This window comes from Micromonospora sp. NPDC048063 (assembly GCF_043202855.1).
Taxonomy (GTDB): domain Bacteria; phylum Actinomycetota; class Actinomycetes; order Mycobacteriales; family Micromonosporaceae; genus Micromonospora.
This window is the reverse complement of the sequence record NZ_JBIDBG010000001.1, coordinates 279,722-507,046: the sequence shown is the minus strand read 5'-3', so window position 1 is coordinate 507,046 and position 227,325 is coordinate 279,722. Positions and strand designations below refer to the sequence as shown.

Here is a 227,325-nt window from a genome sequence, read left to right as displayed (position 1 = left end):
GATTCCGAGCCGTCCCGACCGCACTGGACGCCGCGGCGACCGAGCTCACCGGAAGCGCCGACCGGTTGAACACCATCCGCGGGCAGCTCACCACGCAAGCCATCGACGGCCAGGCGTTCGGGTTGGTGCCGCAGTCGCAACGCGCCATGCAGGCACACGGCAACAGCCTGCAGCTCAGCAGCACCGAGCTGGAGTCGGCGGCGACGCAGACCCGGCGGTTGGCCACCGGGGTGACCGCCGCGGTGACCAACTACCGGCAGGGCGACACCCAGGTCAGCCAGGCATTCCGACAGCTACTGGGCGGTCTGGCCGGTGGCACCACCCTGGCCGCCGCCGGGGCCGCCGCGCCCGCCGGCACTGCCCCGTTCGGCACCCGGATCGCGGCCAACCGGTCGGCGATCACCGCCGAGTTGGCCGCCGAACGGCAGCGCCTCGCCGGCTATCAGGCCCAGCTCACCGGAGACCCGGTCGTCGACCACCGTCTACAGGAGACCATCACCCGGTCGCAGGCGCGCATCGAACTGTACGAGAACGTCATCGCCGAGAACCGCAAGATCCTCTCGTTCGACCCGTCCGGTGACGGATCGATGGTCGAGCTGGTCGGCGACATCGACGCCGGCACCCGCAACGTCGCCGTGTTCGTTCCGGGCACCTTCTCCGAGCTGGCCAACTTCGAGCGGTACCGCGACGCGGCGGCCGGTTTCGTCGACGCCGCCCCCCGGCGGGACCTGGCCATGGTCACCTGGATGGACGGCGACCTGCCCTCCAACCTGTTCCCGCAGGCCCCGTCGGCCAGCTACGCCGACGACCTCGGACCCCGGCTCGCCGACTTCTCCCGTGAGCTGCGTGCCGAGATCGCCGGCTCCGCCGCGGCCGGCAACGACGTGCAGGTCACCTTCGCCGGCCACTCGTACGGCGGCGCCGTGGTCGGCACCGCCGAGCAGCACGGGTTGGACGCCAACCGGGTCCTGCACATCGAGTCGGCGGGCATGGGTCACCGCGTGGACGGCCCGGAGGACCTGCGCCCCGCCCAGCCCGATGTGCAGCGCTACTCGATGACCGCCCCGGGCGACCCGATCGCCTGGGTCCGGGACATCAACATCTTCAACTGGGGGCACGGGGCCGACCCCGACGAGTTCCCCGGTGTGGTCCGGCTGGAGACCGGCAACTACCCCGACGGCCGACCGCTGGAGGGCACCTCCGCGCACTCCGACGTGCTGACCTACCACAGTGACGCGTGGTGGAACATGTACCAGGTGTTCACCGGCGGCCCGGTGGTGACGGTACCGTCGACGCCATGACCAGCCCGATCGACTACGAGCCGCTGGCCGCCGTGGCGGGGCCGCTGCGGGCCGTGCTGCACGCGGTCGCCGCGCGGTTCGGCGCCGACGCCCGGATCAGCCGCGACGAGCAGCTCGACTGCGACCCGTTCCGGCCGGCCGGCGTACCGAGCGAGTCGGTGCGCTGGGAATACAACCTTCGGGTTCCCGTCCCGCCCGGCGCCGTCGAGATCCTCTTGACCGAGGTGGTGCCGGAGCTGAGCGCGGACGGTTGGCGAGCCACCGACCGCAGCGGCGAGTCCGAGGTGGCCTACCAGTTCCAGCGGGACGGGGCGAACCTCGGCGTACACATCTCCCGGGACGGCACCGGCGACGTGGTGGTCGGCGGCTCCAGCCGCTGCGTACCGACCGAGATGCCGTAGCGCCAGCCGCACCACGGGTGGGGCCGGTCAGTCGCCGGGACGCCAACCGCGGGCCCGGCCTCGACGCGCCACGGCCGTGCCGACCCCGAGCAGCAGCGCCGCCCCGAGTCCCGCCGACGCCAGCGGCAGCACCAACGGATCCACGCGGGGACCAGGGTTCGCACGGGCCGCGGCGACCGGCTGCGCGCTCGCGCCCACGGCTCCCGGCGGATCCTCGACACCCTCGGCGGCCACCGCCCGGTACGGGTCCACCATTCCCCAGCCGAGCTGCGGGTGTTGCCCGTCAACCGCGGTCCGGTGCGCGGTCGACTCGATCCGCCGCACCACCTCGGCGGCGCTGAGTTCCGGCCGGTAGGACCGCAGCAGCGCCGCCGTGCCCGCCACGTACGCCGCCGCGTAGGCCGGATCGTCGACCGTGGGTGAGTGTCCCAGCCGACCGTCCGCCCCGGCGGAGAGGCTCACCAGTTGTCTTCCCGGGGCGGCCACCCCGATGTGGTCACCGGATTCGGTAGAGGCCACCGCGCCGTCCGGCCCGAAGGCACCGACCGCCAGCACCCCGGGCAGGGCGGTCGGGTAGCTGGTCGCACCCTGGTTCCGCGCGCCGGAGGCGGCCGGCGACACCACCACGATGTCGGCCGCGATCGCCCGTGCGGTGGCGTCCCGCAACTGGGCGCTGTTCCTGGTCGCCGGCAGTACCACGTAGATCACTCGGGCGCGGGCGGTGACCGCGAAGTCGATGGCGGCGGCGAGCCGGCCGGGGTCGACGGCCCCGTCGCCCTGCCTGGTGGTCTGGGTGTAGCGAACCGGGAGCACGGACACGCCGGGAGCCAGACCGGCGAAGGTGGTCTTGTCGTGTGGCCGGGCGGCGATCAGGCCGGCGGCGAAGGTACCTCGGCCGTCACAGTCGTCGGTGGCCCCGTCGCGGTTGGCCAGGACGTCCCGACCTTCCTCGACCTGACCTGGGCGAAACTGTGCGTTACGGGCGTCGACGCCGGTGCCGAGCACCGCGACCCGGACCCCGGAACCCGTGCTCAGTGGCCACACCCGGCGCGGCCCGAGCAGTTCCATCGCCCACGGGGTGCCGGCGGTGTGCACTCCCACCGGGCTGGCGCAGCCGGCCGGCGCCCCGTAGCTGGCCGGTGCGGCTACCGGCAGCGCCCCGACCAGCGCGCCGACGACGCCCGCCAGCGCGCCGAGAGCGGGTCGCGAGCCAGCCGACCCCGGCCTGGCCGCCGTGCCGACGCCGCGCCTGGGACCGCCCAACCGGATCATGCCGGCACCCGCAGGGTCACCCGGGTGCCGCGACCGGGCCAGGACTCCACGGTCGCCTTGCCGCCGACCTCGCGCAACCGGCCCACGATCGATTCCCGGATGCCGAACCCGGGTCGGCCGGCGACATCGAAGCCACAGCCGTGGTCACGGACCACCACGACCAGGGCGCTGCTCTCCTCGTCGGCGCGGACCACCGCGTCACTGATCCCGGCGTGCTTGGCCACGTTGCCCAGAGCCTCCCGCACCCCACCGAGGACCGCGTCCCGGTACGGGCCGGACATCCGGCTGCCGGCGCCGGCGGCCACCGCCAACTCCACCCGCAGCCCGCGCCCCGCGAGTTCCTCCACCAGTTCGGCCAACCCGTCGGCGAGCGGGTTGTCTCTGCCGCCACCGGGATCGTCGAGCGTCCTGCGCAGCCGAGCGGCCTGGACCCGGGCGGTGGCCCGCACCTGGGCGAGCTGCACCGCTGACGCCGTCTCATCCGCCGCGCTGTGCAGGGCGATCGCCTCCAGGGTCTGCAACACCGTGTCGTGCAGCGACCGCAGCCACCGGGCCTGCTCGGCCTCCCGACCGGCTTGGATCCCGTACGACATGGTCAGGTGCAGACTCAGCCCACAGATCACGAGCGCCGCCAACGCGACCACCACCGCCAATCCGAGCCACCCGGCCCGGCCGGCGAGCGCTTCCCTGCCCGCGGCGGCGCCGAACGCGGCCGTCGCCAACTGGACCGGCATCGACAGCAGCACCGCGAGCACGCCACCGACCAGCCCGTACGCGCCGGTCACCAGGACCACGGCACCGGCCAGGTACGACCAGAACACCTCGGTGTGGGGCACCACCGCACTTCCCACCACGTTCACCCCGTACGCCACGGCGAGGTCGACCAGCACGGCCCCGCGTACCCGTTCGAGGTCCACCGTCGACCGCCGGTGGACCGTGACGATCGCCGCGACGTTGGCGGCCAGCAGCAGGGCCGCAATCGGCAGCAGAGCAACCAGTGCCACCGGCTCCCCGCGCACCACGAGCAGGCCCATGGCGACGGGCAGGACGCACACCCGGTATGCCAGAGCACCGAGCAGCAGGCAACGCGAGGTCTGGCGATGCAGCACGGCAGCGGCGGTGCCGTCGACCGGGCCGAAACCCTCCGCTACGGTCGCCGGCGTCCACATCGGAGGCCGGCGCGGGAATGCGACCCCCGCCACGGCGGCGCGGGTCAGCAGCGTGAACACCATGGCCGGCATGGCGACACTGTCGACTGTCACGGACCCTCCCGCGCTGCGCCGACCAATGCCCACGTGTCAGCTCCTTGTCCACATCACGGACCGCGCGTCGCGACTGGCCCACGAGGATCATGGCCAGTTTTCCCGACATTTGCCCTTCGGGGCAAGAGTTGGCCGCGCATTGATCCGGGCCGACCTCGAATGGCGCCCGGGCCCGTGATCGGACGAGATCAGCGAGCCGCGTTCGCCCCCGGCCAAGGGCAGCTGAGCCGTGTAGTGGCAGAACTCCGACACCAGCCGAACCACCCGGCCAGCACACCCGGATCTCCACTTCTCGCGGAAGAGCGTGCGGCTGATCGCCCACGAGGTGCATCACCATCCGCCGTCGAAGAAGGCCAGGAGTGCCGGCGCCGGGTCCGCCGCGGTGGTCGTGTTCGCCACAATGACAACGATCACGACCAGCGACAACAACGCCGAGAGAACCCCGAAGGACCCCAACACACGCCTCGTTCGCCTGTCGGACGGCCCTGTTCTCGCAAACCTCGTCCACGACACCACGCTCGTGCCGACGAGGACGGCCGCCACGATCCCAGCAACCACGGCCATCGCCACGTGATATCGAGAGAAGTCGCTGATCATCACCTCGAGGGCCGGCGGGGTCCGGTCACCCGCGCTCAGGGAGTCCGCCAGTCGCTGCCTGACCTGATCGAGCGTATCGGCGAGCTCTCCGTCGGTTCCGCCGGACGCCAGCATCGGCAACAGCGAGGCGTAGGGCGCTACCGCACCCTGCACGTTGGCCATCACCATCGCCAACGAGAACAGCGCGAGCATCGTGACAAGGACGCCGCCGGACGCGAGGGCGGCCCTCCTTCCCGCCCCGATACCGCCGGCCCTCAGGAATGCCTTCCAGAGAAGCAGGCCGAGTGCGACGAGCACGATCAGCAAGATCGCAGCGATCACGGCCTTGGCCAGGTGGTAACGGAACCAGTAATCGACGACCCTCTGCAAACCCGGGGAAAGGTCCCGTTCGCCGGAACGCCAATACTTGACGAATTCTTCGCCCAGGGCTTCGACGAGGTCGCGCCTCTCGACGAAGCCGCCGCCCGACCCGCTCGCCGCCAGCGTGCGCGGGGCGACGACGAACGCGGCGACGAGCGCCACAGCGAGGGCGACGAGCACAGCGAGGGTGCGACCGGAGACGCCTACGGATCGCGACGGGGATGCGGGACTACGCAAGGAGATTCCTTCGGCTCGATTCATTGCGATCACCATTTCGCACCGGCGGTCGCCCGGTCACGGGGGCACGCCGGACACTTGGGGGTGGGGCCTGCCCCACCTCTCCGGGCAGGGCGGGACGGCCCCACACCGGTGCTCTGCGTCCTGGTCTTCGAGGACCACAGCCAGACCGGCACCGGGTCACCTCCATCGGGAAGATGGTCGACCTGAAGGCGGATCGGCGTGCGCTCGATGGTGGGGAATAGGCTGGGGCTATGACCGCGTCGTTCCCCTCCGCGGTCTGGCGTCGGTGGCGGTCGGGTGTCAGGTTCGTCTTCCGGATGGGGCATCGCACGGTCGTGGAGTCGCTGTACCTGCTCACCGCGCCGGTGACCGCCGCGGCTGGCCTGTTGCTGGTGCTCACTGGTCTGTGTATCGGAGCGGTCGGCTTGCTGTTGCCGGGCCGGTCACCGGTCGTGGCCGGCGGTTTGGCGCTGGTGCGGTGGTTCGCCGACGTGGAACGGTGGCGGATCGCCAAGGTGCGTTCCCCGGCCGTCGGCGTGGAGGGCGTGGGCCAGCGGCGGAGACCGAAGGAGACAGCCACCGCCTCCGGCCCGGGGCTGTGGCTCGGCGTGGCGCACGCGGTGGCGGTGCTCCCTGTCGCCCTGGTCACCTCAGTGGTGACGGTGCTGTGGTGGTTCGTCGGACTCGGTGCCGGCACGTGCGCAGCCCCTACTCGTCCGCCGGGCCGATGCGGCCCACGACCCTGACCGTGGGCAGCCCCCGGTCCCACATCGCCTTGACCCTGGGACTGACGTCGCCGACCGAACGGCTCGCCTTCGGGACCGCGGTCGGCCTGCTGTTGCTGTTCACCCTGCCGCTGGTGACCCGGGCGTGCGTCGCCGCCCAGGCCGGACTGGGGCAGACGCTGCTGTCTGACGCGTCCGCGTCGCACCGCCGGATCAGCGGCCTGGAGCAGGAGCGGGACATCGCCCGCGCGCGGACCGTCGCCGCGGTGACGGCCGAGGCGACCGCGCTGCGACGGCTCGAACGCGACATCCACGACGGGCCCCAGCAGCGGCTGGTCCGCCTGGCGATGGAACTGGGTCGCGCCCAGCACCACCTCGACAGCAGGCCGGAGGCCGTCCGCGCGGCGCTCGCCGACGCGATCGTCCAGACCGAGGAGGCGCTGGACGAACTACGGGCCCTGTCGCGTGGCATCGCCCCGCCGATCCTCGTCGACCGCGGCCTGCGCGCGGCGCTCACCGCCCTGGCCGCGCGCTCGACCGTACCGGTCGAGCTCGATGCCGACCCCTGAACGACCGGCTGGCCGCTGCGGTCGAGACGGCCGCGTATTTCGTGATCGCCGAGGCCCTGACCAACGTGGCCAAGCACAGCCACGCCGACCGGTGTGCGATCGGACTGCGCCACAGTGAGGGAACCCTGCGGGTCTGGGTGACGGACGACGGGGTGGGCGGCGCCGCGCTGGACAAGGGACACGGGCTGTGCGGGTTGGAAGACCGGCTGCACGCGGTCGGCGGCCGGCTGTGGGTCACCAGTCCCTACGGCGGCCCGACGGCGATCACCGCGGAACTGCCGTGCTGCTGAACCCGCACGAACCACCACCGGGCCGCGCGGCCCGCGGTCCGCTGCGGATCGTCCTGGCCGACGACGCGGTACTGCTGCGCGAGGGCCTGGTCCGCCTGCTCGCCGAGGACGGTCACCAGGTGGTGGCCGCGATCGGTGATGGCCCGGCCCTGGTCGAGGCGGTGCTCAGACACCGCCCGGACGTGTCGATCGTCGATGTGCGGATGCCGCCGACCTACACGGACGAGGGCCTGCGCGCCGCGATCACCGCCCGCTCACAGTTGCCCGGCGCCCCCATGCTGGTGCTCAGCCAGTACGTGGAGGCGTCCTACGCCGGCGATCTGCTCGCGGACGGCTCCGGTGCGGTCGGGTACCTGCTGAAGAACCGGGTCGCCAGGGTCGAGGAGTTCCTGGATGCCCTGGATCGCGTCGCCCGGGGCGCGACGGTGCTCGACCCGCAGGTCGTTGCGCAGTTGCTGGCCGGGCAGCGCCGGAACGACGCCCTGGGGGCGCTGACCACGCGGGAACGGCAGCTCCTGGCGCTGATGGCCGAAGGTCATTCCAACACGGCCATCGCCGAGCGGCTGGTGGTCTCCGCCAGCACGGTGGAAAAGCACATCGGCAATGTCTTCGCCAAGCTCGGCCTGCCGCCTGACGACGCCCACCACCGCCGGGTGCTCGCTGTCCTTGCCTACCTCAGGGCCTGACGGCGGCCCGTCCGCACCCTCCTCGGTGCGGCCTGCCCCACCCCGTACGCCGGCCGGGCCCGCGAGCGTCTCGGCGCCCTCAGAGGGTGCTGCGGTACGGCGGCATGAACCGCAGTCGGGGCATCTGGTCAGCGAGCACTCCCCCGTCGACGACCAGGTGGGTGCCGTTGATGTAACGGCCGGCCTCGGAGGCGAGCAACAGGAGCGCGCCGACGCAGTCGGCCGGCGTACCGTAGCCGCCGCGCAGGGGGATCCGCTCCTCCCAGGCGGCCTCGAACGCCTGCCGGTCCAGGGAGAACTCACCGTCGATCGGGGTGGCGATCATCCCGGGAGCGATCGTGTTGGCGGTGATGCCGTGCGGCCCCAGCTCGGCGGCGAGCGACCGGGTGAGCAGCTCGACGGCGCCCTTGGAGGCGTTGTAGTGGGCCAGTCCGGCCTCGGCCATCAGCCCGTTCTTCGAGGAGACGTTGACGATGCGGCCAGCCACCCCGTCGGCGATCATGTGCTCGGCGACCCGTTGCGCGAGGAAGAAGACGGCGTCCACGTTCACCCGCATCACCTCCCGCCAGTTGGCGACGGTGATCTCGTTGAAGTGCTCCAGCCGGGCCACCCCGGCGTTGTTGACCAGGACGTGCACCGGCCCGTGGGCGCGCCGCAGGTCGTCCACCCAGGGTGCGATCGCCTCGGTGTCGGCCAGGTCGAAGGCGTACGGGTGGCAGGCGCGGCCGCGGTCGGTGATCGCGGCGGCGACCGCGCCGAGGTCGACGCCGGGCCGGTCGACGACCACGACGTCGGCGCCGGCGGCGGCGAGCCCGGTGGCGAAGGCCGCCCCGAGCCCGCGCGCCGCACCGGTCACCACGGCCAGCCGGCCGGACAGGTCGAAGGAGGGCGGGACAGCGGTCATGTCAACCCCAGCAGGTCGAGCGACGGGCGGTGGATCAGCTGCTCGATCTGCTCGGTGTCGAGCGGGTCGAGGCCGGGGATGCCGGGCACCCGACCCACCGCCCGAAGCCCCTCGATCGAGGCGTCGACGGTGGTGAAGGGATAGTCGCTGCCGAACAGCAGCTTGTGCCACACCCCGTAGTCCTGGACGAGCCGGAGGCTGTGCCAGAGCTGGAAGGGTCGGTAGTGCAGCGCGGAGACGTCGGCGTAGACGTGCCGGTGCTTGCGGATGACCGCGCTGCACTCCCCCTCGTACGGGTGGCCGAGGTGGGCCAGCACCATCCGCAGCTCCGGGTGGCGGATCGCCACCTCGTCGAGGTGCACCGGCAGGGCGAAGCGCAGCGGTGCGGTGGAGACGAAGGTGGTCCCGGTGTGCACGAGCAGTGGCAGTCCGTGCCGGACGGCGTACGTGTACAGGTCGTCGTAGGCCGGGTCGGCGGGGTCGAACCCGGCGTACATCGGCATCAGCTTGATGCCGCGCAGGCCGAGGTCGCGGTGCCCGTGCTCCAGCTCGTCGCGCCAGCCGGGCTGGGTGGGGTCCAGGGCGAGGTAGCCGAGCAGCCGGTCGGGCTGGGCGGCGACGTACGCGGCCACGGCGGCGTCGTCGACCCAGAGCCCGGAGCGGCGGGCCTTGCCGCCGACCACGATCGTCTTCGTGTCCTCCGGTGCGGTGGCCGCGTACTCCGACCACCGCACCGTCAGGTCGACCTCGCCGCCGTGCGCCCGGGCCGCCTCGGCGGCGAACGGGTCGCCGACGTGGTCCGGGCAGTCGAACAGGTGCGAGTGCACGTCGACGATCATCGGCGGTCCCGTTTCTCCCAACCCTCGGCGAACATGTTCCAGAAGCCGTGGCTCGGCGGGTGCTCGACGAACACCTCGTCGACCAGCTCGACGCCGAGGCCGGGCGCGGTGGGCAGGTCGATGTGCCCGTCGACCACGGGCAGGGCACCGCGCACGGCGTCGAAGACGTACTCCTCCAACAGGCCGTCGAACGTCTCGAGGATCTTGAAGTTCGGTATCCCGAGGACGGCATGCACCGAGGCGGTGGTGCACAGCGGCGAGTTGGAGTTGTGCGGGGCGACCACCATGGCGTGCTGGTCGGCGATGGCGGCGAGCTTGCGCACCTCGGTGAACCCGCCGGCCATGGACAGGTCGGGTTGGATGATGTCGACCGCGTTGGTGGCGAACAGCCGGGCGTACTCGTAGCGGTTGTGGAAGTGCTCGCCGCCGGAGATCGGCATGGTGGCGCGGGCGCGCAGCTCGGCGTACCGCTCGATGTGGGTCCACGGCAGCGGTTCCTCGAACCAGCCGAGGTCGAACGGCTCCAGCTCCCGGACGAGCCGGGCGGCGGTGTGCATGGCGAAACGGGCGTGGCCCTCGACGAACAGCTCGGTCTCGGGCCCGACGGCGTCGCGGACGGCGGCGACGATGTCGACCGAGCGGCGCAGCTCGGCGCGGGACAGCTCGCCGAGACCGGCGCCGAACGGGTCGAACTTCAGCGCGGTGTACCCCTTGGCGACGGTGGCGACGGCCCGTTCGGCGAAGGCGGCGGGCTCCCGGTCGCCGGTGTACCAGCCGTTGGCGTAGACCCGGACGCGGTCGCGACAGGCCCCGCCGGTCAGCCGGTACGCGGGCACGCCGAGGGCCTTGCCCATGATGTCGTAGAGGGCCTGGTCGACACCGGAGACGACGATCCCGCCGACGTCGCCGCCGCGCAGGAAGTCGCCCTGGTACATACGCAGCCAGATCTCCTCGACGTCGAACGGGTCGGCGCCGATCAGGTGCCGCCCTGCCATCGCCTCGGCGAGCTGGCAGGTCTCCCGGGCCCGGTACGGGTGGGTGATCTCGCCGACGCCGGAGAGCCCGGCGTCGGTGTGCACCCGTACGTAGGAGAAGTCCCGCCAGGCGGTGCCGAGGGTGAGGGTCTCCACCCGGCTGATCCGCCCGGCCGGGCCGACCGGGCGCGTCTTGTCGACGGTCAGCATCACCGCCGCCCTCCCCCGGTGGGGGTCGCGCCACCCATGGTGGCGGTGCCGGCCAGCTCGGTCACCCCGCCGGCGGCGAGGGTGTCGCGGACGGCCGCCCGGGTGGCGTCGACGAGGTGGTCGATGTCGGCGTCGGTGTGGGCGTACGAGATGTGGTTGCGCTTGAGGTTCAGCGGCAGCTCGAAGATGCCGTGCTCGGGCATCCGCCGACGGTAGCCGATGAACATGCCGGCATCGTTGCGCAGCAGGTCGTCGTAGCTGCGCGGTGCCGGGCCGGGCATGAAGTACGTCACGAAGACGGAGCCGTGGCCGGTGACCACGGCGGGGACGCCGAGGTCGGCGAGGACCTCGGTGATGCCGGCGCGGGCCCGTTCGCCGAGCCGGTAGACGTGCTCGTGCACGGGCTCGGCGCGCAGCTTGCCGAGGGTGGCGATGGCGGCGGCGACCACGGCCGGGTGGCCGTTGTAGGTGCCGGCGAAGAACGCGGGCGCGCCGGGGTGGGTGCTGAACAGGTCCATCAGGTCGGCCCGGCCGCCCAGGGCGCCGATCGGGTAGCCGTTGGCGATGGCCTTGCCGAGGGTGGTCAGGTCCGGGGTGATCCCGCTGATCTTCTGCCAGCCGCCGAGGTCGTGCCGGAAGCCGGTGATCACCTCGTCGAAGACGAGCACGCTGCCGGCCCGGGTGCACTCCTCGCGCAGGGTGCGCAGGAACTCCTGGTCGGGCAGGAGGCAGCCGACGTTGTGCGGCACCGGCTCGACGATGACGGCGGCGATGTCGTCGCCGTGCGCGGAGAAGGCGGCCCGGACGGCGGCCACGTCGTTGAAGCGCAGCACGAGGGTGGCGTCGAGGACCTCGGGCAGGATGCCGGTGGAGATCGGGTCGGCCACGCCCACCTTGTCCGGGGCGGAGATGACGTTGAGGCTGACCGAGTCGTGCCAGCCGTGGTAGCAGCCCTGGAACTTGACCACCAGGCGCCGGCCGGTGGCGGCGCGGGCGACCCGCAGGGCGTGGAAGGTGGCCTCGCTGCCGGTGCTGGTGAGCAGCACCTTCTCGATGCTGGGCACCAGCTCGGCGAGGGTCTCGGCGAGCTGGACCTCCCCGTCGGTGACGGCCACGCCGCACAGGTCCAGCCGCCTGCCGGCCTCGGTGACGGCGGCGTTGACGTCGGGGTCGTTGTGACCGAGCAGGGGTGGCCCGAAGGCCGCGTGGTAGTCGGTGTACTGGCGCCCGTCGGCGTCCCAGAAGTGCGCTCCGGAGGCCCGGGCGATCACCAGCTCGGTGAGGCCGGGGATGCTGCGCTGTCCGCTGTTGACGCCGCCGGGGATGACCCGGCGCGCCCGCTCGGCGAGCGTGGCACCGGTCGGGGCCGATCGTGAATTCACACCTTCTCCTCATCGGTGCGGCGCGGCGACCCAGCCCGGTCGCGGCGCCGCGGGGTGTCCGCCGCAGGAGGAACATTTCGAAGTTTCTGAACACTGTTCGGCATTGCCAAACGATGTTCGGCATACTAAGCACGCTTGTTCGCCACGGTCAACACGCCGGGATGCCAAATCTCGAACAGCTTTGTTACGCTGTTCGGCCTTGGCGAACAGTTCGGCTTCCCCCTGCCCGAAAGAAGGACCATGACCACCACCGAAGACGGGGACAGCTCCCGCTACCTGGTGCGCAGCGTCAGCCGCGCGGCCGAGGTGCTGGAGGCGCTGTCCGCCGCCACCCCGGGCGACGGGCTCAGCGTCACCGACGTCGCCCGCGCCTGCGGCCTGTCCAAGAGCGCCGCGTTCGCCACCCTGCACACCCTGTGCCACCACGGCCTGGCCGCCGACGACGGCGAGGGGATGAATCGGCGCTACCGGCTCGGGATGTCCCTGGCGCGCCTCGGCGTCCGCGCCCAGGAGCAGCTCTCGCTGCGCGACATCGCCCGCCCGGTGCTGACCCGGCTGACCCGCGACACCGGGCTCAGCTCCCGGCTGGCCGTCCCCGAGGGGGCGCACGCGGTCGTCGTCGACCAGGTCAGCAACGGCGAGCGGATCCAGATCGAGTTGCGGATGGGCACGCGCGAGCTGCCGCACTGCACCGGGCTGGGCAAGGCCCTGCTGGCCGAGATGACCCCACCGCAGGTCGCCGAGCTGATCGGCCGCGTCGGGCTGCCCCGGCGCACCGACCACACCATCTGCGACCTGGACTCCCTGCTGGCCCACCTGGCCGACGTCCGCCGCGCCGGGTACGCCCTCGACGACGAGGAGGACGCCGAGGGGGTGTTCTGCATCGGCAGCGCCCTGCGCGACCACACCGGCGCGTGCTGCGGAGCCATCAGCGTGACCGGGCTGAAGCTCGGCCTGCCCAGCTGGCGATACCAGGAGCTGGGACGACAGGTGCGCCAGGCCGCCGACGCCATCTCCGTCCGGCTCGGCCACGTCCCGGCGGAGCAGACCCCTTGACAGCGGGTTCACCTGCTGTTTAACGTTCCGCCAGCGTCGCGGCCCGGCCGCGACCGTCTCGGGCGAACCAGCTGGCTCCCGTCGTGCCGCAGCCCCGGCACCGGGCGTTCCGGTCAGCAGCTCCGCCGCCTGCGCGCCTCGCGCGTTTGCCCGACCTTCCCCCCGTCCTGCGGCGCCTCACGGCGGCCGCAGACCCCCCAGCACCGCCGTCCGGCGCACCCGCCGGCCGGCGGGACCGCGAAGGTTGAGGCTCTCCATGGGTCTACTTGGCACGTCCGTTCCCACCCCCCACGACCAGGTCCTGCGCGTCGACACTGTCGCCGACCTGGCCGACCTCACCCCCGCCGCGCTGACGGCCCGCACGCTGGTACGGGTCGCCGGCTACCACACCCCCGGCGACGGCGGCGGCATGCTGCTGCGCTGGGACCCCACCAGCACCGCCGCCGGCAACGGCGGCACCGTGCACGACCCTTACCCGAGCGGGCGCGGCGACCGGCGCGGCCGGTGGTCGGCCGTGCACGACGGGGTCGGCGACTTCCGGATGTTCGGGATCTTCGGCCGGGACACCCCCGCCGACGCCGCGCTGGACGCGATGGTCGCCGACCCGGCGATCCATCGGATCGAGGCCCACACCGACCTGCGCTTCGTCAAGCGGCACACCTTCGGCCGAAGCGACATCGAGCTGGACTTCGGCGGGCACACGGTGCACACCGACGGCATCGAGCGCAACACCCACGACAACCCGTTCGGCGCGGTGCTCTACTTCCGGGGTGCGGTGACCGACACGACGATCACCCACACCCTCACCGAGACCGTGCCCGAGCTGACCGACGTGTTCCCGGTGCCCGACTCGGGGCGCTTCACCGTCGGCCAGTGGTGGACCGCCACCAGCAATGCCCTCACCGGCGCCGACGAGCGCGAACTGCAGAAGATGGTCCAGGTCACCCAGATCGTCGACGGCACCCACATCCGGGTGGGCTACCTCAACGGCTGGGCGCTGGAGCCCGGACGCACGATCACCTGGCGGCGGGTCGAGCCGGTCCAGCGCGCCCACGTGCGCAACATGGTCTTCCTCGGCCACGTCGCCTTCACCGGCGAGTACCCCGGGTCCGGGCCGGACGACCGCGAGTACAGCGGCTCCCACCCGGTCGCCTACGAGTACGCGGTGCGCTGCGACGTCTCCGGCATCGACGCCACCGGCACCTGGTGGCCGGTGATCATGCGCCGCTGGTGCACCCACTTCACCACCGCCGACTGCACCCTGAAGAACCCGCCGACCGTGATGTACGGCGGTGCCGGCTACCTCACCCAGCAGATCTACTGCCTGTACGGGCACGTCGTGGACTGCCGCAGCTCCAACGCCCGGCACCTCAACGACCTCACCGCCTCGGCGTACTGCACCGTGGAGAACTGCCACGGCGACGGCGACGACGCCGGGGGCAACCCGTTCACCACCCACGGCCAGTACGAGCACGACCTCGTCTTCACCGGCAACTCCGGCCTGATGGACATCGCCAACAGCGGTGGCCAGTGGGGCATCAGCGCCAAGCGGATCACCGTCCGCCGGCACGTCTGCTCCTGGTTCGTCGCCGGCACCAAGATCACCGACCTGACCCTGGAGGACGTGCGGGTCGTCGCCCGCTCCACCTTCGACCCGGCCGGCACGCTCCAGGTCAACGCCGACGGCGCGCAGCTGCGCGGCTGCTCGGCGCGGACGCTGAGCATCGCCCAGCGCTCGACCCGTTCCCGCCGGCCCACGGTCGTCGCCGACTGCGACTTTGACCAGCCCGCCGGCACGGTGATCGTGCAGACCCCGGTGAGCAACCCGGTGCACTTCGTCCGAACCACCTTCCGCGGCCTGGACGGCGCGATCATGCGCGGCGCCGGCCCCGTCCACTTCACCGACTGCACGCTGACCGGGGCGCCGGGCGCGGCGCCGCTGCTGATCGGCGCGGCCGAGGTGGTGGTACGCGGCGGCACCCTGACCGACACCGGCATCGAGCTGTCGGCCGTCCGCGACCAGCGCCTCGTCGTCGACGGCGGCGCGGTGGTCACCGGCAGCAACGCCCGCCGGGCGCTGCTGACCCGGGCCGCCGGCACCGGCGCGGTCCGGATCGAGCTGGGCGACTACCGCAGCGCGGCGGCCGACGCGGAGACCGCGCACGTGCGCATCGACACCGGCGTCAACCGGTACCGGGCCGTCGGCGCCCGCTTCTCCGGCGGGCGGCTGGCGCTCGCCGACGCGGCCTTCGGCGCCGCCTCCACCCTGCTGCACACCGGGTGCGTCGAGGAGGGGGTCGCCCGCGAACTGCCCGCCGACTCCGCCCGCGTCGCCACCGGCGACAACCTCACCCTCTGATCGCCTCGGCCCCTGCAAGAGGAGATACCCCCATGGACCGTTCCGAACCGACCTCCCGCCGCACCCTGCTGCGCGCCACCGGGGTCGGCGGGCTCGCCCTCGCCGGCGCCGCCCTCACCCTCGCCCCCGCCACCGCCGCGTCCGCCGCCCCCGAGCCCGACAGCACGGCGAACCCCCTGGCCCCCGGCCTCGACGCGGTCCTGCACGTCGGCACCGTCGCCGCCCTGCTCGCCCTGAATCCCGGCACCCTGCAGGACGGGCGGGTCGTGCACGTCGACGGGCACTACGCCGCCGGCGACGGCGGCGCCCGTTTCGTCCGCTGGAACGCGGCCAGCACCGCCGCGGGCAACGGCGGCACCGTGCTCGACCCGCACGGCGACCGGCCCGGGCCCGGCCGCTGGCTCCAGCTGCACGACGGCGTCGTCGAGTTCCGGCACTTCGGCGTCTTCGACGCCAAGACCCCCGCCGACGCCGCGCTGGACGCCATGGTGAACGACCCGTCGGTGCACCGCATCGAGGCCCACTCCGACCTGCGCTTCGTCAAGCGGCACCGGTTCACCCGCAGCGACCTCGTGCTCGACTTCGGCGGGCACACCATGTCCACCGACGGGATCGAGGACGCCGGCCGCGACGACCCGTTCGCCGCCGTGCTGTTCTTCCGTGGCAAGGTCACCGACGAGGTGCGCACCCACACCCTGACCGAGACGGTCCGGGAGGGCTGGGACTCCTTCCAGGTCGCCGACTCCGGTGCGTTCGCCGTCGGCCAGTGGTACGCCGTCGAGGTCAACCAGCTCGCCGGCCGCTGGGAGAAGGAGCTGCAGAAGCTCGTCCAGGTCACCCAGATCGTCGACGGCACCCACATCCGGGTCAACTACAAGAACGGCTGGGAGCTGGCCCCCGGGCGCACCCTCACCTGGACCCGGGTCGAGCCGGTCAGCCGGGTGCACGTACGCGACCTGGTGTTCACCGGCAACGGCGCCGACCAGTACACCGGCTCCCACCCGATCGCCTACGAGTACGCCGTGCACTGCGACGTCGCCGACGTCGACGCCACCGGCACGTTCTGGCCGGTGATCATGCGCCGCTGGTGCACGTACTTCCACACCACCCGGTGCACCCTGAAGAACCCCACCTCGGTCACCTGGGGCGGCGCGGGCTACCTGACCCAGCAGATCTACTGCCTGTACGGGCACGTCGAGGACTGCCGCACCTCCAACGCCCGGCACCTCAACGACTGGACCGCCTCGGCGTACTGCTACGTCACCAACTGTCACGGCGACGGCGACGACCAGGGTCCGTTCGTCACCCACGGCCAGTACGAGCACGACCTCGTCTACACCGGCAACTCCGGGCTGATGACCTTCGCCAACTCCGGAGCGGCCTGGGGCTCGGCGGCCAAGCGGATCACCGTGCGCAAGCACGTCTGCTCCTGGTTCGTGGCCCGGGTGAAGGTCACCGACCTGACCCTGGAGGACGTGCAGGTCATCCGCAAGACCGGACTGGCCGGCTCCGGGATGATGTGGGTCAACGCCGACGGCGTGCAACTGCGCGGCTGCTCCGCCGACGACACGCTGATCATCTCCCAGCAGTCCACCCGGTCGCAGCGGCCGAACGTCATCGAGGGCTGCTCCTTCACCCTCGCCACGGCCGGCACCGACGTGGTGCAGGCCAGCGTCACCACCCCGGTGCACCTGGTCCGCACCACCCTCCGGGGGGTCGACGGCCACACCTTCAGCGGCACCGGGCGGCTGCACCTGACCGACGTGACGTTCGTCGGCGCCCCCGACGCCGCGCCGGTCACCGTGAAGTCCGCCGACCTGCGCCTCTCCGGCGGCACGTTCACCGACACCGGCATCCGCCTCGCCGGCGCCGCCGACCAGCGGATCAGCGTCGGATCCGGGGCGGTGTTCAGCGGGACGAACGCGGCGAAGGCGCTGCTGTCCCGCGCCGCGGCCACCGGCGTCGTGCGGTGGGAACTGGGCGGCTACCGCAGCAGCACCGTCGACGCCGGCACCGCCCACGTCAGCGTCGACGCCGGCACCAACCGGTACTCCGCCGTCGGGGCGCAGTTCACCGGCGGGAAGCTGCGGCTGGCCGACGCCGGCTTCGGCGAGGGGTCGTACCTGCACCACACCGGGTGCGTCGAGGAGGGCGTGGCCCGGGAACTGCCCGCCGCCTCGCCCCGGGTGCGCGACGCCGGAAACCTGACGGTCTGAGCGCGGCGACGGCGAGCGCGAGAGAAAGCGAGGAACAGGTGGAACAGCAGGACCGGCCGGTGCGGGTGGCGCTGGTGGGCGCCGGGAACCGGGGACAGACGTACGCCCGGTGGGTGGCCGCCAACCCCGCACGCGCGCGGCTCGTCGCGGTCGCCGACCCGCGCCCCCACCAGCGGGGGCTGATCACCGCCGCCCACCCCGGCGCGGCGGCGTACGCCGACTGGCGGGACCTGCTGGCGGCGGACGCGCCGGCCGACGCGGTCGTCGTTTCCACCCAGGACCGGATGCACGTGGAGCCGGCCGTCGCGTTCGCCAAGGCGGGCCGGCACCTGCTGGTGGAGAAACCGCTCGCGCCGACGGCGGACCAGTGCCGGGAGATCGTCGACGCGGTCCGCGCCACCGGGGTGCTGTTCGCCGTCTGCCACGTGCTGCGCTACACCCCCTACACCGACCTGGTGAAGCGGGTGGTGGACAGCGGGGTGCTGGGCGAGATCGTCAGCGTCCAGCACCTCGAACCGGTCGGCTGGTGGCACTACGCCCACTCCTACGTGCGCGGCCCGTGGCGGCGGGAAGACCTGGCCACCCCGATGCTGCTGGCCAAGTCCAGCCACGACCTGGACTGGCTCGGCTACGTCACCGGGCGGCGCATCGAACGCGTCGCCAGCTTCGGCGGGCTGCGCCACTTCCGGCCCGACCAGGCCCCGGCCGGCGCCGCGCAGCGGTGCCTGGACTGCCCGGTCGAGCCGGACTGCCCGTACTCGGCGCCGAAGCTGTACCTGCCGGTGCTGCGCGAGCACGGGCCGATCTGGCCGGTCAGCGTGGTCACCGACGGCACCGACGAGGCCGCGCTGGTCGAGGCGCTGCGCACCGGCCCGTACGGACGCTGCGTCTACGCCGGCGACAACGACGTCGTCGACCACCAGGTCGTGGCGATGGAGCTGACCGGCGGGGTCACCGCCACCTTCACCATGGCCGCCTTCACCGAACAGACCCACCGCCAGACCCAACTGTTCGGCACCCACGGCTCGCTCTCCGGCGACGGCGAACGGGTCCGGGTGCACGACTTCCGCACCGACCAGATCGAGGTCCTCGACGCCGGCACGGTCGGCGGGTCCACCGCCGCCGACGACCACGGCGGCGGCGACACCGGGCTGATGGACGCCTTCGTGCGCGCCGTCGCCACCGGCGACGGCCGGCACATCCGGTCCGGACTGGACGAGACCCTCGCCAGCCACCTCGCGGTCTTCGCCGCCGAGGCGGCCCGGCACACCGGCACGGTCGTCACCGTGCCCGCGCAGTGAACCATTCAGAGAGGAACGGACAGATGCGAGTTCGTAGGTTCGCGCCGGTCGCGGTCGCCGCGCTGGCGGCCGGACTGCTCACCGCGTGCGGCGGCGGGTCCGACGCCGGCGGCGACAAGCAGAACGTCACCATGTGGATCTACCCGGTGATCCCGGACGAGGCCACCCACCGGGGCTTCTGGGACAAGCAGGTCGCCGCGTTCGAGGCCGACCACCCGAACGTCGACGTGAAGGTCGAGATCTTCCCGTGGGCCAAGCGGGAGGAGTCACTGACCACCGCGATCGCCGGCGGCAAGGGCCCCGACGTGGTCTACCTGATCCCCGACCAGCTCGGGAAGTTCGGCAAGATGATCGAGCCGGTCGACGAGTACCTGCCGGCCGACGCGAAGGCCGACTACCTGGACAACCTCCGCGAGGCGGTCACCCAGGACGGCAAGATGCTCGGCGCGCCCATCCTGACCAGTGCCAACCCGCTGATGTGCAACGCGAAGGTGTTCGCCGCCGCCGGCGTCACCGAGTACCCGAAGACCTGGGCGGACCTGCTCGCCCTCGCGCCGACGTTCAAGGCCAAGGGCTTCGACGTGACCAACTACTACGCCGACCCGAACGCCACCCTGAACCAGTCCTTCTACCCCCTGCTGTGGCAGGCCGGCGGGGACGTGTTCGGCGCCGACGGCAAGTCGGTGGCGTTCGACGGCCCCGAGGGCGTCAAGGCGCTGACCTTCCTCAAGCAGCTCGTCGACGGCGGCTACGTGGAGAAGGACCTGCTCACCAACATCCCCGCCTTCGAGCAGACCAACGTCGCCAAGAACAAGGTGGCCTGCACCTGGCAGCACGTCCCGGCCGACGTCGAGACGTTCTGGGGCAAGGAGAACATCAAGATCTTCCCGCCGCTGACCGACGTCAAGAGCGTCGGCTACGGCGCGGTGGGCAGCCTGTCGATGCTCAAGGGCAGCAAGGCCAAGAAGGCCGCCGGCGAGTGGATCACCTTCGCCACCCAGCCGTCCGTGGCCACCGCGTACGACACGGCGGGCGGCTACTTCTCCACGAAGAAGTCCGCCGGCTCGCTCTACGCCCAGGACCCGGTCAACGGCGAGCTGGAGAAGACCCTGCCGAGCATGACCGTCGGCTCGCTGAACGAGAAGAGCCGCGAGGTGATGGGCGTGCTCGGCCCCGAGATCCAGGCCGCGCTGATCGGCAAGAAGACCCCCGAGCAGGCCCTCGCCGACGCGGCCAAGGCCGCCGACGCGCTGCTCTGACCCACACCGGCCCGCCGTCGCCGCGTCGCGGCGGCGGGCCGGGCACCACTCGACCGGCCACGTCGGCCGGTCCGTACCCGCGAAGAGGATGGCGAGATGGCCGTACCTGCTCAGCTGCCGGCCCGCAGGGCCCGGCGGGTGATCGCCCGGCGCGAGGCACGATGGGGTCTGCTCTTCGTCCTCCCCGCGTTCCTGCTGTTCCTGGCGTTCCGCTTCGGCCCGGCCATCGCCGGGCTGGTGCTCGGCTTCATGGAGTACACGATCGGCGGCGACGCCGAATGGACCGGGCTGGACAACGCCCGCCACCTGGTCGACGACCCGGTGTTCTGGCAGTCGCTGCGGGTCACCGTCGTCTACACCCTGCTGTACGTGCCGCTGACCGTGGCCGTGTCGGTCGGGCTGGCACTGCTGGTCCGGCGCGGCTTCCGCGGCGTCGGCTTCTTCCGGTCGGTGTTCTTCCTGCCCGTGGTCACCAGCCTGGTCCTGGTCGCCACCGTCTTCTCCTGGGTGTTCTCCTCCGACGGCCCGTGGTCGCGGATCATGGGCTGGCTCGGCCTGCCCGACGACTCGTGGCTGGCCTCCAGCGCGCTGGTGGTGCCGGCGCTGGCGCTGGTCGGCGTGTGGTCACACTTCGGGTACGGCATGCTGATCGTGCTGGCCCGGCTCCAGGACCTGCCCAGAGAGCAGGAGGAGGCGGCGCTCACCGACGGCGCCGGCCCGTGGCAGCGGTTCCGCTGGATCGTGCTGCCCCAGCTCAAGCCGGTCCTGTTCTTCCTGCTGGTGATCGAGACCACCGCCTCCTTCCAGGTCTTCGACCTCGTGTACGCGATGACCGGCGGCGGCCCGGCCCGCGCCAGCTACACCCTCGTCATGGCCCTGTACGACCAGGGCTTCAAGTACTTCGACCTCGGCTACGCCAGCGCGATCGGGGTGGCCCTGTTCGTGATGACCCTGGTCGTCGCCCTGGTGCAGCGGCTGGCCCTCGGGAGGAACAAGTGACCGCCACGAGCACGGCCCCCACGCCCGCGCCCACCACGCCACCCCCGCCGGCGAAGCGGCGGCGTCGGTCGTACCGGGCGTTGCAGCCCGGACCGGCCGGCACCGCGCTGCGGTACGTGCTGCTCGCCGTCGCCAGCGTGGTCACCCTGTTCCCGTTCTACGCGATGGTCGTGTTGAGCCTGAAGCCGACCGCTGCCGTCGAGTTCCCCGGCAGCCTGCTGCCCTGGCCGATCGACCTCGACGCGTACGCCACCGTGCTCGACTCGCGGGACATCCTGCGGTGGCTGCTGAACACCACGATCTACTCGGTGGTCAGCGTCGTCGCGGTGCTCCTGCTCGCCGCGATGGCCGGGTACGCGTTCGCGAAGAAGCGCTTTCCCGGCCGGGAGACGATGTTCTGGTCGTTCCTGGCGATGGTGATGGTGCCCTACCACGTCACCCTCATCCCGACCTTCATCCTGATCGCGAAGGTCGGCGGGGTGGACACCTACTGGGGGCTGATCCTGCCGACGCTCGCGAACGCGCAGGCGGTCTTCCTCATGCGGCAGTTCATCCAGGGCCTGCCGGACGAACTGTTCGAGGCGGCGCGCATCGACGGCGCGTCGGAGTGGCGGATGTTCGTGCGGATCGTGCTGCCGCTGTGCAAGCCGATCCTGGCCACCCTCGGCGTGTTCGTCTTCCTGTGGCACTGGAACGACCTGCTCTGGCCGCTGATCATCGGGCAGAGCGGGGACATGCGCACGCTCACCGTCGGCATCGCCTCCCTCCAGCAGGAGAACGTGCCGCTCAACGTCATGCTCGCCGGCTCGGTCGTCGCGTTCGTGCCGATCTTCGCCGCCTACCTCGTCGGCCAGCGGTACTTCACCGAGGGCGTCACGATGTCCGGAATCAAGGGATGAGTAGACCAGTGTTCAACAGTGAGTCCGAGTTGGAGGACCGGCTGGCCCGGCCGTCGGCGGCGCTCGTCGCCGACCTGGCCGGCGACTCCGGCGACCTGGTGGTGCTCGGCGCCGGGGGCAAGATGGGCCCGTCGCTGTGCCGGCTGGCCCGCCGGGGGCTCGACGCCGCCGGCCGCACCGGCGACCGGGTGTACGCGGTGTCGCGCTGGTCGGACCGGGCGGCGGCCGACGCGCTGGCCGCCGACGGGGTGGAGCCGGTGTCGTTCGACCTGCTGGGCGACGGCGACCTGGGCGGCCTGCCCGACGCCCGCGACGTGATCTTCATGGTGGGCGCGAAGTTCGGCACCGCCACCGCCCCCTACCTGGCCTGGATGGTGAACGCGGTGCTGCCCGCCGCGGTGGCCCGCCGCTACTCGGCCGCCCGGATCGCCGCGTTCTCCACCGGCAACGTCTACCCGATGGTGCCGGTGACCTCGGGCGGCTGCGTGGAGACCGACCCGACCGGCCCGGTCGGCGACTACGCGATGAGTTGCCTCGGCCGGGAGCAGGTCTTCGCGCACGCCGCCGCGACCCGGGGCACCCCGGTCGCGGTGCTGCGGCTCAACTACGCCGTCGACCTGCGCTACGGGGTGCTCGCCGACATCGGGCAGGCGGTGCTGGCCGGCGACCCGGTCGACGTCACCACCGGCCACGTCAACGCGGTCTGGCAGGGCTACGCCAACGAGGTCGCCCTGCGGGCGCTGCGGCACGCCTCCGCCGACGTGTGCACCCTGAACCTGACCGGCCCGGAGACCGCGCCGGTGCGCCGGATCGCCGCCCGGTTCGGCGCGCGCCTGGGCAAGCCGGTGACGTACGCCGGCACCGAGGCGCCCACGGCGCTGCTCAACGACGCCACCCGCTGCCACGCGCTGTTCGGCTACCCGGACGTCCCGCTGGGCACCCTGATCGACTGGCAGGCCGACTGGCTGGCCGCCGGGCTGCCCACCTCCGGCAAGCCCACCAAGTTCGCCGTCCGCGACGGGAGGTTCTGACCGTGTCCCTGGAACTGCTGCGCGAAGGCACCGTCATCCCGGCGCACCCGCTGGCGCTGACCGCCGACCGTCGCCTCGACGAGCGACGGCAGCGAGCGCTGACCCGCTACTACCTGGCCGCCGGGGCGGGCGGACTCGCCGTCGGCGTGCACACCACCCAGTTCGCCGTCCGGGAGGCCGGGCTGCTGCGGCCGGTGCTCGCCATGGCCGCGGAGACGGTCGACGCCGAGGCCGGCCGGCCGGTGGTGAAGGTCGCCGGGGCGTGCGGACCCACCGTCCAGGCCGTCGCCGAGGCCGAACTGGCGGCCGGGCTGGGCTACCACGCCGTGCTGCTGTCCCCCGTCGTGCCGGGCGCCGACGAGGCGTACCTGCTCCAGCGGGCGCGCGCGGTCGGCGAGGTGCTGCCGGTGATCGGCTTCTACCTCCAGCCGGCCATCGGCGGCCCGCGCCTGTCCCCGGCGTTCTGGCGGGCGTTCGCCGACCTGCCGTCGGTGGTCGCGGTGAAGCTGGCCCCGTTCGACAGGTACCGCACGCTGGAGGCGGTGCGCGGGATCGCCGCCGCCGACCGGGGCGCGGAGGTGGCCCTGTACACCGGCAACGACGACCACATCCTCGGCGACCTGCTCGGCGAGTTCGCCGGCCGCCGGTTCGTCGGCGGGTTGCTCGGCCAGTGGGCGGTGTGGACCCGGGCGGCGGTGGCGATGTTCGACCGGGTGCGGGCGGCCCGCTCGGGCGACGCGGCGGCGCTGGCGGAGCTGACCGTCCGCGCGGCGGCGCTCACGGACGCGAACGCGGCGGTGTTCGACGCGGCGAACGACTTCGACGGCTGCATCGCCGGGGTCCACGAGGTGCTGCGCCGGCAGGGGCTGCTCGACGGGGTCTGGTGCCTCGACCCGGCCGAGGGGCTGTCGCCCGGCCAGGCCGAGGAGCTGACCCGGGTGACCACCGCCTACCCGTGGCTGACGGACGACGACTTCGTCGCGGAGCGTCGCGATGACTGGCTCCGGTGAGCCCTCCGGGGCGGCCGGCAGGCCAGAGGCGCCGGACGGCCGGCCCGTGACCACGCTCCCCGGCGGGCACCGCCCGGTCACCGTGGTGTCCGTACCGGCCACCCTGCGCGCCCAGTTCTTCCCGGACCGGGTCGGCGACCGGCTGACCGCCGTCACCGACGCCACGCTGGTCGACGATCACGCGGCACTCACCCGCACCGACCTGGCGCCGCTGCTGGCCCGGGCCGAGGTGCTGGTGACCTCCTGGAGCGTTCCTCGGCTCGACGCGGCCCTGCTGGACCGCTCCCCCGCGCTCCGGCTGATCGCGCACACCGGCGCGTCGGTCAAGCCGTTCGTGACCCCCGAGGTGTTCGCCCGCGGCATCACGGTCACCCAGGCGGGGCAGGGCATGGCCCGGTCGGTGGCCGAGGTCGCGCTCGCGTTCACCCTGGCCCTGCTGCACCAGACGCCCCGCTTCGACCACGCGCTGCGCGGCGGCACGAGCTGGAGCCGGGCGGAACAGGCGCCACCCCGGCACGAGATCCTCGGCTGCCCGGTCGGCGTCGTCGGCGCGTCCCGCACCGGGCGGGCGTACCTGGAGCTGGTCCGGGCCCTGGGGGCGGAGGTCAGCGTGTACGACCCGACCCTGACCGCGGCGGACGTCGCGGCGCTCGGCGCCCGGCTGGTCGGCCTGGACGAGTTGCTCGCCGGCAGCCGGATCGTCGCGCTGCACGCGCCGACCCTGCCGGAGACCCGACACCTGCTCGGTGCCCGCGAGCTGGCGCTGCTGCCCGACGGCGCCGGTCTGGTCAACACCGCCCGGTCCTGGCTGGTCGACGAGGCGGCGCTCGTCGCGGAGCTGTCCCGCGGCCGGATCGACGCCGCGCTGGACGTCTTCGACGAGGAGCCGCTGCCCACCGGCCACCCGCTGCGGGCGCTGCCCAACGTGCTGCTCACCCCGCACCAGGCCGCCGGGACGGTGCAGGGTCGCCGCCGGCAGGGCGAGATCGTCGTCGACGAGATCATCCGGCATGTGACCGGTCTGCCCCTCGCCCACGCGGTGACGCCCGAGATGCTGGCCCGCACGGGCTGACCCGCCGTCCCCCACCCGACCCGTACGCGCTGGACCCGGGCCCGCCCGCGGCCCTGCCGTCGCCAGAAAGGACATCATGAAGTTCATGCGAATCGGCCCGGTCGGCGCCGAGCGGCCGGTGCTGTTCGACGGTGCCAACCACTTCGACCTGAGCGGGATCACCGCCGACATCGACGCGGCGTTCCTCGCCGCGGACCCCGTCGGGCGCGTCCGAGCGGCTGGGCCGCTGCCGCTGCTCGACGTGACCGGGGAGCGGATCGGCGCCCCGATCGCCCGGCCCGGGGCGGTGCTCTGCATCGGGCAGAACTACAGCGCGCACGCCGCCGAGTCCGGAGTCGCCCCGCCCGACGAGCCGATCCTGTTCCACAAGTCACCGAACACCGTGGTGGGCCCGTACGACCAAGTGCTGGTTCCGCGTGGCTCGACGAGGACCGACTGGGAGGTGGAACTGGCCGTGGTGATCGGAAGACGCGCCCGCTACCTGGACTCCCCGGCTGAGGCGCTGGCCCACGTGGCGGGGTACGCGGTCACCAACGACGTGTCCGAACGGGACTACCAGTTCGCGGACCCCGGCGGCCAGTGGTCCAAGGGCAAGTCGTGCGAGACCTTCAACCCGCTCGGCCCGTGGCTGGTCACGCCGGACGAGGTGGGCGACCCGCAGGCGCTGCGGCTGCGTTCGTGGGTCAACGGCGAGCCTCGGCAGGACTCCCGCACCGTCGACATGATCTTCGACGTGGCGTACCTGATCTGGCACCTGTCCCAGTTCACCGTGCTGGAACCGGGCGACGTCCTCAACACCGGCACCCCGCAGGGGGTGGCGCTGTCCGGCCGGTTCCCCTACCTGGCGGCCGGCGACGTGATGGAGACGGAGATCGACGGGCTCGGCCGGCAGCGCAACGTGCTCGCGCCCGCGTGACCGCCCCCGTCGAGTACCGTTCGGCCACGCCGGCGGACGTACCGTCGCTCTACGCCACGTGGGCCGAGGCGTTCACGGACGCGCACGTGACCCGGCTCTACGCCCACGACCGCGACCGCTTCCGACGCACGTTCGTCGCGGTGGAGGCCGGAGCGGTCGTCGCCGCCGTCTACTACCTGCCCCGCCGGGTACGCAACGCCGCCGGCGGCGCCGACCTGGTCGGCGGGATCGCCAACGTCGCCACCCGGGTCCAGGCACGCGGGCGGGGTCACATCCGCCGCCTGCTCGACCTGGCCGTCGCGGCGATGGCGGCGGACGGCTGCGCCTGGTCGTTGCTGTTCACCGGCACACCGGGCGTCTACCTGAGCAGCGGCTACCGCACGTTCACCCTGCGCCACCCGAGCGGTCGACCGGCGGCGGGCGTCCCCCTGCCACCGGACTGGACCGTGCGGGCACAGTCCCCGGTGGACTGGGCGGAACTCGCCCCGGTGCACGAGTCGTTCAACGCCCACCGGCCGCTGAGCACCGTGCGGGACGCCGACGACTGGCGGCTCCGGGTGCCCGTCTGGTACGCCCCACCCACCGAGATGCTGGTGGCCCGGCACCGCGGCCGGACGGCGGGTTACCTGGCCGCGCAGTGGTCTCCCGGGCGCGTCCGAGTGGTCGAGGCCGCTGCCTGGCCTGACCGGCCGGAGGCCCTGCGCGCCCTGTTCAGCGCCGTCGCCCGCACCGCCGCCGAACGCGGCGTAGGGCACTGTGTGGCCCGGCTGCCGGCCGACCCGGCGATCGAGGCGGCACTACCGTGTCTCCTGGCCGATCCGGTGACCGAGGCCGACACCACCGGCATGGTCCGGCCGATCCACGCGGCGCCCGATCACCTGGCCGCGATCACCGGCGCGCCCGGGGCCTTCCACTGGCCGGCCGACTACCTGTGAACACCGGACGAGCCGCACCCCGTCGGCGACGGTGACATGGGGCAGCCCACGCCACGTACGGCACACCAGGGAGGTTCGATGGTCGTCGCGGAACAGGTCACCCCGGCGGTCGCGGGACACGGCGAAGGGCCGGTGTGGTGCCCCGACGACCAGCGGCTGCGCTGGGTCGACATGCTGGTCGGGGACATCCTGGCGCTGGACCCGGTCACCGGGGCGGTCAGCCGCCGGCACGTCGCCCCGGTGGTCGCGGCCCTGCGCCCGCGATCCGGCGGTGGCCTCGTCGCCGCCGTCGAGCGGGGCTTCGCGCTGCTCGGGGACGACTCGGTGGAGTTGCTGCCCGAGCTCTGGTCGGACCCGTCGATCCGGATGAACGACGGCGGATGTGACCCGCTCGGGCGCTTCTACTGCGGCTCGATGGCGTACGACGCCGCGCCGGGTCGGGCCGCGCTGTACCGGCTCAGCCCGAGCGGTGCCGTCGAGACGGTGCTCACCGGGCTCACCGTTTCCAACGGCCTGGCCTGGACCCGGGACGGCGGGACCGCCTGGTATGTCGACTCGGCCACCCACCGGATGGACGCCTTCGCCTTCGACCTGGCCACCGGCGAGCTGCACGGCCGACGGCCGATGGTCGCGGTGCCGCCCGACGCGGGCACGCCGGACGGGCTCTGCCTCGACGTCGAGGGCGGTGTCTGGGTCGCCCTGTGGGATGGGGGCGTCGTCCACCGGTACGCCCCGGACGGCCGCCTCACCGCCGTCGTGGAGCTGCCGGTTCGGCGCCCCACCGCGTGCGCGTTCGGCGGCCCCGACCACGCTGACCTCTACATCACCACCTCCCGCCAGGGCCTGTCGGCCGACGACCGTTCCCCGGCGGGGGCACTGTTCCGGATCCGACCCGAGGTGCCGGGGTTCCCCGAGCACACCTTCGCGGGCTGACAGCGGCGCCGAGCCCCGATCGCGCGCCACGTCTCGCGGTACAGGTGACCACCCGCCGCTGATCGCCAGGGGGCGCTCGTCGGCGACCAGCGCGTCACGGTCGCCGGCAAGGAACGGGTGTGGTTCAGCGTCGGCCCGTCTCTGCTCCGATCGCCGACAGCATGACGTCACGAGCCGGCACGGGTGAGTCCTCGGTGATGCGGGTGAGCCCGGCGAGCCCGACTCCGAGCATGAGGATCCGCCAGGCGGCCGTTCGCGCCTGCGCGGCCTCGGAGTCCCCGGCCAGGACCGAGGCGAGGACGTCGGTCAGCCGGGAGAGCGTCTCGACGTAGCTCCTCGCGACGAGGGGACGCTGCTGCGCGTGTGCGCCCGCCTCGGCCCACCGCGCCAGCGCGTGCCCGTCCCCGTCGGTGCTCACGAGGTCGGCGAAGAAGAGCACGAGCGCGTCGTACGCGTCGAGGCCGTCGACGTCGCGCTCGTACTCGTCGATCTGCTGCGCGGCGTAGTGCCGCCAGGCCTCGGCGGCGAGTTCGTCGGTTGACGCGAAGTGGTGATGGATCTGGCCCGGTGACCCGCCAAGTTCGTCCGCCACGATTCTCGCCGTCACCGCACTCAGGCCGTCGCGCTCGACCACGGCGGCCGCCGCCTCGACGATCGAGCGGCGCCGCTCCGCACGCGCCAGGTACGCCATCATCGCCTCCCTCGTACGGTTCTCGGAGTGCTCGACACCGAGCGTAGGAACGCGACGGTACGCATCCGCAGCCCCTCCCTGCGCGCCCGGATGATTTCGTCAACCGGTGGGTCGAGCGGTCCGAGGACGGGCGCGCTGTGCACCTTCGTGGCGCAGTCGAGGTCGGTGCACACGAGGATGCCGAGCGTGCTCAGCCGCTGGCGCTTGTCCGCGGAGGGGCGCGGCGCGGAGAAGAGGGCGACCTCGTTGAAGCGCCGCATGAAGTGGCACAGCGAGCACATGACCGCTCGCCCGCCGAGTTCGGCCCGGCTCGGACTCTGGCGGAGCAGGGCGCCCGACGCCGTGCCGTCGATGTCGGTGACCAGGTAGGCCCGCAATGGCGCTCGGGGATCTCGCCACCCGAGGTAGTCGAGCTTGCCCCACGCGACCTCGTCGAACCAGGCCGGCAGACGCACCTTGCTCTCGACCGCGTCCAGGTTCGCGATCGCACCGCGCACCTCGTCCCGGCTCATGACCCGCACGACGTCACCTCCCAGTAAATCTGTACATGCTTACAACTTGTAACTCGATACAAGTTCCCTGTCCACTCGATTTCCGGTGCGATCCGCCGTCCGAACTCCTTCGCCAGCAGCCGGAGCGCCCGCCTCATCGACCCCCCGCGCCGAGTCCCCGTCCACCTGCCGCGTCCCCGAGCACCACCGAGGTCGCAGGGCGTCGCGAGCCCAGTCGTCAGACGCCGGCGAAGCCTGGCCTGGCGTCGCGAGCCCAGTCGCCAGAGGTCGGCGAAGCCTGGCCTGCGGAACGGTCAGCGCCGCCGCAACGCGTAGAGCGCCGCGCTGGCGGCGAAGAGCGCCCCGCTGATCGCCAGCCAGCGGACCAGCAGCGGTCGCGGGGCCAGGCCGGTCGCCGCCGTGTATGTCTCGTCGCCGAGACCGAGGATGCCGGGAAGGTAGACGAGTAGCAGCAGCCCGGCAGCAAGCGCGGGCACCCGCACGTGGTTCAGCGCCGACGGTGTGCCTCGGTGCCCCGGGGCGGCGCGCAGCCCCCGGTCGATCAACGCGTAGACCGGGAACAGGAGCAGGTCGTGGGCGATGACCGCGCCGAGGAACCAGAGCAGCATCCCGCCTGCGGCCGGTTCCCCGGACAGCCGCAACGCGATCCAGCCCGTCACTGCGAAACAGCCGAGCAGGAGCAGCAGGTGCCAGGGCGCGGCGCCGTAGCCGCGCCGGAACTCAACCATCGGCACGTTCCTCGAAGGTGATCTCCCGGACCCACTTGGTGCAGTGCACGCCGGGCAGTGCCGGCACGATGATCCGCGCCGGGTAGCCGTGGTCGAGGGACAGGTCGACGCCGTTGACCCGCAGGGCGAGCAACGATTCCGGGTCGCGGACCTGGTTGGGCTGCAACCGGGTCTGACGGAACAGGCCGCTCCGTTCCAGCGATCGGACCCGTGCCGGGGCGGACTCGGGCACGCCGACCAGGGCGGCGAGGTCGCGCAGCCGCACCCCGGTCCAGGTCTGCGCCGTCGACCAGCCCTCGACGCAGGCGATCGGCAGGTCCGCGGTGTGCTGGGCCATCGCGAGCAGGCCGACACGGTCCAACTCCACGGTGCGGCCGCCGCCCCGCACGCTGAGCCGCCAGTTCGCCCCGGTGTCGACGGGCTGGATGCCGGCTGCGGCAGCGCTGCGGTTCACCGGGAAGCCGTTCGGCCCGTCGCCGTGCCGCCGCCCCCGAGGCAGCAGCAGCGCGGTGCGGCGCGGCACGCCGTCCAGGCTCTGCCCGACGGTCAGCGCCGCGAGCAGCAGCGCGCCGCCCCCGGTCAGGGCCAGGACTCCGCGTCGGCTCATCGTCGCCGCACCGGGGCGCCGGGCAACCAGACCGTCCGGGTCCGCCGGCTCCGGTCGGGTCCCGGCCGGCGGGGTACGCGCGAAGCCCGGACCGCGCAGCGCGGAGACCATCCGGGGCAACTTGATCGCCACGTGCGTGACCAGGGCGGCGGTGAAGACCCAGGCGCCGTACCAGTGCGCGGTGTAGAAGTCGAACCCGAACAGGTAGGCGTACTGGATGTCGAGCAGGCCGGTGGCCATCTCGAAGAGGATCCCGCCGACCAGCAGCAACAGCGACAGTCGCTCCAACGCCTGAGCCGTCGATCGAGCCGGCGGCCAGTCGAACAGCTTCGGCACCACCGACCAGAGTTTGGCCAGCACCACCGGCACCAGCACGATGCCGAGTGTCACGTGCAGGCCCTGGGTGACCCGGAACAGCCAGGCCGGGCGGGTCGGCCAGTCGAAGACGGGCGGGTGCAGCCAGCCCACGTCGCGGGGAAAGGCCTGGCCGAGGCGGGGACCGTAGGCGATCCAGTCCAACAGCCCGGTGATGATCACCAGCGGTAGCGCGGCAAGCAGGACGGCACCGAACACCGAGGTCAGCCACGGGCCGCGTACCGGGCTGCGCCAGGCGCCGGCGGCCGCCTCGGCACCCGGTGGGCGGTGCCGGTCCAGCGCCCGCCACAGCCGCGCCGGGTAGGCGTACCCCTGGCTGTCTGTTGTCCCGGCGGACGGCCGGGGTGGCACGGCGGAGGGCTCGGGCCGGCCGGACGCCCGCGTCGGCCCGCCAGGGTCGGGCCCCGGAGGCGGGTCTGGCGGCGGGTCGGCGGGCACGTTTCTCCTGGCGGCGAGTCGTCGAGCCCGGCGCGGCGGGCCCTCGTGCAGCACGCTAACCGGCAGCACCACCCGCCGGCGGGCTTTGCCGCATTACCGAAGCTCACCGCCGGTCCGCATCACCGAGGGCCCTTACGGAAGGCTGACGTCCGACCGGAACCGGCCCGCGGGGCCACCGGTCTGACCTAGCGTGACGGGAATGCGCGTACTCGTCACCGGCGCCGCCGGATTCATCGGATCGCAGGTCGCGGACCTGCTCGTCGCCGAGGGGCACCACGTGGTGTGCCTGGATGCGCTGCTGCCGCAGGCACACGGGGGCGCCCTTCCCGAATGGTCCCGCCGGCACGACCCGGTGGTCGGCGACATCCGGGACCCGGGGCTGCTCGACGACCTGCTGAGCGGCGTCGACGCCGTCTGTCACCAGGCGGCGATGGTCGGACACGGGCTGGACCCGTCGGACGCCCCCGACTACGTCAGCCACAACGACTACGGCACGGCGGTGCTGCTCGCCGCGATGCACCGGGCCGGTGTGTCCCGCCTGGTGCTGGCCAGCTCGATGGTGGTGTACGGCGAGGGGCGCTACGTGTGCGCCCGGCACGGCGTCGTCCGGCCCGCCCTGCGGCGCCCGACCGACCTGGCCGCCGGCCGGTACGACCCCACCTGCCCGGAGTGCACCGGCACCCTCACCCCGGCACTCGTGCCCGAGGATGCCCCGCTGGAGCCGCACAGCACGTACGCGGCCAGCAAGCTGGCGCAGGAGCACCTCGCCGCCGCCTGGGGTCGGCAGACCGGGGGCGGGGTGTGGGCGTTGCGTTACCACAACGTCTACGGTCCCCGGATGCCCCGCGACACCCCGTACGCCGGGGTCGCGTCGATCTTCCGGTCGGCGCTGGCGGACGGCCGGCCGCCGCGCGTCTACGAGGACGGCCGGCAGCGGCGCGACTTCGTGCACGTCACCGACGTGGCGCGGGCGAACCTGCTGGCCCTGACCGCGCCGACCCCGGACGGCCTGGTGCCGGTGAACGTCTGCTCCGGCGAGCCGCACACCGTCGGCGACCTGGCCGCCACCCTGGCCTCGGCGATGGGTGGGCCGGCGCCGGTGGTGGTCGGCGGGGCCCGGGCCGCGGACGTGCGGCACGTGGTGGCCGACCCCGCTCGCGCACGCGAACTGCTCGGCTATGCCGCCCGGGTCGGTTTCGTCGACGGGGTGACTGCCTTCGCCACCGACCCGCTGCGCGAGCCCGCCGCCGTGGCGGTCTGACCACACCACCGCACCCGCCGCCCGCTGGCCCGCCCGGCGACCCCGCCGGCGACCGCCCCGGCCGTCCCGGGTCGCGGCCCCACCCGCCCCCGGCGAGGTCGGCGTTCGGTCAGGAGACGGTGAACAGCAGGTGGTTCACGGCGAGGGCGGTCAGCGCCTGCCCCGCCAGCCACCAACGCCGGGCCGGCGCGGGCAGGTGCGCGACGGCGACCAGCAGCCAGACCGCGAACGGCAGCCAGATCCGCTCCACCTCGGCCTTGCTCATCCCGGACAGGTCGGCGGCGGCCACCGCCAGCGCGGCGGCGGCCGGCAGCAGCATGGTCGGTTCGCGGGCCCGCCACGCGAGTGCGACGAGCCGGTGGTGCCGCACGAGGCCGCGCACCGCCGAACCACCCGGTTCCGGGCCGCTGGCCAACGGGACCGACGGACCACTTCCGACCCGTGTCACCGCCCCTCGGCCCGCCCGAGCCGCGAGCAGTGCGCGGCGCAGCGCCGGCCCGGCCACCGGTCCGGCGGCGAGCAGCAGGGCCGCCAGGTTCGCCCAGACCCAGTAGCCGTACGGGCGGTCGGCCGCCCAGCCCTGGTAGTAGCGCTCCACCACCAGGTCGTACCCCCGCCACCACTGAAAGCCGGCGACGGTGAACACCACCACCACCGCGGCCACCCCGGCCGCACCGGCGAACATCGCGCCGCGCCGGCGCGCCGGCCGCAACGCCAGCACCGCGAGGGCCAGTGGCGCAACCAGCACGAAGCCATACGACAGGTACAGCGCGAAGCCGAGCAGCAGCCCGCCGGCCAGCGCGATCGCGGGCCCGCGTACCGCCAGCAGGGCCAAACCGGCGGCGACCACACCGGTGAAGACACCGTCGGCGGAGGCGCCCACCCAGACCGCCCCCGGCAGCAGCACCAGGAACGGCAGCACCGCCCGACCCGCCTCGCCCGCGCCCAGCGCCCGCAGCGTGACCGGCACGGACACCGCCACGGTCGCCCCGACCAGGACGCAGGCCAACGCCGCCGCCGTCCCGCCGCCAAGGCCGATCCGGTCCAGCCCGACGAAGAGCAGCAGGGCTCCCGGCGGATGGCCGGCCGTGTGGGTGGACCACGAGTCCGGTTGGAAGTCGAGGATCCGGTCGGTGAAACCGACCAGCATCCGCCCGACATCGGTGACCCGCGGCACCTCGTGCAGGTACTCCGCCTGCGGAGTGAGCCGCCGGGCGAGCCCGGCCGACCAGCCGTCCACCAGCGCCAGGGCGAGCGTCCAGGCCACCGCCGCCAGGTAGCCGGCGAACAGCAGCGGGCCCCACCGGGCCGCTCGGGCCCACCGCAGCCCCGGCCCGAGCACGGCCGCGGCCACCAGCAGCGCGACCGGGGTGCCCCAGCCCAGGTGCGGCCGCCAGGTGGCGTAGAGCGGCGCGGCCTCGGCGTGCAGGTCCACACCCCGATGGTTCAGCACCGCGCCGATCACCACGGCCGTGGCCAGCAGCGCCGCCTCGACGCCCAGCACGACCAGGTCGCCCCCGTCGCGCGCCGGGACGCGGTCGGAGACGGGCGAGCGGGAAAGTGTGGCGCCGGGTCTCATGTCGACCGGACGGTACGGTCTGCCCCGCCCCCTGTCAGCCGAGTCGTCGGTACGTCACCGGATGGTAAGAAGTGCCTGTTCGGTAGGCGTTCCGTAAGGCCGAACGCGGAACGGGTGGCCCCGCGCGGACTTAGCGTCGGGGGTATGCCGACACCGATCGACGTGGTGCTGCCGTGCCTGGACGAGGCCGCCGCGCTGCCCGCCGTGCTGACCGCGCTGCCGCCCGGATACCGGGCGATCGTGGTGGACAACGGGTCTCGAGACGCCTCGGCCGAGGTGGCCGCCCGGCACGGCGCCCGGGTGGTCCATGAGCGCCGTCGGGGGTACGGCGCGGCCGTGCACGCCGGGATCGAGGCCGCCGAGACCGAACTGGTGTGCGTCCTGGACGCCGACGGCTCGTTCTCCCCTCGGGAGCTGCCCGCCCTGGTCGCCCCGGTCGCCGGGGGGAGCGCCGACCTGGCCGTCGGCCGTCGCCGGCCGGTCCGTGTCGGGGTCTGGCCCTGGCACGCCCGGGCCGGAACGGCGCTGGTCGCCGCGCTGCTGCGGCACCGGGGGGTGCCGCTGCGTGACCTCAGCCCGATGCGGGTGGCCCGTCGGGAGGCGTTGCTCGGTCTCGGCGTCACCGACCGGGCCTTCGGCTACCCGCTGGAGCTGCTGATCCGGGCCGCCGCCGCGGGCTGGCGCATCCACGAACTCGACGTCGCGTACGCCCCGCGTGCCACAGGCACCCGCTCCAAGGTCTCCGGCTCGTTCCGCGGCACCCTGCGTGCCACCCGGGACTTCGCGGCCGTGCTGCGCACCGTGGAGCGCCCCCGGTGACCGTGCTGCTGGTGGTCGCCAAGGCCCCCGTGCCGGGCAGGGTCAAGACCCGGCTCTGCCCACCGGCGACCCCGGTCCAGGCCGCCCAGCTGGCCGCCGCCGCGCTGCGCGACACCCTGGACGCCGTGCGGGACACTCCCGGGGTGACGCCGGTGCTGGCGTTGGCCGGGCGCCTCGCCGACGCCGAGGACGCCGCCGACCTGACCGCCGCCGTCGCCGGTTGGCCGGTCCTGCCGCAGCGGGGCGTGGATTTCGCGGCCCGACTCGCGAACGCCCACGGCGACGTCGCCGACGCCTTCCCCGGCCGTCGGGTGCTTCAGATCGGGATGGACACCCCGCAGCTGACGCCGGCGCGGCTGTCCGCCGCCGTACGCCGGCTGGCGGACGCCGAGGCGGTGCTGGGACGGGCCGCCGACGGCGGCTGGTGGGGGCTGGGGCTGCGCGACCCGCGGCAGGCGGTGGCGCTGCGCGGGGTGCCGATGTCGACTCCGCGCACCGGCCGGTCGACGTGGTCCGCGCTGACCGGGCGAGGGCTGCGCACGATGCCGCTGCCGGTGCTGCGGGACGTGGACGACTGGTCGGACGCGCGGGCGGTGGCCGTGGCGACCCCGGGTGGCCGCTTCGCCCGCCAGGTCGCGGCGGTGCGCCGCGCCATGGTGGTGCGGGCGTGACCGGGGACGGTTTCGCCGCCGCCCTGCGCGACCGGGGCGACAACGCGCACTGGCTGGTGCCCGCCGACGGACTGCGCCGCCGCCTGCCGGTGCACCGGTGGCACCGGCCCGCCGGGACGGCAGAGGCGGCGGTGGTCACCCGCTGCACCGGTCCCACCCTCGACCTGGGTTGCGGCCCGGGCCGGGTGACCCTGGCCCTGACAGTGGCCGGGCTGACCACCCTCGGGGTGGACGTGTCGGCCCGGGCGGTGGCGCTGACCCGGGCCCGGGGCGCGGTCGCCGTGCGGGCCGACCTGTTCGGCCCGTTGCCGGCGGAGGGACGCTGGGCACACGCGGTCCTGCTGGACGGGAACATCGGCATCGGGGGCGACCCGATCGCGCTGCTGCGCCGGTGCCGGGCGTTGCTGCGGCCGGCGGGAACAGTGCTGGTCGAGCTGGAGCCGCCCGGCTCCGGCGCCTGGCAGGGACAGGTCCACGTGGCATCCGGCCGGCACCGGGGCCCGACCTTCCGCTGGGCATGGCTCGACACGTGCGCGGTGGCGGGCACGGCGGGGGCGGCCGGGTTGGCGGTCGGCGAGGTCTTCCGCTCCGGCCGCCGCTGGTTCGCCGAGCTGACCCGCTCGGAGCGTCCGGGCCCGCACCGACGCGCGCCCGTCGTGGCACTGCCACAGTTGTGATCTTCGTCAGTAGTTGGCGCGACGTGATGCGTTGCCGGGACGGGGACGAAGCGCGGTGCCGTGCCCCGGGGACGCGGATGTAGAGGTCAGGCCGCCCGTGATGACGAAGCGGCCGTCTACTGTCCGCTGCCGCCTGAGCCGCTGCGCAACCGGACCTCGGCGCCATTCTGTTCGTAGCTCTGCTGCGACACCTGGACGAGCACCGCGTCGCGGTGAAAGTCCGGCAATGTGATGGCGCCGCAGCTGACCATGGTGGCGCGCAGTTTCGCAACCGTACGGGCAATGTTGGGGTAGAGGCTGCCGGCATACGGCACATAGCCGTCGACGCCTTCCTCGAACGGCAGCTCGGTCTCGCCCTGGTCGTAGCGGGCGACGTTCCGGGCCCGTTGGGAGCCCTCACCCCAGTATTCCTTGAACAGCTGCCCGTCGAGATTGACGAGGTTGGAGGGGCTTTCGTCGAATCGGGCGAAGTAACGCCCGAGCATGATGAAGTCGGCGCCGAGGGCGAGGGCGATCGCCATGTGGTAGTCGGCGAGGAGACCGCCGTCGCAGCAGATCGGCACGTAGATGCCGGTTTCGTCCGCGTAGCGGTCGCGTTCGGCCACCACGTCGATGAGTGCGGAAGCCTGCCCGCGGCCGATGCCTTTCTGGTCGCGGGTGATGCAGATCGACCCGCCGCCGATACCGACCTTGACGAACGCGGCACCGGCATCGGCGAGGTAGCGGAACCCGCGGCCGTCGACGACGTTCCCCGCGCCGACCGGGACAGCGCCGTTCAACTCACCAACGGCGTACTGCAACGTCTTCTGCTGCCAGACCGAGTGGCCGTCGGAGGAGTCGATGCACAGCACGTCCGCGCCGGCCTCGACGAGGGCGGGGATCCGGTCGCGGTAGTCGCGGGTGTTGATCCCGGCGCCGACCCGGAACCGCTTGTCGTCGTCGATGGACTCGCTGCGGAACTGTTTGTGCAGCTCGTAGTCGCGGCGCAGCACAATCGAGGCGAGGCGACCGTCGGCGGTGACGATCGGCAGCAGGTCGAGGCGGTGGTCCCAGATGAGGGTGTTCGCGTCGGACAGCGAGATCGTCGGTGGCGCGGTGACCAGACCGTCGGCCGGGCGCATCCGGGACTCGACCGTGCCGTTGAGGTCGTGACGCTGGGGATGGAAGTCGGCGGTGGAGATCAGGCCGATGAACAGGCCACTCGAGGTGCCGTCGTCGGTGACGACCGCGACGTCCCGTTCGGCGGCCTTGAGCAGGCGGCTGACCTCGCCGAGCGTCGCGGATGGCTTCGTGTTGATGTCGGAGTGCCGGAAGCCCGCCTTGTGGCGCTTGACCGCGCTGACCGACTCGGCCTGCGCCTCGACGGTCTGGTTCTGGTGGATGAAGCTCAGCCCGCCGGTCTGCGCGAGCGAGATGGCGAGGCGGGGCGAGGAGACCGCTTGCATGATCGCGCTGACGAGCGGTACGGCGATGCGCAGTGGCGAGGACCCGCCGACCGGGTGCCGCACGATGGGCGTGGAGAGGTCGACGTTGTCCGGGGTGCAGTCCTCGGTGGTGAGGTTCGGCACGAGTAGGTACTCGTTGAGGGTGCGGGAAACCTCGGGGAGGATCACGACCACGCGCTGCTCCTAAACACTCCGCCGCGGCGGGCTGGCTGGAATGCAGACACACGCTACCAGCGCCGCAGCAGCCACTGCGGTCGGTCCCATGGCCCGGCAGGTCGGCGCCGCAGGTGAGGCCGGCCCTGCCGGGACACAACCCGCCTCTCGCGGCTTCGCCGATGAGCGGTCGGTGCGCAATGGCTGTGGGGGCGCTTCAGGGGTTGCCGCGTACGGATGTCGATCAGACAGGGGTGCAGCGGTCGCGCAGGGTTGCGACACCGTCGCCTTCGAGTTCGTCGCAGTACGTGGTACGCCCAGTCATCGCCATGGTCAGTGCCAGGGTGGTGCCGGACACGAGTGGCCCGGAGCCAGTGGTGAAGGGGCCGTCGTTCGCGACGAGTCGCAGGCCGCGGATGCGGCCTTTGGCCAGGACCACCTGGTCGGAGCCCTGGTAGTACCGGGCGACCTGCGTGATGGTCTCGATCGGGTAGGGCCGGCGGATGTCCAGGGGGCGCCGGATGTCCTCCCCGTGCACGATCGTTTCGCCGAGCATCGCCATGGTCGGCAGCGGCGGTTTGGTCCTGCTCATGACGATGCCGCGGAATCTTTCCAGTGTCTCGGCGGCAGTTGCGCCCAACTGCTCGTTCAGCCGCATGGTCACCTGCTTGTCGAAGTCGAATCTGCATCGGATGACCCCTGCCAGCCATTGCCAGGAGTTCAGGCTTGCCCCTGCGATGAGGTGAGCGAGCACCTCTCGTACCGTCAACCCGGTGCACAACGACGGCGTCGCGAACTGCTGATCAGTCAGGCCCGCGAGGTCGGCCGCCAGTGCCGCGCGTTCTGCGTGGATCCGAGACCAGGTGTCGCTTCCACGATCGATGCGGGCTCCTGCTTCCTTCTCGGTCATGTCGAGGTCTCCTGTCGTGGTCGAGTGTCGGTTCATCAGGGCGAGATGACGCCGGTCCAGCGGTAACTGGCTCCGGTGGTGAGGGTCTGCCGGAGTGGAGACCGCCGCTGCGGGGCAGAATCGTCGCTCGTGAGCAAAGATCCTTCTGGGTTGGCTGGAGACTCGGCTGCGGTGCGCGACGAGCATGCCGATCTTGGCCGGGCGCGCGAGGGTGACGACGAGGCCTTCACCCGCTTGGTCCAGCCACTGCGCCGGGAGTTGCACGCCCACTGCTACCGCATGCTCGGCTCAACCCATGACGCCGATGATGCGGTGCAGGAAACCCTGCTGCGGGCTTGGCGAGGACTCGCGCGATTCGAGGAACGCAGCTCTCTGCGCTCGTGGCTCTACACCATCGCAACCCGGGTCTGTCTGAATATCGTGGAGTCCCGTGGTAGACGGCCGCTACCCGTCGACCTTGGTCCCTCCAGTGACCGTGCGGTGCTCGATGACCGGCCGCTGACGGAGTTCGCCTGGCTGGGCCCCTACCCTGACGCCGGCCTCGGCGACGGTCCATCAGCTCCCAGCGCAAGGTATGAACAGCGTGAAGCCGTCGAACTTGCCTTCGCCGCCGCGTTGCAACATCTACCGGGCAACCAGCGGGCGGCGCTGCTGCTCTTCGACGTCCTCGGCTTCTCTGCGGCCGAGATAGCCAACACGATGAACACCTCGACCACCTCGGTGAACTCGGCCCTCGCCCGCGCCCGCCGGGTGATCGCGGAGAAGGTCCCACCGCAGTCCCAGCAGCAGACCCTACGGAAGATCGACGACGCTCGCGTACGGCAGATCGTCGCCCGATTCTCCACCGCGTTCGAGCGCGGTGACGCCGATGCGCTCGTTGCCCTGCTCACCAGCGACGTCACGTGGTCGATGCCCCCGATGGCGCACTGGTACCGCGGGATCGAGGCGGTCACCGACTTCGCCGTTCGGATCCCGCTGACCGGTTGCGGGAGTTGGCGGTATCGTCCGACGACTGCGAACGGTCAGCCTGCCGTCGGGTTCTACCTCGGCAACGACCAGGCGGGCCCGCACCTTGGTTGGTCGATCACCGTGTTGACCTTGAGGGATGAGCGCATCGCGGAGATCACGTCGTTCCTCGGCGCGGAGCACTTCCCGGCTTTCGCACTGCCGACGTCACTACCGTGATCCGGACAGCGGCCCAACGTACGTTGACCGACCGCACGCTCATGGCACCAAGGTGCTCGGCAACCCGCGCGTGGATCATCCCGGCGTTGGAGCGGAATTGGAGTACGTCCATGGCCTGGGGTAGCAGGATCGGCGGATCGCTTCTCGCATCGCGAGGAGACCAGGTATCGCCAGCCCATTCGAGAAGCTCGACCGCCTCAAGCCGCTGCCCGCGCCGGGCAGCCAACACGGCTGATGCCCGGCGATCCCGAAGTCGAACACCGGCCAAGTATGCCGACCCCAACGCCTCCGGCGCCCCACATGCTGCTTTCCACGTTGTCGCCGGCCACAACCCCGGCTCCCACGGCACCGTCACAACCGGGGCTCTTGCCTCGCGGTTCGACGTGCATGTCGAGGTCGTCACCGACGGGGACCGGGCTGCCGACCGGGACGGCTGGCGGGAGGCACTGCACTCGCGCCCATGACGGGACGAGGTTCTCGCGCCGGACCGAAGACGCCGGCGCGGAGGGCTGCGGCGGCCGCGGCGGCGGCACGTCGGGCGAACTCCTCGTCGATGGGTTCGTCGATGACGAGCAGCCGCAGGAAGAAGGGCGCGCCCAGGATCTCGATCGCGGCCCGGACATCGGTGCCATCAGCCAGTTCGCCGCGGGCGACGGCGTGGTCGACGACGGCCTCGGCCAGGCCGAACCGTTCGGCGAAGAAGCCGCGGACGATCTGCGCGGCGCGCGGGTTGCGGGGCGCGGCCGCGGCAAGGGCCGTGATCAGCTCACCGGGTTCGCCGGCCATGCCGCGCCGGATCAGCAACGCCAGTTCCTCGAGGTCGGTGTCGAGGTCGCCGGTGTCCGGGATCGGGACGACCTCACTGGCGTACTCGCTGAGCAGGTCGCCGAGGACGCCTTCCAGGTCGGTCCACCGGCGGTAGACCGACGTCTTGTTGACGCCGGCCGCCTGGGCGATCCGTTCGACGGTCAGTTCGGCGTACCCGTCGGCGAGGAGGCCACGGGCGGCCGTGAGGACCGCCGCCCGGACGCGGGCGCTGCGCCCGCCCGGACGCTGGCCGACAGACATCGGACACCTCCTTTGACGCACCGGCTGTTGCGTTACACCATCCCACTCGGCAAACTCAAAAGGCAACACGAGTTGCGATTGGAGGCAACCATGAAGGCCACTGTCTGCGTCGTCGGCGGTGGGCCCGCGGGGCTCGTCCTGGGGCTGCTGCTCGCCCGGCAGGGAGTGCAGGTCACCGTGCTGGAGAAGCACGCCGACTTCCTCCGGGACTTCCGCGGCGACACGGTGCATCCCTCCACACTGAACATGCTCGACGAGATCGGGCTCGGCGAACGGATGGCGGTGCTGCCCGGGCGCAAGGCCGGCGCGTTGCGCGTCACCTTCGACGACGGCACCTACGCCGTCGCGGACTTCACGCGCCTGCCGACGCCACACAACTACCTGTACTTCGTCCCCCAGTGGGACTTCCTGGAGATGCTCGCCACCGAGGCGGCGAGGTTCCCCACCTTCACGCTGCTTCGCTCCACCACCGTGACGGGCCTGCTCCGCGACCCGTCAGGCGCCGTCACCGGCGTGCGCGCCGTGAGCCCGGAGGGCGAACTGGAGATCGAAGCGTCGCTCACTGTCGCCTGCGACGGCCGTGATTCGGTGGTACGCCGGGCACTCGGCCTGCGGCCGGTCGACTACGGCGCACCCATGGACGTGCTGTGGTTCCGGATCTCACGCCGCGCAGGCGACGGCGACGGCCTGACAATGCGGGTCGGCGCCGGCGGGCTGATGCTCACCATCGACCGCGGCGACTACTACCAGTGCGCGTACGTCATCGCCAAGGGCGGCTACGACGAGATCCGCGCGGCCGGGCTGGAGGCGCTGCGGGAACAGGTGACCCGGCGGCACCCCGTCCTCGCCGACCGAGTCGGTGAACTCGCCACCTGGGACGACGTCAAACTGCTGACGGTGAAGGTCAACCGGCTGCAGCGCTGGCACGCGCCCGGCACGCTGCTCATCGGCGACGCCGCACACGCCATGTCCCCGATCGGCGGCGTCGGCATCAACCTGGCGGTGCAGGACGCCGCGGCCACCGCCCGGATGCTGGGCCCGAGCCTCGCCGCCGGGCAGCCGGTCACCGAAGCCGACCTCGCCGCGGTGCAGAAGCGCCGGCACCTCCCGACGGTGCTGACGCAGAACCTCCAGCGCGCCGCGCAGCGGCGCGTCGTCGACCCGCTGCTGTACGCCACCGGCCGGATCGACGCCCCGGCACCGATACGCCTGGCGAACCGGTTCCCGGCACTGCAAGCCCTCCCCGCCCGGCTGGTCGGCATCGGCGTACGCCCCGAACACGTGCGTTGACCCACCGTTCCGACAGACGGATGGAGACGCGATCCGCAGGGACGGACTCTCGGGGCAAAAGGTCGGCTGGCGTGGTGGTCGTCGGACGTGTCAGGGGTTCGGGGCGGTCGATACGCTCACAGCCAAGGGCTCTGCGGGCTCAGCCCGCCGATACCTGCCGAGGCGAACGCCCCAGCGGCAGCAGTGCCACCAGCATCAACAGCCCGGCCAACGGCATCAGATCCAAGTTCACCGGCGGCAGCAGCACCCCGACGAGCATGACCACCGGGCTCCACCACGGCAGCCGGCCCGCCCTGGCGGCCAGCACGGCGACCGCCACGATCCCGACGAAGAAGAACAGTGGCCCGACGTCGTAGATTGCGGGTCGCACGCCGGGTAGGCCGGAGAAGTCGTGCTGCACGCTCCGCAGCTCTTCCTTGTCGGCAGCCATGAATGCCTGCACGATGTCTGCTCCGAACTGGACCACGGATGCCGCCAGACCGAGCAGAGTCGCGCCGACCACCACTTCGCGCACCGCCCCGGCGGGCAGTAGCGTCCGCAGCCCCAGGACCAGCGGCACGAACAGGAGGAAGCCGGCCAAGCCGAGGAAATGGGCGAGTTGCCAGTCGAACCCCGGCCCGTACATGTTGTCGAGTCTGCCGACGATACGGGCCACGCCGTAGCCGCCCAACGCGAGCGGCCCGGCGATCAGAGCGAACTTCGCTGCCTTCGTCATGCTGAAGATCATGGTCGCGCACCGGATCATGGTGCCTCCGGCGGAACCCCCGCCCGCGACCCTGAGAACCCCCGCAGAAGTCGACCCTGACCATCTACAGGCGGCCGAGCAAGGCAAGGTCGCGAGCCCAGCAGTACGAACCACGAGCATGCCGAATCGTGTGCACCCGCCGAACGGACCTCAGGTGTCGTACTCGCCGCTGTCCCACGGCTCAGTAAAGGCCATGTAGTCGCCGGGCTCGACGGTGACCCACCACGTGTCGTCGTCGTCCTCCGGCTCCCGGGGAATCAGGCCGAAGGTTGTACCGAACCGATCGATCGCGAAGGGCTCGACCTCGATACGGGTGAACGTAACCTCTCCAAGCTCCTTCAGCCGAGCGTCACATGCCGCCCGCCGCGCCATACGGTCCATCCGGGCTCTGGGACCGAAGGCGTCGATCCTGGCCTCCAGGAACCGGCCCTCGGAGTCGAAGAGGTACAGAGCGACAAACTCCTGACCGTCGTCGTCGCCTCGGATGGCTGGTTCGAAGGGAGTGGTGAGGAAGAACTGCCTGCCGTCAGCGGTGCGCCCCACATGCTCGGCATGATAGTCGTCATGATCGATGGCGAGACAGCGCGGCGGTCCGGCCCTCATCCCGCTCGTCCTCTCCTCGCGCCGACGGCGGGAGCCGTCGCGATCGCTACGCCAGCATCATGCCGTCCGGGTACGACAGGATCGTGTCCCAGCGATCTCACCACCGTGCACCGACGTGCCACTCGTCGTCGTGTCATCCTTCGGGATCGTGCAGTGAGGTCGGAGAGAGCAGCGGCTGAAGTAGAGCGGGGTTGATGATCGCCGGCAACCGCCGGGCTACCCCAGCGAGGAGGTCGGCGACCTGGACCCGCGGATCGTCGCGGGAGTCGACCATCACCAGCCCGGCCAGGGGCGATACGCCGGCCGGCAACGCCCCAGCCTTCTCGGCGTCTGCCGCCGACGGTCCGCCGCCGTTGGCCAGCACCTGCTGGAGGCGGGTCAACCGGTCGGCCGTGAGGGCACTCTGCTCATCGTGGATCACCAGCACCTGCCGCCGTCCGGCGCTCCAGGACAAGACCGTTTCCGCCAGCGCCGGCAGCATCGGTTCCAGCGGCGGCGGGATCGACCGGTCGTCGTTGTCGAGCCTGGTCGCCACCGCCCACACGTGGCTCGGACTGAGCCCGTTGAGGACAGCATCGGCCGGTGTGCCGAGCCCGTGTCGTACCAGCGCATCCCGGGCCTGGAAGAACCGCTCCACGGTCCGGCGATCCGGACGCCGCCGTTTGATCCGGACCAGGTCGACGAAGGCTGCCAGGAAGACACCCCAGTCGCTTCCGGCTGAGCGCCTGGCCCGGTACAGGGCGAGAGCGGCCGGACGGTCGCCCTGAGTCAGGCGGGTACCGGCCGCGTACGACGGCTCGGTCAGCAGCAGGTCGACGATCCGGGTTACGAGGAAGAACTCCTTGTCGACCAGATGGACGTGCGCGCGGCCCTTCAGCGCCGCCAGGAACCACTCCAGCGCTTCACCCGCGCCCGGGCCGCGAAGGAACTGCCCGGACTTGAACTCGTGCGGCGAGAACCGGAACCCGGACCGCAGCGCTGTGATCAGCCCGATGGCCTCGTCCGCGCCCAGGTCGACACTCGCGTGCGTGATCACCGGGGTGGTCGAACGGAGCAGATTGGTGCCCGAGAATCCGGACTCGTCACAGGCGATCTCCACCACGGCGCCAACCACCGCGTCCACCGGCGGTAGCCCGCCCTGAAACGGCGATCTCACCACCGATCCCCCCACCATGCCGACCATGGTCACCCGTACGCCCTCGTCGAACAATCCAATTGCGGCCGGGAGGCCCGCGACGGAGAACATGCTCCTGCTGGTGCTGAGGCACTGGACGACGGACCACAGATCACCGCCGAACGCGGCCGCGGGTCGTTACGAGCAGCGACGCGGGACACAGCACCAGGGTCGGGCCTGCGGTGGCGGGGTCGGCCCGCCGTGGCCGCGCGAGTCGGCCCATCCGCTTGTGCCGCCGAGCGGGTGCGCCCTGCCGGGCGTTCGGCACTGCCCGAGGCGCTGTCCGGGTGCCTCCTCCGTGGTGACGTCTCGGCGGGCGTTGTTGGCAACGTCGGTCATCGTGGAGCTGCTATCCGAAGAGGGTGGGCGGTCTTGTGAACGCGTGGTCGCGGAGAGCCAGGCGGTGGCGTGGTCCGGCCGCCCGAAGCACCACGTCGAGGACCTGGTCGGGGTTGGCGGCGTAGCTTGTGCTGAACCAGGCCATGTTCGCCTCCACCACGGCCCAGTGTTCGTCGCCGCGGTCGGCGTTGCTGGCGAGGCCGACGTCGACAACGACGGCGCTGGGCAGGCTGTCAGCGCAGGCGTCGAGCAGGCTGACGGCGAAGTCGAGCACGGCGGCGCGGTGTGGGCAGGCGGCGAGGGGAGCCGGGTCGAGCCGGCCGTTGGTGGCGTAGCGGCTGGCGGCGTGCACTGCGGCGTCGAGGACGAACAACCGATACTCCACCAGGAACGTCACGATCTCGCTGACCAGCACCGGAGTGTCGGCGGAATGGCGCTCGGCACGGGGCAGGCGGGAGCCGTCGGCGTAGACGCCGGCCGTCAGGGTCTTGTCTCGGGGCGGCTTGACGAACATTGGCGTACGGGACCAGCGTGCGTCGCCGAGAGTGGTGAGGGTGATGTCGCGGCGGGTGTACTCGTACGGCAGCTGCGCCAGCCAGTCGTCGGCCGGTTCGAGCATCGCCAGGTCGAGGTCCGCGGCGACGGCAGCGGCGAAGACCGGTCCTCCGTAGAGGTGCCCGCCCCGGGCCCGCCGCAGCTGATCTGGTGCTGACGGGTGGGGCAGTTGCTCCACTGCCAGGCCCCGTCGCCGGGCCGATTCAGCAAGCAGCTCGGCGGTCCTGTCGAGGCGCGGCGGCAGCACCAGGAAGTCACCGACCGGGACGGCGATGGTCATGACTGACGATTCTGAGGACCCGCCACGTTGCCGTCGCCTGATTATCCTCGCCGCACCCGTTGGGAGGGTTGTGGCCAGAGAAGGATCCCTCTCCGGCGCCCTTGTGGCCGGAGTTCTACGTCGTCAGTCAGAGCGTTGGGCGGCTTCTACGATGGCGGTCGCCGACCAGGTGGCGAGGATCTTCAGCCGCTCTTCGTGGATGGTTCCGGGTTCGGCGGTGTACACAGTCAGTTCGTGGACGGCGCGCGATGGTGTCGGCAGCGCGAGGGGCTGATAGGTCAACTCCAGCGCGCCGACGACAGGGTGCTGCAGACGTTTGACTCCTTCGTGCCGGATGCGGATGTCGTGTGATGCCCACATCTTCCGGAATTCGGTGCTGAGGGTGCAGAGCTCGCCGACGAGTTCCCGCAGTAGCCGGTCTTCGGGGTTTCGACCCGCCTCGGCGCGCAGCAGGGCGACGGTCGAGGCAGCGCCGGCCTCCCAGTCTGCGAAGAAGTCTTGTGATGCCGGGTCGAGGAAATGGTAGCGGGCGAAGTTCGCTCTGCCGTTGGCTGTGGTGGTGTCGCTGCTGAACATGGGTGCGTGCAGTGCACGGGCGAGCGCGTTGCTGGCGACCACGTCGAGACGTCCGTTGCGCAGGAATGCTGCCGACATCGTGATGGAATCGATCAGCCACTGCAGGTGGGGTTCGACCTTCACCTCGGTGCGTCGGGGATTTCGGCGGGCTTTCGGCCGGGCGGCGTAGGCCAGGTCGAACAGGTAGGTGCGTTCTTCGTCGTCGAGGTGCAGTGCTCGGGCCACGGCGTCGAGAACGTCTTCGGAGATTCCGCTGATGTGGCCCTTCTCCAGTCTTGTGTACCACTCGGTGCTGACGCCGGCGAGGACGGCGACCTCTTCCCGCCGCAGGCCGGGCACACGGCGCCGGACACCGGCGGGCAGCCCGGCCTGCTCGGGGCTGATCTTGGCGCGGCGGCTGGTCAGGAAGTCACGAATGGTGGTGCGATGGTCGGCCGGGTCGGGCATGTTCCCACGGTAAGCCCGAATGAACCTGGCAGAGGGGGGAGAGCTTGTACCCCCTATGAACGCCACCTTTCTCACGCCCCCGGTGCGGCGCTCAAATGGATGCGAAGACGTTTCCGAAGCTGCACAGGAGTTCATGCATGCAGGGAGAAGCCACTCCCCTGAACGGCGGTTCCCGGTCCGGCGCGAGCGCGGCCCGTTCCGCTGCGCTGCCCATGTTGATCTACGTCCTCGCTCTGGGGACGTTCCTGATGGGCACGACCGAGTTCATCGTGGCAGGTGTGTTGCCGGAGATCGCAGGTGACCTGCAGGTCAGTGTCGCCCACGCGGGTCTGCTGATCACGGTGTTCGCGATCGGGATGATCATCGGTGCGCCGCTGATGGCGATGCTCACGCTGCGGCTGCCGCAACGCGTGGCCCTCATCCTCGCGCTGGCGGTGTTCGCGATCGGCCATCTCGTGGTGGCACTCGGTGACACCTTCGCGGTGCTTCTGCTGGCGCGGTTGATCACCGCGTTCGCCACGGGCGCGTTCTGGGCCCTGTCCGCCGTGGTCGCGACCCGCGTCGCCGGGCCGGCGCGCGGAGCGCGGGCCATGGGTCTGGTGAACGCCGGAGGCATGCTCGCCACGGCGCTGGGCGTCCCGCTCGGCGCGTTCGCCGGACAGCTCATCGGGTGGCGGGGCACGTTCTGGGCGCTCGCCGTCCTGGCGCTGGCCGCCACCGCGCTGATTTCCCGTCACGTCCCCCACGAGAAGGGACGGGCCCAGTCGGCGTCGGTGCGTTCCGAACTGTCCGGGCTGCGTTCCGGGCGGCTGTGGCTGGCCCTTGCCGGCTGCGCGGCGACCACCGGTGGTGTGCTTGCCGCGTACTCCTACATCGCGCCGTTGCTCACCGACCAGGCCGGTGTTCCGGCACGGCTGGTGCCGTTGGCGCTGGTCGGGTTCGGCGTCGGCGCCCTGGTGGGGTCACTGGTCGCCGGCCGTCTCGGCGACGCTCACCCGCACGTGGTCACGCTCGTGGCGCCCGTCGTCACCGCGATCCTGCTTGGGATGATCTGCCTGGCATCGGGAATGCCGTGGCTGACAGCGGGTGTGGTCGTGCTGCTCGGGTTCTTCGGGCTGGGCGCGAACCCGGTGCTGATCGCACTGGCCGTGCGTTTCGCCGGGCGGGCGCCCACGCTGGCGTCCTCGCTGACCGTGTCGGCGTTCAATGCCGGTACCGCCGTCGGCTCCTGGATCGCGGGCCTGGCGCTGGCCTCCACGCTCGGCGCCACCGGCCCCGCCGCCGTCGGCGCGGCCATCGTCGTCCTGGCGGTGGTCCCCGCGGTGGCGTTGGCCCTCATCGCGCGCCGCCGCGCCGCGAGTCCGCCCAGATCGGGCGACGCCACGACAACCAGCGCAGCGGTCGAGACCTACGCCGCCGTCTGACAACCCCCACAAAACATCGAAGGAAGAGGAAGACCATGCGCGCAACGCTCATGTACGGTGCCGGCGACGTCCGCGTCGAGAACGTGCCGGACTCCACGATCAAGCTGCCCACCGACGCGCTGGTGCGGATCACGGCGTCCTGTATCTGCGGCAGCGACCTGCACCCGTACCACTCGATGTCCCGTGAAACCGGCCCGGCCCGGATGGGACACGAACTGATCGGCATCGTCGAGGACACCGGCTCGGAGGCGACCACCCTCAAGCGCGGTGACCTGGTCGTCGCCCCGTTCGCCATCTCCGACAACACCTGCCAGTTCTGCCGCGAGAACCTGCAGACCTCCTGCTCCCACCCCCAGGCCAACTTCTTGGACGGCATCCCCGACGAAGGCGGGCAGGCCGAAGCGATCCGTATCCCCCTCGCCGACGGCACCCTCGTCAAGCTGCCCGTCGCCGCGGACTCCGCGCTCATCCCGTCGCTGCTCACCCTCGCCGACGTCCTCGGCACCGGCTACCACGCCGCCATCAAGGGCGGCGTGCGCAAGGGCAGCTCCGTCACCGTCGTCGGCGACGGCGCCGTCGGGCTCCTGGCCGTGCTGTCGGCCAAGCGCCTCGGCGCCGAGCAGATCATCCTCATGGGCCGCCACCAGGCCCGCACCGACCTGGGCACCGAATTCGGCGCCACCGACGTGGTTACCGAGCGCGGCGACGAGGGCATCGCCAAGGTCCGGGAACTGACCGGCGGCCACGGCACCGACGCCGTGCTCGAAGCCGTCGGCCACATGTCCGCCTACGAGCAGGCCGTCGGCGTCGTCCGCCCCGGCGGCGTGATCAGCCGCGTCGGCGTCCCCCAGTACGAGAACGCGCCCATCGGCTTCGGCAGCCTCTTCCGCCACAACCTCATCCTCGCCGGCGGCCCCGCTCCCGTGCGCGCGTACATCGAGGAGCTGATGCCCGACATCCTCGACGGCACCATCGAGCCCGGCAAGGTGTTCGACGCCACCACCGACCTCGACGGCGTGCCCGCCGGCTACCAGGACATGGACGACCGCAAGAGCCTCAAGGTCCTCATCAAGCCCTGACCCCGTGCACGGCCCCGCCCTCGCTGCCGACGTAACGGCACGAGGTCGGGGCCTTCACGCACAGGCACCACGGAGACCGACCGCGCCAGCATCGTCGGCGCGGGATGCGGCGACCGCGTCCGTGCCATCGAGTACGGCTGGCTGGACGCGATGCGAACGGCCCGCTGTTCGCCTACCGGCTGCCGGCCGATCGGTTCCGGCCCTTCGGTGTCCCTGAACCCCGTGCCCACGTCGCGGTCGAGCCGATCGAGCCACTCGGCCCGCCCGAGCCCGTAGGCGACCTCCTCGACTGCCATGCCGAGGCCGGCATCCAGCTACGCGTCCTGAACGTCTAGGTGCGTACCGGGAAGACGCCTGCCGGATCGGCGGGGACGTGCCGATGAACCCGGCGGCGACGATCGGCGCTGCGAGACGCGGTGAGCGGCTCGGGTGTACCACCGCACCGCCACGGTCCCCGCCTTGCCGGCCAGGCGAGGGACGAGCATGGCGTACGCGACGCCGAACGCCAGGCTGGCCAGCAGCGCCAGGAGCAGCGAGATGTCATCGACGGGCCGGAAGATCTGCCAGTGGGTGAGGTAGATGTAGATCGAACTCGCGGCCAGGGCCGCGGCGGCCCGGTTGAGCAGGGGCAGGCTGGGGAGGTCGGCCACCCAGATCATGAGGAGCAGGCCGCCGATGATGACGGCCTCGCGCCCGGGGTCCCCGAAGAACGTCGGCACGGTCGCGACGATCGCGAGCGTCACGCACAGTTTCTGGCCGGCGGTGGAGGCCTTGGCCGCCGCCCAACCGAGGGCGAACAGCCAGAACACGACGACCGGGGTGGGCAGTTCCACGTCGGGCACGAGTTGGTAACGCGAGATGAGCCCGAGAGCGGCCAGCGTCAGCGGCAGAGCGAACGGGCGGCGGCGTTCCAGCCGGTCGACGAACGGCAGGCTGAGCGCAGCGAGAAGGATGAGCAGGTAGTAGACCAGCGCCTCGATGAACCAGAAGTGCCACCAGTAGTTCGTGCCGTCCGCGGGAGCGGTGAGGTACCCGGCGAGGAAGACGCTGCCGAGGGTGTAGTCGTCGGTGAGCAGGTACATCGCGCCGATCCAGGTCGTGGCGGCCAGCACGATGCGGGAGGTGCTGCGGGCGAGCTTGGCGATGCGTTGGCGTCGTGGCGCCGCGGTGAGCTGGAATCGGGCGAAGTTGTAGCCGGCCACCCCGAGGAGGAGGTGCGCGCCGCCGGGCAGGTCGTACACCTGGATGTGGCTGCCGACGATGAGGACGATGGCGATGGCGCGCAGCGCCACGGTGGTGTCGAGGCGACTGCGCGAACTGCGCCGGCTATCAGGCACGGCCGGAGTCGGCCCCTCCTTCTGAGCCGGCGTCGGCGGAGGGGCGGGCGCGGGCCGCAGGTCACGGATCGGTGTGGTGTGCCAGTTCGGTGGCAGGTGGCCGAGGGCCTGCTCGAGGCGGATCGACATCTCGACGTACGACAGGGAGTCGCCGCCCAGGTCCACGAAGCTGTGTTCGGCGGTGGCCTCCTTCCGACCGAGGACCTCCGCGAACAGCGCGGTCAGGTCCGGAGAAGCGGCTGCCGGAGTGGGCTGCGGCGGGGTCGCGGCGAGGGCTCGGATGGCCGGGTAGTCGGGTTTGCCCGATGCGAGCCGGGGCAGGCGGTCGAACAGGTGGACGTCCACGACGTGGCGCGGCAGCCCGTGGTGGCGGCTTACGAGGGTGTGCAGGTGGTCGCGGTCGGCGTCGCCCTCGACGGCGATCAGCAGCCGTTCGTCGTCGCCGGTGACGAAGGCGGCGTACCCGTTCGTCCGCAGCATGGTTTCGATCTGCCGTAGGTCGAGCCGGAGACCGAAGATCTTGAGGAAGTCCGTGCGGCGGCCGACGATCTCGTAGAGGCCCTCGGGTGTGCGGCGAGCGATGTCGCCGGTGCGCAGCTCGGTGATGGTGCGGCCACGACCGAGGTCGGCGGGGCGCTCGGCGTAGCCGAGCATGACGTTGCGGCCGCGGTACACCAGTTCCCCGGTGTCCGGGGCACCCTCGTCGTCGGGCAGGGGATGCAGGTGGAGGCTTCCACCGGGCACGGCGACACCGATGGTGTGCGGGTGCCGCTCCGCCAGGTCCGGGGGCAGGTAGGCGATGCGGGCAGTGGCCTCGGTCTGGCCGTACATGACGACCAGGTCGAAGCCCTTGCTGCGGCCGAGTTCCGCGTAGCGGCGTACGCGCTCGGGCGCGAGTCGTCCGCCGGCCTGGGTCACGTAGCGCAGCGTGGGCAGGGTCATGTCGGCGAAGCCGACCCGGTCGAGCAGGTCGAAGGTGTACGGGACGCCGGCGAAGCTGGTGGCACCCGTGTCGCGCACCCGCTGCCAGAAGGCGGCATCGGCCACCGACAGGTCGTTGAGGATCAGGCAGGCACCGCGCAGCAGGTGACTGTTGATCACGGAGAGTCCGTAGCAGTAGTGCATCGGCAGGGTCGTGACCGGCCGATCCGCCGACGTGATCCCCAGGTAGTCCGCGATCGACTCCGCGTTCGCCTGCAGGTTGTCGTGGGACAGGCGGACCAGGCGCGGCGACCCGGTCGAACCGGAGGTACTGAGCAGCAGCGCCAGATCGGGGTGCAGGTCGTGGGCGCTGCGCCGGCGGCGCCGGCTCGGGTGTGCGTGGTCGTCCGTGAACGTGACGTCGGGGTCGTAGGTCGCCGTCAGCCGTGCGAGCGCGGCGGGATTGTCCGCCGGCGCCAACAGCAGCGGGTGACCGGCGGCGAGCGCGGCGAGGTAGGTGACGATCGTGTCGACCTGGTTGGCTCCCGCCAGCAGGACGAGACGACGTCCGGGGCCAAGCATCGCGGCTCGGTCACGGACCCGGTCGGCGAGGTCACGGTACGACACGGCTCCCGCGGGCGTGAGCAGGGCAGGCCGGTCACCGTGCCGCGCCAGGCCGCGTGCGAAGGGCACGCCCGGGGCAGTGAGTGGATGGTCGACGAGGAGGGACACGGCGCACCTTAGGATGAACTAAGTTAGGGTGGCCTACCCTAACCTATCCGCAGATTGCCCCACCCCACCCTCGGCGCCGACCCCACCGAGAGCCGGGGTGCCGCCCAGACGAAATCAGGGTGCCCTAAATTAGGTTAGGCACACCTGCCCTACTGCTAGGAGCCTTCATGCTCAGCCTGCGCGCCGCGGCAGCACTCGTCGCCGCGGCCACCCTCGCCACCGGGCTCACCGCGTGCAGCGGCGAGCCGGACAAGGACATCACGGTCTACAGCGGCCGCACCCAGTCGCTGGTGCAGCCGCTGATCGACGAGTTCACCAAGAAGACGGGCATCACCGTCGATGTGCGCTACGGCACGACCGCGCAGATGGCCGCGCAGTTGCAGGAGGAGGGTGCCAAGTCCCCGGCAGACGTGTTCCTCTCGCAGGACGCCGGGGCCCTGGGGGCCGTGAGCAAGGCGGGACTGCTGACCGCGCTGCCCGACGAGGTGTTGCAGAAGGTTCCCGCGGCGTACCGGTCGCGCAGCGGACACTGGGTGGGGGTCACCGGCCGGTTGCGGGTCCTGGCGTACAACGCCGACCAGGTCAAGCCGGCCGACCTGCCGGCCACCGTGCTGGAGATGACCGACCCGAAGTGGAAGGGCAAGCTCGGCGTCGCCCCGACCAACGCCTCGTTCCAGTCGTTCGTCACCGCTCTGCGGGTGCAGCACGGCGACGACAAGGCCCGCGAGTTCCTGGCCGGCGTCGCTGCCAACTCCCCCCAGATCCGCGACAACAACATCGTGATCGTCGGCGAGATTCAGGACGGCAAGCTCGCCGCGGGCCTGGTCAACCACTACTACCTCTTCGAGAAGGCCAAGGAACTCGGGGTCAGCCCGGAGCAGCTCAAGGTGAAGCTTCACTACTTCCGTGACGGCGACACCGGGGGCCTGCTCAACGTCTCCGGCGTCGGCGTGCTGTCCGGCTCCGCCGGAAACAGCAAGGTCCGCTCGTTCGTCGACCACCTGCTCGGCACCGAGGGCCAGACCTACTTCGCGGCGAAGACGTTCGAGTACCCGCTGGTCGCCGGTGTGCCGACCGCCCCGGGCCTGCCCGCGCTGGCCGACCTGCACGCCCCGAAGATCGACCTGAACGATCTGGACACGCTAACCGCGTCGGTCGAGATGATCCAGGCCTCGGGGCTGACGTCCTGACCACCACCGCTCAGGCTGGGCGGGCGCAGCCGGTCGCGCCCGCCCAGCCCTCCCCTCGCAACCGGTGGCGGCGCCGCTGGCATCGACTGGCGCCCCGCCCGGCACTGCTCGCGACCGCGACAGCCGCCGTCGCGGTCGCGCTCATCCCGCTGGTCTACCTCGGCGTACGCACCGCCGAGGCGGGCTGGGACCGGGTACGCGCCGAACTGTTCACCACCGAGATGCTGCGCCTGGCCGCGACCAGCCTGGCCCTGACCGCCGTCACCACCGGCGCCTGCCTGATCCTCGGCGCCGGCGCCGCGCTGCTGGTCACCCGCACGAACCTGCCTGCCCGACGGTTCTTCGGGGTGCTCGCGGCCCTACCGCTGGCGATCCCCACCTATGTCGGCAGCTACGGCTGGATCTCGATGCTGGACGGCTTCTACGGTTTCTGGCCGGCCGTCGTCGTGCTCACGTCCTGCTGCTACCCGTACGTCTACCTGCCGACCGCCGCCGCCCTGATCGGCACCGACCCCGCGGTCGAGGAGGCTTCGCAGGCACTGGGCCGCAACCAGTGGCAGACCTTCACCGGGGTCACGCTGCGCCAGATCCGCCCCGCGCTCGTCGCCGGTGGCCTCCTGGTCGCGCTGTACGTGCTGTCGGACTTCGGCGCGGTCGCGATGCTGCGCGTCACGACCTTCACCAGCGCCGTCTTCACCTCGTTCAACCTCGGCTTCGACCGGACGGGCGCGCTCGTGCTCTCGACCGCCCTGGTGGCCGTCACGCTGCTCATCCTCGGCGCCGAACTCGCGACCCGGCGGCGCGACGCACGCTACGCCAAGATCGGCAGCGGGGTACGCCGCCCGGCCGCCGTGCTGCCACTCGGCGCGTGGCGGATCCCGGCCGTCCTCGCGCTGCTCGCCGTCGCCGCCGGGAGCTTCGCGGTGCCCACCGCAGCGCTGCTGCACTGGATGGGCGAGGGCGTCTCCCGGCCCGGGTCGCTGACGGACATCGCCACGGCTGCCGGCAACTCCCTCACCGTGTCCGCGCTCGGCACCGCCCTGACAATGCTCCTCGCCCTGCCGATCGGCCTGCTGTCGGCCCGCGCTCCCGGACCGCTGGCCATCCTCATCGACCGGCTCACCTACCTCACGCACGCGCTGCCCGGGCTGGTGATCGGCCTGTCCCTGGTGTTCTTCGGCATCCAGGTGGCGTACCCGCTCTACCAGACCACCTGGCTGCTGGCGCTGGCCTACGCCGCCCTCTTCCTCCCCCTCGCCGTCGGTGCCGTCGCGACAGCCGCCGCCCAGGCCCCGCCAAGCCTCGAGGAGGCCGCACGGTCACTGGGACGCGGGCCGCTGACAGTGCTGCGGACCGTCACCGTGCCACTCACCCTGCCCGGAATCGGCGCCGGCGCGGCACTGGTGTTCCTGACCTGCATGAAGGAACTACCGGCGACGCTGCTGCTACGCCCCACCGACACCGACACCCTGGCCACCGAGCTGTGGACGCACACCTCCGTGGCCGCCTACGCCGGCGGGGCACCGTACGCGGCGCTGCTGGTGCTGCTGTCCACCGGCCCCGCCCTGATCCTGGCCCGGCGCACCCTCAACCCGAAAGACCGACCATGACCACACTCACCGTCCGAGGCGCCAGCAAGAGCTACGGGGCGGTCCACGCACTCCGCGCGGCCGACCTGACCGTGGCGGCCGGCACCCTGACCGCGGTGCTCGGCCCGTCCGGCTGCGGCAAGACCACGCTGCTGCGCTGCATCGCCGGGTTCGAGCGCCTCGACGGCGGGGAGGTCCGTGTCGGTGACACGCCGGTGGCCGGGCCGGGCCTGCACGTCGCCCCACACCGGCGACGGGTCGCTGTGGTCGCCCAGGACGGCGCGCTCTTCCCGCACATGGACGTGGCCGGCAACGTCGGCTACGGCCTCGACCGCGCCGCCCGGCGCAGCGGCCGCGTCGAGGAGGTGCTCGGCCTCGTCGGTCTCGCCGGGTACGGCAAGCGGATGCCCCACCAGCTGTCCGGCGGGCAACAGCAGCGGGTGGCCGTCGCCCGAGCCCTGGCACCACGTCCACCGCTGATCCTGCTCGACGAACCGTTCACCGCGCTCGACGCCAGCCTCCGCACGGAACTACGCGCCGACCTGCGCGCCGCGCTCCACGCCGACGACGCCACCGCCGTCCTCGTCACGCACGACCAGGCCGAAGCCCTTTCCATCGCCGACCAGGTCGTCGTCATGCACGACGGCAGGGTGCGGCAGGAGGCCAGCCCGTCCGACCTCTACCGCAGCCCGGCGGACCCGTGGGTGGCGACCTTCATCGGCGATGCCAACCTCCTCAGGGCCACCGCCAGCGGCGGGACTGCGGAAACCGGACTCGGCACCCTCCCGCTCTCCAGCCCACACCGCGGGGACGTCACGGTCCTGATCCGGCCGGAGCAGCTGCGGCTGAACGACGCCGACGCACCGGGGGTACCCGCGACCGTCCGCCACCATCTGTTCCAAGGCCACGACGCCCTCATCGACGTCCAACTGGACGACGGCACCCGGATCACCGCACGGATCCTCGGCCAGCCGACCCACTACTCCTCGGGCACCAACGTCCGCCTCACCGTCCAGGGAAGCGTCTACGTGCTGCCGGAGCCCGCCACGTCCTGATCGCCCGCAGGACTGCGCTCGGCCTGTCGAACAGAACGGAGGCTGGGCCACTTCGGTCTCCCCGAAGTGGCCCCCCGCCGAAGGGACTGGTCAGGGCATTGTCGGTCAGCCGGCCGGGGCTGCGGCGTCGCCGGGCGTGGGGCACGGTGCGGCCTCGTGGGCCGGCCGTTCGCGGTCGCGCCGCAGGAGACGGTCGAGCAGGTCGTCCAGGGTCTTGATCTCGTCGCCGGTGTAGTCGGCGAAGACGCGCTCGAGGTTGCGCACGTGAATCTTGGCCGCCTCCTCGAGTTTCTGCCGTCCGGCCGGGGTGAGGGCGGCGAAGCTGACCCGCCGATCGGTAGGGCAGGGAACGCGTTCCACGAGACCGGCGGTGACCATCCGGTCGAGGAGCCGGGTCATCCCTCCCGTGGTGAGCGCGATCTGGCTCGCCAGGGCGCTCATCGTCAGTTTGTCCGGCGAGCGGGCGATGCGCAGCATAGCCTCGAACCAGGTATGCGGGATGCCGCACTCGCGCTCCAGCGCCTCGCCAAGCTGCCGCTCGAGCGCGCTGTACGCCTCCACGAGCCGCCCGAACGTCGTCACCAGCCCGTGGTCGACTGCGCTCTTCACCATGCCAGAAACCTTACACCACAGATGTTGACGGATCAAATAGCCGGTCGTACAGTCGTTGAGTGGACAACATCTGATCGGTCAGAGAAGGAGTGGGACATGCGTATCGCGATCCTGGGTGCCGGCAATGTCGGTGGGGCGGTGGCGACCGCCGCCGTGCGCGCCGGTCACGACGTCGTCATGGCGGCGACCAGCGCCGAGCACGCCCAGAAGGCGGCCGGCAGCGCCGGTGCGAGCGCCGCCGCGTCGAACGCCGAGGCGGTGCGGGGAGCAGATCTCGTGCTGCTCGCCGTCCCGCACGCCGCCGTCACCGGCATCGCCACCGAGCTGGGCGAGGCACTGACCGGCAAGGTCCTCGTCGACGTGACGAACCCGCTCAACGACACCTACAGCGACCTGGTCACCGGCGGCGTCTCGGCTGCGGAGCAGCTTCAGGCCCAGGTGACCGGGGCATCCGTGGTCAAGGCCTTCAACACCATCCTCGCGAGCCGCCACAGCAACCCGGTGGAGAGCGGCGCGCCCCTGGACGCCTTCATCGCCGGCGACGACGGTGCCGCCAAGGACACGGTCGCCGAGCTGGCCTCCTCCCTGGGCTACCGGGTGATCGACGCGGGCGGGCTGCGGATGGCCCGGTCGCTGGAGGAGATGGCACTGCTGAACATCTCGCTCAACGCCCGTAACGGGTGGAACTGGCAGACCGGCTGGAAGCTGGTCGGGCCGGTGGGCGGCGCAGCATGAGCGTCAGCCCCAACGCGGCGCCCGTCGAGCACCCCGACCTGTTGGCGAAGGTGCGACGCTGGAGCGGCGTCGGCACGGCGGGCCGGCTGCTGCCAGGCCCGGTTGACGCCACGGCGCCCGCGCGGACGAAGGTGCGGCGATGAGCGCGATGCAGACGTTCGCGCCGCCGGTCGTGGCCACCGCGGGCAGCACCGACGCGGATGCCCCGCTGGTGGTGCTGCTGCATGGCCGTGGCTCGCACGAGCGGGAGATCCTTCGCCTGGCCGACCACCTGCCCGTGGGCCCCACGTACGCGGCGGTGCGGGCGCCGATCGCCGAGGGCGGCGGGTACGCGTGGTTCGCCAACCGCGGCATCGGGCGGCCGGTCGCCGAGTCGTTGCGCGCGACGATGGACTGGTTCCGCGACTGGCTCGACGGTGTCGCTCCCGCGGGCCGGCCGGTGGTGCTGATCGGGTTCAGTGGCGGGGCCGCGTTCGCCGGTGGGCTGCTGCTCGACGATCCGGGCCGCTACGCCGGAGCCGCGATCCTGTACGGGACGCTGCCGTTCGACGCCGGCGTCCCGACCACGCCCGCCCGGCTGGCCGGTGTGCCCGTCGTCGTGGCCCAGGGCGAGCAGGACAGCGTCATCCCACGGGAACTGCTCGACCGTACCTGGAACTACCTGCTCTCCGAGGCCGGTGCCGCGACCCTCGCCCGCCGCGATCCGGTCGGACACGGCATCGCCGCGCCGGCGCTGGCGACCGTAGCCGGTTGGCTGCGGGAACGCTTGGCATTCCTCGCCGACCGGGTCCGCCCGACGCCGTCTCCGAGGACGTCGACAAGGCCGCCCGGCGGCCAACTCCCGCCGCCTGTGGGGCCCGCCCGACGGTGAGCAGTCAGATTCCGCAGCAGCGGCGCAGCGACAACGCGCCGGTCGAGCTGCGGGAACAGCTGTTCGCGCGTATCGCCGCGCTGCCACCCGTGCTCGCCGCGGGCCTGGCCGCCAAGGGCTGGGGCGTCGCTTCGCCCTCCCTGCCCGGCCAGCCGCCGGTGGTACTGAGCCGGATCCGAACCCGGATGTTTGTTGCCCTCGGCGACGAGGGGCTGGACCTGCCGCCTTTCGCCGAGCCTCGGCGCCCGCCCAGGGTTCGGGCGGGCGCCGAGGCGCAGGCGGTCCGGGTCAGATTTCGCCATCACCTGGCCTGCCACCCACCGGCCCGGGAGCGCGATCGCCCCCGGATTCCGGCAGGTCAGCCAACCGGTGGGCCGATCCAGGAGGACCGGATCAGCTCCCGCTCGGTGGCGGCGAGGTGGGCGGTCGCGGCGAGCCAGGCCCAGGCGTACCGGTCCGGGTCGGGATCGGTGAGCCGGCCGAACGCGTCCCGGCCGCGCCGGTCGGACTCATCGGCGAGCGCGGCGGCCACCGCGGCGGCGGTGGTGAAGCCGGCGCGGCGCAGCGGACCGGCCAGCCCGGCGCCCTCGCCGCGGGCCGCCTCGCCGACGGCGCGGCGACCGCCGGAGACGGCCAGCTCCACCAACCGGCGGACCCGCCACAGCGGGGACTCCGCAACCGCGTCGGCACCGACGGCGAGAACCGGTTCGGTCATCGCGGCCGGGTCGCGCGGCGGCAGGTGGCCGCCCTGGATCTGGTCGTAGCCGAGGTCCGCCCGGCCGTGCCAGTCCGCCGGCAGCCGCAGCGTCGTGGCGGCACCGGGCACCGGGCCGACCGCGAGCGGGTGCAGCGTGCTGGCCCGGTCCGGGTCCAGCCGGCCGACCACCCGGATCCGCAGGCCCGGCCTGGAGGCGAGCCGCCGCAGATTCGCCACGTGGGCCAGCACCGGGTGGGAGTTGACCGGCACCAGCCGGATCACCGGCCCGTCCGGCACCGGCGCGCGGTCCGGTCCGGCGTCGGTGGCGGGGGCCAGCTCCCGGGCCAGCACCTGGTCACCGGCGGCACCGACCACCATCAGGTCACAGCCGACCAGCGCGGTCCCGGCCCGGGCCGGGTCCTCCGGATCGTCGGCGGCGAGTTGAGCGGTCACCACCTCGGCGAGCGGGCGGGCGAACAGTTCCGCCAGGGGCCCGGTGGACCAGTCGGTCCCGGTGATCGGGGTGGCTCGGACCCCCTTGCCGGCACCGAGCCGGCCGTCCGGGGAGACGGTGGTGCCGGTGATCCGCAGGCCGCCGCGAGCCAGCACCGCGTGGTTGACCGCGACCGCGCCCATCTCGGTGACCGCCCGGGCGCAGTCCTGCGCCCGGTCCGGGCCGCCCGGCTTCACGTCGCCGAAGGAGAGCTGGCGCCCGTCGGCGGCGACCAGGTGGGTGACCACCCCGGCGTACCCGGTCGCGCTGATCACCGGTTCCCGGCAGACGCCGTACACCTCCAGCGTGCCGTCCGGCTGGTAGGCCCGCCGGAGGATGCCGACCAGTGCCGGGTCGGGATCGCCGGCGGCCAGCCGACCGGCCACGTACAGCAGGTCGTGCAGCACCTCGACCAGCTCCGCCAGACGGTGGCCGGTCTGTCGTCCCCGGTGCGCGCGCAGGCCACGTACCGCGCGCAGCGCGGCGCTCTCGGCCCGCGGCAGGCCGGCCAGCCGGGCGCTGTGGGCGGCCCGCAGCAGTTCGGCCTGCGGGACCGCGCCGGCGGCCGGGACACCGGCCGCGAGCACCGCGGCGGCTGCCCGCCACAGCGCGCCGGCGGCGGCCCGTTGCGCCTTCGTCGGTGCCGCGCTCCGTCCGGCACGACCGGCGGCCGCGCCATCCGCTTTTCCGGTACGCCCGGCCCTCCCGGCACGCCCGGTGGCCGCGCCGACGTCGTCCGACGTGGACGACGCGGCGGTGGCGGACACCGGATCGGGGTGGGTGGCCGGGTCCGCGACCGGGCAGGCGACCAGGACCGCGGTCCGGTGCAGGCAGCGGGGCGACAGCAGGCAGCTGCACCTTGCCTGGTGCGGGTCGGTGACCGCGCCGGTCGGTCCGGGCGTCAGGGTGACCAGGGCCTCGGCGCCGCAGTCGACCGACACGCCGCCGTCGACCCGGCCGACCGGTACACCGGCCAGCCGTTCGACAGTGGCGTCCAGCCGCTTGTGCAGCCGGGGCGGCAGGGCCGCCACCGCCGCGGCGGCGACCCCCGGCAGCACCGGCGGCAGCCGGTCGGTGTCCACGGCGGTGGATGTGCGGTCCGTCAACGTGATCCTCCGCGTACACGGTCGCCCACCCAGCGGGCGAGTTCGAGCGGGCTGAGAGCGGCGACCGGCATCCCCGCCGCGACGAGCTGCTCGGCGACCGGTACCGAGTAGCAGGGCACTCCCCTGTCGTTCAGCGCGGCACAGCCGAGCAGATGCACGCCGGAACTGGCCAGCGTCCGGACCTCACCGAGCAGCCCGGCCAGCGGGTAGCCCTCCTCGAAGTCGCTGACCACCGCGACGATGGTGCGGCTCGGCACGGTCACCAGCGAGCGGGCGTGGGCCAGCCCGGCGGCGATGTGCGTACCGCCACCGACGCGCACCTCCAGCAGCAGCGACAGCGGGTCGTCGACCCGGTCGGTCAGGTCGACCACCTCGGTGGAGAAGGCGAGGAAGTGGGTGGACAGGGTGGGCACCCCGGCCAGCACGGCGGCGGTCAACGCCGACCACACCACCGACGCCTCCATCGAGCCGGACACGTCGACCACCAGCACCAGCCGCCAGTCGGCCTCCTTGCGGGTCCGGGTGTTGAAGACCGGGCGTTCCGGCACCACCACCGTCCGGCCGTCGCCGAGCCGCTGGGTGTGCGCCAGGTTCGCCCGCAGCGTACGGGCGAGGTTGATCCGGCCGCCGGGACGGCGGGACGGACGCGGGTTGGTCAGCCCGGTCAGCGCCGGACGCACCTGAGTGGCCAACTGCTTCGTCAGCTCCTCCACCAGCCGCCGGACCAGTGGCCGTAGCTTGGCCAACTGCCCCTCGGGCAGGCCACCGGCCAGCGACAGCACCGAGGTCAGCAGCTCCATCGAGGGGCGTACCGCGGCCGGGTCGAGTTCGGTGAGCACGTCGGTACGGCCGCTCTCGGCCGCCCGGGCGATGACCTCCTCGCGTACCGCGGTGCCGAACAGCGCCTCGAGTTCGTCGGCCCACTCGCGGGCGGTCGGGAAGGAGGCCTCCTGGCCGCCGCCGGCCGCCTGGCCGAGGTCGGTGGCGCCCTCGCCCTGACCCGCCCCGTACAGCTCGTCCAGGGCGCGGGCGTAGCGGCGGGCGTCCGTCGGCAACCGGTCGGGTTGGCGGCCGAGCAGCAGCCGCCACCGGTCCGTGGCGGTGAGCCAGGCGGCCGGCGTGCCCGCCCCGGGTTCGAGGTCGGCGGAGCCGGTCACCGTGCCCGGCCCGGCTTCGACGTCGGCGGCGCCGGTCGGCGTGCCCGGGATCGGGATGTCGCGGGCGACCAGGGCGGCCCGGCCGGCCGCGTCGGCGGCGGCCCAGCGGGCCAGCAGCTCGGGCGCGGCGGACAGGGCCAGATCGAGCCGGTCGCCCAGCCGTTCGGCGACGGTGTGCAGCAGCCGCTCCCGGGCCGCCGGGGTGAGCACGTCGAACCCGCCACGCAGCGCCGGAAGCCGGTCCAGGAACTCGGTGTCGGTGAGCCGCTCGATCCGCTCCAGCAGCGGGTCCAGCGCGGCCGGGGCGGACTGCAGCAGCGGATGCGCCGCGGTGAGCAGACCACCGAGCAGCCGGTGCAGGTGTCGACGGGTGTCCGGCCCGGTCGCCGCGTCGATCCAGCCGGCCACCCGCGTGCCCAGGGTCTCCAGGTCGGTCAGGTCGAGCAGCACCCGGGCGGCCAGGGCGGCACCCTGGATCAGCGACGAACCGGCCCGGGCCAGGTAGCCGAGAGCCTCGTCCAGGCGCAGGCCGATCCGGTCCTCGCCGGCCCGGACCGCGAGGTCCACCAGCGCGGCGGCATCGGCTGCGGCGTCGCTGCCGGCCAGGCCGGGCAGCCCGCGGACCGCCGCGTCCAGCAGCACGACGGCCAGCTCGGCCGCCCGGGCCCGACCGTCGGCGGTGGTGCCGGGCAGGTGTTCCCGGCGCAGCGCCTCCAGCAGGTCCAGCGCGGCCAGCAGCTCGGGCAGCGTGCCGGTGCCCGGCAGCACCGCGGCGGCCAGTTCGAGCCGATCCGTGACCAGTTCGGGCAGGTCGCACCGGGCGGCGTCGCGTAGCCCGGTGAGCAGCTGCGCGGCGGTGGGGCCGCCGTCGGCGGCCTCCCGGCGGAACCGCTCCCGCAGGGTGCCGGCCGCGGCCAGCGCCGCGGTCACCCCGCGTACGCCGACCAGGTCCAGCCGGGCCGCCACGGACGGCGTCCAGGCCAGTTGCCAGCGGGTGGTCAGGGCGGCACCGTCGCCGGTGCCGGACACCGCGATCGGCTCGCCGTAGCCGACGCCGCAGACCTGGAGGCGTTGCAGCAGGATCTCCCGCCGCCCGTCCAGCTCGGTGCGCAGCGGGTCCAGCCGCACCTCGCGGGACTTCGGGCTGTCCGGGTTGGGCATCCGTAGCGCGGTGAGTTCCGCCTCGACCGCGGGGCCGAGCCCGGACCGCGGCGTACCGGGGGCGACCCGGCCCCGCTCGGCACCGACCAGCACGGTCTCCAGCGCCTTCGCCAGCGCCCGGCCGCGGCCGAGCAGTTCACCCTGACCGAGCACGGTGGTCACCGCCTCCAGCACCTCGCCCCGGCCGGGGGCGGGCAGGTCCCGCAGCCGGGCCAGGTCGCCGGCCAGCCGCACCGTCTCGGCGGCCTCGCCGGTACCAGCGGTGTGCCCGGCCGAGCGGAGTTCCCGGCACAGGTCGGTGACCGCCCGGGCGGCGGCGGCCCGGATCCGTTCCGGGTCGCCGCCAGCGGTGAAGACGGACTGCTGCCAGCGCGGGTCGCGGATCCCGGCCGGGTAGCCGGACCGGGAGTCGAGCAGGTCGAACGCGTACGGCACCAGCGAGGTGATCGCCGTGCCGCCGCCGTTGGTGGTGGCCGACCCGGGTCGGGTCGGCACGGACCGGACCGGACCGGTCGGGGCGACGACGGGCCGGGTGGACGCGGCGGCGACACCGGCGGTCGACACCGTTTCTCCGCCGACCGGGGACGTCCGGTCCCCGCCGTCGTCCACGGCGGACGTCGGGGCGGCGCCGGCCGTGCCGGCCGTCCGGGCCGCGCCGTCGTCGGCGTCGGTATCGGCCGACGGGGCGGTGAGCAGGGCCGGGGCATGGAAGGCGCCGATGACGGCGGCGACCCGCCGGCCGGCTGCGCCGGCCTCGGCCAGCACCCGGCGCATGTGCCGCTCACGGGCCAGGTCCCGGGCCGGTACGCCGTCGCCGCTGGCGCTGTCGGTACGCATCGCCCAGCCGACGCCGAGGGCGGCCCGGCGGACCGCCTCGGGCGGGCAGCCCGGGGCACGTACCTCGACCACCCGGTCCCACAGGTCGTCGCCGTCCCGGCCGGTGCCGCTGGCGCCGAGTGCGACGGCGTAGCCGGACCGGCGCAGGCCGGGCACCGGCTCACCGGCGTCCGGGTCGGGATCGGCGGTCGGCGCGGTACCGGCGGTCGGGCCGGAGTCGGTGGCCGGGTCGGTGGTGTCGGCGGTCCAGCCGGGGTCGGCCAGCGGCAGGTCGCAGCAGACCACCTCGACGCCGCGCTGCCGGGCCCAACGGATCGCGGCCAGTTCCGGGGAGAAGTCGGCGAACGGGTAGAAGCCCATCGGCCCGTCCGTGCCGTGGCTGCCGACCAGGGCCAGCGGGGCCCGGGCGGCCGGGTCGGACAGGTACGGCAGCCAGCGCTGGAAGTCGGCCGGCAGCTCGATGCAGACCACCTCGGCGCCGGCGGCGTCCAGCAGTGCCGGAACCACCGCCGCGAGGGCCGGGCTGTGATGCCGCACCCCGATCAGGTACGGCCGGACCGAACCGGCGAGCGCGTCGACCACGGCTCGCGGGTCGGCCGTCGTCGGGTCGACCGTCGACGGGCCGGCCGCCACCGGGGCGGCGGTCGGCGGCGCCGCACCGGTCGACGTGCTGGAGAGGGTCGTCACCGCAGGCTCTCCCGCAGGTCCCAGAGCCGGCGCCACATCGCCGAGCCGTCCTCGGCGCGGCGGCGGACCGGGCCGTCCCAGTAGCCGAGCAGCCGGGCGTGGTCGTTCTGGTCGTCCTTGCGGACCACGCCGAGCAGGTGCCCGGGCACCAGGTCGAGCGCGTCCCCGCCGGGCAGGTACGCGGCGGCCAGGCCGAGCGACGCCGCCACCTGCACCGCCTCGGCGGTGGACATCACCGTGCCGGGCCGTTCCACGTCCCAGCCCTCGCCCGACCGGCCGGTACGCAGGTCGCGGAAGACGGTGACCAGGGCGTCCAGCACCGCGTCGTCCACCGTGTACGCCGCGCCGGCGCGCTGCACGGCGGCGGTGGCCTGCCGGCGGACCAGGTCGGTCTCGGTGTCCGCGTCCGAGATCGGGTGGACGGTCTCGAAGTTGAACCGGCGCTTGAGGGCCGAGGACATCTCCGACACGCCCCGGTCCCGCAGGTTGGCGGTGGCGATCACGGTGAACCCGGGCACGGCGCGGATCAGGCCGTCCTCGGTGCCGGCCAGCTCCGGCACGTTCATCCGCCGGTCGGACAGGATGGACACCAGCGCGTCCTGCACCTCGGGCAGGCAGCGGGTGACCTCCTCGATCCGGACCACCCGGCCGGTGCGCATCGCGGTCAGCACCGGCGAGTCGACCAGCGCCTGCGGGGTCGGGCCCTGGGCGAGCAGCAGGGCGTAGTTCCAGCCGTACCGGAAGGCGTCCTCGGTGGTGCCGGCGGTGCCCTGCACGGTCAGCGCGCTGGTGCCGCAGACCGCGGCGGCCAGCAGCTCGGACAGCATGGACTTGGCGGTACCGGGCTCGCCGACCAGCAGCAGGCCCCGCTCACCGGCCAGGGTGACCACGCACCGCTCGACCAGGCTCCGCTCACCGACGAACTTCGGCGGGATGGTCATGCTGGCCGGCAGTTCGGTGCCGTCCGGACCGGTGCGCCGTTCGGCGGGCAGCTTCAACGCCTCGCCGTCGCTGCCCCGGATGAAGGTGACCACGGCGCGCGGGGTCAGCGCCCAGCCCGGCGGCCGGGCGCCGTCGTCGTACGCGGCCAGGAAGGCCAGCTCGTCGGCGTACCGCTGTTCGGCGGAGAGGACCTGGGCTGCGGTCTCCGGCGCCGCGGTGGGGCGGACGTGTTCCGTCACGGTCACGGGTGTTCCTCGATCTCTCTGGTTCGGATGGGTGTGCGGGACAGGGGTCGGCGGCGGGGTGGTGCCGCGACGGCCTGGTCGGTCGTCGCGGGCACCACCCCCCTCCGGGTCGGGTCAGCGGCGGGTGGGCAGGTTGTCGAACCGGGGCCGGTCGCCGTCGCGGAGACGTTGCCAGGCCCGCCGGTAGAGGTCGGCGACCGGTTCGAACGGCACGGTCACACCGAGGCCGGCCGTGCCGTCGGGCGCGAGGTCGAACAGGGCGACCTTCCAGCCCTCGATCGGTGCCTGCCCGCTGCCGCGCTCCAGCCACGGGCCGGGCAGGAACAGCGACCGGCCGGCCCGGGACCGGCTGGCCTCGATGACCAGGTCGGTGCCGGCCAGTTCGGCGCGGGCCGTCTTCAGCCGGGTCGGCTTCCAACCGGTCCACTTCGCCGTGTTGCGGTCGGTCGGGTCCGGCATGGCCAGCAGCATCAGGTACACCGCCGCCGCGTCGGCGCCCAGGCCGTGTTCCCCGGCCGCCTCGGCGACCAGGTCGGGCACCGACCGGGTCGGATCCTGCGGCCACCAGGCCCCGTCCGCCGCCCGCGCGCCGCCGCCCGGCTCCCCCGGATCGCCGAGCAGCGCGGCGAACCGCGGGTCACGGACCAGGCGCAGCGCCACCTCCATCGGGTACGGCTTGGCCGCGTCCCGCCGCAGCGCCGGCAGGTAGGGGTCCGTCCCGTCGGCGTCGAGCAGGTCCGGCCGCAACGCGGGCGACGGTTGGCTGTCGTAGGTGGCCAGGACGATGGCGCCGTACCGTTCCCAGCCAGGGCCGGTCTCCGACGGGGTGCCCGCCACCTGTTGGAAGTCCGGCAGGGAGACGTACTGGTCGAGGTCGAGCAGCAGGCCGGGGTTGGCCAGCCGGTCCCGGATTGCGGCGAGCGCGGCCGGCAGCGCGGCCCGGCACGGGTCGCCGGCCGGCGTGTGGTGGGCGACCCAGGCCGCCAGGGCGATCGTGGAGCGCAGCACCTCACCGGTGAAGCCCACTGCCCGGCCGTCGACCTGCCGGGCCCGGTCGCCCTTGATCTGGAAGGCCAGGTCGGTGCTCAGCTCGACCGAACGGGCCGGGTCGAGCAGCGCCGGCAACGCCTTCGCGGGTCCCCAGCCGTGTCGGATGGCGCGCACCGCTTCGGCGAGCAACTGTTCGGGCACCACCACCCGGCGCCCCAGGGCGGCGTTCCAGACCGCCGCGGCGGCGGCCACGTCCGGACCGTCGGCCCACAGCCGGGCCGGGTCGTCCGGCAGCAGCGCCGAGACCACGGCTCGCCGGACCTCCGGGCTGGCCTCGTCCAGCACCCCGAAGGCCAGCTTGACCTCGCCGACCTGCTTGACCCCGAGCGCCTTGCGCAGCTCGGTCGGCACGGTGGTCGACGAGTCCAGGTACGGCAGGCCGGCCAGCACCAGCTTCGCGGCGGTGGGGGTGACACCCGTCAGCTCGGCGAACCGCTCGGCCGCTTCCGGCCGCCAGGGCAGCGGGCCGCGCGCGGCCCACTCGGTGAGGAAACCGCCCAGCCAGCCGGCCGCCCGTTCGTCCCCGACCGGCGCCGAGAACATCACGGTGTACGGCTCGGGCACGGCGAACGCGCCGGCCGGGTCGTGGTACAGCGCGTCGAAGTGGTAGCCGGTGGTCGTGCCGCTGTAGTTGAGGACGGCGATGAAGGCCCCGTCGGGCAGCGGCAGGATGCCCGGCCGGGGGGAACGGCGCGTGCCGTCCGGATTGTTCAGGTCGTCGTCCAGCAGGTGCAGCCTGAACCGGCGCCACCGGGCCGGCTCGGCCACCGTGCTCAGGTCGAGCCGGTCCAGCTCCGTGAGCAGGGCGCGCAGCGTCTCCCGGTGTTCGTCCGGGGTGACCGCGGCGACGGCCCGGTAGGCGACGGCCGCGACACCGCCGAGCAGGGACCACCAGTCCAGCGCGGCCGGCAGCGACGGTCCGTCGAGATGCAGCCGTACGGCGGGTTCGCTCCCGGTGGTGGCGGACCGCTGGGCGGCGAACGCCTGGAACTGGGTGAAGGCGCGGGCCAAGCGGGTCACCCCGTAGGTTGAGCCACGCAGACCGTCCAGCGCCATGTTGAGCTGCTCGTCGGTGGGTCCGGTCGCGGTGGCCACCGGCGCCACCGCCTTCGGCGCGGACAACGACCTGGTGAGGCGCTCGGTCACCCCGTCCAGGTCGGTGCGCACCCGGGCGGCCAGCCGCAGCACCCCGGCCACCCCGGCCAGCACCGCGTCGTGGCTGACCGCCGGCAACGTCGAGCGGACCAGCTCGACCAGCGCGTCCTTGTCCGCGTCGGCGGTGGACGGTCCGGTGCTGGAGGTGCCGGCCGGTGTGCCGACCATGGACGCCGGGACGGCGACGGGAAGGCCGGTGATGGCCTGCGTGGCAGCGGTCAACCGGGGTCCGGTTGCCGCGCGGGCTGCGGCCCGCGCGGCCTTCTCGGCCAGGGCGGCGCGGCGTTCGTCGAGGGCGACCTTGAGCAGCATGGTGGCGGTGTCCCGGTCCACCCGGCGCAGGGCGGTGGAGCCGGCCGGATCCCGGGGCAGCATGTTGCCGAGGAACTTCCGTTCCGGCAGCGGGAGCGCGGCGGGGTTGTAGCCCCCGCTGCCGGCGGCCGACACCACCCCGTCCGGGTCGACCAGGACGAAACCGTCGAGGACGGCCCGCGGCCGGTCGTCGCCGGGCAGCACCAGCGCCGCGACCGGCTCCTGTCCCGAGGCCACGGTGACGGTACGACCGGCCAGGTCCTCGCCGCGTACCGAGCCGTCGGGCAGGGTGACCACCCGCCAGCCGAGCAGACCGTCCACCGGAACGGCGGCCGGGGTGGCCCGGTCGGACAGGGCTGGCCGCAGCCAGCTCGCCGACTCCTGGAGGTGGCTTCCGTGGACCGGAAGGTCGGCCAGGAACCGCGGCAGGCTGCGCCGGCCGTGGGAGTTGCTGACCGCGTCGTACTCGCGCCAGCCGTAGGTGCCGTCATCCTCGCTGCGGCGGTAGACCCAGTGGGAGGTGCCGTCGGTGATGACCGGCAGTTCCTCCGGGACAACGGTGTCACCGACGTGCAGCACGCCGCCGCCGGTGGTCCGCCCGCCGCCGGCCAGCGGCAGGGTGATCTCGTTCGTGCGGGGCTGGCTGCCGTGACGACGGCCCTGGATGGGCTGCGGCTCGCCGGGCGACGAGTGCCAGTAGCCGCGCAGCTCGTAGCCGAGCGCCTCGGAACGCCAGTAGACCAGCAACTGGCCGTCGACGTAGTGGTAGCCGGGCTGACCCCACATGTCGCCGGCCGGGATGCGCAGGTCGTGGCGGAGCACGATGCCCTCGGCGCCGAGCACCCGCACCGTCGTAGGCCCGCCCAGGATCACGTACGGCCAGGCTTCCTGCCGAATCACCTCGACCTTGCGGTCCCCACTGGTCACCTCCTGCCAGGCCAGCTCCCAGTCCGGCCAGCCCAGCTCGTCGATGATCCCGCCGCGCAGGCTGCGGGCGACGTGTTCGGCGAGGTCAACGTCCAGGGCCTGCCTGAGGCCGCCGCCCTGACCGGGGTCACCGGGTCGGTCGAGGTCGTCGGACACCAGGCGCAGCGCCTCGACCGGGAGGCTGCCCAACCAGTCCACCGACTTTGGCAGGTACGGCAGTCCGGTCGCGAACCGGTCGCGGATCCGGGCCCGCAGCCAGTCGGTCAGCAACGGCCGGATGCCCGGCGTCCCGGCCAGCCGGCGCAGGGCGGCCTGCTGGTCGTCGAGCTGGTCGAGGCCGCGGCGCAGGGCCCGGCTGAACCGGTCGTCGCCGGCCACGGCGAGCAGATCCCGCTCTCCCCCAACCCTGACCCACTGCGCCAGGTCCAAGGCTTCGCGCTCCTTCGGCGGGGCCACCGGCACGTCGAGGGCGAGCAGCAGGTCGAGCAGGTCCAGGTCGCCGTCGGCGGCGAGGGTCTCGCCGCTGTCGGCGAGTTCGGCGCGCAGCCGGTCGGCCATCCGCTCGACGAGTGGGTACAGCTCCGGCACCCGTCGGCGGTGGTACCCGGAGCCGGCCCGGCTCACGAAGCGGCGCAGCCAGCCGACGGAGCCGTCCTGCGGGCGGGCCGTGTCCGGCACGTCCGGTTCGGACAGCCCGGCGAGCGCACCGGTGTCGGTCAGCACAGCCAGCCACGCGACCAGGTTGTCCCGGTCGGCGGGCATCAGGTCGAGCAGGCTGCCGCGGATCGCCGGGTCTCGGCCGGCCAGCGCCGTCACCGCCGGCAGGTGCGCCTTCCACCAGCCGGCCGGCGCCTCGGCTGCCACCGGCAGCCGGAGCAGCTCGGCCAGGTAGGCCGCCTCACGGTCGGCGACGGCGGCGCTGGCCTTGCCGGCGGCCTTGGTGGCGGTGCGGACCAGCCGGTTCACCGCGGTGGCCGACTGCGCGGACGGAACCACGCCGGCAGCCGCGGCCCGCAGCGCCAGCCGGCAGAACCGGTCCAGCGCCTCGTCGGCCGGCAACTGGGCGGACAGCTCTTTCGCGTAGCCGGCCAACGCGGTCGCGGACACCACCTTGGCCGACGCGAACTCCAGGTAGACCTCGTCCAGCCGGTGCAGGTCGACCGGCAGGCCGTGCTGCGCCTCCGCCTTGCGCGCCTTGTTGAACAGCTGCGTCGCGTAGGTGTCCTGCCCGGCGGCCAGGAACACCCGTGCCGCCTGCTCGAAGAACGTCGGCAGGAAGTGCGGCAGCGTACGGGCGAACCGGTCGGCGAGGGTCTGGTGCCCGTCCAGGGCGGCCTTCGGCCGCGACCGCACCTGCTTGGCCAGCTTCTGCAACTCCGGCACCACCGCCAGCGCGTGCCGGCCGTCCGCCGCGTGGTGCACCAGCACCCACTCCGGGAAGGCCAACGGGCGGCGCGGGCCCAGCCCGACGACGGCCGGCTCGGCACCCGGTGCCAGGCCGAGGAACCCGACAGCAATGTCCTCGCCCTCGCCGAGGGCGGCGTCGACCAGGCGGACCACCGGCCGGTCGTCGAGGGCCGGGTGCCGGTAGGTGCGGGCGGTGAGGGGCACCGCCCGGTCGCCGGCCCCGGCGGTGTCGATCGGCAGCACCGCGCCGGCGGTGAGCAGGCTCTCGGCCGAGTCCTCGCCCGACATGGTCGTCATCCCGGTCACGCCTTCTTCCCCGTTCCGGTCACGGCGCCGGACAGGGCCGTCGCCATCCGCATTCCTTCCGACCAGGCCACGGGCCCGACGTCGGTCAACCGCAGCGTCGGTCCGTCCACGACCGACCAGGAGAGGTTGCCCAGAGTCGCCTCGGAGTCCCAGTAGTCCTCGTCGAACCACATGGCAGCCTCGACCGTGCGTCCGGCCTCCCAGACCCGGCACTTGACCTGCGAGCCGGAGACCCGGAAGCCGAGCGTGGCGGCCCGGGCGGCCAGCCGGTTGGGGACCGTGGTGCCGCGGAAGTCGGTGATCGTGGTGTCACGGTCCTTCAGGTCGGCGGGCTTGCCCCAGGTGCCCCGGTGCAGTTGCTCGACCCGCTGGGCGACGTCCAGTTCGTCGGCGAACTCCCGCAGGTCTGCCAGGTCGGGCAGGCGCACCGGGTGGGGCAGCGTGGCGCTGACCGGCGAGAGCCTGACGGTCTCCCCGTCGAGGTTGACCACGCGCAGGTCACCGGTGTCGGTGACGTCCCGCAGGAAGCCCGGCTCGGCCGGGTCGTCCCCGAGCACCACGAGGTCGCGCAGCGCCTCCCGCCAGGCCGGGTCCGGCCAGACCCGGGCCAGCAGCCCGGTCGGCACCGGCAGCGAGGACACCACCCAGGCGTCGACCCGGGTCAGGCATTCCGCGGTGTGCCGGTCCAGCCACTGGGCGAGCTGGCGCAACCGGTCCACCTCGGGGGTGTCCCGCAGCACCTTCGGCAGAGTCTTCAGTGGACGGCCGGTGGCTCGCGGGCCTGTGGCCCGCGCCGTCACCTTTCCGTCCAGGAGAGAGATCTCGTACGAGTCTCCCACCGGTAGCCAGCCCATCAGGAATACCCTCCGCAGTGGCAAATTAGCCAGATTTCGTGAGGAATCGGCCACGAATGACAACGCAGGGCACGCTAACAGTAGTGACCGACACGACATCGGCCCGGCGGCGGGGTGCTGGGGGCCAGGGCCGGGTGGGACCTCCAAGGCGAACCTGCGGGAGTCGCAGGTCCGGCCCGTCCGAGGGCACTGCGGAGGGTCAGGCGCGTCGGAATAAAAGGCGAAACGGTGACTTGGGTCACAGCAGAGCATCGGCGGCCGGGTGGCCGGGGTCCCGCCGCCGAGGGCGGCGGCGGTTGATCGAAGCAGGCCGAATTGTCAGCCGAGGCCGGCCCGATCATGGCGGTCGGGCAGGCTTCGGCCTACGGACATGCCGCTCCTCAACGCGGCGATCCAGGAAGACCGGCTAACCGACGGTGGCCTGCCCTGTCCATGCGACGCGCCCATCACGAGCAGGTCGCACACCGCTCCGTGGCCGCAACCCCGCCCGGTCGCGCCCGCGTGGTGCAGAGATCAGGCCGTCGGTCACGCGGGCCGGACCGGCTGCACGATCTCGGTACTCCACTCGGTCGGGCTCGGCCAGGCGGACGGGTCCAGCGGTTCGGTCGGGTCGATCCACGTGTAGACCTCCCATGCCGGACCGGCCGGCGTGCGCTGGTGCTCGCCGAGCCACGCCTCCAGCCGCGCGTACGCCTCGGCGAGTCGGTCGTGCGCACCGAGGTGCCACGTGCTGATGGCGGTGCCGCCGGGCAGCTCGGTGACGGCGATGCGATCCGTGCCGTCGGCATCGTCACCGACCGGAATGCCGGTCTCCAGGTCGGCCTTGTCGTCGCCGAACGTGTGGTAACGGACGAAGGGCGCGCCGGCCGGTGCGACGCCGGAAGCGCGGAGGTGGCTGATCAGCGACGTGAGCTGCTCGCCCTGGGCCTCGGCCAACCGAGCCACCGGCACGGTGGCACGGATACTCAGGGAGCGTTTCGGGTCACGCCGGCGCTCGACAACGTCGGCGGGCTGTTCGATGGTCATGGATTCTTCCTCTCCTGGGACGTTCACCGGTCAGGCGGTGGTGCCCGATGGCGTGGTCGAGGTGGCTGCGAGTGCGGCGAGATGCGCCTTGACGACCGCCCGGGCGCGGCGAGGGCTTTCGCCGTGCAGCACCGTGTGCAGGATGAGCCCGTCGACGAGCGCGTACAGCCGTCGCGCTTCCAAGGAACGGTCGACGTCCGGTCCCGCGATCCGTGTGACGAGATTGGTAAAGGCCTGGCGGAGCAGGCGGTGCATCTCGACGCTGAGGGGCCGCAGCGCCGGATCCACCAGCGACTGCGCGGAGAACGCGAGCCACACCTGACACTCAGCCAATCGGTCGGCATCCAGCGGCAACATCTCGGCGATCGAGCGTTCCACGACCCGGAGCTGGTCACCGGTCACGTCGATCGCCTCGATCCGGGTCTGGATCCGTTCCGCCACGAGCCGCATGGCGAAGACCGTCAACGCCGTCTGCGACGGGAACGAGTGGCGCAATGATCCGGCTGACAGACCGGCCTCCCGCGCGACGTTGCGGACCGATGCGTGCGCCAGGCCGGCGCGCCGGACGACCCGCCAGACTGCCTCGGCCAGCTCGGCACGGCGGGCCTCAACGTCGACGATCTTTGGCATGGCTCTTTTTAACACAGTCGTGTTAACTTGCCAACGTGACACAGTCGTACCAGAACGCGCTCGGCCAGATCGGTGTCAGTGCGGCCGTGGAGGTCGTGGTGCTCGCGGCAATCGTCTGGCTGCTCACCCGGCGTGCCGCCGTCGACGTGGCCGCCCGCGCGCCCACGACACCGACCGCGCGCCGCGAGCTCCTCGGGCTGATGGGGTACGGGCTGATGGCCCAACTGCTCGGCGCGGCACTCGGCCACGCGCTGGGGTGGCACGCCATCAGCTTCCACCTCGCCGGCACGCTCATCGGCGGCGAGGACCATCTCGGCCCGGCCGAAGTGCTCGGCTGGGCCGCGTACAACGCCACCGTCTACGCCGCACTGCCGTACCTGTGGTTCCGTCGCCGATACGACACGACCGCGCTGTGTCTGCGAAGCGCGAACCGCCGCCGCGACCTGACCGTCATCGGTGTCGTCCTGGCGATCGAGTCGGTCACCCAACTGCTCGGCCTCAGCTCGGCCATCCTCACGCTGACGGCGGGACAGGTGGCGTCGGGCGTGCCGTTGACCTTCGTCCTCTACCTGTTGGGCACCGGCCTTCCGACACTCGTCTTCGTGCAGGCGCTGGTCGTGCCCAGACTCGCCCGGCTCACCGGACGGGTCGGCGCGGTGGCGCTCGGCGGCCTCACCTACGCCGCCCTGCACCTCGGTGACGCCTGGACCAGCTACGCGTCCGCCGAGGACACCGCCGCCTCGATCGGCCTGGTGCTGCTCGTGTACACGCTGCCCGGGATGTTCAAGGCGTTCCTCACCGTGCGGACCGGCAACGCCTGGGTGCACCTGTGGGCCTATCACGCCATCGCGCCGCACACCCTGATCGACACCCCACTCGTCGTACGCGTCTTCCGCCTGTGACGGCTGCCGTTTCCCGGCGATCTCGGCTGGGTGCGGGCCAGGGTCACGTCGACACCGGCTACCCGCCAGGCGGCACAAGCTCGCACCTGGCCTTGCCGGTGGACGGCGATCCGAAGTGGGCCGCGCCGCGGGATAGTGTGGCGGCGAGCACTCGGGAGGCGCGATGACGGTGTTCTCGTGTGCGGCTTGTGGTGCCACGCTGACCGTGCCGGTGTCGCGGGTAGCGCTTCCTGTGCACGCGGGCCAGTCGTACGGCCACGGGTTGCTCGGCGTGCTGATGGAACCCGGGACGTACGCGGTGAACCCCGAGCCTCTCGGGCCGCCGTGGTGCCCCTGGGCCGACGTCGGTGCAGATGAGGCGGAAGCCCGTGGCGTGTACGCGCCGGTGTACGCCCTGTCGTCGGGGCCACGAGGAGCTGTTGTGGTCGCGCCGGGCGACGTCCGGGGCACCGTTTTCATTCCGGAACGGTCCGGCGGCTACTGCTGCGGCCTGGACGGCCGAGACGGCCCCAATCTGGCGTGTGCGCGGTGCGGACGGCCGGTGGCGACCCGCATCGACGACTGCTCATTCTGGCAGGAGGTGTGGCTGGACCCGAGGGCGATCCGCCGGGTTACCGCCGATGCCTCCCCACGTCGGCCAGCCGGCTGGGAGGACCTTCGAGAGGGACGGCCCGGTGTTCCACCGGTCGAGCCGCCGGGGCAGTGGAGCCCGCTGTGGGCCGCCGCCGTCGGGTCAGCGCTGGCCCGCCTGCTGGCCGTGTCGGCCGGTACCCGGGTAACTGTCCCCGACGGCCTGGTCGCCGACACCTTCCGCCGAGCCCTCGACGCTCTGCTCCCGCCCGGACCGCAGACCCGGGCACTGACCCTGGTCGGACCGGGCCTGCCTGCCATCGCCACCGACATCGCCCTCGTCCCGCAACACCCGCAGACCGGCGAGCACTGGGCGCCGTCCGGGGCAGCAGACGTCGTGCCGCTGTCCTGGGACGTCTGGGCGCATCTGGCCTTCCACCGCGACCGGCGGCCCGTTCCGGGAGCCGGCACGATGCCCGACGAGGCCCGTCGCGACGACCCTCCGGCACTGACGCCGTTCGGGCCGTTCCGACCCGACTCCGACGTGTTCCTTTCCACGTTGGCGCGACTGCCCGAGGTCCGTCAGCCGTGCTTGCGCGAGATCTACGACCACGTGAGGGAGCATCGGTACGCTGATCCGTTCTGACACCGAGACTGGGCGCTCGCCCGGACCGCCGGCCTGCGGCTGGACCCGCACACCGCCGCTGGCAAGTGGAAGTGCGCGAGGCACGGCGGTGGTGAGGTGGCACACCGGCCGCTTGCGACTGCGGAGGTGAGCCGGCATCTGGCCCGCCGCCGCTATTCCTCGTCGGTCTCCTCCCACGCGGCCGCGACCAGGGCCGGGAGGACGTGTGCCGCGGTGCCGCGCAGGTTGATGGCGCAGAGCCGGTCGAGTGGGGTCGGCTGCGGGTTGACCTGAATCACGACAGCGCCCGAGCGTGCCGCGACCCGGGGGATCTCGGCGGCCGGGTGCACGACACCGGAGGTGCCGACCGTCAGCAGCACGTCGCAGGCAACGGCCGCTTCGACCGACGCGGTCAACGCCGCCTCGGGCAGTGGCTCACCGAACCACACCACTCCCGGGCGGACGAGCGCTGTGCAGGACGCGCACCGCGGCGGTGGAATCCGGCGACCTTCGTGCGGCTGCGCGGGCTCGCCGTCCGATGTGCCCTCGAAGGTCGCCGGATGGGCGGCCGCCGCGATGCAGCGGGGTGCGAACAGGCTGCCGTGCAGATGGATCGGCGCCCGGGTCCCGGCCCGTTCGTGCAGGTCATCGACATTCTGGGTGATGACGGTGCTGTCGAGGACCCGGGTCTGGATGGTGGCGATCGCCAGATGACCGGGGTTGGGCTCGGCTCGGGACACCCGCGCGCGCCGCCACTCGTACCAGCCCCAGACCAGGTCTGGATCGGCATGGAACGCCTCCGCGGTAGCGAGCCGCTGAGCGTCGAAGCGCGCCCACAGGCCGGTGAGACCGTCACGAAAGGTGGGCACACCGCTCTCGGCGGAGATACCGGCGCCGGTGAGGACGACGACACGGCGGGCGCTGCCGAGGAGTTGGGCAGCTCGACGGAGCAGAACACCTTCCATATGTGGAGATCCTGCCACCACGCCACGACGGCGGCGGGCAACCGCCTCGCGGCAAATGACTGCATCGGGCGGACCACAGGTCCGATCCGGCCCGACCGCCCACCGGTCAGCGCTTGGCGCCACCGCCCGTTAGTCGACGACTTCCGCTCCGGGATGCCCGACAGGGCTCGTGAGGATGACGAGTTGCTGGGTGGCTCGGGTCATCGCGACATAGCGGTCGACCGCTCCTTCGATGCCCTCGCCGAACGCCTCCGGGTCGATGAGGACCACCAGGTCGAACTCGAGCCCCTTCGACAGCTCCGGGGTCAGCGACCGGACGCGGGACGTCGCCCGGAACGTGGGATCGCCGATGACGCAGGCGGTCCCCTCGGCGTGCGCGGCGAGCCAGGTGGCGAGGACCGAGTCCAGATCCGCAGCGGATCCGTGTACGACGGGGATGCCGCTGCTGCGGACGGAGGTCGGCACGTTGGCGTCCGGAAGCGCGGCCCGGATGATCGGCTCGGCTTCCACCATGACCTCTTCCGGCGTCCGGTAGTTGATGGTCAGGGAGGCCACGTTGATCCGGTCGAGCCCGATCCGCTCGAGCCGTTCCTGCCAGGACTCGGTGAATCCGTGCCGGGCCTGGGCGCGGTCCCCGACGATGGTGAAGCTGCGCGACGGGCAGCGCAGCAGCAGCATCTGCCACTCGGCGTCGGTCAGTTCCTGAGCCTCGTCGACGACGATGTGCGCGAACGGGCCGGCGAGCGGGTCTCGATCAGCGCCGGGCAGGCCGGTCTCGTCGACCAGGGCGTCCCGCAGGTCCTGCTGGTGCAGCATTGTCATCAGGCCTTCGCCGTCGTCGTACGCGGCGGATGCGATCAGGTCGTCGACGACCCTGGCCATGTGCTCGCGCTGGGCGGCGACGGCGGTGTCGCGCCGATGCCGACGCCGGGACGCCTCCGGGTCGCCGAGCCGCTGCCGCGCCGCGTCCAGGAGCGGCAGGTCGGACACCGTCCAGGCCCGCGCGTCGCCGCGCTGCAGCTTCCGTACGTCGTCGGGGCCGAGCCAGGGAGCGCACCTGCGCAGGTAGGCGGGGACTGAGAACAGGTCCGCGACGAGGTCGGCCGGGTCGAGCAGCGGCCAGGCACGGTGGAAGGTCGTGCGCAACTCCCTGTTCCGCAGCAGCGACCTGCGGACCACGTCATCCGGCTCGTCGCCGTCGTACTTGTCCACCAGGACGGTGAGCAACTCCGCCCAGATCTCGTCACGTGCCTCGTTGTGCGGGGTACCGGGCCCCGGCGCCTCGAACGCCTCGGCCCAGTCGTCGGCGCTCAGCCAGATGTCGGACTCGTCGGTCGTGACCGTCATTCCCTTGGCCGGCGGCTCCTCGTAGAACCTGACGGCCGCCTCGATCGCCTTCGCCAGGTCCGCGGACGACTTCAGCCGGGCCACGTCCGGGTCGGTCTCGACGGTTGCCGTGGCACCCTCGGGGACGAGGTCCCGCAGGGTGCAGGTCTGCACGTCCTCCTCGCCGAGGCTGGGAAGGACGTCGGCGACGTAGGCCAGGTAGGGCTCGTGCGGACCGACGAACAGCACGCCGCCCCGGCGGTGACCGAGGCGGGGGTCGGCGTAGAGGAGGTAGGCGGTGCGGTGCAGAGCGACGACGGTCTTCCCGGTGCCCGGACCGCCGTCGACGACGAGCGCGCCGCTCGACCCCGCACGGATGATGGCGTCCTGGTCGGCCTGGATGGTGCCGAGCACGTCGCGCATCCGGGGCGACCGGGTGCCGCCCAGGCTGGCGATGAAGGCGGACTGGTCGTCGAGCGCGGCGTGCCCGTCGAGCCCGTCCGAGGTGAACACCTCGTCCCAGTAGTCGCTGATCCGGCCACGGGTCCAGCGATACCTGCGGCGGCTTGCCAGGCCCATCGGGTTGGCATGGGTCGCCCCGAAGAACGGCTCCGCCGCCGGGGAACGCCAGTCGAGCAGCAGCCGGCGACCCGCGCCGTCCGTGAGGCCGAATCGTCCGACGTACACGGGCTCGGAGTTGTCCGGGCCGACCATGCGTCCGAGGCACAGGTCCAGACCGAAGCGACGCAGGGCGCGTAGGCGAGCGGTCAGCCGGTAGATCTCCTCGTCCCGGTCCATCGCCCGCCGGCCCATCCCGCCGGGCGCCTTGCGTGCGGCATCGAGGCGGCCGGACAGGTCGGCGATCGACTGCTCGAGGCTTTCCGCGATGGCCGCGAAATGCTGCTCGTCGGCGGCGATCAGCTTGGGATCGGCCTTGGCAGAGAGGTTGTCGGGAAGATCAAACGCGCTGGTGGTCAGCGGGTTCACGTATAGCTCCGATCTGAGGCCGCTTGCTGGCCTCGGCCGGCAATTCTGTGGCACGACCCGGGTCTTGCCACAAGCCCCCGGGTGCGATATACGTTGAGAGCGGCAGGGAGCGGATGCTCTCCTGGATCGCCGCTGTGGACGGACAAGCCCCTCGTGAAGCGCCGGCTCGCCACGTACGGCGGCACGGTCGCTCAACAGTCACGTTCTCGACGGCGCAGAATCCAGGTGCCGCTGGGGCGAGGCGGCGGATAGCTTACGAAAATGAGCGCAATCCCGATCACCGGACCGCACCTACAGTTCCACACCGATCCAGGTGAGTTTCTTGCCGCGGCCGGCGACTACCTGGCCGCCGACCCGGTGGTCAGCACGGTCGTGACCACCGTTGCGCACCGACTGTTGTCGCAGCGCGCCGCCGGGATCGCGCAGCCCGACCGCAATTGGTGGCTGGTGATCAGGGACGAGTCCGGCGCCGTGGTCGGTGCCGGGATGCGGACGGCGCCGTTCGCACCCTATCCGCCATTCCTGTTGCCGATGCCTGACGAGGCGGCAGTGGCCTTGGCCCACACGTTGCACGAGCGCGGGGAGCAGGTGCTCGCGGTCAACGGCGCCCTTCCTGCCGCTGAGCTGTGCGCCGCTGAGCTGGCCCGACTCGGCGGGGGCCGAGTCCAGGTCAATCTGCACACGCGGCTGCACGAGCTCGGTGAGCTGGTGTGGCCGGCGCGTGCGCCCGGTGGCTTGGAGGCGGCGACCGAGGACGACTTGGAACTGGTTACGGAGTGGTTCGGCGCGTTCATGGGCGACGCCGACGAACAGGCCGGCCGTCAGCGCGGTGCCAGTGCCAACGAGGTACCCGACCGTGCGGAGATGCTGCGCCGGCTGCAGGGCGGGCAGTTTTGGTTCTGGGTCGACGAGACTGGGCAGCGGGTGCACCTCACCGGCGCCAACCCACCGTCGTTCGGGGTCGCGCGCGTGGGCCCGGTGTACACGCCGCCGGCCCAGCGCGGGCGCGGTTGGGCCAGCAACGCGGTCGCTGAGGTTTCCCGGCGGATCCAGGCCGAGGGTGCGCGGGTGTGCCTGTTCACCGACCAGGCAAACCCGACCTCCAACAAGATCTACGCCACTCTCGGCTACCGGCCTGTGGTCGACATGGCCAATCTGGTCATCGTTCACTGACGTCGAACGCATCGCGGTGTGCACCAGCATCCGGTACGCCCCCTCCACGCCGCGCGACGCGGGGTCACCGTCCACCGCGTGATCGTCTAGTCTGCGCCCGTCGCCTCTCACCGCCTTCCTGGACGGTCAACATGCAATGCCAGACCTGCGGGGACGCCACGTCCCCGGCTTTCAACGAATGCCAGCGCTGCGGCACACCGCTCGGTCAGCCGGCAATCACTCCAGGAGTGCCCACGTACCCCGTCCGGCGCCTGGGCACGGCCGCCGCGACAGCGGTCGGCGCGGCCAGCCTGCTCTACCTGCCGAGCGGGCTGTTCCCCGTGCTCGGCGTACGGATGGCCCGCACGGCCGCCGAGCGGGGTGACCGCGACCTGCTGCTGGGCGCGGCCGTCGCCGAGGGGCTACTCACCCTGGTCTACGCGCTGGCGCTCCTGACCGCCGCGGTGCTGGTGATCATCTGGACGTGGCGGGTGCGGACGAACCTGGCGGCATTCCCGGGAGCCCTGCCGACGCTGAGCCCGGCCTGGGCCATCGCCGGTTGGCTGGTCCCGTTCGCCAACCTCGTCGTGCCGGCCCGTGTCGTGGCCAACGTGGCCCGGGACAGCCTCTGGCGGCGGAACACGCCGGTGCTGGTCGGGGTCTGGTGGACGACGTGGTTGGTGTTCACCGCCGGGGACCGGATCGTCGGTCTCCGCGACGAACAGCGGTACGGCCGGCTGACCGAGTGGCCCCGCAGCGAGACGGAGTTCGCCACGTACGTCCGCTACTACCAGGAGGCGCTGGGCCCTCGGGTGATCCCCACAGTCGCCTGTCTGGTCGCTGGCGCATCCTTCATCGTGCTGATCCGCCGGATCTCCGCCGCCCAGCAGGACCGGATCGCGAAAGCAGCTCCGCTCTGGCCCGGGTACCCAGGCGGGGTCGTGCCGGGCGCGCCCTACCCGCTGCCCCGGAGTGCGTCGGCGAACCCGGCGGGGTCGATGTCCGACATGCCGGCCGTGCCGGGTCCGGCCTCAGCGTCGCCGCCGGCCCCGCCGGTAGCGGGTGGCACGATCGGGGCATGACGGGACTGGTTTAGGACGTGTCTCGAATGTGCTTATCGCCGGCGTGACACTGTCGGCGAGCGATTCAAAATCACGTGCAATCTACGCCCAGTCATGCTGGGATAATTCGTTATGAATGTCCATTTTCTCAATGACGCCGACTTGACGGACAGGATGGAGCAGAATCTGGCGGAACATGCCTGTCACCTGCATCGGAGCATGAGCGGTGCGACCGTTACGGAGACTGATGACCTCCTGGTCGCCGACAGCAGCCTGGACGACGACACTTTCAACATCGTCGCCGCGGCCCGCTTCACCGCCACCACTGCTACGGCACGTATCACTGAGACCGCCCGGACACTGGCTCGCACCGGCCGCCGTTTCTCCTGGTGGGTGGGGCCCGCCTCGAGGCCACCGGACCTCACCGCCCGCCTGACGGCGGCTGGTCTGCCAGCATCCGAACGCGAGACGGCGATGTGGGCCGAGCTGGACGACACCCTGCCGCTGCCCGCTGCCCCAGGACTGGACATCCAGACGGTGGCCACGCCCGAACAGCTCGCCGACTACGCCGCGGTTCTCGCCGCGAACTGGACCCCGCCCGCTGACACCGTCCGCCGCTTCTTCACCCAGGCCGCCCCGCAGGCCCTGGCCGGGCACTGTCCGGCCCGTTACCTGGTCGGCTACGTAGACGGCCGTCCGGTCTGCTCGGCCGAAGTGTTTCATCACGCGGGCGTTGCCGGGATCTACAACATCTCCACCCTGGCCGCCCACCGCCGACGCGGCTACGGCGGTGCCATCACACTCGCCGCACTCCACACGGCCCGCGACCGAAACCACCACATCGCGGTCCTGCAGGCGTCCACCGACGGCGAGCCCGTCTACCGCCGCCTGGGATTCCGCTCCTGCGGCCAGTTCACCGAACACACCATCAACCCCTGACACCCCGAACTCCACAAGCCACCTGCCCACTTTCACAACGATCCTGGTCACGAGCTGCCGTTACGCGTCGAGGAACTCGTCGATCATCGGGGCCAACCATTCCGCGCGCTGCGGCACCGTGGTGTGGGTGGTGCCGGGCAGGACCGCCAGCCGGCCGGCCGGCAGGCCCGTCAGGTCGCCGACCACCCCGCCGCCGAGCAGCCGGAACATCTCCACCGCGTGCTCGGGCCGGACGATGTCCGAGTCGGCCAGGACCAGCAGCGTCGGCGCGGCCAGCTCCCTGATCGCCGAGGGCGGCCACCGGGGCGGGTCCGCGTCCAGTTTCTTGATCTTGCGTACGAGGGTGGGCCAGGCCGCCGGGTCGGGGGCGGTGCGCACGTACTCGTCGTGGAACTCCGAGCCGTGCAGGTGCTCCGGTTCGAGGTGCTGGATGCCGTCCAGCAGCCCCGGATGCAGGCCGGTGGCGTCGAAGCTCACCGAGGCCAGCACCAGACGGCCGACGCGGTGTGCGTGATCGGTGCCCAGCCGCAGCGCCACGGCCGCGCCCAGGCTCCACCCGAACACGTCCGCCACGGCGACGTCGAGATGGTCGAGCAGGGCGACGACGTCGATCGCGAAACCGTCGACCGACAGCGGGCCATCGCTGTCCGCCGTGCGTGCGTGGGCCCGCAACTCGACCGCGACCACGCGCCGGGTCTTCGCCAGCAGCGGCAGGATCGCGCCGAACGAGGTGCCGATGCCGGAGAGGGCGCCGTGTAGCAGCACGAGCGGCCGGCCGGGCCCGTCGCCGTGCGACTCGTAGTACATGGACAGACCGTTCACGGGTGCGTACGCCATGGCGTCAGCCTGCGCCACGCCGCTTACGACCCGCTTACCGCAGGTAGGGTGGCCGGCATGCGTTTCGGCGTCCTCGGGCCGCTCGCCGTTGCCACGGACGCTGGCGCGCCGGTCACGGTGCCAGGCGCCAAGGTGCGGGCGCTGCTGGCCGACCTGCTCGCGCACCGCAACCAGGTGGTCTCCGCCGGCCGGCTCGTCGACGACCTCTGGGGTGACGCCCCGCCCGCCAACGCGGCGGGCGCTCTCCAGGTGCGCGTGTCGCAGCTGCGCAAGGCCCTCGACGACGCCGAACCCGGTGCCCGGGACCTGGTCGAGTCCCGCGCGCCCGGGTACGTGCTGCGAACCGACGCGGTGGACGCCGACCGGTTCGTCGCGCTGGCCGCCGAGGACGACGTGGAGAGCCTCACCGAGGCGCTGGGGTTGTGGCGGGGCGAGCCGTACGCGGACGTGGCGGACGAGGAGTGGGTGCGCGCCGAGGTCACCCGGCTCGCCGAAGCCCGGCTGGTGGTGCACGAGAAGCTGGCGTCGGCGCGGTTGACCCGGGGCGAGCACGCGCTGGTCGCCGCCGACCTGGCCGAGCTGGTCACCCGGCACCCGCTGCGGGAGGGGCTACGGGCGCTGCACATGCGGGCCCTGTACGCGTCAGGCCGGCAGTCCGAGGCCCTGGACAGCTACGCCGACCTGCGCCGCCGGCTCGCCGACGAGCTGGGCCTGGACCCCGGCCCGGACCTGACCGCGCTGCACCGGCGGATCCTCGAGCAGGACACCGCGTTGCGTCCGCCGCCGGCCGCCGCGCGGATCCGCAACAGCATGCCGGCCCGGCTGGACGAGCTGGTCGGCCGCGCCGAAGCGCTCGCCGAGCTGCGTGCCCTCGTGCCGGGACAGCGGCTGGTCACGCTGGTCGGTCCCGGTGGGGTCGGCAAGACCCGGCTGGCCACCGAGGTCGCCCGTGAGCAGGCGTTCCCCGACGGGGTGCACCTGGTCGACCTGACCGCGTTGCGCCCCGGTGAGACCGGCGTCGCCGACCTGGTGCTGGCCGCGCTCGACGTCCACGAGATCGCGGGAAGCCGCGTCACCGCCGACGACCATCTGGTGGCGGCGCTGCGGCATCGGCGGGCCCTGCTGGTGCTGGACAACTGCGAGCACGTGGTCGAGCCGGCCGCCGCGCTGGTCGCCCGGCTGCTGCGGCAGGCACCGGAGGTGACGGTGCTGGCGACCAGCCGGGAACCGCTCGGCCTCGCCGGTGAGCTGCTGTGGGAGGTGGGGCCGCTGCCCGTACCCGCCGAGAAGTCGGACCTCGACGCGGTCCGCCGGTCCGCGGCGGCCCGGCTGTTCGCGGCCCGGGCCGCCGCGCAGCAACGCGGCTTCCACCTGGACGAACGGACCGCGCCGGCCGTCGCGCAGCTCTGCCGCCGCCTGGACGGCCTGCCGCTCGCGCTGGAGCTGGCCGCGAAGCGGGTACGCGCGTTCGGTCTGGCCGGTGTCGTCGAGCGGCTGGACGACCGGTTCCGGCTGCTCGGTACGACGCAGCGGGACGTCCCCGCCCGGCAGCGCACCCTGACCGCGGTGATCGGCTGGAGCTGGGACCTGCTCACCGACCACGAGCGGGCGGTCCTGTCCCGGCTCGCCGTGCACGCGGACGGCTGCCCGGCGGAAGCCGCCGAGGCGGTCTGCGACGCCGACGTCGACGTCCTGTCCGGGCTGGTCGACCGGTCGCTGCTGGTGCTGGACGAGTCCGGCGTGGTGCCGCGCTACCGCCTGCTGGAGTCGGTCGCCGCGTACGCCCTCCAGCGCCTGGACCCCGCCGACCCGGTCCGGGCGCGGCACGCCGCGTACTGGACGCGGTGGGCCGAGCGCGCCGACCCGCTGCTGCGTGGCCCCGGCCAGCGCGAGTGGCTGGCCCGCCTGGACGCCGAGACCGGCAACCTTCGTGCGGCCCTCGCCCACGGCGGTGGCCTGCGCCTGGCCAACGCCCTGACCTGGTACTGGTTCCTCCGTGGACGGCTCACCGAGGCCCACCGGGCCCTGACGCTCGACGGCGACGCCGCGGCGCGCGCCGAGGCGGCCGTGTGGCGGGTCGGGTTCGCGCTGCTGAGGGGTGAGCCGGTCCCGCCCACCGAGGTCGACGCCGCAGTCGCCGGGCAGGCCGACGGCCGCGCCACCTGGTTCGTGGCTGCCGCGCTCCTGGAGAACAGCAACCGGACGCGGAGCGCCGACCTGCTGGACCGGGCCGTCGCGGCCGGAGACGACCCCTGGGTCGAGGCGGCCGTGTGTCTGACCCGGGCCATGCTCGCCCACGCCGCCAGCGACGTCGCCGCGCTGGAGAGCGCCGGTACCCGTGCCGCCACGCTCTTCGCCGAGCTGGGTGACGACTGGGGCCGGCTGCAGGCGACCGACTGGCTGGGCGGGCTGGCCGAGTTGACCGGCGACCACGAGCGGGCCGCCGCCCTGCACCGCCAGGGCCTGCGGTGGGCCGAGGAACTGGGGCTGTGGCCGGAGGTGGGGTCCAAGCTGTCCTGGCTGGCCTGGCTCGCCGTGCAGACCCGCGACCACAGCGCGGCGCGGGAGTTGGCGGAGCGCGCGTACCGGCTGGCGGTCGAGCAGGACTCGCCGTCCGCGCAGGTCTTCGCCGAGCTCAGCCTCGGCATCGCCGCCCGCCGCGACGGCAAGCTCGACGTCGCCACCACCCACCTGGAACGCCTGGTCGCGCAGGGCGGAGAGGACGCGCTGTTCCTGCCGATGGTGCTCGCCGAGCTGGCGTACGCCGTCGCGGAGGAGGGCGACGGCGACCGCGCGCTGGCGCTGCACGCCCGGGCGTTCGACGTGTCCGTCGCCATCGACGCGCCGCGCGACGCCTGCGGTGCGTTGGAAGGCCTCGCGTCGGCGGCCCCGACCCCGCAGGTCGGGGCGCGGATCCTCGGGGCCGCGCACGCCGCCCGGGTCGCGGCGCAGGCGCCGGTCGCCCCGGCGGAGCAGGACGAGATCGACCGTACGACGGCGCGGCTGGTCGCGGCGCTCGGCGCGGACGGATTCGCCGCGGCGTACCGGGCCGGGCACGACCTGGGCCCGGGTCAGGCCCGGGCCCTGGTCCAGCCGCTTCCTGCCTAGGCGGCGGCCGGCGTGTAGGTCGCGATGATCACGCCGCTCTTCATGACCTTCGTGTCGGTGAGGGTCAGCGCGGTCCGCGCGTCGGACAGCGGCGCCGACACCGAGGGGCCACCCACGAGGACCGGGTGGATCCAGAACCGCACCTCGTCCACCAGGCCGGCCTTGACCAGGGCGTCGGTGACCACGCCGTAGCCGTACATCAGGATGTCCTTGCCGTCCTGGGCCTTCAGGGCGGTGACCGCCTCGATCAGGTCCCCCCGCAGCACCTCGCTGTTCTTCCACTCCGGGTCGGTGAGGGTGGTCGAGGCGACGTACTTCTTCACGTTGTTGAAGTAGGCGGCGCCGGTGCTCGGGTCGCTCTCGTCCATGTTCGGCCAGGCCGCCGCGAAGCCGTCGTAGGTGCGCCGGCCCATGAGCAGGGCGTCGGCCGCCTCGGTCTGCGCACCGGCGAAGGCGGCGGCCTCGTCGTCGAAGTACGGCATGGTCCACGCCGGGTCCTCGATGACGCCGTCGAGGGTGAGGTAGGTCGAGTTGATGATCCTGCGCATGTCGGGTTCCTCCTGGTTGTTGCGTGCCCCGTTCGACAACCAGGACTCTGCCCGAGGCGCCTTACGGTTCGCTTCACGTGCCCTTACGGACCACCTCCCGCCGCGTATCGGCGACGACCGAGCGGTCGCGCGCTCGCAACTGGTGGTCAGCTGCGGTCGGGAACGGCCATCTCGCCGAGCGGGGACCAGTCGTCCTGCGGGATCGTCACGTTGACGATGCGGGGCGTCTCGGCGAGGTGTGGCGGCAGGGCCTGCTGCGCCGCCCTGAAGTGCGCGGACTGGACGTGCGCCGCGCCGGCGCTCTCGTCGCGGAACGCCTCGACCAGGACGTACTCGGTCGGGTCGTCGACGCTGCGGGACCAGTCGAACCACAGGCATCCCGGCTCACGGCGAGTGGCCTGGGTGAACTCGTCGGCGATCTCGGGCCACCGGTCGGCGTGCTCTGGCAGTACCCGGAACTTGGCGGTAATGAAGATCATTGACGTCTCCCGTCCGTAGGCGTCGTGGTGGAGAGACCGGCGTCGGCCGGGTGCCCTGCCGGAAACCTTACTGTCGGGTTCCTGGGCTGGTGCCGTACCGGCACGATGGCCGTGTGACCGAGCCTCAGAACGCCGCCGCCGATCTGGTCGTGGATGCGGCCCGCGCGGGGGTCCGCCGGATCGCCGCCGAGGAACTTCCGATCTTCGACGAGGTCGCCGCCGGTTGGCGACGGCAGATGTCGAAGGGACGGGTGAGCTGGTCCGTCCCACAAGGTGGGGTTGGCTTCGGCATCGACACCACCCTGCTCACCGAACTCGTGCTCCAGGTGGTGGCCGCCGCCGTGGGCGAGGTGCTCGTCCTCGGTGCCACCACCGCCCGGGTCGGCCTGCTGCGTCGCCGCCGCCGTGAGCTGCCCGCCCCACCCGATGCCCGGCCCGGGCTGGATTCCGCACAGGCACGTCGACTGCGGGAGGCGTGCCACCGGCACGCGGTGGCGCTGGGCCTCGATCCCAACCGGGCGGAGCTGCTCGCCGACGCGGCCGTCGGCGCGATGGTCGATCCACCGGACGAATGACCTGGCCCGGTGCCGGCGCGACCCGCGACGACCGTGGTACGGGTGCGGACGGCATGACCGGCGGCGGTCGTGGTGTCGGCGACGGAGGTCCCGGTGCCGGCTCACGCGTCCCCCCGGACCGGCTCGCATGGCTCTACGCACTCGTGCTCGCGTCCCTGGTCAGCGTCGGGATCAGCGCCGGTGGCCTCTACTTCGTCGCCGACCGCTCGCTGTCCCGACCCTGGGCGGCAGCCGTCGACGTCTGCACCCGGGCCCATTCGGGGAGGGCGGCGCAACAGACGACTGTCCGCGACCGCTGCATGGCCGGGCAGTTCCGCCGGCGTGGAGTGGTCATGGTCGCCGGGGCGGGGATCGCGCTGGGCGGGGCGGCGGTGCTCGTCCTGGTGCCGCCGCTGGCCGACCGGCGTCGGCTTCGCCGCCGACTCACCGTGCCCGGCGCGCAGGAACGCTTCGCAGATCTCTGCGATCGGAACCAGCTGGCCGCACGACACCGGCCGAGACTGGTCGTCGCCGCCCCGCCGGTACGGCAGGCGTACACCACCGGTGGCGTGCTCGGCAGGCCGACGGTGGTGCTCCCGGCGGCCGTCGCGGTGGCCCACGCCGAGCCGGCGCGCTTCGATCCCGTGGTCGAGCACGAACTCGCGCACGTCCTCGCCCGGGACGTCGCCTGGGCGTCGGCTGTCCGTGGCCTGGTATGGCTGCCGGTGCCGGCGGTGCTCGCCGCCGGCCTGCTCGAGGTGGCCTTCTTCGGGCTGAACGCGACCTACCTGACGGCGCTCGGCCGGGCGGCGGCCATCGCGGTGCTGACCGCGCTGCTGGCGGCCGGTCTGCTGCGGCGACGCGAGCGGGAGGCCGACCGGTACGCCGCCGAGGCCGGCCACGCCGTGCACCTTGCCGCGCTGCTCCGCGCCGGGGCCGGTCGTCCGACGCGACGGCGTCGACTGCTCGCCCGGCATCCGGATCCGGTGGCTCGGGCGACGGCGCTGGGCCGGCCGGCTGACCCGCCGGGGAGTTGGACGCACGGCCTGGCGGTCGGCGCGGTCGCGATGCTGGCGATGAGCTCCGCCGACGCCCTCGCACGTGACCTCTTCCTGACCGTGCAGGCGACCGTCGGCCCGCCCGTCGCGGTCTGTGTCGGCTCCGTCCTGCTGACCGTGGGACTGCTGCCCGCGCTGGTTCGCCGGGCTGCCGCCGGCGCGGGCGGATGGTGGCGGCCGGTTCTCGGCGCGGGCACCGGCTTCGCGGTGACGGCGTTCATCGCCATCGCGCTGCCAGTTCCGGGAAGTTCGGGCGTGTCGGCCTGGACGGACCCGCCGGCCGCGATGCTCACCGCCGCCCTGGCGGGAGCACTCGCCGCCGCGGTGGCCGGGCTCTGCGTGCTGCTGGCGCGGCTGGTGGTCGCCCTCCAGCCCGGGTCGGTCGGCTGGCGTTCGGCCACGTACCTGGTCGCGGCGGCCGCCGGTGTCGCGGTGCTCTGGCCGTTGCCGGCGGTGGCCTCCGTGCTGGCCGATGGCGAGGTGGTCCGCGGCTGGCTGGTCTTCGCGCTGCCCCGCACCGGCTGGCCGCTGCTCGCGTTGCTGGTCCCGGTGCTGGTCGGCCTGCTACTCCACAGTGCCGGCGACGGGCACCGGCGTCCGGAGCGCCGGTGGGACCGGGCGGTCGTGGCTGCGGTCCTGATTGCCGTGCTGATCGGCGCCGGGTCCGCCGTCTGGTGGACCCGGCTGTCCCCGCCGGGAACTCTGGCCGAGGCGAACCGGCTGGCCCAACAGCGCTGGCTGCTCTGCGCGCTCACCGGCTGGGCGGTCCTGCTGGTACTCGCGGTCCGCCGTCGTACCGGTGTCGGCCGGGCGCTGACCGCAGGCTGGGTGGCCGGCGTGGCGGCGGCGCTGCTGCAGTACCTGCACGCCCTGGTCACCGGACGGGCAGACGGGCTGGGTACCGCCGAGGCGCACCTGCTGGCGCCGCTGGTCTGGCTGGGCTACCTCGTCGCGTTCACCCTCCCGTTCCTGGTGTCCTGGCCGCCCGTCCCCGCTCCGGTCCCGTCGTCCTCGGGCGACACTCGGTCACCCGTACCGGCGGTCGCGCTGCTGGCGGCCCTGCTCGCCGCGGTGGTGCTCGGACCGGGGATACCCGGTGCGTACGCCCCGCTTCCGGTGGCGGATCCGACCAGAGCCGCGGCGCCGTCGGCGGCTGCGGTCGTCCCGCCGGCGCCCGACGTCACCGCCGGGTCCGCGCGGCCCGGTCCGGGGCCGCCCGACCCGGGTCGGCTGCTCACCCGTGCGGAGGCCCGCCGGGCGGCCGGTGCGGTTCGGGCGGTGCTACCGCGGGGCTGGCGGGTCCGACCCGACCGGGGTGACAGCGGCGGCGGCTCCCGGATAGAGCCGTCGGCCTGCCGGCCGCTGGCCGAGGACTCCTACCTGGACCGGCTCGGCGGAGTCGAACGGGTTCGGGAGCGGGCCCGCTACGCGACGGTGCCCGGCCCCGCCGCAACCGCATCGACCGAACTGGTGATCGAGATCAGGTCCCATGCCGTTCCGGTGCCCGCGTCGGTGCTTGCCGAGGCGGAGCTGGCGCGCCGGGCCTGCCCCGGCTTCACCGCCCGGGGCGGGGACGGCTCGGCCGTGCGGTTCGCGGTCGACACGCGGCCGCCGCCCGTGCTCGGTGAGCATTCCTGGCGGGTGGACTACCGGCTGTCCGCCGGCAGCGGGCAGACGCGGATCACCGGACGATCAGCCTTCGTGATCGTCCAGGCAGGGCACAACCTGGTGACCGTCTACGCCAGCGCCATCTCGGAACCCCTGAACGAGCGGCTACTCGGTGCGGCGGTCGAGGCCGCCGTGGCGGGACTGACCGGCTGACGGAAGCTCTCCCGGGCGGCGACCGTCAGGCGCCTGGTCGCTCCGATGACGCGGCGACCCGCAGGGGCGGGCGGCGAGCCCAGGTGGCCCACCGCCAGAGCCACTCGAGCGGGCCGTTGCGGTACCGGGTCAGCCAGAGGGTGGACCACAGCCACTGGACGACGAGGACAGGTCCGGCGATCAGGAGGACCGTCGTCACGGGCCAGTCCTCCGGCCGGCCGCCGACGAGCCTGGCGGCCACCAGCACCAGGATCGTGGCGGTCAGGTAGTTGGTCAGTGCCATCCGGCCCAACGGCGCGAAGACGGCTCGCAGGGCCGGGCGGAGCGGCGTCCTGAGTAGAACCAGCAGGGCGCACACGTAGGCCCCGGCGAGCAACAGCCCGCCCAGGGACATCGAGAGGCTGGCGTCGCGGTCCTGGTCACTGCTCAGCGACTTGACCTGCGACCACAGGAAGGGCGCGGCCGCTACCGCGAAGACCAGGCCGAGCACGGCCGGCACCGTCGCAGACTGCCCCATTCGGCCGATCACGCCGTACCGGGTGAGGGCTGAGCCCGCCAGAAACAGCCCGGCGATCAGGACGAAGTGACTGTCTCCGATGATCAGCGCGGTGACGATGAGGAGGGTGCCGAGGATCGCCACCGTCCACCGGGGCAGCCAGGTCGAGGGGAGCAGGACCAACAGGCCGACGATGGCGTAGGCGTGCAGGATGTCGCCTTGCCACAGCAGCAGATGCGCCACACCGATCGCGAGCAACACCAGAAGCCGGCGTAGCAGGAGCAGCCGTGGACGGGCAGCGCGCCCCTCGGCGGAGGCCAGCAGCAGCGAGAAGCCGATGCCGAACAGGAAAGCGAAGATCGGGAAGAAGCGCTGCTCGACGAGGAGCCCCATCCACGCGTGCCCGTCGTCCAGGCCTGCCGACGGTCTCGCCTCGACGACGACCCGACCGGCGTTGGCTATCGGCTGGACGTTGGCCAGCAGGATGCCACACAGCGCGAAGCCGCGAATCACGTCGAGCGCGGCGATACGTCGTCGGCCCCCGGGGCGCGTCGGTGGGCGCTCGGCTTCGAGCGTCAGGCGAGAGTCGTGATGTGACATGGGTTCATCCTGCGGACACCGCCGGCCGCCGGCATCGGGCCAAAGCACACTCCGCACTGTCGACGACCGTACTTTTGACCGGTTCGGTGCGGATGGAGATTTCGTATTCTGAGCAGAATGGGTCTTCACGATCGGCTGAGCCGGCCGGCCGATGTCGGCCTCGGCGTCCTCTCCGCCGCCTTACTCGCCCTCCAGGCGGTCGCGATCGCGCAGACCTGGGGTGGCGGCTACTGGCAGTTCGACTGCGCCGCCGGCGCGGTGACGTACGGAATTGTCCTGCTGCGCCGGCGTCACCCGGCCGGGGCAGCCGTCGCGGGCCTCGCCGTCGCGGCGACCGCCATCCTGGTCGCCCGACTTGCCCACCTGCCCGCCGAGCCCAGCCCCGCCATGGTTCTCATCCTGTCCGTGCTCGTCGGCTCGGCGGTCAGGGCGCTCAACCTGCCGTTGGCCGGCGCCGTCGCGGCCGCCGGGCTCGCCGTGGTCGCCGGTACCCGGCTCGCCTTTCCCGGCGACTCGGGAAGCCGGGCCGTGACGTCGTGGAACGCGGCCGGGTGGCTCGCGGCTGTCGCGCTCGGGCTGGGTCTACGGTTGCTCGACGCCCGTGGCCGGGCCGTCGCCGAGCAGGTGCGCCGGGACGAGCGCATGAGTCTGGCCCGGGAGCTGCACGACGTCGTCGCCCACCACGTCACCGGCATCGTGCTCCAGGCCCAGGCCGCCCAACTCGTCGCCGGCAAGCGCCCGGAGGCGCTGGCCGGCGTGCTGTCCGGCATCGAGCAGGCCGGCTCCGACGCGTTGGCCGCGATGCGGCGCGTCGTCACCCTGCTGCGCGACAGCGACGACGCGCCGCCAGTCGCCGTCGTTCCCGAGCGGCTCAGCGAGTTGGTCAACCGCTTCGGCGGCCACGGACCCACGGTGCGACTGCGGATGCCCGACGGCGAACCCGAATGGCCACCCGAGGTGACCAGCACCGTCTACCGGATCGTCCAGGAATCGCTGACCAACATCTCCCGCCACGCCGCCCACGCCCACTCGGTCATGGTCACCGTCACCCAGGATCGGTCGGCCATCACTGTCGAGGTCGCCGACGACGGCAGACCGGTCCGACCCCGACCCCACCACCTCGGCGGGTACGGCCTCGTCGGGATGCGCGAACGCGTCGAAGCCCTCGGCGGCACGCTGCGGGCCGGCCCGCGAGAGGGCTCCGGCTGGTGCGTACACGCCACCCTGCCCGTCCCCACCCCGGAGCCGCGATGACCATCACCGTCCTGCTCGCCGACGACCAGGCGATGGTACGCAGCGGCCTGCGGCTCATCCTGGAGAATGAGCCCGACATCAGCGTGGTCGCGGAGGCCGCGGACGGTGTCGAGGCGCTCGCCGCGGCCCGGCGACTCCGCCCGGACGTATGCCTCGTCGACATTCGGATGCCCCGCCTCGACGGCATCGAGGTGACCCGCGCGCTGGCGGGTCCCGGCGTCGTCGACCCGCTGCGGGTGGTCGTGGTCACCACCTTCGACCTCGACGAGTACGTCTACGGTGCGCTGCGTGGCGGGGCCGTCGGTTTCGTCCTCAAGGACGCCGGCCCCACACTGCTCGTCGAGGCCGTTCGGGCCGCCAGCGTCGGCGACGCGCTGATCTCCCCGTCGGTCACCCTGCGGCTGCTGCGCCACCTGGCGGTCACCGCGTCACCCGCCGGGAGGTCGGGACGTCAACCGCTCCGGCCACTGTCCGAACGGGAGACCGAGGTGGTCAGGGCCATCGCCGCAGGCCGTACGAATCAGGAGATCGCCGCCCAGCTGTTCATCTCCCTCAGCACCGTCAAGAGCCACGTGTCCGGCATCCAGACCAAGCTCGGCGTCCGCAACCGGGTGGAGATCGCCGCCTGGGCCTGGGAGAACCGCATCGTGGGCGGCGGGCGGCAATCGGATCTCGGGTCAGGGTGACCGGACGGGAACCGAGGCGGGCGACCCGGCGCACTTCTGGGCGGCCAGGCGAACGGTCCGTGTCGACCTCACGACGGGACAGGGCTGCCGGACGCTTCGTCCGGCGCCTCGACCCGCTCGCCGAAAACCGCGGAGATTTGGCGCGCGCTCACTACCCTGTTGCATGATCCTGAGCACAAGTCGACAGCGATAAGGGCTTCACATGACCGACAGTCACCCTCCGCACGGAGGGCAGCCGGATCCGAACGTCACCCCCCGGAGCGGGCCGCCGACCCCGCAGGGCAGGCGCCCCGGAGACGGCCAGCCACGGCAGGCACCGCGGTTCGAGGCCCCGGCCCCGCCGCCGCGGAAGTCGAAAAGGGCTCTGGTCATCGGTCTGTCCGCCGCCGTGGTGGCCCTGCTCGTACTCGCCGGCGTCGGGTTGGCCCTCGTCGACGACGACGATCACACCCCGAGCGCAACCAGCGGCGAGCCGGGCGCCGACGCCACCCCCACCCCGCGTGGGTCCGAGTCGCAGGAGCCCGGCGACAACGCGGTGACCGCCCGCTCCGACAGCGACCTGGGCAACGTCTGCGAGGGCAGTCAGATCCTCAACGCGGCACCCTACAACGGGCCGGCGGGCGCGAAGGCGTACACGTTCGCGAACTCCCCCGACCAGCCGGCGCGCTGGTCGTCGACGTCGATTCCCTCGAACAAGCCGTACTACGCCGGGAGCACCGACTTCGAGTCGGTGTCGGTGGTCGGCTGCCTGGAGTTCGTGGGGGGCGAGGGCACGCCCCGCGAGTGCGAGTACCAGGACACCCTCCTCAAGCAGTTCACCGTCGACTACGTCTCGTCGCGCTACAAGCTGACCTTCTACGCGGCGAAGACCGCCGAGAAGATCGGCGACGGCGGCATCGTGAGCACCCCGGCGAACCGGTGCCCGAACTTCCTCTCGCAATACAACAAGAACACCATGAGGGCGTACGCGTCGCCGGACGCCGACACCATCGAGGCGGCCCTGGACAAGTTGCTGTCCTGAGGCCGACCGGTCGACTTCGGGGAGGGACGGTCACCCGTCCCTCCCCGACGCCCACAGGCCGCCTCTGCCGACCCGCACCCACCACCGACCGCACCGGCGCGCGCCGGGTTCGCCGAGTCAGGCGGCGCGGCCCCGCTCGTCCCCGTCGGCCGAGGTCACCCGAGCCAGCGAGCCGCTGATCTCCTGCGGATTGCGCAGCAGGTTGAGGATCGGGCACACCCGCTGCACCTCAGCGTGCAGCCGGGCCAGGTCCTCGTCGGGGGCGGGCGAGGCGACCTGCACCTCGTATCGGAAGTCGTACGGGTGGACGGGCACCTCGCTGTTGCCGGGCTCCTGGGCACGTGGGTCGTACTCGGCCTGCACGTCCACCGTGAGGGAGTCGAGCGGAATCTCCAGTTCCGCCGCCTTGATCAGGAAGATGTGCGTCACGCAGCTGCCGAGCACGCCGGCCTGCAGCTCCGGGGAGCCGGGCCCGAGGTCGTAGCCGGCGAAGTCCGGACCGCTGTCGCTGATGACCTGGAAGTCACGGATCCGGATGCGCCGTACGCCGCTGCGTCCCTCGGCGGTGACCCGGGCGCGCAACGGAACGGGGCCGCGGTCCGGGGCGGCACGGCGCGCGGTCAGTGCCGCCCGCTTCTGGGACAGGTATTCACGAAGGTTACTCACAGCATCGCTCTCTTCTGGTTCTTACCGGGTCGGCCGCTCAGCGCAGGGTCACCGAGCCGCGCGGGGTGTCGAGTACCGCCTCCAGCGCGGTCGCCGGTCCGGCGGTCACGTCGAGTTCGACGCCGAGCGCGGCGAGGTCGCGGCGGACCACCGACGGGTCCGGGTGCGTCGCGGTGAACGAGGCGAGCCGCACCTGCGGCAAGCCGGAGCGCGCGGGATGTTCCGTGCCGCCCCAGTCGATGAGGAACGGCACCAGCCCGCCCGCCGCGCGTTCCTCCCGTCGGGTCAGTCGCCAGGACAGCAGCACCCCGTCGGGTCGACGGCGGGACAACGGCCGGATCTCGCCCGGGTCGTACCCGCGTTCGCGGGCGAGGCCGACCGTCTTCTCGATGTCGTCGGGGTGCACCGCCCAGGTGGCGAGGCGAGGCTCGGTCAGGGCGTCCAGGCCGAAGGCGCTCGGGCGGACGGCGGGATCGGCCTCCGGATCCGGACCGATGATCTCGAGGTACGAGGTCGGGCCGAACCCGACGAGGTAGTTGGCGGTGCCGCCAGGGTGCCGGCCCCCGGGAACGGGGGTGACGCCGGTGCGCGCCGCGAAGTCGGCGACACCGGCGGCGAGGTCGGGCACCGCGTGGACAAGGTGGTCGAGTCGGGGTTCGGTCATGTCACTGCCACTTTCTAGGAGGACTGGCGGCTGGCGGTGCTCACGCGGCCGGTGGTGGAGTCGGCTCCCCGAGGGAGAGCATGAGTCGGTTGGCCCAGTTGAAGAAGGCGGCCGCATGCAGCAGGTCGCTGATCGCCAGGTCGTCGAGACCGACCGCGCGCAGCGCGTGGATGTGCTCGGCGGTCAGCGCGGCCGGCGTGGCCGTGAGGGCCACCGCGGCGTCGACGATGGCCCGCCAGCGCTCGTCCTGGGGTGCGTCGACCCCCTCGTCGAGCAGCCGCTGCACGTCGTCGGGGCGCTTGGAGTGGTGCGAGGCGAACCGGGCATGGACGGAGGCGCAGAAGACGCAGCCGTTGCGGCGCGAGGTTGCCGCCGCCGCGAGTTCCCGCTCCGCCCGCGGTAGGCCCCCGTCCGGGTTGTAGAAGATGTCCTTGTCGGTCTTCGTCCGCGCGCGCAGGGTCTCCGGGTCCCGGGCGAGCAGCAGGAAGTAGGGAGAGTTGGCGCGCGCCTTGTCGACGAGCGCCTCCCAGTGGACGTCGGTGAGTTCCGCCTCGCTCAGCGGTGCGAGCCAGGGCTCCCAGCCGAGCTGGTCCTGGGTGAAGGCGAGCGGCCGCGCGGCGGCGGGACGGTCGAGCACGGTGTCGGTCACGACGGGGATCCCTTTCTGGGCGGCACGGCCAGGAGGCGGAGGCTCGTGACGAGGCGCACCTGGAAGCTGAGGAAGGCGACGAGCTGCGACAGGGTCACCACGTCGGTGGTGCTCCAGCCGGCGTCGAGGAGGGCCTGCAACGCCTCGCGGCTCGACTCGCGTGGACGGAACACCAGGAGGTGGGCGTGTTCCAGGGCGGCGGCGAGCCGCGTTCCCAGCTCGTCGCGGTCGTTCGTCCGGTACGCCGGCCCCGCCACGCTCTCCGCGGCAAGCGGACCGGGTGCCGGGTAGGCGCCGTAGGGGCCGGTGGTCCTGCCGGCCTCGGCCTCCTTCGCGATCAGCGCGGCCAGCTGCGGTGCGTGCTCGGCCAGCCGGGCGGCGTAGAAGTCGGCGGTCGCGGCGTCCCGGTGCAGTGCGGTCACGAACGCGGCGACGGCGAGCCGCTCGGCCGTGGTGACCTCCCCGGCAGGGCGCCGCGAGAAGAGCGCCTCGTAGCTCGCCTGTGCGTTCCTCCTGGCCTCCGGTCGCCGGTGGCGGATCTGGTCGAGGCGGGAGGCGGGCTCGATGCCGACCAGGTGGTCGATGACGTCGGCGATGGATGTGCTCATGCGCTGCTCAGTTCGGTTGACGGGTCGGCGGTGGGGTGCGGCGCCCAGCCGAGCGCGGGCGCGACCTCGGTCGCGAGCAGCTCGATCGAGCGGAGGACGAACGGATGCGGGGGGTCGACCGAGTGCACCTGGAAGACCAGGTCGGTCGAGCGCTGGAGGATCGGGTCGGCCTTCAGGCTGGCGATGACGTCGTCCGGCGTTCCGACGTGCACGTCGAACGCGGCGATGAGCTGGGCGAGGCCCCCGTCGGGCACGGGGTGGCCCTTCTCCCTGAACTGCCGGGCGGCGCGACCGAGCCCCGCCTCGGCGAAGCGCAGCGCCTCGGCGCGGCTGTCGGCGACGAACGCCGTACGCGACGCCATGATCCGCGGCGGCACGCCCTCCGGCAGGTTGTCGTGGTAGGCGTCCACGATGGGACGCTGGATCTCCGCCAGCGTGGCGTGCGGGGCGTCCTCGGTGCGCGGCTGGGTACGCGAGAGCATCAGTCCGTTGCCGGCCTTCCCGGCGCGGACTCCCCCGCTCACCGAGAAGGTCGCCTCCCAGATGGCGTCGAGCAGGCGCGGCGCCGCCGGGTAGAGGTGGTTGCCGTCGTCGCCGAGGGCGCGGCCCGACCAGGCGTCGACGAGCACCGCGAGGTGCTGGGCGTAGATGGCCGAGCGGTTCGCGCTGTCCTGACCGAACGCGCTGAACGACGAGGGGGTGCCGCCGTTGCCGACGCCGACTTCGAGTCGGCCGCCGCTGAGCAGGTCGAGCACCGCGGCGTCCTCGGCGACGCGAACCGGGTTCTCCAGCGGCAACGTGATGATGCCGGTGCCGAGGCGGATCCGACTGGTCCGCGCGGCGACGTGCCCGAGGAACACCAGGGGTGCCGGCAGCCCGCCCTCGGCCGCGTGGAAGTGGTGCTGGGCCACCCAGGCGGAGTCGAACCCGTACGCCTCGGCGTGCCGGATCTGCTCGGCGGCCAGCCGGTAGCGCGCCTCCGCCGGCCCGTCGTCGAGCAGCCGGGTGAAGAACCCGAGTCGCGGACGGCTCATGCCGCCAGCTCCGCGACGGCGCCGGGTACGGCGGCGAGCAACTCGCGGGTGTATTCGTGCTGCGGCGTCTCGAATACCTGCCGCGTGGTTCCGGTCTCCACGATGCGTCCCTTTCTCATGACCGACACGGTGTCGGAGATCTGCCGCACCACCGAGAGGTCGTGCGAGATGAACAGGTAGGTGAGCCCGAGTTCGCGCTGCAGCCCGTCGAACAGGTCGAGGATCTGCGCCTGCACGGTCACGTCGAGCGCGGAGACCGCTTCGTCGAGCACGAGCACCTCCGGGTCCACGGCCAGCGCGCGGGCGATCGCGACGCGCTGGCGCTGACCGCCGGAGAGCTCACGCGGCTTGCGGTCGAGCACCGTCTGCGGCAGGGCCACCCGGTCGACCAGGTCCCGCACCCGCTTGCCACGGCCGGCCCGGTCACCGAGCCGGAAGTTGCGCAGCGGTTCGGCCACGATGTCGCCGACGGACTGCCGGGGATCGAGCGAGCCGGCCGGGTTCTGGTAGACCAGTTGCACCCGGCGGCGCAGCTGGCGCAGTTCCTCGCCACGCAGCCGGGCCACGTCGGTGCCGCCGATCGTCACGGAACCGGAGGTCGGCGCGGCGAAGCGGACGACCATCCGCGCGGTCGTCGTCTTGCCGGACCCCGACTCGCCGACGAGGGCATGGGTCGTCCCCCGCCGTACGTCGAACGAGACCCCGTCGACCGCCCGGAACGGCTTGCGCCCGACCCGGAACTCCTTGACCAGGTCGCGGGCGACGATCGCGGGCGGCTGCCCGACGGCGGAGCTTCCGCTGCGCGCCGGAGGGAGGACGTCGCGGAACTGTCGTGGCGCCAGCGACGGGGCGTCCCGCAGCAGTCGCCGGGTGTACTCGGCTTCCGGTCGGGCCAGCACCGCCGCTGTCGCCCCCTGCTCCTCGACCCGCCCGTCGCGCATCACGACGAGCCGGTTCGACCGGTCGGCGGCGACGCCGAGGTCGTGGGTCACGAGGATCACGGCGGTGCCGAACTCCGTACGGAGGTCGTCGATGAGGTCGAGGATGCGCCGCTGCACGGTGACGTCGAGCGCGCTCGTCGGCTCGTCGGCGATGACGAGCTGTGGTTCGAGGGCGATCGCGCTGGCGATGAGGACGCGCTGACGCATCCCGCCGGAGAGTTCGTGCGGATACTGCCGGGCGCGCAGCTCGGGGTCGGACAGGCCGACCCGGTCGAGCAGTTCGATCACGCGGCGCGAGATGGTGCGTCGGTCGCCACGCTTGTGGATGCGCAGCGTCTCGCCGATCTGCGCGCCGATCGTCATGACCGGGTTCAGCGAACTCGTCGGGTCCTGCGGGATCAGGCCGATCTGCGCGCCGCGCACCGCCTCCAGACGCTTCGACGACCAGCCGGCGACATCCGTGCCGTCGAGCAGGATCTGGCCGGAGTCGACGGACCCGTTCGCGGGCAGCAGGCCGATGATCGCGTGTGCCGTGGTCGACTTGCCGGAGCCGGATTCACCGACGACCGCGACGACCTCGCCGCGGTCGACGGCGAACGAGATGCCGCCGACCGCGGGGTGGACGTGGTCGCGGGTCCGGTAGGAGACGGTCAGGTCGCGTACCTCGAGCAGGCTCATCCGTCCTCCCTGCTGATCGAGCGGCTGATGCGGCTGGCGGCGAGCACGACGAGGACCACGACCACCCCCGGCAGGGTGGTCAGCCACCACGAGGTGGCCAGGTAGTTGCGTCCTTCCGAGATGAGCAGCCCCCACTCGGGAGTGGGCGGCTTCGCGCCGTAGCCGAGGAAGCTGAACGTGGAGATGGCCAGGATCGCGGCGCCGAACTGCACCGCGGCGAGCGCCACGACGGGGCCGAGCGAGTTGGGCAGCACGTGCCGCCGGAGCACCGTGGTGAACCGGCCTCCGCTGCCGAACGCGGCCTCCACGTAGTCGGCGCGCCGGACCCGTACCACCTCTGATCTTGCCAGCCGGGCGAAGGCCGCCACCGAGCCGATGCCGACGGCGATCGCCACGTTGATGGTGCCGGGGCCGAGCAGGATGATGGCCGTCAGCGCCAGCAGCAGTCCCGGGACGGCCAGGAGCACGTCGACCACCCGCATCACCAGCTCGTCGAGCAGGCCGCCGACCGATCCGGCGAGCAGCCCGAGCAGTGTGCCCAGCACGAGCCCGACCGCCACGGCGACGAACGCGCCGGACAGCGAGCGGGCGGAGCCGTGCACGACGCGGGCGAAGAGGTCCCGGCCCAGGGCGTCCGTGCCGAAGAAATGCTCGGCGCTCGGTGCCTGGAGCTTCTGCACCGGTACGCCGTTGATCGGGTCGTGGCCGGTGAACAGGCCCGGCGCGACCGCCCACAGCACGACGACGGCGATCGCGAGCCAGGCGAGCACGAGCGCGACGGGTGGCCGCCGCAGCGGCAGCCGGGCCGGGGCCGGCCGCGCGGGCCGGAGAACGTCGATACCGGATTGGGCGGTCATCAGAGTTGCGGCGTGGAAACCCGGCCGTTCAGGGCCGGGAGGAAACGCCGCTGCCTCCCCTCAATGATCGTGTAACACAGTGGACTGATAGCTTGTGAAATGTGGGCGGGGTGGTGAAGCGGGCGTACAAGTACCGCTTCTATCCCACCGGTGAGCAGGCCGAACAACTCCACCGCACTTTCGGGTGCGTGCGTCTGGTCTACAACAAAGCCCTTGAGATGCGGACCCGCGCATACGCCACGGAACGCCGCTCGATCGGCTACGCCGAATCGTCGGCGGCCCTGACCGAATGGAAACGCACAGAGGAGTTGGCGTTCCTCAACGAGGTGTCCAGCGTTCCGCTGCAACAAGCGTTGCGGCATCTGCACGCCGCCTACACGGCGTTCTTCGCCAAACGCGCCCGATACCCCCGTTTCAAGTCGAAGAGGAAGTCCCGGGCCAGCGCCGAGTACACCCGGTCGGCGTTCCGCTGGCGGGACGGGCAACTGACTCTGGCGAAGATGGACGCCCCGCTGGACGTTGTGTGGTCGCGTCCGCTGCCCGAGGGCGCCGTACCGTCCACCGTCACCGTGTCCCGAGACGCGGCCGGCCGCTGGTTCGTGTCCCTGCTTGTCGAGGACCCGACCGTCCGGCCGCTTCCACCGGTGGATACGGCGGTTGGCGTCGACGCGGGGCTGACCAGCCTGGTGACCTTGTCCACCGGGGAGAAGGTCACCAACCCCCGTCACGAGCGGGCCGACCGGCGGAAACTCGCCAGGGCCCAGCGGGACCTGGCCCGCAAGGAGGAAGGCTCGGCCAACCGGGCCAAAGCTCGACTCAAGGTCGCCAAAATTCACGCCCGGATCGCCGACCGGCGACGGGACCACCTGCACAAACTGTCGACTCGACTCGTCCGCGAGAACCAAACGGTCGTGATCGAAGACCTGACGGTGCGCAACCTGCTGCGCAACCACCGGCTCGCCCGCGCCATCTCCGACGCGGCCTGGTCGCAACTGCGGGCCATGCTGGAGTACAAGGCCGCCTGGTACGGGCGCACCCTGGTGACGGTGGACCGCTGGTTCCCGTCGTCCAAGCTGTGCTCGGACTGCGGGCGACTGACCGAATCCCTGCCGTTGAACATCCGTACGTGGGAATGCCCGTGTGGCGCGATCCATGACCGGGACGTCAACGCAGCGAGAAACCTCCTGGCCGCCGGGCTGGCGGACAGGTAAAACGCCTGTGGAGCTGATGTAAGACCTCAACGGAGTCCCTCCGGGCGGGCAGTCGGCGACGAAGCAGGAAACCCCACGGGCGACCAGGGGGAATCCCGGCCCTTCAGGGCCGGGCGGATGTCAAGCGGTGACACCGACCTTCGTCGTCAGTCGCGGGTCGAGGACGGGACAGAGCAGATCGACCACGAGGTTGACCAGCACGAACACGGCTGCGGCGAGCACCACGATGGCCAGCATCACCGGCGTGTCCTGGGCGGTGACCGCCTGCTCGGTCAGCCGGCCGATGCCGTTGCGGCCGAAGACCGTCTCGGTCACGACCGACCCCGCGATGAGCTCGCCGAAGGTCACCCCGGCGATCGTCAGCGTGGGTAGCAGCGCGTTGCGGGCGACGTGCCGCCAGAGGATCCAGCGGCGCGAGGCGCCCTTGGCGGCCACCACCGCGACGAACGGCTGCGCGTAGACCCGGTCGAGGCTGCGGGCCAGGACCTGCGCCAGCGGCGCCGAGATCGGTACGGCGAGAGTCAGCACGGGCAGGACGAGCTGCTCGAACCGGGTGCCGCCGATGACGGGCACCAGTCCGAGCTGGAACGAGAACACCTGGATCAGCACGATGCCCAGCCAGAAGGTGGGGACCGAGATGAACAGCGACGGCACCGCCAGCAGCGCACCCCGGATCCAGGCGAACCGGCTGCAGCTCGACACGAAGGCGATGGTCACGGCGATCAGCACGGCGACTCCGAAGCCGAGGCCGGCGAGCTCGGCGGTCGCCGGCAGGCCCTCGGCCAGTCGCTCGATCACCGGCGTGCCGGTGTCGATCGAATAGCCGAAGTCACCCCGCAGGAAGCCCAGCAGCGTGTGGACGTACCGGACGATGCCCGGCTCGTCGCCGCCGTACAGCTGGCGGATCTCCGCGATCTGCTCGGGCGAGAGCCCGAGCTCCGGGTTCTGGAACTTGATCAGAATGGAGTCGCCCGGCAGCAGTTGCAGCAGCACGAAACCGGCGGTGAAGGCGGCCCACAGCACGAGTACGGCCTGCCCGACACGGAGCGCGAGATACCTGGTCATGAGCCGCCCGCCCGCCTACCTGTCCTTCTTGGACAGCCACACGTCGTAGAAGCTGGGGCGTGCGACCGCCTCGAAGCCGACGCCGTGCACGTACGGCGCGGCGCCGTACACCTGCGGCTCCTCGAACAGCGGGATCGCGTAGCCCTGCTCGATCACGTACCGCTGGATCTCGACAACCTTCGCGTTGCGCGCGTTCTCGTCGACGAGCGCGGACTGCTCCTCCAGCAGGCGATCGAGCTTCGGGTCGTTGGAGAGCAGCACGTCCCGGTTCTTGGTGTGGAAGTGGCTCTTGATCACGTCCTGGTCCGCCCGTCCCACCATCGAGTGCATGATGGCGGTCCGCTCGGCGTTCTTGATGTCCACGGCCTGGGTGCCGGAGTCCGCGGGGCGGACGTCGAGCCGCACACCGATCCTGGTCCACTGCTGGGCGACCAGTTCGAGGGTCTGCTTCGACAGCGGCTGCGGGCCGGAGACGAAGACGCTCAGTTCGAGCTTGCGGCCACCCTTCTCCCGGATGCCGTCGCCGCCGCGTACCCAGCCGGCCTGGTCGAGCAGGGCGTTGGCCCGGTCGGGGTCGTAGGCGAGTTGCGCGGACAGGTCGGTGTACCCCTCTGCCAGGTGGCTGAGCACCGAGGTCGCCACCGGGTAGCTGCCGGTGAAGAGGGTTTCGACGACCTCCTTGGCGTTGGTGCCCGCCTGCAGCGCCTTACGGACGTTGATGTCCTGCAGGATGCTGTTCGCCGGTCGCAGGTAGAGCCCGTTGTTGACGCCGCGGGTCGGCTCGGCGTAGATGCGGTGGCCGGCGGAGGTCACGGTCGCCTCGTCGTACGCCTGCACGTAGCGCACGTAGTCGGCCTGCCCCGAGGTCAACGCGCCGACCCGGACGCTGTCCTCCGGAGTCACGATGATCTTGATCCGGTCGAGGTAGGCGCGCCCCTGGTGGGCGAAGGACGGCGGGGCCCAGTCGTAGTCCTCGCGGGCCACCAGTTCGATCTCCTTGTCGACGACCTGGTTCGCGACGGTGAACGGGCCGGACCCGACGACGTTCTTGAGCTGGCACTGCTCCTCGTACGGCAGCGAGATGGTCTTCTTGGACACGAGGCCCGCCCCGATCACCGACGTGCCCTGCAGGAAGCCGGGCGACGGCTTGTCGAAGTGGAACTTCACCGTGTCCTTGTCGACGACCTCGCTGCGTTCGTAGTTGTTGACGAACTCGGCCACCGGGAGCTTCAGGTCCTTGTTGCCGAGGCCGTACACGTCGTAGTTCGCCGCCACGGTCTCCGCGTCGAGCGGGCTGCCGTCGCTGAAGGTCACCCCGTCGCGCAGGTGGAAGGTGTACTCGGTCGCGTCGGCGTTGACCTCCCAGGACTTGGCGACCCAGGGCTCGACCTTGAGTGTCTTCGGGTCCTGCCAGGTGAGTTTGTCGGTGAGCTGGTTGAGCACCCCGCCGTTCGGGTAGAAGCCCGCGGCCGGCAGGTAGAGGCAGCTCGGCGGCTGGTGCTCGAGGTAGACGAGCGTGCCGCCGTAGACGGGGTCGCCGGCGTCCTGCCCGGCAGCGGGCGAGCCGCCGCCCGAGCAGGAGGCGAGCAACCCGGCCACGGCGAGGGCGGCAGCCCCCGCCAGCGCGGTGGACCGGAACCTGGATCGTGACATGCGTGATGGCCTTTCGTACCGGCAAGGAACTTGCGTGGAGGGGGCGACGGGATTCAGGCGCAGGGCGACGTGCTCGTGCCGGAGCTGCCCTGCGTCCGGATGTCAGGGCCGCCGGGCCAGGCCGGCAAGAGGTGGAAGGTGACAGCGGCCGGATGCGCCGCGACGAGCGCTCGTGCGGGAGCAGCTACGCGCCGCCGCGGAAGCGCCGTCCTCGCCTACTCGGTCAGCGCGGACAGAGCGCGCTGCAGGTGCGCTGGTGATCGACGTAGCGCCGCACGACCAGGGAAGTGACGATGCGCTTCCCGGTCGGCGAGTGGCTGCTACGGATCATGGCTGGGAAGTTATCCCATCGGTTTGGTAGGTAACAAACCCCTGCTCGCATCGTGGGATGCGCCGGAATCCCAGGTGGCCGCGGTGTAACGGTCTGTCGCGAATTCCGCTACCGCCGTGAAGGCGCGCCCGCCTACGCTCGCACCGTGGCCAGGATTCGCAAGCGGGGGATTCGCGTCGACGGCCTCGATTACCGATGGATGGTCAGTCACGTCGACCCCGGTCACGTCGTGGTCAGGGTCTGGCACATCGCAACCAGGGGCAGTCAACTGGAGGTCCAGGTGGCCTTCGACGACCCGTGGCTCAACTTCGGGCCGATCATCACCGCACCTGCGGACCGGGTGGCCGAGGTGTTCGCCCTGGCCCCGGTCACGCCACGGTTGGTCGCGGAACTGATCCAGGCGGCACTCGCCGCAGGCTGGCCGGTTCACGGTGACGGCGGGCCGCTGCGCTTCACGCTTACTCGGGACCGTGAGCGGCTGGAGCCTGCGTCCGGGCGACTACCCACCTGACAGGCACGTGACGCGACCACGCGGAACGCGGCATGACCGGTCAGGCAGGTGCCCGGTGGCCACCTGCCCGACAACCGCGACGGGGCACAGCACCGTTCGGTCGGAGATTCGAGCCAGTTCGAATCACTTGGCCGGCGGGTGCGACAGATGTTGACTGTGCCGGTCCTGCACCGCCCCCGACATCGGCGTACGCGGCCACGTCGCCACCCGCCGAGGTGCCGCGGGCTGTCAGGTGACCGTTCCCGCCGCTCGCCGCGGTGTGGCACCGAGAGAACGGAGGCACCTTTGACCACCTCACGATCGCGAATCCTGGCGATGCTCGCCGCGCTCGTCCTCATCACGACCGGCAGTACGTTTCTCGCCAGCCCGCCGGCGCAGGCCGCGACCGGCACCTGTTCGGGTTCCAGGGTCGGCGGCTTCGACCTGTACGGAGACGTAGCCATCAACGGCTCGACGAAGTACGGATACGTCGAGGTCTACTACAGCGGCGGCTACAACTGCGCCCGGACCGTGTCGAGTGCCAACACCTGGGGCGTCAGCAAGGTCATGTCGGTCGAGCTGTGGGTCTGTTCATCCGGCACCAGCAACTGCCGGTTGCTGTCGGCGGACGACCGGGACCACGGCACCTACAGGTACTACGCCGGACCGGTGACCGCCTACGCCAGCGGTAAGTGCATCTGGGTCATCGGGAACATCTACTATCCCCCGACGGACTCCAACGCCGGGAACAACAAGGTGGGTTGGTGCGGCTGATGTCCACGTGGCGACGCTCGGTGTTGGTTCACGTCGTGGCCGCGGTTGTCGCGGCGGGCGCCCCGGTTGTCGGCCCGGCGCCGGCCAGCGCCTCCACCGCACGGTACGGCGAGCAGTGCGGATCCACCTACTACGAACTCGACGACAAGGTGCTGCTCACCAGCGGTGGGCAGGCCTTCGGACACGTCTACCTGATGTACAGCACACAGACCAAGATGAACTGCGTCGTCGCGGAGAAGTCCAGCTTCGTCGGCACCGCGACCTGGATGAACGCCAAGGTGGAGACGAGGAGCGGGCGGGTGGCCCAGGACCCGGGCAACTACCGCTACTACGCCGGGCCCGTATATCTCTACGCGCCGGGCGAGTGCGTCCGCTACTCCGGCGTCGCGTACAGCGGGCCGAACAAGACCGGCACGCTCAGCTCGTACACGTCCGGCTTCGGCTGGTGTGGCTGACGATCCGGGGAATCATCGGGGGGCAGGGACTCGTCGATCATCGGGCTGGCCAGTCGGCCCGCGGCGGGATCGTGGTGTGCGTCGTGCCGGGTAGGAACCGCTGCCCGGCACGACGGTCGCGCCGCCGGCCCGCTGGTACGCGGCCCGGGTCGGTCACACCGTCACTCGGCGGGTCACGGCGAGCAGGTACTCCTTGCGGTGCAGGGGGTCGTGGTCGCTGCGTGGTCGCTCGGGCGCCGGTCCCCGTACCGGCTGGTAGTGGGAGAACCTCGACTCGAGCGTTCCCTCGCCCCGGGTCAGCGCCGGCAGCCGCCGCTCCAGGTCGTGCACCCGGGCCGCGGGCACCTCGCCCTCGACCACGTACGCCGTGCCCCGTGGCTCGGTCCGCGTCGGCACCGCCCCGTACCGGGCCAGCACCGGCAGCACGGTTCCGAGCAGGTCGGCCGGCACGTCGACCCGGAACGCGTGCACCGGCTCATGCACTCGGGTGCCGGCTCGGCGCAGCGCGTCCATCAGCACCAGCGGGGTGAGGCCCCGGAAGTCCGCGCCGGTCGAGGAGATGCTCTTGTCGAACCGCGCGTGCATCGCGCTCTGCCGGGGGCAGTAGCCGCTGTGCGTCATGGTGACCACGCAGTCCGGCACCTTCCAGCCGTGCACGCCCTGCCGCAGCGTCTCCCGCACCGTGGCCTCGACGGCGGCGAAGAACGCGTACGGCATCGCTCCCGGCTCGACGGCGAGCCGGAACGTCACCCCGGCGTCGACCGGCGCCGGCTCCACCCGCAGGCCGACGGTGGCCAGGAACGGGTGCCCGGTGGAGACGAACTCGACGGCCTCGCCGGTGCCGACCAGCCGCTCCACGCAGATCACGGTGGACGGCTCGAAGGCGACGTCGAGCCCGTACCCCTCGGCGAGGGTGGCCTGGACGACTTCCTTCTGCACCTCGCCGTAGAGCGACACCGACAGCTCCTGCCGCAGCTCGTCCACCCGCAGATTGATCAGCGGGTCCTGCTCGGCCAGCTCGGTCAGCGCCGCGTGCAGCGCGCCCCGATCGCCTGCCCGAACCGGCACCACCACCGTCTCCAGCGTGGGTGGCGGGAACCGGTGCCGGGTGCCGGCCGGCGGCGTCCCGACCGGATCGCCGATCCGGACGCCGGACAGCCCGGCGACCCGCCCGATCCGGCCCGCAAGGAGGGCGTCCACGCGCTCGCACCCGCCGTGGTCGAACACGGCGAGGCCGCTGACCCGCCCCTCGCCGCCGCCCGGCAGCCGTAGCCGGTCCCGTACGCGGAGGGTGCCGGCGACCATCCGGACGTACGCGACGCGCTCCCCTGCCGGGCCGCGTTCCACCTTGAACACGGTGCCCGAGAGGGGGGCGGTCGGGTCGGCGGCAGTCGCCGGCAGCAGCCGGGGCAGGACCGTGAGCAACTCGTCCACGCCGGCGCCGGTGACGGCCGAGCCGAAGAGCACCGGGTGGATGCGCCCCCGCCGGGTCAGCGCGACCAGCGCCCGCCGGCGGCGGGCCCGGGACACGCGCCGCCCCTCGACGTACGCGGCGAGCAGGCCGTCGTCGTGGTCGGCGAGCCGGAGCAGGTCCGGCCCCTGCGGGTACGGGACGAAGCAGGCGGCCCGGGTGCCGAGCCCCGTCACCGACCCGGTCGGCACGACGGCCGGGGTGAGCCGGTCGGCCAGTTCGGTGATCAACGCCTCGCCGCGGGCGCCGGTACGGTCGATCTTGTTGACGAACACCAGGGTGGGGATGCCGAGACGACGCAGCGTACGCATCAGCACCCGCGTCTGTGCCTGGACTCCCTCCACGGCGGAGACCACCAGCACCGCGCCGTCGAGTACGGCGAGGGCGCGTTCCACCTCGGCGATGAAGTCCGGGTGGCCCGGTGTGTCGATCAGGTTGACGGTGACGCCACCGACCTCGAACGACACGACGGCCGATCGGATGGTGATGCCGCGCCGGCGTTCCAGCTCGAGGGTGTCGGTCTGGGTGCTGCCCGCGTCGACGCTGCCGACGGTGTCGATGATCCCGGCCGCGTACAGCAGTCGTTCGGTCAGGCTCGTCTTACCGGCGTCGACATGCGCCACAATCCCCAGGTTGAGAGTCCGCTCCACGCGTCAGGTCCTTCGGGTCGATGGTCACTGCCAACTGAGCGATCCCGAAAGCTGCGCGCATGACCTCTCCCTGTCTCCCGACGTGTCCTCTCGTTCCCCGCACTACACCAGATGCCTGACGCGTCCACAACCGGATTGAACTGGCTGCGCGACGCACCGTCAGGTGGCGAGGTTGCCGTAGCTCGGTGTGCCTGCCGTCCGGTAGGTCAGTTGCAGTGCGCCGTTGGCGTGGGTGATCGACCCGGAGAGCCGGAAGGCCGTGGGCACGGTGCCTCCCGCGAACAGCCGCTTGCCGCTACCGAGCACCAGCGGATAGAGCCACAGGTGCAGCCGGTCGACGAGGCCGAGGCGCAACAGCGACTGCACCAGGTCGAGGCTGCCGATCACGTGGAGCTCGTCGTGGCGATCCTTCAGCCCGGCGACGCCCTCGGCGAGATCACCGCTGACGAACGTCGATCCCTCCCACCCCAGCGGCTCGGCGAGCGTACGGCTCGCCACGTACTTGGGCACCCGGTTGAGCAGGCCGGTGAAGGGGATCCTCACGGAGGCCTTCGGCCAGTAGGCGGCGAAGATCTCGTACGTCTTCCGGCCCAGCAGCAGCGCGTCCATGCTCGTGGCCTGCTCGAACATGGCACTGCCGGACTCTTGGTCCACCAGCGGCGCCTGCCACCCGCCATGCGCGAAGCCGCCGTCGCGGTCCTCGTCGGGTGCACCCGGCGCCTGCGCCACACCGTCCAGCGTCACGAACTCCGTCACGACGAGCTTGCCCATCTGACGCTCCCTTCGCTCTCCGATCCGTCCCTCGGCCAGACCGCGCGACGGATCGAGAATCATCGGCCTGATCCGTGGTCGGCAGCCAGCGCTACCGCCCACCGGCCGCTCCTGGGAGCAACGAGCTGACGCGCGGTCGGTTTCCGGAAGGCGGGCACCCACCGCTCGGGTGCTGCCGAGGTCAGCGGATGCCGACGAAGAAGCGGGTCTGGTCGCTGCGGTGCAATGCGTAGTAGGCCTCGAACCGGGTGCCGTCCGGCAGCCAGGCCACGGACTCGATGCCGAGCAGGGGCGTCGAGGTGGTGACCTCGAGCAGGGCAGCGTCCTCGGGTTCGGGGAAGACGGCTTCGATCCAGCGGTCGGCCCCGACAGGTTCGAGCCCGTACCGGCGGCGCAGCACGTCGTAGAGGGACTGGTTCTCCAGGACGGCCCGGTCCAGGCCGGGCACCAGCCGGGCCGGCAGCGCGGTGTCGACGAGCAGCCAGGGCTGGCCGTCGACACCACGGAGCCGACGCATCCGCACGACCGACTCGCCGACCGGAATCTGCAACAGGTCCGCCTCGCGCTGGTCCGCCGGGCTGAGGCTCTGGCTGATCGTGTGGGTGGTGACCCGGCGTCCCGACTCCCGCAGGTCGTCGGCGGAGCCGGACACGGAGCCGACGAAACGCAGCTCGGTCTTGCGGGGAGCGACGAAGGCGCCCCGCCCCTTGACCTTGTAGATCATCCGTTGCTGGACGAGCTCACGCAGCGCCTCGCGGACGACGGTGCGGGAGACGCCATAGAGGTCGGTCAGCTCCGCCTCCGACGGCAACGGCTGGTCCGGGGCTATCTCACCGGCCTCGATCTGGCCGCGCAGCTCCCGCATCAGCTGCATCCACAGCGGCTCGCTCCCGTCGCGGGTGAGCCGCCGGTACGTCATCGTCATGGACTTCCTTCCCCATCGACCGGATACAGCATGCCATGACCGCGCAGTCCTGTCATGACAGGAAGCGTGGGTCGTTTGCCAGCCCAATCACCGATTTGGCACGTGAACGTAACCCCCATCACTGTGACTTGAAACACGTTTGTCATCAAGCTCTAGCCAACCTGTCACTACAGGTCTGTAATGACTGGACCTCATCGCAGCCCCTCAGCTGCGGTCGGCTGACTGAGCACGTCCACTCCCGCTCCGGCGGGTTTTCGCTCTCTCTGGAGGCCCCCACCATGCGTACCCATCCCTCGTCCCGACGGCGGCGGACCGCCGTCGTGGCCGCGCTCGTCGCGACCGTCGCGGTCACCGCGACCGGCTGCGGCTCCGGCGCGAGCGGCGGCAACGCCAAGGACGGCGACAAGCCGTTCATCGCGCTGAGCAACGGCTTCATCGGCAACGGCTGGCGGCAGACCATGATCGCCAAGTTCGAGGCCGCCGCCACCAAGGCGCAGAGCGACGGGCTGATCGGCAAGTTCAAGGTCGTCAACGCCCCCGGCGAGAACTCGGCCACCGAGCAGGTCGCCCAGATCAAGAGCCTGCTGCTGCAGAAGCCGGACGCCCTCCTGATCGACCCGGCCTCGCCGACCGCGCTCAAGCCGGTCATCCAGCAGGCCTGCGACGCCGGCATCAAGGTCGTGGTCTTCGACTCGGCGATCGACGCCCCCTGCGCCCACGTGCTGCTCAACAGCTTCAAGGACTGGGCGACGGCCGCCGCCGAGCCGCTGGTGAAGGGCATCGGCGGCAAGGGCGCGGTGATCGTCAGCCGGGGCGTCGTCGGCTCCCAGCCCGAGGCGGAGATGTACCAGACCACGCAGGACATCCTGGCCAAGAACCCGGACGTCAAGGTCGCCGCGACCGTCAACGGCATGTGCGACGGCGCCAAGGCGCAGAAGGCCGTGCTCGGTGTGCTGTCGAGCGTGCCGAAGGTCGACGGGGTCATCGGCTGTGGTGACGGCTACGGCGTCGCCCAGGCCTTCACCAGCGCGGGCAAGCCGGTCCCGGCGGTCACCTTCGAGACCAACGGCCGCGCGCTGAAGTACTGGCAGGACAGCAAGCTCGACAACGGCTCGGTCGCGGTCATGTCCGACCCGGGCCAGTCGGTCGCCGCCCTGTGGCAGGCGATCGACCTGCTCGACGGCAAGGACATCCCGAAGGAGATGACCTTCCCGATCGTGCTGGTGGAGCAGAAGGACGTCGCCGCGTGGGCCGGCGTCCTGAAGCCCGACGAGTACGCCGCCTGGCCGTGGACCCAGGAGCTCTTCCGCAAGCAGGTCGAGGCCGTGAAGAGCGGCGGCGCCCCGGTGCAGCCGCCGATCCCGACGGCCGCCGGCTGACCACACAGCAACAGAGGAGCGCATCATGCACGTCGACAACCTGCCGGTGGGGTCGCACGCGGCCCCGCCGCAGGGCGACCGGACGCCGTCCGCGGCGCCACCGGTCGTCACCGCGCGGCGGGTGACCAGGACGTACGGGCGCACCCGAGCCCTCACCGGGGTGGACCTCGACGTCCGCGCCGGTGAGGTGCTCGGCCTCGTCGGCCACAACGGCGCAGGCAAGAGCACGCTGATGCGCATCCTTGCCGGCCTGGAAGCGTGCGACGAGGGCACGGTCACCGTGGGTGGGCAGGAGGCGCCGCGCGTCGTCGCGCCGGGCTCCGAGCCGTTCCGTGCGGTCCGGATGGCCTACCAGGAAACGTCGCTCTGCCCCGACCTCACCGTCGCGGAGAACATCTGGGTCTCCTCCCGGCACTGCCTGCCCCGACTGCGCTGGCGGCGGGCGGCCAGCGCCAAGGTCGCCCGCCGGCTGGACGAGATGTTCCCGGGCCACGGGGTGTCGCCGCGGGACCGGGTCGAGGACCTGTCGCTGGCGCAGCGGCAGATGGTGGAGATCGCCCGGGCGAGCCTCGTCGATCGGCTCGACCTGCTGATCCTGGACGAGCCGACCGAGTCGCTCGGCCCGGACGCCGCGCGGTCGCTCTACGCGTACGTCCGGCGGCTCACCGCCCAGGGCACGGCCGTCCTGCTCATCTCGCACCGGATCCGTGAGGTGCTCTCCGTGGCCGACCGGGTCGCGGTGATGCGCGACGGGGCGGTCGTCGAGGAGCGGCCCGCGGCCGGCCTCAGCGAACAGGACGTGCTCACCCTGATGGGTGCGGAGGTGGCCGAGCCCGCCGCCGCGCCCGCCCCCGCCCGCGTGGCCGGCGACCGGCCGGTCGTCGGCGAACTGCGCGGCGCCACCGGCCACGGCCTGCACGACGTGTCGATCACGGTCGGCCGGGGCGAGGTCGTCGGGCTGGCCGGCCTCGCCGGCCAGGGCCAGCAGCAGGTGCTCGAACGGCTGTGGCGCCCCGTCCGGCGGGACACCACCGTCGAGGGCACCCGCGCCTACGTGCCCGGTGACCGGCAGCGCTCCGGCATCCTGCCGCTGTGGTCCGTGGCGGAGAACCTCATCGTCACCGCCATGCGCGGCCTGGCCCGGTACGGCGTACGCCGTACCGGCGCGGAGGACGCCGCGGTCCGCGACTGGGTGGACCGGTTGGCCATCCGCGGCGGCGGCGACGCGGGCATGACCGAGCTCAGCGGCGGCAACCAGCAGAAGGTCATCGTGGCCCGGGCGTTCGCCTCCACGGCGGAGCTGGTCCTGCTCGACGACCCGTTCCGCGGGGTCGACGTGCACACGAAGACCGACCTCTACACGCTCATCCGGCAGGAGGCGGCGGGCGGCCGCAGCGTGGTCTGGTACTCGAGCGAGAACGCCGAGATGGCGCACTGCGACCGGGTCTACGTGCTGCGCGCCGGCCGGGTCGTCGCCGAGCTGACCGGCGCGGAAATCTCCGAGGAACGGATCATCGCCGTCTCCTTCGCCGAATCCGAGCCCACGGGAGCACAGCGATGACGAATCTCGTCGCGACGGCGATGCCGTCGCGGGCCCTGCTGCGCCGCACCGGCCCCGCCATGGTCAGCGCGGTCGCCATGGTGGCCATGATCGCGGTCTGCGCGTCGCTGCAGTCCGACGTGCTGACCGTCCCCGGTCTCACCCTGGTCCTCTCGGCCACCGTGCCCCTGGTCATCGCGGCCCAGGCCCAGATGGTGCTCATGTCCGTGGGCGACATCGACCTCGGCATCGGCAACTTCGTCGGCCTGGTCACCGTCATCACCGCCACGAAGCTGGTCTCCTCCCCCGGCACCGGCGCGCTGATGCTGCTCGGCCTCGTGGCGGCCTACGCGGTGCTCGGCGCGCTGATCCACCTGCGCCGGGTGCCGTCGCTGATCGCCACCCTCGGCGCCTCGTTCGTCTGGCTGGGGCTGGGGATGTTCGTCCTGCCCACGCCGGGCGGCAGCACCCCCGAGTGGTTGGCGACCTTCGGCTCCTGGCAGCCGGGCGGCTTCCCCGCCCCGCTGCTGCCGATCCTCGTCGTCGCCGCGGTGGTCTGGCTGCTCTCCGCCCGCAGCTCCGTCGGGGTGCGGGTCCGCGCGCTGGGCAGCAACCCGGTCGCGCTGCAACGGGCCGGCCTGCGACCGCTGACCGCGCGGATCATCGCGTACGTCGTGGCCGGGGCGCTCGGCGTGCTCTCCGGGCTCGCCCTCGCGTCGCAGACCGGCGGCGGCGACGTCTCGTCCGCCACCAGCTACACCCTGATCACGGTCGCCGCGGTGATCCTCGGCGGCGGATCCTTCGCCGGCGGCACCGCCGTGCCGTGGGGCGTCGCCATCGGCGGCATCACCCTCGGCCTGGTCAGTGTCGTCCTCAGCCTGCTCGACGTGCCGTCGAACATGCAGTCGGCCGTACAGGGCGTGATCGTGCTGGCCGTGCTGGCCGGCCGCGCCGTGGTCGGAAAGGTGCTCCGATGACCCTCCGTACGCTCGCCCGCCCCTGGATCTGGGGCTTCGTCGCCGCCACGCTGGTCTGGGTCACCATCCTCGCCATCTCCAGTCAGGGCAGCGGGCAGACCGTCTCGCTCGCGCTGTCCCTGGCCCCGTACCTGGTCATCGTCGGCCTCGGCCAGATGCTGGTGATCACCGCGGGGCCGGGCAACATCGACGTGTCGGTGGCGCCGATCATCTCCCTCGCCGGCTTCGTCGCGGTCCAGGTGACCGCGTCGACCGGTTCGGTGCCGGTCGGCATCCTGGCCGGCATCGGGACCGGGCTGGCCGTCGCGGTGATCAGCGTGGTGGCGATCCTCGGGCTGTCCGTCCCGCCGATCATCGCCACCCTGGCCGCCGGGCTGATCGCCTCGTCGCTGACGCTGTCGCTGGCCGACGGCTTCACCGCGGTGCCCGACGACGGGCTGCGCAAGCTGCTCAACCTGCGCCCGGCCGGCGTGCCCGTGCTCGCCGTCGCGGTGGCCGCGCTGACCGCGCTGGTCGTCGTCCTGCTCCGCCGCACGACGTACGGTCGCTCGCTGCTCGCGGTCGGGCAGAGCCGGCCAGCCGCGGAACGGGCCGGCATCCCCGTCACCCGGATCATCGGCACGACCTACCTGGCCAGTGGCGCCCTCGCCGGACTGGCGGGCGCGCTGCTCGCCGCCTACATCGCGCCGTCGCCCGACCTGGGCACGCGCTACCTGCTCGACTCGGTCGCCGTCGTCGTCATCGGCGGCACGCTCATCTCGGGCGGCCGGGCCGTGCCGGTCGGCATCTGGGGCAGCGCGCTCTTCTTCATCCTGCTCGACGGTCTCGTCAACCTCGTGGGCTGGAGCACGGCCGCGCAGAACCTGCTCAAGGGCGGCCTGGTGCTGTTCGTCCTCTTCCTCGCCGGTGGCGGAGCGCTCCGCAACGCCGGCGGGACCACCCGAACCCGTCGACGGCTGCGACCCGCGGCCGCGACAACCGCTGGAACTAGCACAGGAGAAAACAGCAATGGCTGACACCGACGGTCTGCTCGACGCCCGCGACTTCGGCGGGGCCGCCGCCACCGCCGCCGGCTTCCATGTCAAGGGAGCCCACGCCCAGGACTGGGGCCTGCAGAACCGGCTGTCCCGGATCTTCCGACCCGACAACGGCCGTACGGTGATGCTGGCCTTCGACCACGGCTACTTCCTCGGGCCGATGGCCGGCCTGGAGCGGCTGGACACCAACATCGCCCCGCTCGTGCCGGACGCCGACGCGATCATGATGACCCGCGGTGCCCTGCGCACCAGCATCCCGTCGCACAGCAACGCCGGTATCGTGCTGCGGGCCAGCGGCGGGCCCAGCGTGCTGCGGGACCTGTCGGACGAGCACATCGCCCTGGACATCGAGGACGCGGTCCGGCTCAACGCCGCGGCGCTGGCGATCCAGGTGTTCATCGGCGGCGAGCACGAGTCCCGGTCGGTGGCGAACCTGGCGGCCCTGGTGGACGCCGGGCAGCGGCACGGCATCGCCGTGCTCGGCGTGACCGCCGTGGGCAAGGACATGGTCCGCGACGCGCGCTACTTCCGGCTCGCCACCCGGATCAGCGCGGAGATGGGCGCCCACATCGTCAAGACGTACTACGTCAACGAGGGCTTCGAGACCGTGACCGCGGCCTGCCCGGTGCCGATCATCGTCGCCGGCGGCAAGAAGCTGCCCGAGCTCGACGCGCTGACCATGGCGTACCGGGCGATGCAGGAGGGCGCGGCGGGCGTCGACATGGGCCGCAACATCTTCCAGAGCGAGTACCCGGCCGCGATGCTGGCCGCGGTCCGCGCCGTGGTGCACGACGACGCCAAGCCCGAGGACGCCTACGAGCTCTTCCGGGAGCGGTCGGCCTCTTCCGCGTCCTGATCATCGCCAGGGGTGCGGGTCTCCCACCCGGCCCGCACCCCTCATCTCCGGGAGCTCCTCATGCCACACCCACAGACCGGCGCCGATGACATCGTCGACCTCGTGGTCATCGGCGCCGGCATCAACGGCCTCGCCATCGCCCGAGACGCCGCCAGCCGGGGCCTCAGCGTCGTCGTGGTCGACCGCGGTGACGTCGGCGCCGGCACCACCGCCACCTCCAGCCGGCTCATCCACGGCGGCCTGAAGTACCTCGAGCGCTACGACTTCGCCCTGGTGCACGAGTCGATCCGGGAACGGCACCTGCTGTTCCGCACCGCGCCGCACCTGGTCCACGACTACCCCATGCTGATCCCGTTCTACGCCGGTGACAGCCGGCCGGGACCCCTGATCCGCCTCGGCCTGGCCGCGTTCGACGTCCTGGCCGCGGGCCGTGGGCGCGGACGCAGCCGGGGCATGTCCCCCCGGGCGATCGGCCGGCGCTGGCCCCACCTCTCGCGCAAGGGGCTGCGCGGCGGGGTGCTCTTCAACGACGCCCAGGTGCCGTGGGCCGAGCGGCTCTGCGTCGAGCTGCTGGTCGACGCCGAGCGGCTGGGCGCGCGGGTGCTGACCTACACGACGGTGACCGGTCTGCTCGTGACGGGCGGGCGGGTGGACGGGGTCCGGACCCGGGACAACCAGTCGGGGCGCGAGGGGGAGATCCGGGGACGCCTCACGATCAACGCGGCCGGGCCGTGGATCGACCGGATCCTCGACGGCCAGGTGGCGAGCGGGCGCCTCAACGGCGGCACCAAGGGCAGCCACGTCATCATCGACCCGTTCCCGGGCGCCCCGGACACCTGCATCTTCTTCGAGGCCGCCGCCGACCGGCGACCGATCTTCATCTTCCCCTGGGAGGGCCGCTACGTCCTCGGCAGCACCGACCTCACGTACGAGGGTGACCTGGACGAGGTCGTCGCCAGCGACGCCGAGATCGACTACCTGCTCACCGAGGCCAACCGGTTGTTCCCCCAGGCCGGCCTCACCCCGGACGACGTGCTCTACAGCATCGCCGGAATCCGCCCGCTGCCCTACACGGCCGGCGTGTCGGACAACGCCAAGATCAGTCGTGGGCACACGGTGCTCAACCACGCGCCCGCGTACGAGGGGCTGCTCACGATCATCGGCGGCAAGCTGACCACCCACCGGGCCCTCGCCGAGGACGCCACCGACGAGGCGCTGAAGGTGCTCGGCCGGCCGGCGCAACGGTGCACCACCCGTACCCGGCCGCTGCCCGGCGCCGACACGCCGGACTGGTACGCCTTCCGCGCGGACTTCGCGCGTTCGGCCACTCCGTTCACTCCGGCGCAGTCCGCCCGGCTGCTGGACATCTACGGCGTCCGGGCCCGCCGGGTCCTCGAACTCGCCGTGGCCGACCCGACACTGGCCGAAGTCGTCGACGAGCGGACCGGGGCGGTCGCCGCCGAGGTTGTCATGGCCTTCCGCGAGGAACGGGCCGTGACCTTGGCGGACGTGCTGCTGCGCCGTACGCTGATCGGCCTCGGCCCGGACATGGCGGTGTCGGCGGCCGTGACCTGCGCGGACGTCGCCGTACGGCATCTCGGCTGGGACACCGAACGGGCCGACGCCGAGGTTGCCGCCTACCGGGCGGAGCTGCGGCGCTTCCGCCCGCGCGGGCTGAGCCTCGCCCCGGCGACCGGAACGAGCGACAGGAGGACGTCGTGACGACCCCGCACACCTGCTATCTCGGGGTCGACGTCGGCCTCACCGCCACCAAGGTGGCCGCCTTCGACGTCGTCGGCAACGAGCTGGCCGTCGTGCACGCCCGCACTCCGCGCACCAGCGTCACCGCCCACCGCCACGACGTCGACATGACCGCCCTCGCCGACACGGTGCTGTCGCTGCTGGCGGACGTCGGCGGCAAGCTGGCCGCCGAGGGGTACGCCCCGGCGGGCATCGGCGTGGCCGCACACGGCAACGGCATCTACCCGGTCGACGCGTCCCTGCGCCCGATCGGGCCGGCCATCGCCTCGTCGGACAGCCGGGCGCAGCACATCGTCCAGGCGATCCCGCCGGAGGGGGCCCGCCGGCTGGCCCGGGAGACCGGCTCGATCCCGTGGGCCGCCCAGCCCGCGGTCCTGCTGCGCTGGCTGCGGGACGCCGAACCGGCGACCTACGCCGCCACCCGGTGGGTGCTGTCCTGCAAAGACTGGGTCACCGCGCAGCTCACCGGCGTGGCCAGCGCGGACTACAGCGACGCCAGCGCGTTCGGCATGGTCGGGCTCGACACCCGCGCGTACACGCCGACGGCGCTCGAACTGGTGGGCCTGCCCGCCGCCGACCTGGACCGGTTCCCACCGCTGCGCAGGTCCGACGAGGTGGTCGCCGGTCTGAGCGCGGCGACGGCGGCCCGCACGGGGCTGCCCGAGGGCCTGCCGGTCATCGCCGGGTGCATGGACTGCGTGGCCGCCACACTCGGCGCCGGAGGTCGGGAGCTCGGGGACGGGACGATCATCGTCGGCACCTGGGCGATCAACGGCGTGGTGGTGCCCGCCCGCACCCCCGCCCCGGAGGTCACGCTCAGCGCCTTCATGCCCGATCCGGCCACGATGCTGGCCATGGAGGTGGCGCCCACGTCAGCCGCCAACCTCGACTGGCTCGCCTGCGCCGGGGTGCCCCACCAGCAGACCGGCGGCGTCGCCGCGGCGGAACTGCTGGAGGAGGCCGCCGCGGTGCCGCCCGGCGCCGACGGCCTGCTGTTCCTGCCCTTCGTCAACGGCTCGCCCGAGCATCCGTCGGCGTCCGGCACCTTCCTCGGCATCTCCAGCAACCACCGCCGGGGCCACCTCACCCGGGCCGTCATCGAAGGCGTCGCGCAGTACCACCGGGTGCAGCTCGACCGGGTGCTGGCCAGCGGCGCGGACGTCGGTGACCGGCCCTGGCGGCTGGCTGGCGGCGGCGCGCGGTCGACGGTGTGGGCGCAGATCTTCGCCGACGTGCTCGGCCGCCCGGTCCGGCGGCAGCTCACCAGCGAACTCGGTGCCCGGGGCGTCGCCTCCCTGCTGCCCGGCGCCCTCGGCCACGACGTGCCGCCGTGGACCGTCAACGACGAGGACGACCTTTGCGTGCACCCGGGGCCGAACCGCGCCGCCTACCGGGAACACGCCCAGGCGTTCGACCGCTGCCTCGCCGGGATGTCCGCCGTGTGGTCGGAGGTTGAGCGCTACCGCAGCGCTGGAGGGAACTCCTGACCTCGGGTGGCGGGTGACATCCCGGCGGACCTGAGGAGCGTCCCGCCGGGATGTGCGGAGGGTGAGCAGCCGCGGTGGATCGCCTCGGACGATTCGTGGGCCGCGATCGCGCCGCTGCTGCCGCCCGGCCGCCCACCGAGCCCCGCCGTCGCTACCCCGACGTGCGGGGCGTGGTCGAGTTGGCGGTCCCCGACCGGGCCGCGGGTCACACCGCGGGCGGCCGGCCCGTCTCAGGGGCATGAGAAGCCTTGGACGTGGGGTGGCCGCGCTGCTCGGCGCGGCGTCGGTGATCATCGGGGTGTGGGCCCTGCTGCGGCCCTTCTCCTTCAGTTCGGCGGTGGACTTCCCACCGCACGAGCACTTCGTGCACGACGTGGGGGCGTTCCAGCTCGGCATCGGGGTGACCCTGCTGCTGGCGCTGATCTGGGCCGACGCCCTGGCCGTCGCCCTCGCCGGGTACCTGGTCGGCGGGGCGGCGCACACGGTCTCGCACCTGGTCGACGCGGACGCCGGCGGCAGCGCCGGGCAGACCTGGCTGGTCGGCCTGTCCGCCGTACTCGCCCTGGTCGCGCTGGTGGCCCGGCTGCGGCAGCTGGGCTGGGTGGTCGGGTACGTCGATCCCGCCCCGTCCGCCGCCTGGGCACCGCTGGCCCGCCAGAAGACGGTGGCACTGACGACGTACAGGCGCGACGGCACGGCCGTGGCCGCGGCGGTGAGCATCGCGGTGGCGGGGGATCGGGCGTACGTGCGCAGTTTCGAGAAGGCGTGGAAGACCAGGCGGATCCGCAACAACCCGCGGGTGGCCGTGGCCCCGTCGACCGGGCTGGGAAAGCCGACCGGGGCGGCGGTCGAGGCCGAGGCGCGGCGGTTGACCGGGGCCGAGTACCGGGCGGCCAGCCGGGCGCTGGTGCGCAAGCAACCGCTGTTGCAAGGGGTGGTGGTGCCGTTGACGCACTGGCTCGGGCGGGCGAAGACCGGGCGTACGGTCCACTTCGCACTGACCCCGGTGGCGTCGGCCGGGCACGTCAGCCCCACCGCCGTGGCAGGTCTGCCGCCCACGCCCGCGACCGACGAACGCTGATATACGCGCGGGATATATACGCGAGGTATACGCTCGGGGTATGGTGTCCGCCATGAGCGTTCCCATGACCCTCCTCGGCCTGCTCGAACGCGAGCCCAGCCACGGCTACGACCTGAAGCGCGACTACGACTCCTTCTTCAGCCGCGGCAAGCCGCTGCCGTTCGGCCAGGTCTACGCGACCCTCGGCCGGCTCGTCCGCGACGGCAAGATCGTGGTCGGCGAGGTCGAGCCGGGCGTCGGCCCCGAACGCAAGCGCTACGTCATCACCGACCGGGGCGCGACCGAGTTCGAGTCGTGGCTGACCGAGCCGGTCGAGGCCGAGCCCAACCTGCAGACCGTGCTGTTCACCAAGGTCGTGCTGGCGCTCATGCTCGACCGCCCCGCCGAGGAATACCTCGACACGCAGCGCGCCACGCACCTGCGGCGGATGACGGAACTCACCGAGATCAAGCGCAACGGCAACCTGGTCGACACCATGCTGGCCGACCACGGCCTGTTCCACCTGGAGGCCGACCTGCACTGGATCGACACCACGGTCGCCCGGCTGGACGCCCTCCGGACGGTGGTACGCGGATGAAGGCGATCGAGGCGCGAGACGTCCACCTGTCCTTCGGCGAGACGCCGGCGCTGCGCGGCGCCAGCGTCTCGGTGGCCCCGGGCGAGATCGTCGCCATCATGGGCCCGAGCGGCTCCGGCAAGTCCACCCTGCTGCACTGCCTGGCCGGGATCCTCGTGCCGGACGCCGGCGAAATTTACTTCGACGGCCGCCGGATCGACACCCTGGGCGAGCAGGAGCGCAGCATCCTGCGCCGGGACCAGTTCGGGTTCGTGTTCCAGTTCGGACAGCTCGTACCCGAGCTGACCGCGGAGGAGAACGTCGCGCTGCCGCTGCTGCTGAGCGGCGTCAAACGGGCCGCGGCGCTCGCGGAGGCGCGGCCCTGGTTCGAGCGGCTCGGCCTGGCCGGGCTCGAGCGGCGCCGCTCCGGTGAACTCTCCGGCGGTCAGGCGCAGCGGGTCGCGCTGGCCCGCGGCCTGGTCGCCCGGCCCGGGGCGCTGTTCGCCGACGAGCCGACCGGGGCGCTCGACTCGCTGACCGGCGAGCAGGTCATGAACCTCCTGGTCACCTCCGCCCGGGAGCAGGGCACGACCGTCGTGCTCGTCACCCACGAGGCCCGCGTCGCCGCGTACGCCGACCGGCAGGTCATCGTGCGCGACGGCAAGGTGAACGCGTTGGTGCCCGCATGATCCGGTTCGCGGTACGGCTGTCCGTGGCCGGCGGGCGGGAAGCCGCCACCCGGCTCGTTGTCATCGCCGCCGCGGTGGCGCTCGGCGTCGGCATGCTCCTGGCGACAGTCGCCGGCATGAACGCGGTCGGCGCACAGAACCAACGGAACGCCTGGCTCAACACCGCCGTCGCCCCGGCCTCCTCCGATCCCTCGGTCGACCCGCTGTGGTGGCTCATCCGGGAGGACTACTACCACGGCACGTCCATCGGCCGGGTCGAGGTCGCGGCGACCGGCCCGGACGCGCCCCTGCCGCCGGGCATCCCACGCCTGCCCGGGCCTGGCGAGTACTACGTCTCACCCGCCCTCGGCGAGCTGTTGCGGGCCACCCCGGCCGCGGAACTCGGTGACCGCTTCCCCGGCCACGAGGTCGGCACGATCGGCCGGGAGGCGTTGCCCTCTCCGGACTCGCTGCTGATCGTCATCGGCCGCCCGCCCGCCGACCTGGAGCACCTGGGTGCCCGCCAGGTCACCCAGATCATGACCACTTCTCCGGACGGCTGCGCCAACGGCTGCTATGTCGGCATCAACGGCGACGGCATGGCGCTCGTGCTGTCCGTGGTCGCGGCCGCACTGCTCTTCCCGGTGCTCATCTTCATCGGCACCGCAACCCGGCTGGCCGCCACCCGCCGGGAGCAGCGCTTCGCCGCGATGCGGCTGGTCGGTGCCACGCCACGGCAGATCTCGCTGATCTCGGCGGTCGAGTCGACACTCGCCGCCGTCGCCGGGACCGCCGCCGGGTTCGGCCTGTTCTTCGCGTTCCGGCCCGGCCTCGCGGCGATCCCGTTCACCGGCGAGCCGTTCTTCGCCGCCGACCTCTCTCTCACGATCGTCGACGTCCTGCTGGTCGCGCTCGGCATCCCGGTCGGTGCCGTCGTGGCCTCCTGGCTGGCCCTGCGGCGGGTGCAGATCTCGCCGCTGGGCGTGAGTCGACGGGTGACGCCGAAGCCGCCGCGCGCCTGGCGGCTCGTCCCGCTGGTCGCCGGCCTCGCCGAACTGACGTACTTCATCGGCCGGCGTCCCGCCACGACCAACGGCCAGCTCACCGCGTACCTCTCGGGGTTTCTGCTGATCCTGGTCGGGCTGGTGCTGGCCGGGCCGTGGTTGACCATGATCGCCGCGCGGCTGCTGGCCGGGCGGGCGAGCCGGCCCGCCACGCTCATCGCCGCACGCCGCCTGTCGGACAACCCGCAGGCGGGGTTCCGGTCCGTGAGTGGGCTGATCGTGGCGCTGTTCGTGACCAGCGTGGCGACCGGCACGATCACCACGTACATCGCCAACCGCGGCGAGCCGCGCACCGACTCGGTGGCCGCCACGTCACTGTCGAAGATCTTCTGGCCCGAGGACGGTCCCGCGCCGACCCCGGACCAGATCCCGGCCGGCCTCGCGGCGATCCCCGGGGTGCGCAGCGTGACCGTGGTGCACCGCAACCCCGACCCGGACGGGTGGCACGGCATCATCACCTGTGCCGAGCTGGACCGCCTGGCGGCGTACGGCAGCTGCCCCGCGGGCGCAAAGGTCGCGACCGTGACCCCCGACCTCGTCGGCCTGCGCGCGTTCGACCTGACCGACGACACGTACGTCTGGGAGGCCGTCGACGTCGATCCCGCGCAGGTCGACCGGCAGCCGATCGTGTCGGTGGTCGTCGACACGACCAGCCGCTCCGCGTTCGAGCGGGCCCGGACGATGCTGATCGACGCGTTCCCGAAGGATCGCTTCCCGACCAGCACCGCCGAATGGGAGTCGAGTTCCGCGCGGCTGCTGAGGCAGTTCCAGCAGCTGGCCAACGTGGTGATGCTGGCCAGCCTGCCGATCGCGGGATGCAGCCTGGCGGTGAGCGTGGCCGGCGGGCTGAGCGACCGGCGGCGGCCGTTCAGCATGCTGCGGCTCACCGGGGTGCAACTGCGCACCCTGCGCCGGGTGGTCGCGCTGGAGACCGCCGCGCCACTGCTGATCGTCGCGGCGGTGGCGATCGGAATCGGGTTCCTGGCCGCGCATCTGTTCCTGCGGGCGCAGCTGGGCTACACGCTGCTGGCACCGAAACCGTCGTTCTACCTCATGGTGGTCGGTGGGTTGGCGGTGTCGCTGGGCATCGTCGCCTCTACGCTGCCGCTGCTGCGGCGGATCACCGGCCCGGAGACCGCCCGCAACGAGTGAGCCGTCCTCCGGCAGCGCGGTTGCATCTCAAGCCGACGGCGCTCGGTTCATGAGGTGCGACCGCGCTGCGGGAAGGTCGTCGATGTGGTTTCGGATCAGCCGAGTGGGACCTGGACGGCGACGTCGTGCTTGGGGTAATGCGCCTCGACCTGGTCGGCGCCGTACTTCTGGCAGAACATCTCGACGACGTGGTTGACCCGGTCGGCGTCGGTGACGGGGGTGGCGCTCGAGCTCAGGGCCGTGCCGTTCGCGGCCAGCTGGATGAACGGGGTCCGCCGGACGTTCTTGTACCAGTCGCTGTCCGAGCCGGTGATCGGCACCAGGAAGACGCTGTCGTCCTCCTGCACGAACCACACCGGGTGCGAGATCTGCCGGCCGGTCTTCCGGCCGGTCACGGTGATCTCGACCTCCTGGACGCCCTGCAGAGCGTCACTGATCACGTTGTCCACGATGCCCCTCCGACAGCCTCCCGACGTGCTCCCGCTCGCCAGCCTATGAACCGGCGCGCATGCTCGTCCCGGATTCCGGCATCCGGTGGTGGACGGGGCCGTGGGCTCCGGCCTGGTGTGCGAGCCGGATCGGGGCGCTCCCACCCCCTCCCCCGAACGGAGCCCGACTTCCACACCACCTGGCGGGACGCACCCGGGCCCCGCCCCAGCCGCTTGACGCGGCACAAGAGCGTCGCCCGGGTGCGCCCGGTCAGCCGCCCAGGGCGAGGTCCGCCACCTCGGCGGCGCACCCCCAGGACAGGGTGACCCCCGCCCCGCCGTGGCCGTACGCGTGCACGAGCCGGCTGCCGCGCGGGCCGGCCGGCTCCGGATCCGTCTCGACCCGCGGGCCGCCGTGCCGGGCCGGCCGCAGCCCGATCCGCTCGCCGAGCACCGGTGCCTCGGCCAACTCCGGCACCAGCGCGACGCAGCGGCGCCGGATCGCCGCCGCCGTGTCCGGGTCGGGCGCGGTGTGCCCCACCCCCGGCTGGTATGTGCCGCCGAGCACCACGTCGTGCCGGCGCGGGTGCACGTACGTGATCCCGGCCGGGTCGTCCTCGTCGCGCACCGAGACGGTCAGGCCCGGGTTCGCCACCAGCACCAGGTGCCCGCGCACCGGGTGCACGGCCGGGTCGGCGGCGAGCTGACCGGCGGCCAGACCCGTCGCGTTGACGACCGTCGGCGCGGTGTCGAACGCGTCGGCGAGCCGCCGCACCCGGCGACGCAGCACCCGCCCGCCGCCGGCCTCCAACCGCTGCCGTAGCCAGGCCAGGTATGGCGTCATCTCCACCGTCGGCGCGGTGAACCGCAGCAGCGTCGTGTACGGCGGCCCCGCCGGCTCCGCCACCAGGTCCCCGCACGCCTCCGCCCACCACGGCGGGCCGGCGTACGGCTGGCGCAGCAGCATCCGGGTCGGCCGCTCGACCACCCCCGGCACACCGTCCGCGGCCTGGCGGCCCAGCTCCGTGTGGGTCTCCCGCGCCCAGCGCAGCACCCGCGGGTCCTGGTCGGTGTGGCTCGGGTACCAGACGGCGGCGGCCACGGTGGACACCGTGTCCGCCGGGTCGTCGGCGGCCAGCACGGTCACCCGCGCCCCCCGCTGCTGAAGGGTGACCGCCGCCGTCATCCCGACGACCCCACCCCCGACCACCACCACGTCCGTCGCTGCCGTCATCGTCCGCTCCCTCGCTCGTGCCGTTGGCCTCGGATCGTCGCCGTCCCGGCGGGCCGCCGTCCAAGACGGATCGGACAGCCGGCGATAAGCGGGGCTTATGATCGATCCATGTCCGACGCGCCGACCCTGGACGCCTGGTTGGACCTGCGGCGGCTGCGCTACTTCGCCGTGCTCGCCGAAGAACTGCACTTCACCCGGGCCGCCGCCCGGCTGCGCGTCGCCCAGCCCGCGCTCAGCCAGCAGATCCGGGCCCTGGAACGCCAGCTCGGCGTGCCGCTCGTGCACCGCACCAGCCGGGGCTGCAGGCTGACGGAGGTGGGGGCGCGGGTCGCCGACGAGGCCGCCCGGTTGCTCGCCGAGGTGGACGCGGGGACCACCCGCATCCGGGACCTGGTACGCGGGCGGGGCGGCCGACTCCGGCTCGCGTACACGCGGTCGGCGCGGGGCGGCCGGGTCGACGCGCTGGTCGCCCGGTTCCGGGCCGCCCACCCGGACGTCGAGGTGGTCCCGGAGACGGCCTGGACGGCGCCGAACGTGGCCGGCCTGCTCGCCGGCCGGCTCGACGTGGCGTTCGTCCGCCCGCCCGTCGACGAACCGGCGTTGGCCTGCCGGACGGTCGACACCGAGGAGCTGCTGCTGGCCCTGCCCGCAGGTCACCCCCTCGCCGCCAGCCGTCGCCGGGTCAGCCGGGCCGAGGTGGTCGACCTACCAGCCGTGATGTGGCCGCGCGAGAACGGCCCCGGCATGTTCGACCGTACGATTGCCCAGGTCTGGCCGCAGGGCGGGTTCCGGCTCGTCCGGCAGGAGCCGGACGACGAGCAACTGCTGCGGGCGGTGGCGCAGGGAGACGTGGTCGCGGCCGTTCCGGCCGGCCGCGCCCGCGCGCTGCGGCTGCGCGAGGTACGGCTGCGCCGGTTCACCGCCCCGACACCCACCGTGGACGTCGCCCTGGCCTGGCCGCGCGACAGCACGAACCCCGCCCTCCGCCGGTTCCTCGCCCTGCTCGACTGAGCTAACCGCAACGGCACGATCCCGGCTCACGTTCGCAGCCACAGCGAGCGGGAGCTGCGGAGGCCTGCTACGAGAACGGACGGTCGGTGGCACTCATCGCCCTGGACACCTCATCCAGGGTCGGCAGCGCGCCTTGTGCGCCCCGGCCACGTGTCGACAGCGCCGCCGCGACGGCCGCCCAGCGGGCGGCTTCCGCCACGGCCCGGCCGGGCCGCGCCACCAGGGCGGTCGCGAGGGCTCCGCAGAAGCAGTCGCCGGCGCCGGTCGTGTCCACGGCCTCGGTACGGAGCGCCGGAACGTGATCAACTCGGCCGTCCGGCTCTATCACGGCCGCGCCCTGCGACCCGAGGGTCACCACGACGGTCGCCGCGAGCCCGAGCTTGCCGACGGCGCTCGCCACGTCGTCCAGGCTCTCCGGCAGGGACGTGCCGGCCAGGACCGCCAACTCGGCCCGGTTGGGCACCAGCACATCCACCCGGCGTACGAGGACGTCGGGAAGCGGAGTCGCGGGCGCGGGATTCAGCACCAGGAGGCCCCCGGCCAGCGCTGCGGCCCGCTCCAGGGCGGGCGCCGCGACCTCGCACTGCATCAGGGTGAGCGCTGCCGTCGCGATCATGTCCCGGTGCCGGTCGACGCGGGCCGCGTTCAGTGCGCCGTTCGCCCCTGGGTGTACCACGATCACGTTCTCGCCGGCGCCGTCCACCGTGATCAGTGCTGTCCCTGTGGGGACGTCGTGGACGACCGCCAGCCCCGACACGTCCACGCCCCGGCCGGCGAGCCGCTGCCGCACCTGCTCACCAGCGGCGTCGGCGCCGACGCATCCGACGAAGCCGACGGGCGTACCGAGGGTGGCGATGGTCATCGCCTGGTTCGCGCCCTTACCGCCGACACCCTCCCGGTACTCCCGGGCGGTCAGCGTCTCTCCCGGCCCGGGGAGCCGGTCGGTCACCACCATGCGGTCAAGGTTGGCGCTGCCCACCACCGCGATCTTCGGGCCGTTCAACGCACCGTCGCCTCTCTGTCGGTCGCCCATGCCAGGACGATCTCGCGCCACGCCGTGTCGTCGAGGCGGCTCACCACCGTCACGGCCACGTTCTCCTCGGGGGTTATGTCCGACCGGCCGTACGCGTCGACGGCCACCGTGGCGGGCGTCTCGACCGCCACCACCTCCGGGCGCGCCACGACAGCTGCGGCCACCAGGTCGTGGCAGTATCGGCTGGCTGTGTCGGACCAGTACCGCGCCAGCATTTGCGCGCGCACCCCGGGCCAGCCGTTGCCGCCGGCGAGCACCCGCCGGACGGCCTCCGGCGGGCAGCTCGCCCGGGTGGTCGCGTCCGTCGGCACGACCCGCACCCCCCGGCCGGGCGGCTCGGCGAACAGTTGCCGAGCGGCCCGGGGGTCGCGGGCGAAGTTCGGCTCGGCGCCCCGCACCACGCCGGGCAGGGAGAATGCCCCACCCATCACGGTCAACCGGACGTGCGCGGGCCAGTGGCTCACCTGCCCGGCGAGGCGCTCGGCGGTGGTCAACGGGCCGAGCACCAGGTAGTCGGTGTGCGCCGGCAGTGACGGGTCGACGCGTACGTCGCCGTCGAACTCGGCGCCGTGCGTGGGGACGAACGGCCCGAGGCCGTACTCGCCGTGCAGCCGCGCGCCCGACGGGACCGCGGCCCGCGCGGCGGGGTCGATCTCGGCGCCCCGCAGCAGCAGCGGCCGCCGGGCCGGAGCGAGCGCGCGAAGCGCATGGGTGACCGCCGCCCCGACGACATCGGCGGGCCGTGCCCCGCCGGTGGCGATGATCGCCGGTATCTCCACATCCGGCAGGCGCAGCAACCAGGCGAGTGCCACCAGGTCGTCCACGCCTCCGTCGGTGTCGACCACGATGCGCCGGGGTGGCCCGGTCATCGTCCCGGCCTCCGCCGGCAACGGCGGCTCCGCGGCGGCTCAGCCATCGGTCACACCGAACCGGGAGCGGAGCCAGCCGGCGACGGCGCCGATACCGGACCAGGAGGCCAGCCCGAGCAGGCTCAGCAGCAGCAGCCCGACCATTGCCTGCGGGATGTTGTCGGTCTCCTGGCTCTGCGCGACCAGGTATCCGAGCCCACCCTGGGCGCCGATCAACTCGCCGATCACGGCGGCGGTGACCCCGGCCAGCGCACCGAGGCGTAGCCCGACCACGATGTGCGGCAGGGTCATCGGCAGTTCGAGCCGGAAGAACCGCCGTGGGCCGGAGAGCGCGAGCACCTGACACAGGTGGCGGTAGTTCGTACCGATGCCGCGCAGCCCGGCCAGCGTGTTGACCAGCACCGGGAAGAACGTGACCAGTGCGACCAGGGTGATCTTGCTGGTCACGCCGAGCCCGAGCCACAGCACCAGGAGCGGTGCGATCGCGATCTTCGGGGTGATCTGGATGAACACCAGCAGCGGCATGGCCGCTCGTTCCAGCCAGCGCCATCGGGACATCGCCACCCCGGCGAGCACGCCGACCGTCAATCCGATCGCCACCCCCTGCAGCAGTTCGGCACCGGTCACCCGGAGGTGGACGAGCAACTGCTCGCCGGTGAGCATCCGCCAGGTGTGCGTCACGATCTCGATCGGGCCGGGGAGGGTGTATGTGGGCACGTGCGCGAGGTGGACGTAGCCCTGCCAGGCCAGCAGGAAGGCCGCTACCGACGCCGTGCCGAGCACGGCGCGCGGTAGCCTGCCGAGTCGCTGCTCGGTCACGAGGTGGCCTTCACGAAGTCGGACGCCCGCACGTCGCCCTGGATCAGGCCGTACTTCTTCTGCGCGTCCACGGCGTTCTGCCAGGCCACCGGGTCGCCGTAGCCGAGCCCGTGCGCCCTGGTGGCGTCGCTCTGCCACAGGTCCTTGACGAAGACTTCCTGCATCACCTGGGTGACCGACTTTTCCTGGCCGGCGAAGCTGGTGGCGTACTTCTGGACGGACATCTCGACGGCCTGCGGCAGCTTGCCGTCGATGAGGTCCTGCAGCGCGGCGTTCAGCGCGGTGGTGAATCCGGTGACGGCCTTCGGGTTCTCCTTGGCGAACTGCTGGCCGGTGATCACGACGTTGCCGAACGACGGGAGGTACTGGTTGGACAGGATCTGGGTGACCTGCACCCCGGCGGCCTGCAGGGTGTAGTAGCGCAGCCGCGAGAAGACGATCGCGTCGACCTGCTTGTTCTGCAGTGCCGAGACGATGGCGCCGGTACCGACGACCTTGACCGTCAGGTCCTTCTTCACGTCCAGGCCCGCCGAGGCGGCGATCGCCGTCAGCTGGACGTAGTTCGGGGAGCCGAGGCTGGTCACCGCGACCGTCTTGCCCTTCAGGTCGGCCGGGTTGGTGATGCCGGAGTCGGCGAGGGTGAGCAGCGCGCCGATGCCCTGCTGGTACGTGGTGTGCACGACGAGGTCCGGCACGCCGTTGGCCACCGCCTGGATCACGCTGTCGGCGTTCGGGAAGCCGAACTGGACGTTGTTGGCGGCCACGTTCTTGGTGATGGTGGCGGCATCGGCGTACAGGAATTCGACGTCGAGGTTCTGCTTGGTGAAGTAGCCCTGTTCCTTGGCCCAGTACAGCGGCGCGTAGTAGGGGGCGGCGGCGCCGTCGATCTGGATGCTGACCTTGGTCGTGCCACCGTCGGTGCCGCCGCCGGGGGCCTCGACGCCGCCGCAGCCGGCGGTGAGGGCGATGACGGTGCTGGCGGCGATACCGGCAAGGAGGGATCTACGGGTCATGGAGCGCATGGGTGTACCTCGTATTCCAGTTCGATGGGGGTCGGCCTACGACGGACAGGTCGTGTGGTCAGGCCGTGACGGGATCGCGCCACCGCAGGGCGCGGGCCTCCACGAAGGAGACCAGTTGGTAGAGGGCGAGTCCGACAGCCACGATCACCACGATCGAGGCCATCAGCATGGGGACCTGGTAGGAGGAGTTGGCCTCGACCAGGAGGTAGCCGAGTCCCTGGCTTGAAGAGATCCACTCGGCGAGGACCGCTCCGGTCATGGCGTCGACGGCGGCCACCCGGGCGGCGGCGAAGATCGACGGTGATGCTGCCCGGATGTCGATGCGGAACAGTCGGGCTACCGGGTTCAGCCCGACGATGGTGGCGAGGTCCCGGTAGCCCGGGTTCACCTGCCGCAGCCCGGTGGCGGTACCGACCAGGATCGGGAAGAAGGACAGGCTCACGATGAGCACGAACTGGCTGGTCAGGCCGAGGCCGAACCAGAGCACGAACATGGGCGCGAGCGCGATCTTCGGCATCGCCTGGAACACGATCAGGAACGGGGAGAGCATCGCGTCGACGACCTGGGACCGGGAGACGGCCACTCCCAGCGCGGCGCCGATCACCGCCCCGATCGCGAAGCCGACACCGATGTTACGGACCGTGTACACCAGGTGGGTCCACAGCGTTCCGGTCCGCGCGAGGTCCAGCAGCTGCGATCCGACCTCGGTCGGGCTGGCGAGCAGATACCGTGGGACGTCCGCCACCGCCTGGTACGCGCCCCAGGCACCGACGATCACGAGGACGTACAGCACCGCCGCGAAGGGCTTGACCACGAACCGCAGGCGGCCCCGTCGCGACGTACCAACCGGTGCCGGCGGCGGCGCGACGGGCGGTGCCGCCGGCTCGGGTGTCGAGGTCTGAACCGTCACAGCTCCCCCCGCAGCATGGCCTGGAACTCCGCGAAGCGCGGATCGAGCTTCGTCCGCGCGTCCCGGGGGCGGGGCAGGGGCACGTCGTGGATCGCGCGCACCCGACCGGGGCGGGGCGAGAGCACGACCACCCGGTCGGCGAGGTAGGTGGCCTCGTCGACGCTGTGCGTCACGAACACGATGGTCTTGCCGGTCGCGGTCCAGATGTTGAGCAGATCGTCGTGCAGCTTCTCCCGGGTGATCTGGTCGAGTGCGCCGAAGGGCTCGTCCATCAGCAACAGCATCGGGTCGTGGGCCAGCGCCCGCACGATCGAGGTCCGCTGCCGCATCCCGCCGGAGAGTTCGCGCGGCAGCGCGTCGGCGAAGTCGGTCAGTCCCACCAGGCTCAGCAGTTCGCGCACCCGGGGCTCGTACCGCTGCCGCGGTTCCTTCAACGTCTCCGGCGCGATGCAGGCGTTACGCAAGACGCTGCGCCAGGGCAGCAGGACGGGCTCCTGGAAGACGTAACCGATGTCCCGGCCGGGTGTCGGCCGGCGTGACCACTCCGTCTGCCCGGAGGTGATGGTGTCGAGGCCCGCCATGATCCGCAGCAGGGTGGACTTGCCGCAGCCGGACGCGCCGATGATGGCGAGGATCTCGCCCTGCCGCACGTCGAGCGACACCTCGTGGAGCGCGCGCACCACCTTGCCCCGGTCGGACCGGTACTCCTTGGTGATCTGCGACAGCCGCAGCAGGGTTCCCTGCGCGGCCTGTGGGGAACGGCGTTCGGCGGTGGGGTTTCCGGTTGGCACACTCATGGCTGTCCACATCCACAACTTGTTCGGAAGACGGGCTCGGCGGGCAGGGCGATGTGCCGCGCCGGTCGGTACGGGTCGCGTATTCGCTCCTCGAGAAGCGTCAGAGCGCCGGCCGCGAGCGCCGGCAGGGGCTGCCGCATGGTGGACAGCGGTGGCGTGGTGTAGGCGCTGACGTCCGTACCGTCGAAGGACACGATGGCGATGTCCCGCGGGACGTCGAGCCCCCGTTCGCGCACGGCGCGCAGCAGGCCGAGCGCCTGCCGGTCCGAGGCGACGAAGACGGCGGCCGGGAAGGTCAACCGGTCGAGCAGTTCGTTCCCGGCCGCCCGTCCGCCCTCCGGCGTGAAGTCCGCCGGCACCTCCCACACACCTTCGGTGATGCCGTGGTCGGCCAGCGCCTGCCGCCAACCGGACGTCCGGTCGCGGCCGACGATGGTCTCGCTCGGGCCGGACAGGCACGACACCTGCCGGAAGCCGTGCTCGACCAGATGGCTGGTGGCCAGCCGGGCGCCCTGATGGTGATCCACCGCGACCGAGTCGTACCCGCTCGCCGCATCGGCCGGCACCCGGTCGAGGACCACCACCGGGCAGGGCGAGTTGGCCAGGGCGGATGCGGTCGACGGGCTCTCGTGGTGCGGCACCCACAGCACCCCCTCGGCCCGGACGTCCCCCATGGCGGCGAGTCGCTCGCCCTCCTCGCCGCCGTCGGAGTGCAGCAGGAACAGCAGCTTTCCGCGGCGTGCCGCCTCGGTCTCGATGGCGTTGGCCAGCTCGGCGAAGAAGGGGTTGCCGCCGTCCGGCATCAACAGGCCGAGGAAGCCGCTGCGGGTACGGCGGAGCGCCTGGGCCACGCGGTTCGGGCGGTACCCGAGGTCCCGGATGGCTGCCTCGACCCGGGCCCGGGTGGCCGGTGCGACCGGGCGTGGACCGCCGTTGAGCACATAGCTGACCACCGACGGCGAGGTCTGCGCCCGCCTGGCCACATCGGCTCGAGTCACCTTCATGAACACCTCCGGGGGAAGGAGAGCCGAAGATACGTCCATCACATGGGGTAGTCAATACGTGTTGATAACCTCGGCCCCCGCCAACGCTCGCTGGCGTCACCGGCACGCGTGGCCGTCGCCCGGCGAAACAGAAACGTAACTTCGGCCAGTCGGAAGCCGTCCCGGCCGCCTGGGCACTCACGGCACTCTGGAGCCCGCCCTCCAGACCGGGTCAGCGGTACCGGAAACTGCGCTGAGTAGCCGGAGCGCGGAAATTCTCCGACGGGAAGCTCGCCTCACGGCTAGCGGACAGCGCTTGACCACACCGCCTTCCACATGCTGAAACACGCCGCCTCTCAGAGCGATGCGAGAGCTCTGGCGCTTCCCGGGACAGCGGTTTCCACCCCTTGACGAACCACGACCGGTGACGCATAGTCGACTCTTCCCAGACGGAAGAGGTACATCCGCGTCGTGGAAACGAGACTGCATGCCTCAACCGACAACTCGGGTGTTTCAGTCGCCATCCCGGGCGGCGAGATCGACTCGAGAGCTCGGTTCTGGACCCAGGAACAACGAACCAGCATCGATTTATCCGTCACTCTCGGTGACATCAGGCTGAGCAACCCGGTCATGCCCGCGTCCGGCTGTTTCGGCCCGGAGCTCGGCACCCTGGTGCCGCTGGACGAGCTGGGCGCCCTGGTCACGAAGACCGTCTTCGCCGCGGTGCGCTCCGGCAATCCCGCACACCGCATCACCGAGACTCCAGACGGAATGCTCAACAGCGTCGGCATCCCCAGCCCTGGTGTCGACGAGTTCCGCTCCCGCGTACTCCCCCGGTACCTCGCCACCGACGTGCCCACCATCATCAGCGTCGGCGGGCTGACCGTGGCGGAGTACTGGACGGCGGCGGAGCAACTTGCCGGCCACGGCGCCGCAGCGCTCGAGGTGAACGTCTCCTGCCCCAACCTCGAACACGGCGGCCTGGCCATCGGCACCGACGCGGCCACGGTCGAACGGGTCGTGTCCGGTGTGGTGGCCCGCTCGCACGTACCGGTGTTCGTCAAACTCACCCCGAACGTGACGTCGATCGCGGACATCGCCCGCGCCGCGGAGCGCGCCGGCGCCACGGCCATCACGGTGGCCAACACCTTCCCGGCAATGAGCGTGGACGCCACCCGCCGTACGGCCGTACTCGGCAACGGCGTCGGTGGACTGTCCGGGCCCGCGGTGAAACCGATCGCGCTGCGCCTGGTCTGGCAGGCCGCCCGCGCGGTCGACATCCCGGTCATCGGCTGCGGCGGCATCAGCTCGGCGCGGGACGTCCTGGAATTCCTCCTCGCTGGGGCGAGCGCAGTCCAGGTCGGGACGGCCAACTTCGCCCGCCCGTACGCCATGGCGGAGATCGTGCGGGAGCTCGGGCCGCTGCTGGCCGCGTCGGGCACCATGTCCGTCTCGGAAGTCGTCGGCTCACTACGGGTCTGAACCCGCCGAGCCAATTCGAAGGAGACAGCGTGCAACCGGTCGTCAGAGCGCTGGAGATACTGCGGACCCTCGCCCGTCACGGCGACGGGATGAGCATGAAGGACCTACACGAGACGCTCGACATCCCGCTCGGCAGCGCGCACCGGCTACTGGCGGTCCTGGCCGAACAGGAGTTCGTCACCCGATCGCCGGTCAACCGCCGTTACTTCCTCGGCCCCGCCGCCCGTCAACTGGCAGAGCAGAACAGCCGCCGTACCTCCACACTGGTCGCCCCGCACCCTGCGGTGCTCGCCGCAGCCGCCGAGTCCGGGGAGACGGTGTTCCTCGCCGAACTGGTCGGCAACCGGGTGGTCTGCATCGCTCTCATCGAGAGCGTGCACCCGCTGCGGCTGTTCGTCCGGATCGGCCAGGAGATGCCGCTGCACGCGGCGGCGTCCGCCCGCGCTCTCCTCGCCGACATGGACACCGACATCGTCCGCGCGCTGCTCGCGGAACGGCCGCTCACCGCGTTCACCCCGGACACCCCGGCCACCCCGGACGCCGTGATCGAACACCTCGCGGTCGTCCGGGCCCGAGGCTACGACGTCTGCGACGACGAACTGGACCGAGGCGTGTGGGCGGTGGCCGCGCCCGTTCGCTCGTCCACCGGCGCGACCTGCGCGAGCATCACGCTCGCCGCGGCCGCCGACCGGATGCGTGATCCAGTCGCCCGGGCCCGGGCGACTCATCTGGTGCTCGCCACGGCGGCCCGGCTCAGCGCCGAACTCGGCTACAGCAACGAGTTCACCCCGTCACCGCCGCTCACCGAAGCCCACCAGACGGACAACACCGCGACCTTTCGAGGGACCCCATGACCAGAGCCGCACCCAGCACCATCGGCACCGGCGACACGACCGCCTTCCAGAACCGTCACCAACGTTGGCTGGAGCTTGCCCGCGATCTGCGCGCCGCGGCGTGCCTGCCCGGCGAGTTCACCCTCGCACCGGCCGGCCCGGTCGACGTGTACATAGATGTCTTCTTGTTCGAAACCCGCCCGACGATCCTGCGGCGGATGGCCGCCCTGATGGCCGACCTGTTGGACGCCACAACGGACCGGCTGGCCGGCCGGGCAGAGGTGGCACCGCTCGTCACCGCCCTGTCCCTGGAGACCGGTCTGCCCTTCGCGGTGGTCCCCACCCCTGCTGCCGGCGACCACCCGACGCAGATCGAGGGAGAACTGCACGCGGGCGAGCGTGTCGTCCTCGTCGAGGACGTGATCATGTCCGGCTCACGCGCCACCACCGCCGTCCACGCGCTTCGGGACCACGGCGCGGTGGTGCCCGCCGTACTGGCGGCCGTCGACCGCAGCGGCGGCCAGGGCGAGGCCGCGGCCCGCTGCCCCGTCCGGGCCCTGTTCACCCCGGCGGACCTGCACATCCCCGATCAGCCACGAGTCCGGGACCGCCAGGGCGCAGTCGACGTACAACCAGCGTGACCCAGGTTCCACCGCTTCGCCCGAACTCCGACCGCTGTCAGTCCACTGGTTCCTGAAAGGGGGACGGCGCCTCCTCCCCATGGCCAACGCCGAGGGTCACCGCGCCACGAACGCCATGAACACACACCCAACACCGGCAAGCCAGCTCGCCGCCGCTGTCGACGAACTCCACCAGGCGGTCACCGCCGACCGTGCCGGTGCCGCGGCGGCCGTCGAACTCGTCAGCACGGCGATCGCCGACGCGCTGCGGCCGTACGCCCCGACGGTGGTGGTCGTGCGGGACAACCTCGACGACGGCGTGCTGGCCCACGTCGTCTCCCGGGAGCTGGACCTCCCCACCGTACGCATCTACGAAGACTCCGGGCTGCTCTCGCTGAGCCCGCCCCCGGCCCCCGGAGCACGCGTCGCGCTGCTCGCCGCCTCCTGGCACGACATGTCGGCGCTGCCGGCGCTCCGGCTCCTGCTCGCCCACGCCCACGCCGAGGTGGTGGCGGTCGCGGCGGCGCTACCCGTCACCGACGCGGTCCTGGCAGCGGTCGACGGCACCCCGGTCGTCACCGCCGCAGCCATCTCGCGGACACACCGATGAGCCTGGACACCGTCGACGTCGCCCTGCCCCTGGCCGACGCCAGCCGGTTGGCCGACCTGCTGGCGAAGTTCGCCGAGATCAGCGAGAGCACCGACGGCGTGACGCGACTCGCGTACACCCCGTTGGAACGCACGGCGCACCGGATGTTCACCGACCAGCTCTCCGCGCTGGGCCTGCGAACCTGGACCGACGCGGCGGGCAACAGCTACGCCGAACGGCCCGGCGATGCCGGACCCGCCCCCGCCGTCGGCACCGGCTCCCACCTGGACAGCGTGCCGCGGGCCGGACGGTTCGACGGCATCGCCGGGGTGGTGGCCGCCATGGAGGTCGCCCGGCTTCTCGTCGAGGCGGACGTACGGCACAGCCACCCGATCAGGTTCGTGGCGTTCGCCGGTGAGGAGGGCGCGCGGTTCGGCCAGGCGTGCACCGGTAGCCGGATCGCGGCGGGCCTGCTGAACTCGCCCGATCTGGCCGACCGGCGGGACGTCCACGGAGTGAGTCTCGCCGAGGCCATGCAGGCTGTCGGTCTCGACCCGAGCCGCGTCGAGGAAGCGCGCTGGCGCGCGGACGACTGGGCAGCGTTCGTGGAGCTGCACATCGAGCAGGGTGGCGTGCTCGAGGCCCAGGGCGTGCCGATCGGCATCGTCGACCTCATCTCCGGCAGCACCCGGTTCCGCCTCGACCTGCACGGCCGCGCCTCGCACACCGGCGGGACGCCGATGCACCAGCGGGCCGACGCCATGACGGCCGCGGCGGAGATCACCCTCCTCGCCGAGAGCATCGCAACCGACCCCAGGCACCACGGCACCCGGGCCACGGTCGGCCGGCTGGAACTCGAACCGGGCTCGATCACCACGATCCCCGGCGAGGCTCGGCTCTACGTGGACATCCGCGACGTGGACAGCGACCGGCAGCGGTCGACAGCGACCGAGCTGATCCACGGCGCCCGCGCCATCTGCGAGCGACGCGGGGTGAGCCTGGACATCGAGTTGCTCGGCGACGCCTCCCCGGTGGTGCTGCCGATCTGGCTGCGCCGCCGGATCGCCGAGACCTGCACCGCCACGGGGACGGCGTACCGGGTCCTGCCCAGCGGCGCCAGCCACGACAGCCAGATGATCAACAAGGTGGTGCCCGCAGGAATGATCTTCGTGCCGAGCCGGGCCGGGCTGAGTCACGTCCCCGAGGAGTGGACAAGCAGCGCGGATCTCGCCGCCGGAACCGACCTGCTCGCCCGCAGCCTGCTCGCCCTCGATCACGAACTGACCAGAACATCCCCGGCGGAGGAGGCATGCTGAACACGACCAGCGGACGGCTCGTCCCGCTCGACCTGCCGCCGGCACACCGGCCCCCACCCACCTGGCACCACGCGCCAGTCCTGCGCCACGAACCGGTCGGCGACCGGTACCGGTTCCTCCGCCTGCACGCCCCGACCATCGCCACCCGCGCCCAACCCGGCCAGTTCGTGATGCTCACGGCGGCGCGCGCCGACGAAACCGCCCCCGTCCTGCCCCGGCCGATGGCGATCTACGACACCGCACCCGAACACGGCACGTTCGACGTGGTGTACGGCGTCGTCGGCGGCGGCACGCGCCGGCTCGCCACCTTCACCGTCGGCGAGACCATGCTCGCGACCGGTCCGCTCGGGCAGGGGTTTCACCTCTCCCCCGCGACCAGCCGGGTACTGCTGCTCGGCCGGGGCATCGGCACCTGTTCGCTCACCACGGTCGCCGCGGTCAACGCCCGCCGTGGCGGTACGACCGTCGCCGTCATCAGTGCCCGCCATCCCGGTGCGCTGATCGGCGCCGACGTCCTGCGCCGGGGCGGTGTCGAGCACCTGCACCAGGTCACCGACGCGGACGGGACCAGCGAGCCGGACTTCCTGTCCACGCTGCTCACCTCGACGCTGGACGCCGATCCTCCGCAGCTCCTCCTCACCTGCGGCTCGCAACGGCTGACCGATCTCGCCGCCGACCTCGGGAAACGGTGGAATGCGGAAGTGCAGGTGTCCGTCGAGGCGCACATGGCGTGCGGCCTCGGATACTGCCACGGTTGCTCCTCGGGACAACGGAGCGTGGGGACCGAGGCTCCCCTGGTGTGCCTGGACGGGCCGGTGTTCAGGTGGGGATCCGCGGATGACTGAGCCCGGCTGGAACCCGCGGCCGCTGTCCCGGCAACCGCTGCTGCCACCCACCGTGCTGCGAGGCGTACGACCCTACGGCGAGGAACCGGTGGACCTGCTGATCGACAACGGCCGGATCGCCGCGCTCGATCCCGCCGGGCAGGGACCCGCCGTCCACAGCATCGACTGCCACGGCCTGATCGCTCTGCCAGCGTTCACCGACCTGCACACCCACCTGCGTCAACCCGGTGCGGAGGACGCGGAGACGATCGCCACCGGCACGCTCGCGGCGGCCAAGGGCGGCTACGCGACGGTGTTCGCCATGGCGAACACCCAGCCGGTGGCGGACGATCCGCGACGCGTGGAGTACGTCGCCGAGGTGGCCGAACGCACCGCACACTGCCAGGTACAGCCCGTGGGCGCGGTCACCGTCGGCCTCGACGGCACCACGCTGACACCGATCGAGGCGATGGCCGCCTCGGCCGCCCGCACCCGGATGTTCTCCGACGACGGCCGGTGTGTGGAGGACCCCGCGTTGATGCGGCAGGCGCTGCGCCGGGCGGCCGACGTCGGCGGGTTCGTCGCCCAGCACGCCCAGTCCTCGCCGCTGAGCCCGAACGCCCAGGCCAACGACGGCGCGGTCGCCCACGAGTTGGGCCTGCCCGGATGGCCCGCCGTCGCCGAAGAGTCGATTATCGCCCGGGACTGCGTGCTGGCGGGCGCGGACGACACCCCGCTGCACATCTGCCATGTCTCGACGCGAGGCAGCGTGGAGATAATCCGCTGGGCCAAGTCGCGGGGCTGGCCAGTCACCGCGGAGGTCACCCCGCACCATCTCCTCCTCACCGACGAACTGGTACGCACCGGTGACACCCGCTACAAGGTCAACCCGCCGCTGCGGAGCGCCCAGGACGTGACGGCCCTGCGGGAAGCGCTCGCCGAGGGAGTCATCGACGTGGTCGCCACCGATCACGCGCCACACCCTGCCGCCACCAAGAACCGTCCCTGGTGCGAGGCGCCACCCGGCATGCTGGGACTGGAGACCGCGCTGCCGGTCGTCGCGGAGACCATGGTGCGCACGGGCCTCATGTCATGGCGTCGCCTGGCCGAGGCGATGGCCATCCGACCCGCGGCGATCGGCCGAACAGCTGTCGGCGGCGGGAATCCGCTCCAGGTGGGCATGCCCGCCACGCTGTGCCTGGTCTCCACCGACGCCGACTGGACGGTCGACGCGGCCCGGCTGGCCAGCCTGGCCCGGAACACACCGTTCTCCGGTCATCGGTTCTCGACTCGGGTTGCCGCCACGATCATCGGCGGCAGGCTCGCCTGGTCAGCCATCCCCGGTGCGGGCGGCCCGACCCGCGCCTGACCGGTAAAGATCGGATGGTGGTGGTCAGGGTATGCCAGCAGGGTGGCGATGACCGCCGCCACGGCCGCGAGGGTTCGTTGCGTGGCCGTGGCGAGCGCCTGCCGGCGCGCCCACCATCGGCGATCACCACCGCCGGTTCGACCAGCACCCAGCCAAGAACGCGAGCGGGTGGGTCTCAGATCAATGGCGCATACCACTGGGCGCCGGTCACCCGTATCCGCCTCGACTGCTTGCGGTTCCACTCCACCCGCATGCCGTACTTGCGAAGCACCGGAAAGGCGATCTCGTCCAGTAGCCGTTCCAGGTCGGCCTGGTAGCGGGCCTGCTGTTCGGCCTCCGACAGGGCCGAATAGGCGACCTCGTCGAAGTCCGCCGGCGGATAGGCGCCGTAGCCGAGGTAGACCTCGCCGTCCTCGCTCGCGAGCAGCGACTCCGTGTCCTGCTGGTGGTACCAGAGGTACCCGTGCCAGTGCCGGGAACCATCACGCTCGTCGTGGATCTCAGCGGCCGCGCAGGTGCCACAGCAGCTGAAGTTCTCCCTGGCCAACACGCCGAGCTCGTTGAGATCGGCAAAGGCGCGGGTGAGGTTGCTCCGCACCTCGCCCCACCCACGCTGCTGCTCCCGCCGAGCGGCCAGAGCCTTTTCGTACGCCGCCCTGAGTTCCTCGTCGGTGGCGCCGTGGCGCTGCTCGTCCTCGTCAAAGAAATCCACGAACTCGTCGGCGTCATCCTGGCCACGCACGACCCAGTCCCAGATCTCGGCCTCGATCTCCCCACGGCCCGGCTCCGCAATCCGCTCGGCCAGGAACCTGACGCCCTCAGGGCGATCGTTGTACACCCATCCAGTCACGGCGGCGATCTTTACACGGGCCTATGACAGGTCTGAGCCAGACCGGCACGCGGCAAGCACCACCGGCCGGACGATCGCCTGAGTCCAACCGGATCAGGACGGCCGCTGTGATGCCACCACCGCCGGCCGTTGAGCTCACCAACGAAGACGCCGTAGCCGTAGCCGCTTCCATTCGGGCCCTTGCCGGTCCGCGCCCGTTCGGTCAACATCAACGGCTGCGCCAGCAGGATGCTGTCACGGACGCTGTGCGCACCGGCGGGGCCGCCCGGCCTGTCGGACAGCGCCGGCAGGGGCTTCCATCGATGTCGTGCATCGTGGGTCCGATGACGACGGCCGTAGGATCTGGGAGTGGACGATTTGCATGACGCAGATCATCGAACTCCGGCATTCGCGACCGACTGGGCGCGGCTGTTCGTCAGCTACCGCCAATACGAGGTGTCCGCCGTGCCGGGCGCGTCCGGCGTGGAGATCTACACCCTCGGCGACGACCTGCTGCACGTCGGCGGGCCGACCCGGTTCACCGGCTTCTGCGGCATACACACCGGCTGGATCGAGGCACGCGTGCGTGTCTTGCCCGGGCCTCCCACGGAGACCGACGTCGGCTGGGACGCGATCAGCGAGGCGACCCTCTGGAGTCCCAGCGGCCGGCTGTCGGTCGTCGGCCTGATGGGCGGCACCGCGGAGGCCCTTACCGACGTCGCCGTCCCGCGCGGGCTGATCCGGGTGCGGGTGCACGCGCGCGACCGCCTGCACGAGACCGTACGCACCGACGGCGACCCACCCGAGCGGCACGAACTGCACATCTGGGCGGTGTCCGAGGAGACGCCATGGCGCACCGTGCTGGCCGACCCGGGAGGCCGCGACTGGGAGCAGAAACCGGCGAAGGCCGCCGAGCGGGCGATGCTGTCACTGCTACCGCGCCCGTCCGACCGTCCGGCCATCCTGCCGCCGCTCCCACCTGACCCGTACGAGGACGACACCGGCCTGTCCCGGGTGGCGGTGGTCCGCTACCGGCCCGCGCCGGTCGAGGTCTCGGTGGGAGTGCTGCCCGCCGGCGACCTGGAGGTCCGGCTGGAGCGGGTCGACGGCGAGACTCTCACATGGTCGTGGGCCACCGCCGACGAGCCGATCTTCCCTCGTCCGCTGGCCACGCTGCCGGACGACGAGCCGAGTACCGTACGGCTGACGTCCGGCCCCGACGGCTTCACCCTCCGGCACGAGGGAGTGCTGGGCCGGCACGCCTGCGCCCTCGGCCTGATCTGGGACCATCTGCTCGACACCGCCGGGTCGTATCCGTGGATGGGGACGTTGCGTGGGCAGGCCGCCGAGGCGACCGCGCTGGCCGAGAAGACCCGCCGCCTGCAGGCCGAGCGCGACGCCGAGAAGTGGGGAGGTGCTCCGCCGTCGGACCGGGTCCGCGGGCTCCTCAGCCAGGCGCGGTCCCTGGCCCGGATCGACCGCCCGATGCTCGACCGCATCGACGCGCTGCCCGCCGCCCGCCAGCGGGAGGCAGCCTGCTGGGCGGCCCGCCGCGCGATGCGTGCGGCCGGGCTGGAGCAGATCGGATGGATCGCCGACGCGCTCGCCGACGCCGAGGCCGGCCGCCCACTGCCCCGAACCTTCACAGAGCAGAGCGGCACCGCCGCGTTCAGACGGCTCTTGTCCGATCCCGAGGTGCCGCACACCATCGTCCCGCTCCGCCTAGACCCGAGAGCGTGCGGCACACGCGGCGTCACCGAGATGCTCCAGCAGGCCGCGGCGTTCCCCGCCCTGATCGCTCTGGCGGATGACGATCCGCTGGTCGCCGCGATCAACGCCGTATACAACGCGGCAATCGCCCACGGCGACGACCGCGACCGCTTCCTCGCCGAAGCCCACATCGCCCTGCACCGAGCCTCCGATCCGGCAAGCGACGTCAACTCCGTCAGCCATGCTGCACGACCGCGCACCAACATCGGCACGACCGGGCGCGGGGCTTGATCCGGCTGTCGTGACGCTGCGGAGCACGCGGTCGGCGGCAGGAGAGTGAGTCGCAGTGTATGGCGTCGGCGAATCCTGCCCTTCGAACTGAGGGTGCGGCTGGCATCGAGGAAGTCCACCGCCGGGTCAGGCGCGGGCGGCTGGTTCGGTGGGCTTCGTGGTAGGGCTGTCGCTCGGCCCACCGTCGGCGGGCTCGGTCTGTGCTGCGTCGGCAGCGCGGGCGGGGGCTACCGCCTGCAGCCGGCGAACGTCCCGGCTGGCCAGCATGCCGAGGACCGAGAGCACCACCGATGCCGCCAGGATCAGCAGCGTGTCGCGGGTGCCGATCGCCGCTGCGACCGGTCCGACCGCGATCTGGCCGAGTGGGACGGCGACCCAGGACCCCAACATGTCGTAGGAGTAGACGCGGGCCAGTCGGTCGGCCGGGATGTGCTGCGCAATCGACGTGTCCCAGGCCACCGCGAACTGTTCGACGGCGATCCCGACCGCCACGCCGGCCGACACCAGCACGACGACGGTGGGCGCCAGGGCCAGCCCCAACAGCAGAAACGACTCGGCGAACATGCAGGCCACCCCGAGCAGCAACAGCCGACGCACCCGGATCCGCAGGGCGATCAACCCGCCCACGACCATTCCGGCGGTTTCCGCCGCCAGCACCACGCCCCAGGCGCTACGGCCGATCGTCTCGTCCGCGACGGCCGGGCCGAGCACGTTCACGCCGCCAGCGAGAGCCGCGTTGAGGATCATGAAGCCCAGCACGACCACCCAGACCCAGGTCCGCGCGGTGAATTCCGTCCAGCCCTCCCGGAGGTCAGCGACGATGCTCCTGCGGGTGCTCTTCGCCGGCGAGGCAGCGACCCGGACTCCGGTAAACGCGAGAGCCGCGACAGCGAAGGTGAGCGCGTCGATGGCGAGGCCCCACCCCGGCCCGACGGCGGCCACCAGGAGGCCACCGAGCGCAGCGCCGCCGATCATGCCCGCGTTGATGCCGAGGCGGATGAGCGCGTTGGCCGCCTGAATCAGCTCCGGCGGCACGGTCTGCGGCGTCGCGGCGGCCGACGCTGGCTGGGACAGCGCGCTGACGATGCCGTTGGCCGCACCGAGCGCCAGCAACAGCGGGATCGTCGCCGTGCCGGTGAGCACCAGGGCGGCCACTGCCGCCTGGGTCAGCGCACCAAGCACATTGGATCCGACCAGCACCAGCCGGCGCGGAATCCGGTCGGCCACCACCCCACCGAAGAGCACGAACAGCACGGTCATCAGCGATCTCGCGCCGACCACCAGGCCCAGGTCGCGCACCGAGCCGGTCAGATCGAGCACGGCGAAGGCCAGCGCGATGGGAGCGACACCGTTGCCCAGCATGTTGACCAGCCGGCCAGCAGCGAGGTATCGGAACGCGCCATACCGCAGCGGAGCCAGCATCGGTCCCCCATCCGGAAGAGGTCAACATCAACGTGGAGCAGTTCGAGGACGCCAAGCCGTTCGGCCCCACGACGCCCTCGGATGAGGTGTCCGAGCCCGCAGGGTCGAACGCGGCGGTGGCTCACGCGCGAATGGCGCAAGGACACCGTAATGATCGGCTTTCAGTGCGCCTCGATCGAACCATTCTCTCAAGAGCAGAAGGCGGCGTGGCAGACGACCACGGTCGGGCTGCGGAGCGGACTTCGGCGCACTCGTCTAGGCACGACCGAGACGTGAACGCCCGCACATCGGCACGACAGGGTGCCTATCCCGAATGGACCGGCTACAGGCGGTTGCGGTTGCGCCGCCGGGCGGCGCGCACGATCGGCGGCAGCTGCGGACACCGTCTTGCCGCAGGTTGTTCGCCCACACGTCAGCGCTGGTGGCGGGACCGAGCCGGACCGGCGACCCATCCGTTGACAACATCACTCGCGTCCCAATACGTTTAACACGGTGGTTAAGTGAAGGGAGCCTCCGATGGCTGGCACCGATCAGCTCAGCGCGGTGTTCTCGGCGCTCGCCGACCCGACTCGACGGGCGATCATCGCCGAGCTGGCCGAACGCGACGCCACGGTCACAGAGCTCACCGCTCCTCTGTCCATCTCGATGCCGGCGGTGTCACGGCACCTGAAGGTGCTCGAGCGCGCCGCACTCATCTCGCGGTCGCGGTCGGGCAAGTGGCGCGCGAGCCGCCTCGAGGCTGCCCCGCTGCGCGAGGCGGCCGACTGGATCGAGCGCTACCGGCGGCTCTGGGACTCGTCCCTCACCCGCCTCGATGCCCACCTCGTCGCGGTGCAGGCCGCCGGACGGGCAACGGACCGGATGGTCGACGACCCCAGGGAGCTCGAATGAAAACGGAAACTCCGCAGCTCGTCATCTCGCGTGTGTTCGACGCGCCGCGGGAGCTCGTCTACCGAGCCTTCACCGATCCCGACCACTTGGCGGCGTGGTGGGGCCCGATCGGCAACTCACTGCCGCGCGATGAGATTGAGTTCGACGTGCGCCCCGGCGGCTTTCAACGGTGGACGGAGGTCAATGCAGCCGAACCCGAGCTTCGCGTGCACATCCACGTCGACCTCACCGACGTCGCCGACGGCGAACTACTCGAAGGCGTCATGCACGTCAGTGGCCGGCTGCAGGAGGACATCGAGCCGTTCGAGACGAGACTGCGGGTCGAGTTCTACGACGAGGCTGACGGACGGACACGACTGGAGATCCGCCAGTGGCTCCCCGAACATCTGGCGCACCCCAGCGAGGAGGGTTGGCGCCAAGCGTTCACCAAGCTGGACGCCACGCTGACGAATGTCCAGGCTGTTGCAGCTGATCATCGAGAGGTAGAGGCATGGGAAAGCTGATTTACGTGACGAACGTGTCGCTTGACGGCTACATCGAGGACGAACGCGGCGCGTTCGCCTGGCTCCCAGTCGACGACGAGGTATTCGCGTTCACCACCGACCTCCTGCGGTCTGTGGGCACGTTTCTCTACGGGCGGCGCCTGTACGAGTCGATGGCCGTCTGGGAGACCGACGCCACTCTGGCCGCGCGGTCCGACCTCATGGCCGACTTCGCGAACGCCTGGCAGGCGGCGAGCAAAGTCGTCTACTCCACGACCCTCGCCGCGGTGTCAACTGCCGACACTCGACTCGAACGCCGTTTCGACCCCGCCGCGGTACACGAACTGAAGGCCACGGCCAGCAGCGATCTCACCGTCGGAGGCGCCGACCTCGCGACGCAGGCTTTCAAGGCCGGGCTGGTCGACGAGTGCCAGCTGTTCATCCTGCCCATCGTCGTCGGCGGGGGCAAGCCAGGACTGCCGACCAGCATGCGCGCCGACCTTGAGCTCCTCGATGAGCGCCGATTCCGAAACGGCGTCGTGCACCTCCGCTACCGCCCTCTCGGGCAGTGAACGACAGCCCTGTCCGATCGCCGGCGGCGCTTGCATGACAGGCGGAGCGCTGACGACTGATTCGGCCGGATGAGGTCGCCCATCACGAACTCGGGTTGCGTCAAGTCGCAGTGTGCGGAGACGTCAACCGCCGCGTCGGGACGACGGTGGCGACAGCGAACCTCAGCCCGGGGAACGCCCCGAGAACTACCCGCCTTCGTCTATCCGTCGGCATGCCGGCCGCACGCTCGTCGACCGCTCCCGACGCAACCGCTCATCGGCACGTCCGGACGTCCTCGCAGCCGGGCAGGCCGAGGTCAAGGCTACCGGGAGCAAGCTGCAGGTTAAGGCACCGCTCGGGCCTTGGCGGCCCTCCCAGCGCGGGCCTTCACCCCCGCCCTGAAGGGCGGAGCACTGGCCCGCATTCCGGTAGCACCGGACGGCGTACGACCCCGAGTCGCCGACCTCTCACCGTCCAGTGGCACCGTCGACAAGCTCCCGCAGGATGTCGGCGTGACCGGCATGCCGGACGGTCTCACTCGTCATGTGGGCAAGCACCCAGCGAAGCGTACGAGGCGCGTCACCGACCGGCTGCGCGGTGAGAACGTCGAGGCCAGCGGCTGCGCTGATGCGGGCATCGCTTTCGGCGATCGCAGCCCGGTAGCCGGCGATGATCTGGTCCTGGGATCGGTCCGGCTCGACCACCATGTCGAAGTCGACGTCGGCGTGGCGCGGGTCGCCGGCGAACGTGTAGCCGAACCAGTACCGTTCGGCGTCCGTCAGATGTTGGACCAGGCCCAGCAGTGTGGTGTCGGAGACGACGAGGCGCCGCCGCAACTGCTCCTCAGTCAAGCCCGCGACTTTCTTCAGCACGCATGATCGAGCGAAGGACAAGAACGCGAGGGCGGTGTCGAGCTCGCCACCGTCGTTGCGCGGCACGGCTTCGCGTTGGGATTCGATCATGGGGCGACTCTACGCCCTTGTCCTGACGGAAGGCAGGCGCGGAGGTCGTCCGAGCGGTTCCGGCCAGAACGCCCCTCATCGGCACGTCCGGATGCATACACCCGTGAGCCGGTTACCTTGAGGCCCAGCCAACAGCAGGTCAAGCGTGACCAGCACGGCCTGGGGCACCCGACCTCTGGCGGGTTGGGCAACTCGCGTTCTGTCAGGCTCCGCCTCTGGACCGGCCCTGACCGGCGTGACCATCGCCGGTCAGGGCTCTCGTTCACGACACGCCGCGCGGTTCGGTTACACCCGGCCGCACAGGGCGCTCTGGATCAGCGTGTCGGCACCGCGTTGCTGCTGGAGGAGGCTGTCCAGCGAATCGCCGAGCGAGGCGGACATGGACACCACGGCGCTGCGCCGGCCGTCGTCGGTGACGCCGGTGACCGTGATGTAGCCGCCGTCGCCGCCGTCGTGGCCCCAGTAGACGCCGCCGCAGGGCAGCGGGCGGCTGACCAGGCCGAGCCCGTAGAGACCGCCCGGCCAGATCGCGTTGACGTCCTCGTTGATCTCGACCGTCCGCTTCATCTCGCCCAGTTGTGCGGGGCGCAGCAGCCGGCCGCCCAGCAGCGCACGGAAGAACCGGTCGAGGTCCCGGGCGCTGGAGGCCATGGAGTCCGGGTCCACCAGAACCTGCTCGGTGACGTCCACCAGCTCACCGGTCTCGAACAGTTGGTATGCCTGGGCGTGCGGCTGGGGTAGGAACGGCGAGGTCCCGGGCCAGGTGGTGTGGTGCAGCCCGAGCGGACCGACGATCCGGTCGGTGACCTCCTGTTGCAGAGAACGGCCGGTGACCCGCTCGACGATCATCCCGACCAGGACGAAGCCGGTGTTGGAGTAGGCCCAGCCCGCTTCGGGTTCGAAGTCCGGCCGGTGGTTCATCGCCCGCGCCACGAGTTGCTCGCGGGTGTACACGTCGTATCGCTGCTGGAGGTACTCCTCGGGCGTGGTGTAGCCGGGCAGGTCGTCGTGGATGCCGCTGGTGTTCTGCAGGAGGTGACGCACGGTGATCCGGCGGCCGTCGTTGTCGTTGCCGCGGACCACGCCGGGTAGCCACCGCTCGACGGTGTCGTCGAGGGACAGTCGGTGTTCCTCGACCAGTTGCAGGACGACGGTGGCTTCGAACGCCTTGCGGGTACTCGCGATCCGGAAGCGTCCGTTGGGTGGCACCGGGCGCCCGGTGACCCGGTCGGCGACGCCGCTGGTGGCGACGAGGTGCCGGCCGTCGGAGGTGGTCACCCGGGCTTGAACGCCGGTCACCCCGAGGGCGTGGATCGCGTCGGTGTCCCGTTGCAACCGGCCGCCGGCGTGGCCCGAACCGGTCACCGATCCTTCGGCCGGTTCGAGCCCGGTGACCGTGAACGTGAGGGCGACAAGTCCCGCCGCCGCACCCAGCGCGACCCGCCGCCTCGATGGTTTCCTGCTGTTCAATCTCATGCCGTCGACGTTAGGAGCCGCGCCGACGCGGACCGATACCTCGTACCACCGGATATGTGGTACAGCTGGCTGTAGTGCCGCCGGCGTCACTCGCGTACGCCAATCGCGTCGACCGGCTGCGACCGCATGGCGATCCGAGTCGAGCTCATGATGGCGGCCCAGCCGAGCAGCGCGGCGACCGCGACGATTCCCAGGTAGATGAGCGGTGGAATGGACGGAACCAGCGTCCTGGTCAGTCCGATGCTCGTGCCGATCAATGACGGGATCGCGGCCAGGGTACCGATGAGCGCGGCCGCGACGACGATGATCCTCGTCTCGCTGCGCATCATCGCGAACACCTGGCGACGGGTGGCGCCGACCAGTTGGAGCAGGGCGAATTCGCGGAAGCGTGCGGCGGTCGCCATCACCAGGGTGTTCACCACGGCGATCGCGAGGTAGCCGAGCAGGACCGCGTTGAGGATGAGGCCGACCGCCGACTCGCCGGCGGCCGCAGCGCTCTGCGCGGCGACGAACGACTCGCGGTTGTTGACCTGGACGGTCGGGAGGTGTCGGACGGCGGATCGCAACGCATCGCCGAGTGCCCCGACGCCGGTTCCCGTGGCCGCCGTGACCAGCACCGCGAAGTCCAGGCGGTCGGTGGTGTGTTCGAGGACGAGGTCGTGCGGCAGCGTGACGTCGCCGAGGCCGAGTCCTCTCTCGTAGAGCGCGACCACGGTGGGTCTGATCGGCGTGCCGTCACCGAGACGGAGGTCGACGGTGTCGCCGAGAGCAGCGCCGAGGGTGCCCGCCGCGATCCGGCTCAACGCCACCGTGTTGCCCTGCACATCCGCGACATCGCCCTCGAGAACGGCGAGATCCATGGTCTCGGCGAGCTGGTCACCGGTGACCCCCTGGGCCGAGTAGGTCCTGATCTGAGGGCTGTCCCTCGAGCCGAAGGTCGCCAGCGTCCGCGTACGGACGACCGGGGTCACCGCCGAGACGCCGGGCACGTCCCGGAGCACGTCCGCTACCTCGGGCGACACGCCGGCGGACGTGGACGTGACGACGTAGTCCGCGCGCAGTCCGTCTGCGGCCTGATCCCGCGCGGCCGAACTCGCGGTCGTCCCGCTGAAGAGCTGCGCGGTGGCCAGGGTGATACCCATGATCAGAGGAGTGGTCGCCGCGGCGAGCCGCCGCGAGTTGGCGTGCGCGTTCGCGGTCGCGAGGAACCCGCTGGCGCCCGACCTGCGGTTCAGCCCGGGGCCCAGCACGGTGACGGCACCGCCGAGCAACCGCGGCCCCAGCAGCACGACGGCGAAGACGAGCAGGAACGCCGAGAAGGCCGCGCTTTCAGCGGCCCCTTCACCGGGTAGCACCCACGGCAGCACGACCGCCATGGCGATACCGGCGGGGACCAGCAGCAAACCGACGGTCAACCGGAGCCAGCCGAGTTTGGGTGGCTCCACCGCGGCCTCGCCGAGCGCGTCCACCGGCCTGAGCTTGGCCGCGCGCCGGGCGGCTATCCAGCCGCCCAAACGGGCGCCGATCAGGCACAGCACCATCGCCGCGAGTACCGGCAGCGGGCTGATCGACAGTTCGAAGTCGTCCGGAACCACGCCGACCAGGGTGAAGGTTTCGCGGAAGAGGAAGCTCAGCCCGACGCCCGGAATCACCCCGAGCACTGCTCCGAGCGTGCCCACCACCATGGTCTCGGCGGCGATCATGCCGAGCACCTGCTTCGGGGTCGCGCCGATCGCCCTCAGCAGCGCCAGTTCCCGCAGCCGCTGCCGAACGGAGAGCGCGAGTGTGCTCGCCACGACGATCATGATCACCAGAACCATGCTGCCGCCGAACGCCAGGGAGAGCCCGCTGATGAACGAACGCGTGCTGCCGATGTCGAGGAACTCGGCCTCGCTCCGGTCACTGCCGGTGTAGACGACCACACCGGTGACTGCCGCCTCGATGGCGCTTGCCAGCTCGTCGGCACTGACACCGGGTGCGGCCAGCACGCCGATCGCGTCCACCCGGTCCGGTTGGCCGGTCAGTTCCCGGGCCCGGTCATCGGTGAAGAACAGTGCGGACTGCCGGGCGAGGGTGCCTCCTGGCAGACTCACGATGCCTGTCACCCGGTAGGTCGACGTGTTTGAGCCGACCGCGAGTCGAACCGACGCGCCGACGGTGACGCTGGCCCGCTCGGCCAGCGCGGAGTCCAGCACCACGTCGTCCGGCCCGGTCGGGGCCTGGCCGGCGCTCGTGGTGAACGGGCCGAGCGCGGCCGACTGCCAGCCATGCCCGAGCGCGGGGGTGCTGTCCGGCCCGGCGAGCACGTCGGCGTCCGCCGTCACGAGGCTGACCGGGACGTTGACGTCGGCGATCGCCGCGCGGACGCCGGGGACTCGCGCGATGTCGCCGACCCGGCCGGCCGGCAGGGTGGCCCGCTCGCCGAACCGGGGATCCACGTCGTCGGCCATCGGCAGTGTCTGCGGGGCGCCCACCACCAGGTCGGCAGCTTGGTAGCGCTCGGTGGGCACGCCCGAGCGTTCGCTGCTCTCCAGCAGGATCCCGCAGGCCGTGATCACCGCCGAGCCGAACAGCACCGCGACGAATGCCGCGACGAACCCGCCCTTGCGTCCCTTGACCGTGCTCCAGGCCAGCGCCAGCATGCGCTTCGACATCACGCGGCGGTTCACGGCTCCCCCAGGTGGGTCATCCGCTCGGAGATCTGCTCGGCGGACGGTCGGGTCATCTCGCCGGCCAATCGGCCGTCGGCGAGGAACACCACGGTGTCGGCCTGCGCGGCCGCGACCGGATCGTGCGTGACCATCAGCACGGTCTGTCCCAGGTCGTCGACGATCTTCCTGAGCAGTGCCAGGACCTGGCGGCCGCTGCGGCTGTCCAGCGCGCCGGTCGGCTCGTCGGCGCACACCAGGTCGGGCCGGTTGATGAGCGCCCGGGCGATCGCCACCCGCTGCTGCTGGCCACCGGAGAGCTGGCTCGGTCGGCGGTCGTGATGCTCGGCGAGCCCGACCGCGGCGAGGACACTCGCCAGTTGCTCGGGATCGACCGGTCTCTCGGCCAACCGGACAGGCAACGTGACGTTGTCCGCCACGGTCAGCGCACCGAGCAGGTTGTACGCCTGGAAGACGAACCCGATCCGGTCCCGCCGGAGCTCGGTCAACTCGGTCTCCGACAGGCTGGACAGCTCCGTGTCACCCAGCACGGCCCGGCCCGATGTCGGCCGGTCCAGACCGGCCGCACAGTTCAGGAAGGTGCTCTTGCCGGACCCGGACGGGCCCATGACGGCGGTGAACGTACCGCGCGGGAACCCGGCTGTCACCCGGTCGAGAGCGCGTACCGTGGTCTTCCCCGACCCGTACTCCTTCGACACCGAATCCAGTTGCACTGCGTACGACTGTGTCGCAAATGTCGGCATTGCACCCCGGTGCAGCGAGTCGGTCGCGGTGGCCTCGACCGGCGCAACGCGTCGTCTCAATGGGTTTCTGCTGGTCAACCTCATGCGTTCGACGCTAGATTTCCGCGTCGTCGGATAGCGATACCGCGTACCACCGGATGCGAGGTACAGCTGGCTGTAGTGCCGCGGGCGGCGGCCACCGGGCAGACTCGACGCCGTGCCGGGAACGCGAAGGGACGCTGCCCTCGAGGAGGGTACGCAGAAAGGGCATCCTGTGACGTCGGGTCGACGGTGGGTGCAGGCCTGGCGTGGCGGGTCCTACCTCCTGGGATCATTGGCCACCGGGATCGCCACACTGCTCGCGCTGCCGCTGCTGTGCCATCCGAGGCTCGCCCGGCGTTGGGCGAACTGGCACCGTGACCGCGCCGGCCGGCTGCTCGGGACGCCGTTGGCATCGCGCCCTGCCCTGCGCACGACGGGACGCCGCGCATGGGCCGATCCGGCCACCCCCCGCGACCTGCTCTGGCTGCCGGTGAACGCCATCACCGGGGTAGCGCTCGGCCTGCTCACGCTGCTGTGCGTGGGCAACCTCCTGCCCGCCGCGGTCGCCACGCCACTGTGGTGGGCGTTCGCACCGGAGGATCGGCCCCGGCTGTTCATCGACATTCCGGTGACCGGCTGGGCGACAGCCCTCACCCTCGGTCCACTGCAGATTCTCCTGCTCACCGCGCTGGCGTACCTGGCCTTCCCGCCGATCGCTCGCGCACACGCCCGGATCTGCCTGGTAGTGCTGTCACACTCGACGGCCGAACGGCTCGCCGACCGGGTCGCCGTGTTGACCCGCACCCGGGCAGACGTGCTCGACGCACACGGCGCAGAGCTGCGCCGGATCGAACGCGACCTGCACGACGGCACCCAGGCCCGGCTGGTGGCCATCGCGATGCGGCTGGCCGTGGCCCGGCAGGCGTTAACCAACAATCCGCGAAACGAGCAGTTCCTGGAAGACCTTCTTCGGGACGCACACGAAGGAACCGAAGAGGCGATGACCGAACTCCGCGAGGTGATCCGGACCGTCTACCCGCCGATCCTCGCCGACCGCGGCCTCACCGGCGCACTGACCGCGGTGACGGCCCGCTGCGGCGTGCCAACCCGACTGGAGATCGGCAACCTCGAAAAGGTACCGGCGGCCGTGGAGGCCGTCGTCTACTTCGCCGTCGCCGAGGCACTCACCAACGTCGCCAAGCACAGCCAGGCGACCACGGCCGGCGTACGGGTGAGCCGAACGGCAGACCGGTTGTCGGTGGCGATCACCGACAACGGCACCGGCGGCGCCGACGATCGGCGGGGCACCGGCCTTGCCGGGATCCGTCGCCGGGTGCTCGCGCTCGACGGCACCATCGACATCGACAGCCCGGCCGGCGGGCCGACGACGATCACCATGGAGCTGCCGTGCGGGTGGTAATCGCCGAAGACAACGTCCTGCTGGCCAGCGGGCTGGAACTCCTGCTCAACAGCGTGGGGTTCGACATCGCCGCCATCGCGGGCGACGCGGCGGGCTTCCTCACCGCCGTCCGGGACCATCGGCCCGACGTCACCATCGTCGATGTCCGGCTGCCGCCGTCATTTCGCGACGAGGGCATCCGAGCCGCCCTGCGGGCCCGTCGAGAGCACCCTGGCCTACCGGTCCTGGTGCTGTCGCAGTACGTCGAGCAGCAGTACGCCGCCGAACTACTCGCCACCACCGGCGGCGGCGTCGGCTACCTCCTCAAGGATCGCGTCAGCCGGGTGGATGAGTTCGTCGACGCGCTGCGCCGGGTGGCCGCCGGTGGCACCGCCATGGACACCGAGGTCATCGCCCAACTCCTCGCCCACCGCAGGGACCCGATCGCCGTCCTCACCCCCCGCGAACGCGAGGTACTCGCGCTGATGGCCCAGGGACACGACAACAACACCATCGCTGACCGGCTTGTCATCACCGACAACGCCGTACACAAGCACATCGGCAACATCTTCAACAAGCTGGGCCTCGCCGTCACCGACAGCGGCCACCGCCGCGTCCTCGCCGTTCTCACCTACCTCAACGGCGCGGGCCAGATCGGCGGCGACTGAGTACGCCGGTGACTCGGTCAACCGCGGCGACCGCCAACGACGTCCGCCCCGACGCCGGCCAGGACGTCACCACCGAGGAGACACCAGGACAGCGTCGGGGCAGTGACGAACGCCCGGCAGGGCGCACCCGCTCGGCGACAGATCCGGATCTCTGATCGAGGTGTATCGGTGTTCAGCCGGCACTGGCCTGCGAGCAGTAGGTCACGTGTGGGGATGGCCGGTGATGCCGTCCAGGATGGTGGTCAGGTTGTGGTGGAAGGTCTCCTCGGCGTTGAGGTGCGCGCCGTCGATGACGAGCCGGGCGACGGTGGGGTAGCGGCCCGTTTCGAGCATGCGTGTCAGGTAGGGCCCGAGGGCGGCCTGCCAAGCGGACACGTCGGTGCCGGTTGAACGGGCGGTGCGTCGCTCGGTGATCTCCCTGCGGAGTGCTCCGACGATGAACGCGTTGAGGGCACCCACAGCCCGCTGAAGATCGTCGATGCCGCGCACGCCGGGGGCCTGGCTGAGCGCCGCCGCGGTCGATTCGCCCACGGCGAGCGCGTGCGGTCCTAGGTGTGGCCTTCCGCCGAGCAGGTCGGCGAACCACTCATGGTCAAGGGCGGCTTCGCGGGTCGCCTGGGCGAGGGCCAGCACCGTGGCGCGCCACTCGGCGTGCTGGCCGGCCTCGGCGATCTGGGCATACACGGTGTCGACCATCAGATCGAGCAGCTCGGATCTGTTGCTCACGTAGTCGTAGAGCCGCATCGGACCGACGCCGAGTTCTTTGGCGATCTTGCGTACCGACAGCCCCTCGAGGCCGTGCGCGTCGGCGAGCCGGATCGCCGTGGCGGCGATCTTCGCTCGGCTCAGCGGCACCGGCGCCGCCCGCGGCTGGGGCTCGGGCCGTTCCCAGACGGGCACCGGTGCGTTACCGTACGGCGTATCCATGAGGTACAGCGTACGGTAACGGAGATGATGATGCGAATCGCGATCGCCGGTGGTGGCCTTGGCGGCCTGACGCTGGCCCGAATCCTGCACCGGCACGGCATCGACGCGGTGGTGTACGAACGCGAGGCAAGCCGATCCGCGCGATCACCGGGCGGATCGCTCGACCTGCACCCGGAGTCCGGGCAACGGGCCCTGGCCGATGCGGGCCTCGCCGGCCGGTTCCGGTCCGAGGCACGGCCGGAGGGCGAGGAGCATCGCATCCTCGACCCGGCCGGACGCACCCTCGTGCACCACAAGCCACAACCCGGCTCATTCTCCGGACGCCCCGAGATCGACCGCAGCGCACTGCGTGATCTTCTGCTCGATTCACTCCCCGGCGACGCGGTGGCCTGGCAGCACCGGCTCGTCGCGGCGACGCCACGACCCGACGGAGGCTTCGGGCTGACGTTCGATGGCCGCCACAGCGCCGACTGCGACGTCCTCATCGGCGCGGACGGCGCACGCTCGGTCGTCCGGTCGCTGCTCACCGACGCGACACTGTCCTCCGTGGCCACCCTGGTCGAACTCACCATTGGCGACGCCGACCGGCGCCACCCGGATCTCGCCGACCTGGTCGGCCCCGGAAACCTCTGGTGCATCGGCGTGAACCAGATCCTGGCAGCACAACGCCTCGGCGACGGCAGCATCCGAGTCGGCATCTCCCTACCCGCGGACGACCGCCACCTGGACACCTACCGCAGCAAGCGCGCTCTGCTGGACATGTTCGATGGCTGGAACCCCAGCCTCACCGCACTCATCGAAGCCGGCGACAGCCCGCCGACCCCACGCAGGATCGAGGCGATGCCCACCGGTACACGCTGGGCCCACCAACCGGGCATCACCCTCATCGGTGACGCCGCGCACCTCATGCCGCCGGTCGGCGAGGGCGCCAACCAAGCCATGCTCGACGCCGCCGAGCTCGCCGCCGAACTCGCCACCAACCCCGCCGACCCCGACTCGGCGATCCGGACGTACGAGGAGGCGATGTTCACCAGAACCCACCCGATCGCCGAAATGTCCGCACGAGTCCAGGCAATGATGCTGTCCCCCACCGCAGCCGACGACATCATCCGCTTCTTCACGCCACGGCCCACCGAGCCGGCACCCGCAGCTTGACGACACGCGACGCAGCCGGCCTCGCCCTGGCAGATGCTCCTGCCCTGGAAGAGGATGCGCCGCGCGGGGGGTGCGGAACGGCCGGGCTCGTCAGGAGCCGCCGTCGAACCCGGTTCCGGTGCCCGTCAGCGGCTCCGGTCGACCTCGATCCGGGCCTCGTCGGCCAGGCGGTAGCCGACACCGTGGACGGTGGTCACCAGCGGCGTGTCGGCGCCGAACTTGGCGCGCAGCCGGCGGACGTGCACGTCGACGGTGCGGGCCACCGCGTGTTCGTAGCCCCAGACGTTGGCGAGCAACTGGAGACGGGTGAAGACCTGGCGGGGCCGCTCGGCCAGGAACAGCAGCAGGTCGTACTCGATGCGGGTCAGCGCCACGGCCCGGGAACCGTGGTGGACGACCCGGGGCCCGGCGAGGATCCGGACCCCGTCGGGACGCCCGGCGTCCGGGGCCGGGCCGGGGTCCGCGACGGCCGCGGCTCCGCCGGGGTGCGCGACGGCCTGGGCCGGGCGGGGCGCCGCCGGCGGGCCCTCGGCGGCGGCCGGGCGCACGCGGCCCTCCCCCGACTCGGCGAGTTCGCCGATCAGCTCCAGCAGCCGGGCCAGGCGGGGGCTCAGCGGCCCGGGAGCGACGTCGAGGGTGATGGTGAGGGTCGGTGCGGAGCGCGGGCGGACTGGCCCGGGACGGTCGGTCGACTGGGGCCGGGGGGTGAGGGCGACGACGGACATGGAGCCTCCTGGGGACGGCGGTGCCGCCACGCCCGGTGGGGCGGGACGGTCAGGACGGCGCCCGGCCGGCGGTCACCGGGGGCGCGGGAGTGGACGGACGGGGTGGCGGGGTGGGGCCGAGGACGGGCAGGCCGGCGAGCCGCCAGGCGACGAAGCCGCCGACCACGTCCGTGGCGCGGTGCAGCCCGAGGTCCTGCAGGGCGGCGGCGGCCAGCGAGGAGGTGTAGCCCTCCTGGCAGATGACCACCACCGTCAGGTCGTAGCCGACAGCCTGCGGCAGCCGTGCGGGACAGCGCGGGTCGAAGCGCCACTCCAGCACGTTGCGTTCGACCACCAGCGAGCCCGGCACGGTGCCGTGCGCGGCCCGCTGGGCGGCCGGGCGGATGTCGACCAGCAGCGCTCCGCCACGACAGGCTAGGTGCGCCCGCTCGGGATCCAGCCGGTCGAGCCGCGCGCGGGCGGCGGCCAGGATCTCGTCGATGCCCCGGGAGCCCGGCGGCGCCGGGGCCGGACAGGCGTGCGGGTCGGTCTGCGGCATGGTCGTTTCCTCCGGTGGGTGCTGGCGGCCGGTGGCGCGGGACGGTGGGGCGTTCACCAGGCGACCCCGGCCTCGGCCACCTCGGCGGCGCGGAGCCGGCCGTCGGCGAGCAGGTAGCGGGTCATCCGGCGCAGGGCGGGGCGGTAGACGTGGACGCTCACGGCCGGCTCGCCGCCCCGGTTGGTCACCTGGTGCACGTGCCGGGGTCCGAAGCGACGGCCGGAACCGGCGGCCAGGTGGTGCGGGCGCAGCCGGCCCCCGCTGACGGTCTCCTCGGTGAGTGCGCCGGCCACGACGAGGAACGCGCCGCCCGAGCCGCCGTGGTCGTGCAGGTCGGTGCCCTGCCCGGGCAGCCAGCTCAGCGCCCAGACCTCGTGGTCGGCGGTCCGGTCGAGCCGGGCGTACCACCGCGAGGCCGGGTCGAAGCGCAGCGGCACCGGCCATCCGGCCGGGTCGGCGGCCCATGCTCCGGCGATGGCGAGCAGGTCGGGCTGGCGACGGTCGGTCATGGTGGTCCTTCGGGGTACGGCGACGTGCGGAGCCTCAGCTTAGCCTGTAAATCCTATGGGTTTAATAGGTAATTCCGCATGCCGGGACACGAGCGACCCTCCCCAGCGCGCCGGCCGAGCAACCTACCAAGGTGCCGCGCGACTAACCTGGACAGGTGAGTGAGGAACTCGACGCCGAGACGCTGGCGTTCGCACACCGGATGTTCGACCTGGCGCGCGACGGCGGCACCGACGAGCTGGCCGACTACGTCGACACGGGGCTGCCGGTCGACCTGACCAACGACAAGGGCGACACCCTGCTGATCCTGGCGGCGTACCACGCCCACCCGGAGACGGTCGCCGCGCTGCTCGCCCGGGGTGCCGACCACGCCCCCACCAACGACCGGGGGCAGACGGCGCTGGCCGCCGCGACGTTCCGCAGCAGCGCCGACGCGGTCCGGGCGCTGCTCGCCGCCGGGGCCGACCCGCACCACGGCAACCCGTCGGCGGTGGAGACCGCCAGCTTCTTCGACCTGCCCGAGATGCTCGCGCTGCTGACGACGCCGGCCGGCTGACGGCGACGGCCCCCCGCGCCCGGGTCCCGGCCGGTATACAGAGGCGGTGGAAGATCCGCTGCCCGAGCAGATGCGCACCGCCGGCACGGCGCTGCTGGCCGCGCTGGACGAGCCCGCCCGCGCCCGCGCCGCCCTCCGGTTCGACGACGAGCAGGCCCGACGCTGGCTGGAGTACCGGCCACGACCCCGGCCCGGGGTGTGCCTGGCCGACCTGGACCGCGCCGGGCGCAAGGCCGCGCACCGGCTGCTGGCCACCGCGCTGAGCCCACCGGCGTACGCCCAGGCGATGGCGATCGTCGCGCTGGAGGAGGTGCTGGACCGGGCGGAGGGATGGCACCGGGGCCGGCACAGCGGCGACTACTGGGTGGCCGTCTTCGGCGACCCGGCCCGGGACGACGCGTGGGCGTGGCGGCTGGAGGGGCACCACCTCTCGGTGAGCATGACCGTGGTGGCCGACCAGGTCTCCCCCGCGCCGATCTTCCTCGGCGCCAACCCGGCCGCCGTCCGGTACGCCGGCCGCCCCGTCTCCCGGCCCCTGGGCGTCGAGGAGGACCTGGGCCGCGCCCTGCTGGACGCCATCGGCCCGGCCGGCCGAGCCGCCGCGATCGTCGCCGACGAGGCGCCCGGCGACATCATCAGCGCCACCCGCGCCCACGTCGACGCGCCGCTGGAGCCGCTCGGGGTGCCCGCCGACCGGCTCGGCCCCACCGGGCGGGCGCTGCTGGACCAGCTCGTCGCGCTCTACCTGGACCGGCTCCCGCCCGAGCTGGCGATCCGGGAGGCACGCCGGCTGGCCTCGGGGCAGCTGCACTTCGCCTGGGCCGGCCCGACCCGCCCCGGCCAACGCCACTACTACCGGGTGCAGGGCGACGACCTGCTGATCGAGTACGACAACACCACCGACGACGGCAACCACGCGCACACCGTGCTGCGCCGCCCGGCCAGCGACTTCGGCGCGGACGTCCTGGCCGCCCACCACGCCGAATCCCACCCGACCCGCTGACCCGCCCCCGCCACCCTTTCCGCCCCCCCGCGATCTTGCACTCTCAGCCCCCGGATCGGGCGGAATTGCCACCTTCGTCCGGGCGCCAAGTGCAAGATCGCGGGGGCGGGGGCGGGGGCAGGGGCAGGGGCGGGGGCAGGGGCGGGGTGGGTCAGGGGCGGGGGCGGGCCAGGTCGACGGTGGAGCCGGAGACGCCGCCCAGCGCGTCGAAGGTGGTCGCCTCGGCCCGGCGGCCCGCGTCGAACAGCCGCACCAGCCGGGCACCCAGCCGGACGCCGACCGCACCGACGGCCAGGGCCACGACCTCGGTGAGCAGCAGCACGACGCTGGCGCCGCGCCGCGGCGCGTCCGCGCGGACGAGGCAGGACACCAGGAACAGCGCGGCCATCGCCACGTTCACCAGGTTGAAGGTCACCGCCGTGCGTCGGGTCCGGCCGCCCGGCACGTCCCACAGGTCGATCATGCCGGCCACGGCGGCCAGCGCGGCGGCGAACAGGGCCGCCACCGAACTCCAGTAGCCCACCTCGCCGAGGAAGACCGGTCCCCCGAGCACGTCGGTCAGGTCGAACACGGTCGCGCTCACGAAGAGCCCGAACGGGAACGTCACCAGCATCGGTTGGATCGGGTGCCCCTGCACCCGAAGCCGGCTCTGCATCGTTCCTCCCCCAGGTCGGCTCACCCCACGAATACAGAGTGCTACCCGGGCGCTCCCAGGGCGAAACGACACGCGCCCCATCGGCCCCACATGTCACGGCGGACGGGGCGGCGACGGGGCTCAGGTGTCCCTGGGGCGTGACACGGTGCTGACCAGCCGGTCGGCCACCTCGCGCAGCGGGATGTCCAGCGACGACGCGGCGCTGCGCAGCACGTCGAGAGCCTCCTCGGCCGGGCAGCCGCGCTGGGTCATGATGACCCCGATCGCCTGCCCCACCACCCCGTCGCCGAGCAGCGACGAGTCCAGCTCCCCGGCCCGGGCCGCCCGGCGCGCCCGGTCGCGGACCGCCGCGAGGAGCAGCCCGGCGTGCTCGGCGAGCAGCATCGCGGTGAGCTGGTGCCCGGGGGTGAGCAGGTCGGCGGCGCCGGCGTAGAGGTTGATCGCCCCGATCACCTGCTCGTCGACGTCGACAGGGGCGGAGATCACCCCGTGCACGCCCAGCTCCCGCGCGCGGGGCGTCCAGGTCGGCCAGCGCGGCTCGCGGCCCAGGTGCTCGGAGAGGATCATCTCCCGCCGCCGGATCGCGTCCATCGCCGGCGAGTCCGGACCGTGCCGCAGGTCGTCCAGCCCCGCCAGCCGCTCGTCGGAGGCGGCCACGCCGGCCGGCTCCCCGGCCCGCAGCGCGGTGAAGCCGCACCAGCTCACGCCGTCCACCGCGTCCCGGCCGATGCGCACCAGCGCCGCCAGCGCCTCGTCGAAGTCGTCGACGGCGATCAGCCCGGCCGTCAGCTCCCGCAGCAGGGCGGCCGTCTCCAGGACGCCCAGCCGCTCCACCGCCGGGTCCCGCATCTCCAGGTTCACCGCGGCACAGCCTCCACCGACCCCGCGCGTGCCCCCGCACGCCCGACCGGCGCCGTCACCCGTTCCATCTTCTGATCTCTCCCGACTCTTCGGACCCGCCCTACTACCCTCGCAAACCGGGGTCGAAACGGCGCAAAAGGGGGCCCCTTTCGGCGCCGCGTGGCGCGAAAGGGGCCCCGACGCGTCAGCGGGAGCCGGCGCTGAGCCGTCGACCCACGGAAGCGATCAACCGGTCCAGCTCGGAGCCGAACGGGTTGTCGTGCACCAGGTACGTCCAGGTGGCGCTCGGCCGCACCAGCTTCGCCTCGTCCGGCTCCCAGTCCTCGCCGAACTCCGTCTCCTCGAAGGTCGCGATGGTCCGCGTCTCGATCTCCGGGATCAGGTTGTTGAACGCCGGCACCGCCGCCCGGTGGAACTCGTCCAGCGGGTCGAGGCGGCCGAGCGCGCGCAGGTGCACGCCCTCGCGCACCTCGGACAGCTCGGCGAGGTGCTCCGCCCAGAGCCGGTCGAGGTGGTAGAGGGCGATCGACCGGGCGACCCGGGCGAGCAGGTCCTCGTCCATCTCCTCGGCCTTCTCCGGCACCCGGTCCAGCAGCATCAGCGCCGCCACGTCGCTGGTCAGCAGCCGCTCCCGCCGCTCGGCGAGGGCCTTGCGCTGCTGCTCGATGACCACGCTGTAGCGCCAGGTGTTGCGGTGGATCTCGTGGTTGACGCCCTCGGCGACCCGCTGGGCGTGCTCGACGGCGTAGTCGACCTGCTCGTCGGTGACCAGGCCGTCGGCGTTCATCCGGGGTGACGCCGGGACGGCGTCGCCGGCGTGCCGGACGACCAGGTCGTCCTCGAGGCTGACGAAGAAGACCGAGCCACCCGGGTCGCCCTGGCGGCCGGCCCGGCCGCGGAGCTGGTCGTCGACCCGCCGGCTGTCGTGCCGGCCACTGCCGATCACGTAGAGGCCGCCCAACTCGGCGACCCGCTCCCGGTCGGCCTGGTCGCTGCCGCCGAGCCGGATGTCCACGCCCCGGCCGGCCATCTGGGTGGAGACGGTCACCGCGCCGTACGCGCCGGCCTCGGCGATGATCGCCGCCTCCTCGTCGTCGTTCTTGGCGTTGAGCACCACGCAGGGCACCCCGGCGGCGTTCAGGCCGGCCGCCAGCCCCTCGGACTCCTTCACGTCCAGCGTGCCGACCAGCACCGGCCGCCCCGCCGAGTGGCAGCGCGTGATCTCGTCGATCAGCGCCTCCTCCTTCTCGGCGCGGGTGGCGTAGATCCGGTCCGGCTCGTCCTCACGGACGCACGGGGTGTTCGGCGGGATCACCGCCACCTCGAGGCCGAAGAACTCCCGGAGCTGGTCGCCCACCAGCACCGCGGTCGCCGTCATGCCGCACACCGTCGGGTAGAGGCCGACGTACGCCTGCACGGCGATGGTGCCGAGCACCTCGCCCTCGGCGGTGGCGTCCAGGCCCTCCTTGGCCTCCACCGCCGCCTGGAGCCCGTCCGGCCAGCGGCGGCGCTGGGCCACCCGGCCGCGCATCTCGTCGATCAGCTCGACGGTGCCGTCGCGGACGATGTAGTCGACGTCGCGGTGCAGCAGGGCGTGCGCGTGCAGTGCCACGTTCACCGCCGAGAGCTGCGCGACGTGCTCCTCGTCGTACAGGTCGATGCCGAGCTTGGCCTCGACGGCGGCCAGGCCGGCGGCGGTGAAGGCCACGCTGCGGCCATCCTCGGCGACCGTGTAGTGCTTGCCCTTGCGCAGGCCGCGCACCAGGGCGGCGGCCGCGTGCACCGGGTCCTGCTCGCCGGCGACCGCGCCGGCGAGGACCATCGGCACCCGGGCCTCGTCGATGAGGATCGAGTCGGCCTCGTCGACGATCGCCGTGCGCAGCGGCGGCTGCACCCGGTCGTCGATGTCGGTCACGAGCTGGTCGCGCAGGTAGTCGAAGCCGGCCTCGCTGACGGAGACGTAGGTGACGTCGCAGGCGTACGCGTCGCGCCGCTCCTGGGGGGTGGATGCCTCGTTGACCCAGCCGACGGTCAGGCCGAGCAGGGTGTAGACGGGCTCCATCCACTGGGCGTCGCGGCGGGCCAGGTAGTCGTTGACGGTGAGCACGTGCACCGGGCCGTTGCCGAGCCGGACGTGCCCGTACGCGGCGACGGTGGCGGTGAGCGTCTTGCCCTCACCGGTGGCCATCTCGGCGACCTTGCCCGAGAGCAGGGCCATGGCGCCGAGCAGCTGCACGTCGTACGGCCGCTGGTCGATGCCGCGGCGGGCGGCCTCCCGGCCGATCGCGCAGATCTCCTCGTAGCCCGTGGCCGTGCCAGCGGCCTCGGTCAGCTCGGCGTCGTCGAGGGCCGACAGCTTCTCCTCGCGCGCCTCGATGGCCGGCAGCAGCTTCTCCAGCGGCCCCAGGTCGACCGTCGTCCCCGGGCGCTGGAGGAACCGGCGGAACCTGCTCTTCAAGCGTTGCGACACACCCATGAGCGGCAACGGTACGCGACCGGGCCGGGTAGCGGCGGCCCGCCCGGCGCGGCGCCGCGCGGGGTGTCGCCGCCGGGCGGGTCGGGCCGCCCGCCGCTCAGGTCACCAGGAGCTGGTGGGCGGCCAGCTCGCGGTAGAGGGGGCTGGTCACGGTCAGCTCGTCGTGGGTGCCGGTGGCGGCCACCCGCCCGCCGTCGAGCACCACGATCTGGTCGGCGTCGACGACCGTGGAGAGCCGGTGCGCCACGATCAACAAGGTCCGCCGGACGGCCACCGCGTCGATGGCCCGGCGCAGCGCGGCCTCGTTGCGGGCGTCGAGGTTGCTGGTCGGCTCGTCGAGCAGCAGCACCGGCGGCCCGGCCAGCAGGGCCCGGGCGATCGCCAGCCGCTGCCGCTCGCCGCCGGAGAGCAGCACCCCGCCCTCGCCCACCTGCACGGCCAGCCCCTCCGGGGCCCGCTCGGCGAGATGACCGAGGTTGACCTCGTCGAGCACCGCGCGCAGCCGGTCGTCGGTGGCGTCCGGCGCGCTGATCAGCAGGTTCTCCCGGAGCGTGCCGGCCAGCACCGGCGCGGACTGCTCGACGTAGCCGAGGCGGGCGCGCAGCGCGTCGCGGGGCAGGTCGCACACGTCCACCCCGTCCAGCCGCAGGGTGCCCCCGGTCACGTCGTAGAAGCGCTCGACCAGGGCCAGCAGCGTCGACTTGCCGGCGCCGGAGGGGCCGACGAGTGCCGTGCGGGTGCCGGCCGGCACGGTGAAGCTGACCTCGCGCAGCACCGGCGGGCCACCCGGGTAGTGGAAGTCGACCCGGTCGAACTCGACGGCCGCCGGTGCCCCGTCGGCGGTGTTCGGCCAGGTCGGGGCGGCGGTGTGACGGACGGGCGCGGGGCGGTCGGCCGCGCCCTCCACCGGCACCGCGAGCACCTCCTCGATCCGCTGCAACGCGCCCAGCCCGGTCTGCAACTGGGCGTAGGCGTGCACCGCCTGGCCGAGCGGCAGCACCAGGAAGAACAGCAGCATCACGAACGCGACCAGGTCACCCACGGTGATCACGCCGGCCGCCACCCGCGCCCCGCCCACGCCCAGCACCAGCAGGAACGCGCCCTGGATCGTGACCGTGCTCACCGGGCCGACGAACGCCTGCACCCGGGCCACCCGCAGCCCCGCCGCGTACGCCTGCGCCGCGCTGGCGCCGACCGTGTCGGCCTCGCGCCGCTCCGCCCGGGCCGCGCGGATCGTCCGGACGGCGGAGATCGCCCGCTCCACCGCCGAGGTCATCTCCCCGATGCGCTCCTGGGCGGCCCGGGCCAGGTTGCGCATCCGGTGCGCGAAGGCGACCGCGAAGCCGACCCCAGCGGCCACCCCGAGCAGGGTCACCCCGAACAGCACCGGGTCGAGCAGCACCATCGCGCCGGCCGCGCCCAGCACCATCACCGCGCCGGTGACCACCTCGAACAGCCCGGAGGTGACCACCGCCCGCAGCAGCGTGGTGTCCGAGCCGACCCGGGACAGCAGGTCGCCGGTGCGGCGGCGGTCGTACTCGGCGATCGGCAGCCGCAGCAGGTGCCCGGCCAGCCGCCGCCGGGTGCCCAGCACGACCCCCTCGGCGGTGCGTTGCAGCAGGTAGTCCCGCAGCCCGCCGAGCGCCGCGGCCCCCAGCACCAGGGCGACCAGCACCGCCACCAGGCCGGCCACCGGCCGGGCCGCCGACACGCCGTCGAGCACCGCGCGGGTGAGCAGCGGCTGCGCCAGCGACGCCGCCGCCCCGGCCAGCGACAGCGCGGCCACCACGGCGAGGGTGCCGCGGTGGGCGCGCAGGTACGGCAGCAGGGCGGCGAGGCCGACCCGGTGCTCCCCCGGGGCGGCCGCGGGGTCGCCGGCGGGAGCCTCGGCGGGGGCGGGAGCGGCGGCTGCGGGGGCGTCGGCGGTCACGACGCGGTCCTGGCGGTCATGCCCGCCAACGGTAACCGGCCCCGGCATCCGCCCCGGCCGGACGCGGATGTCAGACGGTCAGCACCACCTGGAGCTCCTGCCGGCGCCGCTCGGCCAGGTCGGTCAGCAGCGTCGGCGCCTCCTCGAACGGCACCACCGCCGACACCAGGTGCTTGCGGACCACGTCCCCGTACGCCCGCAGCAGGTCGATCGTCTCGGCGGAGAGGCGCTCGCGGTCCCAGGTGGGGGCGAGCCCGCGCGGCACCCGGCCGATCTGCGCGCAGCGCAGCGACAGTCCGTTGTGGTGGAACTCCTCGCCGAACCGCACCGCGTCCGCGCCGGCCTGGTAGAAGGCCAGGTCGACGACCGTGCCCTGGGGGCGCAGCAGGCGCAGCGCGAGCTGCAACGCCCACGCCTGCCCCCGGCACTGGAACACCACGTCGGCGCCCCGGTCGCCGGGGCCGTGTGCCCAGCGGGTCTTGAGGACCACCGCCGGGTCGTCGGCCTCCGGGTCGAGGGTCTCCAGGCCGAGCGCCTCGGCGACGGCCCGCCGCTGCGGGGTCGGGTCGAGCACCACCACCGAGGCGGCGCCGTGCCGCTTGGCGAACAGGGCGGTGAGCAGGGCCACCACCCCGCTGCCGACGACGGCCACGCGGCGGCCCCGGACGCCGTCGCCCAGCGACCGCACGTCGGCGCCGTGCAGGTCGGCGGCGGCGTGCAGCACCCCGTTGGCGCAGATCGGCCCCATGTGCGCCACGTAGACGCCGAGCACCGGGTCGATGTCGTCGGGCAGCGGCACGAACCGCTCGGCGACCGGGTCGGCGACCCAGCCGGTGCGGTGGCCGTACGTCATCGCGCCGACGGTGCCCACGGCGACGGCCGGGGTGCGGCTCTCCACCACCCGGCCGACCTGCATGTAGCCCAGCCGGGTCACCGGGTAGGGAGTGCTCGCCCCGCCCGGCTGGAACAGGCCGAGGTCGGCGTTCCAGGTGACGTGCAGGTAGGGGTTGGTGCCCTTGACGTAGCTCAGCTCGGTGCCGGCGGAGACGCCGCTGAACAACGTCTCGACCCGGAACGTGCCGTCGGTCAGCTCGGCGGCGTCCTGCTCGACGAGTTCCACCCGGCCCGGGCCGCTGACCACCACCACCTTGTCACGCATCGACGGTCACCCCCGTGGCGAGCGGCGCGGCGGCCGGGCGGTCCAGGCGTACGGTCCGGCCGGTGCGGGCGGAGTCGGCCACCGCGAGGGCGAGCCGCTGGGTGCCGAGCGCCTCGGCGTACGGGACGCGGACGTCGTCGCCGACCCCGCGGACCGCGTCGACGAAGGCCCGGTCGACGGCCACCCGGGCGGCGTCGGGGTCGGCGCCGAAGCGACGTTCGCCGTCGGCGTCGCGGACCACCAGGCTGTCCTCGGCCAGCGACAGGGCCAGCCCGTCGGCGAGGATCTCCACGCCGGCGCGGTGTTTCCAGCCGAGCACGCAGGCGGCGGTCAGCGTGCCGACCGCCCCGCCGGCGAACCGCAGCGCCGCGGTGGTCACCGAGTCGATGTCGGCGCCGTCGACCGGCGGCGGCGTCCCGTTGCCGTACGCGGTGACCTCGGTCGCCTCCCCGACCAGCGTCCGCACCAGGTCCAGCACGTGGGCGGCCTGCTCCACCACCGGTCCCCCGGAGCGGTCCCGCCTGGACCACCAGGCGGCCGGGGGCACCTTGTCCCACCACGCGCCGCAGACCATCCGCACCGGACGGCCGGCGAGCAGCTCCCGCGCCTGCTGCACCACCGGCAGGTACCGCCAGTGGTGTCCGACGCCGGTGAGCAGCCCCCGCCGGGCGACCAGGTCGGCGATCCGCTCGGCCGTGGCCAGGTCGACCGCGACGGGCTTCTCCACGAACATCGGCACCCCGGCCGCGATCACCGCCTCCTCCGCCGGGCCGTGCGCGAACGGCGGCACGCAGACGTACACCGCGTCCGGCCCGGCGGCCAGCAACTCCTCCACGCCGTCGAACGTCCGGGCGCCGTGCGCGCCGGCCAGTTCCGCCGCCGCCGCCGGGACCACGTCGGTCACCCCGAGCAGTTCCACGTCCGCGAAGCCACCCAGCACCCGGGCGTGGCGTTGCGCCACCCCGCCGGCCCCTACCAGTCCCACCCGGCACGTGCGCATGTAAAAGCCCTTCCGCCACGGTTTCACGTTCCGTCGAGTGCACTCCCCCCGCGTGGGCGCAATCAAACGTTCACCAGGGGGGAACCCGGCCGCGTGACCTCCGTGATCAAGCTGTTAGGCATGCTGCGGTTAGCGCGAGCGCAGTAGTGGGAAAAACAGAACGGGTTTTTCCGCCACGATCAGGGGGTGCCTGTGCGGAATACGGAGACGATGGTTTCACCGGTGGTGGAGGCCTGGGCCACCTACCGCACCACGTCCGCGGCCGACTGGCCGGCGCGGCGGCTGCTGCGCGCGAAGGGCGGCAGCAGGGTCAGCGTGGTCCTGCCGGCCCACAACGAGGAGGCGACGGTCGGCGCGATCGTGTCGACCATCCGGGAGCACCTGATGGACCGGGTGGCCCTGGTGGACGAACTGATCGTGGTGGACTCGCGCTCCACCGACCGCACGGCGCAGGTGGCTCGCGCCGCCGGCGCGGAGGTGGTCGGCCAGGACGCGATGACCCGGGGGCTGCCCCGGCTGACCGGCAAGGGCGACGCGCTCTGGGCCGGGCTGGCCGCGGCCGAGGGGGACGTCGTCGCGTTCGTCGACGCCGACCTGCGGGAGTTCCGCCCCCACTTCGTGACGGGGCTGATCGGCCCGCTGCTGACCGACCCGTCGGTCGACTTCGTCAAGGGCTTCTACCACCGCCCGCTGGTCGGGACGACCGGGGTGGAGGCCGACGGCGGGGGCCGGGTGACGGAGCTGATGGCCCGGCCGCTGCTCAACCTGTTCTGGCCGGAGCTGGCGGGCTTCGTCCAGCCGCTCGCCGGTGAGTACGCCGGCCGCCGGGAGGTGCTGGAGCGGGTGCCGTTCGTCTCCGGCTACGGGGTGGAGACGGCGATGCTGATCGACCTGCTCGACCTCGTCGGGCTGGACGCGCTGGCCCAGGTGGACCTGGGCGAGCGCAAGCACCGCCACCAGGACACCGCCGCGCTGGGCCGGATGTCGGCCCAGATCATGCTCACCGCCTGGTCGCGGTTGCAGCGACGCGGCTGGGCTGCCCCGGGCGCGATGCCCGCCGCCCTGCTGACCCAGTTCCGGCGCGGCGGCTCCGACGCGCTGCCCAACCTGGACCGGGAGATCGTCGTCAGCGACGTATCCATCGAGGAACGACCGCCCCTGGCGGAGCTGCGGCACCGGATCCCCCGCCGACGGGTGGCCGCGGCGTGACCGCCCGGCCGCACCAGAACGCAGGTGACCGGTCGCGGACGGCCCAGGGCCCCGCCGAGGGAAGGAACCCCGCACGATGAGCCTCACCGTCCTGATGAACGCCGGTCCGTGGCTGTCCGTGCCGCCGCCCGGCTACGGCGGCATCGAGAACGTGATCGCGACGCTGGTGCCGGAGCTGCGCCGCCTCGGCGTACGGGTGGTGCTCGCGTCGGTCGACAGCAGCACCCTGCCGGTCGACGAGAAGCTGTCCGTCTTTCCCGACGGGCAGTTCCACGCGCTGCAACGGCCGTACAACCAGGTCTGCGGCATCTCCCAGGCGCACCTGAACGGGGTGGTGCGCGCGCTGCACTCCCGCGACGACATCGACCTGGTGCACGACCACGTGGAGGCGGTGGGCCTGGCCACCCTCGCCGCGATGGGCCCGGACGCCCCGCCGGCGCTGCACACGCTGCACTGGGACCTGGCCAAGCACCCGGCGCTCTACGGCAACCTGGACGGCGGCGAACGGGTCCGGGTCAACGGGGTGTCCGCCTCGCAACTGGCCCGCGCGCCCCGGGCGCTGCGGGAGCACTCCGTGGGGCATGTGCACCTGTCGACCCCCCTCGCCGTCGACGCCGACCGGCGGCCGGGCGCGGACAAGGGCGACTACCTGGTCATCCTGGGCCGGATCAACCCCGGCAAGGGCCAGGACCTGGGGGCCCGCCTCGCGCACCGGGTGGGGGTACCGCTGGTGCTCGCCGGGCCCGTCGGGCCGTACCACCGGCCGGAGGACCTGGCCGCCGCCGGGGACGAGGCACGACAGAACCCGGACGTCCGGTTCTTCTACGACGAGGTGGCGCCGCACGTCGACGGCGACCTGGTCCGCTGGGTGGGCACCGTGGCCGGGCAGGAGCGCGACGACCTGCTGGCGGGCGCCCGCGCCTCGCTGTTCCCGCTGCGCTGGGAGGAGCCGGGCGGCACGGCGGTGGTCGAGTCGCTGGCCCTGGGCACGCCCGTGGTGGCGACGGCGCGGGGCTGTCTGCCCGAGCTGATCGAGCACGGCCGCACGGGCCTGCTCACCACCGACGAGGACGAGCTGGCCGACCTGCTGCTGGCCGCCAGCCTCCTCGACCCCGACGAGTGCCGACGCGAGGCCGCGGCGCGCTTCACCCCCGCCGTGATGGCGGAGCAGTACGTGGGCCTCTACGAACGGGTCCGCCAGCTCGCCGCAGCCCCGCGGCTGCAACCGGTCTGATCCCACGCTCCGCGCCCGGGGCCGGTCCGCCTGGCAGGCGGGCCGGCCCCGGGCGTCGCGTGGCTGGCCGCCGGAGGGGCACGAGGAGGTCAGCCGGGGCGGCTCCGGTCGTCTCGTGGCACGAGAAGCTCCACCGGCGGCGGGTTTGGCGGGACGAGGACCGGGAAGGCGCGGACGGCTCAGCGTTCCCGCACAGTGAGGAGACGGCGGTGACCGGTCCCATGGCGCACTCCCGCGCCCGGCGCAACCCGGCCGACGGCAAGGCGCCCGTCCGGCGGGCCGCCGCCGTCGTGGCGGTGGTCTTCCTCCTGGTCGGCGTGCTCGGCTTCGTGCCGGGGATCACCAGCGACTTCGCTGACCTGCGGTTCGCCGGGCACGAGTCCGACGCCAAGCTGCTCGGCCTCTTCCAGGTCTCGGTGCTGCACAACATCGTCCACCTGCTCTTCGGGGTGGCGGGGCTGGCGCTGGCCCGGACGGTCTCCGGCGCCCGCACGTTCCTGGTCGGCGGCGGAGCGATCTATCTGGTGCTCTGGCTCTACGGCCTGGTGGTCGACCACGACAGCGGGGCCAACTTCGTCCCGGTCAACAACGCCGACAACTGGCTGCACCTGTTCCTCGGCGTCGGCATGATCGCGCTCGGCGTGCTGACCACGCGGGGGCAGCCCCGCCGGTGACGCACCGCGAGCGGCGGGCGGCCGTGACCGCCGTCGGGGTCGCCCCCGTTCCGGTTTGACTTCACCCGTGCCCGGGTAGTTCGCAGGTCCCCGACCACGCGAAGCGAGGGCGCACATGTCGAGCCGGATCACCTGCGAGGTGCGCGACGCGTCGCCCGTGACCGTCGTACGGCTCCGCGGCGGCCTCGATGTCGGCACCATGCGCGCGGTGCACACCGTGCTGGCGGACTGCCTGGCCGCCCAGCCCGACGCCCTCGTGGTCGACCTGACCGACGTCACCGTCCGCGACCGGCTCGCGCTCTCGGTCTTCGCGGCCGCCGCCCGGCGCGCCGCCGACTGGCCGGCGGTGCCGGTCGTGCTCTGCGCCCCGCCGCCGGAGGCGGCGGGCTGGCTGGCGGAGTCGACCGCCTGCCGGGTGGTGCCGGTGCGCCGCGACTGCGAGGAGGCCACCCGGGTGGCGAACGCGGCGGTGGTGCCCCGGCTGCGGGCCCGGCTCGAACCGGTGGCGGAGGCCTGCCGGCGGGCCCGCGAGCTGGTCGCCGACGCGTGCGCCCGGTGGAACCTGCCGCAGGCGGCCGGCCCGGCCTCGCTGGTGCTCAGCGAGCTGGTCGGCAACGTGGTCCGGCACGCCGGGACCCCGATGCAGGTGACGCTCACCCTGCGTCAGCCGTACCTGCACCTCGCGGTGGTGGACGGCTGCCGGGCCTCGGCCCGGGCCGGCTCCCCCGAGCTGCTGGCGGAGGGCGGCCGTGGCCTGATGCTGGTCCGCGAGCTGGCGCAGCGCTGGGGCAGCGTGCCGGCCGGCGACGGGAAGGCCGTCTGGGCCGTACTGCCCGCCAATTGACCGAAATTACCGCTCTAGCCTGAATAGCCGCTGTCGCCTGGTTACATGGGCAGAGGGGCGGGTAGGCACGCCGTCCTTTCTGTCGTCATGGCGGGGTGAGAGTCACATGCCCAAGCGGGTAACCACGGAACCTCCACGCGACCGGGGCCCGGCGATCCTGGCACCGGCACGCTTCGGCGGCTTCCCCGGGCCGCTGCGCAAGTCGGTCCCCGGCGGGACCCTGATCCGGTTCCTGGCCACCACCGACCACAAGCAGATCGGCCTGCTCTACCTGCTCACCTCGTTCGGCTTCTTCCTGGTCGCCGGGGTCGAGGCGATGCTGATGCGGGCCGAGCTGGCCCGACCGGGTCTGCAGTTCCTCGCCCCCGAGCAGTACAACCAGCTGTTCACCTCGCACGGCGCGGTGATGCTGCTGCTCTTCGCCACCCCGGCGGCGTTCGGGTTCGCCAACTACATCGTGCCGATCCAGATCGGCGCGCCGGACGTGTCGTTCCCCCGGCTCAACGCCCTCGCGTACTGGCTCTACCTGTTCGGCGGCCTGATGGTGATCGGCGGCTTCGCCCTCCCGGGCGGCTCCGCCGACTTCGGCTGGACCGCGTACACGCCGCTGAGCAGCCAGGAGCACTCCCCGGGCGTCGGCGCGAACATGTGGGTGGTGGGCCTGGTCGTCTCCGGGCTGGGCACCATCCTCGGCGCGGTCAACCTGATCACCACGATCCTGACCCTGCGCGCGCCCGGCATGACCATGTTCCGGATGCCGATCTTCACCTGGAACATGCTGTTCACCAGCGTGCTGGTGCTCCTGGTCTTCCCGCTGCTCGCCGCGGCGCTGCTGGCGCTGGCGGCGGACCGACTGCTCAACGCGCAGGTCTTCACCCCGGAGAACAACGGGTCGATGCTCTTCCAGCACCTGTTCTGGTTCTTCGGCCATCCCGAGGTCTACATCATCGCGCTGCCGTTCTTCGGCATCATCACCGAGATCATCCCGGTCTTCGCCCGCAAGCCGATCTTCGGGTACACCGGTCTGGTGCTGGCCACCATGGCGATCACCGTGCTGTCGATGACCGTGTGGGCGCACCACATGTTCGCCACGGGCCAGGTGCTGCTGCCGTTCTTCAGCATCCTGAGCTACCTGATCGCCGTGCCCACCGGGGTGAAGTTCTTCAACTGGATCGGCACGATGTGGAAGGGACAGCTCACCTTCGAGACGCCGATGCTGTTCGCGATCGGCTTCCTGGTCACCTTCCTCTTCGGCGGCCTCACCGGGGTGCTGCTGGCCAGCCCGCCGGCGGACTGGCACACCCACGACACGTACTTCGCCGTCGGGCACTTCCACTACGTGCTCTTCGGCACCGTGGTCTTCGCCCTCTTCGGCGGCTTCTACTTCTGGTGGCCGAAGATGACCGGGCGGCTGCTCGACGAGCGGCTCGGCAAGGCGCACTTCTGGACCATGTTCCTCGGCTTCCACGGCACCTTCCTCGTCCAGCACTGGCTGGGCAACGAGGGCTTCCCCCGCCGGTACGTCGACTACCTGCCGACCGACGGCTTCACCGCGCTGAACACCTTCTCCAGCATCTCCGCGTTCGTGCTCGGCGCGTCCACGCTCTTCTTCATCTGGAACGCGTGGAAAACCTGGCGGTACGGCGCCATGGTGGCGGTCGACGACCCGTGGGGCTACGGCAACTCCCTGGAGTGGGCCACCACCTGCCCGCCGCCGCTGCGCAACTTCGACCGGATGCCCCGGATCCGCTCCGAGCGCCCCGCGTTCGACGCCAAGTACGGCCCGCTGGTCGCCGACCTCGGCCGGGACCTGCCCCAGCGCACCACCAAGCCGCCGCAGCAGTTCCGCGAAGAGCTGCACCGCGAGAAGCACCTGCCCGAGGCGCCGGCCGCCGAGGGGGCGCACGGCGCACGGGAAGCGGCCGGCTACCACCCCGCGCCACAGTCCGGGGCCCGGCCGGTGGACGTGCCGGCGCCCGAGGAGGTGCGCCGGCCCAGCTTCGAGTACACCGAGCCGGAGGAGGAGACCCGGCCCGGCGCCCAGCCGGAACCGCCGGAGAAGGACCGCTGGCGGCACCCCCGCGAGCCCGACGACACCCCGGAGCGCTGAGCGGGTACGCGAAAGGGGTCGGCGCACCGTGCGCCGACCCCTTTTCGTCGTCTGGCCGCAGGCAGACGCCAGCGCGCGTCAGTTGTCGCGCGTCGGAGACAGTCCCGCCGCGCTGAGCGAGCGGCGCACGGCCGGCTGGACCCGGGTCAGCCGCAGCGGCACCCCGGTGCGGGCGGCGGCCTCGCGGCCGGCCATCAGCGCGGCGATGCCGCCGGCGTCGAAGCCGCCCGCGCCGACCAGATCCACCACCACCTCGGCGGGCTGGCCGGTCACCGCCTCCAGCATGGCCCTGCGGAGCTGGTCCGCGCCGTCCCGGTCGACCTCCCCGCCGACCTCCACGACCACCCGGTCGCCGTTCTGCTTCACGGAGATGCGGGTCTTCGTGCTGTCCGACTCGGCCGCGCCGTTCTGCCACGGCGGCGGGGCGTCGGCGAGCATCGCCTGGCGCAGCCAGGTCAGCGCCCGCGACAGCAGCCGCGAGACGTGCATCTGGGAGATGCCGAACCGGGCGGCGATCTCCGCCTGGGTCTGGTTGCCGTAGAAGCGCATGGCCAGGATGCGCCGCTCCCGCCAGGGCAGCCGGTGCAGCAGCCCGCTGACGGTCACCCGGTCGTCGACGGACTCCAGCGCGTTGTCGGACTCGCCGACCAGGTCGCCGAACTCGGCCGAGCTCTCCCCGCCGACGGGGGCGTTGAGCGAGGCCGGGCTGTAGCCGGCCGCCGACTCCAGCGCGGCCAGGATCTCCTCCTCCGGCGTCTCCAGCCGCGCCGCCAGCTCGGCGACCGACGGGGCCCGGGACAGCTCGCTGGTCAGCGCGGCGGTCGCCTGCCCCACCTCCAGGATCAGGTCGCGCAGCCGGCGGGGCACGTGCACGCCCCAGGTGCGGTCGCGGAAGTGGCGCTTGATCTCGCCGACGATGGTGATCGCGGCGTACGCGGTGAACGATCCCCGCTCGGGGTCGTACCGGTCGACGGCGTTGACCAGGCCGAGGCGGGCGACCTGCTCCAGGTCCTCCAGCGGCTCCCCCCGCCCCCGGTACCGGCGGGCGAGTCGGCCGGCGAACGGCAGGGCGAACCGGACCAGGTCGTCACGCGCCTCCTGGCGCCGTTCGGGCGGAAGACCCTCGATCCGGGCCGCGTACGCCAGCGCGGCCGCGTCCAGGTCCTCCAGGCCCCGATCGGTCGGAGGTGGTGTGGTTGTGGTGCTCTGTCCGAACATCCGCGCCTCCCTCAGGAAGGTCCCCCGCCCGGATTCAGGAAACCGGTCGTGCGCGCGCGTGGTCGCACCACGCACCGGGCCGGAAGTGGGTCACATGACTGGGATGCCAGCGGGCGACGACGCCGCGCCGGACGGCGTGATCAGGCCGTCGCAGCCAGCGGTGTTCCCGCTCCGTAGGTACTCAATCACGGGACCCAGGTTTCGCGAGGATGTTTCGACAGGGCTGGTTCAACAGATCAGCAACCCCTGGTGGGCGCCGCTGTCCCGCAGTGCCGCGAGTGCCTCGGCGACGGTCATCGGCGGCGGCGTCGGCAGGTCGTACGGCTGGGCCCGCAGCACCTCGGTGGCCCGGCGGGTGGGCACGGAGGTGACCGGGTAGCCGCGCGCCGAGGTGCGGTCCAGCGCCCGCCGGCGGCGGCCGAAGCCGGCGACGGCCAGCCACTGCGGCAACCCGGCCAGCGCCGGCGACCGCAGGCCGGGCGGCTCGGGCAGGACGTCCACCGAGCTGAACGGCTCGCTGCCGGCGAGCCACCACTCCACCCCCTCCACGCTGCGCCGGGTGGCGTTCTCGCACCAGTACGGCACCATCCCGGCCCGCACCACCTGCCACGGGTCGAGCAGCCGGCCGCACTCCACCACCAGCCGGTTGCCGGTCTTGCCGGCCGCGCGCAGCCAGCGCCGGTACAGGTCGGCGGTCGCGGCGCTCAGCGCGCCCGGCCGCGGGACGAGCACGCGGTGCAGCGGATGCCGGTGCCGGGCGGTCCACTCCCGGGCACTGTCCTCGAAACCGGACTCCACGCCGTGTTCGGCCGGGGCGGGTGGCGCGCAGACCTCCGGCGGCTGCCAGTGCGCGCCGTCCCCGCCGGCGGAGCGGAGCACCTGGCGCAGGGCGTGGCTGTCCGGGTGGAAGTCCACCGGGTCCAGGCCGCTGCCCGGGCAGCCGACCTGGAAGCTGTGGCCGGGCGCGGAGTCGAACACCGGCCAGGTGCGGACGTCGCGCAGCAGCAGCACCGGTGCGCCCGGCTCCAGCAGGTCGGCCAGGAACCGCGCGTACGCGGCCGGCAGGGACCGCCACCGGGCCCCGAGCGACACCGTGGCGCCGGCCAGCGCGCCCCGGCTGGCGGGGCAGTGCACCTGGCGTACGTGCAGGTCGGGGTTGCCGGCGAGCAGGCGGGCGGTCAGCGCCGCTCCGTGGTCGAGGGCGGCCTGCGGCCTGTCCACGGCGCCCTGGGCCCAGTGCACGCTCATCTCGAACCCGGCGGGCAGCCAGGGCACGCCGAGCGCCGCCGCCAGGTGCGCGGCGGCCCCGTGCGGGGAGCCGAGCAGGGCGCCCGGGTAGCGGCGGCGGGGGTACTGGTCGACGAACCAGCGGGCGATCCGCTCGGCGTCGACCTCGGCCGTCTGGCCGGGGGTGAGCGCCACCCGACCGGCGGCCCGGACCACCGCCGCCCGCCGGACCGGCTCGGGCGCGCCGGTGAACCGCGACAGCGGGCCGGGGTGTCCGGGGTGTCCCAGGTCGGCGCAGTCGGTGCCGCGCAGCGCCCGCGCGGTGGCGGCCACCAGGACCCGGGCCGCGCTGCCGGCGGCCACCACCCGGTCGCCCGCCAGTCCGGCACCGTCGGCCGTGAGCCCCTTGCGCACCTTGTGCACCGGCCCCACCTTGCCTCGTTCGCTCACCACGCGGCCCGGCTTCCCGTCCCGATGGGGTTCAAACGGGGCATCGACCACCGGGCGGGAGTAATCAGAAGATCCGGGCGGTTGCCGCCGTCCCCGCCGCCGGCCGGGCACCCGAGCCGTGACCAGGGGTTTCGGCGCCGGGACGGCGGGCACATGAGCGCCCATGCGCGCAGACGACGACACGCCCGCCGCGGCGGCCACCATCACCCCGTACCAGGACGGCCCGCTGCTGGTCCGGGGCGACTTCGCCCTGCTCACCCCGGACGGCGAGACCATCGACGCGCGGCGGGGCACCGTGGCGCTGTGCAGGTGCGGCAAGTCCGCGCTCAAGCCCTTCTGCGACGGCACGCACAAGGTGATCGGCTTCCGCGCCGGCACCACCCGCCAGACCTGACCCCGCCCCACCCCGCGATCTTGCGTTTGGTGCCCCCACGAATCGGGATGAACAACCCGTGACAGGGGCCGAAAGCGCAAGATCGACGAGCGGTGGATCGGGCAGGCGCGGAGGGCGGGCCGCGCGGGTCAGGCCACGGCGGTGACCGGCGCGGCCATCCCGCCGGGCCGGGGGGACTCCCGCAGGGTGGCCCGGGGCGGGCCGGGGGTCGGGCGCAGCGAGGTGCGGCCGGCGGCCCAGGCGTCGAGCAGGTGCGCGGCGAAGAGCCGGTCCACCGCCAGCGCGGCGGCGGCACCGAGGAGCACGTCGGGGGCGAGCCCCGGCTCCACCCGGACCAGGCCGCCGCACAGGTCGTGCGCGGCGATCTGCTCGTGCACCGCGTCGGCCTCCACGTGCTCGTCGTAGAAGCGGGTGGCCGCCTCGTCCAGGCCGAGCCGGCGCAGCCCGTTGCCGTACCGCCGGTTCGGCAGCGACGAGGTCATCTCGTACGCGGCGAGGTGCCCCAGCAGCGCCCCGCGCAGCCGCCGGTGCAGCCCGAACAGCGACATCAGGTTGTTGGTGGCCAGGGTGACCGCCGGCACCGCGTCCAGGTGGGCGGCGTATCCGGTGTCCAGCCCCAGGCGGTCCAGGGTCACCCGGAACAGCTCGGCGTGCATCCGGTCCAGCCGCCCGTTGCCGTACTCGTCCGTCTGGATCTCCACCAGGGCGGCCTTCGCCGGTCCGCCGAGGCGCGGCAGGGCCCAGCTGTGCGGGTCCGCCTCCCGCAGGTGGTAGATCGAGCGGTGGGTGACGAACTCCCGGAACTGCGCCAGCGACGCCCGGCGCTGGAGGTGCCCGGCGAGCGACGGCCCGGCGTCCGCGGCGACCATGTCGGCGAGGGCCGCCGGCACGCCGCCGGGCAGCACCGCCGGCAGCGGCCCCACGAGCGCCCGCACCGCCGCCTCGAAGACCCGTTCGGCGTACGCGCGCAGTGCGAGCAGGGACGGCTGCCACTCCCAGTCGTCGTCGACGCCCCGCCAGCCCCGGTAGTGCAGCTCGTAGCAGCAGAAGAGGGTGAGCTGGAGGTCCTCGTCGGTGAGCGGGTCGACCGGGTCGAGCCGAGCACCGAGCCCGGCCGGCAGGTCGTGCGGCTCCTGCCGCAGCGCGTCCAGCACCGCCGCCGAGACCGGTCCGCGGGGCTCCGGCAGACGCGCGGGCCCGTACCGGCGATCGGTGGGCTCGGACAAGGCGACCTCCCGCGTCTGACTGCCGGTCCTCAGTGCCCGCCCGCCGGGCGGCTAAACGAGGTCTTCGGCCTCCACGGCCACCCCGGTGGTCAGCATCCGGTCGCGGACCCGCCGGGCGGCGTCGCCATCGGCGAAGACGCCGCGCAGGTCCGCGAACGCGGGCTCGGGGGGCGCCAAACGTACCGCCGGGTCGACCACCGCCTCCACCACGCACGGGCGGTCGGCGGCGAGCGCCTCGTCCCAGGCCGCCCCCACCAGCTCCGGCCGGTCGACCCGCACCCCGTGCAGCCCGAGCAGGCGGGCCCAGCCGGCGTACGGGACGTCGGGGCGGCGGCGCGTCGGGTCGGTGGACGGCGGGCGGCCGCCGCCCATGCCGGACTGGTCCCGGTTGTTGAGCACCAGCACGACCAGCCGGGGATCGCGCCACTCCCGCCAGTGGTGCGCCACGGTGATCAGCTCCGCCAGCCCGTTGAGCTGCATGGCGCCGTCGCCGAGCAGGGCGATCACCGGCTCGTCCGGAGCGGCGAGCTTGGCCGCCACCGCGTACGGCAGGGCGCAGCCCATCGAGCCGAGGGTGCCGCAGAGCTGGGCGTTCACCCCGGGGGGCAGTTCCAGGTGCCGGGCGTACCAGTAGATGACCGAGCCGATGTCCACCGCGACCGCCCCGCGCCGGGGCAACCGGCTGGCGAGCTCCTGCACCACGAGCTGCGGGTTCACCGGCTCGGCGGGGGCGGCGGCCCGGTCGGCGCGCTCGGCCCGCCAGCGGTCGACCGAGCCCTCCACGGTCTCCCGCCAGCGGGCGTTGGGCCGATCCGGCACCCTGGCCAGCAACGCCCGCAGCGTCTCCGCGGCGTCCCCCACCAGCGGCACGTCCACCGGGTAGCGGGTGCCGATCCGGCGCCCGTCGATGTCGATCTGCACGGTGCGGGCCTGCCCCGGCATCGGGAAGTAGTCCGTCCAGGGGTCGTTCGTGCCGACCAGCAGCAGCGTGTCGCAGCCGCCCATCAGCTCGGCGGCGGCCGGGGTGCCGACCTCGCCGAGCACGCCCGCGTGGAAGGGCAGCCGCTCGTCGAGCACCGGCTTGCCGAGCAGCGAGGCCGCCACCCCGGCGCCGAGCCGGTCGGCGAGGGCGACGATGTCCTCCGCCGCGCCCCGGGCACCCTGCCCGACCAGGATGGCGGTGCGCTTGCCGTTGGCGAGCAGTTGGGCGGCCGCCTCCAGGTCGACGTCGTGCGGCAGCACCCGGGCCAGTGGTTCCCCGGGCATCGCCGCGAACACGCCTGCCGCCTGGGGTTGCAGGTCGGGCACGGCGGTCTCCTGCAACTGGCGCGGCAGCACCACGCAGACCGGGCTGCGGGTGGCCGCGGCGGTGCGGAACGCCTGGTCGAGCAGGGCCGGCACTCCGACGGGGGTGCGGCCGTACCGGACGAACTGGTTGCACGCGTCGGCGAACAGCCGGCTCAGCCCGATCTCCTGGTGAGCGCCGCCGAGCGGGCCGGAGACGTCCTCGCCGACGATGGCCACCACCGGCTTGCTGTCCAGCTTGGCGTCGTAGAGCCCGTTGAGCAGCTGAACGGCGCTCGGCCCCTGGGTGGCCAGGCAGACCCCGATCCCGCCGGTGAACTTGGCGTGCCCGGTGGCCATGTAGGAGGCGGTCTCCTCGTGCCGGGCGGGGACGAACGCCGGGTCCCCGCCCGAGGCGTCGAGCGCCTCGACCACGGGGGCGATGGCCTCCCCGGGATAGCCGAAGACCCGCGGCACCCGCCAGGCACGGAGCCGCTCGACCACCAGGTCGGCCACCGTCCGCTCAGGCACTGCCACGCCCCGGTGTGGCGGCGTCGACGTACCGCAGCACCGCCCCGACGCCGTCGGCCAGCTCCGGCGCCTCGTCGGGGCCGAGCACGGTCAGCTCGGCCTCGGTGCCAACCAGGGCGCGCACGAGCGCGGCGTCGGCACGGACCTTCTCCGGGTCGCGCACCGACATGTCGGCGAGCTGCCGCGGGTCGGTGGCGATCGCCGTCGGGTCCGGCCCGATCCACAACTCCCCGGTCGCCGACGGGTCGTCGACGATGAGCATGGTGTCGACCTGGTTGCGTTGCAGCGCGGAGACCACCGCTTCCAGCCCGGCGCCGACGTCCTCCTGCATGCCGAACCGGTCCAGCGCGGCGGTGATCCGCTGGTCGGCCACCTCGGCGATGGTCTGCACGGTGAGGTCGTCCAGGAGCGTCTGGTCGGCGCCGCCGGCCCGGGAGCCGGCGTCGGTGCGGACCACGACGTCCTGCCAGCGTTGCGGCATCTGGGCGGCGATCACGCCGGTGGCCCGCACATCGCCGGCGACCACCACCACGTCCGCGCCGACCTTCTCGGCCAGCTCCACCGTCGCCGCGGTGACGTCGCCGGCGTTGTGGTGCCAGGCCTCCATGGCGGCGCGCTGGTACCGCGACTGGGACCAGCCGCCGGGCTTCACCCGGCGCAACTGGAAGTCCTCCCGGCCGGTCACGTGGGCGCGGCGCGGCACGCCGCCGGCGCTGATCGCCATGGCGTCGGCCCCGGTCCGGTCGGCCAGCACCCGCACCCACGCCACCTGCTCGCCGCGCTGCGCCAGCAGCGGCATCACGTGCGGCAGGGGGGTGAACGCGGCGAGGTCCCGCAGCGGCGGGGCGGAGAGGTACTCCGACAGCACCACCCGGCCCCGGGTGCCGAAGATCGCCAGGCCGTAGTCCCCCGGCATCGGGTCGTGCCCGCGGACGACCCGTTCGACCGCGTCGATCGTGTCCACGTCGGCGCGCTGTTCCTGGAGTTGGTTGCGCAGGCCCCGCCACCGCAGATCGAGCGCCGGGTGGGCGTCATGGGTGTTGGCGGAGGCGTCCAGGTACACCGAGACCCACGGCCCCGGCCGGTCGTAGAGCGGGCGCAGGAAGGACAGCTGCATGCTCGACCCCTTTCCAGCTCGGCCCCCCGCTTACCCGCGCCGGTCCGGTTGTCACCTGGCCGCCGTGAGCGCGTGACCAGGATTCATTCACGTCGTTCAGGCCGGATGGCCGATACCATCGGTGAACGCAACCGGACTCTGGGTGGTGACCATGGACAGCGACCTCCATATCCGGCGGATCGTCCACCCCACCGGCCGGATCGTCACCGGCCGGGTCGTCCGCCTGCTCGACGGCTACCCGCGCGAGGTGCGGATCGGCCAGCCGGTGCTGGTCGCGGTGCTCGCGGCGGCCGGGGTGGCCGGGCTGCTGGCGGCGGTGGTCCGGTCCCTGTTCTCCGCCGGCTCCGGCGCGGCCCGCCGGCGGTTCAAGGACCTGAAGAAGGGCCCGGAATACCTGGTCACCCCGGTGCGGCTGCGCGACTCCGCCGGGCAGCTCTGCGAGGTCGAGCTGCACGGGCACCTGCCGCAGAGCGCCCTGCACCCCGCCGACCACGTGCAGCTCACGCTACGCCGGCAGGGCGACCCCGACCTGCCGCCGAAGATCGAGCGGATCGTCAACCTGACGACCGGGCAGCTGCTCACGCCGCGCACCGCCACGCTGTGGTCGCACCTCGGGCCGCCGCTGCTGCTCCAGGCGGCACTGGGCGGGCTGCTGGTCGCCGCCCTGCTGGCCTGGGCCGCGCTCACCTGAGTCGCGCGCCCGGCGCCGACCCGACGTCTCGCGCCCGGCGCCGACCCGACGTCTCGCGCCCGGCGCCGACCCGACGTCTCGCGCCCGGCGCCGGCCTGGCTCGCACGCCCGGTGCCGATCTGACGTTTCCCGCCCCGCGCGGCCGGGCACCGCAGGCGCCATGTTCGCCGGATTCACGCTCGACGAGATCGACCTCGGGCCGGTACGCCTGCGCGTACGCCACGGCGGGTCCGGGTCGCCGGTGGTGCTGCTGCACGGCCATCCCCGCACCCACGCCACCTGGCACCGGGTGGCGCCGCTGCTCGCCGAGCGGCACACGGTCATCTGCCCGGACCTGCGCGGCTACGGCGGCTCGTCGACGCCGCCGAGCACCCCCGACCACGCGCCGTACTCGAAGCGGGCGATGGCGGGCGACGTCGTGGCGCTGCTCGACGCCCTCGGCCACGACCGCGCGGCCGTGGTGGGGCACGACCGGGGCTGCTACGTGGCGATGCGCACCGCGCTGGACCACCCCGACCGGGTCAGCCGCCTCGGGGTGCTCGACGGGGTGCCGATCGGGGAGGCCCTGGCCCGCGCCGACGCCCGGTTCGCCGCCCGATGGTGGCACTGGTTCTTCCTCGGCCAGCTCGACAAGCCGGCCGAGCAGGTGATCAACGCCGACCCGGACGCCTGGTACGGCGGCTCCCCCGCCGAGATGGGCGAGGAGGCGTACGCCGACTACCGCCGGGCCATCCACGACCCGGCGACCGTGCACGCCATGTGCGAGGACTACCGGGCGGGCCTCGGCCCGGACCGGGCGGCCGACGACGCCGACCGGGCCGCCGGCCGGCGGATCAGCGGCCCGGTGCTCTTCCTGTGGTCCACCCGGGACGACATGGTGGACCTCTACGGCGACCCCGCCGCGATCTGGCGGGAGTGGGCCGACGACGTGCGGGCCGCACCGGTCGAGTCGGGCCACCACATGGCCGAGGAGGCGCCGGAACAGCTCGCCGCCGAACTGTCCGCCTTCCTCGCCGGGTAGCCGCCCGCTCGGGCGGGTCAGCCGACCGGGGCGGCCTCGCGGGCGGGCTCGCGGGCGGCGTCGAGCATGCCGCGCCGCCGCGCCCAACGCTCGAAGGCGAGCGTGGCGAAGGGCGGCACGGCACAGGCCAGGGCCACCCCGGTGGCCAGCAGACTCCACCGGCGCAGGCGGGCCACCGCGAGCACCAGCACGCCGTACGCGATGAACAGGCCGCCGTGGATCGGCCCGAAGACCTGCACGCCCAGCTCGTTGGCGGGCGGGCCGTACTTCACCGCCATGCCGGCCAGCAGGGCGGCCCAGGAGATCGCCTCGGCGATCGCCGCCACCACGAACAACCGGGTCACCTTCTCGCGCATCAGCATCTCCACCTCTCGCCGCCGGCCATGCTATCGGTGGCCCCGGTCGCGCCCGGGCGCGACCGGGGCACGGGCGACGGGGATCACCGGGAGCCCCTCTGGGTAGAGAAGAGGTCTCAGGTCTTCCCCGGCCCCGACGCGGCGTGCGAGGTTTAGGGGACCAGCGGTGACAGGGTGGTGACCATGGGCGAGGAAGTCGGCGTGCGGACCTTCAGTCGCGAGGATCGGGCCCGCTACCGGGAGAAGGTGCGCCGTTGCCTCGACGTGTTCGCCGAGATGCTGCGCGAGTCGCGGTTCGACGTCGACCGGCCGATGACCGGGTTGGAGATCGAACTCAACCTGGTCGACGGGGACTCGATGCCCGCCATGCGCAACGCCGACGTGCTGGCCGCCGTCGCCGACCCGAGCTTCCAGACCGAGCTGGGCCAGTTCAACGTGGAGATCAACGTGGCACCCCGCCGGCTGACCGGCACCGGCACCGCCGAGTTCGAGGAGCACGTGCGGGCCAGCCTGAACGCCGCCGAGCAGAAGGCCCGCGCGATCGGCGCCCACATGGTCATGATCGGTATCCTGCCGACGCTGCGCCCGGAGCACCTGACCGCGGCGGCACTGTCGGCCAACCCCCGCTACGAGCTGCTCAACGAGCAGATCTTCGCGGCCCGGGGCGAGGACCTACGGATCGCGATCAACGGAGTGGAGCGGCTCGCCGTCACCGCCGACACGATCACCCCGGAGGCCGCCTGCACCAGCACCCAGTTCCACCTGCAGGTCAGCCCCGCCCAGTTCGCCGACTACTGGAACGCCGCCCAGGCGATCGCCGGCATCCAGGTGGCGCTCGGCGCCAACGCGCCGCTGTTCTTCGGCCGCGAGCTGTGGCGGGAGACCCGCATCCCGCTGTTCCAGCAGGCCACGGACACCCGCGCCGAGGAGATCAAGGCGCAGGGCGTACGCCCCCGGGTCTGGTTCGGGGAACGCTGGATCACCACCGTGTTCGACCTGTTCGAGGAGAACGTCCGCTACTTCCCGGCGCTGCTGCCGGTCTGCGACCCGGAGGACCCGGCCGAGGCCCTCGCCGCCGGCGGCGTGCCCAAGCTCGCCGAGCTGCGCCTGCACAACGGCACCGTCTACCGGTGGAACCGGCCCGTCTACGACGTGCTCAAGGGTCGCCCGCACCTGCGGGTGGAGAACCGGGTGCTGCCGGCCGGGCCGACCGTCCTCGACACCATCGCCAACGGCGCCTTCTACTTCGGCCTGGTCCGGGCGCTCGCCGAGGCCGACCGGCCACTGTGGTCGCAGATGTCCTTCAGCGCCGCCGAGGAGAACTTCACCAGCTGCGCCCGTCACGGCATCGACGCCCAGGTCTTCTGGCCCGGCCTGGGCTACCTCCCCGTCACCGAACTGGTGCTGCGGCGACTGCTGCCGCTGGCCCACCACGGGCTGGACCGGTGGGGCCTGGACCCGGGCGAGCGCGACCGGCTGCTCGGCATCATCGAGCAGCGCTGCCTGACGGGGCGCAACGGCGCGAGCTGGCAGGTCGAGACCCTGCACCGGCTGGAGTCCACCGACCACCTCGACCGGCCGGAGGCGCTGCGCGAGGTGGTGCGGCACTACGTGACGCTGATGCACAGCAACCGGCCGGTCCACGAGTGGCCGCTGCCCTGACCAGGGCGGGCCGGGCGACCGGCGGGATCGGCGCGGGCACTCTGGGGCGCAGGTCGATCACCCAGCGCGATTGCGCAGGGCGGAAGAACCCCCGGGCCCGGAAGCGCCCCATGATGAGACGCGGACATCGATCCCGCGCGATTCGTTGCTGGTAGGAGGGGTCGGGCGGGTGCGTCCAGGCCGACCGGTGGCTCCCGTACGCCGGTCGCGGGCGGCGTCGCCAACATCGGCGGTCGCGCCCGGGTTCCACCCCCCACCCTGAGGAGCGCACGTGACGCAGACCCAGCGGTCCCCCCAGCAACCCGACGTACCCGTCCGGATCCGACCCGACACCGCGCAGACCGGCACGTCCGCGTTCGTCACCGGGCACTTCCCCCGGCGGCGCGGGCTGATCATCCTGCTCAGCGTCCTCGGCGGCTTCCTGCTGACCGTGATCTGGTCGGCGGAGTTCGTCGACCGGACCATCGGCGACAACGTCGCCAACACCCTGCTCGGCCACGACGCCAAGGAGACCCCCATCCAGGGCGTCGCGGCCGGCGTGCTGTTCGCCTTCGTCTCCGGGATCGCCGGCACGTTCACCGCCTGCAACATCGCCGCGTTCGGCGCCCTCGCCCCGCTGACCGGCACCACCGGCAGCAGGCTCAGCAGGTTCGTGCAGCCGCTGAAGCCACTGGGCTGGATGTCGGTCGGCATGATCGCGGTGTCGGCCACGTACGGCGCGATCGTGGGCTTCGTCGGAACGTCGATGCCGCAGTTCTCCACCGCCAGCAACAGCCCCGGCAGCCTGTCGCCGCGGAGCATCCAGTCGATGGTGGTCTTCGGCCTGATCGGGCTCATCATGATCTACCTCGGCCTGGCCGCGCTCGGCGTGGTGCCGGATCCGTTCGCCCGGATCGCCCAGCGGCATCCCAACGTGCCGATGGTCTTCATGGGGGCGCTGATCGCCGGCTTCCTCATCGGCCGGCCGTTCGCGCTGTTCCGGCAGATGTTCCGCGACGCCGCCGAGAGCGGCAACCCGCTCTACGGGGCCGCGGCGTTCACCCTCCAGTCGATCGGCAACATCGTCATCATGGCGGTGCTGTTCCTGCTGCTGGCCTGGCTCGCCGGTTCCCGCCTGCAACGGTGGTTCAGCGCCCGGCCGACCCGACTGGCGACCCTGACCGCGGTCGCGTTCATCGTGGCCGGCGCCTTCACGTTCCTCTACTGGGACGTGCGGATCCTCGCCCGCCGCGAGATCATCCCCTGGTATCCGACGGCTCCCTGGTCCTGACCGACCCGGGCTCGGGACCGGGGCGGCGCCGCCCCGGTCCCGGGCCGCCGGCACAGATCGATCCCGGCCGCGCCCGCTCAGCTCTGTCCCGCCGGTGCCCGATCCTCGGCAGGGTCGACGACGACGCCGGCATGGAACACGACGCCGTCGAGCACCTCCCGGACCCCGCGCCACCGGTCCAGCCGCGCCCCGGCGAACGTGGCCTCGCCGTGGAACGACGCACGCCCCTCGGACCCACCCAGCCGGAAGGCGGCACCGTCGAACGTACTGTCGTCGAACCGGGTGGCGCCGTGGAACTGGGCGGCCGTGAAGTCCGCGTACCCCGCGTGGCAGCCGTGCAGGTCGAGGTCGAGCAGCGTCGCGCCGCACAGCGACAGGTTCATGCCCGGCCAGTGCCTCGGCCCGTCGGGGGTGGCGGACACCGGGCGCAGCCGCTCGGCGAGCAGCCGCTGCGCGTCGCGTCGCAGCGCCGACTCCCCGGCCTCGGCGGGGCCCAGGTCGCCGCGCACGTCGAACGGCAACGGCGCGCGCAGGTATCCGCAGACGGCGTCGACCACCCGCTGGCGCAGCTCCGGTCGCGCGTCGCCCAGCTCGCCGAGGGCGCGCAGCCCGGCGTGGCGGACGGCGGGGTCGCCGTCGCCGAGCTGCCGCGCGTACGGCGACACGGATTCGTCCGGCACGAGCACGCCCGTGCCGTCCGGCCCCGGCCGGGACGTCCAGCCGAGGGGCCAGCTCACCGGCTCGCCGGCCGCGCCGGCCCACTGTGCGCCGCTGAGGTCCACCGTGGGCTGGTCGAGTCGCACCGCCGCGCCGAACCGGGCGTCCCGGAACGTCGCCTCCCCACCGAACCGGGCCTTGCAGAACCAGGCCGGGCCGGCGAAGCCGGCCTGCCGGAACGACGCGGTCCCGGCGAAGCGTGCCCCGTCCCCGCCTTCCTCCCAGCTCTGGTAGTCCCCCATAAGCACCGCGACGGGCCAGCCCGGGTCGTCCTCGTTCGGCTCGTCCCACGGCGCGGGCCGGACGTCCTCGATCGCGTCCCAGGCCGGATCGTCCTCCCACAGCTCGTCCTCGCCCCGCCCGAACCACGCCATGCCGGCGAACTCCACCCGGTCGAAGCCGGCCCGTCCCCGGAACCGGGCACGCCCGAACGCCGCGTCGGCGGCGAACACCGCCCCGTCGAACCGGGCCTCGCCGTGGAAGAGCGCGCGGGTGAAGTCCGCGTCGCCGGTGAACCGGGCGCCGGCGAACGAGGTCGTGCCGAGGAACCGCGTGTCGGCGAACCGGGCCCCGGCCAGCTCGCAACCGCCGAGGTCCGCGTCCACCAGGGACGCCCCGGACAGGTCCACGGCGAGCCCCGGCGGCGTCGCCTCGCCCGCCCCGGCCGGGCGCAACAGCCCGGACAGCACCCGCAGCGCCGCCCGCCGCGCGTGGCCGTCCCCGCCGTCGGCGGCGCCGGGCGTCCGCAGCCAGGCGCAGACCGCGTCAGCCACGTCCTGGCGCAGCGTCGGGTCGGTCGCGCCGAGGTCGGCCAGCCGCTGCAGGGCTTCCTCGCGCGCCGCGCCCGGCCCCTCCGCCACCTGCCGTGCGGCGACCCGGCACGCCTCGACACCGGCCTCCTCGGTTGCCACGCGAGCCTCCCAGCGGGGTGGCTTTTTCCCGCCACCCGGTACCCGCCGCCGGGACCGTCCCGGGGCGCGGGCGCAGGATAGCCGGGGATGGCGACAAGTCGCCGTGGTCGGCTTCGAAGCCGCCGTGCATGTCGCCGCGACGCCCGGGAGGGTCCTGGCCGGATGCCCCGCCCGCCAGCATCGAACCTCGGCCGGCATCGAATCTCGGCCGGCGCGACGCTGTCACCGGCGCGCTCCGGTCGAGCTCGAACCGCATGGCTGTCGGAACCTCAGCTCGTCCGCTCGCCCGAGCAGTGCCAGGTGGCAAGTACCCGCCGCTCGTGGATCATGACGGACGGCCGCCAAACCTCCAGTCGTGCACCTCGATCTCGGCATACCGGTCCGGGGTCAGCACGGCGCGCGCCTCGTCCGGGTCCGTCGCCCTGATCAGCACCGCCGTGCCCAGCCAGGTGGCGCCGTCGTCGGACAGCAGCGGCCCGTACGCGATCAGGTCGTCCCGGTCGGGCGGCACGTCCCGGTCGGCGGCCTGCCCCGCGCCGAGGCCGAGCACCAGGTACCGGTTGCCACCGGTCCGGCCACCGGGAAAGTCCCACATGGTGCGCCCCAGCGTGTTGTGCCAGCGGCGCAGCAGCACGTCCCGGTACGCACCGGCCTGGTGGTTGGGCTCGTCGAAGGCGAATGCCCGGGCGGCGGCGGCATCGGGCAGGTCGACGATGTGCACGCTGCCGGTCGGCGTTTCCCCGTCGGGGGCGAAGGTCGGGCCTCGGGCGACCATCTCCGCCGCGTACCGGTCCATGTAGGACCAGTGCTCCTCCAGCAACTCGGTGCGCAGTGCGAGGGAATCACGCCGGTCGCGGTGGTAGCAGAAGAACTCCATGCCGCAGATCTTGATCTCCGTTTCGGACCGGTGCAAGTGTCAGCACCTTCGCCGCATGCCCACCGAGGGCGGCGCCCCGACGCCGGCTACGGGAACGGAGCACACGCGCAGAGCCCCGGCCACGGGCCGGGGCTCTGCTGTCAGGTGTCTTTACGCCGGGGAGAGACCTTCCGCGAAGTCGTAGAGGCTCTTGATGTCATTGTCGAAGTACGGGCCGTCGAATTGTCCGTTGCCCGGATTGTCGCCGTGACTCACGACGCTGTTGACGTATCCGAGGCCGTTCTGGTCGTTGTATTCCTGAAGCCAAGGGCCGCCGCTGGAGCCGTAGGTCATGTTGCACCACATCCGGATCTGCTGGCCGCCGGCGTACCACGTGCCACTCTGGCAGTAGTACTGGCTCTCCCCGCCGCCGAGGTTCGACGGGTAGCCGAGGGCGGTCATCAGGGAGATGTTGTAGCCCCAGTTCCAGCGCAGACCGTGGCCACCGACCGTGTCGACGACCTTCAGGCCCCAGTTACCGCCGTTGTGCATGATGGCGATGCCCATGTCCTCGTCGTAGCTGCTGTTGTTGATCCACGCGGTGCGGGCCGTGAGCTGGTAGGCCACGAACGTCCCGAACGGCCGCACTCCGTCGCGGTACCGCGGCACGAACTGCCAGTTGCTGTACCACTGCCCGCCGCTGCCCTGGTGCACGCAGTGACCGGCGGTCATGACCAGCCGGCGCTTGCCGCTGGCGACGGCGCTCGCCGAGCAGGAGGCGGTACCGCCGCCGGGCATGGTGAAGTAGACCTTGCCGACGACCGCTGATTCGTTGAGCTGGATGCTGACGTCGTCGCCGCTGGCGACGCTCGGCGCCAGGGGCGCGACCGTGCCCGCCGGTCCGTCGGGCTTCGGCGCCCGGTTGGTCGACTCGCTGGCGCCTGGGCGCTTCGCGATGTCCAGGTCGACGGCGCTCGCCATCCGCTCCGGCGTCCAGAAGGCGGCGACCTCCTTGGCGATCGCCGCGTTGGTGATCGCACGACCGTCGCTGGTGCGGGCGGTGGTGGTGGTGTTGCCGTTCCTCTCGACTGTGGTCGGCTTCGCCTCGGCGGCCGCCGGGGCGGTCACGACCAGCGCGAGCGCCAGGCTGGCCGCTGCGGACCAGCGTAGGGTTGTTTTCAAGAGTTCCCCCTTGTCCTGGGTGCTCCATTCGGGCCAGGGAAACGTATCGAGTGATTTGCATTGATCACAAGATAATGGAATGGCAGGTAATTGACACTGACTCGACAAGATGGAGGTGCCCACGCCCTCGGCCCTTTTCTCGACCGACCGATAACGTCAACAACACGACTGCGGCAGACAAACCGCCTCCAGCTTGAACAGAAACCTCGGTATTGCCCGCGCAAATCCCAGCGCCGCGAATCCGCGCTCTCCGCTTGAGGGGGCGCGCCGTTATCTATGGAATAGTGGGACCTGCGATTCCGGCAACCAATAGCACCCGTCCGCGAGCCGCGACGGCCGCACAACGTGCCGGCCGGTGGGGTCAGCGGGTCAGGCCGACCAGCGCCGCCAGGCGCGCCACGCCGGCCGGCGCCGGGTGACCCCGGGCAAGTTCGGCGATCACCGTACGCGCCAGCGGCCGGCACCGGACCTCGGCCGGCGCGACGCCGTCCGCCTCGACCAGCACCCGTCCGGCCCCGCGCAGGTCGCCGATCTGGAGGTACGCCCGCGCAACGTCCACCAGGTACGCGGCCCGGTACTCGGCCGGCAGCCACCGCCATCCCTCCCGCCGGATCGCCTGCTCGTGCCGGTGCACCGCCTCCCCGGCGTCCCCCGACTCGACCGCCGCGACCACCCGGGCCAACTCGACCGCGACCGGCCCGAAGCTGGTCCGGTACGGGTCGTCGCCGGCCCCGACCCGGGCGGCGATGTCGGCGGCCCGAGCGGTCAACTCCCCGACCCGGCGGGTGTCACCGCATCCGGCGGCAGCCAGAGCGGCCTGGATCAGCAGGGCCCCGTGGACCGTCTCCGATCCGGGTGTGACGCGGCGCGCGGCGGCGACCGTCGCGGCCAGCGCCAACCGGTCCCGACCCAGGGAGCGCAATGCCTGCCCGACCGATACCGCCGCCACCCCCGCGAGCACCGGGTCACCGCCCGCCACGGCCACCGCCCGGTCGGCGACCAGCCAACCCAGGTCGGCCTCGCCGAGCTTCACCAGCACCGACGAGGTGATCCGATACGCCTGCACCAGCAGCCCCGGCGCGTCCGCACGCACCCCCTGGGCAGCGTCGAGCAGCCCCGGCAGCAACCGCACCACCTGGGGGTAGTGCGCGTGCTGGTAGGTCAGCCAGGCGTGCGCCACATGCCGCTCGATCTCCGTTGCCCGCACCGGGCGGCCGGGCTCGCGGTCGTAGCGGGCGAGAGCGGCCCGTATCCCGTCCACCCCGTCCGGCGGGCCGGCGCCCGCCGACGGCGGCGTGCGATCCTCGCCGAGCAGCACCAGCGGATCGACCCGCAGCACCTCGGCGATCTCCTGGATGACCGGGTACCGGTCCAACGCGCGGACGCCCCGCTCGACCTTGTCCATCCAGCTCTTGGACCTGCCGAGCCGGTCCGCGAGCATCTGCTGGGTCATCCGCCGCCGCACCCGCCAGCGCGCCACCCGACGACCGATCGGCTCGTCACCGCTGGTCACGCCGCCACCGCCGGTCCGGGACCGCCCGGGTGGTCTCCTCCACCGGTACGCGCTCCGCCTCGGCCTGCGCGAGCAGCCGCTTCTTGGCAGCCTCCCGCTCGGCCGCCTCGACCTGCTCGCCCCGGCTCATCGCTGGCTCGTCGCCTTGGCCCTGCATCCGCACCTCCGTCGACCGAGGGCGCGGCGGTGGATCGGGAACACCGTCCTGTCGCCATCACCCACGATCATCGTGCGGGCGGCGGTGGGTGGCTGAGCAGTCAGAACGCGTCCGCTACGGCATCGCGGACAGGCCGAGTCGGTGGGCCGTCTCCGTCACTTCACGGGTGAGTTGTCGTGAGGCGGTGGCAACCGCGATGCTGTCGGCCGTCGCCAAAGTTTCACGAGAAGCCGTCGTGTCTCCGGCCTGCGCCTGCGCCATGGCCAGATGCACCAGGTCGCGGCCGTGCCAATCGGCGCCGCCCGCCTCCTCGTTCACCCCCTCGACACCGACCGTCAGCAACTCCAGTGCCCGGTCGTTGGCGCGGCTGTCGGTCGCGCCGAGATACCGCCACACGATGCCCTGCTGGACGGCAAAGAACGACGGCGTGTACCAGTAGCCCCATGGGGACAACGGTTCCTCCGCTGCCTGGGCCGACACGTCCGACGCCTCGGACAGGCAGGCGAGCACATCGGCAGCATCCGCTCCGGCCATGGCAAGACCTCTGGCCTCCTGCCCTGCGCAGTAGGCTCGCAATGCCGCGTTCACGGTCTCGTCTCGGCGCGCAGCCCGGGAAAGCCCGATCATCGCGCGCAGATCACGCCGCACTTCCGCCTGATGGCCCTGGAAGGACAGCACGGTGGCGACGAGATCCTTGTTGCCGGCCTCGGTCGCCCAGTGCAGAGCCCTCGCCTGCCACACCGTGGCCGCACGGTCCTCGCCCCGCGCGATGCTCAGCCAGCCCGCGAACTGTGCCCACTGCGCGGCCACGTCCACGACTCCGGGCCGCACGTCGTACGGGGCGTCCCGCAGCAGGCAGGTAACGGTGTCGAGGTGGGCACGGACCGGTGCCATGATCGGCCCGGATCCGATGGCGTCCTCCAGCCGGCGGTAACCAGCGAGCAGGCCGGCGAGCGCTTGCGCAGCGGCAGCATCGACCCGCCGGGGATGCGCCGTCACGTACGCAAGGCGTTCACCGCCATCGGGGGCATCGACGACCAGCCCCGCCAGCGCGCCCTGCGCCGCGAGCGCGTCATCGAGCCGGAGCGCCACGTCCACGGTGGGTTTGGTCTGCCCGATCTCCAACTGGTGGACGAGGCTCTTGCCGTAGTTGACGGTGGCGGCGAGCTGCCGCAGCGACATGCCGCGCGCCTCACGAAGTCGTCGCAACTCAGCGGCGAACCGTGGGTCGACGATCGTCCTTGCACGTGGGGGCACTGTCGCACTCCTACACCCTCAGGTTGGCGATCACTACAGTCAGCAGCCCTGCAGTCATCGACCGTACTCCTACCCGCGAGGAGAGGTACCGATGGTGAATCGCCCGGCCGCAGCACCACCGACCGGAACCGGACCACCGCAGGAATCGACTTTCGGCTGGTCGACACGAGTGCTGGTCTGTTACAGGGCGTCGAACTCAGCCGATGCCTGCACCACCATCCTCCTCGCTAGCCTGCTGCGCTCGGCACGAGCGTCTCAGGCCGGATTCCCTGTCTAGCGCGGCCCGACTTCATCGGAGCGACCAGCGGGCGGCAGTCGGGCCGCCACCGTTCGCAGCAGGCGCATCGGCCGGAGTAGGTCCTCGAAACCGGCGGCGTACGCCTGCCCACCGCTGGTCTGGTCCTGACCACCACCTGGCGCAAGCCGAGCAACCGTTGCTGGTTCGACGCCAGAGCGTGGCCGGCTTTCGGGGCGGCGCATCCGCGTGACGTCTCCGAGGTCGCGCGATCCTCAGAGCGCCACGACCGCCGCCGTCTCGGCCGGCAGTTCGATCCGGTCCCGCATCACCGTGACCCCCTCCCCCGTGGCCAGCAGCACCCGCCGCGCCACCCCCGGCAGCGTGATCCGCTGCGGCTTCGCGGCCAGGTTCGCCACCACCAGCGTCTCCCCCCGGCGCATCACCAGGAAGTGGTCGCCGTGGCGCGCCTCCACCCGGTTCAGCCGCGGGTCGGACAGGTCGGGGCGGCTCTTGCGCAGTGCGATGAGCCGCCGGTGGAAGTCGTACATCTCGCGGTGTTCGGGCTTGTCCAGCTCGGCCCAGTCGAGCCGGGAGCGGACGAACGTATGCGGGTCCTGCGGGTCCGGCACGTCCCCCTCCGGCCAGCCGTGCGCGGCGAACTCCCGCTTACGGCCGGTGGCCACGGCGGTCGCCAGCTCGGGCTCGGGGTGGCTGGTGAAGAACTGCCACGGGGTGCTGGCCGCCCACTCCTCCCCCATGAACAGCATCGGCGTGAAGGGCGCGGTGAACAGCAGCGTCGCGCCCACCCGCAGCAGCCCCGGGGAGAGCGTGGCGGAGATCCGGTCGCCGGTGGCCCGGTTGCCGATCTGGTCGTGGTTCTGCAGGTACGCCACGAACCGGTGCCCCGGGGTGCGCTGCCGGTCCACCGGCCGCCCGTGGTGCCGGTTGCGGAAGCTGGACCAGGTGCCGGCGTGGAAGAAGCCGCCGGTCAGCACGTCGGTGAGGCATTCCAGGGAGCCGAAGTCGCCGTAGTAGCCCTGCCGCTCGCCCGTGAGCAGGGTGTGCAGGGCGTGGTGGGCGTCGTCGTTCCACTGGGCGTGCAGGCCGTAGCCGCCGGCCTCCCGTGGGGTGATGAGCCGTGGGTCGTTGAGGTCGGACTCGGCGATCAGCGACAGCGGCCGGCCGAGGTGGGTGGCCAGCGACTCCACCTCCACGGCCACCTGCTCCAGCAGGTGGGTGGCGCGGCTGTCGGGCATGGCGTGCACGGCGTCGAGCCGCAGCCCGTCGACGTGGTAGTCACGCAGCCACATCAGCACGCTGTCGACGATGTAGCGGCGGACGCCGTCGGAGTGTGGGCCGTCGAGGTTGACCGTGCGGCCCCAGGTGTTGCTCTGCTCGGTGAGGTACGGCGCGAACATCGGCGCGTAGGCCCCGGAGGGCCCGAAATGGTTGTAGACGACGTCGAGGATCACCCCCAGACCCTTGCCGTGGGCGGCGTCGACCAGCCGTTTCAGGCCGTCCGGGCCGCCGTACGGCTGGTGCGGGGCATACCAGCAGACGCCGTCGTAGCCCCAGTTGTGCTCGCCGTTGAAGGCGTTGACCGGGAGCAGCTCGATCATGTCGACGCCGAGGTCGACCAGGTGGTCGAGGCGGCCGATGGCGGCGTCGAAGGTGCCCTCCGGGGTGAAGGTGCCGACGTGCAGCTCGTAGAGGACGCTGCCGGGCAGTTGCCGGCCGGTCCAGGCGCGGTCGGTCCACTCGAACGCCGCGTGGTCGTAGAGCCGGCTCGGCCCGTGCACCCCCGCCGGCTGCCAGGCCGACCGGGGGTCGGGCAGCGCCCGCTCGTCGTCGTCGAGGAGGAAGGCGTAGTCGGTGCCGGGGCCGGTGGCGGGCACCTCGACCCGCCACCAGCCGCCGGGACCGGAACGCATCTCGTGGTCGGCGACGCCCGGCAGGCGCAGCCGGACCCGGGCGGCCTGCGGCGCCCACACCGCGAATTCGGTCATGACGCAGCCTCCACGGACTCGGGGGTGGGAGCCAGCAGCGCGACGGGATAGGTGGCCAGCAGGTCGGCCAGACGGGTCTCCCCGCCACTGTAGACCCGGCCGGTGAACAGGTCGGTCAGCTCGTGAACGGGAAGTGACAGGACCGTGTCGTCCCAGCCGCCGGCGCGGGCCAGTCCGAGCGGCAGCCGGGTGGCGACCGCGACCGCGCCGCCCCGGTCGAAGGCCACCGCGTGCCGCCCGGCGCGCCCGTGCGCCGGCACCGGCCGATAGCCGGTGAACAGCTCCGGGCGGTCGCGGCGCAGCCGCAGGGTCCGCGACACCACCAGCAGCTTCGCCGCCCCGCCGGCGTCGACCGGCGGAAGCGGGCCGCCGTCGAGGTCGGCGAGCAGTTGCCGGCGTACGGCGAAGTCGACCGGGCGGCGGTTGTCGGGGTCGACCAGGGAGTTGTCCCACAGCTCGGTGCCCTGGTAGGTGTCCGGCACCCCGGGCATGGCGAGCTGCACCAGCTTCTGCCCGAGGGAGTTGGACCAGCCGGCCGGGGTGATCTCGGCGGCGAACGCGGTCAGCTCGGCGTGCAGCTCCGGGTCGTCGTACATCGTGTCGACCACGGCGTGCATGGCCCGCTCGAAGACGGGGTCGGGGTCGGCCCAGCTCGTCGACACCGACGCCTCCCGGGCGGCCTTCTCGGCGTACGCGTGCAGCCGCTCCCGCCCGATCGGCCAGGCGCCGACGGCGGTCTGCCAGAGCAGGTGCGCGAAGGCCGGGTCGGGCAGCGGCGCGCGGGCCGTCCACCGCGCGACCAGGTCGGCCCAGCGCCCCGGCAGTTCGCTGAGCACCGCGAGCCGGGCACGGACATCCTCGGAGCGCTTGGTGTCGTGGGTGGAGAGGGTGGTCATGCTCGCCGGCCAGCGCACCTGCCGGGCGGCGGCGAAGCGGTGGAACTCCGCCGGCGGCGTGCCGAAGTGGGCGGGGCTGCCGCCGACCTCGTTGCGCGCGACGAAGCGGCTCCAGCGGTAGAAGGCGGTGTCCTCCACCCCCTTGGCCATCACCGCGCCGGTGAACTGCGGGAAGCGCCTCGCCAACTCGTCGTCCGGATCGCGCAGTCGGCGGGTGACCGCGTCGAGCGCGCCGGCCAGGTCGGGGCGGCGGCGGCCGGCCTCGGCGCGGGCAGCGGCCAGGTGCCGGGCGCCCTCGGGCGGATAGCCCCGGTAGACGGGGAACGCGGCAGCCAGCTCGGCCAGCGCCGCGCGGGCCGCCTCGCGGTCGACGTCGGGGGCGAGCGCGGCCAGCCGGGTCAGCTCGGCCGACAGCAGCCGGGTGGCGGCGGCGAGCTTCGTGTCGTGGGTGAGGTCCTCCCAGGAGGTGCGCCGGCCGGTCAACCGGGTGTCCAGCGCGGTGAAGTCGGCCTCCGCGTCGGGATCGACGAAGAGCCCGCAGACGGCGGCGAGGGCGTCGTAGCCGGTGGTGCCGTCCACCGGCCAGGATGGCAGCTCCTCGCCGTACTCCAGGATCTTCTCCACCACCAGCCAGGCCGCGGGGGCGGCGGCGCGCAACCGGGCCAGGTAGCCGGCCGGGTCGCGCAGCCCGTCCGGGTGGTCGACGCGGATGCCGTCGACCTCCCCGGCCGACACCCAGCGCAGGACCAGCTCGTGGGTGGCGGCGAAGACCGCCGGGTCCTCCACCCGCAGCCCGGCGAGGTCGGAGACGGCGAAGAACCGGCGGTACGTCAGCTCGGCGTCGCCGCGCCGCCAGGAGACCAGCTCGTAGTGCTGCCGGTCGTGCACCTCGCGGACGCTGCCGTCGCCGGTGCCCTCGACGACCGGGAAGCGGTGCTCGTGGTAGCGCAGCTCCCCGTCGGCGAGCTTGAGGTCGTCGAGGGCGTCCGGGGCGTCGGCCAGCACCGGCAGCAGCAGCCGGCCGGCGTCGCAGTCGATGTCGAACCAGCCGGCGTACGCCGACTCGCGGCCCCGGCGCAGCACGTCCCACCAGGCGGGGTTGGCGGCGGGCACGGCCACCCCGGCGTGGTTGGGCACGATGTCCACGACCAGGCCGAGGCCGGCCGCCCGCAGGGCGCGCAGCAGCCGCCGCCGGCCCGCCTCGCCGCCCAGCTCCGGGTTGACCGCCCGGTGGTCGACCACGTCGTAGCCGTGCGCGGAGCCCGGGGTGGCGGTCAGCAGGGGCGCGCTGTAGAGGTGGGTGACGCCCAGGTCGGCCAGGTAGTCGGCGAGGCCGGCGGTGGCGTCCAGGTCGAAGCCGGGGCGGACCTGCACCCGGTAGGTGGCGCCGACCCGGGACGCGACCGGTCGAGGGGTGGTCGACATGTCAGGCCGTCCTCTCCAGCACCACCACGCAGCGGTCCGGCACGCCCAAGATGCCGCCCGCCTCGACCACGGTGGTCTTCTCCGGTTCCGGTTCGACCGTGCTGATCACCAGCTCCCAGCGTCGGCCGAACTCGGGCCCGGGCACGGTGAAGTCCAGCGGCGCGTCGTGGGCGTTGAAGCAGAGCAGGAAGGAGCTGTCCACGTGGCGCTGGCCGTACTGGCCGCGCTCGCGGATGCCCTCGCCGTTGACGAAGAGCGCGACGGAGCGGCCGAAGTCGTTGCCCCAGTCCTCGCCGGTCATCTCCCGCCCGTCGGGGGTGTACCAGGCCAGGTCGGGCAGGGGCTCGTCGACCAGCCGGGAACGCACCGGCAGGCCGGTGAAGAAGCGGCGGCGGCGGAACACCTGGTGGCGACGGCGGAAGGCGACCAGCTTGCGGGTGAACTCCAGCAGGTCGGCGTCGGCGTGCTCCCAGTCGACCCACGCCAGCTCGCTGTCCTGGCAGTACGCGTTGTTGTTGCCGCGCTGGGTGCGGCCCAGCTCGTCGCCGTGGCCGATCATCGGCACGCCCTGGGAGAGCACCAGGGTGGCCAGGAAGTTGCGCCGCTGCCGTGCCCGCAGGGCCAGCACCGCCGGGTCGTCGGTGTCCCCCTCGACCCCGCAGTTCCACGACCGGTTGTGGCTCTCGCCGTCCCGGTTCTCCTCCCCGTTGGCCTCGTTGTGCTTGTCGTCGTACGAGACCAGGTCGGTGAGGGTGAACCCGTCGTGGCAGGTGACGAAGTTGATGCTGTGGAACGGTCGACGCCCGTCGTCCTGGTAGAGGTCGGCGGAGCCGGAGATGCGGGACGCGAACTCGGCCAGGGTGGCCGGCTCGCCGCGCCAGAAGTCGCGCACGGTGTCGCGGTACTTGCCGTTCCACTCGGTCCACACCGGCGGGAAGTTGCCCACCTGGTAGCCGCCGGGACCGACGTCCCACGGCTCGGCGATGAGCTTGACCTGGCTGACCACCGGGTCCTGCTGCACCACCTCGAAGAAGGTGGAGAGGCGGTCGACCTCGTAGAACTCGCGGGCCAGGGTCGCCGCGAGGTCGAAGCGGAAGCCGTCGACGTGCATCTCGGTCACCCAGTAGCGCAGCGAATCCATGATCAGCTGGAGCGAGTGCGGGCTGCGCACGTTGAGGCTGTTCCCGGTGCCGGTGTAGTCGACGTAGCGGCGTCGATCCTCCTCGCTCAGCCGGTAGTAGCTGGGGTTGTCGACGCCCTTGAAGCTCAGCGTCGGGCCGAGGTGGTTGCCCTCGGCGGTGTGGTTGTAGACCACGTCGAGGATGACCTCGATCCCGGCGGCGTGCAGCGCCTTGACCATGCCCCGGAACTCCTGCACCTGCTGGCCCAGGCGACCCCACGCGGAGTAGCCGTGGTGCGGGGCGAAGAAGCCGATGGTGTTGTAGCCCCAGTAGTTGCGCAGCCCCAGGTCCGCGAGGCGGTGGTCGTGCACGAACTGGTGCACGGGCATCAGCTCGACGGCGGTCACCCCGAGCGTCGTCAGGTGCTCGATCATCGGCGGGGAGGCCAGGCCGGCGTACGTGCCGCGCAGCTCCTCGGGGATGTCGGGGTGGCGCATGGTCAGGCCGCGCACGTGCGCCTCGTAGATCACCGAGTGGTGGTACGGGGTGCGCGGCGGCCTGTCGTTGCCCCAGTCGAAGTACGGGTTCACCACCACCGACCTCGGCACGAACGGCGCCGAATCGGTGGTGTTCATCCGCTCCGGGTCGCCGTGCTCGTAGTCGTAGACCGCCGGGTCCCACCGCACGTCGCCGTCGACCGCCTTGGCGTACGGGTCGAGCAGCAGCTTGTGCGGGTTGCAGCGCAGCCCGTTCGCGGGGTCGTACGGCCCGTGCACGCGGTAGCCGTACCGCTGCCCCGGCTCGACGCCCGGGATGTACGCGTGCCAGACGTAGGCGTCGACCTCGCGCAGCTCGACGCGCCGTTCCGCCCCGGTCTCCCCCTCGTCGAACAGGCACAGCTCGACCCGCTCGGCCACCTCGGAGAAGATCGCGAAGTTGGTGCCCATCCCGTCGTAGGCGGCCCCCAGGGGATACCGCTCACCCGGCCAGACCTGCATGTCGCTCCTTCGGCCCAAGATCATGAGCGCGCACCGCACCATGAGCGCACCACACGGCGGGGGCCGGGCGACACGCGTGCCGGTATTGCCCCGCGGGTTCGGCCGCCAATCCACCCGATCGGCGGATGACCGGAATCCACCCGACCGATACCCGCCGGCGCACCCCACCGCACGGACCGAGCGCCGCGGTTACGATCTTGCATCCGCACTGGTCAGGGTGTTGATCATCGGACAGACTCGCAGGACCCGGCTGGGACGAGGTCCGAGGGGGATGTACGTGCGGATTCTCCTGGTGGAAGACGACCTACGCGTGGCGTCTGCCCTCACCAAGGCCCTGCGCCGCCGGGGATACGAGGTGGTGCCGGCGCTGACGGCCGCCGAAGCGATCCGGGCCGACCCGGTCGACCTGGTCCTGCTGGACCTCAACCTGCCCGACCGGGACGGCCTGGAGGTGTGCCGGCGGCTTCGTCAGGCCGACGAGGACGTCGCCATCATCGCGGTCAGCGCCCGTGCCGAGGAGTACGACCTGGTGGCCGGCCTGCGGGCCGGCGCCGACGACTACGTCGTCAAGCCGTTCTCGATGGTGGAGTTGCAGGCCCGCATCGAGGCGGTGATGCGGCGTACCGTCCGCAGCGCCCGGACCACGAGCCAGTTGCGGGTCGGCACGCTGCGCATCGACGTCAACGCCCGGCGGGTCTGGGTGGGCGACCGGGAGGTCAGCCTGGCCCGCAAGGAGTTCGACCTGCTGGTGGCGCTGGCCCGGCAGGCCGGCGCGGTGGTGCCCCGGGACCGGTTGCAGTTGGACGTCTGGCAGACCACCTGGGGGACCCGGCACAACCTCGACGTGCACGTCGCGGCCCTGCGGGGCAAGCTCGACGACGCCGGCCTGGTCGAGACGGTCCGGGGCGTCGGCTACCGGCTGCGCGCGGGATGACGACGGCCGGTGAGCGACCCGGGTGTCCGCGACCGCCCGCCGACGGCGGTGAACAGGTCGGAAACCTCAGATGATCCTCAAGAAACGCAGGGTGCGGGCCAACGGTGGGCCGAGTGCGGGTGTGCTGGGCGCACCCCAGCCATCCCTCCTGTTTGGAGATCCCTTTTGAGATACAGACGGACAACGGCCGGTGTGTTCTCCGCCCTGCTCGCCGCCACCCTCGTGGCGACGGCGGTGCCCGGGCAGGCGCACGGGCAGCCGAGCGCGGCCCTTCAGCAGGCGGAGCCGAACCAGGTGCAGGGCCTCACGGTCGTGCAGGGCGACGGGTACGCCACGCTGGCGTGGACCCGGGTAGAAGGGGCCACCGACTACCAGATCGAGCGGACCCCGCTGGCCGGGGACGGCACGCCCGGCACGCCCGTCATCGTCGGCGTCTGGCGCCCGAACCGCCAGGTCAACAACACCGCGCCGACCTTCGCCGACGCCGGCTTCGTACCGGGCAACGGCTTCCAGTGGCGGGTCCGGGCCCGGTTCGGCACCGAGGCCCAGCCCTACTCGACGCCGGTCAGCGGCACCACCAGGGCCCACTGGGGCGACCCGGCCGCCCCGGGTGAGAACCTCCGCACCCAGTGGGAGGACACGCTGGGCGCCCAGTACACCAGCGACGTCAACGAGTACGCGTACACCGCCGCCATCGACGCGGCCAGCGACCGCGTTCGCGTGGTGGAGATCGGCCGCACCGTCCAGGACCGGCCGATCAACATGCTGGTCATCGGCTACCCCAAGCCGCCGGCGACCCCGGAGGCCGTGGCCGCGACCAACCCCCTGATGGTCAACTGCAACGTGCACGGCAACGAGCCGGGCGACCGCGAGGCCTGCCTGATCATGGCCCGGCAGTTGGCCTTCACCAAGGACAGCAAGACCCTCGACCTGCTGTCGAAGACCACCATGCTGATCGTGCCGACGCTCAACGGCGACGGGCGGGCCGCCAACACCCGGGGCAACTCCACCGGTCAGGACCTGAACCGGGACCACTCGCTGATCCGCCAGCCGGAGACCCACTCCCTCGCCGAGATGGTCCGCGACTACCGGCCGGTCGCCGGCTACGACGGCCACGAGTACGGCAACACCAACGCCGGTGACCTGCCGATGCTGCCGCCCCGGCACCAGAACGTGGCGCAGGGAATCTTCGACGAGTCGCAGGAGATGATCGAAGGCCACATGTACGCCCAGGGCGCCCAGGACGGCTGGTGGGCGTGCCCGTACGGCTGCACCTCCAACGCCACGGTGGGCCTGAGCGAAGAGACCATCCTGCGTAACACCCTCGGCCTGAAGAACGTCGTCAACTCCCTGCTGGAGCTGCGCAGCTCCGGTGGCCCGACGCGGCCCGACGAGAGCAACACCGCGAACAACCGCCGACGCAAGACGTACTCCGCGCTGTGGACGTTCAACGAGTTCTTCAAGTACCACGGCGCCAACGTCAAGGACATCACCAAGGCCCGCGCCGAGGCAATCACGTTCCAGTCCGCCAACGAGGGACGGATCGTGTTCCGGGGCTCCCGGGCGATCGAGGCCTACCCCGCCCCGCACCCGGGTGAGGCCCCGCCGCCCGTGGACGCCCCCACCCCGGAGCGGATCCTCGACCAGCCGCCGTGCGCGTACAAGCTGACCGAGGAGCAGTACCACGGTGAGCGTACCGACGGCCCGGCCGGCAAGCGCACCACGGCGGCCCAGCGCATCGCCGCCCACGGCTGGAAGGTGATCAAGGTCGCCGACGGCTACCTGGTGCCGCTGTCCCAGCCGCAGCGGGGCCTGATCCCGCTGCTGCTCGACGAGCAGGCCGTCGAGGGCCTGGTCGCCGGCGAGCGGATCGCGCCCACCCTGACCGGCACCCACGACGGCACGCTGGTCGTCTCCGGCGTCGCCTGCCTGGACGGGGCCACCGTCCGGGGTTCGATCCAGGTGCGGCCCGGCGCCACGCTGATCGTCAACGGCAGCTCGATCGACGGTCCGGTGAACGCCACCGGCGCCGCCGGGGTCGTCATGACCGACAGCACGGTCGAGGGTCCGGTGCGCGCCACCGGCACCAGCGGCCCGGTCGTCCTGGTCGGCAACGAGGTGACCGGGCCGGTCAGCGTGACCGACAGCAAGGGCGTGGCGCCGCTGGTGGCCGGCAACACCGTCAACGGTCCGCTGGCCTGCGCCGGCAACTCCCCCGAGCCGACGAACATGGAGGTCACCAACTCCGTACGGGGTCCGAACTTCGGCCAGTGCGCGCGTCTGTGACCTGCTGAGTTCCGCCCGAACGCGGTGCCGGCAGGTCGGCCGCCCGCCGACCTGCCGGCACCACCCGCACCCGTTCCGAAGTGGAGAAGACCGTGCCCGACACCCTCACCCCGGGGCCGTGCTCCGGAAACCGGTCCCGGGTCGCCCGCCGCCGGCGGGCGGTGGCCGGGACTGCGCTGGCCCTCCTGGTCGCGGTGACCGGGTGCACCAGCTCGCAGGAGGAGACGCCCGCCGCGACGGACCGCACCGGCGACGCCACACCGGTCGCGGTCACCGGACCGCTGTGCGACGTGCTGCCCTCGGGGGCCGAGCCGGGTAGCCCGGGCTCGCTGGTGGGCCAGTCGCCCGACCAGGCCCTCACCTGGATTCCCGTGCTCACCACGTTCGAGGCGGCGGTCCGGGCCACCGGGATGGCCGAGGAGTTGTCGGCCGCCGGTGGGCTGACCATCCTCGCCCCGACCGACGACGCCTTCCGGGCCAAGTTCTCCACCGCCAACCTGGACCACCTGCTGCTCAAGGACACCGACACGCTGCGGGGGCTGCTGAAGGAGCACCTGGTCGGCGGGGCGCGCTCGGCCGCCGAACTGGTGGCCGCCGGCTCCGTCACCACCCTCGCGGGCAGCACCCTCGCCGTCACCGCGGCCGAGCCGGGGGCCCGGCTGGCCGACCGGGCCGAGACGGTCTGCGCGGACTACCGGGCCGCCGGCGCCCGGATCCACGTGATCAACAAGGTGCTCGGAAGCCTGCCGGACACCGCCCGCGAGGAGGACGACTACCACTGAGCGGCCCGACGGCTCCCCAACCGGCCCACGACACCGGCCGCCGACCCCGCACCCGGGGGTCGGCGGCCGGTGTCCTCCGTCACCTTGGCCCTTTTCGAGATGCGGGATCGGGCTCGATGCCCTTTGCTTGTTCACGGGACGCGCCCGCGCGTCTCCCCTCGGCCCCTCGGCCACCCCCACCACTGTCTCGCCGCCACCGCTGCCGGCGCGCACCTTCATGCATGGACGGAGATTGATGTGACGACCCTGCGGGTCGGCGAGCAGCCCACCACCTCCCCGGGTCGGGTCCACCGGCCCACCCTCACCTCCCGGCCCCAGGTCCCGGCGCACGCCGGGCCGGGCACGCCCCCGCAGACCCGCCGCATCCTGATGCTCTCCTGGGAGTACCCGCCCGTGCTCGTGGGCGGGCTCGGCCGGCACGTGCACGCCCTGTCGGTGGCCCTGGCCGCCGCCGGGCACGAGGTCACCGTCGTCACCCGGCACGCCGACGGCGCGCCCCTGGAGGAGTACGCCGACGGCGTCCGCATCGTGCGCGCCGCCGAGGATCCGGTCACCTTCCCGCTGGCCACCTCCTCCCTGCTCGCCTGGACCATGGCGTTCAACCACACCCTCACCCGGGCCGCCCTGCGCGCCACCGAGGCCGGCACGTACGACGTCATCCACGCCCACGACTGGCTCGTCGCACACACCGCGATGACCCTGCGCGAGCACCTGGACATCCCGCTGGTCAGCACCATCCACGCCACCGAGGCCGGCCGGCACCAGGGCTGGCTGCCGGAGGAGATGAACCGCACCATCCACGGCGTCGAGCACTGGTTGGCCGGCGAGTCCGGACGGGTGATCGTCTGCTCCGGCTACATGCGCGACGAGGTGACCGGGCTGTTCGGCGTGCCGGCCGGCCGGGTCGACGTGGTGCCCAACGGCGTGGAGCCGCACCGCTGGCGGGCGCCGGCGGCCGCGGTGGCGCAGGCCCGCGCCCGGTTCGCCGGGGACGGCCCACTGGTCACCTTCGCCGGCCGGCTGGTCTACGAGAAGGGCGTGCAGCACCTGATCGCCGGGCTCCCCCGGCTGCGCGAGCGGCACCCCGGGCTGCGCGCGGTCATCGTCGGCGACGGCCCGTACCGCGGCGAACTGGAGGCGGAGGTGCACCGTCTCGGCCTGGCCGGCACGGTCAGCCTCCCGGGCTTCCTCGGCGGCACCGACCTGCCCGCGGTGATGGCCGCGTCGGACTGCTTCGCGGTGCCGAGCATCTACGAGCCGTTCGGCATGGTGGCCCTGGAGGGCGCCGCCGCCGGCGCGCCCCTGGCGGTCGCCGCGACCGGCGGGCTGGCCGAGATCGTCGAGCCGGGCGTCACCGGGATGACCTTCCGGCCACACGATCCGGACGGGCTGACCGACGCCGTGCACGCCCTGCTGTCGGACCGGGAGCGGGCCCGCGAGCTGGCCCGCCGCGCCCACGCCATGGTCCACGAGCGGTACGGCTGGACGGCGATCGCGCACCGCACGGCCGCTGCCTACGCCGCGGCGATCGCCACGGCGCCGGCATTCACCGCCGCGCGGGCCGCCGAGCGGATGGCCCGGGGCCGCGCCCTGCCGGCCATCGCGGAGGGCAACCTGCTGGCCGCCGCCGGCCTGCGCTGAGAAGTAAGGAAGGGCACCTTCCTAACGCTTTCGGTAGAGGAAGGGGCCCTTCCTAACCGGCGGGCGACGCGGCGGGGCCTGATGGGCGTGGAGACGGCGAAGGCCGCCGACCCGGTGCGGGTCGGCGGCCTTCGGCGTGGTACGGCGGAGGTCAGCGCTCCGAGAACGGGGCGTACGCCCGCTCCGGGGAGCCGGTGTAGATCTGCCGCGGGCGGCCGATCTTGGTCTCCGGGTCGTTGATCATCTCGCGCCACTGGGCGATCCAGCCGGGAAGCCGGCCCAGCGCGAAGAGCACCGTGAACATCTTGGTCGGGAAGCCCATGGCCTTGTAGATCAGGCCGGTGTAGAAGTCCACGTTCGGGTAGAGCTTGCGGGATACGAAGAAGTCGTCGGCCAGCGCGATCTCCTCGAGCTGCATCGCGATGTCCAGCAGCGGGTCCGGCTTGGCCATCCGGCCGAGCACGTCCTGGGCCGCGTTCTTCACGATCGCCGCGCGCGGGTCGTAGTTCTTGTAGACCCGGTGGCCGAAGCCCATCAGCTTCACGCCGTCCTGCTTGTCCTTCACCTTGCGGACGAAGGACGCGACGTCGCCGCCGTCGGCCTGGATCTTCTCCAGCATCTCCAGCACGGCCTGGTTGGCGCCGCCGTGCAGCGGGCCGAAGAGCGCGTTCACGCCGGCCGAGACCGAGGCGAAGAGGTTGGCGTTGCTGGAGCCGACCAGCCGCACGGTCGAGGTGGAGCAGTTCTGCTCGTGGTCGGCGTGCAGGATGAACAGCATGTCCAGCACCTTGGCCACCACCGGGTCGACCTCGTACGGCTCCGCCGGCACGCCGAAGGTCATCCGCAGGAAGTTCTCCACGTAGCCCAGCGAGTTGTCCGGGTACAGCAGCGGCTGGCCGATCGACTTCTTGTAGGCGTACGAGGCGATGGTGGGGACCTTCGCCATCAGCCGGACCGTGGACATCTCGACGTGCGAGGCGTCGAACGGGTCCAGGCTGTCCTGGTAGAAGGTCGAGATGGCGCTCACGGCCGAGGAGAGCACCGCCATCGGGTGCGCGTCGCGCGGGAAGCCGTCGAAGAAGCGGCGCATCTCCTCGTGCAGCAGGGAGTGCCGCCGGATCCGCTCGGAGAACTCGGTCAGCTGCTGCTGGCTCGGCAGCTCACCGTAGATCAGCAGGTAGGAGACCTCCAGGAACGAGGACTTCTCCGCGAGCTGCTCGATCGGGTACCCGCGGTAACGCAGGATCCCCGCGTCGCCGTCGATGTAGGTGATCGCGGACGAGCAGGCCGCGGTGTTGACGAAACCGGGGTCGTACGTCGTCATCCCGGTTTCCTTGAGCAGCTTGCCCACCCCGATGCCGGCGGGGCCCTCGACCGCGGATTGCACCGGCATCGAAAGCTGCCCACCGGGGTGATCGAGCTTGACTTCCGTCATGTGGTTCCTCGCTTCGCCGGCAGATCTGCGTTGAATTGCCTTCGCTTTTACCGTAATCGCGGTCGCGGGGATACCGCCCGCCGTGGTTCGGCGGTGAGGTCTGCGTCACCCGATTCCCGACCAGCGGGCCGGGAAACCCCATCCATTTCGGGCACGTCGGGGCCGCCGGTGCCGCGTGAGCATGGGAACGCTACCGATGGGCCGGCCGCCCGGCGCAGGCGGGAGGGCGCGCGTCGCGGAGGGCAGGGCGCCCGTCGCGGGCGGGCCGCGGCGGCTCAGGACAGGTCGAGGCGGTGCAGCGTCCCGTCGGCGGCGACGCGGTAGACGTCCAGCCGGTTCGCCCCGGCGTGGAAGAGCCGGTCGTCGGCGACCAGGGCGGCGAAGCGGCGGCCACCGGCGTCCCGGGGGACCACCGGGACGACGGCGCCGACCCGGCCGTTGACGGCGACCGCCAGCAGGGTGCCGTCGGGCACCTCGTCCGGCACGTCGCCCCAGACCGCCGCCGGCAGCCGCCCGGTGTCCGGGTCGACGGCCCGGAACGCGGACAGGTCGGCGACGCGGGCGGTGCCGCCGTTCGGACGGTCGCCGACGGCGGTGCCCACGAGCGGGTGGGGCGCGGGCGGCGCGGGCGGGGCCGGCACGCCGCCGGGGATGGGCGTCGGTTCCCCGGGGCGGTCGTAGAAGACCTTGCCCGTCTCGGCGCGCGGGGCCTCGCGGGCGGACCGGCCGTCGACCCGCCACGGCAGCCGGATGGCGGCCTCGTCGGCGATCGTGGGCAGCAGGTCGACGTGCTGCCAGTTCCGGTCGTCGACCCGCCCGGCGCGCTGCCCCGGGGTCTTGACGAACATCGGCACCCAGGCAACCTCGTCCGGGGCGGCCCGGAGGGCGTCCATCCCGCGCCCCTGGGCGCCCTTGGTGAAGCTGACCCCGTGGTCGGCGGTGACCACCAGCAGGGCCTCGTCGTAGAGGCCGCGCGCCCGCAGGGTGCGCAGGGTCTCCCCGATCAGCCGGTCGGTGTAGCCGAGCTGCGCGAGGTGGCGCCGGTGGGCCAGCTCCACCCAGCCGTCGCCGTCGTTCGGCAGGTCCTCCGGGGCGTCGTAGCGCGTTCCGGACGGCAGGTACGTCCACGGGGGGTGCGGCATCAGCAGGTGCAGGAAGTGCAGCGTCGGCCGGGACGCCGGCCGCAGTCCGGCCAGGAAACTGGTGAACCGGGCCGGCTGGTTGGCGTTCAGGCTGTCCCAGCGGAACTTCGGGTCCGCCGGCACCGGCTCGGCGTCGTCGATGCCCGCCTCGGCTCGGGTGCGCTCCCGGTAGGAGTCCTCCGGGTCGACCCGGCTGTCCACGGGGCCGGCGAGGCGGCGCAGCAGTCCGCCGGTCTCCCGGACGAGCACGCCCATCCCCTGCTCCGGGGTGACCGGCGACTCGCACCGGCTGGGCGGGCAGAGCCGGGTGATGCTCTCCTCCGCGCGGATGTCGTACAGGCCGCCGAAGGCGGTGAAGAGGTTGTCCGGGTACTGCGAGTAGTGCGGCGCCGCCGCGCGCTGCGGGTACCGGCCGGTGAGCATCGCCGGCAGCGCGTACGGCGTCCAGCCGGCGACGCCGGTGGCGTTGCGGTACCAGGTGGAGCCGGCGGCCAACTCGGCGAAGTGCGGATACCGGGTGGCGTCGACCCGCCCGTCCGGTCCGAGCAGGGAGACCAGCGGCAGCTCGTCGAGGACCAGCACCACGACCGGCGGGTGGTTGCCGGGCCCGGCCGTCCCGGCCGCGCCGCCCTCGCCGCCGGGCAACACCACCGTGGAGGTGGGCGAGGCGAACAGGAACAACCCCACGAAGAGCAGCGGGCCGGCGGCGGCCAGCCGCAGCACCCGCCCGGGCGCGCGCCACCGCCGGTGCGCGACCGCCCCGGCGGCGCCGGCCACCGCCGCCACCAGCAGCAGCGGTACGCCCCGCAGCGGCGTACCGTGCCGGCCCACCTGCACGGCCAGGGCGGCGAGCAGGAGCCCGACCAGCAGGGTGTGCGTCACCGAGCGGGCGGCCCGCCCGGCCAGCCGGGACAGCGCGCCGAGCAGCGCCACGGCCGCCGTGGGCACCAGCACGACCAGCGCGACCAGCAGCAGGATCTCGCGCCGGTCCGCCCGGTGGAACAGGAAGAAGTCCGGGCTGCGGCCGAGGACGTCCAGCAGCGGCTGGGTCACCACGAGGCCGACGAGGGCGGCGACCTCCGCCAGCCGGCCGAGTTCCGCCCGCCGGCCCGACGACCGGCCGGCCCGCTCGGACACCGGCGGCGGGTCGGCCGGGGCGACGTGGCCCGCCGGGGCGGTGTCGTCGGCCCGGGCGGTCGGGGCCGCCGGTGCCGTGTGGGCCGCCGGGTCGGGCGGTGGGCCGCCTGCCGGCTCAGCCACCCGAGACCGCCGCGTAGAGGGTCCGGGTGCCTGAGGGCAGGTCGAGGCGGCGCGCGATCCGGCACCGGGCTCCCAGCAGCCGTTCGAACTCGGCGCGCCGGTAGCTCGGAAAGAGTCCCTCGGGCTTGTTGGCCAGCAGCCGGCGGGCCATCGGGTCCTCGGGGTGGACGAACTCCACCACTATCCGGCCACCGGGGGCGGCGAGGCCGACGAGCCAGTCCAGCACCTCGGTCAGCGGCACGTTGCGCCCGATCGCCAGGTGGTGCACCACGGCCAGGGCGAGCACCACGTCCGCCCGGGCGCGGTCCGCGAACGAGGCCCGCTCGACGCCCCGCCAGCCGCCGCCGGGGGACGGGTCGGCGAGGTCCATCACCAGCGGCAGGATCCGCCGTTCGCCCTCGGCGCGCAGCGCCCGGTAGAGCCCGTCCACGACGGCCGGGTCCTGCTCCACCGCGACGACGTAGTCGGCCTGCCGGGCGGCGAGCCGGGCGTACCGGCCGTCGTTGGCGCCGAGGTCGAGCGCCAGGCGGGGACGCGGCGGGTCGGCCAGCGCCTCGGCGACGAAGCGTTCCTTCGCGGCCCGGTCGTCGGCGGTGTACGCGCAGGTGCGCTGGTAGTCGACCCAGTGGCTGGCGGCCGGGCGGTGCTCCAGCCGGCGGACGAGCTTCTCGATCCCGCGTACGGTGGCCAGCGCCAACTCGCGGGAGTAGCCGGCCGCCCGTAGCTGCGACCGGACGTCGGCGGTGCTGGCCCGGGCGTTGCGGCGCTGCATCGCGTCGTGCAGGTGCACGTGGGTGGGCACGCCGGGCAGTAGCCGGCGCGCCCCGCCGAACAGTCGGCGCATCTGGTCGGGCTCGATCCCGTCGACCCGGGCGCGCAGCCACGGCTGGAAGTCCAGCCCGAGGTGGGCGCCGAGCAGGAGCGGGTAGAGCAGGGTCTGGCAGAACTGCCGGTAGCCGGCCCAGGGCTCGCCGTCGCGCGCCGGGGTGAACGAGCCGACGTCGATGAAGACCGGCTCCGCCCCCCGCCACTGGAGGTTGTACGCCGAGCCGTCCTTGGTGGTGAACCCGGCCGGCAGCGCCGCCCGCAGGATCTCCAGGTGCAGCAGCGCCGCGTCCCGCAGCATGGCGAAGGACCACTCGTACGGGTGCGAGACGAACGGGATGCGCTCGTGGCGGAGCACGGCCGCCCACCGGGCGGCCGTGGGCACCCGCGCCGGCTCGACCGGCTCGGTGCCGCAGACCTTGCCGGCGGCGAGCAGCGGCGGGAAGAATTCGGCGGCGGCCAGTGCGCGCCACTCCCGGGCGGCCCGCTCGTCCAGCCCGCGCAGCACGTCGTCGCCGAGGTGGAAGACCCTGTTGGCCGGGTCGCGGAACGACCCGGGGTCGGCGCGCACGCCGGTGTGGGGGGTCACCATCGCCGGGTCAGCGGTGGTCGGTGGGCTGGCGGCGGAAGCGGTCGACCAGCCGCCGCCAGTAGAGCTTGGCCGCCACCGCGGCGCCGGCCACCCCGCCGACTACCGCCTGCACGATCAGGCTGCCGGACCCCGCGTCCAGGTAGGCCAGGTGTTCCACCGACCGCTCCTTCCCTCGCCGTCTCGACCGCCGGCGCGCCCGGTCGCACCCTATGAGGGATATGGCCGGAAAGCCGGACTTGTCCCACACCGTACGCTGATCGTCCCCGCCGTGAAGGCCACACCGGGCACTCCACCCGGCGTCCGTTTCGTTCAAGACGCCCGCCCTGGGCGGCCCCTATCGTGGCAGCCATGGCACCGACACTGGACCTCATCGGCATGGTCGCCAGCGACCTGCCACGCTCGCTCGCCTTCTACCGCCGGCTCGGCCTCGACATCCCGGCCGAGGCCGACACCGAGCCGCACGTGGAGGTCACCCTGCCGGGGGGCCTCCGGCTGGCCTGGGACACCGCCGACACCGTCCGCTCGTTCGACCCGCACTGGAAGCCCGGGGGCGGCGGCGGTGCCGGGCTCGCGTTCCGGTGCGCCGACCCGGCCGAGGTGGACCGGCTCTACGCCGAACTGGTGGCCGAGGGCCACCCGGGCCACCTGCCCCCGTGGGACGCCTACTGGGGCCAGCGGTACGCGGTGGTGCTCGACCCGGACGGCAACCGCGTGGACCTGTTCGCCCCGCTCACCCAGGGGTGAGCGCGGTCCGCCCGCGCAGACCGGACCGGCCCGCCCGAGCAGGCCCGGACCGCAGGGCTGGACCGGGTTCGCTCAGCGCGACAGCAGGACGGTCGGCGGCACCCCGGCCAGGTCCCGCACGTCGCGGGTGAGGTGGGCCTGGTCGGCGTACCCACAGCGGGCCGCCACCTCGGCCAGCGGGGTGCCGGCGCGGGCCAGCGCCAGGGCGCGCCCCATCCGCAGGATCCGGGCCAGGGTCTTCGGGCCGTACCCGAACAGGTGCCGGCTGCGGCGATGCAGGGCGCGCGGGTCGAGGCCGACCTCGGCGGCGGCCGCCGCCACGGTCGTGCCGGCGGCCAGCGCGGCGGCGACCCGGACGCCGAGCGGGTCCGGGCCCCCGACCGCCCGCAGCCGCGCCGCGGCGGTCTCCGTCAGCACGGCGGCCGGGGCGGCCCCGGCCCGCTCGGCCAGCCGGTCGACGTCGCGGTCGCCCCACAGGTCGGCCAGGGGGACCCGTCGGTCGCGCAGCTCGACGGCGGGCACGCCGAGCACCGCCGGGCCGACGCCGGGCGGCAGCCGCAGCCCCACCCAGCGCTGCGCCGGCCCGCCGCCGCTCAGGTGCGCGGTGCGGTCCGGCCCGGCCACCAGCAGGCCACCACGGCTCGTCCAGATCAGGTCGACGCAGCCGTCGGGGAGCACCCGGGTCGGCGCGGCATCCACCCTCGTCGTGCTGGTCCAGAGCACCGCACCGGCAAACCCGGCGGGACGTTCCCGGTACATGGCGCCCAGCCTGCCACGACCGGACTAGCCTTCGATTGTGCGATGGTCGGTGCTGGACGCTCCGCTCGACTCCTCCGGCCGCGGCCGGGGCGAGCGGCGGGCGCCCGCGGCGCTGCGGTCGGCGGGGCTGCTGGGCCGACTGGGCGCGGCGGACGCCGGTGCGGTCGACACCCTGGTGACCGATCCCGCCCGGGACCCGGAGACCGGCGTGATCGGCGTCGAACACCTGCGGCGGGCCACCCGGGCGATCGCCGCCCAGGTGACGGAGCTGCTCGACGCCGGGCACAGCCCTCTCGTGCTCGGGGGCGACTGCGCGATCCTGCCGGGCACGCTACAGGGGCTGCCGGCCGGCTTCGACCTGTGGTTCCTCGACGCCCACCTCGACTTCGAGGACGGGCGTACCTCGCCCACCGGTGAGGCGGCGGACATGGAGCTGTCGATCGTCACCGACCACGGCCCGGCCGGCGTCCTCGACCGGGAGGGGCCGCTGGTCGACCCCGACCAGGTGCACGTGCTCGGCCACCGCCCGCCGGACCCGGACGTGGCGGAGGGCATGGAAGCCTTCCGGGTCGACCGCGCCGTGCACCTGGTGCCGGCCGACCGGCTGCGCGGGCCCGACGCGGCGGCCGTGGGCCGGGACCTGGCCACCGGCATCACGCCGGCCTGGCTGCACCTCGACCTCGACGTGCTCGACCCGGTCGTGCTGCCGGCGGTCAGCTACCCCGAGCCGGGCGGCCTGGACTGGGCCGACCTCGCGGCGCTGGTCCGGCCGCTGGTGCGCTCGGGTCGGCTGATCGGGATGAGCGTCGCGGACTTCAACGCCGACGAGGACCCCGACGGGCGGCACGCGGAGCGGATCGCGGCGGCCCTCGCCGAGCTGCTGTCCGACTGACCGGGGACCGGCGCTACGTCCCGGTCCCGGCGTGCGGCAGCCGGACGGTGAACACCGTCCGGCCCGGCCGACTGTCCACCGTGGTGGGCCTCCACCACGGCGGCCACGATGGCCAGTCCCAGGCCGGTGCTGCCGTGCGCCCGGGAACGGGAGCTGTCGCCCCGCGAGAAGCGTTCGAACACCTCGCCGCGCAGCTCCGCCGGCACGCCGGGACCGTCGTCGGCGACGCTGAGCACGGCGGCGTCCCCGGCCACCCGCAGGGTGGTGGTGACGGTGGTCCCGGGCGGGGTGTGCACCCGGGCGTTGGCCAGCAGGTTCGCCAGCACCTGGTGCAGCCGGGCCGGGTCGCCGGCGACCCGGATGAGGGCGTCGGGCAGGTCGAGCTGCCAGCGGTGCTCCGGTCCGGCGACGCGGGCGTCGCTGACCGCGTCCACCACCAGCGCCGGGAGGTCCACCGGCCCGACCGCGAGCGGACGGCCCGAATCCAGCCGGGCCAGCAGCAGCAGGTCGTCGACGAGGCTGGTCATCCGGGCGCTCTCCGACTCGACCCGGCGCAGCGCGTGGGCCACGTCGGGCGGCACGCCCTCCCGGCCACGCCGGGCGAGTTCGGCGTACCCGCGGATGGCGGCCAGCGGGGTGCGCAGCTCGTGGCTGGCGTCGGCGACGAACTGGCGTACCCGGGTCTCGCTGGCCTGGCGAGCGGCGAGGGCGGCGGCGACGTGCCCGAGCATCCGGTTCAGCGCCGCGCCCACCTGGCCGACCTCCGTACGCGGGTCGGTGTCGGCGGCCGGGACGCGCACCGAGAGCGCCACCTCGCCCCGGTCCAGGGGCAGCTCGCTGACCCGGCCGGCGGTGGCGGCCACCCGGCGCAGCGGGCGCAGGGTGGCCCGCACGATCAGGGCGCCGGCGCCACCGGCGAGCAGCAGCCCGACGGCGGCCACGCCGGCCTGCGCGGCGACCAGCCACCAGACGGTCTCCGACACGCCCGACAGGGGCAGCCCGAGCACGCGCACCGTGCCGTCCGGGAACTGGCGCGCCACCACCCGGTAGTCACCGCGCTCCCCCAGGTCGCGGGTGCGGGGCCGGCCGTCCGTGGGCAGGTCGGCGAGGCCCGCCACCTCGTCGACGCCGACGGCCCGGTCCTGCCGGTCCGACAGCGTCCACGCCCGGGTGACCCGGCCGTCGACCACCTCGGCGGTGACGGTGCCGGGCGGGAAGCCGCGCGGGATCCGCACGTCGGGCCGGACGTCCGCGCCGGGCGGCTCGAACGGGGACGGCGTGCCACGACCGGGACCGCCGCGCATCGGCGCCAACTGCTCGTCCACCCGGTCGATCAGGAACTGCCGCAGCGCGACCGTGGTGATCCCACCGATGGCGACGCTGACCAGGGCCAGCAGGGCGACCAGGATGACCACCAGCCGGGTGCGCAGCGACAGGCCGGCCAGCCGGCCCCGGAGCCGGGCAGCGGGCCGCTCAGTCCGCCGGGCGGAGGACATAACCCGCGCCGCGCAGCGTGTGGATCATCGGCTCCCGGCCGGCGTCGATCTTCTTCCGCAGGTACGAGATGTAGAGCTCGACCACGTTGGCCTGGCCGCCGAAGTCGTAGTTCCAGACCCGGTCGAGGATCTACGCCTTGCTCAGCACCCGGCGCGGGTTGCGCATGAGGTAGCGCAGCAGTTCGAACTCGGTGGCGGTGAGCGTGATCGACTCGCCGTCACGGCGCACCTCGTGGCTGTCCTCGTCCAGGCTGAGGTCGCCGACCGTGAGCACCGCGTCCGCGCGGGCGGCGACGGCGAAGCCCGACCGGCGCAGCAGCGCCCGCAGCCGGGCGATCACCTCCTCCAGGCTGAACGGCTTGGTCACGTAGTCGTCACCGCCGACGGTCAGGCCGGCGATCCGCTCCTCCACCGCGTCCCGGGCGGTCAGGAACAGCACCGGCACCGTCGGGGCATGCTCGCGCAGCCGGCGCAGCACCTGGAAACCGTCCAGGTCCGGCAGCATCACGTCGAGCACCACCGCGTCCGGCCGGAACTGCCCGCTGTGGGCGGCGGTTACCGCCGGTCAGCCGCCGCGCTGGTGGGACGGGTCATTCCGTCATGCCCACGGGATAGGTGTGCACGAAGCGCATCGTCCACGTGCCGCCGGCGGCGTGCTCGCGCTCGTAGAGGTGGTCCGGCCCGCCGCCGGCCGCCCCCGCCCCGTCGGGATGGCGCAGGACCCAGCGCGCCGGCGGAGACCCGTCGGGCCCGGCGGGAAGCACCCGGACCAGGTCGTGGGCCGGCCCGCCGACGAAGCGTACGGTCACCTCGCCCATCCGCGCACCTCCCGGTCCGGGCCGACAGCGGCCCCGGCTCGCAAGCTACCGCAGCGCGGACGGAACGACCGCGGTTTGCCCTGATCGGAGGCCGGGTAACGGCAGCGAAGGCGACACGGCGGACGCCCGGGGACGGGCGGTGGCGGCAGACGAGGAGCGGTCGATGAGGACGCTGGGCGGGCGGTACCGGCTCGAACAGCGCATCGGCATCGGCGGCATGTCTGAGGTCTGGCGGGCCCACGACGCCGTGCTCGACCGGCCGGTGGCGGTGAAGGTGATGTCCCCCGGGCAGGAGGAACCGGACACCTCGGTGGAGCGGATCCGCGCCGAGGCGCGCTCCGCGGCCCGGCTGGTGCACCCGAACGTGGCCAGCGTGCACGACTTCGGCACCTGCGCGACGCTGCCCGGCGGCCAGGTGCCCTACATCGTCATGGAGCTGGCCGAGGGCGAGACGCTCGCGGCGCACCTGCGGGCCGGGCCGCTGGACTGGCGCATAGCCGTCCGGGTCTGCGCCGAGGTCAGCGCCGCCCTGGCCGCGGCCCACGCGCACGGCATCGTGCACCGCGACGTCAAGCCGGCCAACGTCATCCTGGCCCCGTCCGGCGTCAAGGTGCTCGACTTCGGCATCGCCACCCCCTCGGGCACCCCGGACCGGTCGCCGGAGGGGATCGTGGTGGGCACGCCGGCGTACCTCGCGCCCGAGCAGTTGGAGCGGGCACCCGCCACCCCGGCCGCCGACATGTACGCCCTCGGCGTGCTGCTCTACTACTGCCTCACCGGGCGGCTGCCGTACCAGGCGGGCACGACGACGCAGCTGTTCGGCGTGCGGCGGCGGCAACCCCCGCAGCCGCTGCCCGAGATCGACGGGCTGCCCCCGGAGGTGGCCGACCTGTGCGCACGCTGCCTGGCCGACGACCCGGCCGACCGGCCGACCAGCCTGGTGGCCGCGCTGCTGCTGGCCGAGGCGGTGGACGCCCGGGTGTACGTGCCGATGCGGCAGCCGATGGCGCCCCGGCAGCGCGGCGGCCAGGTGTCCCCGTGGACGGAACGGGCGGCGGCCGAGGTGACCGAGGCGGCGGTCGTCCCCGACCGGTCCACCCGCGCCGGCTGAGCCGCCCCGGGCGCGGCCGCCTGCCACGCCGGCCGAGCCGTCCGGGCGCGGCCACCTCCGCACCGGGCCGAGCCGTCCGCCGGCGCCGGCCGTCGCCGTCACGCCCGCAGTCCCGGCCACCACCTGCGGTTTCACGGCTCGGGGGCCGGGTAGCCGGGCGGGTGAGTGAAACGGGAGGAACGCGATGCCGGAATCGAGCTCCTGGCTGAACGAGACGGCCACCGCGACCGCCGAGGGCGGCCATGTACGCACCGACGACGGGGGTCTCTCCACGGCCCTCGCGTCCCCGCTGGCGCCGCACTGCTCGGGCCTGACTCCGGAGCAGCTGCTCGCCGCCGCCTTCGCGTCCTGCCTGCACCACGCGGCGGTGGAGGCAGCCGGTGAGATCACCGACGAGGCGCACACCGTGCAGGTGCGGGCGGAGGCGAAGCTCGGGCGCGACGACGACGGCCGGTATCGGGCCGACGTGCACGCGTCCATCTCGTCGGCCGGGCTCACCCGCCAGCAACTGGCCGAGCTCGTCGAGCACGCCGATCGGCTGTGGCCGTTCTCCAGCGGCGACGCCAGCCGGCACCGGCTCACCGTCACGCCCGCGGAGAACGGCCGGCACTGACCTCACCGTCACCGGGCGAACCGGACCGCGAGGCCACCGGCGCGTCATGGGCCCCGGCGGCACGCGCCGGGCGCACGGCGACCGAGGCCGGCTCTGGCCCGTCCCGGCCGACGTACGGGTCGCCCTCGCAGTCGACCGACGGGGGGCCGAACGGGTGACCGCCGCATCGGTCCTTCTGTGGAGGGCGAGCCGACGCCGCAACCCATGCCCCAAGATCGACTATTCGCCCCTTTCCTGCGCCTTTATCAGGCATAAGCGAAAGAACCGACAGGCGAGTAACACGCGCTTGATGGCTGGGCGGGCGTAATGGGGAAGCGGATTGCCGCAAATTGTGGCGCATGCCACCAACCAGGCCGATGGCAACTCGCGCTCGTCTTTCTAGCCTCGGCGGGTGAGTCCCGACGACCCCCTCGACCAGAAGCTGACCCAGGATCGACCGGCCACCGCTGCGGCCGATCCCGCCTCAACCGAACGGACGATCGGCCGTCATCGCGCCCCGGAACGGCAGCGCCGCGGCGGCCGAGCCCTGCTCGCCTCGACCCCCGTCCGGGTGGCCCTCGCCACCGGCGTGACCTGCTGCCTCGGCGCCGCCGCGTTCGCCGGCACCCGCGGCGACACCGACACCCCTCCGGAGCCCGTGGCCGAGGCGGTGGCCGAGCGGGCCGCCACCGACGAGCGCGCCTCCCGCGCCCTGGACCGGGCCGCCTCCCCCGCCCCCGTGGTCAGCGCCAGCCCGACGCCCAAGCCGACCCCCTCGGCCACCCGCAAGGCCCCGGCCAAACCGGCCAAGCCGGCCCGCCCCCGTCCCGTCGCCGGGCTCACCCAGGCGCAGATGGACAACGCCAAGATCATCGTTGACGTGGGCGAGGACCTGAAGATGCCCCGGCGGGCCCTGGTGGTCGCCGTGGCCACCGCCATGCAGGAGAGCAACCTCTACAACCTGGCCAGCGACGTGCTCCCGGAGTCCCGGCAGTACCCGCACCAGGGCAGCGGCTCGGACCACGACTCGGTCGGCCTGTTCCAGCAGCGCCCGAGCAGCGGCTGGGGCACGGTGCGGGAGCTGATGCGCCCCGCGTACGCCGCCCGGGCGTTCTACGAGGCGCTGCGCGAGATCCCGGGCTGGCAGGAGATGAGCGTGGCCGGCGCGGCCCAGGCCGTGCAGGTGTCCGCCTTCCCCGACGCGTACGCCCAGCACGAGGAGCGGGCCACGACGATCGTCGCCGCGCTGACCTGACGCGGCGCGCGGGGTCAGCGGATCCCGGCGCGACCGCCCGGCGGCTCGCTGGACGCGTCGGCGCCACCACGCGCGGCGATCCGCGTCGCCGGCACGCCGCCGCCGGCCAGCCCGGCCGCGGCGGTCGGGGTGTCGGCCGGCACCGGCTCGCCCGCGAGCCCGCCGAGGATCTGGTCCGCCCGGGCCTCGCGCCGCCGCCGGGCGTACAGCGCCGCCTCGAAGTCCCGGCGGGCCTGCACCGCCTCGGCGTAGACCCGCTCGCGGACCTGCCGGGCCTCCTCGCGGGCCGCGTCGAGCTCGAAGCGCGCCTGGGCCAGGATGTCGGCCGCCTCCCGCTCGGCGCCCCCGACCCCGAACCGGCCCACCCCCCGGTCCCCGAGGTCCAGCCGCTGGAGCAGACCGCACAGCGCCGACGCCTCGTCACGGATCTCGTCCCACTCCCGACCGGCCCCGGCGGCGCCCTCGGCCCGGGCCGCGAGCCGGGTCAACCGGATGCCGAGCTGGTCGAGGCAGGAATCGACCTGCCGCTGGTCGTAACCGGTCTCAACGACGGAGAACCTCATACTGTCGCCCCCCAGGCAGCTGGTATTTCTTTCCCACCTGGATCCTCGGCGCTGGCGGCGACCCCCGAGGGGGTTCCGGAAAAATGTTCAGCATGCGAGCGCCGACGCGGGTCGAGCGCCTCGCGGGGTGTCGACGGGCGGCCCGGCGTGGACAATGCGGCGGGCGCCCCTGGGTGGGCGGTGCGGCGTCAGGTGCGCTTCGGCAGCACGACCACCCGGCCGAAGAACTCGTCGATGCGGCGCACCACGTCGTTGAAGTCGTCCAGGTCGATCGGCTTGGTCACGTAGGCGTTGGCCTGGAGCGTGTAGCTGCCCACGATGTCCGTGTCGGCGTTGGAGGTGGTCAGCACCACGATCGGGATCGTACGCAGGTCCTCGTCGCCCTTGACCGCGCCGAGCACCTGCCGCCCGTCCATCCGCGGCATGTTCAGGTCGAGCAGGATGACGTCGGGGCGCCGGGCCTCGGTGTGCCGCCCCTCCTGACGCAGGAACTCCATCGCCTCCTGGCCGTCGCCGACGACGTCGATGACCTTGTCGACGTCGGAGTCCGCGAGGGCCTCCTCGATCATCAGCACGTCGCCCGGGTCGTCGTCCACCACCAGGATGCGAACGGGACCCGGCCTGTCTGCGCGCATCGTTACCTGCTTCGTGTCAGTGGTACGGAAGACCGTGCGGTCCTCGATGCTGGCGGGGAAATGTAGCCCATCAACCGGCGGCCTGCGCGGCCGGGTCGGCCGTGTCGGGTTCATATCTCAGCACGTCAGCCAGCCCGGTCACCTGGAGCACCCGGTCGACCCGGCCGCTGGCGCCGGTCACCCGCAGCCAGCCGCCGTCAGCGGCGACGCGGTTGTCGCCCCGGACGAAGGCGGCGATCCCGGTCGAGTCGCAGAAGACCAGCTCGGTCAGGTCGACCAGCAGCTGCCGCTCACCGCCGTCGACCAGCCGGTCGATCGCGGCGTTCAGCTCGGGTGCGGTGCTCAGGTCGAGTTCGCCGGCCAGGCGCAGGCAGGCCCCGCCGCCCTGGCGATCGGCGTACGTGACCGTAAACGTCACCGTGGTCCCCCTCGCTCCACCGCAGCCGGATGCTTGCAGTGCAGCAAGTATAAGCAGGGGGGTCGGCCGGGGCCGCAGCGCGCTCAGCGCGACCCTGCGCCGCCCCGCGCGGCCACGGCCGAGCGGGCCGCCTCGAGGAACCGCGCGGCGCGGGGGAAGTCGTGCAGGACCCGCCCGTAGTGTTCCAGAGCCGACCCCAGCGCGGGGGCCGGCACGCCGCGACTGGTGAGGATGTCCACCAGCCAGTCGACGAACTCGGTGAACAGCGAGCCGTCGTCGACGTAGAGCGCGGCGGCCAGGAAGTCCACGATGTACCCGAGGTCGCTGACCGTCGAGTCCACCTGCGCGGGCGTGTAGTCGCGCGTGGCCGGGGCACGTTCCCGCAGGTCGGCCAGCGCCCCGTCGATCAGTTCGCCGCGCCGCCGCACCAGGCTGGCGTACTCGTCGTCGGCCAGGCGGGACAGCTCCGCGGGCGGGGTGCGACGCAGGGCCCGCTCGTCGGCGACCAGGTCGGCGGCGGCCGGGGCGTCGGGCGCCCAGGCCACGCCGAGCCGGCGGGCCCAGCGCCCATCCGCGCCGAAGCCGCGACCCCCGACCACCACCGGCACGTCCGAGCGGCGGCACACCTCGATCATGCGGTGCGCGTGCGGCAGTCGCATCGGCAGCGCGCAGGCCAGCGCGACCGCGTCCGCGTCGTGCCGGTGCAGGTACGACACCAGGTGCGCGGCGGGAACGCTCGCACCGAGGAAGGTGACGTGCCAGCCCCGCAGCCGCAGCACCTCCGCGACCAGCCGGGGCGGCAGGGCGTGCCACTCGCCGTCCATGCACGCCACCACGATCCGGCCCCGGGTCGGGCGCGGGTTGGCGTACCCGGCGACCGCCGCCACCACCCGCTCGCTGATGTGCGTCGCGGCGTGCTCCTGGGCGACGCTCCACTCGTTGCGCGCCCACCGCTCCCCCACCTCGGCCTGCGCCGGGGCGACCAGGTCGAGCAGGACGCGCTTGGCCGGAACCCCGGCCTCGAGCAGCCCGGTGGCCACCTCGATCGCGGCGTACTCGTCCGCCTCCTCGAGGCAGTGCAGGTATCCGGGCCAGGCGCCCGCCGGGTTGGCCCGGGCGGTCAGGGTGGTCACGGTCCGGTCTCCCCGGCGTCGGCGCTGCCGGTCGGGACGGGCACCGCGTGCAGGTGCCGGGGCGTACGCTCGCCCGGGCCCGCCGCGCGCAGCGCGAGCACCGCGATGTCGTCGTGGTCGCCGTGGGCCAGCCAGTCGCAGGTCACCTGCTCGACGCGCTCCGCCAGCGCGGGCGCGGGCATCCGGTGGCAGCCGGTGAGCGCGTGGACCAGCCGCTCGGTGCCGAACTGCTCGTCGGGCAGCGGCACCACCCGGGCGCAGGCCTCGGCGGCGGTCAGGCCGGGCAGCCAGCCGGCCGACACCGCCTGCTCGACCAGACATCCGTGCCGCGCCGGACGCGGCGCTCGTGGTCACGTCTTTCCCGCCCACCCTACGCCGGTGTGCCCGCACCGCCACTCCACGCCCGTTTGCCCCGGCAGCAGTTGCGTGCCCGGCGGGAGCGGGCGGGGATTGTTACGATCCCCTCGACCCTGCCGGACCGGCAGCCTGCGGAAAGGCGTGATCGTGCTGTCCCATGGGAGGCAACCGGCGGCGGCCCCGTTGAGCATGACCGTCGACCGGTCGGATCCGGGGGCGCCGCTCATCCGGGTCGGCGGCGACCTCGCCTACACGACCGCCGCGCCCCTGCGGGCCGAGATCGACCGGGTGCTCGCGGACGCCCCGCCCGCGGTCGTGCTGGACTTCGGCGACCTGCTCTTCATCGACAGCACCGGCCTCGGGGTGATCGTGCACGCGTGGCGGGAGGGGCAGCAGGGCGGCACCGCCCTCCAGTTGCGCGGGGTGCCCCGCTTCCTGGAGTCGATCCTCGACATGACCGGCGTCATGGGCCTGCTCGCCCGACCGCTCGGCGACCACCTGGCCGCGCACCCCGGCGCCGCCGACAGTCCCGCCGGCCCGGCCTGACGCCGACCCGCCCGGCCCCGGGCCAGCAGCTGCTGGATCGCACCGGGCTGGCCGAGCTGCTGGCCATGGACCGCCCCGCCGACGGCGACACCCGCCAGGCGGGCTGAGGTCGCCCCGGGCGCGGCCCGCCCCTCTCACCGGGTGCAGGGGTCCTTCACGTCGCGTCCGACGTCGGTTGCCCGCACGGCGCGGGGCTGGCCCCCCGACCCTGGGACCAGGGGTCGGGGGGCCGGAGTAAGGCTCAGGGCGCGGTGACCGGCTGGAGGCGGGGGCCGGTCGACCGCCGCTGCCGGGCCCCTGGCGGCTCGGCGTCCTCTGGCGGTCCGGAATCGGGAGTCTGGAAGAGATAGCGGACGAACTCCCCACCCGCCTCGTTGTCGTCCGCTCCGGGCCACTGCCCGATGCAGTCGACTCCGACGACCTCACGGCCCGAGCCGTCGGCCTCCTCCAGCAGCGCCCACAGGCTCACCGGGTAGCAGCGGGTGTCCTCGGGCGAGAGACGCCAGCGGGCGTACCAGCCGGGTCGGGCGGGGACGATCTCGACGATCCTCTTCATCACGACCTGTCCTTCCGCGTCCGATCGGAAGTGCTCCGGTCCGCTGCGATCGTCGGGCCCCGCCGGGTGATCGCCCCTCACCCCCGCCGGATGAAGCTCCCGCCGCTGCCCGGGGGTCACCGGCCCGGCCGCCGACGTCCGTTTCGGTGGCGGCGGCGACGGGAAGGCGACCGGCGGAAGCGAGGCACACCAGCGGAAGCGAGGTGTCACCATGCGCAAGCAGATGGAGGGCGACAACCAGCGCCGCCGCACGCTGGCCCGCCAGGCCCGCGAGCGCGGCATGCAGGCCAGCGAGACGGGGGCCAGCCTGAGCGCCTCCAAGCAGCTCACCCACCTGGACCGGGGCAAGCGCGCCGGGCCGCCGCCGGCCGGCAGGCGGCACAAGCCCGACACCACCCGCGGCGGGCCGGCGCCGCCGCCGGCCGGCGTCCCCGAGTCGCCCCGGCCCACCCCGGATCCGGGCCTCGCCGCGCCAGGCGTGACCCCGATGGGGTACCGCGCGCTGGTCGACGACGTCGTCCGCCGCACCGGGGCCGACTTCCGGACCGCCAAGGTGGGGGTCGAGTCGACGGTGCTGGTGCTGGCCTGGGCCCTGGACGAGGCGGAACGCCGGCGGCTGCTCGCGGCGGTGCCGACGAAGTTGCACGACGTGGTACCCGTGGACGGCATCAGGCGGCGCCAGGACCTGCCCGGCTTCCTGGCCGAGGTGGGCCGGATCAGTGGGCGCACCCCGGAGCAGGCCCGCTACCAGGCCGAGGCGACCGTGGCGGCGCTCGCCGACCACGACGGCGACCTGGTCGAATCGCTGCACGTGCCCGACGGACTGCGCGAGCTGCTGCAACCGCCGCCGCCGGTCGGCGGCGGGGTGGTCGGCGCGACCACCGCCACGCCCCCGCTGAGCGACGCGGACCTGCGGGAGGCGCTCGCCGGGCTGCCGTACTGGTCCGGCGACGGCAACGCGCTGTCGCGCACGATCCAGCTTCCGGCCGACAACCTCGACCGGGTGCTGGACCTGATCGACCAACTGCGGCAGGAGACCGGGCGCGGACCGCGGATCGGCCGCCCCGACGCGACCACCGCCGTGGTGACCGTACGGTCCCGGCGGGCCGGCGCGGTGACCGTGGTGACCGCGACGGACGTGGACCTCGCCCACGCCGTGGACGACGCGATCGAGGAGGCGGGCGCCGGGATGGCCACCGGCTGACCCGCCGCGGGCCGGCGGGCGACCGCCCCGCCGGCCCGCCCCCGAGGCTCGGCTAGCGTGCCGACATGGACGTCGACGCGCACCGGCCGGAGATGGTCGTGGACCCGGCCCGACCGACCGGGCGCACACTGCTCGCCGCGGGCGTGGAACAGTCCTACGTGGACGTCGCCGACCCCCGCCACCTCCACTTCGAGTACGTACGGCGAATGGCCGCCGTCGCGGACCTGGCAGCGCCACCCGGCCGGCCGCTGGACGCGCTGCACCTCGGCGGCGGCGCGCTGACCCTGCCCCGCTACCTGGCCGCCACCCGGCCCGGCTCGGCACAACTGGTCGTCGAGCGGGACGCGGCCGTGGTCGACCTGGTGGCGCGCGAGCTGCCGGCCCTGCCCGACGACGTCCGCGTACGGGTGGCCGACGCCCGGGACGCGCTGACCGACGCCCCGCGCGGCGGGTACGACCTGGTGCTCGCCGACATCTACCGGGCCGCCCGGATGCCCGGCCACGTGACGACCGTCGAGTTCGCCGCCGGGGTGGCCCGGGCCCTGCGCCCGGACGGTCTCTACCTGGTCAACGTGACGGACCTGCCGCCGCTGGTCTTCACCCGGGTGCAGGCGGCCACCCTGCGGGCCGTCTTCGCCGACGTCTGCCTCGTCGCCGACCGGCGGATGCTGCGCGGCCGGCGGTACGGCAACCTCGTCCTCGTCGCCGCGCCGCGCGCCGGACGGCTGCCGGTGGCCCGGCTGGCGGCCCGCGCGGCGCGCGATCCGGTGCCCGGCGGGGTGCTGCACGCGGCGGCCCTGGACGCGTTCGTCGCCGGCGCCCGGCCCGCCACCGACGCCGCCCTGGCCGCCACCGACGAGCCACCACCCGGCCCGGCCTGACCGCCGAGGGCGCGCAGGCTGCACCGCAACGGCCACGGGCTTACCCGCCCCCGTGCCCGGGACGCGGTCGAGTCACCCGGCGGACCCGGGCAACGGCGGATCCGGCGAGATGCGGCGCTGGTCAGCGGGCCCGGACGGCCACCTCGGGCGAGGAGCTCTCCAGGGGCACCGCGTTGGCCGGAACCAGGCCGAGCTGCACCGCCGGGCGGGGCAGCGCCGCGTCCAGCATCCAGTCGGCGCCCACCCGGGCCCGGTTGCCCGGCATCGCCAGCAGGTGGTAGCCCCGGGTGACCACCTTGGCGGGCAGCCCCGACAGCGACACCTTCAACGGGTTAGCCGCCGCGTCCTTGCCGCCCAGGTCGACGACCCAGCCCAGGTCGTAGTGCTTGTACGGCTTGCGCCGCCCCTGCCCGTAGGAGGCGGCGATGTTGTGCGCGGCCAGCTTGCCCTGCCGCTGGGCGTGCTGCGCGGTCATCGCGCAGATCTGCCCGGGCCGGGTCGGGTCCGGCACCGCGGCGGCGTCGCCGCAGGCGTACACCTCGGGGAAGCCGGGGACGTTGAGGTACTCGTCGACGACCAGGCGGCCCTTCTCGGTGCGTAGCCCCAGCTCGGCGACGAACGGGTCGGGGCGCACGCCGACGCACCAGACGAGGGTGCAGGTGGGGACGTACTCGCCGTCGGTGAGCTTCACCCCGTCGGCGGTGGCCTCGGCCACGGACGTGCCCATCCGCACGTCGACGCCGCGCCGGCGCAGCACCCGGTCGGCGGTGTCGGACATCCGCTTGTCCAGCTCCGGCAGGACCCGGGGCGCGACGTCCAGCAGCATCCACCTCGGGCGGATCTTGAGTCGGGGGCGCTGGGAGACCAGCTCGTCGGTGAAGAGCTGGCCGTGCGCGGCCACCTCCGTGCCGGTGTAGCCGGCGCCGACGACCACGAAGGTGGCGCGGGCCTGCTGCTCGGCGGGGTCCTCGGCCTGCTCGGCCAGCTCGATCTGCCGGACCACGTGGTCGTGCAAAAAGAGCGCCTCGGGCAGGCCACGGAAGCCGTGCGCGTACTCGGTGACGCCGGGGATCGGCAACAGCTTGTTGACGCTGCCGACGGCGAGGACCAGCCGGTCGTACGCGAGCCGGTTGCGGTCCCCCTCCGGCTGGGTGAAGCCGACCCAGCGGTTCTGCAGGTCGACGTGGTCGGCCTCGCCGATGACCACCCGCACCCCGTCGAGGGTCCCGGTCAGCGGCACGGAGATCCGGGTCGGCCCCACCACGCCGGCGGCCACCTCGGGCAGCAGCGGGAGGTAGAGGAAGTAGTCGGTGGAGTTCAGCAGCACGATCTCGGCCCGGTCCCTGGCCAACCGGCTCAACGTCTTCGCCGCGTGGTATCCGGCGAACCCGGCCCCCACGATCACCACACGAGGTTTCGTCATTTCGGCCCCGTTCCCACCCGAGGGCCAGACAAACGTGCCGGAGCGGGCCGTCAACCGGGCGTGCGTCCTCGTGCGGGCCAGACCGCAGTGGTAGCCGAGCGCCTCGTAGCAGCACCCGCACACGTACGTCGGATCACCCGGGCCGGGTGGGTTCGTCTCACCCGGCCCGGATGCACGGTGGTGGTCCACCACGGCGACGGGAGGACTCCGCCATGAGCATGCCGATGTCCAACGACCAGCGGCAGCCGATCTACCTGCGGCAGAGCGGCCGGAAGCACCTCACGCCCCGGCAGCGGCGGCGCGTCGAGCACAAGCAGGGGCGGATCGAGCGCCTCGGCGGTCAGCGCCCCGAGGCGCGCCGGCCGGGGCGCTGACCGCCTACGGCCCGGCCGGGGCCGGGGCGGTGATCGCCCACCGCTCGTGGTCGCGCCACGCCCCGTCGATGAACAGGTACTCGGGTGAGTAGCCCTCCAGCCGGAAGCCGAGCCGGCGGGCCACCCGGCGGGACGGCTCGTTGCCCGGCTGGATGTTCGCCTCCAGCCGGTGCAGGCCGAGCGTGTCGAAGGCGTGCGCGACCACCAGGCCGATGCCGGCCGAGGCGTGCCCGGTGCCGCTGTACGGCAGGAAGGCGGCGTAGCCCAGGTACCCGCCCCGCAGCGCGCCCATGAGGATCCCGCTGATGTTCACGTACCCGGCGATGGCGCCGGAGGCCCGGTCGCAGATCAGGTAGCCGGCGTGGTCCCGCCGCCGGATCTTGGCCAGGTACGCGGCGTACCTCGTCGGGTCGTCGGGGGCGGAGAGCCAGGGGTGGTGCAGGTCCCGGCTGCGCCGGGCCGCCGCGACGAACTCGGCCTCGTCGGCGGGCCGGGGCCGGCGGATGCCGACCGGCCCGGCGGTACGCAGGTATCTCACGGCGGACAACTGTCGCCGCCCCCACCGGCGATGTCCAGCGGATTGTGACCTATCACGCCGCGAGCCGTCACCCGCCGCCGGTGCGCTCGACGGTGTAGTGGATGGTCTGGGCGACGATCCAGCCCTGCTCGATCAGGAACGAGTCCGCCCCGTCGCGGACCCGCACGCCCTCGGCGTCCGCCGTCCACTCCAGGAACGCCATCCGACCCTCGACCAGCTTGTTCGTGTACGCGTACCCGCCGCCGGGCAGCTCCTCCTCCAGCCAGCGCGCCAACTCCCGGACCCCGGCGTGCCCCCGGAACACGCCCCGGCGCTCCAGCACCACGCAGGACGGCGACACGTTGCGCGCCAGATCCTCCGCGAACCGGTGCTCGGCGGCCAGCCGCAGGTGGTCCTCGAACACCTCCCGCGCCGACCGCGCCCGCAGGTCCTCGTCCACCGCCCCACCTCCGCCCGTCCCGGCTGCCGGGCCCGCCCCGCCCGCGTCCG

202 protein-coding genes and 3 pseudogenes (1 of these 205 running past the window's edge) are annotated in these 227,325 nt (G+C 72.8%); 100 read left to right on the top strand and 105 right to left on the bottom strand.

Annotation, left to right across the window (positions count from 1 at the left end):
• Together ACGFZ2_RS02340 and ACGFZ2_RS02335 are read left to right on the top strand one after the other, a co-directional pair.
• Positions 1-1,301: the 3' portion of an alpha/beta hydrolase gene (locus tag ACGFZ2_RS02340; protein ID WP_393449262.1), read on the top strand. The gene continues 19 nt to the left of window position 1, outside the view; the window shows 1,301 of its 1,320 coding nt (coding positions 20-1,320); its start codon lies off the left edge, out of view; its stop codon occupies positions 1,299-1,301.
• The gene (locus ACGFZ2_RS02335) at positions 1,298-1,702 is read left to right on the top strand and encodes a hypothetical protein (protein WP_393265880.1); all 405 of its coding nucleotides are present in this window, start codon (positions 1,298-1,300) and stop codon (positions 1,700-1,702) included. Before ACGFZ2_RS02340 ends, ACGFZ2_RS02335 begins: the two co-directional genes overlap by 4 nt.
• A 27-nt stretch (positions 1,703-1,729) precedes the next feature.
• Here the strand turns inward: ACGFZ2_RS02335 and ACGFZ2_RS02330 are convergent, their stop codons facing one another.
• From ACGFZ2_RS02330 to ACGFZ2_RS02320, 3 genes are all read right to left on the bottom strand, one after another.
• Positions 1,730-2,974 (bottom strand): S8 family serine peptidase, encoded by a 1,245-nt coding sequence (locus tag ACGFZ2_RS02330; RefSeq protein WP_393449259.1) that lies wholly within the window; start codon positions 2,972-2,974, stop codon positions 1,730-1,732.
• A complete protein-coding gene (locus ACGFZ2_RS02325) occupies positions 2,971-4,236 on the bottom strand; it encodes a sensor histidine kinase (protein WP_393449256.1) in 1,266 nt (421 codons plus the stop codon). Before ACGFZ2_RS02325 ends, ACGFZ2_RS02330 begins: the two co-directional genes overlap by 4 nt.
• Positions 4,237-4,566: 330 nt before the next feature.
• Positions 4,567-5,373, bottom strand: a complete 807-nt coding sequence (locus ACGFZ2_RS02320) for a hypothetical protein (RefSeq protein ID WP_393449253.1) — start codon at positions 5,371-5,373, stop codon at positions 4,567-4,569.
• 311 nt (positions 5,374-5,684) lie between these two features.
• Between ACGFZ2_RS02320 and ACGFZ2_RS02315 the strand changes: the two genes are divergently transcribed.
• From ACGFZ2_RS02315 to ACGFZ2_RS02300, 4 genes are read left to right on the top strand one after another with little or no spacing between them, the layout of a single operon-like run.
• The gene (locus tag ACGFZ2_RS02315; RefSeq protein WP_393449249.1) at positions 5,685-6,179 is read left to right on the top strand and encodes a sensor domain-containing protein; all 495 of its coding nucleotides are present in this window, start codon (positions 5,685-5,687) and stop codon (positions 6,177-6,179) included.
• Positions 6,161-6,727 carry a histidine kinase gene (locus ACGFZ2_RS02310; protein WP_393449246.1) on the top strand — a complete coding sequence of 189 codons (567 nt, stop codon included), beginning with the start codon at positions 6,161-6,163 and terminating at the stop codon, positions 6,725-6,727. The genes ACGFZ2_RS02315 and ACGFZ2_RS02310 overlap by 19 nt, the downstream gene beginning before the upstream one ends.
• Positions 6,728-6,768: 41 nt before the next feature.
• Positions 6,769-7,017 carry a sensor histidine kinase gene (locus ACGFZ2_RS02305; protein WP_393449243.1) on the top strand — a complete coding sequence of 83 codons (249 nt, stop codon included), beginning with the start codon at positions 6,769-6,771 and terminating at the stop codon, positions 7,015-7,017.
• Positions 7,018-7,058: 41 nt separating this feature from the next.
• Positions 7,059-7,703 (top strand): LuxR C-terminal-related transcriptional regulator, encoded by a 645-nt coding sequence (locus tag ACGFZ2_RS02300; protein ID WP_393450204.1) that lies wholly within the window; start codon positions 7,059-7,061, stop codon positions 7,701-7,703.
• 79 nt (positions 7,704-7,782) lie between these two features.
• Here ACGFZ2_RS02300 and ACGFZ2_RS02295 read toward each other — a convergent pair whose 3' ends face one another.
• Genes ACGFZ2_RS02295 through ACGFZ2_RS02280 form a run of 4 tightly spaced genes read right to left on the bottom strand, consistent with a single transcriptional unit; the run spans position 7,783 to position 12,012 of the window.
• Positions 7,783-8,607 (bottom strand): SDR family NAD(P)-dependent oxidoreductase, encoded by an 825-nt coding sequence (locus ACGFZ2_RS02295; RefSeq protein ID WP_393449240.1) that lies wholly within the window; start codon positions 8,605-8,607, stop codon positions 7,783-7,785.
• Complete coding sequence (locus ACGFZ2_RS02290) at positions 8,604-9,446, bottom strand: amidohydrolase family protein (protein ID WP_393449237.1); 843 nt, start codon at positions 9,444-9,446, stop codon at positions 8,604-8,606. The genes ACGFZ2_RS02295 and ACGFZ2_RS02290 overlap by 4 nt, the downstream gene beginning before the upstream one ends.
• Positions 9,443-10,630, bottom strand: a complete 1,188-nt coding sequence (locus tag ACGFZ2_RS02285; RefSeq protein WP_393266060.1) for a mandelate racemase/muconate lactonizing enzyme family protein — start codon at positions 10,628-10,630, stop codon at positions 9,443-9,445. Before ACGFZ2_RS02285 ends, ACGFZ2_RS02290 begins: the two co-directional genes overlap by 4 nt.
• Complete coding sequence (locus ACGFZ2_RS02280; RefSeq protein ID WP_393265864.1) at positions 10,630-12,012, bottom strand: aspartate aminotransferase family protein; 1,383 nt, start codon at positions 12,010-12,012, stop codon at positions 10,630-10,632. Before ACGFZ2_RS02280 ends, ACGFZ2_RS02285 begins: the two co-directional genes overlap by 1 nt.
• A gap of 240 nt (positions 12,013-12,252) precedes the next feature.
• Between ACGFZ2_RS02280 and ACGFZ2_RS02275 the strand changes: the two genes are divergently transcribed.
• The 13 genes from ACGFZ2_RS02275 to ACGFZ2_RS02215 all read left to right on the top strand — a co-directional run bounded on the left by ACGFZ2_RS02275 (position 12,253) and on the right by ACGFZ2_RS02215 (position 27,998).
• The gene (locus ACGFZ2_RS02275; protein WP_393265863.1) at positions 12,253-13,068 is read left to right on the top strand and encodes an IclR family transcriptional regulator; all 816 of its coding nucleotides are present in this window, start codon (positions 12,253-12,255) and stop codon (positions 13,066-13,068) included.
• A 256-nt stretch (positions 13,069-13,324) separates the two neighbouring features.
• Positions 13,325-15,427 carry a hypothetical protein gene (locus ACGFZ2_RS02270; protein WP_393449234.1) on the top strand — a complete coding sequence of 701 codons (2,103 nt, stop codon included), beginning with the start codon at positions 13,325-13,327 and terminating at the stop codon, positions 15,425-15,427.
• A gap of 32 nt (positions 15,428-15,459) precedes the next feature.
• Positions 15,460-17,643, top strand: coding sequence for a hypothetical protein (locus tag ACGFZ2_RS02265; protein WP_393449231.1), 2,184 nt, complete (start codon positions 15,460-15,462; stop codon positions 17,641-17,643).
• A 38-nt stretch (positions 17,644-17,681) separates the two neighbouring features.
• On the top strand, positions 17,682-18,944 hold the full coding sequence (locus tag ACGFZ2_RS02260) for a Gfo/Idh/MocA family protein (protein ID WP_393449228.1): 1,263 nt from the start codon (positions 17,682-17,684) through the stop codon (positions 18,942-18,944).
• Positions 18,945-18,967: 23 nt separating this feature from the next.
• Entirely contained in the window at positions 18,968-20,203 is a 1,236-nt protein-coding gene (locus ACGFZ2_RS02255; RefSeq protein WP_393265854.1) for an ABC transporter substrate-binding protein, read from the top strand.
• Positions 20,204-20,299: 96 nt separating this feature from the next.
• A complete protein-coding gene (locus tag ACGFZ2_RS02250) occupies positions 20,300-21,202 on the top strand; it encodes a sugar ABC transporter permease (protein WP_357692896.1) in 903 nt (300 codons plus the stop codon).
• Entirely contained in the window at positions 21,199-22,101 is a 903-nt protein-coding gene (locus ACGFZ2_RS02245; protein ID WP_393265851.1) for a carbohydrate ABC transporter permease, read from the top strand. Before ACGFZ2_RS02250 ends, ACGFZ2_RS02245 begins: the two co-directional genes overlap by 4 nt.
• Positions 22,098-23,132, top strand: a complete 1,035-nt coding sequence (locus tag ACGFZ2_RS02240; protein WP_393449225.1) for an NAD-dependent epimerase/dehydratase family protein — start codon at positions 22,098-22,100, stop codon at positions 23,130-23,132. The genes ACGFZ2_RS02245 and ACGFZ2_RS02240 overlap by 4 nt, the downstream gene beginning before the upstream one ends.
• A gap of 2 nt (positions 23,133-23,134) precedes the next feature.
• A complete protein-coding gene (locus ACGFZ2_RS02235) occupies positions 23,135-24,142 on the top strand; it encodes a dihydrodipicolinate synthase family protein (protein ID WP_393449222.1) in 1,008 nt (335 codons plus the stop codon).
• Positions 24,126-25,214: a hydroxyacid dehydrogenase gene (locus ACGFZ2_RS02230; RefSeq protein ID WP_393449219.1), complete on the top strand. Its 1,089-nt coding sequence runs from the start codon at positions 24,126-24,128 to the stop codon at positions 25,212-25,214. Before ACGFZ2_RS02235 ends, ACGFZ2_RS02230 begins: the two co-directional genes overlap by 17 nt.
• 76 nt (positions 25,215-25,290) lie before the next feature.
• Positions 25,291-26,130, top strand: a complete 840-nt coding sequence (locus tag ACGFZ2_RS02225; RefSeq protein WP_393449216.1) for a fumarylacetoacetate hydrolase family protein — start codon at positions 25,291-25,293, stop codon at positions 26,128-26,130.
• The gene (locus tag ACGFZ2_RS02220) at positions 26,127-27,065 is read left to right on the top strand and encodes a GNAT family N-acetyltransferase (RefSeq protein ID WP_393449213.1); all 939 of its coding nucleotides are present in this window, start codon (positions 26,127-26,129) and stop codon (positions 27,063-27,065) included. The genes ACGFZ2_RS02225 and ACGFZ2_RS02220 overlap by 4 nt, the downstream gene beginning before the upstream one ends.
• A gap of 78 nt (positions 27,066-27,143) precedes the next feature.
• Entirely contained in the window at positions 27,144-27,998 is an 855-nt protein-coding gene (locus ACGFZ2_RS02215; protein WP_393449210.1) for an SMP-30/gluconolactonase/LRE family protein, read from the top strand.
• Between the two features lie 124 nt (positions 27,999-28,122).
• Here ACGFZ2_RS02215 and ACGFZ2_RS02210 read toward each other — a convergent pair whose 3' ends face one another.
• The 4 genes from ACGFZ2_RS02210 to ACGFZ2_RS02195 all read right to left on the bottom strand — a co-directional run bounded on the left by ACGFZ2_RS02210 (position 28,123) and on the right by ACGFZ2_RS02195 (position 31,262).
• Positions 28,123-28,689, bottom strand: coding sequence for a TetR family transcriptional regulator (locus ACGFZ2_RS02210; protein ID WP_393265837.1), 567 nt, complete (start codon positions 28,687-28,689; stop codon positions 28,123-28,125).
• Complete coding sequence (locus tag ACGFZ2_RS02205; RefSeq protein WP_393450201.1) at positions 28,689-29,201, bottom strand: FBP domain-containing protein; 513 nt, start codon at positions 29,199-29,201, stop codon at positions 28,689-28,691. Before ACGFZ2_RS02205 ends, ACGFZ2_RS02210 begins: the two co-directional genes overlap by 1 nt.
• Positions 29,202-29,494: 293 nt before the next feature.
• Entirely contained in the window at positions 29,495-29,929 is a 435-nt protein-coding gene (locus ACGFZ2_RS02200; RefSeq protein WP_393449207.1) for a hypothetical protein, read from the bottom strand.
• Positions 29,922-31,262 (bottom strand): molybdopterin-dependent oxidoreductase, encoded by a 1,341-nt coding sequence (locus ACGFZ2_RS02195; protein WP_393449204.1) that lies wholly within the window; start codon positions 31,260-31,262, stop codon positions 29,922-29,924. Before ACGFZ2_RS02195 ends, ACGFZ2_RS02200 begins: the two co-directional genes overlap by 8 nt.
• A 286-nt stretch (positions 31,263-31,548) precedes the next feature.
• Here ACGFZ2_RS02195 and ACGFZ2_RS02190 point away from each other — a divergent pair, with 286 nt between their 5' ends.
• The gene (locus tag ACGFZ2_RS02190) at positions 31,549-32,610 is read left to right on the top strand and encodes an NAD-dependent epimerase/dehydratase family protein (protein WP_393449201.1); all 1,062 of its coding nucleotides are present in this window, start codon (positions 31,549-31,551) and stop codon (positions 32,608-32,610) included.
• A gap of 109 nt (positions 32,611-32,719) precedes the next feature.
• Here the strand turns inward: ACGFZ2_RS02190 and ACGFZ2_RS02185 are convergent, their stop codons facing one another.
• A complete protein-coding gene (locus tag ACGFZ2_RS02185; protein WP_393449198.1) occupies positions 32,720-34,189 on the bottom strand; it encodes a hypothetical protein in 1,470 nt (489 codons plus the stop codon).
• Between the two features lie 144 nt (positions 34,190-34,333).
• Between ACGFZ2_RS02185 and ACGFZ2_RS02180 the strand changes: the two genes are divergently transcribed.
• Genes ACGFZ2_RS02180 through ACGFZ2_RS02170 form a run of 3 tightly spaced genes read left to right on the top strand, consistent with a single transcriptional unit; the run spans position 34,334 to position 36,356 of the window.
• Entirely contained in the window at positions 34,334-35,008 is a 675-nt protein-coding gene (locus ACGFZ2_RS02180; protein WP_393265826.1) for a glycosyltransferase family 2 protein, read from the top strand.
• Positions 35,005-35,679, top strand: coding sequence for a DUF2064 domain-containing protein (locus ACGFZ2_RS02175; protein ID WP_393449195.1), 675 nt, complete (start codon positions 35,005-35,007; stop codon positions 35,677-35,679). Before ACGFZ2_RS02180 ends, ACGFZ2_RS02175 begins: the two co-directional genes overlap by 4 nt.
• The gene (locus tag ACGFZ2_RS02170; RefSeq protein ID WP_393265821.1) at positions 35,676-36,356 is read left to right on the top strand and encodes a methyltransferase domain-containing protein; all 681 of its coding nucleotides are present in this window, start codon (positions 35,676-35,678) and stop codon (positions 36,354-36,356) included. The genes ACGFZ2_RS02175 and ACGFZ2_RS02170 overlap by 4 nt, the downstream gene beginning before the upstream one ends.
• 116 nt (positions 36,357-36,472) lie before the next feature.
• Here the strand turns inward: ACGFZ2_RS02170 and ACGFZ2_RS02165 are convergent, their stop codons facing one another.
• The gene (locus ACGFZ2_RS02165; protein ID WP_393266055.1) at positions 36,473-37,969 is read right to left on the bottom strand and encodes an IMP dehydrogenase; all 1,497 of its coding nucleotides are present in this window, start codon (positions 37,967-37,969) and stop codon (positions 36,473-36,475) included.
• 229 nt (positions 37,970-38,198) lie between these two features.
• Positions 38,199-38,864, bottom strand: a complete 666-nt coding sequence (locus tag ACGFZ2_RS02160) for a maleylpyruvate isomerase family mycothiol-dependent enzyme (protein WP_393449192.1) — start codon at positions 38,862-38,864, stop codon at positions 38,199-38,201.
• Between the two features lie 171 nt (positions 38,865-39,035).
• Between ACGFZ2_RS02160 and ACGFZ2_RS02155 the strand changes: the two genes are divergently transcribed.
• Positions 39,036-40,049: a sigma-70 family RNA polymerase sigma factor gene (locus ACGFZ2_RS02155; RefSeq protein WP_393449189.1), complete on the top strand. Its 1,014-nt coding sequence runs from the start codon at positions 39,036-39,038 to the stop codon at positions 40,047-40,049.
• Positions 40,050-40,448: 399 nt separating this feature from the next.
• Here ACGFZ2_RS02155 and ACGFZ2_RS02150 read toward each other — a convergent pair whose 3' ends face one another.
• Complete coding sequence (locus ACGFZ2_RS02150) at positions 40,449-41,117, bottom strand: TetR/AcrR family transcriptional regulator (RefSeq protein ID WP_393449186.1); 669 nt, start codon at positions 41,115-41,117, stop codon at positions 40,449-40,451.
• A gap of 90 nt (positions 41,118-41,207) precedes the next feature.
• Between ACGFZ2_RS02150 and ACGFZ2_RS02145 the strand changes: the two genes are divergently transcribed.
• Complete coding sequence (locus tag ACGFZ2_RS02145) at positions 41,208-42,407, top strand: FAD-dependent oxidoreductase (protein ID WP_393449183.1); 1,200 nt, start codon at positions 41,208-41,210, stop codon at positions 42,405-42,407.
• Positions 42,408-42,546: 139 nt separating this feature from the next.
• Here the strand turns inward: ACGFZ2_RS02145 and ACGFZ2_RS02140 are convergent, their stop codons facing one another.
• From ACGFZ2_RS02140 to ACGFZ2_RS02120, 5 genes are all read right to left on the bottom strand, one after another.
• Complete coding sequence (locus ACGFZ2_RS02140; RefSeq protein ID WP_393449180.1) at positions 42,547-43,134, bottom strand: hypothetical protein; 588 nt, start codon at positions 43,132-43,134, stop codon at positions 42,547-42,549.
• A 168-nt stretch (positions 43,135-43,302) separates the two neighbouring features.
• Positions 43,303-43,755, bottom strand: a complete 453-nt coding sequence (locus ACGFZ2_RS02135) for a hypothetical protein (protein ID WP_393449177.1) — start codon at positions 43,753-43,755, stop codon at positions 43,303-43,305.
• Between the two features lie 133 nt (positions 43,756-43,888).
• Positions 43,889-45,001, bottom strand: a complete 1,113-nt coding sequence (locus ACGFZ2_RS02130) for a hypothetical protein (protein WP_393449174.1) — start codon at positions 44,999-45,001, stop codon at positions 43,889-43,891.
• A gap of 277 nt (positions 45,002-45,278) precedes the next feature.
• Positions 45,279-46,103: an ATP-grasp domain-containing protein gene (locus ACGFZ2_RS02125; RefSeq protein WP_393449171.1), complete on the bottom strand. Its 825-nt coding sequence runs from the start codon at positions 46,101-46,103 to the stop codon at positions 45,279-45,281.
• A 123-nt stretch (positions 46,104-46,226) separates the two neighbouring features.
• Complete coding sequence (locus tag ACGFZ2_RS02120; protein ID WP_393449168.1) at positions 46,227-47,126, bottom strand: helix-turn-helix transcriptional regulator; 900 nt, start codon at positions 47,124-47,126, stop codon at positions 46,227-46,229.
• Positions 47,127-47,221: 95 nt separating this feature from the next.
• On the opposite strand from ACGFZ2_RS02120, the gene ACGFZ2_RS02115 reads away from it, so the two are divergent.
• The 3 genes from ACGFZ2_RS02115 to ACGFZ2_RS02105 all read left to right on the top strand — a co-directional run bounded on the left by ACGFZ2_RS02115 (position 47,222) and on the right by ACGFZ2_RS02105 (position 49,964).
• On the top strand, positions 47,222-48,550 hold the full coding sequence (locus ACGFZ2_RS02115; RefSeq protein ID WP_393449165.1) for an MFS transporter: 1,329 nt from the start codon (positions 47,222-47,224) through the stop codon (positions 48,548-48,550).
• Between the two features lie 35 nt (positions 48,551-48,585).
• Positions 48,586-49,629, top strand: a complete 1,044-nt coding sequence (locus ACGFZ2_RS02110) for a zinc-dependent alcohol dehydrogenase family protein (protein WP_393449162.1) — start codon at positions 48,586-48,588, stop codon at positions 49,627-49,629.
• Positions 49,630-49,733: 104 nt separating this feature from the next.
• Positions 49,734-49,964: a DUF6886 family protein gene (locus ACGFZ2_RS02105; protein WP_393265797.1), complete on the top strand. Its 231-nt coding sequence runs from the start codon at positions 49,734-49,736 to the stop codon at positions 49,962-49,964.
• Here the strand turns inward: ACGFZ2_RS02105 and ACGFZ2_RS02100 are convergent.
• Positions 49,944-52,619 (bottom strand): AMP-binding protein, encoded by a 2,676-nt coding sequence (locus tag ACGFZ2_RS02100; protein ID WP_393449159.1) that lies wholly within the window; start codon positions 52,617-52,619, stop codon positions 49,944-49,946. The genes ACGFZ2_RS02105 and ACGFZ2_RS02100 overlap by 21 nt on opposite strands.
• Positions 52,620-52,786: 167 nt before the next feature.
• Here ACGFZ2_RS02100 and ACGFZ2_RS02095 point away from each other — a divergent pair, with 167 nt between their 5' ends.
• The 3 genes from ACGFZ2_RS02095 to ACGFZ2_RS02085 all read left to right on the top strand — a co-directional run bounded on the left by ACGFZ2_RS02095 (position 52,787) and on the right by ACGFZ2_RS02085 (position 56,453).
• Positions 52,787-53,809, top strand: coding sequence for an iron ABC transporter substrate-binding protein (locus ACGFZ2_RS02095; RefSeq protein ID WP_393265793.1), 1,023 nt, complete (start codon positions 52,787-52,789; stop codon positions 53,807-53,809).
• Between the two features lie 86 nt (positions 53,810-53,895).
• Positions 53,896-55,419 carry an ABC transporter permease gene (locus tag ACGFZ2_RS02090; RefSeq protein ID WP_393450198.1) on the top strand — a complete coding sequence of 508 codons (1,524 nt, stop codon included), beginning with the start codon at positions 53,896-53,898 and terminating at the stop codon, positions 55,417-55,419.
• Positions 55,416-56,453, top strand: coding sequence for an ABC transporter ATP-binding protein (locus ACGFZ2_RS02085; RefSeq protein ID WP_393449156.1), 1,038 nt, complete (start codon positions 55,416-55,418; stop codon positions 56,451-56,453). The genes ACGFZ2_RS02090 and ACGFZ2_RS02085 overlap by 4 nt, the downstream gene beginning before the upstream one ends.
• A 105-nt stretch (positions 56,454-56,558) precedes the next feature.
• Here ACGFZ2_RS02085 and ACGFZ2_RS02080 read toward each other — a convergent pair whose 3' ends face one another.
• Positions 56,559-57,065 carry a MarR family winged helix-turn-helix transcriptional regulator gene (locus ACGFZ2_RS02080; protein ID WP_393449153.1) on the bottom strand — a complete coding sequence of 169 codons (507 nt, stop codon included), beginning with the start codon at positions 57,063-57,065 and terminating at the stop codon, positions 56,559-56,561.
• A gap of 96 nt (positions 57,066-57,161) precedes the next feature.
• Here ACGFZ2_RS02080 and ACGFZ2_RS02075 point away from each other — a divergent pair, with 96 nt between their 5' ends.
• Genes ACGFZ2_RS02075 through ACGFZ2_RS02065 form a run of 3 tightly spaced genes read left to right on the top strand, consistent with a single transcriptional unit; the run spans position 57,162 to position 58,671 of the window.
• Positions 57,162-57,800 carry an NADPH-dependent F420 reductase gene (locus ACGFZ2_RS02075; protein WP_393449150.1) on the top strand — a complete coding sequence of 213 codons (639 nt, stop codon included), beginning with the start codon at positions 57,162-57,164 and terminating at the stop codon, positions 57,798-57,800.
• Positions 57,797-57,943, top strand: a complete 147-nt coding sequence (locus ACGFZ2_RS02070) for a hypothetical protein (protein ID WP_393449147.1) — start codon at positions 57,797-57,799, stop codon at positions 57,941-57,943. Before ACGFZ2_RS02075 ends, ACGFZ2_RS02070 begins: the two co-directional genes overlap by 4 nt.
• Positions 57,940-58,671 (top strand): alpha/beta hydrolase, encoded by a 732-nt coding sequence (locus ACGFZ2_RS02065; RefSeq protein WP_393265781.1) that lies wholly within the window; start codon positions 57,940-57,942, stop codon positions 58,669-58,671. The genes ACGFZ2_RS02070 and ACGFZ2_RS02065 overlap by 4 nt, the downstream gene beginning before the upstream one ends.
• A gap of 358 nt (positions 58,672-59,029) precedes the next feature.
• Here ACGFZ2_RS02065 and ACGFZ2_RS02060 read toward each other — a convergent pair whose 3' ends face one another.
• From ACGFZ2_RS02060 to ACGFZ2_RS02030, 7 genes are all read right to left on the bottom strand, one after another.
• Complete coding sequence (locus ACGFZ2_RS02060; protein WP_393449144.1) at positions 59,030-60,967, bottom strand: hypothetical protein; 1,938 nt, start codon at positions 60,965-60,967, stop codon at positions 59,030-59,032.
• Positions 60,964-64,809 carry a DUF5682 family protein gene (locus ACGFZ2_RS02055; RefSeq protein ID WP_393449141.1) on the bottom strand — a complete coding sequence of 1,282 codons (3,846 nt, stop codon included), beginning with the start codon at positions 64,807-64,809 and terminating at the stop codon, positions 60,964-60,966. Before ACGFZ2_RS02055 ends, ACGFZ2_RS02060 begins: the two co-directional genes overlap by 4 nt.
• Positions 64,806-65,996: an AAA family ATPase gene (locus ACGFZ2_RS02050; RefSeq protein WP_393449138.1), complete on the bottom strand. Its 1,191-nt coding sequence runs from the start codon at positions 65,994-65,996 to the stop codon at positions 64,806-64,808. Before ACGFZ2_RS02050 ends, ACGFZ2_RS02055 begins: the two co-directional genes overlap by 4 nt.
• 114 nt (positions 65,997-66,110) lie before the next feature.
• Complete coding sequence (locus ACGFZ2_RS02045) at positions 66,111-71,144, bottom strand: hypothetical protein (protein WP_393449135.1); 5,034 nt, start codon at positions 71,142-71,144, stop codon at positions 66,111-66,113.
• Positions 71,145-71,149: 5 nt separating this feature from the next.
• Entirely contained in the window at positions 71,150-72,007 is an 858-nt protein-coding gene (locus ACGFZ2_RS02040; protein ID WP_393449132.1) for a DUF4132 domain-containing protein, read from the bottom strand.
• A gap of 525 nt (positions 72,008-72,532) precedes the next feature.
• Positions 72,533-73,033, bottom strand: a complete 501-nt coding sequence (locus ACGFZ2_RS02035; RefSeq protein ID WP_393449129.1) for a GyrI-like domain-containing protein — start codon at positions 73,031-73,033, stop codon at positions 72,533-72,535.
• 30 nt (positions 73,034-73,063) lie between these two features.
• Positions 73,064-73,663 (bottom strand): TetR/AcrR family transcriptional regulator, encoded by a 600-nt coding sequence (locus tag ACGFZ2_RS02030; RefSeq protein ID WP_393265761.1) that lies wholly within the window; start codon positions 73,661-73,663, stop codon positions 73,064-73,066.
• 35 nt (positions 73,664-73,698) lie between these two features.
• Here ACGFZ2_RS02030 and ACGFZ2_RS02025 point away from each other — a divergent pair, with 35 nt between their 5' ends.
• Together ACGFZ2_RS02025 and ACGFZ2_RS02020 are read left to right on the top strand one after the other, a co-directional pair.
• Positions 73,699-74,565, top strand: coding sequence for a hypothetical protein (locus ACGFZ2_RS02025; RefSeq protein ID WP_393449126.1), 867 nt, complete (start codon positions 73,699-73,701; stop codon positions 74,563-74,565).
• 541 nt (positions 74,566-75,106) lie between these two features.
• Positions 75,107-75,781, top strand: a complete 675-nt coding sequence (locus ACGFZ2_RS02020) for a hypothetical protein (RefSeq protein WP_393449123.1) — start codon at positions 75,107-75,109, stop codon at positions 75,779-75,781.
• Between the two features lie 152 nt (positions 75,782-75,933).
• On the opposite strand, the gene ACGFZ2_RS02015 is transcribed toward ACGFZ2_RS02020, so the two are convergent.
• Both ACGFZ2_RS02015 and helR read right to left on the bottom strand, forming a co-directional pair.
• Positions 75,934-76,725, bottom strand: a complete 792-nt coding sequence (locus ACGFZ2_RS02015; protein ID WP_393450195.1) for an NAD-dependent deacetylase — start codon at positions 76,723-76,725, stop codon at positions 75,934-75,936.
• Between the two features lie 129 nt (positions 76,726-76,854).
• Positions 76,855-79,029, bottom strand: coding sequence for an RNA polymerase recycling motor ATPase HelR (helR, locus tag ACGFZ2_RS02010; protein ID WP_393450192.1), 2,175 nt, complete (start codon positions 79,027-79,029; stop codon positions 76,855-76,857).
• Positions 79,030-79,299: 270 nt separating this feature from the next.
• Between helR and ACGFZ2_RS02005 the strand changes: the two genes are divergently transcribed.
• The 3 genes from ACGFZ2_RS02005 to ACGFZ2_RS01995 all read left to right on the top strand — a co-directional run bounded on the left by ACGFZ2_RS02005 (position 79,300) and on the right by ACGFZ2_RS01995 (position 82,190).
• Complete coding sequence (locus tag ACGFZ2_RS02005; protein WP_393449120.1) at positions 79,300-80,211, top strand: GNAT family N-acetyltransferase; 912 nt, start codon at positions 79,300-79,302, stop codon at positions 80,209-80,211.
• Positions 80,212-80,438: 227 nt separating this feature from the next.
• Complete coding sequence (locus ACGFZ2_RS02000) at positions 80,439-81,272, top strand: DUF4328 domain-containing protein (RefSeq protein ID WP_393449117.1); 834 nt, start codon at positions 80,439-80,441, stop codon at positions 81,270-81,272.
• Between the two features lie 111 nt (positions 81,273-81,383).
• Positions 81,384-82,190, top strand: a complete 807-nt coding sequence (locus tag ACGFZ2_RS01995; RefSeq protein ID WP_393449114.1) for a GNAT family N-acetyltransferase — start codon at positions 81,384-81,386, stop codon at positions 82,188-82,190.
• A 60-nt stretch (positions 82,191-82,250) separates the two neighbouring features.
• Here ACGFZ2_RS01995 and ACGFZ2_RS01990 read toward each other — a convergent pair whose 3' ends face one another.
• A complete protein-coding gene (locus tag ACGFZ2_RS01990; RefSeq protein WP_393449112.1) occupies positions 82,251-83,027 on the bottom strand; it encodes an alpha/beta fold hydrolase in 777 nt (258 codons plus the stop codon).
• A gap of 57 nt (positions 83,028-83,084) precedes the next feature.
• Here ACGFZ2_RS01990 and ACGFZ2_RS01985 point away from each other — a divergent pair, with 57 nt between their 5' ends.
• A complete protein-coding gene (locus ACGFZ2_RS01985; RefSeq protein ID WP_393449109.1) occupies positions 83,085-86,135 on the top strand; it encodes a BTAD domain-containing putative transcriptional regulator in 3,051 nt (1,016 codons plus the stop codon).
• On the opposite strand, the gene ACGFZ2_RS01980 is transcribed toward ACGFZ2_RS01985, so the two are convergent.
• Both ACGFZ2_RS01980 and ACGFZ2_RS01975 read right to left on the bottom strand, forming a co-directional pair.
• Entirely contained in the window at positions 86,132-86,683 is a 552-nt protein-coding gene (locus tag ACGFZ2_RS01980; RefSeq protein ID WP_393449106.1) for a dihydrofolate reductase family protein, read from the bottom strand. The genes ACGFZ2_RS01985 and ACGFZ2_RS01980 overlap by 4 nt on opposite strands.
• 146 nt (positions 86,684-86,829) lie before the next feature.
• Complete coding sequence (locus tag ACGFZ2_RS01975; protein ID WP_393265740.1) at positions 86,830-87,162, bottom strand: putative quinol monooxygenase; 333 nt, start codon at positions 87,160-87,162, stop codon at positions 86,830-86,832.
• A 113-nt stretch (positions 87,163-87,275) separates the two neighbouring features.
• On the opposite strand from ACGFZ2_RS01975, the gene ACGFZ2_RS01970 reads away from it, so the two are divergent.
• A complete protein-coding gene (locus tag ACGFZ2_RS01970) occupies positions 87,276-87,737 on the top strand; it encodes a hypothetical protein (RefSeq protein WP_393265737.1) in 462 nt (153 codons plus the stop codon).
• Positions 87,734-90,595 (top strand): M48 family metalloprotease, encoded by a 2,862-nt coding sequence (locus tag ACGFZ2_RS01965; protein WP_393449103.1) that lies wholly within the window; start codon positions 87,734-87,736, stop codon positions 90,593-90,595. The genes ACGFZ2_RS01970 and ACGFZ2_RS01965 overlap by 4 nt, the downstream gene beginning before the upstream one ends.
• A gap of 25 nt (positions 90,596-90,620) precedes the next feature.
• Here the strand turns inward: ACGFZ2_RS01965 and ACGFZ2_RS01960 are convergent, their stop codons facing one another.
• Positions 90,621-91,748 (bottom strand): DUF418 domain-containing protein, encoded by a 1,128-nt coding sequence (locus ACGFZ2_RS01960; RefSeq protein ID WP_393449100.1) that lies wholly within the window; start codon positions 91,746-91,748, stop codon positions 90,621-90,623.
• 60 nt (positions 91,749-91,808) lie between these two features.
• Here ACGFZ2_RS01960 and ACGFZ2_RS01955 point away from each other — a divergent pair, with 60 nt between their 5' ends.
• The 3 genes from ACGFZ2_RS01955 to ACGFZ2_RS01945 all read left to right on the top strand — a co-directional run bounded on the left by ACGFZ2_RS01955 (position 91,809) and on the right by ACGFZ2_RS01945 (position 94,652).
• Complete coding sequence (locus tag ACGFZ2_RS01955; RefSeq protein WP_393449097.1) at positions 91,809-92,945, top strand: sensor histidine kinase; 1,137 nt, start codon at positions 91,809-91,811, stop codon at positions 92,943-92,945.
• A complete protein-coding gene (locus ACGFZ2_RS01950) occupies positions 92,942-93,631 on the top strand; it encodes a response regulator (protein ID WP_393265728.1) in 690 nt (229 codons plus the stop codon). The genes ACGFZ2_RS01955 and ACGFZ2_RS01950 overlap by 4 nt, the downstream gene beginning before the upstream one ends.
• Before the next feature lie 391 nt (positions 93,632-94,022).
• Positions 94,023-94,652, top strand: coding sequence for a hypothetical protein (locus ACGFZ2_RS01945; protein WP_393449094.1), 630 nt, complete (start codon positions 94,023-94,025; stop codon positions 94,650-94,652).
• A gap of 117 nt (positions 94,653-94,769) precedes the next feature.
• On the opposite strand, the gene ACGFZ2_RS01940 is transcribed toward ACGFZ2_RS01945, so the two are convergent.
• From ACGFZ2_RS01940 to ACGFZ2_RS01910, 7 genes are read right to left on the bottom strand one after another with little or no spacing between them, the layout of a single operon-like run.
• A complete protein-coding gene (locus ACGFZ2_RS01940) occupies positions 94,770-95,318 on the bottom strand; it encodes an OsmC family protein (RefSeq protein WP_393449091.1) in 549 nt (182 codons plus the stop codon).
• A gap of 37 nt (positions 95,319-95,355) precedes the next feature.
• A complete protein-coding gene (locus ACGFZ2_RS01935) occupies positions 95,356-95,982 on the bottom strand; it encodes a VOC family protein (RefSeq protein WP_393265721.1) in 627 nt (208 codons plus the stop codon).
• 40 nt (positions 95,983-96,022) lie between these two features.
• On the bottom strand, positions 96,023-96,631 hold the full coding sequence (locus tag ACGFZ2_RS01930) for an alkylhydroperoxidase domain protein (protein WP_393449088.1): 609 nt from the start codon (positions 96,629-96,631) through the stop codon (positions 96,023-96,025).
• Positions 96,628-97,239 carry a CMD domain protein gene (locus ACGFZ2_RS01925; protein WP_393449085.1) on the bottom strand — a complete coding sequence of 204 codons (612 nt, stop codon included), beginning with the start codon at positions 97,237-97,239 and terminating at the stop codon, positions 96,628-96,630. The genes ACGFZ2_RS01930 and ACGFZ2_RS01925 overlap by 4 nt, the downstream gene beginning before the upstream one ends.
• Complete coding sequence (locus tag ACGFZ2_RS01920) at positions 97,236-98,273, bottom strand: putative FMN-dependent luciferase-like monooxygenase (protein WP_393265715.1); 1,038 nt, start codon at positions 98,271-98,273, stop codon at positions 97,236-97,238. The genes ACGFZ2_RS01925 and ACGFZ2_RS01920 overlap by 4 nt, the downstream gene beginning before the upstream one ends.
• Positions 98,270-99,892 carry a dipeptide ABC transporter ATP-binding protein gene (locus ACGFZ2_RS01915; protein WP_393449082.1) on the bottom strand — a complete coding sequence of 541 codons (1,623 nt, stop codon included), beginning with the start codon at positions 99,890-99,892 and terminating at the stop codon, positions 98,270-98,272. The genes ACGFZ2_RS01920 and ACGFZ2_RS01915 overlap by 4 nt, the downstream gene beginning before the upstream one ends.
• Positions 99,889-100,749: an ABC transporter permease gene (locus tag ACGFZ2_RS01910; protein ID WP_393265711.1), complete on the bottom strand. Its 861-nt coding sequence runs from the start codon at positions 100,747-100,749 to the stop codon at positions 99,889-99,891. The genes ACGFZ2_RS01915 and ACGFZ2_RS01910 overlap by 4 nt, the downstream gene beginning before the upstream one ends.
• Positions 100,750-100,850: 101 nt before the next feature.
• On the opposite strand from ACGFZ2_RS01910, the gene ACGFZ2_RS01905 reads away from it, so the two are divergent.
• Complete coding sequence (locus ACGFZ2_RS01905; protein ID WP_393449079.1) at positions 100,851-101,960, top strand: RNA-guided endonuclease InsQ/TnpB family protein; 1,110 nt, start codon at positions 100,851-100,853, stop codon at positions 101,958-101,960.
• A 120-nt stretch (positions 101,961-102,080) separates the two neighbouring features.
• Here the strand turns inward: ACGFZ2_RS01905 and ACGFZ2_RS01900 are convergent, their stop codons facing one another.
• Both ACGFZ2_RS01900 and ACGFZ2_RS01895 read right to left on the bottom strand, forming a co-directional pair.
• Positions 102,081-103,025, bottom strand: a complete 945-nt coding sequence (locus ACGFZ2_RS01900) for an ABC transporter permease (protein WP_393449076.1) — start codon at positions 103,023-103,025, stop codon at positions 102,081-102,083.
• A 15-nt stretch (positions 103,026-103,040) separates the two neighbouring features.
• A complete protein-coding gene (locus ACGFZ2_RS01895) occupies positions 103,041-104,678 on the bottom strand; it encodes a TIGR04028 family ABC transporter substrate-binding protein (RefSeq protein WP_393449073.1) in 1,638 nt (545 codons plus the stop codon).
• 476 nt (positions 104,679-105,154) lie between these two features.
• Here ACGFZ2_RS01895 and ACGFZ2_RS01890 point away from each other — a divergent pair, with 476 nt between their 5' ends.
• From ACGFZ2_RS01890 to ACGFZ2_RS01880, 3 genes are all read left to right on the top strand, one after another.
• The gene (locus tag ACGFZ2_RS01890) at positions 105,155-105,520 is read left to right on the top strand and encodes a hypothetical protein (protein WP_393449070.1); all 366 of its coding nucleotides are present in this window, start codon (positions 105,155-105,157) and stop codon (positions 105,518-105,520) included.
• Between the two features lie 285 nt (positions 105,521-105,805).
• Positions 105,806-106,273: a hypothetical protein gene (locus tag ACGFZ2_RS01885; RefSeq protein WP_393265702.1), complete on the top strand. Its 468-nt coding sequence runs from the start codon at positions 105,806-105,808 to the stop codon at positions 106,271-106,273.
• A complete protein-coding gene (locus ACGFZ2_RS01880) occupies positions 106,264-106,728 on the top strand; it encodes a hypothetical protein (protein ID WP_393449067.1) in 465 nt (154 codons plus the stop codon). Before ACGFZ2_RS01885 ends, ACGFZ2_RS01880 begins: the two co-directional genes overlap by 10 nt.
• 153 nt (positions 106,729-106,881) lie before the next feature.
• Here the strand turns inward: ACGFZ2_RS01880 and ACGFZ2_RS01875 are convergent, their stop codons facing one another.
• The 3 genes from ACGFZ2_RS01875 to ACGFZ2_RS01865 all read right to left on the bottom strand — a co-directional run bounded on the left by ACGFZ2_RS01875 (position 106,882) and on the right by ACGFZ2_RS01865 (position 110,545).
• A complete protein-coding gene (locus tag ACGFZ2_RS01875; RefSeq protein WP_393449064.1) occupies positions 106,882-108,849 on the bottom strand; it encodes a GTP-binding protein in 1,968 nt (655 codons plus the stop codon).
• Between the two features lie 159 nt (positions 108,850-109,008).
• Positions 109,009-109,683 carry a dihydrofolate reductase family protein gene (locus tag ACGFZ2_RS01870; protein ID WP_393449061.1) on the bottom strand — a complete coding sequence of 225 codons (675 nt, stop codon included), beginning with the start codon at positions 109,681-109,683 and terminating at the stop codon, positions 109,009-109,011.
• A gap of 118 nt (positions 109,684-109,801) precedes the next feature.
• On the bottom strand, positions 109,802-110,545 hold the full coding sequence (locus ACGFZ2_RS01865) for a GntR family transcriptional regulator (RefSeq protein ID WP_357703641.1): 744 nt from the start codon (positions 110,543-110,545) through the stop codon (positions 109,802-109,804).
• Positions 110,546-110,823: 278 nt separating this feature from the next.
• Between ACGFZ2_RS01865 and ACGFZ2_RS01860 the strand changes: the two genes are divergently transcribed.
• From ACGFZ2_RS01860 to ACGFZ2_RS01810, 11 genes are all read left to right on the top strand, one after another.
• Positions 110,824-111,924: an ABC transporter substrate-binding protein gene (locus ACGFZ2_RS01860; protein WP_393449058.1), complete on the top strand. Its 1,101-nt coding sequence runs from the start codon at positions 110,824-110,826 to the stop codon at positions 111,922-111,924.
• A 25-nt stretch (positions 111,925-111,949) separates the two neighbouring features.
• Positions 111,950-113,485: a sugar ABC transporter ATP-binding protein gene (locus ACGFZ2_RS01855; RefSeq protein WP_393449055.1), complete on the top strand. Its 1,536-nt coding sequence runs from the start codon at positions 111,950-111,952 to the stop codon at positions 113,483-113,485.
• Entirely contained in the window at positions 113,482-114,441 is a 960-nt protein-coding gene (locus tag ACGFZ2_RS01850; protein ID WP_357461172.1) for an ABC transporter permease, read from the top strand. The genes ACGFZ2_RS01855 and ACGFZ2_RS01850 overlap by 4 nt, the downstream gene beginning before the upstream one ends.
• Positions 114,438-115,457 (top strand): ABC transporter permease, encoded by a 1,020-nt coding sequence (locus ACGFZ2_RS01845; protein WP_350705787.1) that lies wholly within the window; start codon positions 114,438-114,440, stop codon positions 115,455-115,457. The genes ACGFZ2_RS01850 and ACGFZ2_RS01845 overlap by 4 nt, the downstream gene beginning before the upstream one ends.
• On the top strand, positions 115,450-116,334 hold the full coding sequence (gene lsrF, locus ACGFZ2_RS01840; protein ID WP_393265683.1) for a 3-hydroxy-5-phosphonooxypentane-2,4-dione thiolase: 885 nt from the start codon (positions 115,450-115,452) through the stop codon (positions 116,332-116,334). Before ACGFZ2_RS01845 ends, lsrF begins: the two co-directional genes overlap by 8 nt.
• 60 nt (positions 116,335-116,394) lie before the next feature.
• Positions 116,395-118,056 (top strand): glycerol-3-phosphate dehydrogenase/oxidase, encoded by a 1,662-nt coding sequence (locus ACGFZ2_RS01835; protein ID WP_393265682.1) that lies wholly within the window; start codon positions 116,395-116,397, stop codon positions 118,054-118,056.
• Positions 118,053-119,582 carry an FGGY-family carbohydrate kinase gene (locus ACGFZ2_RS01830; protein ID WP_393265680.1) on the top strand — a complete coding sequence of 510 codons (1,530 nt, stop codon included), beginning with the start codon at positions 118,053-118,055 and terminating at the stop codon, positions 119,580-119,582. Before ACGFZ2_RS01835 ends, ACGFZ2_RS01830 begins: the two co-directional genes overlap by 4 nt.
• Positions 119,583-119,820: 238 nt before the next feature.
• A complete protein-coding gene (locus ACGFZ2_RS01825; protein WP_393449052.1) occupies positions 119,821-120,663 on the top strand; it encodes a PPOX class F420-dependent oxidoreductase in 843 nt (280 codons plus the stop codon).
• 52 nt (positions 120,664-120,715) lie between these two features.
• Positions 120,716-121,240 (top strand): PadR family transcriptional regulator, encoded by a 525-nt coding sequence (locus ACGFZ2_RS01820; RefSeq protein ID WP_363703329.1) that lies wholly within the window; start codon positions 120,716-120,718, stop codon positions 121,238-121,240.
• Complete coding sequence (locus ACGFZ2_RS01815) at positions 121,237-121,908, top strand: ABC transporter ATP-binding protein (protein ID WP_393449048.1); 672 nt, start codon at positions 121,237-121,239, stop codon at positions 121,906-121,908. The genes ACGFZ2_RS01820 and ACGFZ2_RS01815 overlap by 4 nt, the downstream gene beginning before the upstream one ends.
• Positions 121,905-124,103 (top strand): FtsX-like permease family protein, encoded by a 2,199-nt coding sequence (locus ACGFZ2_RS01810; RefSeq protein WP_393449045.1) that lies wholly within the window; start codon positions 121,905-121,907, stop codon positions 124,101-124,103. The genes ACGFZ2_RS01815 and ACGFZ2_RS01810 overlap by 4 nt, the downstream gene beginning before the upstream one ends.
• A gap of 95 nt (positions 124,104-124,198) precedes the next feature.
• On the opposite strand, the gene ACGFZ2_RS01805 is transcribed toward ACGFZ2_RS01810, so the two are convergent.
• Complete coding sequence (locus ACGFZ2_RS01805; RefSeq protein ID WP_393265669.1) at positions 124,199-124,543, bottom strand: nitroreductase/quinone reductase family protein; 345 nt, start codon at positions 124,541-124,543, stop codon at positions 124,199-124,201.
• 259 nt (positions 124,544-124,802) lie between these two features.
• Entirely contained in the window at positions 124,803-125,765 is a 963-nt protein-coding gene (locus ACGFZ2_RS01800) for an FAD-dependent oxidoreductase (RefSeq protein WP_393449042.1), read from the bottom strand.
• Between the two features lie 108 nt (positions 125,766-125,873).
• Between ACGFZ2_RS01800 and ACGFZ2_RS01795 the strand changes: the two genes are divergently transcribed.
• Entirely contained in the window at positions 125,874-126,776 is a 903-nt protein-coding gene (locus tag ACGFZ2_RS01795; RefSeq protein WP_393265664.1) for a LysR family transcriptional regulator, read from the top strand.
• Between the two features lie 67 nt (positions 126,777-126,843).
• Here the strand turns inward: ACGFZ2_RS01795 and ACGFZ2_RS01790 are convergent, their stop codons facing one another.
• The 7 genes from ACGFZ2_RS01790 to ACGFZ2_RS01760 form a co-directional block, all read right to left on the bottom strand.
• On the bottom strand, positions 126,844-127,809 hold the full coding sequence (locus tag ACGFZ2_RS01790; protein ID WP_393449039.1) for a ribokinase: 966 nt from the start codon (positions 127,807-127,809) through the stop codon (positions 126,844-126,846).
• The gene (locus ACGFZ2_RS01785) at positions 127,776-128,678 is read right to left on the bottom strand and encodes a nucleoside hydrolase (RefSeq protein WP_393449036.1); all 903 of its coding nucleotides are present in this window, start codon (positions 128,676-128,678) and stop codon (positions 127,776-127,778) included. Before ACGFZ2_RS01785 ends, ACGFZ2_RS01790 begins: the two co-directional genes overlap by 34 nt.
• 39 nt (positions 128,679-128,717) lie before the next feature.
• A complete protein-coding gene (locus ACGFZ2_RS01780) occupies positions 128,718-129,497 on the bottom strand; it encodes an ABC transporter permease (protein ID WP_393265660.1) in 780 nt (259 codons plus the stop codon).
• Positions 129,494-130,510: an ABC transporter substrate-binding protein gene (locus ACGFZ2_RS01775; protein WP_393449033.1), complete on the bottom strand. Its 1,017-nt coding sequence runs from the start codon at positions 130,508-130,510 to the stop codon at positions 129,494-129,496. Before ACGFZ2_RS01775 ends, ACGFZ2_RS01780 begins: the two co-directional genes overlap by 4 nt.
• A gap of 67 nt (positions 130,511-130,577) precedes the next feature.
• Entirely contained in the window at positions 130,578-131,333 is a 756-nt protein-coding gene (locus tag ACGFZ2_RS01770) for an ABC transporter permease (protein WP_393449030.1), read from the bottom strand.
• Positions 131,334-131,425: 92 nt separating this feature from the next.
• Positions 131,426-132,226 (bottom strand): ABC transporter ATP-binding protein, encoded by an 801-nt coding sequence (locus ACGFZ2_RS01765; RefSeq protein WP_393449027.1) that lies wholly within the window; start codon positions 132,224-132,226, stop codon positions 131,426-131,428.
• Complete coding sequence (locus ACGFZ2_RS01760) at positions 132,223-133,230, bottom strand: LacI family DNA-binding transcriptional regulator (RefSeq protein ID WP_393449025.1); 1,008 nt, start codon at positions 133,228-133,230, stop codon at positions 132,223-132,225. Before ACGFZ2_RS01760 ends, ACGFZ2_RS01765 begins: the two co-directional genes overlap by 4 nt.
• Positions 133,231-133,680: 450 nt before the next feature.
• On the opposite strand from ACGFZ2_RS01760, the gene ACGFZ2_RS01755 reads away from it, so the two are divergent.
• From ACGFZ2_RS01755 to ACGFZ2_RS01725, 7 genes are all read left to right on the top strand, one after another.
• A complete protein-coding gene (locus ACGFZ2_RS01755; RefSeq protein ID WP_393449023.1) occupies positions 133,681-134,691 on the top strand; it encodes a dihydroorotate dehydrogenase in 1,011 nt (336 codons plus the stop codon).
• Between the two features lie 29 nt (positions 134,692-134,720).
• Positions 134,721-135,545 carry an IclR family transcriptional regulator gene (locus ACGFZ2_RS01750; RefSeq protein WP_393449020.1) on the top strand — a complete coding sequence of 275 codons (825 nt, stop codon included), beginning with the start codon at positions 134,721-134,723 and terminating at the stop codon, positions 135,543-135,545.
• Positions 135,542-136,165 (top strand): orotate phosphoribosyltransferase, encoded by a 624-nt coding sequence (locus ACGFZ2_RS01745; protein WP_393265644.1) that lies wholly within the window; start codon positions 135,542-135,544, stop codon positions 136,163-136,165. Before ACGFZ2_RS01750 ends, ACGFZ2_RS01745 begins: the two co-directional genes overlap by 4 nt.
• Before the next feature lie 79 nt (positions 136,166-136,244).
• Positions 136,245-136,754, top strand: a complete 510-nt coding sequence (locus tag ACGFZ2_RS01740) for a hypothetical protein (protein ID WP_393449017.1) — start codon at positions 136,245-136,247, stop codon at positions 136,752-136,754.
• Complete coding sequence (locus ACGFZ2_RS01735; protein ID WP_393449014.1) at positions 136,751-138,049, top strand: Zn-dependent hydrolase; 1,299 nt, start codon at positions 136,751-136,753, stop codon at positions 138,047-138,049. Before ACGFZ2_RS01740 ends, ACGFZ2_RS01735 begins: the two co-directional genes overlap by 4 nt.
• On the top strand, positions 138,043-138,894 hold the full coding sequence (locus ACGFZ2_RS01730) for a hypothetical protein (RefSeq protein WP_393265639.1): 852 nt from the start codon (positions 138,043-138,045) through the stop codon (positions 138,892-138,894). Before ACGFZ2_RS01735 ends, ACGFZ2_RS01730 begins: the two co-directional genes overlap by 7 nt.
• Positions 138,895-138,934: 40 nt before the next feature.
• Complete coding sequence (locus tag ACGFZ2_RS01725; protein ID WP_393450189.1) at positions 138,935-140,242, top strand: dihydroorotase; 1,308 nt, start codon at positions 138,935-138,937, stop codon at positions 140,240-140,242.
• Positions 140,243-140,417: 175 nt separating this feature from the next.
• On the opposite strand, the gene ACGFZ2_RS01720 is transcribed toward ACGFZ2_RS01725, so the two are convergent.
• On the bottom strand, positions 140,418-141,092 hold the full coding sequence (locus ACGFZ2_RS01720; RefSeq protein ID WP_393265636.1) for a DUF6891 domain-containing protein: 675 nt from the start codon (positions 141,090-141,092) through the stop codon (positions 140,418-140,420).
• 101 nt (positions 141,093-141,193) lie between these two features.
• Positions 141,194-141,304, bottom strand: a pseudogene (locus ACGFZ2_RS01715) (serine hydrolase); the annotation flags it as partial.
• Positions 141,305-141,440: 136 nt separating this feature from the next.
• Between ACGFZ2_RS01715 and ACGFZ2_RS01710 the strand changes: the two are divergent.
• Positions 141,441-143,072 (top strand): hypothetical protein, encoded by a 1,632-nt coding sequence (locus tag ACGFZ2_RS01710; protein WP_393449011.1) that lies wholly within the window; start codon positions 141,441-141,443, stop codon positions 143,070-143,072.
• 126 nt (positions 143,073-143,198) lie between these two features.
• Here the strand turns inward: ACGFZ2_RS01710 and ACGFZ2_RS01705 are convergent, their stop codons facing one another.
• A complete protein-coding gene (locus ACGFZ2_RS01705; RefSeq protein WP_393449008.1) occupies positions 143,199-144,494 on the bottom strand; it encodes an MFS transporter in 1,296 nt (431 codons plus the stop codon).
• Positions 144,495-145,010: 516 nt separating this feature from the next.
• Between ACGFZ2_RS01705 and ACGFZ2_RS01700 the strand changes: the two genes are divergently transcribed.
• The 3 genes from ACGFZ2_RS01700 to ACGFZ2_RS01690 are packed head-to-tail and all read left to right on the top strand — an operon-like array spanning position 145,011 to position 146,439.
• Positions 145,011-145,385 (top strand): ArsR/SmtB family transcription factor, encoded by a 375-nt coding sequence (locus tag ACGFZ2_RS01700; protein ID WP_393449005.1) that lies wholly within the window; start codon positions 145,011-145,013, stop codon positions 145,383-145,385.
• On the top strand, positions 145,382-145,888 hold the full coding sequence (locus tag ACGFZ2_RS01695; RefSeq protein WP_393449002.1) for an SRPBCC domain-containing protein: 507 nt from the start codon (positions 145,382-145,384) through the stop codon (positions 145,886-145,888). Before ACGFZ2_RS01700 ends, ACGFZ2_RS01695 begins: the two co-directional genes overlap by 4 nt.
• Positions 145,876-146,439, top strand: coding sequence for a dihydrofolate reductase family protein (locus ACGFZ2_RS01690; RefSeq protein ID WP_393265625.1), 564 nt, complete (start codon positions 145,876-145,878; stop codon positions 146,437-146,439). The genes ACGFZ2_RS01695 and ACGFZ2_RS01690 overlap by 13 nt, the downstream gene beginning before the upstream one ends.
• 447 nt (positions 146,440-146,886) lie before the next feature.
• Here the strand turns inward: ACGFZ2_RS01690 and ACGFZ2_RS01685 are convergent, their stop codons facing one another.
• From ACGFZ2_RS01685 to ACGFZ2_RS01670, 4 genes are all read right to left on the bottom strand, one after another.
• Positions 146,887-147,381 (bottom strand): DinB family protein, encoded by a 495-nt coding sequence (locus ACGFZ2_RS01685; RefSeq protein ID WP_393448999.1) that lies wholly within the window; start codon positions 147,379-147,381, stop codon positions 146,887-146,889.
• A gap of 285 nt (positions 147,382-147,666) precedes the next feature.
• Entirely contained in the window at positions 147,667-148,857 is a 1,191-nt protein-coding gene (locus tag ACGFZ2_RS01680; protein WP_393448996.1) for a serine hydrolase domain-containing protein, read from the bottom strand.
• A gap of 86 nt (positions 148,858-148,943) precedes the next feature.
• Positions 148,944-151,511, bottom strand: a complete 2,568-nt coding sequence (locus tag ACGFZ2_RS01675; protein WP_393448993.1) for an ABC transporter permease — start codon at positions 151,509-151,511, stop codon at positions 148,944-148,946.
• 11 nt (positions 151,512-151,522) lie between these two features.
• Positions 151,523-152,269, bottom strand: a complete 747-nt coding sequence (locus tag ACGFZ2_RS01670; protein ID WP_393448990.1) for an ABC transporter ATP-binding protein — start codon at positions 152,267-152,269, stop codon at positions 151,523-151,525.
• Positions 152,270-152,582: 313 nt separating this feature from the next.
• On the opposite strand from ACGFZ2_RS01670, the gene ACGFZ2_RS01665 reads away from it, so the two are divergent.
• Positions 152,583-153,710 carry a histidine kinase gene (locus tag ACGFZ2_RS01665; RefSeq protein WP_393448987.1) on the top strand — a complete coding sequence of 376 codons (1,128 nt, stop codon included), beginning with the start codon at positions 152,583-152,585 and terminating at the stop codon, positions 153,708-153,710.
• Positions 153,698-154,357, top strand: a complete 660-nt coding sequence (locus ACGFZ2_RS01660) for a LuxR C-terminal-related transcriptional regulator (RefSeq protein WP_393448984.1) — start codon at positions 153,698-153,700, stop codon at positions 154,355-154,357. Before ACGFZ2_RS01665 ends, ACGFZ2_RS01660 begins: the two co-directional genes overlap by 13 nt.
• Positions 154,358-154,558: 201 nt before the next feature.
• On the opposite strand, the gene ACGFZ2_RS01655 is transcribed toward ACGFZ2_RS01660, so the two are convergent.
• Entirely contained in the window at positions 154,559-155,212 is a 654-nt protein-coding gene (locus ACGFZ2_RS01655) for a TetR/AcrR family transcriptional regulator (RefSeq protein ID WP_393448981.1), read from the bottom strand.
• Between ACGFZ2_RS01655 and ACGFZ2_RS01650 the strand changes: the two genes are divergently transcribed.
• Entirely contained in the window at positions 155,156-156,439 is a 1,284-nt protein-coding gene (locus ACGFZ2_RS01650; RefSeq protein ID WP_393448978.1) for an FAD-dependent oxidoreductase, read from the top strand. The two genes, ACGFZ2_RS01655 and ACGFZ2_RS01650, sit on opposite strands and share 57 nt — an antisense overlap.
• A gap of 125 nt (positions 156,440-156,564) precedes the next feature.
• Here ACGFZ2_RS01650 and ACGFZ2_RS01645 read toward each other — a convergent pair whose 3' ends face one another.
• Genes ACGFZ2_RS01645 through ACGFZ2_RS01635 form a run of 3 tightly spaced genes read right to left on the bottom strand, consistent with a single transcriptional unit; the run spans position 156,565 to position 158,211 of the window.
• Positions 156,565-157,164, bottom strand: a complete 600-nt coding sequence (locus ACGFZ2_RS01645) for a winged helix-turn-helix domain-containing protein (RefSeq protein WP_393448975.1) — start codon at positions 157,162-157,164, stop codon at positions 156,565-156,567.
• A 49-nt stretch (positions 157,165-157,213) separates the two neighbouring features.
• The gene (locus ACGFZ2_RS01640; protein WP_393448972.1) at positions 157,214-157,702 is read right to left on the bottom strand and encodes a rhodanese-like domain-containing protein; all 489 of its coding nucleotides are present in this window, start codon (positions 157,700-157,702) and stop codon (positions 157,214-157,216) included.
• A 53-nt stretch (positions 157,703-157,755) separates the two neighbouring features.
• Positions 157,756-158,211 carry a cysteine dioxygenase gene (locus tag ACGFZ2_RS01635; RefSeq protein WP_393448969.1) on the bottom strand — a complete coding sequence of 152 codons (456 nt, stop codon included), beginning with the start codon at positions 158,209-158,211 and terminating at the stop codon, positions 157,756-157,758.
• A 200-nt stretch (positions 158,212-158,411) separates the two neighbouring features.
• On the opposite strand from ACGFZ2_RS01635, the gene ACGFZ2_RS01630 reads away from it, so the two are divergent.
• Both ACGFZ2_RS01630 and ACGFZ2_RS01625 read left to right on the top strand, forming a co-directional pair.
• A complete protein-coding gene (locus ACGFZ2_RS01630) occupies positions 158,412-158,765 on the top strand; it encodes an ankyrin repeat domain-containing protein (RefSeq protein ID WP_393450186.1) in 354 nt (117 codons plus the stop codon).
• A 46-nt stretch (positions 158,766-158,811) separates the two neighbouring features.
• Positions 158,812-159,768, top strand: a complete 957-nt coding sequence (locus ACGFZ2_RS01625; protein WP_393448966.1) for a DUF3500 domain-containing protein — start codon at positions 158,812-158,814, stop codon at positions 159,766-159,768.
• Between the two features lie 151 nt (positions 159,769-159,919).
• On the opposite strand, the gene ACGFZ2_RS01620 is transcribed toward ACGFZ2_RS01625, so the two are convergent.
• The 6 genes from ACGFZ2_RS01620 to ACGFZ2_RS01595 all read right to left on the bottom strand — a co-directional run bounded on the left by ACGFZ2_RS01620 (position 159,920) and on the right by ACGFZ2_RS01595 (position 167,849).
• On the bottom strand, positions 159,920-160,423 hold the full coding sequence (locus ACGFZ2_RS01620; RefSeq protein WP_393448964.1) for a DUF2231 domain-containing protein: 504 nt from the start codon (positions 160,421-160,423) through the stop codon (positions 159,920-159,922).
• 120 nt (positions 160,424-160,543) lie between these two features.
• Positions 160,544-161,284, bottom strand: coding sequence for a GAF and ANTAR domain-containing protein (locus ACGFZ2_RS01615; protein ID WP_393269930.1), 741 nt, complete (start codon positions 161,282-161,284; stop codon positions 160,544-160,546).
• A 184-nt stretch (positions 161,285-161,468) separates the two neighbouring features.
• Complete coding sequence (gene secA2, locus ACGFZ2_RS01610) at positions 161,469-163,760, bottom strand: accessory Sec system translocase SecA2 (protein ID WP_393269927.1); 2,292 nt, start codon at positions 163,758-163,760, stop codon at positions 161,469-161,471.
• Positions 163,761-163,857: 97 nt separating this feature from the next.
• Entirely contained in the window at positions 163,858-165,690 is a 1,833-nt protein-coding gene (locus ACGFZ2_RS01605; RefSeq protein ID WP_393448961.1) for an ABC transporter ATP-binding protein, read from the bottom strand.
• Positions 165,691-165,760: 70 nt separating this feature from the next.
• Positions 165,761-166,849 (bottom strand): zinc-binding alcohol dehydrogenase, encoded by a 1,089-nt coding sequence (locus ACGFZ2_RS01600; protein ID WP_393269923.1) that lies wholly within the window; start codon positions 166,847-166,849, stop codon positions 165,761-165,763.
• Positions 166,842-167,849: a Gfo/Idh/MocA family protein gene (locus ACGFZ2_RS01595; protein WP_393448958.1), complete on the bottom strand. Its 1,008-nt coding sequence runs from the start codon at positions 167,847-167,849 to the stop codon at positions 166,842-166,844. The genes ACGFZ2_RS01600 and ACGFZ2_RS01595 overlap by 8 nt, the downstream gene beginning before the upstream one ends.
• A gap of 210 nt (positions 167,850-168,059) precedes the next feature.
• Between ACGFZ2_RS01595 and ACGFZ2_RS01590 the strand changes: the two genes are divergently transcribed.
• The 5 genes from ACGFZ2_RS01590 (at position 168,060) to ctaD (ending at position 173,920) form a co-directional block, all read left to right on the top strand.
• Positions 168,060-169,058 (top strand): glucosyl-3-phosphoglycerate synthase, encoded by a 999-nt coding sequence (locus tag ACGFZ2_RS01590; protein ID WP_393269983.1) that lies wholly within the window; start codon positions 168,060-168,062, stop codon positions 169,056-169,058.
• Positions 169,059-169,134: 76 nt separating this feature from the next.
• Positions 169,135-170,292, top strand: coding sequence for a glycosyltransferase (locus tag ACGFZ2_RS01585; RefSeq protein ID WP_393269918.1), 1,158 nt, complete (start codon positions 169,135-169,137; stop codon positions 170,290-170,292).
• Between the two features lie 221 nt (positions 170,293-170,513).
• Positions 170,514-170,966: a DUF4383 domain-containing protein gene (locus tag ACGFZ2_RS01580; protein WP_393450183.1), complete on the top strand. Its 453-nt coding sequence runs from the start codon at positions 170,514-170,516 to the stop codon at positions 170,964-170,966.
• A gap of 115 nt (positions 170,967-171,081) precedes the next feature.
• Positions 171,082-171,810, top strand: a complete 729-nt coding sequence (locus ACGFZ2_RS01575; RefSeq protein WP_393269913.1) for an ATP-binding protein — start codon at positions 171,082-171,084, stop codon at positions 171,808-171,810.
• A 106-nt stretch (positions 171,811-171,916) separates the two neighbouring features.
• Positions 171,917-173,920: a cytochrome c oxidase subunit I gene (gene ctaD / locus ACGFZ2_RS01570; protein ID WP_393269910.1), complete on the top strand. Its 2,004-nt coding sequence runs from the start codon at positions 171,917-171,919 to the stop codon at positions 173,918-173,920.
• Positions 173,921-173,998: 78 nt separating this feature from the next.
• Here ctaD and ACGFZ2_RS01565 read toward each other — a convergent pair whose 3' ends face one another.
• Together ACGFZ2_RS01565 and ACGFZ2_RS01560 are read right to left on the bottom strand one after the other, a co-directional pair.
• On the bottom strand, positions 173,999-175,138 hold the full coding sequence (locus tag ACGFZ2_RS01565; RefSeq protein WP_393269908.1) for a SigB/SigF/SigG family RNA polymerase sigma factor: 1,140 nt from the start codon (positions 175,136-175,138) through the stop codon (positions 173,999-174,001).
• A gap of 228 nt (positions 175,139-175,366) precedes the next feature.
• On the bottom strand, positions 175,367-176,788 hold the full coding sequence (locus ACGFZ2_RS01560) for a hypothetical protein (RefSeq protein ID WP_393269905.1): 1,422 nt from the start codon (positions 176,786-176,788) through the stop codon (positions 175,367-175,369).
• Between the two features lie 190 nt (positions 176,789-176,978).
• On the opposite strand from ACGFZ2_RS01560, the gene ACGFZ2_RS01555 reads away from it, so the two are divergent.
• Complete coding sequence (locus ACGFZ2_RS01555; RefSeq protein WP_393269903.1) at positions 176,979-177,209, top strand: CDGSH iron-sulfur domain-containing protein; 231 nt, start codon at positions 176,979-176,981, stop codon at positions 177,207-177,209.
• Positions 177,210-177,337: 128 nt separating this feature from the next.
• On the opposite strand, the gene ACGFZ2_RS01550 is transcribed toward ACGFZ2_RS01555, so the two are convergent.
• Genes ACGFZ2_RS01550 through ACGFZ2_RS01540 form a run of 3 tightly spaced genes read right to left on the bottom strand, consistent with a single transcriptional unit; the run spans position 177,338 to position 181,367 of the window.
• Positions 177,338-178,435, bottom strand: a complete 1,098-nt coding sequence (locus tag ACGFZ2_RS01550; RefSeq protein ID WP_393448955.1) for an iron-containing redox enzyme family protein — start codon at positions 178,433-178,435, stop codon at positions 177,338-177,340.
• A gap of 51 nt (positions 178,436-178,486) precedes the next feature.
• On the bottom strand, positions 178,487-180,250 hold the full coding sequence (locus tag ACGFZ2_RS01545) for a thiamine pyrophosphate-binding protein (protein ID WP_393448952.1): 1,764 nt from the start codon (positions 180,248-180,250) through the stop codon (positions 178,487-178,489).
• Positions 180,243-181,367, bottom strand: a complete 1,125-nt coding sequence (locus tag ACGFZ2_RS01540; RefSeq protein ID WP_393269896.1) for a Vms1/Ankzf1 family peptidyl-tRNA hydrolase — start codon at positions 181,365-181,367, stop codon at positions 180,243-180,245. The genes ACGFZ2_RS01545 and ACGFZ2_RS01540 overlap by 8 nt, the downstream gene beginning before the upstream one ends.
• A gap of 142 nt (positions 181,368-181,509) precedes the next feature.
• Between ACGFZ2_RS01540 and ACGFZ2_RS01535 the strand changes: the two genes are divergently transcribed.
• Positions 181,510-182,058, top strand: a complete 549-nt coding sequence (locus tag ACGFZ2_RS01535) for a hypothetical protein (RefSeq protein WP_393269978.1) — start codon at positions 181,510-181,512, stop codon at positions 182,056-182,058.
• A gap of 160 nt (positions 182,059-182,218) precedes the next feature.
• Positions 182,219-183,079, top strand: coding sequence for an alpha/beta fold hydrolase (locus tag ACGFZ2_RS01530; protein ID WP_393448949.1), 861 nt, complete (start codon positions 182,219-182,221; stop codon positions 183,077-183,079).
• 17 nt (positions 183,080-183,096) lie between these two features.
• Here the strand turns inward: ACGFZ2_RS01530 and ACGFZ2_RS01525 are convergent, their stop codons facing one another.
• Positions 183,097-183,435 carry a DUF3817 domain-containing protein gene (locus ACGFZ2_RS01525; protein ID WP_393269890.1) on the bottom strand — a complete coding sequence of 113 codons (339 nt, stop codon included), beginning with the start codon at positions 183,433-183,435 and terminating at the stop codon, positions 183,097-183,099.
• Positions 183,436-183,618: 183 nt separating this feature from the next.
• Between ACGFZ2_RS01525 and ACGFZ2_RS01520 the strand changes: the two genes are divergently transcribed.
• Positions 183,619-185,097 carry a glutamate--cysteine ligase gene (locus tag ACGFZ2_RS01520; protein WP_393269888.1) on the top strand — a complete coding sequence of 493 codons (1,479 nt, stop codon included), beginning with the start codon at positions 183,619-183,621 and terminating at the stop codon, positions 185,095-185,097.
• Positions 185,098-185,368: 271 nt separating this feature from the next.
• The gene (locus ACGFZ2_RS01515) at positions 185,369-186,367 is read left to right on the top strand and encodes a hypothetical protein (RefSeq protein WP_393448946.1); all 999 of its coding nucleotides are present in this window, start codon (positions 185,369-185,371) and stop codon (positions 186,365-186,367) included.
• A 77-nt stretch (positions 186,368-186,444) separates the two neighbouring features.
• On the opposite strand, the gene ACGFZ2_RS01510 is transcribed toward ACGFZ2_RS01515, so the two are convergent.
• From ACGFZ2_RS01510 to glgX, 9 genes are all read right to left on the bottom strand, one after another.
• The gene (locus ACGFZ2_RS01510; RefSeq protein WP_393448943.1) at positions 186,445-187,995 is read right to left on the bottom strand and encodes a pentapeptide repeat-containing protein; all 1,551 of its coding nucleotides are present in this window, start codon (positions 187,993-187,995) and stop codon (positions 186,445-186,447) included.
• A gap of 325 nt (positions 187,996-188,320) precedes the next feature.
• On the bottom strand, positions 188,321-188,872 hold the full coding sequence (locus ACGFZ2_RS01505) for a YciI family protein (RefSeq protein ID WP_393269973.1): 552 nt from the start codon (positions 188,870-188,872) through the stop codon (positions 188,321-188,323).
• A 150-nt stretch (positions 188,873-189,022) separates the two neighbouring features.
• Positions 189,023-190,033 carry a trypsin-like serine peptidase gene (locus ACGFZ2_RS01500; RefSeq protein WP_393448940.1) on the bottom strand — a complete coding sequence of 337 codons (1,011 nt, stop codon included), beginning with the start codon at positions 190,031-190,033 and terminating at the stop codon, positions 189,023-189,025.
• Between the two features lie 361 nt (positions 190,034-190,394).
• A complete protein-coding gene (locus tag ACGFZ2_RS01495; protein WP_393448937.1) occupies positions 190,395-191,546 on the bottom strand; it encodes a helix-turn-helix domain-containing protein in 1,152 nt (383 codons plus the stop codon).
• The gene (locus ACGFZ2_RS01490; RefSeq protein WP_393296584.1) at positions 191,533-191,703 is read right to left on the bottom strand and encodes a hypothetical protein; all 171 of its coding nucleotides are present in this window, start codon (positions 191,701-191,703) and stop codon (positions 191,533-191,535) included. The genes ACGFZ2_RS01495 and ACGFZ2_RS01490 overlap by 14 nt, the downstream gene beginning before the upstream one ends.
• A 114-nt stretch (positions 191,704-191,817) precedes the next feature.
• Positions 191,818-192,960: a multiprotein-bridging factor 1 family protein gene (locus ACGFZ2_RS01485; protein WP_393448934.1), complete on the bottom strand. Its 1,143-nt coding sequence runs from the start codon at positions 192,958-192,960 to the stop codon at positions 191,818-191,820.
• 510 nt (positions 192,961-193,470) lie between these two features.
• On the bottom strand, positions 193,471-195,204 hold the full coding sequence (gene treZ, locus ACGFZ2_RS01480) for a malto-oligosyltrehalose trehalohydrolase (protein ID WP_393448931.1): 1,734 nt from the start codon (positions 195,202-195,204) through the stop codon (positions 193,471-193,473).
• Positions 195,201-197,525, bottom strand: coding sequence for a malto-oligosyltrehalose synthase (gene treY, locus ACGFZ2_RS01475; RefSeq protein WP_393448928.1), 2,325 nt, complete (start codon positions 197,523-197,525; stop codon positions 195,201-195,203). The genes treZ and treY overlap by 4 nt, the downstream gene beginning before the upstream one ends.
• Before the next feature lies 1 nt (position 197,526).
• Positions 197,527-199,644 (bottom strand): glycogen debranching protein GlgX, encoded by a 2,118-nt coding sequence (glgX, locus tag ACGFZ2_RS01470; RefSeq protein ID WP_393448925.1) that lies wholly within the window; start codon positions 199,642-199,644, stop codon positions 197,527-197,529.
• Positions 199,645-199,915: 271 nt separating this feature from the next.
• Here glgX and ACGFZ2_RS01465 point away from each other — a divergent pair, with 271 nt between their 5' ends.
• The 4 genes from ACGFZ2_RS01465 (at position 199,916) to ACGFZ2_RS01450 (ending at position 205,287) form a co-directional block, all read left to right on the top strand.
• Positions 199,916-200,578, top strand: a complete 663-nt coding sequence (locus ACGFZ2_RS01465) for a response regulator transcription factor (protein ID WP_393448922.1) — start codon at positions 199,916-199,918, stop codon at positions 200,576-200,578.
• Positions 200,579-200,743: 165 nt separating this feature from the next.
• Positions 200,744-202,864 carry a M14 family zinc carboxypeptidase gene (locus ACGFZ2_RS01460; RefSeq protein WP_393448919.1) on the top strand — a complete coding sequence of 707 codons (2,121 nt, stop codon included), beginning with the start codon at positions 200,744-200,746 and terminating at the stop codon, positions 202,862-202,864.
• Positions 202,865-202,956: 92 nt separating this feature from the next.
• A complete protein-coding gene (locus tag ACGFZ2_RS01455) occupies positions 202,957-203,646 on the top strand; it encodes a fasciclin domain-containing protein (protein WP_393448916.1) in 690 nt (229 codons plus the stop codon).
• Between the two features lie 237 nt (positions 203,647-203,883).
• Positions 203,884-205,287, top strand: a complete 1,404-nt coding sequence (locus ACGFZ2_RS01450) for a glycosyltransferase family 4 protein (protein WP_393269839.1) — start codon at positions 203,884-203,886, stop codon at positions 205,285-205,287.
• Positions 205,288-205,438: 151 nt separating this feature from the next.
• Here the strand turns inward: ACGFZ2_RS01450 and ACGFZ2_RS01445 are convergent, their stop codons facing one another.
• From ACGFZ2_RS01445 to ACGFZ2_RS01430, 4 genes are all read right to left on the bottom strand, one after another.
• On the bottom strand, positions 205,439-206,722 hold the full coding sequence (locus tag ACGFZ2_RS01445) for a citrate synthase (protein WP_393269835.1): 1,284 nt from the start codon (positions 206,720-206,722) through the stop codon (positions 205,439-205,441).
• 275 nt (positions 206,723-206,997) lie between these two features.
• Positions 206,998-209,001: a sulfatase-like hydrolase/transferase gene (locus tag ACGFZ2_RS01440; protein ID WP_393450180.1), complete on the bottom strand. Its 2,004-nt coding sequence runs from the start codon at positions 208,999-209,001 to the stop codon at positions 206,998-207,000.
• Between the two features lie 115 nt (positions 209,002-209,116).
• A complete protein-coding gene (locus ACGFZ2_RS01435) occupies positions 209,117-210,541 on the bottom strand; it encodes a class I SAM-dependent methyltransferase (RefSeq protein ID WP_393448913.1) in 1,425 nt (474 codons plus the stop codon).
• Between the two features lie 7 nt (positions 210,542-210,548).
• A complete protein-coding gene (locus ACGFZ2_RS01430; protein ID WP_350685822.1) occupies positions 210,549-210,698 on the bottom strand; it encodes a hypothetical protein in 150 nt (49 codons plus the stop codon).
• A gap of 191 nt (positions 210,699-210,889) precedes the next feature.
• Here ACGFZ2_RS01430 and ACGFZ2_RS01425 point away from each other — a divergent pair, with 191 nt between their 5' ends.
• Positions 210,890-211,285 (top strand): VOC family protein, encoded by a 396-nt coding sequence (locus tag ACGFZ2_RS01425; protein ID WP_393448910.1) that lies wholly within the window; start codon positions 210,890-210,892, stop codon positions 211,283-211,285.
• A gap of 72 nt (positions 211,286-211,357) precedes the next feature.
• Here ACGFZ2_RS01425 and ACGFZ2_RS01420 read toward each other — a convergent pair whose 3' ends face one another.
• Positions 211,358-212,044, bottom strand: coding sequence for a helix-turn-helix domain-containing protein (locus ACGFZ2_RS01420; RefSeq protein ID WP_393448907.1), 687 nt, complete (start codon positions 212,042-212,044; stop codon positions 211,358-211,360).
• A gap of 37 nt (positions 212,045-212,081) precedes the next feature.
• On the opposite strand from ACGFZ2_RS01420, the gene ACGFZ2_RS01415 reads away from it, so the two are divergent.
• The gene (locus ACGFZ2_RS01415) at positions 212,082-212,936 is read left to right on the top strand and encodes an arginase family protein (protein ID WP_393448904.1); all 855 of its coding nucleotides are present in this window, start codon (positions 212,082-212,084) and stop codon (positions 212,934-212,936) included.
• A 13-nt stretch (positions 212,937-212,949) separates the two neighbouring features.
• On the opposite strand, the pseudogene ACGFZ2_RS01410 reads toward ACGFZ2_RS01415, so the two are convergent.
• The 3 genes and pseudogenes from ACGFZ2_RS01410 to ACGFZ2_RS01400 all read right to left on the bottom strand — a co-directional run bounded on the left by ACGFZ2_RS01410 (position 212,950) and on the right by ACGFZ2_RS01400 (position 215,250).
• A pseudogene (locus ACGFZ2_RS01410) lies at positions 212,950-214,381 on the bottom strand (ATP-binding protein).
• A gap of 28 nt (positions 214,382-214,409) precedes the next feature.
• Positions 214,410-214,967: pseudogene (locus ACGFZ2_RS01405) on the bottom strand (response regulator transcription factor); the annotation flags it as partial.
• Between the two features lie 55 nt (positions 214,968-215,022).
• On the bottom strand, positions 215,023-215,250 hold the full coding sequence (locus tag ACGFZ2_RS01400) for a hypothetical protein (RefSeq protein WP_393270934.1): 228 nt from the start codon (positions 215,248-215,250) through the stop codon (positions 215,023-215,025).
• Positions 215,251-215,413: 163 nt separating this feature from the next.
• Between ACGFZ2_RS01400 and ACGFZ2_RS01395 the strand changes: the two genes are divergently transcribed.
• The 3 genes from ACGFZ2_RS01395 (at position 215,414) to ACGFZ2_RS01385 (ending at position 218,208) form a co-directional block, all read left to right on the top strand.
• Positions 215,414-216,361 (top strand): serine/threonine-protein kinase, encoded by a 948-nt coding sequence (locus ACGFZ2_RS01395; RefSeq protein ID WP_393270937.1) that lies wholly within the window; start codon positions 215,414-215,416, stop codon positions 216,359-216,361.
• Positions 216,362-216,545: 184 nt separating this feature from the next.
• On the top strand, positions 216,546-216,974 hold the full coding sequence (locus ACGFZ2_RS01390) for an OsmC family protein (protein WP_091106530.1): 429 nt from the start codon (positions 216,546-216,548) through the stop codon (positions 216,972-216,974).
• Between the two features lie 391 nt (positions 216,975-217,365).
• Complete coding sequence (locus tag ACGFZ2_RS01385; protein ID WP_393270940.1) at positions 217,366-218,208, top strand: hypothetical protein; 843 nt, start codon at positions 217,366-217,368, stop codon at positions 218,206-218,208.
• A gap of 14 nt (positions 218,209-218,222) precedes the next feature.
• On the opposite strand, the gene ACGFZ2_RS01380 is transcribed toward ACGFZ2_RS01385, so the two are convergent.
• The 5 genes from ACGFZ2_RS01380 to ACGFZ2_RS01360 form a co-directional block, all read right to left on the bottom strand.
• Positions 218,223-218,771 (bottom strand): ATPase, encoded by a 549-nt coding sequence (locus ACGFZ2_RS01380; protein WP_393270942.1) that lies wholly within the window; start codon positions 218,769-218,771, stop codon positions 218,223-218,225.
• A gap of 188 nt (positions 218,772-218,959) precedes the next feature.
• Positions 218,960-219,406 (bottom strand): response regulator, encoded by a 447-nt coding sequence (locus tag ACGFZ2_RS01375; protein ID WP_350712209.1) that lies wholly within the window; start codon positions 219,404-219,406, stop codon positions 218,960-218,962.
• Between the two features lie 70 nt (positions 219,407-219,476).
• The gene (locus ACGFZ2_RS01370) at positions 219,477-219,824 is read right to left on the bottom strand and encodes an STAS domain-containing protein (RefSeq protein ID WP_393448901.1); all 348 of its coding nucleotides are present in this window, start codon (positions 219,822-219,824) and stop codon (positions 219,477-219,479) included.
• Between the two features lie 83 nt (positions 219,825-219,907).
• On the bottom strand, positions 219,908-220,957 hold the full coding sequence (locus ACGFZ2_RS01365; protein WP_393448898.1) for a B12-binding domain-containing protein: 1,050 nt from the start codon (positions 220,955-220,957) through the stop codon (positions 219,908-219,910).
• The gene (locus ACGFZ2_RS01360; protein WP_393448896.1) at positions 220,954-221,259 is read right to left on the bottom strand and encodes a hypothetical protein; all 306 of its coding nucleotides are present in this window, start codon (positions 221,257-221,259) and stop codon (positions 220,954-220,956) included. Before ACGFZ2_RS01360 ends, ACGFZ2_RS01365 begins: the two co-directional genes overlap by 4 nt.
• A 202-nt stretch (positions 221,260-221,461) precedes the next feature.
• On the opposite strand from ACGFZ2_RS01360, the gene ACGFZ2_RS01355 reads away from it, so the two are divergent.
• Entirely contained in the window at positions 221,462-221,860 is a 399-nt protein-coding gene (locus ACGFZ2_RS01355) for an STAS domain-containing protein (protein ID WP_393448893.1), read from the top strand.
• A gap of 241 nt (positions 221,861-222,101) precedes the next feature.
• Here the strand turns inward: ACGFZ2_RS01355 and ACGFZ2_RS01350 are convergent, their stop codons facing one another.
• Positions 222,102-222,416 carry a hypothetical protein gene (locus ACGFZ2_RS01350; RefSeq protein ID WP_393270951.1) on the bottom strand — a complete coding sequence of 105 codons (315 nt, stop codon included), beginning with the start codon at positions 222,414-222,416 and terminating at the stop codon, positions 222,102-222,104.
• Between the two features lie 211 nt (positions 222,417-222,627).
• Between ACGFZ2_RS01350 and ACGFZ2_RS01345 the strand changes: the two genes are divergently transcribed.
• Positions 222,628-223,620: a DUF2267 domain-containing protein gene (locus ACGFZ2_RS01345; RefSeq protein WP_393270954.1), complete on the top strand. Its 993-nt coding sequence runs from the start codon at positions 222,628-222,630 to the stop codon at positions 223,618-223,620.
• A 65-nt stretch (positions 223,621-223,685) separates the two neighbouring features.
• Entirely contained in the window at positions 223,686-224,501 is an 816-nt protein-coding gene (locus ACGFZ2_RS01340) for a spermidine synthase (RefSeq protein WP_393448890.1), read from the top strand.
• Positions 224,502-224,622: 121 nt separating this feature from the next.
• On the opposite strand, the gene ACGFZ2_RS01335 is transcribed toward ACGFZ2_RS01340, so the two are convergent.
• Positions 224,623-225,924 carry an NAD(P)/FAD-dependent oxidoreductase gene (locus ACGFZ2_RS01335; protein WP_393270959.1) on the bottom strand — a complete coding sequence of 434 codons (1,302 nt, stop codon included), beginning with the start codon at positions 225,922-225,924 and terminating at the stop codon, positions 224,623-224,625.
• Positions 225,925-226,136: 212 nt separating this feature from the next.
• Here ACGFZ2_RS01335 and ACGFZ2_RS01330 point away from each other — a divergent pair, with 212 nt between their 5' ends.
• Positions 226,137-226,298, top strand: coding sequence for a hypothetical protein (locus tag ACGFZ2_RS01330; protein ID WP_350712201.1), 162 nt, complete (start codon positions 226,137-226,139; stop codon positions 226,296-226,298).
• 4 nt (positions 226,299-226,302) lie between these two features.
• Here the strand turns inward: ACGFZ2_RS01330 and ACGFZ2_RS01325 are convergent, their stop codons facing one another.
• Entirely contained in the window at positions 226,303-226,836 is a 534-nt protein-coding gene (locus ACGFZ2_RS01325; protein WP_350712200.1) for a GNAT family protein, read from the bottom strand.
• Positions 226,837-226,903: 67 nt separating this feature from the next.
• On the bottom strand, positions 226,904-227,275 hold the full coding sequence (locus ACGFZ2_RS01320) for a hypothetical protein (protein WP_393270964.1): 372 nt from the start codon (positions 227,273-227,275) through the stop codon (positions 226,904-226,906).
• Positions 227,276-227,325: the final 50 nt, after the last annotated feature.

Excerpts from the sequence above, each read along its gene's own strand:
- ACGFZ2_RS02335 (WP_393265880.1), top strand. The coding sequence starts at position 1,298 with ATGACCAGCCCGATCGACTACGAGCCGCTGGCCGCCGTGGCGGGGCCG.
- ACGFZ2_RS02330 (WP_393449259.1), bottom strand. The coding sequence starts at position 2,974 with ATGATCCGGTTGGGCGGTCCCAGGCGCGGCGTCGGCACGGCGGCCAGG.
- ACGFZ2_RS02315 (WP_393449249.1), top strand. The coding sequence starts at position 5,685 with ATGACCGCGTCGTTCCCCTCCGCGGTCTGGCGTCGGTGGCGGTCGGGT.
- ACGFZ2_RS02310 (WP_393449246.1), top strand. The coding sequence starts at position 6,161 with ATGCGGCCCACGACCCTGACCGTGGGCAGCCCCCGGTCCCACATCGCC.
- ACGFZ2_RS02295 (WP_393449240.1), bottom strand. The coding sequence starts at position 8,607 with ATGACCGCTGTCCCGCCCTCCTTCGACCTGTCCGGCCGGCTGGCCGTG.
- ACGFZ2_RS02290 (WP_393449237.1), bottom strand. The coding sequence starts at position 9,446 with ATGATCGTCGACGTGCACTCGCACCTGTTCGACTGCCCGGACCACGTC.
- ACGFZ2_RS02285 (WP_393266060.1), bottom strand. The coding sequence starts at position 10,630 with ATGCTGACCGTCGACAAGACGCGCCCGGTCGGCCCGGCCGGGCGGATC.
- ACGFZ2_RS02275 (WP_393265863.1), top strand. The coding sequence starts at position 12,253 with ATGACCACCACCGAAGACGGGGACAGCTCCCGCTACCTGGTGCGCAGC.
- ACGFZ2_RS02270 (WP_393449234.1), top strand. The coding sequence starts at position 13,325 with ATGGGTCTACTTGGCACGTCCGTTCCCACCCCCCACGACCAGGTCCTG.
- ACGFZ2_RS02265 (WP_393449231.1), top strand. The coding sequence starts at position 15,460 with ATGGACCGTTCCGAACCGACCTCCCGCCGCACCCTGCTGCGCGCCACC.
- ACGFZ2_RS02255 (WP_393265854.1), top strand. The coding sequence starts at position 18,968 with ATGCGAGTTCGTAGGTTCGCGCCGGTCGCGGTCGCCGCGCTGGCGGCC.
- ACGFZ2_RS02250 (WP_357692896.1), top strand. The coding sequence starts at position 20,300 with ATGGCCGTACCTGCTCAGCTGCCGGCCCGCAGGGCCCGGCGGGTGATC.
- ACGFZ2_RS02240 (WP_393449225.1), top strand. The coding sequence starts at position 22,098 with ATGAGTAGACCAGTGTTCAACAGTGAGTCCGAGTTGGAGGACCGGCTG.
- ACGFZ2_RS02230 (WP_393449219.1), top strand. The coding sequence starts at position 24,126 with ATGACTGGCTCCGGTGAGCCCTCCGGGGCGGCCGGCAGGCCAGAGGCG.
- ACGFZ2_RS02225 (WP_393449216.1), top strand. The coding sequence starts at position 25,291 with ATGAAGTTCATGCGAATCGGCCCGGTCGGCGCCGAGCGGCCGGTGCTG.
- ACGFZ2_RS02215 (WP_393449210.1), top strand. The coding sequence starts at position 27,144 with ATGGTCGTCGCGGAACAGGTCACCCCGGCGGTCGCGGGACACGGCGAA.
- ACGFZ2_RS02210 (WP_393265837.1), bottom strand. The coding sequence starts at position 28,689 with ATGGCGTACCTGGCGCGTGCGGAGCGGCGCCGCTCGATCGTCGAGGCG.
- ACGFZ2_RS02205 (WP_393450201.1), bottom strand. The coding sequence starts at position 29,201 with ATGAGCCGGGACGAGGTGCGCGGTGCGATCGCGAACCTGGACGCGGTC.
- ACGFZ2_RS02200 (WP_393449207.1), bottom strand. The coding sequence starts at position 29,929 with ATGGTTGAGTTCCGGCGCGGCTACGGCGCCGCGCCCTGGCACCTGCTG.
- ACGFZ2_RS02190 (WP_393449201.1), top strand. The coding sequence starts at position 31,549 with ATGCGCGTACTCGTCACCGGCGCCGCCGGATTCATCGGATCGCAGGTC.
- ACGFZ2_RS02185 (WP_393449198.1), bottom strand. The coding sequence starts at position 34,189 with ATGAGACCCGGCGCCACACTTTCCCGCTCGCCCGTCTCCGACCGCGTC.
- ACGFZ2_RS02180 (WP_393265826.1), top strand. The coding sequence starts at position 34,334 with ATGCCGACACCGATCGACGTGGTGCTGCCGTGCCTGGACGAGGCCGCC.
- ACGFZ2_RS02160 (WP_393449192.1), bottom strand. The coding sequence starts at position 38,864 with ATGACCGAGAAGGAAGCAGGAGCCCGCATCGATCGTGGAAGCGACACC.
- ACGFZ2_RS02150 (WP_393449186.1), bottom strand. The coding sequence starts at position 41,117 with ATGTCTGTCGGCCAGCGTCCGGGCGGGCGCAGCGCCCGCGTCCGGGCG.
- ACGFZ2_RS02145 (WP_393449183.1), top strand. The coding sequence starts at position 41,208 with ATGAAGGCCACTGTCTGCGTCGTCGGCGGTGGGCCCGCGGGGCTCGTC.
- ACGFZ2_RS02140 (WP_393449180.1), bottom strand. The coding sequence starts at position 43,134 with ATGATCTTCAGCATGACGAAGGCAGCGAAGTTCGCTCTGATCGCCGGG.
- ACGFZ2_RS02135 (WP_393449177.1), bottom strand. The coding sequence starts at position 43,755 with ATGAGGGCCGGACCGCCGCGCTGTCTCGCCATCGATCATGACGACTAT.
- ACGFZ2_RS02130 (WP_393449174.1), bottom strand. The coding sequence starts at position 45,001 with ATGTTCTCCGTCGCGGGCCTCCCGGCCGCAATTGGATTGTTCGACGAG.
- ACGFZ2_RS02125 (WP_393449171.1), bottom strand. The coding sequence starts at position 46,103 with ATGACCATCGCCGTCCCGGTCGGTGACTTCCTGGTGCTGCCGCCGCGC.
- ACGFZ2_RS02120 (WP_393449168.1), bottom strand. The coding sequence starts at position 47,126 with ATGCCCGACCCGGCCGACCATCGCACCACCATTCGTGACTTCCTGACC.
- ACGFZ2_RS02115 (WP_393449165.1), top strand. The coding sequence starts at position 47,222 with ATGGATGCGAAGACGTTTCCGAAGCTGCACAGGAGTTCATGCATGCAG.
- ACGFZ2_RS02110 (WP_393449162.1), top strand. The coding sequence starts at position 48,586 with ATGCGCGCAACGCTCATGTACGGTGCCGGCGACGTCCGCGTCGAGAAC.
- ACGFZ2_RS02105 (WP_393265797.1), top strand. The coding sequence starts at position 49,734 with ATGCGGCGACCGCGTCCGTGCCATCGAGTACGGCTGGCTGGACGCGAT.
- ACGFZ2_RS02095 (WP_393265793.1), top strand. The coding sequence starts at position 52,787 with ATGCTCAGCCTGCGCGCCGCGGCAGCACTCGTCGCCGCGGCCACCCTC.
- ACGFZ2_RS02085 (WP_393449156.1), top strand. The coding sequence starts at position 55,416 with ATGACCACACTCACCGTCCGAGGCGCCAGCAAGAGCTACGGGGCGGTC.
- ACGFZ2_RS02080 (WP_393449153.1), bottom strand. The coding sequence starts at position 57,065 with ATGGTGAAGAGCGCAGTCGACCACGGGCTGGTGACGACGTTCGGGCGG.
- ACGFZ2_RS02075 (WP_393449150.1), top strand. The coding sequence starts at position 57,162 with ATGCGTATCGCGATCCTGGGTGCCGGCAATGTCGGTGGGGCGGTGGCG.
- ACGFZ2_RS02070 (WP_393449147.1), top strand. The coding sequence starts at position 57,797 with ATGAGCGTCAGCCCCAACGCGGCGCCCGTCGAGCACCCCGACCTGTTG.
- ACGFZ2_RS02065 (WP_393265781.1), top strand. The coding sequence starts at position 57,940 with ATGAGCGCGATGCAGACGTTCGCGCCGCCGGTCGTGGCCACCGCGGGC.
- ACGFZ2_RS02045 (WP_393449135.1), bottom strand. The coding sequence starts at position 71,144 with ATGACGACCATGTCGGGCGAGGACTCGGCCGAGAGCCTGCTCACCGCC.
- ACGFZ2_RS02040 (WP_393449132.1), bottom strand. The coding sequence starts at position 72,007 with ATGGGCTGGCTACCGGTGGGAGACTCGTACGAGATCTCTCTCCTGGAC.
- ACGFZ2_RS02035 (WP_393449129.1), bottom strand. The coding sequence starts at position 73,033 with ATGACCATCGAACAGCCCGCCGACGTTGTCGAGCGCCGGCGTGACCCG.
- ACGFZ2_RS02030 (WP_393265761.1), bottom strand. The coding sequence starts at position 73,663 with ATGCCAAAGATCGTCGACGTTGAGGCCCGCCGTGCCGAGCTGGCCGAG.
- ACGFZ2_RS02015 (WP_393450195.1), bottom strand. The coding sequence starts at position 76,725 with ATGGAAGGTGTTCTGCTCCGTCGAGCTGCCCAACTCCTCGGCAGCGCC.
- ACGFZ2_RS02005 (WP_393449120.1), top strand. The coding sequence starts at position 79,300 with ATGAGCGCAATCCCGATCACCGGACCGCACCTACAGTTCCACACCGAT.
- ACGFZ2_RS01995 (WP_393449114.1), top strand. The coding sequence starts at position 81,384 with ATGAATGTCCATTTTCTCAATGACGCCGACTTGACGGACAGGATGGAG.
- ACGFZ2_RS01990 (WP_393449112.1), bottom strand. The coding sequence starts at position 83,027 with ATGGCGTACGCACCCGTGAACGGTCTGTCCATGTACTACGAGTCGCAC.
- ACGFZ2_RS01985 (WP_393449109.1), top strand. The coding sequence starts at position 83,085 with ATGCGTTTCGGCGTCCTCGGGCCGCTCGCCGTTGCCACGGACGCTGGC.
- ACGFZ2_RS01980 (WP_393449106.1), bottom strand. The coding sequence starts at position 86,683 with ATGCGCAGGATCATCAACTCGACCTACCTCACCCTCGACGGCGTCATC.
- ACGFZ2_RS01975 (WP_393265740.1), bottom strand. The coding sequence starts at position 87,162 with ATGATCTTCATTACCGCCAAGTTCCGGGTACTGCCAGAGCACGCCGAC.
- ACGFZ2_RS01965 (WP_393449103.1), top strand. The coding sequence starts at position 87,734 with ATGACCTGGCCCGGTGCCGGCGCGACCCGCGACGACCGTGGTACGGGT.
- ACGFZ2_RS01955 (WP_393449097.1), top strand. The coding sequence starts at position 91,809 with ATGGGTCTTCACGATCGGCTGAGCCGGCCGGCCGATGTCGGCCTCGGC.
- ACGFZ2_RS01950 (WP_393265728.1), top strand. The coding sequence starts at position 92,942 with ATGACCATCACCGTCCTGCTCGCCGACGACCAGGCGATGGTACGCAGC.
- ACGFZ2_RS01935 (WP_393265721.1), bottom strand. The coding sequence starts at position 95,982 with ATGACCGAACCCCGACTCGACCACCTTGTCCACGCGGTGCCCGACCTC.
- ACGFZ2_RS01925 (WP_393449085.1), bottom strand. The coding sequence starts at position 97,239 with ATGAGCACATCCATCGCCGACGTCATCGACCACCTGGTCGGCATCGAG.
- ACGFZ2_RS01920 (WP_393265715.1), bottom strand. The coding sequence starts at position 98,273 with ATGAGCCGTCCGCGACTCGGGTTCTTCACCCGGCTGCTCGACGACGGG.
- ACGFZ2_RS01915 (WP_393449082.1), bottom strand. The coding sequence starts at position 99,892 with ATGAGCCTGCTCGAGGTACGCGACCTGACCGTCTCCTACCGGACCCGC.
- ACGFZ2_RS01910 (WP_393265711.1), bottom strand. The coding sequence starts at position 100,749 with ATGACCGCCCAATCCGGTATCGACGTTCTCCGGCCCGCGCGGCCGGCC.
- ACGFZ2_RS01900 (WP_393449076.1), bottom strand. The coding sequence starts at position 103,025 with ATGACCAGGTATCTCGCGCTCCGTGTCGGGCAGGCCGTACTCGTGCTG.
- ACGFZ2_RS01895 (WP_393449073.1), bottom strand. The coding sequence starts at position 104,678 with ATGTCACGATCCAGGTTCCGGTCCACCGCGCTGGCGGGGGCTGCCGCC.
- ACGFZ2_RS01870 (WP_393449061.1), bottom strand. The coding sequence starts at position 109,683 with ATGATTCTCGATCCGTCGCGCGGTCTGGCCGAGGGACGGATCGGAGAG.
- ACGFZ2_RS01865 (WP_357703641.1), bottom strand. The coding sequence starts at position 110,545 with ATGACGATGACGTACCGGCGGCTCACCCGCGACGGGAGCGAGCCGCTG.
- ACGFZ2_RS01860 (WP_393449058.1), top strand. The coding sequence starts at position 110,824 with ATGCGTACCCATCCCTCGTCCCGACGGCGGCGGACCGCCGTCGTGGCC.
- ACGFZ2_RS01855 (WP_393449055.1), top strand. The coding sequence starts at position 111,950 with ATGCACGTCGACAACCTGCCGGTGGGGTCGCACGCGGCCCCGCCGCAG.
- ACGFZ2_RS01850 (WP_357461172.1), top strand. The coding sequence starts at position 113,482 with ATGACGAATCTCGTCGCGACGGCGATGCCGTCGCGGGCCCTGCTGCGC.
- ACGFZ2_RS01845 (WP_350705787.1), top strand. The coding sequence starts at position 114,438 with ATGACCCTCCGTACGCTCGCCCGCCCCTGGATCTGGGGCTTCGTCGCC.
- lsrF (WP_393265683.1), top strand. The coding sequence starts at position 115,450 with ATGGCTGACACCGACGGTCTGCTCGACGCCCGCGACTTCGGCGGGGCC.
- ACGFZ2_RS01835 (WP_393265682.1), top strand. The coding sequence starts at position 116,395 with ATGCCACACCCACAGACCGGCGCCGATGACATCGTCGACCTCGTGGTC.
- ACGFZ2_RS01825 (WP_393449052.1), top strand. The coding sequence starts at position 119,821 with ATGAGAAGCCTTGGACGTGGGGTGGCCGCGCTGCTCGGCGCGGCGTCG.
- ACGFZ2_RS01820 (WP_363703329.1), top strand. The coding sequence starts at position 120,716 with ATGAGCGTTCCCATGACCCTCCTCGGCCTGCTCGAACGCGAGCCCAGC.
- ACGFZ2_RS01815 (WP_393449048.1), top strand. The coding sequence starts at position 121,237 with ATGAAGGCGATCGAGGCGCGAGACGTCCACCTGTCCTTCGGCGAGACG.
- ACGFZ2_RS01810 (WP_393449045.1), top strand. The coding sequence starts at position 121,905 with ATGATCCGGTTCGCGGTACGGCTGTCCGTGGCCGGCGGGCGGGAAGCC.
- ACGFZ2_RS01800 (WP_393449042.1), bottom strand. The coding sequence starts at position 125,765 with ATGACGGCAGCGACGGACGTGGTGGTGGTCGGGGGTGGGGTCGTCGGG.
- ACGFZ2_RS01795 (WP_393265664.1), top strand. The coding sequence starts at position 125,874 with ATGTCCGACGCGCCGACCCTGGACGCCTGGTTGGACCTGCGGCGGCTG.
- ACGFZ2_RS01790 (WP_393449039.1), bottom strand. The coding sequence starts at position 127,809 with ATGGGCGACCGACAGAGAGGCGACGGTGCGTTGAACGGCCCGAAGATC.
- ACGFZ2_RS01785 (WP_393449036.1), bottom strand. The coding sequence starts at position 128,678 with ATGACCGGGCCACCCCGGCGCATCGTGGTCGACACCGACGGAGGCGTG.
- ACGFZ2_RS01775 (WP_393449033.1), bottom strand. The coding sequence starts at position 130,510 with ATGACCCGTAGATCCCTCCTTGCCGGTATCGCCGCCAGCACCGTCATC.
- ACGFZ2_RS01765 (WP_393449027.1), bottom strand. The coding sequence starts at position 132,226 with ATGAGTGTGCCAACCGGAAACCCCACCGCCGAACGCCGTTCCCCACAG.
- ACGFZ2_RS01760 (WP_393449025.1), bottom strand. The coding sequence starts at position 133,230 with ATGAAGGTGACTCGAGCCGATGTGGCCAGGCGGGCGCAGACCTCGCCG.
- ACGFZ2_RS01745 (WP_393265644.1), top strand. The coding sequence starts at position 135,542 with ATGACCAGAGCCGCACCCAGCACCATCGGCACCGGCGACACGACCGCC.
- ACGFZ2_RS01740 (WP_393449017.1), top strand. The coding sequence starts at position 136,245 with ATGGCCAACGCCGAGGGTCACCGCGCCACGAACGCCATGAACACACAC.
- ACGFZ2_RS01735 (WP_393449014.1), top strand. The coding sequence starts at position 136,751 with ATGAGCCTGGACACCGTCGACGTCGCCCTGCCCCTGGCCGACGCCAGC.
- ACGFZ2_RS01730 (WP_393265639.1), top strand. The coding sequence starts at position 138,043 with ATGCTGAACACGACCAGCGGACGGCTCGTCCCGCTCGACCTGCCGCCG.
- ACGFZ2_RS01705 (WP_393449008.1), bottom strand. The coding sequence starts at position 144,494 with ATGCTGGCTCCGCTGCGGTATGGCGCGTTCCGATACCTCGCTGCTGGC.
- ACGFZ2_RS01700 (WP_393449005.1), top strand. The coding sequence starts at position 145,011 with ATGGCTGGCACCGATCAGCTCAGCGCGGTGTTCTCGGCGCTCGCCGAC.
- ACGFZ2_RS01695 (WP_393449002.1), top strand. The coding sequence starts at position 145,382 with ATGAAAACGGAAACTCCGCAGCTCGTCATCTCGCGTGTGTTCGACGCG.
- ACGFZ2_RS01690 (WP_393265625.1), top strand. The coding sequence starts at position 145,876 with ATGGGAAAGCTGATTTACGTGACGAACGTGTCGCTTGACGGCTACATC.
- ACGFZ2_RS01685 (WP_393448999.1), bottom strand. The coding sequence starts at position 147,381 with ATGATCGAATCCCAACGCGAAGCCGTGCCGCGCAACGACGGTGGCGAG.
- ACGFZ2_RS01680 (WP_393448996.1), bottom strand. The coding sequence starts at position 148,857 with ATGAGATTGAACAGCAGGAAACCATCGAGGCGGCGGGTCGCGCTGGGT.
- ACGFZ2_RS01675 (WP_393448993.1), bottom strand. The coding sequence starts at position 151,511 with ATGTCGAAGCGCATGCTGGCGCTGGCCTGGAGCACGGTCAAGGGACGC.
- ACGFZ2_RS01670 (WP_393448990.1), bottom strand. The coding sequence starts at position 152,269 with ATGCCGACATTTGCGACACAGTCGTACGCAGTGCAACTGGATTCGGTG.
- ACGFZ2_RS01645 (WP_393448975.1), bottom strand. The coding sequence starts at position 157,164 with ATGTCCGTCGTCGCCCTCACCCCCCGGCCCCAGTCGACCGACCGTCCC.
- ACGFZ2_RS01640 (WP_393448972.1), bottom strand. The coding sequence starts at position 157,702 with ATGCCGCAGACCGACCCGCACGCCTGTCCGGCCCCGGCGCCGCCGGGC.
- ACGFZ2_RS01635 (WP_393448969.1), bottom strand. The coding sequence starts at position 158,211 with ATGACCGACCGTCGCCAGCCCGACCTGCTCGCCATCGCCGGAGCATGG.
- ACGFZ2_RS01630 (WP_393450186.1), top strand. The coding sequence starts at position 158,412 with ATGTTCGACCTGGCGCGCGACGGCGGCACCGACGAGCTGGCCGACTAC.
- ACGFZ2_RS01620 (WP_393448964.1), bottom strand. The coding sequence starts at position 160,423 with ATGCAGAGCCGGCTTCGGGTGCAGGGGCACCCGATCCAACCGATGCTG.
- secA2 (WP_393269927.1), bottom strand. The coding sequence starts at position 163,760 with ATGGGTGTGTCGCAACGCTTGAAGAGCAGGTTCCGCCGGTTCCTCCAG.
- ACGFZ2_RS01600 (WP_393269923.1), bottom strand. The coding sequence starts at position 166,849 with ATGCGTGACAAGGTGGTGGTGGTCAGCGGCCCGGGCCGGGTGGAACTC.
- ACGFZ2_RS01595 (WP_393448958.1), bottom strand. The coding sequence starts at position 167,849 with ATGCGCACGTGCCGGGTGGGACTGGTAGGGGCCGGCGGGGTGGCGCAA.
- ACGFZ2_RS01590 (WP_393269983.1), top strand. The coding sequence starts at position 168,060 with ATGGTTTCACCGGTGGTGGAGGCCTGGGCCACCTACCGCACCACGTCC.
- ACGFZ2_RS01585 (WP_393269918.1), top strand. The coding sequence starts at position 169,135 with ATGAGCCTCACCGTCCTGATGAACGCCGGTCCGTGGCTGTCCGTGCCG.
- ACGFZ2_RS01580 (WP_393450183.1), top strand. The coding sequence starts at position 170,514 with ATGGCGCACTCCCGCGCCCGGCGCAACCCGGCCGACGGCAAGGCGCCC.
- ACGFZ2_RS01575 (WP_393269913.1), top strand. The coding sequence starts at position 171,082 with ATGTCGAGCCGGATCACCTGCGAGGTGCGCGACGCGTCGCCCGTGACC.
- ctaD (WP_393269910.1), top strand. The coding sequence starts at position 171,917 with ATGCCCAAGCGGGTAACCACGGAACCTCCACGCGACCGGGGCCCGGCG.
- ACGFZ2_RS01565 (WP_393269908.1), bottom strand. The coding sequence starts at position 175,138 with ATGTTCGGACAGAGCACCACAACCACACCACCTCCGACCGATCGGGGC.
- ACGFZ2_RS01555 (WP_393269903.1), top strand. The coding sequence starts at position 176,979 with ATGCGCGCAGACGACGACACGCCCGCCGCGGCGGCCACCATCACCCCG.
- ACGFZ2_RS01540 (WP_393269896.1), bottom strand. The coding sequence starts at position 181,367 with ATGCAGCTGTCCTTCCTGCGCCCGCTCTACGACCGGCCGGGGCCGTGG.
- ACGFZ2_RS01530 (WP_393448949.1), top strand. The coding sequence starts at position 182,219 with ATGTTCGCCGGATTCACGCTCGACGAGATCGACCTCGGGCCGGTACGC.
- ACGFZ2_RS01525 (WP_393269890.1), bottom strand. The coding sequence starts at position 183,435 with ATGCGCGAGAAGGTGACCCGGTTGTTCGTGGTGGCGGCGATCGCCGAG.
- ACGFZ2_RS01520 (WP_393269888.1), top strand. The coding sequence starts at position 183,619 with ATGGGCGAGGAAGTCGGCGTGCGGACCTTCAGTCGCGAGGATCGGGCC.
- ACGFZ2_RS01505 (WP_393269973.1), bottom strand. The coding sequence starts at position 188,872 with ATGGAGTTCTTCTGCTACCACCGCGACCGGCGTGATTCCCTCGCACTG.
- ACGFZ2_RS01490 (WP_393296584.1), bottom strand. The coding sequence starts at position 191,703 with ATGCAGGGCCAAGGCGACGAGCCAGCGATGAGCCGGGGCGAGCAGGTC.
- treZ (WP_393448931.1), bottom strand. The coding sequence starts at position 195,204 with ATGACCGAATTCGCGGTGTGGGCGCCGCAGGCCGCCCGGGTCCGGCTG.
- treY (WP_393448928.1), bottom strand. The coding sequence starts at position 197,525 with ATGTCGACCACCCCTCGACCGGTCGCGTCCCGGGTCGGCGCCACCTAC.
- glgX (WP_393448925.1), bottom strand. The coding sequence starts at position 199,644 with ATGCAGGTCTGGCCGGGTGAGCGGTATCCCCTGGGGGCCGCCTACGAC.
- ACGFZ2_RS01465 (WP_393448922.1), top strand. The coding sequence starts at position 199,916 with ATGTACGTGCGGATTCTCCTGGTGGAAGACGACCTACGCGTGGCGTCT.
- ACGFZ2_RS01445 (WP_393269835.1), bottom strand. The coding sequence starts at position 206,722 with ATGACGGAAGTCAAGCTCGATCACCCCGGTGGGCAGCTTTCGATGCCG.
- ACGFZ2_RS01435 (WP_393448913.1), bottom strand. The coding sequence starts at position 210,541 with ATGGTGACCCCCCACACCGGCGTGCGCGCCGACCCCGGGTCGTTCCGC.
- ACGFZ2_RS01425 (WP_393448910.1), top strand. The coding sequence starts at position 210,890 with ATGGCACCGACACTGGACCTCATCGGCATGGTCGCCAGCGACCTGCCA.
- ACGFZ2_RS01420 (WP_393448907.1), bottom strand. The coding sequence starts at position 212,044 with ATGTACCGGGAACGTCCCGCCGGGTTTGCCGGTGCGGTGCTCTGGACC.
- ACGFZ2_RS01400 (WP_393270934.1), bottom strand. The coding sequence starts at position 215,250 with ATGGGCGAGGTGACCGTACGCTTCGTCGGCGGGCCGGCCCACGACCTG.
- ACGFZ2_RS01395 (WP_393270937.1), top strand. The coding sequence starts at position 215,414 with ATGAGGACGCTGGGCGGGCGGTACCGGCTCGAACAGCGCATCGGCATC.
- ACGFZ2_RS01390 (WP_091106530.1), top strand. The coding sequence starts at position 216,546 with ATGCCGGAATCGAGCTCCTGGCTGAACGAGACGGCCACCGCGACCGCC.
- ACGFZ2_RS01380 (WP_393270942.1), bottom strand. The coding sequence starts at position 218,771 with ATGAGGTTCTCCGTCGTTGAGACCGGTTACGACCAGCGGCAGGTCGAT.
- ACGFZ2_RS01375 (WP_350712209.1), bottom strand. The coding sequence starts at position 219,406 with ATGCGCGCAGACAGGCCGGGTCCCGTTCGCATCCTGGTGGTGGACGAC.
- ACGFZ2_RS01350 (WP_393270951.1), bottom strand. The coding sequence starts at position 222,416 with ATGAAGAGGATCGTCGAGATCGTCCCCGCCCGACCCGGCTGGTACGCC.
- ACGFZ2_RS01345 (WP_393270954.1), top strand. The coding sequence starts at position 222,628 with ATGCGCAAGCAGATGGAGGGCGACAACCAGCGCCGCCGCACGCTGGCC.
- ACGFZ2_RS01340 (WP_393448890.1), top strand. The coding sequence starts at position 223,686 with ATGGACGTCGACGCGCACCGGCCGGAGATGGTCGTGGACCCGGCCCGA.
- ACGFZ2_RS01335 (WP_393270959.1), bottom strand. The coding sequence starts at position 225,924 with ATGACGAAACCTCGTGTGGTGATCGTGGGGGCCGGGTTCGCCGGATAC.
- ACGFZ2_RS01330 (WP_350712201.1), top strand. The coding sequence starts at position 226,137 with ATGAGCATGCCGATGTCCAACGACCAGCGGCAGCCGATCTACCTGCGG.